The organism is Streptomyces flavofungini, assembly GCF_030388665.1.
GTDB classification, from domain to species: domain Bacteria; phylum Actinomycetota; class Actinomycetes; order Streptomycetales; family Streptomycetaceae; genus Streptomyces; species Streptomyces flavofungini_A.
Window position 1 is genome coordinate 8,432,752 of record NZ_CP128846.1, and the last position, 227,923, is coordinate 8,660,674.

The 227,923-nt window shown below is 72.8% G+C and carries 203 protein-coding genes and 12 pseudogenes (2 of these 215 running past the window's edge); 118 read left to right on the forward strand and 97 right to left on the reverse strand.

All coding sequences use genetic code 11. The annotated features are described in order from the left end of the window. The 5 genes from QUY26_RS36520 to QUY26_RS36540 form a co-directional block, all read right to left on the reverse strand. Positions 1–621, reverse strand: partial view of a SigB/SigF/SigG family RNA polymerase sigma factor gene (locus tag QUY26_RS36520; RefSeq protein WP_289954381.1) — the 5' portion only. It extends 174 nt beyond the left edge of the window; the window shows 621 of its 795 coding nt (coding positions 1–621); the start codon lies at positions 619–621; its stop codon lies beyond the left edge, outside the window. A 166-nt stretch (positions 622–787) separates the two neighbouring features. Next, positions 788–1,453 carry an HAD family hydrolase gene (locus QUY26_RS36525; protein WP_289954382.1) on the reverse strand — a complete coding sequence of 222 codons (666 nt, stop codon included), beginning with the start codon at positions 1,451–1,453 and terminating at the stop codon, positions 788–790. A 335-nt stretch (positions 1,454–1,788) separates the two neighbouring features. Beyond that, positions 1,789–1,944, reverse strand: a complete 156-nt coding sequence (locus QUY26_RS36530; RefSeq protein ID WP_289954385.1) for a DUF6131 family protein — start codon at positions 1,942–1,944, stop codon at positions 1,789–1,791. 32 nt (positions 1,945–1,976) lie between these two features. Then, on the reverse strand, positions 1,977–2,327 hold the full coding sequence (locus QUY26_RS41245) for a hypothetical protein (RefSeq protein WP_436840463.1): 351 nt from the start codon (positions 2,325–2,327) through the stop codon (positions 1,977–1,979). A gap of 194 nt (positions 2,328–2,521) precedes the next feature. Further along, on the reverse strand, positions 2,522–2,692 hold the full coding sequence (locus QUY26_RS36540) for a hypothetical protein (protein WP_289954387.1): 171 nt from the start codon (positions 2,690–2,692) through the stop codon (positions 2,522–2,524). 300 nt (positions 2,693–2,992) lie between these two features. On the opposite strand from QUY26_RS36540, the pseudogene QUY26_RS36545 reads away from it, so the two are divergent. Together QUY26_RS36545 and QUY26_RS36550 are read left to right on the forward strand one after the other, a co-directional pair. Then, positions 2,993–3,127, forward strand: a pseudogene (locus QUY26_RS36545) (CBS domain-containing protein); the annotation flags it as partial. Between the two features lie 204 nt (positions 3,128–3,331). Next, on the forward strand, positions 3,332–3,892 hold the full coding sequence (locus tag QUY26_RS36550) for a hemerythrin domain-containing protein (protein ID WP_289956347.1): 561 nt from the start codon (positions 3,332–3,334) through the stop codon (positions 3,890–3,892). Between the two features lie 139 nt (positions 3,893–4,031). On the opposite strand, the gene QUY26_RS36555 is transcribed toward QUY26_RS36550, so the two are convergent. Beyond that, on the reverse strand, positions 4,032–4,274 hold the full coding sequence (locus QUY26_RS36555; protein WP_289954388.1) for a DUF6479 family protein: 243 nt from the start codon (positions 4,272–4,274) through the stop codon (positions 4,032–4,034). A gap of 161 nt (positions 4,275–4,435) precedes the next feature. Between QUY26_RS36555 and QUY26_RS36560 the strand changes: the two genes are divergently transcribed. Together QUY26_RS36560 and QUY26_RS36565 are read left to right on the forward strand one after the other, a co-directional pair. Then, the gene (locus tag QUY26_RS36560) at positions 4,436–4,663 is read left to right on the forward strand and encodes a DUF5133 domain-containing protein (RefSeq protein WP_289954390.1); all 228 of its coding nucleotides are present in this window, start codon (positions 4,436–4,438) and stop codon (positions 4,661–4,663) included. A 116-nt stretch (positions 4,664–4,779) separates the two neighbouring features. After that, on the forward strand, positions 4,780–5,181 hold the full coding sequence (locus tag QUY26_RS36565) for a VOC family protein (protein ID WP_289954392.1): 402 nt from the start codon (positions 4,780–4,782) through the stop codon (positions 5,179–5,181). A 194-nt stretch (positions 5,182–5,375) separates the two neighbouring features. On the opposite strand, the gene QUY26_RS36570 is transcribed toward QUY26_RS36565, so the two are convergent. The 3 genes from QUY26_RS36570 to QUY26_RS36580 form a co-directional block, all read right to left on the reverse strand. Beyond that, entirely contained in the window at positions 5,376–5,819 is a 444-nt protein-coding gene (locus QUY26_RS36570) for a DUF2267 domain-containing protein (protein WP_289954395.1), read from the reverse strand. Positions 5,820–5,890: 71 nt separating this feature from the next. After that, positions 5,891–6,286, reverse strand: coding sequence for a DUF2267 domain-containing protein (locus QUY26_RS36575; protein WP_289954397.1), 396 nt, complete (start codon positions 6,284–6,286; stop codon positions 5,891–5,893). 102 nt (positions 6,287–6,388) lie between these two features. Then, positions 6,389–6,820: an Hsp20/alpha crystallin family protein gene (locus QUY26_RS36580; protein ID WP_289954399.1), complete on the reverse strand. Its 432-nt coding sequence runs from the start codon at positions 6,818–6,820 to the stop codon at positions 6,389–6,391. A 129-nt stretch (positions 6,821–6,949) separates the two neighbouring features. Between QUY26_RS36580 and QUY26_RS36585 the strand changes: the two genes are divergently transcribed. The 3 genes from QUY26_RS36585 (at position 6,950) to QUY26_RS36595 (ending at position 9,012) form a co-directional block, all read left to right on the forward strand. Further along, the gene (locus QUY26_RS36585) at positions 6,950–7,579 is read left to right on the forward strand and encodes a type III effector protein (RefSeq protein WP_289954401.1); all 630 of its coding nucleotides are present in this window, start codon (positions 6,950–6,952) and stop codon (positions 7,577–7,579) included. A 194-nt stretch (positions 7,580–7,773) separates the two neighbouring features. Continuing rightward, entirely contained in the window at positions 7,774–8,157 is a 384-nt protein-coding gene (locus tag QUY26_RS36590) for a hypothetical protein (protein ID WP_289954404.1), read from the forward strand. A 105-nt stretch (positions 8,158–8,262) separates the two neighbouring features. Further along, on the forward strand, positions 8,263–9,012 hold the full coding sequence (locus QUY26_RS36595; protein ID WP_289954406.1) for a hypothetical protein: 750 nt from the start codon (positions 8,263–8,265) through the stop codon (positions 9,010–9,012). 103 nt (positions 9,013–9,115) lie between these two features. Here the strand turns inward: QUY26_RS36595 and QUY26_RS41250 are convergent. Then, positions 9,116–9,283, reverse strand: a pseudogene (locus tag QUY26_RS41250) (IS701 family transposase); the annotation flags it as partial. On the opposite strand from QUY26_RS41250, the pseudogene QUY26_RS36600 reads away from it, so the two are divergent. Both QUY26_RS36600 and QUY26_RS36605 read left to right on the forward strand, forming a co-directional pair. Continuing rightward, positions 9,281–9,406 (forward strand): annotated as a pseudogene (locus QUY26_RS36600) (IS5/IS1182 family transposase); the annotation flags it as partial. The pseudogenes QUY26_RS41250 and QUY26_RS36600 overlap by 3 nt on opposite strands. Before the next feature lie 670 nt (positions 9,407–10,076). Next, the gene (locus QUY26_RS36605; RefSeq protein ID WP_289954410.1) at positions 10,077–10,622 is read left to right on the forward strand and encodes a hypothetical protein; all 546 of its coding nucleotides are present in this window, start codon (positions 10,077–10,079) and stop codon (positions 10,620–10,622) included. Positions 10,623–10,701: 79 nt separating this feature from the next. Here the strand turns inward: QUY26_RS36605 and QUY26_RS36610 are convergent, their stop codons facing one another. The 4 genes and pseudogenes from QUY26_RS36610 to QUY26_RS36625 all read right to left on the reverse strand — a co-directional run bounded on the left by QUY26_RS36610 (position 10,702) and on the right by QUY26_RS36625 (position 12,810). Then, positions 10,702–11,010 (reverse strand): transcriptional regulator, encoded by a 309-nt coding sequence (locus QUY26_RS36610; RefSeq protein ID WP_289954412.1) that lies wholly within the window; start codon positions 11,008–11,010, stop codon positions 10,702–10,704. A 2-nt stretch (positions 11,011–11,012) separates the two neighbouring features. Further along, positions 11,013–11,426 (reverse strand): hypothetical protein, encoded by a 414-nt coding sequence (locus QUY26_RS36615; RefSeq protein WP_289954415.1) that lies wholly within the window; start codon positions 11,424–11,426, stop codon positions 11,013–11,015. A 168-nt stretch (positions 11,427–11,594) separates the two neighbouring features. Beyond that, a pseudogene (locus tag QUY26_RS36620) lies at positions 11,595–12,282 on the reverse strand (IS5 family transposase); the annotation flags it as partial. A 264-nt stretch (positions 12,283–12,546) separates the two neighbouring features. Continuing rightward, positions 12,547–12,810: a GlsB/YeaQ/YmgE family stress response membrane protein gene (locus tag QUY26_RS36625; protein WP_289954418.1), complete on the reverse strand. Its 264-nt coding sequence runs from the start codon at positions 12,808–12,810 to the stop codon at positions 12,547–12,549. Positions 12,811–13,096: 286 nt separating this feature from the next. Between QUY26_RS36625 and QUY26_RS36630 the strand changes: the two genes are divergently transcribed. Further along, positions 13,097–14,563, forward strand: coding sequence for an aminotransferase class I/II-fold pyridoxal phosphate-dependent enzyme (locus tag QUY26_RS36630; RefSeq protein ID WP_289954421.1), 1,467 nt, complete (start codon positions 13,097–13,099; stop codon positions 14,561–14,563). A gap of 135 nt (positions 14,564–14,698) precedes the next feature. On the opposite strand, the gene QUY26_RS36635 is transcribed toward QUY26_RS36630, so the two are convergent. Beyond that, positions 14,699–15,013, reverse strand: coding sequence for a hypothetical protein (locus QUY26_RS36635; RefSeq protein ID WP_289954423.1), 315 nt, complete (start codon positions 15,011–15,013; stop codon positions 14,699–14,701). 709 nt (positions 15,014–15,722) lie between these two features. On the opposite strand from QUY26_RS36635, the gene QUY26_RS36640 reads away from it, so the two are divergent. From QUY26_RS36640 to QUY26_RS36660, 5 genes and pseudogenes are all read left to right on the forward strand, one after another. Further along, positions 15,723–16,199, forward strand: coding sequence for an SDR family oxidoreductase (locus QUY26_RS36640; protein ID WP_289954425.1), 477 nt, complete (start codon positions 15,723–15,725; stop codon positions 16,197–16,199). A gap of 127 nt (positions 16,200–16,326) precedes the next feature. Next, positions 16,327–17,283 (forward strand): LLM class F420-dependent oxidoreductase, encoded by a 957-nt coding sequence (locus QUY26_RS36645; RefSeq protein WP_289954427.1) that lies wholly within the window; start codon positions 16,327–16,329, stop codon positions 17,281–17,283. A 114-nt stretch (positions 17,284–17,397) separates the two neighbouring features. Then, positions 17,398–17,767, forward strand: a pseudogene (locus QUY26_RS36650) (NADPH-dependent oxidoreductase); the annotation flags it as partial. Between the two features lie 40 nt (positions 17,768–17,807). Then, complete coding sequence (locus QUY26_RS36655; RefSeq protein ID WP_289954428.1) at positions 17,808–18,374, forward strand: type 1 glutamine amidotransferase domain-containing protein; 567 nt, start codon at positions 17,808–17,810, stop codon at positions 18,372–18,374. 421 nt (positions 18,375–18,795) lie between these two features. Next, positions 18,796–18,962: pseudogene (locus tag QUY26_RS36660) on the forward strand (CocE/NonD family hydrolase C-terminal non-catalytic domain-containing protein); the annotation flags it as partial. 98 nt (positions 18,963–19,060) lie between these two features. Here the strand turns inward: QUY26_RS36660 and QUY26_RS36665 are convergent. The 6 genes from QUY26_RS36665 to QUY26_RS36690 all read right to left on the reverse strand — a co-directional run bounded on the left by QUY26_RS36665 (position 19,061) and on the right by QUY26_RS36690 (position 23,347). After that, positions 19,061–19,417, reverse strand: coding sequence for an STAS domain-containing protein (locus tag QUY26_RS36665; protein ID WP_289954429.1), 357 nt, complete (start codon positions 19,415–19,417; stop codon positions 19,061–19,063). Between the two features lie 374 nt (positions 19,418–19,791). Further along, positions 19,792–20,235 (reverse strand): Crp/Fnr family transcriptional regulator, encoded by a 444-nt coding sequence (locus QUY26_RS36670; protein ID WP_289954431.1) that lies wholly within the window; start codon positions 20,233–20,235, stop codon positions 19,792–19,794. After that, positions 20,232–20,438, reverse strand: a complete 207-nt coding sequence (locus tag QUY26_RS36675) for a hypothetical protein (RefSeq protein ID WP_436840464.1) — start codon at positions 20,436–20,438, stop codon at positions 20,232–20,234. The genes QUY26_RS36670 and QUY26_RS36675 overlap by 4 nt, the downstream gene beginning before the upstream one ends. A gap of 423 nt (positions 20,439–20,861) precedes the next feature. Beyond that, complete coding sequence (locus QUY26_RS36680; RefSeq protein ID WP_289954433.1) at positions 20,862–21,326, reverse strand: cyclic nucleotide-binding domain-containing protein; 465 nt, start codon at positions 21,324–21,326, stop codon at positions 20,862–20,864. 177 nt (positions 21,327–21,503) lie between these two features. Next, positions 21,504–22,388: an ABC transporter permease gene (locus tag QUY26_RS36685; RefSeq protein WP_289954434.1), complete on the reverse strand. Its 885-nt coding sequence runs from the start codon at positions 22,386–22,388 to the stop codon at positions 21,504–21,506. Then, positions 22,385–23,347 carry an ABC transporter ATP-binding protein gene (locus tag QUY26_RS36690; RefSeq protein ID WP_289956348.1) on the reverse strand — a complete coding sequence of 321 codons (963 nt, stop codon included), beginning with the start codon at positions 23,345–23,347 and terminating at the stop codon, positions 22,385–22,387. The genes QUY26_RS36685 and QUY26_RS36690 overlap by 4 nt, the downstream gene beginning before the upstream one ends. Before the next feature lie 387 nt (positions 23,348–23,734). Between QUY26_RS36690 and QUY26_RS36695 the strand changes: the two genes are divergently transcribed. The 10 genes from QUY26_RS36695 to QUY26_RS36740 all read left to right on the forward strand — a co-directional run bounded on the left by QUY26_RS36695 (position 23,735) and on the right by QUY26_RS36740 (position 38,045). Beyond that, positions 23,735–24,703, forward strand: a complete 969-nt coding sequence (locus tag QUY26_RS36695) for a GbsR/MarR family transcriptional regulator (protein ID WP_289954436.1) — start codon at positions 23,735–23,737, stop codon at positions 24,701–24,703. 166 nt (positions 24,704–24,869) lie between these two features. Beyond that, complete coding sequence (locus tag QUY26_RS36700) at positions 24,870–25,757, forward strand: universal stress protein (protein ID WP_289954437.1); 888 nt, start codon at positions 24,870–24,872, stop codon at positions 25,755–25,757. A gap of 297 nt (positions 25,758–26,054) precedes the next feature. After that, positions 26,055–28,427, forward strand: coding sequence for a phosphoketolase family protein (locus QUY26_RS36705; RefSeq protein ID WP_436840465.1), 2,373 nt, complete (start codon positions 26,055–26,057; stop codon positions 28,425–28,427). 13 nt (positions 28,428–28,440) lie between these two features. After that, complete coding sequence (locus QUY26_RS36710) at positions 28,441–28,794, forward strand: universal stress protein (RefSeq protein ID WP_289956437.1); 354 nt, start codon at positions 28,441–28,443, stop codon at positions 28,792–28,794. A 151-nt stretch (positions 28,795–28,945) separates the two neighbouring features. Further along, a complete protein-coding gene (locus tag QUY26_RS36715) occupies positions 28,946–30,904 on the forward strand; it encodes a hypothetical protein (protein ID WP_289954438.1) in 1,959 nt (652 codons plus the stop codon). Continuing rightward, on the forward strand, positions 30,897–33,761 hold the full coding sequence (locus QUY26_RS36720; RefSeq protein ID WP_289954440.1) for a hypothetical protein: 2,865 nt from the start codon (positions 30,897–30,899) through the stop codon (positions 33,759–33,761). The genes QUY26_RS36715 and QUY26_RS36720 overlap by 8 nt, the downstream gene beginning before the upstream one ends. Continuing rightward, on the forward strand, positions 33,748–34,716 hold the full coding sequence (locus QUY26_RS36725) for a hypothetical protein (RefSeq protein ID WP_289954441.1): 969 nt from the start codon (positions 33,748–33,750) through the stop codon (positions 34,714–34,716). The genes QUY26_RS36720 and QUY26_RS36725 overlap by 14 nt, the downstream gene beginning before the upstream one ends. Continuing rightward, positions 34,713–35,384 (forward strand): vWA domain-containing protein, encoded by a 672-nt coding sequence (locus QUY26_RS36730; protein ID WP_289954443.1) that lies wholly within the window; start codon positions 34,713–34,715, stop codon positions 35,382–35,384. The genes QUY26_RS36725 and QUY26_RS36730 overlap by 4 nt, the downstream gene beginning before the upstream one ends. 36 nt (positions 35,385–35,420) lie before the next feature. After that, complete coding sequence (locus QUY26_RS36735; RefSeq protein WP_289954446.1) at positions 35,421–36,311, forward strand: protein phosphatase 2C domain-containing protein; 891 nt, start codon at positions 35,421–35,423, stop codon at positions 36,309–36,311. A gap of 6 nt (positions 36,312–36,317) precedes the next feature. Then, complete coding sequence (locus tag QUY26_RS36740) at positions 36,318–38,045, forward strand: hypothetical protein (RefSeq protein WP_289954448.1); 1,728 nt, start codon at positions 36,318–36,320, stop codon at positions 38,043–38,045. Positions 38,046–38,105: 60 nt separating this feature from the next. Here the strand turns inward: QUY26_RS36740 and QUY26_RS36745 are convergent, their stop codons facing one another. Next, the gene (locus QUY26_RS36745) at positions 38,106–39,578 is read right to left on the reverse strand and encodes a M4 family metallopeptidase (protein WP_289954450.1); all 1,473 of its coding nucleotides are present in this window, start codon (positions 39,576–39,578) and stop codon (positions 38,106–38,108) included. A 160-nt stretch (positions 39,579–39,738) separates the two neighbouring features. Between QUY26_RS36745 and QUY26_RS36750 the strand changes: the two genes are divergently transcribed. Beyond that, the gene (locus QUY26_RS36750) at positions 39,739–40,215 is read left to right on the forward strand and encodes a VOC family protein (RefSeq protein ID WP_289954451.1); all 477 of its coding nucleotides are present in this window, start codon (positions 39,739–39,741) and stop codon (positions 40,213–40,215) included. A gap of 458 nt (positions 40,216–40,673) precedes the next feature. Here the strand turns inward: QUY26_RS36750 and QUY26_RS36755 are convergent, their stop codons facing one another. Beyond that, positions 40,674–42,401 (reverse strand): ATP-binding cassette domain-containing protein, encoded by a 1,728-nt coding sequence (locus tag QUY26_RS36755; protein WP_436840552.1) that lies wholly within the window; start codon positions 42,399–42,401, stop codon positions 40,674–40,676. 530 nt (positions 42,402–42,931) lie between these two features. Beyond that, the gene (locus QUY26_RS36760; RefSeq protein ID WP_289954455.1) at positions 42,932–43,729 is read right to left on the reverse strand and encodes an SDR family oxidoreductase; all 798 of its coding nucleotides are present in this window, start codon (positions 43,727–43,729) and stop codon (positions 42,932–42,934) included. Between the two features lie 59 nt (positions 43,730–43,788). Between QUY26_RS36760 and QUY26_RS36765 the strand changes: the two genes are divergently transcribed. Both QUY26_RS36765 and QUY26_RS36770 read left to right on the forward strand, forming a co-directional pair. Continuing rightward, a complete protein-coding gene (locus QUY26_RS36765) occupies positions 43,789–44,151 on the forward strand; it encodes a MerR family transcriptional regulator (RefSeq protein WP_289954457.1) in 363 nt (120 codons plus the stop codon). A gap of 296 nt (positions 44,152–44,447) precedes the next feature. Then, on the forward strand, positions 44,448–44,789 hold the full coding sequence (locus tag QUY26_RS36770) for a hypothetical protein (RefSeq protein ID WP_289954458.1): 342 nt from the start codon (positions 44,448–44,450) through the stop codon (positions 44,787–44,789). 108 nt (positions 44,790–44,897) lie between these two features. Here the strand turns inward: QUY26_RS36770 and QUY26_RS36775 are convergent, their stop codons facing one another. Then, the gene (locus tag QUY26_RS36775) at positions 44,898–45,542 is read right to left on the reverse strand and encodes a TetR/AcrR family transcriptional regulator C-terminal domain-containing protein (protein ID WP_289954461.1); all 645 of its coding nucleotides are present in this window, start codon (positions 45,540–45,542) and stop codon (positions 44,898–44,900) included. Positions 45,543–45,644: 102 nt separating this feature from the next. Between QUY26_RS36775 and QUY26_RS36780 the strand changes: the two genes are divergently transcribed. Then, positions 45,645–47,084, forward strand: a complete 1,440-nt coding sequence (locus QUY26_RS36780; RefSeq protein WP_289956351.1) for an FAD-dependent monooxygenase — start codon at positions 45,645–45,647, stop codon at positions 47,082–47,084. Between the two features lie 71 nt (positions 47,085–47,155). Here QUY26_RS36780 and QUY26_RS36785 read toward each other — a convergent pair whose 3' ends face one another. Continuing rightward, positions 47,156–48,142, reverse strand: coding sequence for a hypothetical protein (locus QUY26_RS36785; protein WP_289954463.1), 987 nt, complete (start codon positions 48,140–48,142; stop codon positions 47,156–47,158). 131 nt (positions 48,143–48,273) lie between these two features. Next, positions 48,274–49,029, reverse strand: a complete 756-nt coding sequence (locus QUY26_RS36790) for a YoaK family protein (RefSeq protein WP_289954464.1) — start codon at positions 49,027–49,029, stop codon at positions 48,274–48,276. Between the two features lie 250 nt (positions 49,030–49,279). Here QUY26_RS36790 and QUY26_RS36795 point away from each other — a divergent pair, with 250 nt between their 5' ends. The 7 genes from QUY26_RS36795 to QUY26_RS36825 all read left to right on the forward strand — a co-directional run bounded on the left by QUY26_RS36795 (position 49,280) and on the right by QUY26_RS36825 (position 59,418). Beyond that, positions 49,280–50,470, forward strand: coding sequence for an acyl-CoA dehydrogenase family protein (locus tag QUY26_RS36795; RefSeq protein ID WP_289954466.1), 1,191 nt, complete (start codon positions 49,280–49,282; stop codon positions 50,468–50,470). A gap of 151 nt (positions 50,471–50,621) precedes the next feature. After that, complete coding sequence (locus tag QUY26_RS36800) at positions 50,622–51,653, forward strand: sulfotransferase (protein ID WP_289954468.1); 1,032 nt, start codon at positions 50,622–50,624, stop codon at positions 51,651–51,653. 756 nt (positions 51,654–52,409) lie between these two features. Next, positions 52,410–52,721 (forward strand): YidB family protein, encoded by a 312-nt coding sequence (locus QUY26_RS36805; protein ID WP_289954471.1) that lies wholly within the window; start codon positions 52,410–52,412, stop codon positions 52,719–52,721. A 127-nt stretch (positions 52,722–52,848) separates the two neighbouring features. After that, positions 52,849–53,817 carry an oxygenase MpaB family protein gene (locus QUY26_RS36810; RefSeq protein ID WP_289954473.1) on the forward strand — a complete coding sequence of 323 codons (969 nt, stop codon included), beginning with the start codon at positions 52,849–52,851 and terminating at the stop codon, positions 53,815–53,817. After that, complete coding sequence (locus tag QUY26_RS36815; RefSeq protein WP_289954474.1) at positions 53,799–56,066, forward strand: serine/threonine-protein kinase; 2,268 nt, start codon at positions 53,799–53,801, stop codon at positions 56,064–56,066. The genes QUY26_RS36810 and QUY26_RS36815 overlap by 19 nt, the downstream gene beginning before the upstream one ends. Positions 56,067–56,221: 155 nt before the next feature. Next, a complete protein-coding gene (locus tag QUY26_RS36820) occupies positions 56,222–57,790 on the forward strand; it encodes a phytoene desaturase family protein (RefSeq protein WP_289954475.1) in 1,569 nt (522 codons plus the stop codon). A 332-nt stretch (positions 57,791–58,122) separates the two neighbouring features. Then, entirely contained in the window at positions 58,123–59,418 is a 1,296-nt protein-coding gene (locus QUY26_RS36825; RefSeq protein ID WP_289954477.1) for an amidohydrolase, read from the forward strand. Positions 59,419–59,480: 62 nt separating this feature from the next. Here the strand turns inward: QUY26_RS36825 and QUY26_RS36830 are convergent, their stop codons facing one another. Beyond that, complete coding sequence (locus tag QUY26_RS36830) at positions 59,481–60,269, reverse strand: IclR family transcriptional regulator (RefSeq protein ID WP_289954480.1); 789 nt, start codon at positions 60,267–60,269, stop codon at positions 59,481–59,483. Between the two features lie 73 nt (positions 60,270–60,342). Here QUY26_RS36830 and QUY26_RS36835 point away from each other — a divergent pair, with 73 nt between their 5' ends. Next, positions 60,343–60,471 carry a hypothetical protein gene (locus QUY26_RS36835; protein WP_289954482.1) on the forward strand — a complete coding sequence of 43 codons (129 nt, stop codon included), beginning with the start codon at positions 60,343–60,345 and terminating at the stop codon, positions 60,469–60,471. Positions 60,472–60,564: 93 nt separating this feature from the next. After that, the gene (locus tag QUY26_RS36840) at positions 60,565–61,896 is read left to right on the forward strand and encodes an enolase C-terminal domain-like protein (protein WP_289954484.1); all 1,332 of its coding nucleotides are present in this window, start codon (positions 60,565–60,567) and stop codon (positions 61,894–61,896) included. Between the two features lie 70 nt (positions 61,897–61,966). Here the strand turns inward: QUY26_RS36840 and QUY26_RS36845 are convergent. Next, a pseudogene (locus tag QUY26_RS36845) lies at positions 61,967–62,220 on the reverse strand (ADP-ribosylglycohydrolase family protein); the annotation flags it as partial. Between the two features lie 295 nt (positions 62,221–62,515). Between QUY26_RS36845 and QUY26_RS36850 the strand changes: the two are divergent. From QUY26_RS36850 to QUY26_RS36860, 3 genes are all read left to right on the forward strand, one after another. Then, on the forward strand, positions 62,516–62,785 hold the full coding sequence (locus QUY26_RS36850) for a hypothetical protein (RefSeq protein WP_289954486.1): 270 nt from the start codon (positions 62,516–62,518) through the stop codon (positions 62,783–62,785). Positions 62,786–62,918: 133 nt separating this feature from the next. Beyond that, on the forward strand, positions 62,919–64,037 hold the full coding sequence (locus tag QUY26_RS36855) for an NAD(P)H-dependent flavin oxidoreductase (RefSeq protein WP_289954488.1): 1,119 nt from the start codon (positions 62,919–62,921) through the stop codon (positions 64,035–64,037). A gap of 83 nt (positions 64,038–64,120) precedes the next feature. Beyond that, the gene (locus tag QUY26_RS36860) at positions 64,121–65,671 is read left to right on the forward strand and encodes an acyl-CoA synthetase (RefSeq protein WP_289954490.1); all 1,551 of its coding nucleotides are present in this window, start codon (positions 64,121–64,123) and stop codon (positions 65,669–65,671) included. A 30-nt stretch (positions 65,672–65,701) separates the two neighbouring features. Here the strand turns inward: QUY26_RS36860 and QUY26_RS36865 are convergent, their stop codons facing one another. Beyond that, entirely contained in the window at positions 65,702–68,131 is a 2,430-nt protein-coding gene (locus QUY26_RS36865; protein WP_289954492.1) for a penicillin acylase family protein, read from the reverse strand. Positions 68,132–68,361: 230 nt separating this feature from the next. On the opposite strand from QUY26_RS36865, the gene QUY26_RS36870 reads away from it, so the two are divergent. Beyond that, positions 68,362–69,906: an acyl-CoA synthetase gene (locus QUY26_RS36870; RefSeq protein WP_289954493.1), complete on the forward strand. Its 1,545-nt coding sequence runs from the start codon at positions 68,362–68,364 to the stop codon at positions 69,904–69,906. A gap of 305 nt (positions 69,907–70,211) precedes the next feature. Here the strand turns inward: QUY26_RS36870 and QUY26_RS36875 are convergent, their stop codons facing one another. Continuing rightward, positions 70,212–71,252: a LysR family transcriptional regulator gene (locus QUY26_RS36875; RefSeq protein ID WP_289954495.1), complete on the reverse strand. Its 1,041-nt coding sequence runs from the start codon at positions 71,250–71,252 to the stop codon at positions 70,212–70,214. Between the two features lie 112 nt (positions 71,253–71,364). Here QUY26_RS36875 and QUY26_RS36880 point away from each other — a divergent pair. From QUY26_RS36880 to QUY26_RS36900, 5 genes and pseudogenes are all read left to right on the forward strand, one after another. After that, positions 71,365–72,276: pseudogene (locus QUY26_RS36880) on the forward strand (zinc-binding dehydrogenase); the annotation flags it as partial. A 227-nt stretch (positions 72,277–72,503) separates the two neighbouring features. Then, positions 72,504–73,493: an alpha/beta hydrolase family protein gene (locus tag QUY26_RS36885; protein WP_289954497.1), complete on the forward strand. Its 990-nt coding sequence runs from the start codon at positions 72,504–72,506 to the stop codon at positions 73,491–73,493. Positions 73,494–73,572: 79 nt separating this feature from the next. Continuing rightward, positions 73,573–74,319: a glucose 1-dehydrogenase gene (locus QUY26_RS36890; RefSeq protein ID WP_289954499.1), complete on the forward strand. Its 747-nt coding sequence runs from the start codon at positions 73,573–73,575 to the stop codon at positions 74,317–74,319. Between the two features lie 92 nt (positions 74,320–74,411). Then, a pseudogene (arr, locus tag QUY26_RS36895) lies at positions 74,412–74,817 on the forward strand (NAD(+)--rifampin ADP-ribosyltransferase); the annotation flags it as partial. Between the two features lie 128 nt (positions 74,818–74,945). Beyond that, positions 74,946–75,413 carry a PH domain-containing protein gene (locus QUY26_RS36900; protein ID WP_289954502.1) on the forward strand — a complete coding sequence of 156 codons (468 nt, stop codon included), beginning with the start codon at positions 74,946–74,948 and terminating at the stop codon, positions 75,411–75,413. Positions 75,414–75,443: 30 nt separating this feature from the next. Here QUY26_RS36900 and QUY26_RS36905 read toward each other — a convergent pair. From QUY26_RS36905 to QUY26_RS36915, 3 genes and pseudogenes are all read right to left on the reverse strand, one after another. Further along, a pseudogene (locus QUY26_RS36905) lies at positions 75,444–75,779 on the reverse strand (SDR family NAD(P)-dependent oxidoreductase); the annotation flags it as partial. Next, complete coding sequence (gene paaK, locus QUY26_RS36910; protein ID WP_289954504.1) at positions 75,763–77,058, reverse strand: phenylacetate--CoA ligase PaaK; 1,296 nt, start codon at positions 77,056–77,058, stop codon at positions 75,763–75,765. The gene paaK and the pseudogene QUY26_RS36905, both read right to left, overlap by 17 nt. A gap of 251 nt (positions 77,059–77,309) precedes the next feature. Beyond that, positions 77,310–78,359: a glycoside hydrolase family 5 protein gene (locus QUY26_RS36915; protein WP_289954506.1), complete on the reverse strand. Its 1,050-nt coding sequence runs from the start codon at positions 78,357–78,359 to the stop codon at positions 77,310–77,312. 219 nt (positions 78,360–78,578) lie between these two features. Here QUY26_RS36915 and QUY26_RS36920 point away from each other — a divergent pair, with 219 nt between their 5' ends. Next, positions 78,579–79,190 (forward strand): chorismate mutase, encoded by a 612-nt coding sequence (locus QUY26_RS36920; protein ID WP_289954508.1) that lies wholly within the window; start codon positions 78,579–78,581, stop codon positions 79,188–79,190. A 44-nt stretch (positions 79,191–79,234) separates the two neighbouring features. Here the strand turns inward: QUY26_RS36920 and QUY26_RS36925 are convergent, their stop codons facing one another. Next, a complete protein-coding gene (locus tag QUY26_RS36925; protein WP_289954511.1) occupies positions 79,235–80,848 on the reverse strand; it encodes an acyl-CoA synthetase in 1,614 nt (537 codons plus the stop codon). A 165-nt stretch (positions 80,849–81,013) separates the two neighbouring features. Between QUY26_RS36925 and QUY26_RS36930 the strand changes: the two genes are divergently transcribed. The 5 genes from QUY26_RS36930 to QUY26_RS36950 all read left to right on the forward strand — a co-directional run bounded on the left by QUY26_RS36930 (position 81,014) and on the right by QUY26_RS36950 (position 85,417). Beyond that, on the forward strand, positions 81,014–81,814 hold the full coding sequence (locus QUY26_RS36930; RefSeq protein WP_289954514.1) for a crotonase/enoyl-CoA hydratase family protein: 801 nt from the start codon (positions 81,014–81,016) through the stop codon (positions 81,812–81,814). A gap of 17 nt (positions 81,815–81,831) precedes the next feature. After that, positions 81,832–82,788: a Zn-ribbon domain-containing OB-fold protein gene (locus QUY26_RS36935; protein WP_289954516.1), complete on the forward strand. Its 957-nt coding sequence runs from the start codon at positions 81,832–81,834 to the stop codon at positions 82,786–82,788. Further along, positions 82,789–83,856, forward strand: a complete 1,068-nt coding sequence (locus tag QUY26_RS36940) for a thiolase domain-containing protein (RefSeq protein ID WP_289954518.1) — start codon at positions 82,789–82,791, stop codon at positions 83,854–83,856. Between the two features lie 32 nt (positions 83,857–83,888). After that, positions 83,889–85,055 carry a thiolase domain-containing protein gene (locus tag QUY26_RS36945; RefSeq protein ID WP_289956353.1) on the forward strand — a complete coding sequence of 389 codons (1,167 nt, stop codon included), beginning with the start codon at positions 83,889–83,891 and terminating at the stop codon, positions 85,053–85,055. A gap of 116 nt (positions 85,056–85,171) precedes the next feature. After that, positions 85,172–85,417, forward strand: coding sequence for a DUF397 domain-containing protein (locus QUY26_RS36950; RefSeq protein WP_289954519.1), 246 nt, complete (start codon positions 85,172–85,174; stop codon positions 85,415–85,417). 76 nt (positions 85,418–85,493) lie between these two features. Here the strand turns inward: QUY26_RS36950 and QUY26_RS36955 are convergent, their stop codons facing one another. Then, the gene (locus tag QUY26_RS36955) at positions 85,494–87,071 is read right to left on the reverse strand and encodes an amidohydrolase (RefSeq protein ID WP_289954521.1); all 1,578 of its coding nucleotides are present in this window, start codon (positions 87,069–87,071) and stop codon (positions 85,494–85,496) included. Positions 87,072–87,188: 117 nt separating this feature from the next. On the opposite strand from QUY26_RS36955, the gene QUY26_RS36960 reads away from it, so the two are divergent. Continuing rightward, positions 87,189–87,818, forward strand: a complete 630-nt coding sequence (locus QUY26_RS36960; protein ID WP_289954522.1) for a hypothetical protein — start codon at positions 87,189–87,191, stop codon at positions 87,816–87,818. 15 nt (positions 87,819–87,833) lie between these two features. On the opposite strand, the gene QUY26_RS36965 is transcribed toward QUY26_RS36960, so the two are convergent. After that, positions 87,834–88,043, reverse strand: coding sequence for an MbtH family protein (locus QUY26_RS36965; RefSeq protein ID WP_289954524.1), 210 nt, complete (start codon positions 88,041–88,043; stop codon positions 87,834–87,836). Between the two features lie 177 nt (positions 88,044–88,220). Beyond that, positions 88,221–89,171: a methionyl-tRNA formyltransferase gene (locus QUY26_RS36970; RefSeq protein WP_289954526.1), complete on the reverse strand. Its 951-nt coding sequence runs from the start codon at positions 89,169–89,171 to the stop codon at positions 88,221–88,223. 130 nt (positions 89,172–89,301) lie between these two features. On the opposite strand from QUY26_RS36970, the gene QUY26_RS36975 reads away from it, so the two are divergent. Beyond that, positions 89,302–90,654: a lysine N(6)-hydroxylase/L-ornithine N(5)-oxygenase family protein gene (locus QUY26_RS36975; RefSeq protein WP_289954528.1), complete on the forward strand. Its 1,353-nt coding sequence runs from the start codon at positions 89,302–89,304 to the stop codon at positions 90,652–90,654. A gap of 6 nt (positions 90,655–90,660) precedes the next feature. Here the strand turns inward: QUY26_RS36975 and QUY26_RS36980 are convergent, their stop codons facing one another. Beyond that, entirely contained in the window at positions 90,661–91,386 is a 726-nt protein-coding gene (locus QUY26_RS36980) for a leucine-rich repeat domain-containing protein (protein ID WP_289954531.1), read from the reverse strand. Positions 91,387–91,435: 49 nt separating this feature from the next. Between QUY26_RS36980 and QUY26_RS36985 the strand changes: the two genes are divergently transcribed. The 4 genes and pseudogenes from QUY26_RS36985 to QUY26_RS41255 all read left to right on the forward strand — a co-directional run. Beyond that, on the forward strand, positions 91,436–92,158 hold the full coding sequence (locus QUY26_RS36985; protein WP_289954532.1) for a CGNR zinc finger domain-containing protein: 723 nt from the start codon (positions 91,436–91,438) through the stop codon (positions 92,156–92,158). Positions 92,159–92,261: 103 nt separating this feature from the next. After that, positions 92,262–92,762, forward strand: a complete 501-nt coding sequence (locus QUY26_RS36990) for a hypothetical protein (protein WP_289954534.1) — start codon at positions 92,262–92,264, stop codon at positions 92,760–92,762. Positions 92,763–93,010: 248 nt separating this feature from the next. Continuing rightward, on the forward strand, positions 93,011–93,499 hold the full coding sequence (locus QUY26_RS36995) for a glycoside hydrolase N-terminal domain-containing protein (protein ID WP_436840553.1): 489 nt from the start codon (positions 93,011–93,013) through the stop codon (positions 93,497–93,499). Beyond that, positions 93,469–94,163, forward strand: a pseudogene (locus tag QUY26_RS41255) (glycosyl hydrolase family 95 catalytic domain-containing protein); the annotation flags it as partial. The gene QUY26_RS36995 and the pseudogene QUY26_RS41255, both read left to right, overlap by 31 nt. Before the next feature lie 100 nt (positions 94,164–94,263). On the opposite strand, the gene QUY26_RS37005 reads toward QUY26_RS41255, so the two are convergent. Next, complete coding sequence (locus QUY26_RS37005) at positions 94,264–96,252, reverse strand: N-acetylmuramoyl-L-alanine amidase (protein ID WP_289954540.1); 1,989 nt, start codon at positions 96,250–96,252, stop codon at positions 94,264–94,266. A gap of 303 nt (positions 96,253–96,555) precedes the next feature. On the opposite strand from QUY26_RS37005, the gene QUY26_RS37010 reads away from it, so the two are divergent. After that, positions 96,556–97,920 (forward strand): serine hydrolase domain-containing protein, encoded by a 1,365-nt coding sequence (locus tag QUY26_RS37010; RefSeq protein WP_289954542.1) that lies wholly within the window; start codon positions 96,556–96,558, stop codon positions 97,918–97,920. A 150-nt stretch (positions 97,921–98,070) separates the two neighbouring features. Here the strand turns inward: QUY26_RS37010 and QUY26_RS37015 are convergent, their stop codons facing one another. Continuing rightward, complete coding sequence (locus QUY26_RS37015) at positions 98,071–98,904, reverse strand: pentapeptide repeat-containing protein (RefSeq protein ID WP_289954544.1); 834 nt, start codon at positions 98,902–98,904, stop codon at positions 98,071–98,073. A gap of 313 nt (positions 98,905–99,217) precedes the next feature. Here QUY26_RS37015 and QUY26_RS37020 point away from each other — a divergent pair, with 313 nt between their 5' ends. After that, a complete protein-coding gene (locus QUY26_RS37020; protein ID WP_289954545.1) occupies positions 99,218–100,501 on the forward strand; it encodes a TolB family protein in 1,284 nt (427 codons plus the stop codon). Positions 100,502–100,665: 164 nt separating this feature from the next. Then, the gene (locus tag QUY26_RS37025; protein ID WP_289954546.1) at positions 100,666–101,013 is read left to right on the forward strand and encodes a hypothetical protein; all 348 of its coding nucleotides are present in this window, start codon (positions 100,666–100,668) and stop codon (positions 101,011–101,013) included. A 34-nt stretch (positions 101,014–101,047) separates the two neighbouring features. Here QUY26_RS37025 and QUY26_RS37030 read toward each other — a convergent pair whose 3' ends face one another. Then, positions 101,048–102,976 (reverse strand): SMI1/KNR4 family protein, encoded by a 1,929-nt coding sequence (locus QUY26_RS37030; protein ID WP_289954548.1) that lies wholly within the window; start codon positions 102,974–102,976, stop codon positions 101,048–101,050. A 264-nt stretch (positions 102,977–103,240) separates the two neighbouring features. Here QUY26_RS37030 and QUY26_RS37035 point away from each other — a divergent pair, with 264 nt between their 5' ends. The 4 genes and pseudogenes from QUY26_RS37035 to QUY26_RS37050 form a co-directional block, all read left to right on the forward strand. Beyond that, on the forward strand, positions 103,241–104,671 hold the full coding sequence (locus tag QUY26_RS37035; RefSeq protein ID WP_289954553.1) for a cytochrome P450: 1,431 nt from the start codon (positions 103,241–103,243) through the stop codon (positions 104,669–104,671). Then, positions 104,661–105,965, forward strand: a complete 1,305-nt coding sequence (locus QUY26_RS37040) for an FAD-dependent oxidoreductase (protein ID WP_289954555.1) — start codon at positions 104,661–104,663, stop codon at positions 105,963–105,965. Before QUY26_RS37035 ends, QUY26_RS37040 begins: the two co-directional genes overlap by 11 nt. Beyond that, a complete protein-coding gene (locus QUY26_RS37045) occupies positions 105,962–106,963 on the forward strand; it encodes a terpene synthase family protein (protein ID WP_289954556.1) in 1,002 nt (333 codons plus the stop codon). Before QUY26_RS37040 ends, QUY26_RS37045 begins: the two co-directional genes overlap by 4 nt. A gap of 25 nt (positions 106,964–106,988) precedes the next feature. Beyond that, positions 106,989–107,651: pseudogene (locus QUY26_RS37050) on the forward strand (aminoacyl--tRNA ligase-related protein); the annotation flags it as partial. A gap of 97 nt (positions 107,652–107,748) precedes the next feature. On the opposite strand, the gene QUY26_RS37055 reads toward QUY26_RS37050, so the two are convergent. The 6 genes from QUY26_RS37055 to QUY26_RS37080 all read right to left on the reverse strand — a co-directional run bounded on the left by QUY26_RS37055 (position 107,749) and on the right by QUY26_RS37080 (position 114,455). Continuing rightward, the gene (locus QUY26_RS37055) at positions 107,749–108,186 is read right to left on the reverse strand and encodes a nuclear transport factor 2 family protein (RefSeq protein ID WP_289954558.1); all 438 of its coding nucleotides are present in this window, start codon (positions 108,184–108,186) and stop codon (positions 107,749–107,751) included. 286 nt (positions 108,187–108,472) lie between these two features. Then, positions 108,473–109,480, reverse strand: coding sequence for an SMP-30/gluconolactonase/LRE family protein (locus QUY26_RS37060; RefSeq protein WP_289954561.1), 1,008 nt, complete (start codon positions 109,478–109,480; stop codon positions 108,473–108,475). A gap of 106 nt (positions 109,481–109,586) precedes the next feature. Beyond that, entirely contained in the window at positions 109,587–110,726 is a 1,140-nt protein-coding gene (locus QUY26_RS37065) for a PQQ-dependent sugar dehydrogenase (RefSeq protein ID WP_289954562.1), read from the reverse strand. A 296-nt stretch (positions 110,727–111,022) separates the two neighbouring features. Further along, a complete protein-coding gene (locus tag QUY26_RS37070) occupies positions 111,023–112,474 on the reverse strand; it encodes a WGR domain-containing protein (protein WP_289954565.1) in 1,452 nt (483 codons plus the stop codon). 112 nt (positions 112,475–112,586) lie between these two features. Continuing rightward, positions 112,587–113,012 carry a peptidase inhibitor family I36 protein gene (locus tag QUY26_RS37075; protein WP_289954567.1) on the reverse strand — a complete coding sequence of 142 codons (426 nt, stop codon included), beginning with the start codon at positions 113,010–113,012 and terminating at the stop codon, positions 112,587–112,589. A 192-nt stretch (positions 113,013–113,204) separates the two neighbouring features. Beyond that, positions 113,205–114,455 (reverse strand): ROK family transcriptional regulator, encoded by a 1,251-nt coding sequence (locus tag QUY26_RS37080; RefSeq protein ID WP_289954569.1) that lies wholly within the window; start codon positions 114,453–114,455, stop codon positions 113,205–113,207. 200 nt (positions 114,456–114,655) lie between these two features. On the opposite strand from QUY26_RS37080, the gene QUY26_RS37085 reads away from it, so the two are divergent. The 6 genes from QUY26_RS37085 to QUY26_RS37110 all read left to right on the forward strand — a co-directional run bounded on the left by QUY26_RS37085 (position 114,656) and on the right by QUY26_RS37110 (position 123,794). Next, positions 114,656–116,314, forward strand: coding sequence for a sugar ABC transporter ATP-binding protein (locus QUY26_RS37085; protein ID WP_289956354.1), 1,659 nt, complete (start codon positions 114,656–114,658; stop codon positions 116,312–116,314). Then, entirely contained in the window at positions 116,311–117,324 is a 1,014-nt protein-coding gene (locus tag QUY26_RS37090; protein ID WP_289954571.1) for an ABC transporter permease, read from the forward strand. The genes QUY26_RS37085 and QUY26_RS37090 overlap by 4 nt, the downstream gene beginning before the upstream one ends. Then, entirely contained in the window at positions 117,321–118,427 is a 1,107-nt protein-coding gene (locus QUY26_RS37095; RefSeq protein WP_436840466.1) for an ABC transporter permease, read from the forward strand. Before QUY26_RS37090 ends, QUY26_RS37095 begins: the two co-directional genes overlap by 4 nt. Next, positions 118,411–119,670, forward strand: a complete 1,260-nt coding sequence (locus tag QUY26_RS37100) for a substrate-binding domain-containing protein (protein WP_289954573.1) — start codon at positions 118,411–118,413, stop codon at positions 119,668–119,670. Before QUY26_RS37095 ends, QUY26_RS37100 begins: the two co-directional genes overlap by 17 nt. Beyond that, on the forward strand, positions 119,667–120,581 hold the full coding sequence (locus tag QUY26_RS37105) for a sugar phosphate isomerase/epimerase family protein (protein ID WP_289954575.1): 915 nt from the start codon (positions 119,667–119,669) through the stop codon (positions 120,579–120,581). Before QUY26_RS37100 ends, QUY26_RS37105 begins: the two co-directional genes overlap by 4 nt. A gap of 120 nt (positions 120,582–120,701) precedes the next feature. Next, positions 120,702–123,794 (forward strand): ThuA domain-containing protein, encoded by a 3,093-nt coding sequence (locus QUY26_RS37110; protein ID WP_436840467.1) that lies wholly within the window; start codon positions 120,702–120,704, stop codon positions 123,792–123,794. Between the two features lie 49 nt (positions 123,795–123,843). On the opposite strand, the gene QUY26_RS37115 is transcribed toward QUY26_RS37110, so the two are convergent. Beyond that, entirely contained in the window at positions 123,844–124,632 is a 789-nt protein-coding gene (locus tag QUY26_RS37115) for a DUF4239 domain-containing protein (protein ID WP_289954579.1), read from the reverse strand. 160 nt (positions 124,633–124,792) lie between these two features. On the opposite strand from QUY26_RS37115, the gene QUY26_RS37120 reads away from it, so the two are divergent. Beyond that, positions 124,793–126,505, forward strand: coding sequence for a SulP family inorganic anion transporter (locus tag QUY26_RS37120; protein WP_289954581.1), 1,713 nt, complete (start codon positions 124,793–124,795; stop codon positions 126,503–126,505). On the opposite strand, the gene QUY26_RS37125 is transcribed toward QUY26_RS37120, so the two are convergent. Next, the gene (locus tag QUY26_RS37125; protein ID WP_289954583.1) at positions 126,499–126,888 is read right to left on the reverse strand and encodes a PLDc N-terminal domain-containing protein; all 390 of its coding nucleotides are present in this window, start codon (positions 126,886–126,888) and stop codon (positions 126,499–126,501) included. The genes QUY26_RS37120 and QUY26_RS37125 overlap by 7 nt on opposite strands. Before the next feature lie 101 nt (positions 126,889–126,989). On the opposite strand from QUY26_RS37125, the gene QUY26_RS37130 reads away from it, so the two are divergent. Further along, a complete protein-coding gene (locus tag QUY26_RS37130; RefSeq protein ID WP_289954585.1) occupies positions 126,990–127,535 on the forward strand; it encodes a hypothetical protein in 546 nt (181 codons plus the stop codon). A 166-nt stretch (positions 127,536–127,701) separates the two neighbouring features. Continuing rightward, positions 127,702–128,508, forward strand: a complete 807-nt coding sequence (locus tag QUY26_RS37135; protein ID WP_289954586.1) for a YhjD/YihY/BrkB family envelope integrity protein — start codon at positions 127,702–127,704, stop codon at positions 128,506–128,508. Here the strand turns inward: QUY26_RS37135 and QUY26_RS37140 are convergent. After that, entirely contained in the window at positions 128,500–129,903 is a 1,404-nt protein-coding gene (locus tag QUY26_RS37140; RefSeq protein WP_289954587.1) for a DUF2252 domain-containing protein, read from the reverse strand. The genes QUY26_RS37135 and QUY26_RS37140 overlap by 9 nt on opposite strands. A 152-nt stretch (positions 129,904–130,055) precedes the next feature. Between QUY26_RS37140 and QUY26_RS37145 the strand changes: the two genes are divergently transcribed. Continuing rightward, a complete protein-coding gene (locus tag QUY26_RS37145; RefSeq protein ID WP_289954590.1) occupies positions 130,056–131,384 on the forward strand; it encodes a diacylglycerol/lipid kinase family protein in 1,329 nt (442 codons plus the stop codon). Positions 131,385–131,411: 27 nt separating this feature from the next. Here QUY26_RS37145 and QUY26_RS37150 read toward each other — a convergent pair whose 3' ends face one another. After that, positions 131,412–131,876 (reverse strand): DUF7144 family membrane protein, encoded by a 465-nt coding sequence (locus QUY26_RS37150; RefSeq protein WP_289954592.1) that lies wholly within the window; start codon positions 131,874–131,876, stop codon positions 131,412–131,414. Between the two features lie 175 nt (positions 131,877–132,051). Here QUY26_RS37150 and QUY26_RS37155 point away from each other — a divergent pair, with 175 nt between their 5' ends. Further along, positions 132,052–132,303, forward strand: a complete 252-nt coding sequence (locus QUY26_RS37155) for a hypothetical protein (RefSeq protein ID WP_289954594.1) — start codon at positions 132,052–132,054, stop codon at positions 132,301–132,303. 130 nt (positions 132,304–132,433) lie between these two features. Next, entirely contained in the window at positions 132,434–132,922 is a 489-nt protein-coding gene (locus QUY26_RS37160) for a helix-turn-helix transcriptional regulator (protein ID WP_289954596.1), read from the forward strand. Here QUY26_RS37160 and QUY26_RS37165 read toward each other — a convergent pair. The 3 genes from QUY26_RS37165 to QUY26_RS37175 all read right to left on the reverse strand — a co-directional run bounded on the left by QUY26_RS37165 (position 132,915) and on the right by QUY26_RS37175 (position 136,453). Then, on the reverse strand, positions 132,915–135,236 hold the full coding sequence (locus tag QUY26_RS37165; RefSeq protein ID WP_289954598.1) for a helix-turn-helix transcriptional regulator: 2,322 nt from the start codon (positions 135,234–135,236) through the stop codon (positions 132,915–132,917). The two genes, QUY26_RS37160 and QUY26_RS37165, sit on opposite strands and share 8 nt — an antisense overlap. Before the next feature lie 120 nt (positions 135,237–135,356). After that, positions 135,357–135,881, reverse strand: a complete 525-nt coding sequence (locus QUY26_RS37170) for a DUF1269 domain-containing protein (protein ID WP_289954600.1) — start codon at positions 135,879–135,881, stop codon at positions 135,357–135,359. After that, positions 135,881–136,453, reverse strand: a complete 573-nt coding sequence (locus QUY26_RS37175; protein ID WP_289954601.1) for a DUF1269 domain-containing protein — start codon at positions 136,451–136,453, stop codon at positions 135,881–135,883. Before QUY26_RS37175 ends, QUY26_RS37170 begins: the two co-directional genes overlap by 1 nt. Positions 136,454–136,554: 101 nt before the next feature. Between QUY26_RS37175 and QUY26_RS37180 the strand changes: the two genes are divergently transcribed. The 4 genes from QUY26_RS37180 to QUY26_RS37195 are packed head-to-tail and all read left to right on the forward strand — an operon-like array spanning position 136,555 to position 143,561. Continuing rightward, on the forward strand, positions 136,555–138,000 hold the full coding sequence (locus tag QUY26_RS37180; RefSeq protein ID WP_289954603.1) for a hypothetical protein: 1,446 nt from the start codon (positions 136,555–136,557) through the stop codon (positions 137,998–138,000). Further along, complete coding sequence (locus QUY26_RS37185) at positions 137,997–140,681, forward strand: MGH1-like glycoside hydrolase domain-containing protein (protein WP_289954605.1); 2,685 nt, start codon at positions 137,997–137,999, stop codon at positions 140,679–140,681. The genes QUY26_RS37180 and QUY26_RS37185 overlap by 4 nt, the downstream gene beginning before the upstream one ends. Beyond that, complete coding sequence (locus QUY26_RS37190) at positions 140,678–142,162, forward strand: alpha-amylase (protein ID WP_289954608.1); 1,485 nt, start codon at positions 140,678–140,680, stop codon at positions 142,160–142,162. Before QUY26_RS37185 ends, QUY26_RS37190 begins: the two co-directional genes overlap by 4 nt. Further along, the gene (locus tag QUY26_RS37195; RefSeq protein WP_289954611.1) at positions 142,155–143,561 is read left to right on the forward strand and encodes an MFS transporter; all 1,407 of its coding nucleotides are present in this window, start codon (positions 142,155–142,157) and stop codon (positions 143,559–143,561) included. Before QUY26_RS37190 ends, QUY26_RS37195 begins: the two co-directional genes overlap by 8 nt. Here QUY26_RS37195 and QUY26_RS37200 read toward each other — a convergent pair. The 3 genes from QUY26_RS37200 to QUY26_RS37210 all read right to left on the reverse strand — a co-directional run bounded on the left by QUY26_RS37200 (position 143,541) and on the right by QUY26_RS37210 (position 145,867). Then, the gene (locus QUY26_RS37200) at positions 143,541–144,032 is read right to left on the reverse strand and encodes an RDD family protein (protein ID WP_289954612.1); all 492 of its coding nucleotides are present in this window, start codon (positions 144,030–144,032) and stop codon (positions 143,541–143,543) included. The genes QUY26_RS37195 and QUY26_RS37200 overlap by 21 nt on opposite strands. Further along, positions 144,029–144,547 (reverse strand): hypothetical protein, encoded by a 519-nt coding sequence (locus QUY26_RS37205; protein WP_289954615.1) that lies wholly within the window; start codon positions 144,545–144,547, stop codon positions 144,029–144,031. Before QUY26_RS37205 ends, QUY26_RS37200 begins: the two co-directional genes overlap by 4 nt. Positions 144,548–144,682: 135 nt before the next feature. Further along, positions 144,683–145,867 (reverse strand): aminoglycoside phosphotransferase family protein, encoded by a 1,185-nt coding sequence (locus tag QUY26_RS37210; protein ID WP_289954617.1) that lies wholly within the window; start codon positions 145,865–145,867, stop codon positions 144,683–144,685. Between the two features lie 234 nt (positions 145,868–146,101). Between QUY26_RS37210 and QUY26_RS37215 the strand changes: the two genes are divergently transcribed. Further along, positions 146,102–147,601, forward strand: coding sequence for a DNA-binding protein NsdB (locus QUY26_RS37215; RefSeq protein WP_289954620.1), 1,500 nt, complete (start codon positions 146,102–146,104; stop codon positions 147,599–147,601). Between the two features lie 224 nt (positions 147,602–147,825). On the opposite strand, the gene QUY26_RS37220 is transcribed toward QUY26_RS37215, so the two are convergent. Beyond that, complete coding sequence (locus QUY26_RS37220; RefSeq protein WP_289954622.1) at positions 147,826–149,238, reverse strand: PP2C family protein-serine/threonine phosphatase; 1,413 nt, start codon at positions 149,236–149,238, stop codon at positions 147,826–147,828. A 452-nt stretch (positions 149,239–149,690) separates the two neighbouring features. Between QUY26_RS37220 and QUY26_RS37225 the strand changes: the two genes are divergently transcribed. After that, positions 149,691–150,125, forward strand: coding sequence for an SgcJ/EcaC family oxidoreductase (locus QUY26_RS37225; RefSeq protein WP_289954624.1), 435 nt, complete (start codon positions 149,691–149,693; stop codon positions 150,123–150,125). Positions 150,126–150,240: 115 nt separating this feature from the next. On the opposite strand, the gene QUY26_RS37230 is transcribed toward QUY26_RS37225, so the two are convergent. The 8 genes from QUY26_RS37230 to QUY26_RS37265 form a co-directional block, all read right to left on the reverse strand. Then, on the reverse strand, positions 150,241–150,885 hold the full coding sequence (locus QUY26_RS37230; RefSeq protein WP_289954625.1) for a response regulator transcription factor: 645 nt from the start codon (positions 150,883–150,885) through the stop codon (positions 150,241–150,243). Positions 150,886–150,897: 12 nt separating this feature from the next. After that, positions 150,898–152,352, reverse strand: a complete 1,455-nt coding sequence (locus QUY26_RS37235; protein WP_289954628.1) for a sensor histidine kinase — start codon at positions 152,350–152,352, stop codon at positions 150,898–150,900. Positions 152,353–152,370: 18 nt separating this feature from the next. Further along, on the reverse strand, positions 152,371–153,153 hold the full coding sequence (locus tag QUY26_RS37240; protein ID WP_289954629.1) for an ABC transporter permease: 783 nt from the start codon (positions 153,151–153,153) through the stop codon (positions 152,371–152,373). Beyond that, entirely contained in the window at positions 153,150–153,938 is a 789-nt protein-coding gene (locus QUY26_RS37245) for an ABC transporter ATP-binding protein (RefSeq protein WP_289954631.1), read from the reverse strand. The genes QUY26_RS37240 and QUY26_RS37245 overlap by 4 nt, the downstream gene beginning before the upstream one ends. A gap of 124 nt (positions 153,939–154,062) precedes the next feature. Then, on the reverse strand, positions 154,063–155,352 hold the full coding sequence (locus QUY26_RS37250; protein WP_289954633.1) for an MFS transporter: 1,290 nt from the start codon (positions 155,350–155,352) through the stop codon (positions 154,063–154,065). Positions 155,353–155,445: 93 nt separating this feature from the next. Further along, positions 155,446–155,883, reverse strand: a complete 438-nt coding sequence (locus QUY26_RS37255; protein ID WP_289954634.1) for a helix-turn-helix domain-containing protein — start codon at positions 155,881–155,883, stop codon at positions 155,446–155,448. 569 nt (positions 155,884–156,452) lie between these two features. Beyond that, positions 156,453–157,802 carry a 3-phosphoshikimate 1-carboxyvinyltransferase gene (aroA, locus tag QUY26_RS37260; protein WP_289954639.1) on the reverse strand — a complete coding sequence of 450 codons (1,350 nt, stop codon included), beginning with the start codon at positions 157,800–157,802 and terminating at the stop codon, positions 156,453–156,455. A gap of 67 nt (positions 157,803–157,869) precedes the next feature. Further along, entirely contained in the window at positions 157,870–158,316 is a 447-nt protein-coding gene (locus QUY26_RS37265) for a flavin reductase family protein (protein ID WP_289956358.1), read from the reverse strand. Positions 158,317–158,918: 602 nt separating this feature from the next. Between QUY26_RS37265 and QUY26_RS37270 the strand changes: the two genes are divergently transcribed. The 6 genes from QUY26_RS37270 (at position 158,919) to QUY26_RS37295 (ending at position 165,425) form a co-directional block, all read left to right on the forward strand. Beyond that, positions 158,919–160,160, forward strand: coding sequence for an ATP-grasp domain-containing protein (locus QUY26_RS37270; protein WP_289954641.1), 1,242 nt, complete (start codon positions 158,919–158,921; stop codon positions 160,158–160,160). 46 nt (positions 160,161–160,206) lie between these two features. Next, the gene (locus QUY26_RS37275; RefSeq protein ID WP_289956359.1) at positions 160,207–161,169 is read left to right on the forward strand and encodes a DUF1611 domain-containing protein; all 963 of its coding nucleotides are present in this window, start codon (positions 160,207–160,209) and stop codon (positions 161,167–161,169) included. Between the two features lie 32 nt (positions 161,170–161,201). After that, the gene (locus tag QUY26_RS37280) at positions 161,202–162,518 is read left to right on the forward strand and encodes an ATP-grasp domain-containing protein (RefSeq protein WP_289954643.1); all 1,317 of its coding nucleotides are present in this window, start codon (positions 161,202–161,204) and stop codon (positions 162,516–162,518) included. A gap of 67 nt (positions 162,519–162,585) precedes the next feature. Then, positions 162,586–163,338: an iron-containing redox enzyme family protein gene (locus QUY26_RS37285; protein WP_289954646.1), complete on the forward strand. Its 753-nt coding sequence runs from the start codon at positions 162,586–162,588 to the stop codon at positions 163,336–163,338. Between the two features lie 96 nt (positions 163,339–163,434). After that, a complete protein-coding gene (locus QUY26_RS37290; RefSeq protein WP_289954648.1) occupies positions 163,435–164,316 on the forward strand; it encodes a phytanoyl-CoA dioxygenase family protein in 882 nt (293 codons plus the stop codon). Then, the gene (locus tag QUY26_RS37295; RefSeq protein ID WP_289954650.1) at positions 164,313–165,425 is read left to right on the forward strand and encodes an LLM class flavin-dependent oxidoreductase; all 1,113 of its coding nucleotides are present in this window, start codon (positions 164,313–164,315) and stop codon (positions 165,423–165,425) included. The genes QUY26_RS37290 and QUY26_RS37295 overlap by 4 nt, the downstream gene beginning before the upstream one ends. On the opposite strand, the gene hemC is transcribed toward QUY26_RS37295, so the two are convergent. From hemC to QUY26_RS37320, 5 genes are all read right to left on the reverse strand, one after another. Further along, a complete protein-coding gene (hemC, locus tag QUY26_RS37300; RefSeq protein ID WP_289954651.1) occupies positions 165,373–166,308 on the reverse strand; it encodes a hydroxymethylbilane synthase in 936 nt (311 codons plus the stop codon). The genes QUY26_RS37295 and hemC overlap by 53 nt on opposite strands. A gap of 129 nt (positions 166,309–166,437) precedes the next feature. After that, the gene (locus QUY26_RS37305; RefSeq protein ID WP_289954652.1) at positions 166,438–167,964 is read right to left on the reverse strand and encodes an MFS transporter; all 1,527 of its coding nucleotides are present in this window, start codon (positions 167,962–167,964) and stop codon (positions 166,438–166,440) included. 54 nt (positions 167,965–168,018) lie between these two features. Beyond that, the gene (locus QUY26_RS37310; RefSeq protein ID WP_289954653.1) at positions 168,019–169,569 is read right to left on the reverse strand and encodes an MFS transporter; all 1,551 of its coding nucleotides are present in this window, start codon (positions 169,567–169,569) and stop codon (positions 168,019–168,021) included. 115 nt (positions 169,570–169,684) lie between these two features. Beyond that, positions 169,685–171,004: a cation:proton antiporter gene (locus tag QUY26_RS37315; RefSeq protein ID WP_289954654.1), complete on the reverse strand. Its 1,320-nt coding sequence runs from the start codon at positions 171,002–171,004 to the stop codon at positions 169,685–169,687. A 4-nt stretch (positions 171,005–171,008) separates the two neighbouring features. Beyond that, the gene (locus QUY26_RS37320) at positions 171,009–171,479 is read right to left on the reverse strand and encodes a cation:proton antiporter regulatory subunit (protein ID WP_289954657.1); all 471 of its coding nucleotides are present in this window, start codon (positions 171,477–171,479) and stop codon (positions 171,009–171,011) included. 1,061 nt (positions 171,480–172,540) lie between these two features. Between QUY26_RS37320 and QUY26_RS37325 the strand changes: the two genes are divergently transcribed. Beyond that, positions 172,541–173,635 carry a PhlD gene (locus tag QUY26_RS37325; RefSeq protein ID WP_289954659.1) on the forward strand — a complete coding sequence of 365 codons (1,095 nt, stop codon included), beginning with the start codon at positions 172,541–172,543 and terminating at the stop codon, positions 173,633–173,635. 354 nt (positions 173,636–173,989) lie between these two features. Here the strand turns inward: QUY26_RS37325 and QUY26_RS37330 are convergent, their stop codons facing one another. The 3 genes from QUY26_RS37330 to QUY26_RS37340 form a co-directional block, all read right to left on the reverse strand. Beyond that, positions 173,990–175,528: an ATP-dependent DNA ligase gene (locus QUY26_RS37330; protein WP_289954661.1), complete on the reverse strand. Its 1,539-nt coding sequence runs from the start codon at positions 175,526–175,528 to the stop codon at positions 173,990–173,992. A 219-nt stretch (positions 175,529–175,747) separates the two neighbouring features. Then, entirely contained in the window at positions 175,748–177,118 is a 1,371-nt protein-coding gene (locus tag QUY26_RS37335) for a carboxyl transferase domain-containing protein (RefSeq protein ID WP_289954663.1), read from the reverse strand. Between the two features lie 11 nt (positions 177,119–177,129). Then, positions 177,130–178,857, reverse strand: coding sequence for a sigma factor (locus QUY26_RS37340; RefSeq protein WP_289954666.1), 1,728 nt, complete (start codon positions 178,855–178,857; stop codon positions 177,130–177,132). A gap of 181 nt (positions 178,858–179,038) precedes the next feature. Between QUY26_RS37340 and QUY26_RS37345 the strand changes: the two genes are divergently transcribed. Both QUY26_RS37345 and QUY26_RS37350 read left to right on the forward strand, forming a co-directional pair. Next, the gene (locus QUY26_RS37345) at positions 179,039–179,452 is read left to right on the forward strand and encodes an SsgA family sporulation/cell division regulator (protein WP_289954668.1); all 414 of its coding nucleotides are present in this window, start codon (positions 179,039–179,041) and stop codon (positions 179,450–179,452) included. A 95-nt stretch (positions 179,453–179,547) separates the two neighbouring features. Next, a complete protein-coding gene (locus QUY26_RS37350; protein ID WP_289954669.1) occupies positions 179,548–180,270 on the forward strand; it encodes a siderophore-interacting protein in 723 nt (240 codons plus the stop codon). A gap of 7 nt (positions 180,271–180,277) precedes the next feature. On the opposite strand, the gene QUY26_RS37355 is transcribed toward QUY26_RS37350, so the two are convergent. The 3 genes from QUY26_RS37355 to QUY26_RS37365 all read right to left on the reverse strand — a co-directional run bounded on the left by QUY26_RS37355 (position 180,278) and on the right by QUY26_RS37365 (position 184,389). After that, a complete protein-coding gene (locus tag QUY26_RS37355; RefSeq protein ID WP_289954671.1) occupies positions 180,278–181,291 on the reverse strand; it encodes a Gfo/Idh/MocA family protein in 1,014 nt (337 codons plus the stop codon). After that, positions 181,288–182,493, reverse strand: a complete 1,206-nt coding sequence (locus QUY26_RS37360) for a D-alanyl-D-alanine carboxypeptidase family protein (protein WP_289954673.1) — start codon at positions 182,491–182,493, stop codon at positions 181,288–181,290. Before QUY26_RS37360 ends, QUY26_RS37355 begins: the two co-directional genes overlap by 4 nt. A 666-nt stretch (positions 182,494–183,159) precedes the next feature. After that, positions 183,160–184,389, reverse strand: coding sequence for an MFS transporter (locus tag QUY26_RS37365; protein ID WP_289956361.1), 1,230 nt, complete (start codon positions 184,387–184,389; stop codon positions 183,160–183,162). A gap of 320 nt (positions 184,390–184,709) precedes the next feature. Between QUY26_RS37365 and QUY26_RS37370 the strand changes: the two genes are divergently transcribed. Genes QUY26_RS37370 through QUY26_RS37380 form a run of 3 tightly spaced genes read left to right on the forward strand, consistent with a single transcriptional unit; the run spans position 184,710 to position 186,185 of the window. Continuing rightward, the gene (locus QUY26_RS37370) at positions 184,710–185,459 is read left to right on the forward strand and encodes an AraC family transcriptional regulator (protein WP_289954675.1); all 750 of its coding nucleotides are present in this window, start codon (positions 184,710–184,712) and stop codon (positions 185,457–185,459) included. A 46-nt stretch (positions 185,460–185,505) separates the two neighbouring features. After that, positions 185,506–186,003, forward strand: coding sequence for a helix-turn-helix domain-containing protein (locus QUY26_RS37375; RefSeq protein WP_289954678.1), 498 nt, complete (start codon positions 185,506–185,508; stop codon positions 186,001–186,003). After that, on the forward strand, positions 186,000–186,185 hold the full coding sequence (locus tag QUY26_RS37380; protein WP_354670737.1) for a GNAT family N-acetyltransferase: 186 nt from the start codon (positions 186,000–186,002) through the stop codon (positions 186,183–186,185). The genes QUY26_RS37375 and QUY26_RS37380 overlap by 4 nt, the downstream gene beginning before the upstream one ends. Positions 186,186–186,198: 13 nt before the next feature. Here QUY26_RS37380 and QUY26_RS37385 read toward each other — a convergent pair whose 3' ends face one another. Together QUY26_RS37385 and QUY26_RS37390 are read right to left on the reverse strand one after the other, a co-directional pair. Beyond that, complete coding sequence (locus tag QUY26_RS37385; RefSeq protein WP_289954679.1) at positions 186,199–186,690, reverse strand: glutathione peroxidase; 492 nt, start codon at positions 186,688–186,690, stop codon at positions 186,199–186,201. 10 nt (positions 186,691–186,700) lie between these two features. Continuing rightward, complete coding sequence (locus QUY26_RS37390; RefSeq protein WP_289954681.1) at positions 186,701–187,537, reverse strand: ABC transporter permease; 837 nt, start codon at positions 187,535–187,537, stop codon at positions 186,701–186,703. Positions 187,538–187,647: 110 nt separating this feature from the next. Here QUY26_RS37390 and QUY26_RS37395 point away from each other — a divergent pair, with 110 nt between their 5' ends. The 4 genes from QUY26_RS37395 (at position 187,648) to QUY26_RS37410 (ending at position 191,021) form a co-directional block, all read left to right on the forward strand. Beyond that, positions 187,648–188,733 (forward strand): S-(hydroxymethyl)mycothiol dehydrogenase, encoded by a 1,086-nt coding sequence (locus QUY26_RS37395; RefSeq protein WP_289954684.1) that lies wholly within the window; start codon positions 187,648–187,650, stop codon positions 188,731–188,733. Then, a complete protein-coding gene (locus QUY26_RS37400) occupies positions 188,733–189,392 on the forward strand; it encodes an MBL fold metallo-hydrolase (protein WP_289954685.1) in 660 nt (219 codons plus the stop codon). Before QUY26_RS37395 ends, QUY26_RS37400 begins: the two co-directional genes overlap by 1 nt. Before the next feature lie 226 nt (positions 189,393–189,618). Beyond that, on the forward strand, positions 189,619–190,335 hold the full coding sequence (locus tag QUY26_RS37405; RefSeq protein ID WP_289954687.1) for a DUF2470 domain-containing protein: 717 nt from the start codon (positions 189,619–189,621) through the stop codon (positions 190,333–190,335). An 89-nt stretch (positions 190,336–190,424) separates the two neighbouring features. Further along, the gene (locus QUY26_RS37410) at positions 190,425–191,021 is read left to right on the forward strand and encodes an isochorismatase family protein (protein WP_289954690.1); all 597 of its coding nucleotides are present in this window, start codon (positions 190,425–190,427) and stop codon (positions 191,019–191,021) included. A gap of 148 nt (positions 191,022–191,169) precedes the next feature. Here QUY26_RS37410 and QUY26_RS37415 read toward each other — a convergent pair whose 3' ends face one another. Then, on the reverse strand, positions 191,170–192,147 hold the full coding sequence (locus QUY26_RS37415; protein ID WP_289954692.1) for a 2-dehydropantoate 2-reductase: 978 nt from the start codon (positions 192,145–192,147) through the stop codon (positions 191,170–191,172). A gap of 126 nt (positions 192,148–192,273) precedes the next feature. Here QUY26_RS37415 and QUY26_RS37420 point away from each other — a divergent pair, with 126 nt between their 5' ends. After that, complete coding sequence (locus QUY26_RS37420) at positions 192,274–192,948, forward strand: CGNR zinc finger domain-containing protein (protein WP_289954694.1); 675 nt, start codon at positions 192,274–192,276, stop codon at positions 192,946–192,948. Between the two features lie 230 nt (positions 192,949–193,178). Here QUY26_RS37420 and QUY26_RS37425 read toward each other — a convergent pair whose 3' ends face one another. Then, a complete protein-coding gene (locus QUY26_RS37425) occupies positions 193,179–193,406 on the reverse strand; it encodes a hypothetical protein (protein ID WP_289954696.1) in 228 nt (75 codons plus the stop codon). Positions 193,407–193,589: 183 nt separating this feature from the next. Then, the gene (locus QUY26_RS37430; protein ID WP_289954698.1) at positions 193,590–194,756 is read right to left on the reverse strand and encodes a lactonase family protein; all 1,167 of its coding nucleotides are present in this window, start codon (positions 194,754–194,756) and stop codon (positions 193,590–193,592) included. Between the two features lie 257 nt (positions 194,757–195,013). On the opposite strand from QUY26_RS37430, the gene QUY26_RS37435 reads away from it, so the two are divergent. Beyond that, a complete protein-coding gene (locus QUY26_RS37435) occupies positions 195,014–195,523 on the forward strand; it encodes a hypothetical protein (protein WP_289954700.1) in 510 nt (169 codons plus the stop codon). Between the two features lie 62 nt (positions 195,524–195,585). Beyond that, the gene (locus QUY26_RS37440; RefSeq protein WP_289956363.1) at positions 195,586–196,290 is read left to right on the forward strand and encodes a TNT domain-containing protein; all 705 of its coding nucleotides are present in this window, start codon (positions 195,586–195,588) and stop codon (positions 196,288–196,290) included. Here the strand turns inward: QUY26_RS37440 and rpmF are convergent. After that, on the reverse strand, positions 196,274–196,444 hold the full coding sequence (gene rpmF, locus QUY26_RS37445) for a 50S ribosomal protein L32 (protein ID WP_289954701.1): 171 nt from the start codon (positions 196,442–196,444) through the stop codon (positions 196,274–196,276). The genes QUY26_RS37440 and rpmF overlap by 17 nt on opposite strands. A 185-nt stretch (positions 196,445–196,629) precedes the next feature. Here rpmF and QUY26_RS37450 point away from each other — a divergent pair, with 185 nt between their 5' ends. Both QUY26_RS37450 and QUY26_RS37455 read left to right on the forward strand, forming a co-directional pair. Beyond that, positions 196,630–197,529 carry a MerR family transcriptional regulator gene (locus QUY26_RS37450; protein WP_289954702.1) on the forward strand — a complete coding sequence of 300 codons (900 nt, stop codon included), beginning with the start codon at positions 196,630–196,632 and terminating at the stop codon, positions 197,527–197,529. Next, on the forward strand, positions 197,517–198,731 hold the full coding sequence (locus QUY26_RS37455; RefSeq protein ID WP_289954703.1) for a glycosyltransferase: 1,215 nt from the start codon (positions 197,517–197,519) through the stop codon (positions 198,729–198,731). The genes QUY26_RS37450 and QUY26_RS37455 overlap by 13 nt, the downstream gene beginning before the upstream one ends. Before the next feature lie 69 nt (positions 198,732–198,800). On the opposite strand, the gene QUY26_RS37460 is transcribed toward QUY26_RS37455, so the two are convergent. The 3 genes from QUY26_RS37460 to QUY26_RS37470 all read right to left on the reverse strand — a co-directional run bounded on the left by QUY26_RS37460 (position 198,801) and on the right by QUY26_RS37470 (position 201,749). Next, positions 198,801–199,859, reverse strand: a complete 1,059-nt coding sequence (locus QUY26_RS37460; RefSeq protein ID WP_289956364.1) for a glutathione S-transferase family protein — start codon at positions 199,857–199,859, stop codon at positions 198,801–198,803. A 17-nt stretch (positions 199,860–199,876) separates the two neighbouring features. Continuing rightward, the gene (locus QUY26_RS37465) at positions 199,877–200,131 is read right to left on the reverse strand and encodes a hypothetical protein (RefSeq protein WP_289954704.1); all 255 of its coding nucleotides are present in this window, start codon (positions 200,129–200,131) and stop codon (positions 199,877–199,879) included. A 142-nt stretch (positions 200,132–200,273) separates the two neighbouring features. Continuing rightward, positions 200,274–201,749, reverse strand: a complete 1,476-nt coding sequence (locus QUY26_RS37470) for a cytochrome P450 (protein WP_289954705.1) — start codon at positions 201,747–201,749, stop codon at positions 200,274–200,276. 109 nt (positions 201,750–201,858) lie between these two features. Between QUY26_RS37470 and QUY26_RS37475 the strand changes: the two genes are divergently transcribed. Beyond that, positions 201,859–202,467 (forward strand): TetR/AcrR family transcriptional regulator, encoded by a 609-nt coding sequence (locus tag QUY26_RS37475; RefSeq protein ID WP_289954706.1) that lies wholly within the window; start codon positions 201,859–201,861, stop codon positions 202,465–202,467. A gap of 25 nt (positions 202,468–202,492) precedes the next feature. Here QUY26_RS37475 and QUY26_RS37480 read toward each other — a convergent pair whose 3' ends face one another. Further along, positions 202,493–203,716 (reverse strand): MFS transporter, encoded by a 1,224-nt coding sequence (locus QUY26_RS37480; protein WP_289954707.1) that lies wholly within the window; start codon positions 203,714–203,716, stop codon positions 202,493–202,495. Between the two features lie 206 nt (positions 203,717–203,922). On the opposite strand from QUY26_RS37480, the gene QUY26_RS37485 reads away from it, so the two are divergent. The 3 genes from QUY26_RS37485 (at position 203,923) to QUY26_RS37495 (ending at position 205,506) form a co-directional block, all read left to right on the forward strand. Next, a complete protein-coding gene (locus tag QUY26_RS37485; protein ID WP_289956366.1) occupies positions 203,923–204,534 on the forward strand; it encodes a CGNR zinc finger domain-containing protein in 612 nt (203 codons plus the stop codon). Positions 204,535–204,580: 46 nt separating this feature from the next. Continuing rightward, a complete protein-coding gene (locus tag QUY26_RS37490) occupies positions 204,581–205,078 on the forward strand; it encodes a winged helix-turn-helix transcriptional regulator (protein WP_289954708.1) in 498 nt (165 codons plus the stop codon). 77 nt (positions 205,079–205,155) lie between these two features. Beyond that, complete coding sequence (locus QUY26_RS37495) at positions 205,156–205,506, forward strand: VOC family protein (RefSeq protein ID WP_289954709.1); 351 nt, start codon at positions 205,156–205,158, stop codon at positions 205,504–205,506. Positions 205,507–205,548: 42 nt separating this feature from the next. Here the strand turns inward: QUY26_RS37495 and helR are convergent, their stop codons facing one another. Then, positions 205,549–207,753, reverse strand: a complete 2,205-nt coding sequence (gene helR / locus QUY26_RS37500; RefSeq protein ID WP_289954710.1) for an RNA polymerase recycling motor ATPase HelR — start codon at positions 207,751–207,753, stop codon at positions 205,549–205,551. Positions 207,754–208,100: 347 nt separating this feature from the next. Beyond that, entirely contained in the window at positions 208,101–209,699 is a 1,599-nt protein-coding gene (locus QUY26_RS37505) for a methionine--tRNA ligase (protein WP_289954711.1), read from the reverse strand. 408 nt (positions 209,700–210,107) lie between these two features. Here QUY26_RS37505 and QUY26_RS37510 point away from each other — a divergent pair, with 408 nt between their 5' ends. Further along, a complete protein-coding gene (locus QUY26_RS37510) occupies positions 210,108–211,295 on the forward strand; it encodes an MFS transporter (RefSeq protein ID WP_289954712.1) in 1,188 nt (395 codons plus the stop codon). Between the two features lie 104 nt (positions 211,296–211,399). On the opposite strand, the gene QUY26_RS37515 is transcribed toward QUY26_RS37510, so the two are convergent. Both QUY26_RS37515 and QUY26_RS37520 read right to left on the reverse strand, forming a co-directional pair. Next, complete coding sequence (locus QUY26_RS37515; protein WP_289954713.1) at positions 211,400–212,272, reverse strand: aldo/keto reductase; 873 nt, start codon at positions 212,270–212,272, stop codon at positions 211,400–211,402. A 211-nt stretch (positions 212,273–212,483) separates the two neighbouring features. Continuing rightward, complete coding sequence (locus QUY26_RS37520; RefSeq protein WP_289954714.1) at positions 212,484–213,179, reverse strand: type 1 glutamine amidotransferase domain-containing protein; 696 nt, start codon at positions 213,177–213,179, stop codon at positions 212,484–212,486. Between the two features lie 253 nt (positions 213,180–213,432). Between QUY26_RS37520 and QUY26_RS37525 the strand changes: the two genes are divergently transcribed. Further along, positions 213,433–214,092 carry an NADPH-dependent F420 reductase gene (locus tag QUY26_RS37525; RefSeq protein ID WP_289954715.1) on the forward strand — a complete coding sequence of 220 codons (660 nt, stop codon included), beginning with the start codon at positions 213,433–213,435 and terminating at the stop codon, positions 214,090–214,092. A gap of 34 nt (positions 214,093–214,126) precedes the next feature. Here the strand turns inward: QUY26_RS37525 and QUY26_RS37530 are convergent, their stop codons facing one another. Genes QUY26_RS37530 through QUY26_RS37550 form a run of 5 tightly spaced genes read right to left on the reverse strand, consistent with a single transcriptional unit; the run spans position 214,127 to position 219,891 of the window. Then, a complete protein-coding gene (locus tag QUY26_RS37530) occupies positions 214,127–215,140 on the reverse strand; it encodes an ABC transporter ATP-binding protein (RefSeq protein WP_289954716.1) in 1,014 nt (337 codons plus the stop codon). Next, complete coding sequence (locus QUY26_RS37535) at positions 215,137–216,177, reverse strand: ABC transporter ATP-binding protein (RefSeq protein ID WP_289954718.1); 1,041 nt, start codon at positions 216,175–216,177, stop codon at positions 215,137–215,139. The genes QUY26_RS37530 and QUY26_RS37535 overlap by 4 nt, the downstream gene beginning before the upstream one ends. Further along, positions 216,177–217,163, reverse strand: coding sequence for an ABC transporter permease (locus QUY26_RS37540; protein ID WP_289954719.1), 987 nt, complete (start codon positions 217,161–217,163; stop codon positions 216,177–216,179). The genes QUY26_RS37535 and QUY26_RS37540 overlap by 1 nt, the downstream gene beginning before the upstream one ends. Next, entirely contained in the window at positions 217,160–218,134 is a 975-nt protein-coding gene (locus QUY26_RS37545) for an ABC transporter permease (RefSeq protein WP_289954721.1), read from the reverse strand. Before QUY26_RS37545 ends, QUY26_RS37540 begins: the two co-directional genes overlap by 4 nt. Positions 218,135–218,148: 14 nt before the next feature. Further along, positions 218,149–219,891, reverse strand: coding sequence for an ABC transporter substrate-binding protein (locus QUY26_RS37550; RefSeq protein WP_289954723.1), 1,743 nt, complete (start codon positions 219,889–219,891; stop codon positions 218,149–218,151). Positions 219,892–220,020: 129 nt separating this feature from the next. Between QUY26_RS37550 and QUY26_RS37555 the strand changes: the two genes are divergently transcribed. The 7 genes from QUY26_RS37555 to QUY26_RS37585 form a co-directional block, all read left to right on the forward strand. Next, positions 220,021–221,382, forward strand: a complete 1,362-nt coding sequence (locus tag QUY26_RS37555; RefSeq protein WP_289954725.1) for an aminopeptidase P family protein — start codon at positions 220,021–220,023, stop codon at positions 221,380–221,382. Positions 221,383–221,497: 115 nt separating this feature from the next. Beyond that, positions 221,498–222,652, forward strand: coding sequence for an NAD(P)/FAD-dependent oxidoreductase (locus tag QUY26_RS37560; protein WP_289954728.1), 1,155 nt, complete (start codon positions 221,498–221,500; stop codon positions 222,650–222,652). A 53-nt stretch (positions 222,653–222,705) separates the two neighbouring features. Beyond that, the gene (locus tag QUY26_RS37565; protein ID WP_289954730.1) at positions 222,706–223,026 is read left to right on the forward strand and encodes a (2Fe-2S)-binding protein; all 321 of its coding nucleotides are present in this window, start codon (positions 222,706–222,708) and stop codon (positions 223,024–223,026) included. Next, the gene (locus tag QUY26_RS37570) at positions 223,007–224,629 is read left to right on the forward strand and encodes an NAD(P)/FAD-dependent oxidoreductase (RefSeq protein WP_289954732.1); all 1,623 of its coding nucleotides are present in this window, start codon (positions 223,007–223,009) and stop codon (positions 224,627–224,629) included. The genes QUY26_RS37565 and QUY26_RS37570 overlap by 20 nt, the downstream gene beginning before the upstream one ends. Before the next feature lie 121 nt (positions 224,630–224,750). Further along, positions 224,751–225,659 carry a dihydrodipicolinate synthase family protein gene (locus tag QUY26_RS37575; protein WP_289954735.1) on the forward strand — a complete coding sequence of 303 codons (909 nt, stop codon included), beginning with the start codon at positions 224,751–224,753 and terminating at the stop codon, positions 225,657–225,659. 74 nt (positions 225,660–225,733) lie between these two features. After that, positions 225,734–226,738 (forward strand): proline racemase family protein, encoded by a 1,005-nt coding sequence (locus QUY26_RS37580; protein WP_289954737.1) that lies wholly within the window; start codon positions 225,734–225,736, stop codon positions 226,736–226,738. Beyond that, a protein-coding gene (locus QUY26_RS37585; protein WP_289954738.1) for an aldehyde dehydrogenase family protein crosses the window boundary here: on the forward strand, positions 226,735–227,923 show its 5' portion. 206 nt of this gene lie beyond the right edge of the window; only the first 1,189 of its 1,395 coding nucleotides appear in the window; its start codon is at positions 226,735–226,737; its stop codon lies off the right edge, out of view. Before QUY26_RS37580 ends, QUY26_RS37585 begins: the two co-directional genes overlap by 4 nt.

The window sequence follows — 227,923 nt, forward strand, 5'->3', positions numbered from 1 at the left end:
GAGGTGCCTCAGGCCGTCCTTGGCGGCTTCGCGGTCGAGGGCGAGGTCGTAGCCGGGCTCGTGCGAGCCGAGGGTGTCGGACAGGCTGAACCCGTCGTCGGACGCGCCGACCTCGGCGTCCAGGGACAGTGCGCTGTAGCTCTCCAGGGCCTCAAGGCCGGTACGGACGTCGGCGAGGGTCAGCCCGGCTCCCGCGGCGATCTCCTCGATGCTGGGTTCGGTGGTGCGGCCGGGCCGGTCCATCAGCTCGCGGCGTGTGCTGCGGACCTTGTTGCGCAGGTCCTGCACGCGCCGGGGGACGTGCAGGTCCCAGGAGTGGTCGCGGAAGTGGCGGCGCAGTTCGCCGGTGATGGTCGGCACGGCGTACGGCTCGAACGGGCCGCGCACGGGCTCGTACCGGTCGACGGCTTTGACCAGGCCCACCGCCGCGACCTGGCGCAGGTCCTCCTGGTTCTCGCCCTTGTTGCGGAAGCGTCCCGCGATGCGGTGGGCCATCGGCAGCCAGGCCTCGACCAGCTCCGTGCTCAACAGGTCGTGTTCCGGGCCCGGCGAGGTCCTGGCGAGCCGTGCGAAGGTCTGCTGGGTGTCAGGGGCTTCGTCGTGCGTGCGGCGAGTCGCCATCAGGGGGTCCTCCTCAAGACGTGCTGACAACGAGGTGACCGCGAGAAGCGAGTGGACCGGCGTCCGGGCACACTGCTCCCGCAGCTGCGCCTGTGGTCCCAAGCACTCCATTCCGCTTGCCCTGCCTTCCGGCGAGCAAACAGCGCGGGTTCGGGCGGCGGATACCTCAGCCTCGTCCGAACGCGCTGCTGCTGAGGTTGTTCAGCAGGTCGGCCGTGTCGGTGTAGACCTCCTGAGCTCCTGCCTCCTCCAGTCTCGTTCGGCACACTCCGCCGCTCAGTACGGCGACGGGAAGGACGCCCGCGCGTCGCCCCGCCCGCATGTCCCAGACCGTGTCGCCGACGAAGACGCTGCCCTGGGCCCGTGCTCCCACCAGGTCCAGGGCGTGGTGGATCGGGTCGGGGGCCGGTTTGCCCGCGTCCACGTCGTCGGCGCTCGCGGTCGCGCTGATCGCCTCGTCCGCGTCGATCGCCGTCCTGAGCGCCGTGAGTTCGGGGCCGCTCGCCGATGTGGCCAGTACGACGGGCCAGCCGTCCGCGTGCAGTCGCCGCAGGAGGTCGCGGGCGCCGTCGAAGGGGGCGAGGCGCTCGTGCCAGGTGCCGTAGAGGGCCTTGTGAACGGTGCTGATGGCGGAGTCCTCGTCCTGGTCCCGGCCCTCGCCGAGGAGGTGCTCCAGGAGGTCGGTGGAGCCGAGGCCGATGGCGCCGTGCACCGACGTCATGGCGACACGATGTCCTGCCTGGCGCAACGCCTCCCACCAGCAGACGGTGTGCAGGTGGTTGGTGTCCACAAGAGTGCCGTCCACGTCGAAGACGGCAGCACGTTCACTCACGGTGTGTCTCCTTGCAGCTGTGTGTCGTAGTCGGCCGGGGGAAGGCCGCAGCGCACTGGCACGCTGATGTCAGCGGGTGAGAGGCCGGTCACCGAGGCGGCCTTCCAGGAAGCCGGTGGCGCTCACGCCGACGCGACGTCACAGTCCGAGGAAAGGCTCGGCGCGCAGAGGGCCGTCGACGACCTCGTCCGCCCGGGTGCGGGGCCCGTGCCGCGGCGGCGCAGGCCCAGTCGACGACAGCCCGGCTGGACGGCCGCCTGGAGCGGGAGCGCGGTGTCGGCGGTCCGGGTGCCCCCTGACCGCCGTGGTGAATCGCTTCGCCATGCCGCTTTACGTCACCAGTAGTGCCGTCGGCCGCGGAATGCGTGTCCCATGCCGCCGAGAATCCACAGCACGACGCCGACCGCGACCAGGATGATCCCGATGGTCCACAGAATGCCGATGCCGACCACCAAACCGACGATCAGCAGGATTAGGCCGAGAACAATCACGACGCCTCCTAGTAACCAGAAGGCCCCTGATATCAGTTTCCTCCCGCACGTGTGCTCCGTGCAAACTCCGGCGAGGGGGAGCTCGGGAGTCGTGGGCCGTCGTGCGGGAGAACGGTCTGGCGCCGGCCTTCGGCGCCGCTTTCCTGTTGGCCCTGGCCGATTATCTGGCTGTGCGGGTCGAGCAGGGTGCCGTCCGCGTCCCGGTGGCGGGCCACCACGGAGAGCGCGGTGGGGGTGCCGTCCGGGTGGTCCTGCGCGGTCGCCGACACCGGGGCGCGTTCCCGCTCGGCCCGCACGAGGCTGCCGATGCGTGCTTCCTGGCGTTTGCGGGCGGCCCGGACGTGCCGGGGGCCCGCGGTGGCGAAGCCGTCGACCATCGCCACCAGGTCGTCAACTGTCTGCCGAACGGCGTCCGCCCTGTCCGGCGGCGCCACTACTGACGCAACCCGTGCGCCCGTTGAGACGGCGTTGCTGCCGCCCGCGGAGACGTGGGGGAGGGTATGTCCGGGGCACCGGCAAGGGCCTCGCCGGTGGACGGGATCTCGTGCGGCAGCCCGCCGGGACGGCACCAGCGGGGCTACCGGTCCTCCCGGCCGCCCTTGCCACGACTTGCTGCGCGCGCCTCGTGGTCCGGTCGCTGCTTCTGTCGCTGTCCTTCTGCTCGTAGCCGCTCGTCGCCCAGCGCGATGCCGTCAGCCTCCTTCTTGCGGCCCAGCACCCGCGTGAGTGCTGCCTTCAGCCTGCCCATGCGTTGCCACCTCTCCCTTCCGGCCGACCAGGTCGATCCGGTCGGCGTGTGTAGCCCCCGGGTTCCCGAGCGGGGGCCTTCCACACGCGGGCTCCTGCCGAAGCCCGCTGTTGCCATCAGGCTCCCCCTGCCGGGCGGAGTCGGGGATTCCGATGGTGCGAATGGAGCACATAGCCCCGGGTACCCGGGGCGTCGGAACCTGACGAAGGAGAACGAAGAAGAACGAAAAGGGGCGAAAGGAGATGAAAAGGGACGAATAAAGATGAAGGGGGACGCGTGGCTCAGCGAGTACGCGACGTCATGACCGGCGCACCGGTGGCCGTCGAACCGCTCGCTTCCGTAAGGGAAGTGGCCCGACTCATGCGCGATCAAGACCTCGGGGCCGTCCTGGTGACGGAGGGGGACGAGCTGCGTGGGCTGGTCAGCGATCGGGACCTGGTGGTCCGGGTGCTCGGCGAAGGCGCCGCCCCGGAGAAGACAACGGTCGTCAGTGTGTGCAGCGAGGAAGTCGTCACCGTCGGCTCGGACGAGCCCCTGGGGCTGGTCGTGGAAGCGACCGGGTCGAGCAAGCGCGTCACACCGGACTGTGACAGCGAAACAGCGAAACAGCGAAACAGTGACACCGAAGGGAGCCCTCACATGGGGCACGGCGGAAATGTGATCACGGAACTCACCATCGACCACCGCGAGGTCGAAGAGCTCTTCGCGAGGATCGAATCCCAGCCGGTGGGCGACGAGCAGCGCCGGAAGCTGGCCGACGAACTGACCATCGAGCTGGTACGCCACTCCGTCGCCGAGGAAGTGCATCTGTACCCGGCGGTGCGCGAGCACGTTCCGGACGGGGACGAGATCGCGGACAAGGAGATCGCGGACCACGCGAGGGTGGAACAGCTCCTCAAGGATCTGGAAGGCCTCGATGCGACGGAGCCGGATTTCGACCACCTGGTGGCCCGGTTGAAACTCGAAGTGAGCGAGCACGTCCGCGACGAGGAGGCCCGGCTGTTCCCGCTGCTCGCCGCGGCCTGGACCCCGAAGGGCCTGGACGAACTGGGAGAAAAGGTCCGCTCCGCGAAAAACACGGCCCCCACGCGTCCGCACCCCGCCGGACCGTCCACGCCGCCCGGCAACAAACTGCTGGGCCCTGGCCTGGGACTGGTGGACCGGGCCCGCGACCTGCTCACCGGCCGCGGCCAGAGCTGACGGCGGGCTTCGCGAGGTCCAGCTCGTGCACCTCGTGCAATTCGTGCTGTTCGTGCGGCCGACGTCGAATTCGGCGTCGGCCCCACGAACGGCGGTGACGCCGCCGAGGTGCTCACGCCCTGCCGCTCATGACCTCCGGTCAGCGGTGGGGGTTGCCCTGGTCGGGGTCGTCGTCGGGGGTCTGCCAGGTGTCACCGCGCTGGGTCTCTGCGCCGGGTGGCCTGCCGCCGTGGGCAGGTGTGCTGCGGGTGCGGCGGGCGGCGCGGCGGCGGCCCGCGACGAACATGGCGAGGAGGCCGAGGACCACGACGATGCCGACGATGATGAGGGCCAGCGAGGTGCTGCCGGAGGCAGCCAGGACGGAGTGACTGTGTGGGTGCATTGAGGTGGTGTACCCGAAAGCCGGCGGATATCGCAGAGCCAGACAGGTGAGAATCCTGGAGCTGGATATCGTCCCCTCGTCACGGAGCGTGCGCGCGCGAAGTGGGGGTACAGGGGTGGCGGCACAGTTCGCCGCCGCGCGAGACAACCGAAGGAGTCACCATGCTGATGGCGCACCCCGCTGTTCTGGCCAACCTCGTCGAGCAGTACGACACCCTGCGTGTCCTGCAAGCGGAGAACGGCACCGAAGACGTGCGGAAGCGCATGGACGACATCGCCTACACGCTGTGCGTGAGCACCGGCACCCGGGACATCGACGCGGCCCTCGTCGCGGCGCGGCATCGGCTGCCGGGGACGAACGTCGAGGACGACTCCCTCCTCGCCTCCTGAGGCGGCTCGCACAGAGCGGATGCCCGACGCCGTGGGGTCGGGCCACGGTGCTTGCACGCGGTTCCGGTTTGTCGAGTGCCGCCTTGGACACTCGATGCACGAGCGAAGGAGGCGGCATGGGACTGATCACCGAGGGCACGATCGTGCTGGACTGCTCGAATCCTGAGGAACTCGCCCAGTTCTACCTGAAGTTGCTCAACGCCGAGCAGTGCCCGGACACCAGTGGCAGCCGCATCGACATCCAGGCGCCCAGCGGGCTACGCATGGGGTTCCGTCTTGATCTCAACGCCACCCCGCCCAGCTGGCCCAGGCCCGAGGATTCGCTCCAGGCCCATGTCGACTTCCTCGTCGACTCCGGAGACCTCGATGAGGTCGAACGGCACATCGTGGGCCTGGGCGGTACCCCGATCGAAGCGTCGGGCCGTGGTGGGCCCACGGAGACACGTCTGTTCTCGGACCCGGCAGGCCACTCCTTCACGGTCCGTGCGTCCCAGCGGCACGGACCGAAGGTCGACTGACGATCGCGGGGGCCGCACATTCCCCGGGCGATGCGAACCTGCGAAGCGCTCCCGCTCGTACCGATGATCGGCCGGCGTGGCCCGGACGGTGACCGGCAAGGGGAAGTCCCCGATCGCGCGGATCGGGGACTTCCCCTATACGGGGACCGGGTCGGCGGGAGCGGGGCGGGCTTCTGTTGGGGCCGCGTGCCCGCTCACGCCGCCGGGGCGAGTTCGGCGCGGCCGAACAGCAGGGCGTAGCCGTTGGGAAGCTGGTGCAGGATGCGGGTGATCAGGTCGGGGGAGGCGTGTGCTGTGACGGCGGCGAAGACGGAGCCGGTGTCCCAGCGGGTGGTGGCCAGGGAGGCGCCGGAGCGGGCGGCGAGGTCCTTGACGAAGGCCCAGCCGGTCAGCGGCTCGGTGTCGGGGATCTGTGCGGTCAGGACGCGTGCGGCCTCCAGGGGCAGGCAGGCGGCCAGATCGACGCGTTCGTCGCCGGTCAGCTGACGCCCGAGCCCTCCCAGGACGAGGCGGACGGCTTCCTCGGCCCTCTCCCGGGTGGGATAGGCACCCTCGTAGCGGACTTTCTCCAGCATCTGCTCGTACGCCGTCCCGTACGGCTGCTGGTGCCCTTGAGGTGCGCGTACGTCGGTGATCACTGCGGTGCATGCCTTTCATCGGAGCCGGGACGGGGTGGCGCCCGGGGGCGTGGCACCACCCCAGGTCTTGGTCAGGTGGGTTGTGGGCGGCCGAAGAGGAGGTCGTAGCCGGCGGGGAGCTGGAGCAGGATCTGCCCCATCAGGTCCTCGCCGGCGGTGTCGGCGACCGTGGACAGGACGGCGCTGACGTCCCAGGTCGCGGTGTGCTCGGTGGCGCCCTCGATCCAGGCCGCGGTCGCGCGGACGAACCGTTCGGGGGACAGCGGTTCGGCGCTCTGCAGCGGGTTGAGCAGGATCAGGGCGAAGCCCTCCGGCAGGCGTGCGGCGAGCTTGGCTCGGACCTCGCCGACCAGGTGCGCGCCGAGCAGGGCGAGGACCACGCGGGCCGCCCGCTCCGCTTCCTGCACGGTGTCGTACTCACCGCGTTCTCTCACGTGGTCGAGGAACGCTTCGCGTCGCAGAGCCATCTCGGCCGCCCCTTTCCTGTTCGGACTGTCCAGGGGTGCGGAGGACGGGTGCTGAGGGGGAGATCAGGTGCCTGCCCTCCGCGCCGGTCCGGCTGACTGCAGTCAGCCGGAGATCTCCTTGCGGTCGGAGCCGACGCCGATGGAGATCTTGCGGGGCTTGGCGCGCTCGGCGATCGGGATGCGCAGGGTGAGCACGCCCGCGTCGTAGTCGGCCTGGATGTGCTCGGTGTCGAGGGTGTCGGCGAGCACGATCTGGCGGGAGAAGACGCCCAGCGGCCGCTCGGACAGCTCCATCTGCACTTCGTCGGCCTTCGCCACCGGGCGCCGCTCGGCCTTGACGGTGAGCATGTTCCGCTCCACATCGATGTCGATCGCATCCGCGGCGACACCGGGGAGGTCGAAGGCCACCACGTACTCGTCGCCCTCGCGGTAGGCGTCCATCGGCATCGCCGACGGCTTCGACCAGGTGCCCGGGCCCATCAGCTGCTGCGCCAGGCGGTCCAGCTCACGGAAGGGGTCAGTGCGCATCAACATCGTGAAACACCTCCAGCGGGTTGTCGGCAGTTGCTGCCAATGCGCTGCACTGACACCGTTGTAACATGTCATCCAATGGATGACAAACATGATGTCGTCGATGTGATGACACAAGCGAGGGAGGTGCCCGTGACCACAGCAGATCAGCCGTCCACCACCAGCACCGACGCCCAGAGCCCGGCGTCGTTCCTCGCCGCCGCGGCGGCGCTCCACACCATCAACGACGCCCTGCGCACAGCTCAGCACGAGACCCCTGGTGGCCCCGGCGCCGAGCCGGGTGCGGAGCAGGCCCTGGCCTCCCTGATGCTGCTGCGGCAGGTGCGCGAACAGCTCGCCGGATGGGAGACCGGCCTGATCGAAACCGCCCGCGACGCGGGCGCCAGCTGGGCCGACCTCGCCCAGCCCCTCGGCGTCACCAGCCGTCAGGCCGCCGAGCGCCGCTACCTGCGCGGCCGCCCCGGCCCCGCCGGAACCACCGGCGAACAGCGCGTCACCGCCACCCGCCAGGCCCGGGCCGCCAAGCGCACCACCGCCACGTGGGCCCGCCACAACGCCGCCGACCTGCGCCGCCTCGCGGGCCAGATCACCGCCCTCACCGACCTGCCCGCCGCCGCCCGCCGCCCGCTCAGCGAGCTGCACGCGGCTCTCGCCCACAACGACCCCGCCGACCTCATCGCCCCCCTGACCGCCACCCGCCCCCACCTGGCCGCCACCCACCCCGACCTCGCCGCTCAACTCGACAGCCTCACTCCCCCCTGACCCCGCCCGGTGCACCGCAGCACCGTCCAGGTCGGCCTCCGCCCCCGGGCGTACGAGGTGTGGTCGGAGACCGACGGGGGCGGCCTGCGGTGAGGCCGCGATGGCGCTTCCGGTACCACGTGCTGGAACAGCTCCCATGACTCGTCCGGCACCAGCCATCTACATGGTCGAGGTGCTTCCGGGGAAGCCGTGGCGTGCGGTACGCCGATTCGCTGGCCATGTCGCCGCCGGATTTCGACCCGCTGGCCGACGCACTGGCCGCACCGCCGACGCTGATCGACTCGATACTGGACGAACTGACCACAGAGGCCCTAGAACGGCATCAGCCCACCGTGGTGCTGTTGTCGGTGCCCTTCCCCGGTGCGGTCTACGCCGCGTTCCGTATCGCGCAGTCCATCAAGCGTCGCCGCCCCGACCCGCCGGTGTGCCTCGGCGGCGGCTACGTCAACACCGAGCTGCGGGAACTGGCCGAGCCGCGAGTGTTCGACTACGTCGACTTCGTCACCCTGGACGACGGTGAGCGCACCGCTGACCGTCTGGTGCGCACCTTCGTACGCGAAGACGGCGCCGTCCGCTAACACGCCTGGCCGGAACCGGATGTCCCCTTCGCCGAGACGGGCACGCCGACCTGGGACGGCCTCCCCCTGCGCAGCTACCCGTCGCTGCTCGACACGCTCAACCCCATGCACCGGCTGTGGAGCGACGGACACTGGAACGAACTGACCATCGCCCACGGCTGCTACTGGAAGAAATGCAGCTTCTGCGATGTCTCGCTCGACTGCATCTCGCGGTACGAAACCGCGACGGCCGAGCTCCTCGTCGACCGTATGGAAGCCGAAGCCGTCGTCGCGGAAACCGGCCAGACCGGCTTCCACTTCGTGACGAAGCGGCACCGCCCAAGATGCTCAGGGCCATGGCTGAGGAACTGCTGCGTCGGCAGGTCGCCATTACCTGGTGGGGCAACATCCGTTTCGAGAAGTCCTTCACTCCGGAACTGGCACAGCTCCTCGCCGAATCTGGACGCATCGCCATTTTCCGGCGGTCTTGAAGTGGCACCCGACCGCCTGCTGAAAATGACGAAGGGCGTATCCGTTGCTCAAGCGGCGCGGGTGGCAAGGGGGTTCACGGACGCCGGTATTCTCGTGCACGCCCATCTGATGTACGGCTTCCCGACCCAGACCGTGCAGGACACCGTGGACGCGCTGGACTACGTGCGCCAGCTCTTCGAGGCCGACTGCATCCAGTCCGGCTTCTTCCACCGCTTCACCGCCACCGTGCAGTCACCGGTCGGCCAGAACCCGCAGGAGTACGGCATCACCCTCCTGCCGTCACCCGAGGGGGCCTTCGCCAAGAACGACGTGGGCTTCCACGACCCGACGGGCACCGATCACGACGCCATGGGCGCAGCGCTTGAGAAGGCGCTGTACAACTAGTACTCCAGTCAGAAATCGTTGCCTGAGCTGGTTCTTCTTCGGTAGTGGCAGTGCCGTGCTGTGGCCTGATGGTGTCTGCGCCAGTGGGACCAGTTCGGGGCGTGTGTGATGGTGCCGCCTCGGGGCTCGGGGCGGGGAAGCAGTACGTCCAGGAGCCGCCGGACCTCTGCCACGGTGAGGTGGATGGTGTTGGTGATGTCGTTTCTGCTGCCCCCTTTTCGGCGGCCTGGGCCGCGAGGACGGCCAGGAAAGCGCGGGCGAGCATGGCCAGGAGCGCAACACCGTCGAGCGGTGCATCAACAAGCTCACGCAATGGCGCGGCCTGGCCACCCGCTACGACAAGACCGACACCGCCGGACTCCACCTCGCCGCCATCATCTGGTCAGCACGGTGACCCGCAGGAAACGATCTAGCTGTCTTGCGGCACTTGCTGCCGCTCTGCCTCACCTGGATTGCTGCGACGCCCGGGTCTTCGCGACGGTGGCGTGAAACGGCGTCCGTAAGGCGACCACCAGGCGCGGTCTTCACGCCCGATGCCACTGTCTGCAAACCTCCCGGGCCGAGCGCCCGGTGCCCGCCTGGGCGCGGTTCATCCGAACGGAGCCTGCATCAGCGCCGCCCGTTGCCACAGCTGGCGTCCGAGGCCGATTCGGAGCCGGAGGACCGTGGAGGCGTTGTGCCGTGTCGTCCCCCGCGCGACTTCTACGGACCGGGTGCTCGAGCGGTCAATACGTCGTGCCGTCAGACAGGCATTACGTATTGAGCAGTTGCGGAGGCGCGAGCTCAACCCGTGTAGCAAGCAAGGGGCTTAGGTCCTCTGTTTCTCAAATTGCCTCAGGATAGGGCGAGATACCCCTGGTGATGTGAGTTCCCTCACCTTGGCGTGATTTGAAACAGGGTCACCTGAGGGATACGGTTCGTAATGCCCGCTCGGAGGTTCTGACCAAACCATCGAGGGCTCAACGCAAGAAGCAGGGGGGAACCAGGCGAAGCCGAAAGGTTTCGCAGGCCGTTGGCTTCGTCGGGCTCCACCCCTGCGCGCTATCACGCAAAGGGAAGTGTACGTGAACCGTATGCGTCTTCGGACCGCTTTCGTGTCCACTGTCTGTGCCGCCGCCGTCGGTGTTTCCGGTATCGGTATCGCCAACGCTGCTGCTCCTCGGGATGCTCGCCCAACGGCCGCCGTATCCACGGACGGCGTCACGGAACAGCAGCTCGACGAACTCGCGGGCTACCTTGAGGCGATATTCGACGGCAAGATCTACGATGCCGAGGGCATCTTCGACTACGACAAGACCCGTGCCGAGTACGGCGCGGACCTCGCCGATGCCCTGGCCGAAGAGTTCGCGGGCCTGAACAAGTCGGAATCCAAGCGCGTCAAGCGCAGCTATGCCTCCTGCGTCCTCAGGGGCGTTGGCCTGGGCGGCCTCGTGGGCTCCAGTACCGCCATCGTGAATGCCATCAAGGGCAAGCACTGGAAGCAGGCGGCCAAGCTGATCACCAAGGAAGCCGCTAAGCGGGGAATCAAGATTGGCGTGAAGGGCGGTGTCGTCGGCCTCGCGTCCGCGCTGGGCGGCTATGCCGTCTGGTGTGCGATGCCGTGGAGCTAGCCTCCGACTGGCCGCGGGTGTAGTGGCATAACCGCGCGGAAGCCGGGTGGATGGGCACATGCAGCCATCCACCCGGCTTTCAGGGAATGTCGCTTTGCACGACCAGGCGAAGGTGCGCGAGGTATTCCTCGAACCGCTCACGTCCGGACTCCGAGAGCCGGACCTGTGTCACCGGCCGACGCCGCTCACGCAGCTTTGCGATCTCCACCAGCTCATCCTTCTCCAGGATGCCCAGCTGGCGCGACAACTCGGCGGCGGACAGGTCCAGCGCCTCGCGCAGGTCGGCGAAGGTCACCTGCTGAACATGGCGCAGAGTGCCGAGAATCGCCAAGCGAACGGGGGAGTGCATCACCGTCACGAGGCGCGTGCGTGGGTGCTCGCTCGCCATGCTCAGCGCCTCCACCGCAGCACGAGGTAGATCAGGAAGCCGGCGGTCGGCAGCGCCGCTGCGGTCAGTGCCGCCGCCAGAGGCGCTGGGCTGTCCCAGAGAATCTTGGACCCCGGGGCGCCGAGCATCACGGTGGCGAAGACCAACGTCGCGTTCTCCGCCGTGGAGTGCGGCCTGCGGCGTGTGGCGCTCAGATGGAACCAGTACCACCCCATCATCAGTGCCACGGCCGCCAGGAGAGTCAGAACACCCAGTGCGGCTGGGGTGCTGTGGGTGCTGGCGACGGCCAATCCGGACAGCAAGGCGGCGGCAGAGGCCACCCCCAGGACGCGCTCACCGGCCCCGGCGGGCTTGTTCAGTTTGGGGGCTCCATCGATGAACCCCAGCTGGCCGGCCGCATCAAGCTCTCGCTCCAAGACTGATCCCTCCTGCGGAACGCTTCCTTTCAGTTACGAGACTCGCATCTAGTTTCTGAAATGGCAACTAGATAGTGCCGTCCGACCCCACCCGTGGCACGCCGCTTTCGCAGGGCGAGGCAGGGCCTGGCCGGCCCTCCGCCCGCTTCCGGCAGGACGGCCTGAAGGCGGCGGCCGGCCGCCGCGACTGCCCAGCCGGTGACGGTTCACGGTCTGGTCCGCGGGCCGCGGACGACTGCCCGGATTGCGCGGTGCCGAAGATGCCGGCGGATCGCCCGGGACGAATACGCCTTGTCCGCGAGGACAACAGCCGGTGCAGTCCGAGGCCTGCCTGCCGGCCGGGGTACTCGGATCCGGGCCATGACCTGCTCGAATGCGGGTGCGTCGCCAGCCTGCCCAGGCGTGATGACGCATGCGAGCGGCCGGCAGAGGCCGTCGGCCGCGCGGTGGATCTTGGTGGTCAGTCCGCCGCGGGACCGTCCGAGGGCATGGTCGTCCGGTTCGTCAGCCGGCGCCCCTTGTGACGGGTCCCGGCGGCGTGCTGGTGAGCCCGGACGATGGTGGAGTCGACCGCGACGACCCAGTCGAGGTCGCTGTCGGCGTCGGCTTGGGCGAACAGGGCGGTGAAGACCTTCTCCCAGGTGCCCTCGGCGGCCCACATCCGCAGCCGGTTGTGGGCGCCCTTCCAGGAACCGAAGTGCTCGGGCAGGTCCATCCACGGCGTCCCGGTGCGGTACTTCTTGAACGCGATCGCGTCGATCACCTGCCGGTGATCCCGCCACCGCCCGCCCCGCCGAGACATCCGGTCGGGCAGCAACGGCTCAATGTGCGTCCACGGGGCATCAGTCAACGACACACATCAACCAACGATCAGATGATCCTCAGGAAGCGGCCTACATGCACGGCATCGTCCTCGACGAGGATGTGCGCCGCCGGTTCCGGGCCGAGTACCGCGCTCGACCGTGCCCAGGCACGTCGTCGCACGGGCGCCGGCCGCGCGCGGATGAACTGAGGTCCTCGGCGCGGGGTGTGGGCCAGACTTCACCGCCTGGTCCTCGATGAACCGGGATCCCGGGGCGAGCTGGACTGGTCCCGGTGCGCGAAGAGATGCCTCGTGATGTCAGCGTCGCCCTTTGAGGCGATCGAGGCCCGCGACACCCACGGCGGCGAGAGCGACCTGGATGATGATTTCGATCCAGTCGACGCCCTTGGTATCGGCGACGCCGACGGCACCGGCGATCGCGGTGCCGACCAGGGCGGCGGCGATGCCGACGGCGAGGGTCCACAGGATGCCGATGTGCTGACGGCCCGGGAGGACGAGGCGGCCCAGGACTCCGATCACTGTGCCGATCACGATGGCGGTGATGATCCCTGAGATCTCCATGTGTCTGCCTTCCGTGAGTCGATGTGAGCTGCCAGCGCTCCAGGTGCCCCGCCACGGCCCGAGCATGCTTGCGCGTATCGGGTGGACATCGTGCCGTGGGGACCGGGCCGGTCCTTGTCCGCTCTGCCCACGGCGTCGTCTGAGCCCCTCAGGAGGGCGAGGGCGCCGCAGTCAGCAGGCTGTTGTCTCGCCCGACGTCATCGAGGTCGCGCAGGCGTCCTCGATGCCGGGGGAGGGCGGCTCGGCTGCCTGTTAAAGGTGCTGTGAGCTGGGGAACCCAGTCGGTATGTCGCTGGATCATTCGCGAGCCCCCGTGCTGGAAGCTGTCGACGCCTACCATCGGCGGGGCGTGCTGTCGTTCTCGCCGCCGGGGCACAAGCAGGGACTGGGAGTGGACCCTGCCGTCCGGCTCCTGCTGGGGGAGTCGGTCTTCCAGCACGACCTGCTGGCAACAGGCGGTCTGGACGACCGGCGGACGCGGGGCGGCTACCTTGAGGAAGCCGAGCAATTGATGGCCGATGCCGTCCACGCCGACCACACGTTCTTCACCACGTGCGGTAGTTCCCTTTCGGTCAAGGCGGCCATGCTGGCGGTGGCCGGCCCGGAACAGCAGCTGTTGATCGGGCGGGACGCCCACAAATCGGTGGTGGCGGCGCTGATCCTTTCGGGGATCGAGCCCGTGTGGGTGGAGCCGCGCTGGGACGAGGAGCGCCATCTGGCTCACCCTCCCTCCGCGCAGGAGTACGCGGATGCTTTCGCAGCCCACCCCGGCGCCAGGGGTGCTGTGGTGACCAGCCCCACGCCGTACGGAAGCAGCGCGGACCTGCGTGGCATCGCCGAGGTGTGTCACGGGCGGGGCCGCCCGCTCATCGTGGACGAGGCATGGGGCGCCCATCTGCCGTTTCACTCGGACCTGCCCACATGGGCGATGGACGCGGGCGCGGATGTCTGCGTGACGAGCATTCACAAAATGGGCAGTGGCCTGGAACAGGGGTCGGTCTTCCACCTGCAGGGAGACCTCGTCAAGGCCGAGGTCCTGAAGAACCGAGCGGACCTCCTGGGAACCACGAGCCCTTCCGTGCTCATCTACGCGGCCCTGGACGGCTGGCGCCGGCAGATGGCGCTGAACGGCCATGCGCTGATCAGCCACGCGCTGAAGACCGCAGGCGAACTCCGCGCGGGCATCGAGGAAATCGAGGGCCTGCACGTCAACGATGCGCGTGACTTCTGCGGACCCGGGCTTGCCGACGGCTTCGACCCCCTCCCGGTCGTCGTCGACCTTTCTGCCCGCGACGTGTCGGGGTACCGGGTGGCGGACTGGCTGCGCGAGCGGCGCTCCATCAGTGTGCACCTGGCCGACCACCGGCGTATCAATGTCCAGATCACGCACGCCGACGGTGCCGCCACCACAAGGCCCCTGCTGGAGGCGCTGCGTGCGGTCGTCCGCGCGGCGGCGGACTGGGACGAGGAGCCGCAGGTGGCGGTGCCCTCTGCGGCGGGTCTGCGGATGGAGCAGGCATGTCTGCCGCGCGACGCCTTCTTCGCCGCCACGGAAGACGTGCCGCTCAGCGCTGCTCCAGGTCGCGTCGCGGCGGAGATGGTGACGCCGTACCCGCCGGGCATTCCGGCGATCCTGCCCGGCGAACGGCTGACGGAGCCTGTCCTTGCCTACCTGCGGACTGGTGTGAAAGCCGGTATGCATCTGCCGGACGCCGCTGACCCTGAATTCCGCACCGTCCGCGTGGTCAAGTGAGCGGTGTGCATCGTGTGAGTGGTGTGCGTCGTGAAATCGCCGATCATGGGTCTGACGTGAGTGACGATTCGGGTACTCGTGCCGGTCGGCGGCTCATGACCATGCCGTAGATCAGGCTCATGACATTGCCGTAGATCATCGGGCAGGCCCGCTTCCGGCGGTCTGCCGGGTGAGACTGCGGGAGGCTGCGGACGGGCTGATCTGCTTCCGCGGCACCCAGCAGTCGACCCTGCTGCTCGCTCTGTGGATCGGCTTCAGCTGGCTGCTGCGCGGGACCATGGTCACGGCAACGGCAACGGCAACGGCAACGGCAGCCTCGGCCCCGGACGCGCCGCCGCGGGGCTGGGCGCTCTTCACCGGGATCGTCGGCATGGTGGCGGGCGGCGTGCTGATCGTCTCGCCGTTCACCTGGATCGGCGCGCTCACCCCGGCGGCGGGCATCATGGCCATCGCCCTCGGCCTGATCGAGGTGTGCCACGCTCTCCGGACGCGCATCGATGTCGGCCGTCCCGCTCCCGGGACCACTGCCGAGCGGCGGCCTCTGTCCGGCTCCCAACCGCACCCCAGCACTGATCGCGGCGCAGACTCCGGCCACCCCGCTCCCGCAGACATCCGCCGTACCGGACGTCTGCGGCAGACAGCATCTGCCCGGCTGCCCGCATCGCACGGACGCGCCGTCGGCCGGCGCCGCGGCGGTGCCGCCCATGACCAGCCCCTCGGCGTCCACGACGGTCGGCCGCACCGTGCGGGATCCCGCGTCCACCACAGTCCTTCGCATGTCGCCGGAGGACCCACCGGGGTCCCGGCCACGTCGGAGCCCCGGTTTCCGTACGCAGGCCGTGGGAACCCGGCCCTCGCCCCAAGATCCTTACGGACATCGAACGGAACGACGGCATGACGGGACGAACGACCACGCCCGGGGCGGCAGTCGGGCCCGGACGCGACACTCCGCAAGGGGCCGTGGACCCCACCCCGGACTTCCCCGTGCACAAGCAGCAACCCCCGGGCCTGGAAAGGGACATGGAGCCGAGCCCCCGCTTCCGCGCGGAGCGCCGCAAAGCGGCGGACGAACCGGCCGGCAAGACCGCGCGCATCACCGGCGGCGACTGCGGGATCGGGCCGGGCCATCGCGCTGCTGTACGCCCGCGGAGGCGCCGACGTGGCCATCGTCTACCTCCCTGAGGAACAACTCGATGCGGACGACACCCGGCGAATGGTCGAGGAGACGGGACGCAGGTGCCTGCCGCTTCCCGGCGACCTGAAGGACGCAGCCGTCTGCCAGGGCGTGGTGGCCCGGACGGTGGCTGAGTTCGGGAGGCTGAACATCCTGGTGGGCAACGCGGCCTGCCTGAACAGCAAACTCGAGCTGGAGCAGCTGACCGCGCAGGACTGGGACCGGACCTTCAAGACCAACGCCTATGCCCACTTCCCCCTCGTCATGGCCGCCCTGCCGCACCTCGACCCAGGGGACGCCGTCATCGCCACGGCGACGGAGGAGGCCCTCAAGGGCAGCACGAATCGTCGATGGGCCGACGACCGTCCCGGTCACCCGTCGGTGTTCCGCGTAAAAGTCATGACTTGTCGTTCGAGCTGGGGGTACACGGATTACTTCATCTCGCCCGTGTGGCGTCCCTGATCGCGTGCACGCAGGCTGATAGGGGCGGCGCGATGGGGAGTGCGGGATACCACGAGACCCGCTTGAGGCCGCGAGAAGACCGAGATCTTCGGCGTCGCGCGGGTCATGCAGTGAGGAGACGCAGGCGATGACACGTTTTGGCTACTTCTTGGCGAGCGAGGAGTTCACGCCCGCCGAATTGCTGGAGCAGGCACGAGCCGCCGAACAGGCGGGATTCACCGGCCTGGCGATTTCGGACCACTTCCACCCGTGGACGGATGAGCAGGGGCAGAGCCCCTTTGTGTGGTCGATGATCGGTGCGCTCGCCCAGGTGACGTCACTGCCGGTGACGACGTTCGTGACCTGCCCCACCGTCCGTATGCATCCGGCGGTCAACGCTCAGGCGGTCGCCACCTCGGGGGTGCTCACCGGCGGCCGATTCCGGTTCGGTGTGGGCAGCGGTGAGGCGCTGAACGAGCACATCCTGGGCGATGCCTGGCCGGCCGTGGACGTCCGTCTGGAGATGCTGGAGGAGGCCGTCCACGTCATCCGGATCCTGCAGAGCGGGGAGGAGGTCACGCACCGCGGCAAGCACTACACGGTGGAGAACGCCCGGCTGTACACCGTGCCCGATGAGCCGGTGCCGATCTACGTGTCCGGGTTCGGGCCCAAGGCCGCGGCGCTGGCTGGGCGGATCGGGGACGGGTTCGTGACGATGACGCCGGACGCCGATCTGGTGGGGCAGTTCCGGCGTGCGGGAGGCGGGCAGAAGCCCGTGCTCGGGGGCGTGAAGGTGTGCTGGGGCACCGACCGCGACCAGGCGGTCAAGACGGCTCACCGGCTGTGGCCGACCCAGTTCCTGCCGGGGGAGCTGGGGCAGGTGCTGCCGGACCCGGCGCACTTCGAGCAGGCGGTGACGCTCGTGACCGAGGAGGCCGTCGCCGACGGCATGGTGTGCGGCGACGACGTGGACGAGCACGTCGGAGCTGTCAAGGCGTACACGGATGCCGGGTTCGACGAGGTGTACGTCGGCCAGATCGGGCCCGACCAGCAGGGTTTCTTCGACTTCTACCGCAGCGAGGTCCTGCCGCGGCTGGCGGGCTGATGGCGTCGACGTCGGCACGGCCCCATGCCCCGGCGCCGCCGCGCCCCCGCCCGCATCCTGGCCCCGTACGGCGTGGACGCGCCCCAGGCCGACACGTGGCTGCTGCTGCACGCCCTGAGGCACCCCTCCAGCGTCTGCCAGCGGGTCCTGGAACGGCAGAACGCCGATGCGTCGGCGACCGACGACGACCAAGGGCGCCCCCTCCTGTACGGCAAGGTGGCCGCGGTCGCCGTGGTCGGCAACGAGGACGGGGCGCACGAGGTGAGCGCGGACGTCTTCCAGGGCCTGAACGACGTCGGATTCTCGCTTGCCCCGGGCGCTGTCACGTACTGGGTGGGGGGAAGGCCCAGCACGGCACCGACTACCAGGATCTCGACGAGACGCCCGAGCCGTGGCGGACACGACGCACACACTCGCCGTCAACGTCGAAAACGCCGTCCACCTCGCTCAGCTCCTGAGGAACCTTCCGTACCCCATTGGCTGACCCGCACCCGCCATCGCTACCGCACAGAAGGGCGACTCCCATGACAGACCGACGACTCGAAGGCCGTAGCGTGCTGACCCTCGTCACCAACTACGGCGTCGAACAGGACGAACTGTTCGTCCCGCTCCGGAAGTTGCAAGCGGCCGGTGCCGACGTCACCGTCGCCGCGGTCAGCACGGACCCCGTCCGGACGCTGCAAGGGGACAAGGACCCCGGAGAGAGCATGGACCCGGACGTCTCCCACGAAGCCCTCGGCGCCGCCCCGCACGACCTCCTGCTCATCCCCGGCGGCACCCTCAACGCCGACCACCTGCGCCTGGAGAGGGCCGCCGTCGACACCGTGAAGGCGTTCGCCGCGAGCGGTCGCCCGGTCGCCGCCATCTGTCACGGGCCATGGGCGTTGGTCGAGGCCGACGTAGTGCGGGGAAAGACCCTCACCTCATACCCGTCCCTGCGGACCGACATCACCAACGCCGGCGCCAAGAGCTGGGTGGACGAGCCCGTCGTCGTCGATCCGGACGGCGACTACCCGCTGATCACTTCTCGTACGCCGAAGGACCTCGACGCCTTCGTCTCGGCCATCTGCGGTCAGCTGGGAGGGAGTTGACGGCTCCGGGCCTGGATGTGCGTGCCGTCCCTTTGGGGCACCCGATGTGGTCCAGGCGTCCCTCCCGGACCCGAAGGAGCCCATGTGAGCGAGGACATCTCCGTCATCGGATTGGACGAAGCGAACCTGCCTACGCCGCGCGCGGCCGCCGCCGGCCGCGACTGCCGGTCCACCGCCTTTGGCCATCGAGGAACCGCAGGACGGCGAGGTGTCCGTACCGGATCGGCTCGTCCGCGCCCGCCGCGTGCCCGACGCCTTCGAGGGCACGGTCGACGCCATCACCGGCTATGGGGGCTTCCCGGTCTCCACCATGGTGTCGATCCTCGCCCGCGAGTACGGCACCCGCGCCGCCGACCTCGCCTCGATCGTCCAGCGCGAGCACAAGTCCTGGAGTCGCCTGGAGCAGCGAGCTGCCGCTCCGAACCTCACCCGCCGCGACAGCGGCGACACCCCTGGCGTCGCCCAGGCATTCCCCGCAGGCCACCGGATCCGCCTGTCCCTGTCCACCTCCTACTGGCTCTGGATCGGCCACCACCGCGCCCCGTCCTCCTCTCGAACCACGAAGGCACCAGCACTCTGGCGCTGCCCGGCATGCAGGACCGGTACGGTGCGCTGTGCGCGGACCTGGCCGTGACCCGGCCGCGAGAGCGGATCCGGCAACCAGCAAGAAGCTTGATCCAGGCCACTCAGAAGTCAGTTGAGGGGCCCCCGGGCTCCGGTGGCTTCCGAGGGTGAGTGAGGAGGCTCTCGACTCCGACAATTTGGAGCAGCCTCCAAACGATCGCGGACGCGTGAGGCACGGTCATGTCGCCGCCCGCCAGTCGGCAGTGGCGCAGATGGGCGAGCAACGCGTTGATCCCCGAGGAGTCGATGAAGGAGACCTCGGTCAGGTCCAGCTCGATCTGTCGGTGCAGCAGGGGCGCCAGGGCGGCTCGAAGCACGGGTACGCTCGCCACGTCCAGGTCCCCGCGCACGCGGACGAGTGCCGGGTCGAGTCCCGCGACGACGTCGACGTGCAGCGGTAGGGGCGAGGAAGGAGCCATCCATGCCTTACTCGTTGAGGACCGAAGTGCTGGAGCGTTCACGCACCGTGTCCACGGTAGTGATGCCCCGCTGTATCTGGAAACTCACCACGAGACGGGGGCCTTGAGGGTCGGATCGGGCACGTCCTCATCGGCGCGGGCCCGCTGGCGCTCCGACGGCGGCAGCCCCTTCGGGCCTCGTCCGTCGAGGGCGGTGTGACGTGGATTGCGGCTTCTGGGTCCACAGGGCACTCGAATCCGCTCGTGTGGTGACCCTTGCCGGGATCACGCAGGCTGATCCCCCGGTACGGCACGGGCAGCCGGAACTCCGCCCGCGCCGGCGGTGCGGGCGGAGCCGTGGTGGGGGGCGGCGCTCGTGGCGCGCTGTCGCTGCCTCAGGGGGCGTACAGGTCGAGCAGCCGGACGCGGGCCGACTGCAGGCGGTGCGCGAGTACCCTGCCGACCCACTGGCCGACGGCTGAGCCGAGCTGCGGGTCGTCCTCGCACATGAGTCGCACCGTCGTCGCGTCGAACTCGTAGGCGCGCACCTGCGTCGTCGCCTCGGCGCCGAGCTGCCACACGTACGGCGGGAACAGCCAGGACCAGCCCACCAGTTCGTCGAAGCCGACAGTCTCGATGATGGATGACCGGCGCCCCGGCACATGCATGTCGAGGGTGACGGTTCCGGTGCGGACGATCCAGAACCGATTGGCGCGTGCGCCCTCCTCGAACAGCCTGGTGCCCTGGCGGATGGTGACCTCGCGGGCGACGCACAGCAGACGGGCGCGGTGCGCCGAGGACAGGGCACGCGTCATGCGGGTGGTTGACGTGGTGTTCATGGCTGTGGCCCCTTGTCGTGGCGCGCCGACCCGTCGTCGTGCGCGGTGGTCTGGTCGGGGGCCGCCGCATCGCGCCCGGCGACCAGTGCGGCGACCTCCTCGGTGGTGTCGATCCCGGCCCGGCACCACGCGACGCAGCGCCCGCAGCCGACGTAGCCGCTGCTGCCGAACTGGTCGTGCCAGGTGGAGAGTCCGCCGGACACCGCACCCGGTGCCGGGCTGCTCGTCGTCGGTCGGCGGGTGCGGGAACGTCCCCGCGTCGGACCACGGACGGGGCCCGTGGCCCACCACGTGATCCACCGCGTGACATGTCCGGTGGCGGTCGTGCCGCACCGGCAGCGCGTCAGCCGTCGAGCGGCCGGCGCGCCGTGAGGCGTGGGGACGGTGGCCCTCCGTGAGCCGCGACGACCAGTCTCTGGAGCGTGGACGCGTCCAGCAGGGCAGCACTCATCAGGAACTCCTCCCTGCCCGTACCGACGCCCGTACCGACGATGCGGCGGGGCGATGCGGTGAGCACATCCAGCGTGGCGCCGTGGCCGACCGCGGGGGAGGGGCCGCAAGGCCTCGCGCGGTGCCGTACGGCCCCGCGGCGGTCACTCCCGTGTGGAGTCCGCAGCCGCAGGACGTCACAGGGTGCTCCCGCTGCCGTGCGGGGCGTACAGATCGAGGAGTCGCGTGCGTGTCGAGTGCAACCGGTGGGCGACGACGCCACCCACCCACTCGGCGATGTGCCGACCGAACTCGGGGTCCTCCTGGCACATGGCCCGCACCACGGCCGCGTCGAACTCGTGGGCCCGCACAGGCGCCGTCGCCTCGCCGCCCAGATGCCAGACGTACGGAGCGAACAGCCAGGACCAGCCGATGAGCTGGCCGTGGCCGAGGGTCTCGACGACCGCCGCGCGACGGCCAGGGACGTGCAGGTCCAACGCGACCGTACCGGTACGGATGATCCAGAACCGGTCGGCGTGCCCGCCCTCCTCGAAGAGCCGGGAGCTCTGCGCGAACGACACCTCGCGGGCGATGTCCATCAGCCGCCGCTGGTCCGCCGGGGGCAGCGCCTTGAGCGTGCTCGGCACGGGGAACTGGTTCATGGCGTGCCTCCAGAAGGGGTGTGAGCACTCGCCGCTTCCCATGATGTTCCCGGGCCGCACCGCGGCCCAAGGGCCCAACGGCTCTGTTGCGGACCGTTCGGCAGTGCCCGAGCAGCCGCTGTCGAATGTGATCGGGGCGCAGCGGCTCGCTGAGCACCGACCCCCGCCGGTCAGTCCCTAGCCCACGCGCTGCAGCGCCTTCTCCCGGCGCTCCGCCACCCCCGACCCCGACTCGCGCCGGGCCATCCGGCGCAGCACGACCGGGGCGAGGGCCAGGCCGAGCACCGCCCAGGCGCCGAGGACCGCGGCCGTCTCCAGGTGGCGCCAGGAGGCGGCGATCTCCACGTGCGCCGCGGCGTCGGGGAGCAGGGCGGAGCGCATGCCGAGTCCGAGCCAGTAGACGGGGAAGCACTGGGCGAGGATCTGGAGCCAGTCGGGTAGGGCGGTGACGGGGTAGAAGATGCCGGAGATCGAGATCATGCCGATGACGGGGAGCTGGATGAGGCCCTGACTGCGGGCGCTGGGGAACAGGGAGCCGAGGATCGCGCCGATGGGCAGCGTCGCCACCATCCCGAGGACCAGGATCCACAGCAGCGTCAGCCAGGCCCCCGCGCTGTCCGCCGCCAGGCCGTCGATCAGGAACATGCCGGGGACGAGGAGGATCGCCAGGTCCGCGATGAGGCCCCCGGCGACGGAGATCACCTTGCCGGTCAGATAGCCGCGCATCCCGCCCGGCGTCGCCTTGGCCCGCAGCAGGGTGCCGTCCTCCCGCTCGGCCGTGAGGACCTGGCTCATCGTGACCATGCCCATCGCCGCGTTCATGCCGAGGATGCTCGGCAGCGCGAGGGTGCCGAGCAGCAGCCCGCTCCCTCCGAACTCCGCGTCCCGCATGAAGAACAGCGCCACGAGCATCAGCACCGGCCAGAGCAGATGCGACACCAGCTCCGCGCCGTTGGTGAACGACTGGCGGAGTTCGATCGCGCCGCGTTCGCAGCCCGCTCGCAGAGCCGTGGCCGTGGGGTGCGCCGGACGCGTCCGGCGCACGGGGACGACGGTGCTCATCGGGTCACCTCCGTCGCGCGCCTTTCACGCGCGACGGCCGCCGAGCCGTCGCCGTCGTCACCGCCGCTCCCGGGCTCGCGCACCAGCGCCATGTACGTGTCCTCCAAGGAGGCCCGGCGGACGGACAGGTCACCGATCGCCTCACCGTGCTCGGCGAACAGCTCCCTGACGAACCGCGTCGAATCACCGGTCGAGTACGTGAACTGCCGCCCCTCGCACGTCCAGCTCACCTCGTCCGCCGCGGCGGCCGTGCGGGCCAGGTCGGCCGCGGAGCCGTCCGCGACGATCCGGCCACCGGAGAGGATCATGATGCGGTCGGCCAGCTTGTCCGCCTCCGCGAGGTCGTGCGTGGTCAGCAGGATCGTGGTCCGGTGGTCGGCGGCCAGGCCGTGGACCAGGTCGTGGAACTCGTGGCGTGCCCGTGGGTCGAGGCCCGCCGTCGGCTCGTCGAGGAAGAGGAGTTCGGGGCGACCGACGAGGCCGATCGCCACGTCGAGGCGGCGCCGCTGCCCGCCGGACAGCGTCCGGACCTTGTCGCCCGCCTGCGCCGACAGGCCCACGGCGGCGAGGAGTTCGTCGGCGCCCCAGGGCCGTGGTACCGCCTCGGTGGCGTACGGGACGTAGTACCTGCCCAAGTGCGTCAGCAACTCCCGCACCCGCCACTTGCCGTGGTCGCGCCACGACTGCAGGACGACACCCAGTCGGGCCCGCCACGCCTCGTCGCCGCGCGCCGGGTCCGTGCCGAGGACCCGGACCCGGCCGGCCGAGCGCATCCGGAAGCCCTCCAGGATCTCGATCGTGGTCGTCTTGCCCGCGCCGTTCGGCCCCAGCAGGGCCAGCACCTCGCCGTGCCGCGCGCGGAACGTCACATCCCGCAGGACGTCGGCCGTGCCGTAGCGCATGCGCAGCCCGTCGACGTCGAGCACGACGTCGTCCTCGCCGGCCTTCGTGGTCGTCATCGTCATCAATTCACCGTGATCGCAGGGGGAAGGGGGATCGCTCGCCAGGTTCATCAGGGTCATCAGGTCCGTCAGGTTGGCCGGATTCGCAGGGTCGGCAGGGTTCGCAGGGTTTGCCGGGGTCACTGGTTCCGCTGGGTTCGTTGGAGTGGCCGGGTACGACGGGTGGCCCACCAGAGTTGAGCGGATGTGAAAGCTACGTTGCGTTCATGGGAGCGTCAATCGATTCCGAAGGCAGTGGCGGTCGTGCAAGTGGCTACTTCCGTCGATCAGTGCAATGGAGTTGAAGGTGAATGCAACGTCGGTCGAAGTAGCGTTGCAATGAGGTGTCCGTGAAGGCACACTGGCCACCTCATCGACCGGCGGCGGGGAGCGGAGGGCTCGACGATGCCCGGAGGCAGGCTGACCCACGAGGACCGGCGGCGGATCGCGACGGGGCTCACCGACGGGCTCGGGTACGCGGAGATCGCCCGGCGGCTCGGCAGGCCGACGTCCACCGTCAGCAGGGAGGTGGCCCGCAACGGCGGCCCCCGGGGCTACCGTGCCGAGCACGCCCACCACGCCACCGCGCGCCGCGCCCGCAGGACCGCCCCGGCCCCGTACGACCTGCCGTCCGCCGACCGCGCCGCCGACGCCGACCGCCGCGCCGACCCGGCGGCGGCGCACGGCCGCGACCCCGAAGCGGTACGCGGCTTCGTGGACCAGTTCGCGGAGCTGATGGTGCACACCGGGCTGCCCCGCATGGCCGCCCGGGTCCTCGCGAGCCTCGTCACGGCCGACTCCGGGGCGCTGACCGCGGCCGACCTGACGCGCCGCCTGCGGGTCAGCCCCGCCTCCGTGTCGAAGGCCGTCGCCTACCTGGAACGCCTGGAGCTGCTGCGCCGCGAGCGCCACGCCGTCGGGCGCCGCGAGGCGTACGTCATCGACGACGACGTCTGGCTGCGCACCTGGCTGACCAGCGCCCGTACGCACGCGATGATGGCGGACACCGCCCAGGCGGGCGTCGACATCCTCGACCCCGGTACACCCGCGGGCGCCCGTCTCGACCACATGCGGCAGTTCTTCACGAGCCTCAGCGACGACATGGCCGGGGGCACCGCGGCGGAGGCCTTCGCCGACGCCCTCACCGTCCTCGCCGCCCTCGTGCACGCCCAAGTCCCCCTGAAGGTCGCCCAGCTGGCGGACTCGCTGGGCTGGACCGAGGAGCGCGTCACCACGGCCCTGCACGACGCCGAGCAGCACCCGGACATCGCGGATCCGGTGGCCCCGCGCCGCACGGCACCGGACACGTACGCCGTCGTCGCCAGGGAGGAACGGCTCAGCGCCGCCCAGCGCGCCGCCCTGACCCGGCGCTGACCGCACGCGGTCGCGTACCGCGGCAGAGCCGGTCGGCCCCCTCGCCGGGCCGGTTCGCCTCTGCCCGGACCCGGCCGGGACATGCCAGCGTCGGGGTGGGGTCCGCCGGGGCGAGCGGCGGGTCCCGCCAGCGAGCGCGGGCATGACGCCGAGGAGGCCCTACGTCGTGGACGGGACACTGATCGTCGGAGTGGACGGCTCGCCGCAGAGCCTGCGGGCCCTGGACTGGGCCGCCGACGAAGCCGTACGCGGCTCCCTCGCGCTGCGGATCGTGCACGCCTCGGGCTGGGAGTGGTACGAAGGCCACGAACCGTCGTTCGGCATCAACCGCGAGGCCGTGCGCGCCCAGGCCGACCGCGTCCTCGCGGCCGCCACGGCACGGCTCGGCGACCGGGCCCGCGCGACCGGCGGCACGGGAGCGGCCGCCGACGTGACGAGCGAGGTCCTGGACGAGGATCCCGCCGCCGCCCTGGTCCGCGAGAGCCGCCGGGCGGCCGGGGTGGTCGTCGGCAGCCGGGGGCGCGGCCGCCTCGCCGGCCTTCTCCTGGGGTCGGTCAGCCTGTCCGTCGCCGCCCGTGCCTTCTGCCCGGTCACCGTGGTGCGCGGCGGCGAACAGAGCCTGCGCGGCGGGTTCCGGCGCGTCGTCGTCGGCGTCGACGAGGCCGCCGGGGCCGCCGCGGCGGTGGGGTACGCGGTCCGCGCGGCCCGGCAGCGCGACACGGAACTGCTCGCCGTGCACGCCTGGCGCCGCCCCGCTCCCGAGGCCGGCGAGTCAGGTCCCGCCGGTGGCGCCGACCCGCGACGGCTGCGCGCGGAACACGAGCTCGACGTGGCCCTGCGCGCTGCGGTACGCGACCACGGCGCCGTCGCCGTGCGCCACGAAGCCGTCGAGGGCCAGGCCCGCGCCGCCCTCCTCGACGCCTCGGCCACCGCCGACCTGATCGTGGTCGGCGCCCGCCGCCGCCCCGGCCACACCGGCGTCCAGCTCGGCCCCGTGAACCACGCCGTCCTGCATCACGCCGCGTGCCCGGTGACGGTGGTGCCCCATGCCTGAGCGGAGCCCGCGCGGCCTGCCTGAGCGGAGCCCGCGCGGCGTGCCCGGACGACGCCCGCGCGGCGTGCGCACCGGACGTGTCGGACGTCACCGCGGCCCACCCGAACGGACCCGCGCCCGACCTGTCTGAACAGCGCCGCACGTGGAACCCGGCCGCCCACGGGACGTACAGCCGGACCGGCGCGACGTACACCCGGACCGAACGACGTACACGTACACCCGACCCGCACGACGCAGACCCGGACACCCACGACGCCGACCCGGACACGAACCGGACAGAATCGAGGTCCGCATCCCATGGCCAAAGACCACCTCAGCGCCCTGGACGCCCACTGGCGAGCCGCGAACTATCTGGCCGCCGGCCAGATCTATCTGCTCGCCAACCCGCTCCTGGCCGAGCCGCTGCGGCCGGAGCACATCAAGCCCCGTCTCCTGGGCCACTGGGGCACCTCGCCCGGTCTCAACCTGGTCCACACGCACCTGAACCGGCTGATCAAGGAGCGTGACCTCGACGCGCTGTGTGTATGGGGGCCCGGGCACGGCGGTCCCGCGGTCCTCGCCAACTCCTGGCTGGAGGGCAGCTACACGCAGACCTACCCCGACGTCACCCGGGACGCGGCGGGCATGGAGCGGCTGTTCCGGCAGTTCTCGTTCCCCGGCGGTGTGCCCAGCCACGTCGCGCCCGAGACTCCCGGCTCCCTCCACGAGGGCGGTGAGCTCGGCTACTCCCTCGCTCACGCCTACGGCGCCGCCTTCGACAACCCGGACCTGCTCGTGGCCTGCGTCGTCGGCGACGGTGAGGCCGAGACCGGGCCGCTGGCCGCCTCCTGGCACTCCACGAAGTTCCTCGACCCGGTGCACGACGGCGCGGTCCTGCCGATCCTGCACCTGAACGGCTACAAGATCGCCAACCCGGCGCTCCTGTCCCGAATCCCCGAGAACGAACTCGACTCCCTGCTGCGCGGCTACGGCCACGAGCCGATCCACGTCACCGGCGACGACCCGCGCACCGTCCACCGCGACCTGGCCGCCGCCCTCGACCAGGCACTGGAGCGCATCACGCACATCCAGCGGGAGGCACGCTCCGCGCGCGGGCGCGGGCGCGGGCCCGGGCGGGGGCGCCACCCGGCGTGGCCGGTGATCGTGCTGCGCACCCCCAAGGGCTGGACCGGTCCCGCACAGGTCGACGGCGAACCGGTCGAGGGCACCTGGCGCTCCCACCAGGTGCCGCTCGCGGGCGTGCGCGAGAACCCCGAGCACCTGCGCCAGCTGGAGGTCTGGCTGCGCTCCTACCGCCCCGAGGAGCTGTTCGACGCCGAAGGACGCCCCAGCCCGAAGGTGCTGGCCTGCGTGCCAGAGGGTGACCGGCGCCTGGGTGCGACGCCGCACGCCAACGGCGGCCTGCTCACCCGCACCCTGCCGCTGCGCCCCCTTGAGGACTTCGCGGTCGCCGTCGACAAGCCCGGCAGCGCCCTGCACGAGCCCGCCAAGGTCCTCGGCGGGATGCTCGCCAAGGTCATGGCCGACACCGCCGAGCGCCGGGACTTCCGGGTCGTCGGCCCCGACGAGACGGAGTCGAACCGCCTCGGCGCGCTGTTCTCCGCCACCGGCAAGGCCTGGCAGGCCCAGACGCTGCCCACCGACGAGCACCTCGCCGCCGACGGCCGGGTCATGGAGGTCCTGTCCGAACACCTCTGCCAGGGCTGGCTGGAGGGATACCTCCTCACCGGCCGCCACGGCTTGTTCTCCTGCTACGAGGCGTTCGTCCACATCGTCGACTCCATGGTCAACCAGCACATCAAGTGGCTCAAGACATCCCGCGCCCTGCCCTGGCGCGCTCCCGTTCCCTCCCTCAACTACCTGCTCACCTCCCACGTCTGGCGCCAGGACCACAACGGCTTCTCCCACCAGGACCCCGGCTTCGTCGACCACGTCCTCAACAAGAGCCCCGAGGTCGTACGCGTCTACCTCCCACCGGACGCCAACACCCTGCTGTCCGTCGCCGAACACGCCCTGCTCAGCCGCGACTACGTCAACGTCATCGTCGCGGGCAAACAACCCTGCTTCGACTGGCTGACCCTCGACGCGGCCCGAGCCCACTGCGCGCGCGGCGCCGGGGTCTGGGAGTGGGCGGGCACCGACGACGGCCTGCGCGACCCCGACGTGGTCCTCGCCTGCGCGGGCGACGTCCCCACCCTCGAAGTCCTCGCGGCCGCCGCCCTGTTGCGCGAGCACCTGCCCGAACTCGCCGTGCGCGTCGTCAACGTCGTCGACATCGCCCGGCTGCTGCCCCGCGAGGAACACCCGCACGGCATGGCCGACTTCGAGTACGACGCGCTGTTCACCCGCGACAAGCCGGTTATTTTCGCCTACCACGGCTACCCGTGGCTGATCCACCGCCTCGCCTACCGCCGCACCGGCCACAGCCGCCTCCACGTGCGCGGCTACAAGGAGGCGGGCACCACCACCACGCCCTTCGACATGGTCGTACGCAACGACCTCGACCGGTACCGCCTGGTCATGGACGTCATCGACCGCGTCCCCGAGCTGTCCGTCCGCGCCACGGCCCTGCGCCAGCTGATGGCCGACCAGCGCACCCGCCACCACACCTGGATCCGCGACCACGGAACCGACCTGCCCGAGGTCGCGGACTGGTCGTGGCCGTACTGAACCGGGCCCGCCCGTGAGCGGTCCGTGCAGGACCCGGACTGCTCACGCCGCCGGTGACCGCACGCGCAGGGTCGTCGCGGGCATCGACGGCACCCTCGTCGGCATGGACGCCCACTGGGCGGCCCGCGAGGCGCTGGGCCGCGGTGTGCCGCTGCGGCTGCTGCACGTCGCGGCAGGTGCGGACCACCGGCCGCGGATACGCAGGGTCGGCCCCGCCGACCGAGCGCGGGGCGTGCTCGACCGGACGGCCGTGCGCAGGCCGGGCGGGGCCTCGGCGGAACGGCGCACGCGGCCGTGCGGCACGGGGCCTGCCCCGTCGCGGTGGTTCCGTACATATGACCGACAACAGCCGTTGACGGACGTATAACTGATGGTCCCTCAGGGCGAGTCGGATGTCTATCAAAATCATGAAAAGTGCTTCAGGCTGAAGGGCCTGGAGCCGTCGCCCACCAGGTGGGCCTGCGGTGTTCCGCGCGTTCGGGGTGGTGCTCCCCGTACGCCGAGGGGGGAGGCACCCGATGGGGGACGCTTACCTGGTCAGGAAGCTGGAAAAGCTCATGGCGGGTCTGGAGCAGCTGTCGCTGCCTCCCGACTCGCCGGTACTCCTCGACCGGATCGACCAGCTGAAACAAGTCCTTGAGCGGATGCGGGCCACCACCGCCGGTGAGGTCAGGATCGTGGCCCTCGGAGTCAACTCCTCGATGAAGTCGACCACGTTGCGGCTCCTGCTCGGGCGCGACGACGTCTTCCCCGTGGGCCCGGGCGCGGTCAGCGCGGTCTCCACGGAGCTGCGGCTCGTCCAGGACGAGGGCCCCACGGGCCCGCCGGAGTACAGTGTCGTGACGCTCACCGAGGAGGGCGCGCGCCGCCGGGCGCGTCGGCTGCTCGACCTGGACGAGGACGATCCCCGGAGCCTGGAGGAGCTGAGCCGGACGGCACATCCGCACCTCGGTCTGGTCCAGGAGATGCTGGAGGCCGTGGACCGCCTCGGCTACGGCGAGACCCTGACCATGGAGGAACTGGCCGCCCGCGGCGGCTCCCTCACCTTCAGCACCGGGCGCGGCGTCCCCCTCATCGCCCGGGTCGGCGCGCGCCTGCACGTCCCGGCGGAGGTCTGGCCGCTCGACTGGGCGGCGGGCCGGTCCGTGGTGATCGTCGACACTCCCGGTACCCGCAGGGGCGGCGCCCTGGAAGACGTGGTCATCGCCGAGACGCAGAGCCGCGCGCACATCGCCCTGCTCACCGTGGCCTGCGGCGGCGGCAGCCAGTTCTTGACGCCGCGCGCCGCGCCCGACCCGCACTGCGTCTTCGTCGCCACCCGCCTCGACGCCGTCGACAACCCGAGCAACGCCAACTCCCTGCGCGTCCTGGAGACGTCCGTCGCCTCCCTGGTGCGCGACATCGACGCGGACGGACGGCCCGGCCGCGAGACCCGCGTCGCCGCCGTCAGCGGGCCCTGGGCAGCGACCGACGAGGCTGCCTGGATGGCCTTCGACCCGGACAACCCGCACATCTGGAAGAGCACCCAGCCCGCGCGCGAGCAGTGGCGCGCCGCCGCCTGGGACCCGTCCGGGCCGACCGGCGGCCAGCTGCGCCTCGCCGTCGAGGGCGCCCTCACCGACGGCGGAGTCGGACGGCTGCGCGCACTCATCGCCGAACTCGCCGACAAGGACACCGCACACGTCGACTCGCAGGAGTTCGAGGAGCTCATCGAGGACGGCATCCGCCTGCTCAAGGAGGCGGGCGCCCACATCCCCGCCGCCGGGAAGCTCAAGCTCCAGGAGGCGGCCGCCCGTGACGACGCCCGCCCCATCGCCGACCTGCGGCGCATCGCCAGGGAACAGGCCGACACCGCCGTGTACGCGGCCGACGCCTGGTCGAAGGTGCGGCTCGCCCTGGAACAGACCGGCACCGGGGGCCGGGCGGCCGCCGACGTGTTCCAGCCGCTGCGCGCACTCGACATCGGCGGCCTCACCGCGGCCGCCATCGACGGGACCCGCATGGAGCTGACCGAGGCACTCGCGAGCTGGTGGGCCTCCCACACCCGTGCGGACTTCGCCGCCGGAGCGCCGGGGGCCGGGCACATCACGCCGCTGGGGGCCGACGCGGACGACGAGGAGAGGCAGGTGCGCGCGCACACCGACGCCGAGGCGGCCGCGCAGGTCGCCGTCGTGGCCGGGCACATGCTCGACCAGCTGGTCGGGGGGCGCGAGGGCGCCGACGGCTCCGCGTACCGTCCGGCGGCGCGGCTGTACTTCCGGCAGGTCGCCCGGGTCCGCGAGGAGCTGGCGCGGCTCCTCGAACGGCGGCTGGTCGACAAGTTCGAACCCGACGTCGTCCAAACCCAGAAGGCACTCGGCGAACTCCTCGTCCAGCAGCGCCTCGCCCTCGTGAGCGCCACCGGACCGGTGGCCGTGATCAACCAGATCGGTGTCGAGCTGCAGCAACTGTCGACGGCGAGGGCGGGACGTGTCTGATGGCCGGCCGCCGCTGGAGCTCTACGGCCGGTCGGGAAGCACCGGCCTCGCGCTGCGGCGCGGCACCGTTCCAGGGCGCATAGAGCGCGTCGACGTGCTGGACGGCTCGGCCGTCGTCAGCACGACGACCTTCACGCCGCCCGTCGACGGCGCGGCGGCCGACGCCGACCTCGCCCTCACCCCGTGGCGGCGCAGACCCGCCGCGCCCACGGTCGTCGTCCACTACCGCCGCCACCAACCGGAGTCCCGCGTCCCCGCGCCGTCGGCACGCGGCAGTTTCCGGCTCGACCCGGACCAGATCGGAGACCGCCCCATGACCCAGGCCACGCCCGACGGCGTCCCCACGCAGACACAAGGCCCTGACCTCATCGGCGCCTTCTTCGACTTCGGCACGAGCCGCGCCGTGTGCGGCGTGTTCGACCGCCGCCGGGTCCGCGGCAGCGACGCCGCGCTGCCCGCCGCCGGTGTGGAACGGGCCAGGCGCCTGCTGCCGGTCCAGCTGTTCGCCACCGACGACTCACCGGACCCGGCGCAGGAGATCGAGGACCGCACCATCGGCATCCCCCGGGTCAGGGGCGAGGCCTGGCGTGAGATCTTCGCGTGCGCGCCCCTGGACGTGCACCACGTCAGCCACACCGAGCCGCGCACCAGCGACCTGGTCGTGACCGGCGACAGCGTCGACTTCGCGATGGACGCCACGGGCGAACGTGTCCGGGGCGCCAAGCGCCATCTGGCCGACCTCGACGCCGAGGTGCCGGGCACCGGGCTCAGTGGCAGGGAGCTGTTCCGCGGGGTGTACGCGCGGTTCGCCGAGCTGGTCGCCGCCGAGCTCAACCTTCCGCGTGCCATCGGTACGTTGAGCGTGACCTTCCCCACCAAGCTCCCGCCGGACAAGCGCGACGACTTGCTCGAGGTGCTGCGCACCCTCGGCGGCAAGGTGGAGATGAACATCGACGAAGCCGTCGCCGCCGCCGGGTTCGCGATGATGAAACGGCTCGGCTCGGACTTCCTGCTCGGCGTCGAGGCGTTCAAGCTGAACGCCCGCTGCCCCGAGGGCGGCCGTGCCTGGGAGATGCCCGACGCGTGGGCGAAGGCCCGCGCCTGGCACGAGAACCTGCTGGTCCTGGACGTCGGCGGGGGCACATCCGACTCCGCCCTGATCAAGGTGGCCATCGTCGACGCGACACCGGCCGCGGCCGGGGACAGCCCCGGCCGGTTCTACAAGCTCCAGCCGCAGGTCCTGGCGTCGGGCGGACGGCTCAACCTCGGCGGGGACCGCCTCACCGCCCAGCTCTTCAAGCTGCTGCGCGGCAAGTTGGGGTTCAGGCCCGGGGACACCCGGTTCCGGGGCGTCGAGCAGGCCGCGTCCCGAAAGGCGCTGTTCCAGGCGCTGTGGGAGACGGCGGAGGCGGTGAAGCAGCAGGGGCTCGGGACGGAGAACCCCGCGGCGGTCCGGGTCCGCGCCGTCGCCCCCGGCGGCGCCGTGCCGGAATCCGGTGTCGTCCCCTTCGTCTGGCCCGTCTCCCCGGACGGCGCGGAACCCGCCGGGCCATCGGCCACGGAGGTGATCGTCACCGCCGACGAACTCGCCGAGCAACTGCGGGAACTCGTCGCCGAGATCACCTGGCTGGCCGGTGGCATCGCCCGCGGTGGCATCGCCGTGTCGGGCGGCGGCCACGAGAGCGTCGACCGGGTGCTGTTCTCCGGCGGCTCCATGCACTCCGCGGCGCTGCGTCGCGGCATCGAGGACGAGCTGCGCCGCCGCTTCGAGAGCGACCAGCTCGCGCCCACCTTCGAGGTCGAGTTCGACGCGGAGTTCGCCAAGACGGGCACGGCGGTCGGCGGCGTGTACCTGGACGCCGTGGCCGACCTCAGCCCCGACGCCGACGACCCCGAGGTCATCCCCGAACTGCGCGGCGGCATCTCCTACCTGGACGTCGACGCCAGCCGCCTGTACGTGAACCTGGCGGCGGACTTCCACCTCCTCAAGGGGTCGCAGGAGACGTACGACGAACCGGTGTTCAGCCGGGGCCAGCGCCTCGAACTCGAACCCGGCGGTCGCGCCTACGCCGAGGGCCGCTCGACCTACCCGCTGCGCGCCGTGCTCGCCGTGCACCGCTACGACGTCTCCAAGGACGACTGCGTCCGCGACACCGACTCGCTGTGGGCCACCCACACCATGCTGCTGAAGGAGGCGGACGCGCTCGCCGCCGCGGGCGTCAACGTCCGCTTCGAGATCGACCAGGAGGAACACATCACGCTCCTGCTGTGCAAGGGCACCCCGGGCTGGCAGCTCGAAGGTCCAGCGGTCGACACGACCGACGTACCGCACGGCCTGGTCGCCCCGCCGGAGCGCGAGGGCGCGCCCGCCACCCTGCGCTACTCGCTGTACCAGGAGGTGTACCAGGTCGGCGTGGGCCTGCGGGAACGCGAGCCGCTGGCCTTCGCCGGCGATCCGGTCCCGCCGGGCGGGCTGTTGCTGCATGTGGCCGCGCGGCGGATCACGCTGTACTGGGGGCTGCCCGGCGCGGGAGTCGCGGGGGCGGCGAGCCGGGCGGCGGACACGGGGGCGGACCGGGGGCCCGAGGCGCCGATGGGGGCCGGGACGGAGCGGGACGCCGGGCCGGACCCGGCGCACCGGGAGTTCGGGACCCTGACCGATGTGCCCGAGGGCTACGTCTGGGTGTCCCTCGACGCCACGGGCGCCCTGCGCTGCCACCAGCGGCGGCCCCGCCGCCGCACCGTGGCCGAACCCCTCGACCTGATCGACGCCGCACCCGGCCAGGTCTACGAGGAGGTCATGAGGTCGGGGCTGTCCTACGACGAGAACAAGGACCCCTTCAGTGGCATCCTCTGACGCCAGGAAACCCGTCGAAGACGCCCGGCCCGAGGAGGCCCGCGCGCCGGGAACCCGCACCTCGGGAAGCGGCCCCGGGAGCGGCCCCGACCGTGCCCCCGAAAGCGGCCCCGCCGAGGCCCCCGACGCCACGCCCGCCCCCCTCGTCCGCGCCCTCTGCGACGACCTCAGCACCGTCCTTGGCACCCTGGTGGACCCCGCCGACCTGCACCCCCGCCACGACGGGGCCGCCGCGCCGCTCCTCGGCCTGGTGGGCGTGGCCGCCGCCGGGCCGCGCCAGGTCGCCTGCCGACTGCTCGCCGAATGGGTACGGGCCGGCACGGTCGAGGCGGGCGAACAGCCCGAGCTGTGGGGGCCCTCCGCGGTCGACGTCGCCACCCTCCGGCTCGGTGGGGAGCGGCTGCTGCCCGGCCTGACCCTCACCCCGCTGCCGTCGGGGCTGCCGCCGCGCGAGGCCGTGGAGCGCCTCCTGCCGACCGTCGCCGAACTCCTCGGCGCCATGCGCCAGGTGGCCCTCGTCGACCACACCCGGGCCACCACCGTGCCGGGCTGGTCGGCCCGGCTGCGGCTGCTCGCCGAGTGCGACGCCCTCGGCCCGGCCGCGGCGGCCACCGGCGACCCGGGCGCCTGGGTGGTCGCCGCCCACCACCTGGCCGCGTCGGCGTTCGTGCCCGAGGCCGCCGAGGGCAGCGTCTGGACCCAGCTGATGGCGGCGGTGCGGACGCACGCCGTGCGCGCCCTCGCCGAACTGGGGGAGGCCAGGGAGGGCGAGGGCGAGCTGGACCGGCGTGGCTCCCACGACTTCACCGCGCTCGTCGACATGGAGCGCAGCGTGACGCTCGACGACCATCCCGCGCGTTCCGGCAACGTCCTCCAGGTCGTACGGCTGCCGCGGGAACGGGCCGGGCGGATGGAGAAGGCCCTGGTGCTGCTCGCCCCGAGGAGCGGCGGATGAACGTCCTTCCGCTGTACGTCCTCGCCGACAGGTCCGGGTCCATGGCCGAGACCGCCGGGTCCGTCACCGCGATCGAGGTGGTGAACACCGTCCTGCGCGAACTCCTCGCGCGCCTCGCGAAGGACCCCACGATCCGGCGGGCGGTCCGGCTCTCGGTGATCTCCTTCGCCGAGGACGCCCGCGTCGACCTGCCGCTCACCAGCCTGTCGTCGACGACGGCCGTCCCGGACCTGGAGGCCTCCGGGCCGACCTCGTTCGCGATGGTCTTCGAGGCCACCGCGCACACCGTCGCGCACGACCTGGCCGCGCTCGGCCCCGCGGCGCGGCCGCCGCTGGTGTTCATGCTCACCGACGGCCGCCCCACCGCCCACCGCGACCGCGCCGCAGGCTGGTACGCGGAGCATCAGGCGCTCCTCACCAGCGCGGGCCCGGAGCGGCGGGTCCTGCTGGTGCCCTACGGCTACGGCCGCGTCGACCCGCGCACCCTCGCGTCCATCGCCGCCGATCCGAGCGCCGCCTACCTCGCGGGACGCAGCGACTCGCCGGCGCAGGCCATCGAACGCTTCGCCGAGCTGGTCTTCGGCTCCGTCGCGCGCAGCGTGGCGATGGACTCCGAGCAGGTCGTGCAGCCGCCGGGCACGGAGCGGCCCTATGACCCGGACTACTGACCGAGGACTTCCGACCATGGACGAGGACCACTGACCATGTCCGACTTTCCGGCCGTCGACGCCATGGACCGACCCTGGCACGAGCCCCCGCTGTTCACCGGTGACGCGGAGGCGGCCCTGCCGCTGCTCGCCTACGACGGCGGACAGGCGGGCGCGGTCACGGTGCGGGCGGGCGCGGCGGCGGCGGAGACCTGCCGTCCCCGGGACAACTGCAACGACGCCTTCGCCCTCTGGTCCGACGCGTCGACCGGCATCTGCTTCCTGGCCGTCGCGGACGGCGTGGGCCGCTCGGAGGACGCGGGCCGCGCCGCCCGCGCCGCCGCCCGGGTCGCGGTGACGGCGTTCCGCGCGCAGTGGCTCGCGGCGCCGGACCCCTCCGGCGACCGCCTCGCGGACCGGGTGCGCGAGACGGTCGCCGACGTGGCGGTCACCCTCGACAGGCAGTCCCAGCGGCGCACCGGTGGCGGGCACGGGTACGGCGAGTACCGCACGACGCTCGTCGTGGCGGCCCTGCCGACCCGGATCCCGCCGGGCGGCGCCGTCGCCGCGGTGGTCGCCCGCGTCGGCGACTCCACCGCGTGGCGGCTGCGCCCCGGCTTCCTCGCACCCGTCTTCCCCGGCCGGGCCGAGGACCTGACACCCACCGCGGCCCTGCCCGGCAACTACGCGGCGCTGGAGATCCAGGTCCTCGACCTCGGCGACGGCGAGGTCCTTGCCCTGACCACCGACGGGCTGGCCCGCGACGGCCGCGACGAGCAGGTGCGGACCTTCCTGGGGCGGATCTGGGCGACCCCGCCGACCCCGCTCGCATTCCTGGGGTCCCTGGCCGTACGGCGCAACGACCGCAGCGACGACCGGGCCGCAGCCGTCGCCTGGCTCGGCCACTACGAAGCGCCCGACGGCACGTTCGGTGCCGGCGCGGGGTGAGTGGCGTTGGACGTGACCCCCGGCTGGTGGCTCGTGCTCGCCGTGGCCGCCGCCCAGCTCCTCGCCGAAGTGGTGCGCCGCGCGATGGACGGCGCGGCGGCCGACGCGCAGCGGTTCGGCGCCGCGGCCGCGGAGCTGCGGCGGCGCGCGGACACCAGCGGTTCCACGACGCGGGGCGCCGAGCTCGCCGGACACGCCCACCGGCTGCGCGGCCTGCGATGGCGGGCCCGGCGCCGCCGCGCCGCCGGGTGGCTGCTGCTCACCGCGGTCTGGGCGGGCAGCCAGACGGCGTGCTGGCGGTGGGACGTCAACGCGCGCTGGACGGAGGCGAGGCACTGGGACGAGGACGTCCTCGTCGGCATCGCGGTCGGCGGCCCGGCCGTCGCGCTGCTCGCGCTGTGGGCGACGGCGCGCATCGCGGGGCAACCGGCGGCCCTCGACCGGTCGGTGGCCTTCGTCGTGTACGTGGCGGCGGGTGCGCTCCTGGTGGCCGGGGCCGCGGGGGCGGACGGCGCGGCCGAGGGCACGACGGCGAGCGCGGTCGTGATCGCCGCGTCGCCGGTGGTGCGCCGGGTCGTGGCGACCGTGCCGCGGCGCGCGGGCCCGGTGCCGCTCAGCGCGGAGGCCGCGGCCCTGGTGGACACGATCGACCCGCCCGCGCGGCTCCCGCACGGGGCACCGCCCGCCACCCCGTTCCCGGCTGCGTCCGTGCGCCGGTCCGACACCCTGCCCGACATCCCGCTCGGGTCCCTGGCGCACTCGTTCCGCATGCCCCCGCCGGCCCCGGCACCCACGCCCGCGAAGCCGCTCGGGACGCCGGAGAGCAGCTGGTCACGGCAGGGTTTCGGGCCCGCCCCACCGGCCCACGGCTACCCGATGATCGACCTCTTGCCCTGGGCAGGCCTGCGGCGGGGAGGCCCCCCGCCCGGGGCGCCGCCGCACATCTGCCGGGCCCACGCCGAAGGCTCCGCGGAGGAGTTCCTGTTCAAGCAGTTCGGCGTGGAGCGCGCGGCGGGCCCACCAGCCGGCGGGGAACGCCAGCGCAACCCCGTCCGCGCCCTCGCCCCGTACCGCGAACTCCTCTCCCGGGTCGGCACGTTGCCCACGCCCCGGCGCCGCGCCGCCGACCGCGTCCTGCTGTGGCCGCGCGCGGTTGTGGGCGACGGCGAGCGGGCCGTGGGCGTCCTGTACCCGCCGCTCGCGGCCCCGTTCCTGCTCCGCGAGGGCGGCGCGCAGACCGGCGACCACCTCCTCGCCGAGGAGCCGGACTTCGTCGGCTGCCAGGTGCCCTCGTCCCGGCAGCGTGCCGAACTGCTCCTGGACGTGGTGTCGGCCCACGCCCTGCTGCACGACCTGGGGCTCGCCCACGGCGACACCAACTGGAAGAACTTCGTGTACGGCGTCGAGGAGGGGCGGGGGCGCGGACGGCTCATCGACATCGACAGCGTGACGTCCCTGGACGACCCGCGGCCCCTCCTGATGCATCAGCCGGACTGGGGCGACGACCCGCGCATGCCGCCCCTGGTCCGGGACGTCCACCGGGTGGCGCTCCTGGTCGCGCGCCTCGCCGGGCCCGTACCCGACTGGGACAGGCAACAGCCGCCCGCCGAGGGCGAGTTCTGGTTCACTCCGGCGCTGCGGCAGCTCACCCGTGGCGCCCTGGAAAGGCCCGAGGAGGCCACGGCGGCGGATTTCACCGAGGCCCTGACGGCGGCGTTGCGCGGCCGGGGCTGAGGGGCCCGCCCCGCCCGAGGGCGAGGAGCCCCGGCCGCCCCACGCCAAGGAGCCCCGCACCTATCGCTCCGGCACCCGCACCCCCACCCGCTGCCACGCCTCCAGCACGGCCCGGTGCTCGGCGCTCCCCTCGCCGTACCTGCTCACGGCCGCCACCGCCGTGAAGCGCGCCCAGTCCTCGAACAGCAGACCACCGCCGACCGCGTGCACGGTCAGCGCGTCCCACCAGATCATCCCGGCGCGCTCCCACGCGTGCCCGCCCAGGCGCTCGGCCACGAGGTAGAAGGCGTGGCCGGGAATGCCGCTGTTGATGTGGACGCCGCCGTTGTCACGGCCCGTACGGACGTAGTCGTCCATGGTCGCCGCCTGCGGGTCCTTGCCGAGGACGTCGTCGTCGTATGCCGTACCGGGCGACTTCAGGGAGCGGAGCCCGACGCCGCGGACGCCCGGGGCGAGCAGTCCGGCGCCGACCACCCAGTCCGCCTCCTCGACGCCGAGGCCGAGGGTGTACTGCTTGACGAGCTGGCCGAAGACGTCGCAGATCGAAACCGAGAGGGCCCCGCTCTGCCCTGCGTGGGAGAAGAGCGCCATCATCTCGCGTACGCCCATCCAGATGCCGCCGGCGATGACCTCGACGCACTGGCTGAACCGCTCGAAGACCGTGCCGTCCCCGTCACCGAGGACCAGCAGTTCCCCGTTCCAGTACATGTTGCTGAAGCCGCCGCCGTAGTGGACGACCGCGGTCATGGGCCGCCGGACCAGGGGGTCGCGGCCCAGGACGGCCCGCGCGAAGACGGAGGTGGCCAGCATCGCGTCGTACGCCTCGTCCACAGAGGCGTCGCCGGTCGGCTCCTGCCCGGTGCGCCGGGCCACGGCGAGCCCCGTGGTCTCGCGGCTGTGCCGGGCGTCGTACACGACGTGGTCGGCGTCCTCGGTGCCGGCCGCCTCCGAGGCCGACGGCAGCGGCACGGGCTCGCTGACGAGGCGGGCCACGTCCTCCGGGGCGAGACGCGCCTGGAGCGCGAGCGGGACGACGCCCTGGAGCAGCCAGGTGAGCGCGCCGGTCTCCTCGGCGGGCGCCGGGTGCGAGCCGTCGAGCAGGCCCGTCGCCTCGCGGACGAGCTCCGGAGGGATCCGCGCGATCGCGGCGACCTCTTCGAGGGCCCGCACCAACTGGCGCACCGCCCCGCTGAGGAGCCGGTCGCGCACGGCGTCGCTCAGCTCGCCCGCCGCGAGGACGGGGGCGGTCTCCAGCGCCTCGTACCCCTGGTGCACGGCGACGAAGGCCGCGCTGCCGCGCCTGCGGGCGATGACCGCGGCCTGCTCGTCCCACGCGGTCCGCGACAGGGCGGGCGCCGTCCAGTGTCCGGTCTGCCGGAAGTAGGCGATGGCCGCGCTGTTCCTGGCCAGCTCGGCGTAGATGAGGCGGGCGGCGGTGCGGGTGTTGCTGCGGTGGCTCAGCATCGCGCCGCCCCCGCCGAGCAGACCACCGCCCACGGTGGCGATGACGGTACTGATCAGACCGCTGTCCATGGACCTACCGGCCTCCCCCGACGCGCCCGGCCCCTGCACGCATCATCGGGGCGCGGGGGAGGGCGGCCAAGAGCCCGCGGGCTCCGGTGGCGATGAGTTTCCACCGGAGCGAGGGTCAGTACGGACAAGCGAGGGTCCGTACGGACGACAGGAGAGCGCCATGCCCAAGATCACGCCCAACCTCTGGTTCGACACCCAGGCACTGGAGGCCGCCGAGTTCTACGTCTCCGTGTTCCCGAACTCCAAGGTCACCAACGTCTCGTACTACGGCGAAGCGGGCCCGCGCCCGGCCGGCACGGTCCTGACGGTCGAGTTCTCGCTCGACGGCCAGGACTTCACCGGCATCAACGGCGGCCCCGAGTTCACCTTCGACGAGGCCGTCTCCTTCCAGATCGGCTGCGCCGACCAGGACGAGGTCGACCACTACTGGACCGAGCTCACCGCGGACGGCGGCCAGGAGAGCCAGTGCGGCTGGCTCAAGGACAAGTACGGCCTGTCCTGGCAGGTCGTCCCCGACGAACTGGGCGCCCTGATGACCGACCCCGACCCACAGCGCGCGCAGCGGGCCATGGCGGCGATGCTCACGATGCAGAAACTCGACGTGGCGGCGCTGCGAGCGGCGGCGGACGGCGCCTAGGCCCGCCCTCTTGTGTTGCAGCAGAACGGTGGTGGTGCCCCCATGACTGATCGTGGACCTCCCCATCGGACGCAAAGGCGTGGGCGAGAGCGCGATCGGTAGAGGGCCCCGGGGCATCTGCGCGCGCTGGCGCTGCCCCGGGCCTCCGTGTCGCTGGGCGGTCGGCTGACGTCGGCGCAACCATGGGAAGGGCTGCTCCCCGCGCGGTCGAGGGTGTGCCGACTGCGGAGTACCTCCGGTCCCGATCGCTCGCGAGGCCCCGGGACACGATCCAGTTCCCCAACCTGTGCCGGGACAGGGCGGCGGAAGGTGGACTTACCAGCATCCGCGCGAGTGATGTCGTCGTTCCGGAGCACCGGCCATGTGGTGACGCGGGCTGCGTTGCAGAGCCGCTTCGGGGAACATCGCGAGACAGGAGGGACAGGAGGGACAGGAAGGCGCCCGCGGGACAGCTGGAGCTATCGGTCCCGCGAGAGCGCCAGCAGTTCCGAGAAGGTGCCGCCTGCGTTGACCAGGTCGTCATAGCGGCCCTGTTCGCAGATGCGGCCCTCTTCCATGAGCACGATGTGGTCGGCGCTCTTGGTGTTCTCCAGCCGGTGCGTGACCACGATCGTGATGCGGTCGGCCGCGATCGCCTTGATCTCCTCGAAGACGGCGTGTTCGCCCCGCGGGTCCATCTGGGATGTGGGCTCGTCCAGGATCAGCAGCGATGGACGGCGGTACAGGGCCCTGGAGCAGGCCAGCCGCTGCCACTGGCCTCCCGACAGCTCGGCACCGCCGAACACCTCCCGGGCGAGGAGGGTGTCCAGGCCGCTCGGCAGGTTCTCGATGGCCTCCCGCATTCCGACCGCGTCGATCGCCTCCCACACTTGCTCGTCGTCGAAGCTGCGGGGTTGGCCCAGCGTGACGTTCTCGCGGGCCCGCAACGGCCACTGCGCGAAGATCTGCGGCACCAGCCCGGTGCGGCACCAGACGGTGGCGGGCGCGACCTGGGAGAGGTCCGTTCCGTTCCATGTGACCCGGCCCTTGTCGGCGAGGTAGATGCCTGTGATCAGCCGGGTGAGCGTGGACTTGCCGGAGCCGTTGGCTCCGACGATGGCGAGGATCTCCCCGCGCCGCAGGGTCAGGGAGACGCCGTCGACGGCGGGCCTGCCCCTGCCGGGGTACTGGTAGACGACTTCGTCCAACTGGATCTCGTCCACGGGGGCGTGCAGGTCGAGGTCTCCCCGCTTGGGCGCGCGGGCGGCGGCGTCGTCGAGGAAGGCCTGCATGTCGCTGAGGTAGAGACTGGTGTGGAACACCGCGGCGGCGTTGACGACGACTTGTGAGAGGGCGGCCAGCGTCGTCTGGACGGCGACCACCGCGGTGGCGGCGATGGCGAGCGCGATCCGTCCCGTCAGCGCGAGCCAGGCGAGGGCGGCCCAGGTCGCGACGAGGAACAGACCGCTCACGAGGGAGGAGACGAGGGTGATCCGCAGGGTTCGCGGCGCGGCGGCCAGGGTGCGTCGGTCGCAGCGGTCCGACAGCGACCGGTACCAGAAGAGGAGGTAGTCGGTCATGCCGTTGGCGCGGACCTCGTCCCCGTACTTGGGAGTCGTCGTCCACCACCGCATCATGCCGCGCACATTGCGATCGGCGATGTTCGCGTAGTGGACCTGGTAGTCCACGCGGGCACTGAGCACCGCCCCCGCACCGGCCGGGAGCACCGCGAGCAGCAGAAGGGGCAGCATCAGCGGGTTCAGCACCGACAGGAATCCGCTCGCCGTGACCATACGTACCAGGGCCGACATCAGTCGCTGGGCGTCGGTGACCATCACGCGGGTGCGCATCGCCCCCATCTCGGCGGCTTCTTGACGGTCGGCGAACCCGTCGACGGCATAAGCTGCGGCCTCGACCCGGCAGACGGCCTCCACCAGCGCGGTGTCCGTCTCCGTCGTCAGCTTGGGAGTGATCCGGCGCTCGGCGTACGTGGCGACAGCACCGGCGACACGGGCGAGGGAGCCGGCGCCGGCCGCGACGAGAAGCGCGGGCAGGGCCTGATGGAGCCGCTCCGGGACGGGGCCGCCGCCCAGGATCGGCCCCATGGCCCGGGAGGTCGCCGTCAGCAGGACCGCGGCGGCCAGGCCCGTGCACAACTGGCAGACCAAGAGGAGCAGTACGGCACGGCGATCGACGCTCCACGACATCTTGACGATGCGGCGAAGGACGTTGGGCAACTGCGCGCACAGGTTGAGGAAGGAAGCCTCGCCGAGCGGGTTCACGGAGTACTGCCCTGAGTAGGTGAGCTCGGCGGGGGGCGGCGGCGGAGGGGGAGACGGGGGAGCGGCTTGCTGATCGCGAGCATCTGCTGAGGTCAACTGATCTCCTCTTGCACGGTCGTTGGGGGACCCGGCGGTGTCACCCCGGACAACGACACGAGCAGCCGGATCGAACACACGTCTTTGAGACGGGAGCGAATCCGCGAGATGGAGCGAGAAGCGAACAGTGCGCAGTCCATGGACCCTTGCCCCGCAGGAAGCGAGGGTCCGCCGAGGTTGGCCGAATCGCCGGTGCCTGAAAGGCCTGTGACGAATGGGGTAGCCATCGGTGCCACGTCGCGCTCACCAGTGGATCTCGGAAGCCCGTCGATCCCCTTCGCGTTCCAGGGCGCCGTCGAGCTCCCTCGGCACTCCGCGTCGACGCAGCCCTGGTACGCGACCCTGGTGGGACGGCCCGGTCAGGTGCCGATGCCCTGGCCGAAGCCGCCGTCCACGGGCAGTTCCACGCCGGTGGTGAAGGTGGCGTCGACGGCCAGGTACAGCGCGGCGGCGGCGATTTCCTCCACGGTGCCTCCCCGGCCCATCGGTGTGGAGGCGTTGCCCTGTTCGATGAACTCGGCGCGCTGTTCCTCGGTCAGTTCGGCGACGCCCATGGTGGGAGTGAGGATGAAGCCGGGGGTGATGGCGTTGACGCGGATCTTGCGGGGGAGCAGTTCGGCGGCGAGGACCTTGGTGAACGCGGTGACGGCCTCCTTCGCAGCGGAGTACGCGCTGAGGCCGGGAAAGATCTGGTCGTTGGAGACCGTGGTGAACACGATCGAACCGCCCTCGGACAGCAGCGGCGCCAGTCGCTGCACCGTGAAGAAGGCGCCCTTGGTGTTGACGTCGAAGATGCGGTCCCAGGACTCCTCGGTGACCTCTTCGAGCGTCTGGAACTCGGCGATGCCCTGATTGACGAAGAGGTGGTCGATCCGGCCGAAGCGGTCGGCGACCCGGTCGCCGAGGGCGGCGATGGCGGCGGCGTCCGTGGCGTCGGAGCGCACCGGGTGGGCCAGCGGGGTGTCGAGCGCCGCCTGTGCCTCGGCGAGCCGCTGGTCGCTGCGTCCGGTGTAGATCACTTCGGCGCCGCGGTCGGTGAGGGCCCGGACGACGGCCCGGCCCATGCCGACGGTGCCGCCGGTGACGACGGCCCTCTTGCCCGTCAGGAACTTCGGGGGGATGGCGGAGGAGGGCTGGGTGCTGGTGGTCGTTGTCATGGCGGTTACGCTAAACATTGACGTTGACGTCAGAGTCAAACTTCTGTGCCGGGAGTCACATGTTCATCGGCGAGCTGTCGAGGCGCACCCACGTGAGCACCAGGGGCCTTCGGTACTACGAGCAGCAAGGGCTGCTGCGACCGCGGCGGCGAGCCAGCGGCTACCGCGAGTTCGACGCGTCCGACGTGGCCACCGTGCGCCGGATCCGGATCCTGCTCGCGGCCGGGCTGAACACCGACCTGATCCGGGAGGTGCTGCCCTGCATGGCTGACGAAGGCGCCATCCTCGCGCCCACCTGTGAGGAAATGGCGCAGGACCTCGAGCGCGAACGCGAGCGTCTGGGCACCTCCATCGAGCAGCTCCAAGCCGCTCACGCCATGCTCGGCTCGATCATCGACGCGGGACGGGCGGCACCCGCCTGAGTGGAACTTCGAACCCTGTTGGCTCAGGTGAGTGACATTCCGCGTGCTTCGTTCCTCTCGGGCATTTCTGTCTTCGAGCAGCAAGAACACCGGGAGACGAAATCGAAGTGGATCAGGATGCCTGTGCTGGCGGCGGTCGCCGCCCTGGCCCTCACCGCGGGAATGTCCCATGCCGTCGGCTCGACCGGCGGCGCGCGGACCGCCGAGCCCAGGGCCGCGGCCCCCGCGGATCACACCGGGATTCAAGGCCGCGAGGTGGTCACCCCGGCGGGCGGGGCCGCGACGGCCATCGCGTCGTGCCCAGTCGGCTCTCCTCCTCGGGCGGCAACTACCACGCCGTGGTGTTCAACAACTCGGACGCGGAGCAGAACTTCAACGCGGTCGTGCTGTGCTCGGCGGTCGCCCACGAGCCGCGGCTCGGCGGCCAGGTCACCGTCCAGCCCGGCGGCGAGGTGGTCGCGACGGCCAACTGCGACCCCGGCCACGTGGTCAGCGGCGGTGGCTCCTTCCCCAGCGGTCAGGCCTTCATCGGCGCCTCGCGTCCACTCGCCGACGGCACCGGATGGCAGATCACCGCCGAGAACACGACCGACACCTCTCAGAAAGTGACCGCCCAGGCGATCTGCACATCGTCGTGAACGCGGCACAGCGGCATGAGCGGGGCCGCAGGTTTCATCGGGGCGGCGCGTCCCATGAACCCTGCGGCCCCGCGGCCTGCGCTCCGCTGGGGCCAGCTGTCGAACGGCCTAGGCCGCCCCGGTCCCCAGGAGCAGATCGAGGCCGTGCTCGAAGCGGCCGTCGAAGGACGGGTCGCGGAAGTGCGCCGCGAGGCGGTGGAGTGACGGGTACTCGCCCGACTCCAGCGACCGCTCGAGACGCGGGTCGAGGGTCTTTGGCAGTGACTGCTCCTCCTGCGTCAGGCCGAGGACGAAGTACAGCAGGCTCCAGACCGTCCACGCGGCCTCGCGCTCGCTCGTCGGGTGGCCTGCCATGAGTGCCGTCGAGAGCGTCTCGGCGAAGCGGAGCGTGGCGGGCTCGGCGGCGTAGGTGCCCGCCACGATGCGCGCGCCGTCCCGGTGTGCGAGCAGCGCGCGCCGGTAGCGGCGCATGAGCTCGCGCACGCGCGCCCGCCACTCGTCCGGCAGGCCGTCGAGGGGGATCTCCGCGACGATCGCGTCGGCCATCAGCTCCAGGAGCCTGGTCTTGGTCTTGGCGTGCCACAGCACGGTGTTCATGCGCACGCCCAGGCGCTCCGCCGTCGCCCGCACCGAGAGCCCGTCGGCACCCTTCTCGGCGAGTACGTCGAGAGCCGCGCGCGCCACGGCGCCAGGCGTGAGTCCCGCCCGGTAGCCGCTCTCGGTCCGTGCGGCCGTCCCTTGCTTTTTGGTCACTGACCTAGTCTACTGGCGGTCAGTCGACTTGGTCACTGACCAAGTGCTACGCGACATGCTCGAAGGGGAGGCCCCGTGCACACGAACCAGGCGCAGGACACGATGCGTACGCAGCACTCGGATCGTTCGGACCGGCCAGGGCGCGACGTCGTCATCGCAGGAGCGGGCCCCGTCGGCCTGTGGCTCGCCGCCGAACTGCGCCTGGGTGGCGTGCCGGTGACCGTCCTGGAGCGGCGCGCCACGCCGTCCCCGCACTCCAAGGCCCTCACCGTGCACCCCCGCACCCTGGAGGTCCTGGCGTGCCGCGGCGTCGTCGAGCCGTTCCTCGACGAAGGCGTGCGGCTGCCGGACGGGCACTTCGCGGCCCTCGACCACCGCCTCGACTTCGGCGTCCTCGACACCCCGTACCCGTTCACGCTCGCCCTGCCGCAGGCCCGCACCGAAGCGCTCCTGGAGCGGCACGCGCGCGCCGCGGGCGCCGACATCCGGCGCGGCCATCGCGTGACGGGCCTGACCGAGCACGCGTCCGGCGTGCGCGTCGAGGTCGAGGGTCCGGACGGCCCGTACGAGACGGAGGCGGCGTACGTCGTCGGCTGTGACGGCACCCGCAGCACCGTGCGGGAAGCGGCGGGCATCGGCTTCCCCGGCAGTGACACCACGGTGTGGGGCTGGCTGGGCGACGTCGTCCTGGACACGCCGCCCGCCCGGCCCGTCATCAGTGTGTCGACACCCCGGGGCGGACTGCTCTGCGTGGCTCTGCCCGACGGAGTCCACCGCATCGTCGGCCACACTCCGGACGACCGACGGCAGGACTGGCCCGGGGAATTGACCTTCGAGGAGCTGCGGGCGAAGGTCCGGCGCGTCAACGGCGACGACTTCGGCATGCGCGACCCGCGCTGGCTCTCGCGGTTCGGGAACGCGGCACGGCAGGCGGAGACGTACCGCAAGGGCCGGGTGCTGCTCGCGGGCGACGCCGCGCACATGCACTTCCCGGCGGGCGGGGTCGGCCTCAACGTCGGGGTGCAGGACGCCGCCAACCTCGGCTGGAAGCTGGCCGCGACCGTGCGCGGCGACGCCCCGGACGGGCTCCTCGACAGCTACCACCGCGAACGGCACCCGGTCGGAGCCGAGTTGATCGAGACGACCCGCGCCCAGACCGCCCTGATGACGTCCTGCTCCGGCGACGGAGCGGCCCTGCGCGACCTGCTCAGCGGTGCCGTCGCCGCCGTACCGGAGTTCTCCCGGCGACTCGCCGAAGGGCTTTCGGGCCTGTCGGTGGCGTATCCGGCGGACTCCGGCAGCCACCCGCTCACCGGCCGCCGCGCCCCGAACCTGCGGCTCGCGGGCGGGCGCGATCTCTTCGGCCTGCTGCGGCCCGGCCGTCATGTGCTGCTCGACCTCACCGGCGCCGGGCGCGCCGACGGCCCCTCGCCGGACGTCGTCGTCCACGAGGGGCCGCTGGCCGAGGCCCGCCCCGACTGGGTGGGGGTGGGATCGGCGCTGATCCGACCGGACGGGCACGTGGCGCGAGTCCGGGTGTGAGGGGCGCGGGGTGTACTGGCGGCCGGGTGTGAGGGGCGCGGGACGTACCGGCGGCCGGGTGTGATCGACCGTCAGCCGAAGGTGATCGAGCTGGTCTTGTTGTCGAAGCCGATGGTGGCGAGGTCCGCCACGTCGCCGTTGATCACCTTCGACTCGCCCTTGCAGTCGGCCTTCGACCAGAGCTTCAGCGAGCCGCTCGCCGAGATGGAGGACGCCACCTTCGGGCGCGCCACGTTCTGGCAGCCCTCGCCCGCGACGCCCTGCGCGACGCCGTCGCCGGGGAAGTTGGCGTCGTCGAAGAGGATGGCGCTGGTGGCGGGGGCGGCGGCCCGGCCTCCGCCCGTCCCGCCGGTGCCTTCGCCCGAGCCTGTGCCCTCGGTGCCTTCGTCGGAGCCCGTGCCGCCGTCCGCGGGCCGCCCCGACTTCTGGCCGTCCGGTGTCACGCCGAACCAAGTGCCGCCCACGCCCTGGCCGTTGGTGTCACCGGGCTTGGTGTCCTTGCTGAAGCGGTAGACGGGCCAGCCGCCGATCGTCACCTGGCGCGTGCCGTCGTCCCGCTTGATGACGCCGACGTCCGACGGCTGCACCCCGTCGACGAAGATCTTGCCGCCCGGGTTCACCAGGACGGGGGGCCAGGTGGTGGCGCAGGCGCCGGCGCAGTTCGACTTGGACGGCTGCGCGGTGTCCTTGTCGAAGCGGTACAGGGTGAAGCCCGCCCCGTTCACCACGACCGGGTTCAGGTCGCCCGCCCGGCTCGCCGAGAGCTGGACCCACGTGCGCTGCACGGGCTTGGTGGCGGGCTTGCCCGGAGGGTTGGCCCAGTCGCCGGTGCGCCGCTCGGCGTTGTTCTGCTCGGCGGTGCCCGAGCGCAGCGAGAGTTCCATCGCGCTGCCGCCGCCCGACTGGCCGTCGGCGGCCGGGGTGTTGGACGCCGGGGCGTCGCCCGCGGCCTTGGCGTCGCCGCCGTCGTCACCGCCGCCGCACGCGGTCAGGAGCAGCACGCCCGCCGCTGCGAAGGACGTGAGGAGCATGGCCGGCCGGGTGTTCTTGCTGAACATGAGAAGTCTCCCAAGGATGTCGTCGCTCGGTCGTCCGGGCTGTTGTGGCCCGTCGAGGCGGGAGTACGGGCGCCGCGCTCCCGCCTGTTCAGCCTCTTCGGGGCTGTGACCAAACCGAGACAATGTCCAAGCTAGGAGTCCGTCCGAAAGTCGTGCTTGCGGGGCGGACCGCCCGTCCCCTCAGGGGTCACCCCCGGCCGCTCGCGATACACGCAGGCCACGACCGTCACTGCCGCGGTCCCCACGAGCAGCGGCCAGCCGATCCCGTGGCGAAGAACCAGCCAGGCGCCCGGCAGTGCCCCCGCGATCATCGCGAGGGTCGCGCCGACCCGCCGGACCGCGAGCCGGTCCGTGCCGCCCGCGAGCCGGGACTCGGCGGCGAGCCCGGTGAGGGTGCGCGTCAGGACGGTCGTGGTGAGGTCCGGGACGTTCAGCTTCAGGACGGTGCCGTTGCGCAGCCCCATCGCCAGGGCCAGCAGGGCGATGAGGGCGTACGTGGCGTCGGCGGCCCCCGCGAACGCCAGGGCCGTCGTGACGCCGAGGAGCACCGCCTCGCCGGCCAGAGCGGCCCGCACCCACGTCGCCCGCCGCCGCCCCCGCAGCGCCCGCGCGAGGCGCCCCGCCCCGGCCGCGCCCACCAGGAACGCACCGAGCGACACCAGTGATCCGACGACGGAGAATCCGGGCGCCCCGGCCGCGGCGAAGCCGATGACGACGACATTGCCGGTCATGTTCGCCGCGAAGACCCGCCCGAGCCCGAGGAAGGTGACGGCGTCCACGAACCCGCTGACCGCGGTGAGCGCGAAGAGGACCAGGGCGAGGGGGTGCCGGTCGCCGACCTGCGGACCGGGAGTCTCGACGCCCGCACCCTGCTGATCATTCGTCATGCGGCCAGCTTCTCAAGGGGGCCGGGCGCGGGCCGGCTGCGACGGGGCCGGGGTGGACGGGCTCGCCCGGAACGCGCCCGTGTCGTGGCGGGTGCCGCACCCGCATGCCCGGGCCCGCCCCTCCCCGCATCCCCGCGCCGCCGCATCCCCGTGCCCTCGCCCTTCCCCCTCACTGAAACACGTTCTACTCTGTCCGCCGTCAAGCCGCAGCGCCACGGCAGGGTCGGGCGCAGGGACGACAGGAGGGCCCGTGCACCTCGAATACACCCCCGAGCAGCAGCGGTTGCGCACCGAACTGCGCGCGTACTTCGCCGACCTCGTGCCCGACCGCGCGTACACCCGCTACGCCGAGCCCGCCGCCCAGAAGCGGTTCTACCGCGAGACGATCCGCCGCCTGGGGGCCGACGGCTGGCTCGGGGTCGGCTGGCCCGAGGAGTTCGGCGGCCGCGGGCTCACGCCGATGGAGCAGTTCATCTTCTTCGACGAGGCGGCCCAGGCCGGGGTGCCGCTGCCGCTCATGGCCCTCAACACCGTGGGCCCGACGCTCATGCGGTACGGCACGGACGAGCAGAAGGCGTACTTCCTGCCCCGGATCCTCTCCGGCGAGATCGACTTCGCGATCGGCTACAGCGAGCCCGACGCGGGCACGGACCTGGCGGCGCTCAGGACCCGGGCCGTCCGGGAGGGCGACGAGGAGACCGGCCACTACACGGTCAACGGCCAGAAGATCTGGACGACCAACGGCGACACGGCCGACTGGGTGTGGCTGGCCGTCCGCACCGACCCCGACGCGCCCCCGCACCAGGGCATCACCATGCTGCTCGTGCCGACGTCCGACCCCGGCTACTCCTGCACGCTCATCAACACCCTCGCCTCGCACGACACCACGGCGAGCTACTACGAGAACATCCGCGTGCCCGTCTCCCGCCGCGTCGGCGCGGAGAACAAGGGCTGGCGCCTGATCACCAACCAGCTCAACCACGAACGCGTCACCCTCGCCGCACACGGCACCATGGCCATCCGCGCCCTGCACGACGTCCAGCGCTGGGCCGCCGAGACCAAGCTCGCCGACGGCCGCCGCGTCATCGACCTGCCCTGGGTGCGCCGCCGCCTCGCCCAGACCCACACCAGGCTCGACGCGATGAAACTCCTCAACTGGCAAATGGTGAACGCCGTCCAGGACGGCACCCTCACCCCCCAGGACGCCTCCGCCGTCAAGGTCTACGGCTCCGAGGCCCGCCGCGACGCCTACGCCTGGCTCATGGAAGTCATCGGCGCCGCAGGGCCCTTGAAGGAGTCCTCGGCAGGCTCCGTCCTCCACGGCGAACTGGAACGCGGCTACCGCTCGGCGGTCATCTTCACCTTCGGCGGCGGCAACAACGAGATCCAGCGCGAGATCATCTCGTGGATCGGCCTGGGGATGCCGCGGGTGCGCCGCTGACGGGCCGTGCGGCCTCGCGACCCGGACGATCCGGCGCTCCCGTACAGCGGGAGGCGTCGGACGGCACCCGCCAGGGAAGCCTGCCCTTGATCGGCACGGGGCGTCGTCCGAGTCGTCCACGCCGTCCGAGCCCTCCGAGGAGAACCGCCGTATGCGCACCCTGACCTTCGTCGTCGGTACCGGCCGCAGTGGGTCGACCGCGCTGTCCGGCATTCTCCACGCGCATCCGGATGTGCTGAGTCTCAACGAGTTGCTGGCGTCGGTGCAGAGCCGGGGGTTTCCGGAGGGGCGGCTCGGGGGCGGGGATTTCTGGCGGTTGCTCGCCGAGCCCAATCCGCTGTTCGAGCGGATGATCCGGAACGGCGTGTCGATGCCGGAGTTCGTGTATCCGCGTCGTCCCGGTCGCTTCTCGACGGAGAAGGACGGGATCCCCGCGCTGTCCCTGATGGTGCTCCCGCATCTGAGCGACGACCCGGACGGGCTCTTCGACGAGCTGGAGGGGACCGTGCGCCGGTGGCCGGAGCGTACGGCCGCTGAGCACTACGAGGCGCTGTTCGACCTGTTGGGCGCGCGCTTCGGGCGTACGGCGGCCGTCGAGCGGTCCGGGTACTCACTGGGGTGGGTTCCGCTTCTGCGCGAGGTGTTCCCGAAGGCGCGCTTCGTGCACCTTTTCCGGGACGGGCCCGACTGCGCCCTGTCCATGAGCCGACACCCGGGCTACCGGCTGATCTTCCTGCTGCGTGAGATCCTCGCGCGGACCGGAGCCGCGCGCGTCGAGGAGCTGACGGAGGATCAGGTCAGGTCCCTGCCAACCGAGTTGGCTGCGCTGCTCGGGGAGCGGTTCGACGCCGCTCTGGTACTGGACAGCGAGCTGCCGTTGACCGGGTTCGGGAAGCTGTGGTCGGAGCTGGTCAGCCAGGGCGTGGACCTGCTCGGGGAGGTTCCCGCCCCCTCGCGGACCACGCTCGCCTACGAGGACCTGCTCGACGAGCCCCGCGCGGAGCTGACCCGGCTTGCCGAGTTCATCGGCGTGGAGCCGCTCCCGCAGTGGCTCGACACCGGGGCCGCGCGGCTCGACGGCAGTCGGCGGGGCTCCTCACTGCGGCTGCCCGCGGCCGAGCTCGCCGCGCTCCGGGAGTGCTGCGCTCCCGGAACGCGGGCTCTGGCGGACGGCCGACGGTAGGTGGGGGCGGACGGGCGGCTCGGGGCGGACTGCTCGGGCGGGGCGACGAGGGTTGCCCAGGGGGTGGTGACGGAGAACACCACCCGCTTGCCCTTTGTGGAGTTGATGCGTTCGTTCACGCCCCACAGCCTGTCCGTGGTCCAGGAGCAGGCGAGGTTCTGCGTGGAGACGGGGGCCGGCGCACGACGCGGCCGCCCGCGGCGTCCTTCTTGTACTCGGCCGAGACGAGGGCGTCCTGGCCGCCGGTGCGGTCGAGGCTGTGGGAGTTCGGGCAGGGGGGTGGTGCCCGAGGCGACGGAGCAGGGGGCGTCGCCGGTGGTGGTGCGGTACATCGCGACCATCGGGACGGCGTTGCGCGCGTTCACCAGCGTGAGCCGGGCGTACTCGTCACCGCCGCTTCGTCGGGTCGGGGTTGCCGAGGCCGGTGCTGTGGTGCCAGGTGTGCGGCGGACCCTGAGGCGTTCCTCGTGCTTGTTCGATCGCGTGAGCGAAGCCCGACCCCGGCCCGGCAACGCGGAGTTCACCGCGCGGTCGTGTCGATGTGGCCGAAAGCCAGTGCTGGTCGGGCCGTGCGGACGGGACGCGTGGCTGGTTCCTTGCCCCGCCGAAAATGCCGGGCAACCATCGGACGGCACCCTCACGTCTGGTCCCACAAGGGCACCTCGGCAGCAGGGAGAACGCGGTCGCGACCTCGCGGCGGCACTCGGCCGCGGTGCCCCGGACCATCGATCCACATGCAACGTATGGGAGACATACATGGCTGCCTTCGAAGCCCCGGCCACCCCCCTGGAGCAGCTCCTCATCGCCACCCTCTACGACGGCAGCCAGGTCGCTGCCGCCTTCGATGAGCTGCGTCAGGCCGGCCTCGGCGACAAGGTCGACTCCTGGCTGAGCACGGGTGAGAACCTGCCCGTCACCGCGGACGAGCTCGGCAAGGTCCTCGGCGGGCACATCGCCCGGATAGCCACGATCACCGGCACCACCGCCGACGAGATCGCCGAGAAGGTCGCCCTGATGCTGCCGCTGGCCGTGGACGCGGCAAGCCCGAACGGCGAACTGGGCCAGTAGTCCAGAGCCTCCGGGCCGCTGAGGCGACCGTCTCGTGCCCGTGCCGCCGCACGGACACGGGACGACCCGCTCACGGCCGTATCGCGGGCCGCGCGCGTGTGCGTAACCTGCGAGGGGAGGTGACGGCATGCGCGAAGCGGACGCCGGGCTCTTCGGGCCCTCGTCGGTGACCTGGCAGGCGCACGGAGACCCGATGATGTGGGTCGCGGGCGTCAGGGCCCTGTACTTCCAGGCGCTGCACCCGCGCGCGGTGCGCGGCGTCATGCAGAACTCGACAGCGTTCGATCGTCAGAAGAGTGGCCGCAAGGACGCCTGGGGCCGCCTGATGCGCACCGCGAACTTCGTGGGCACGACGACGTACGGCACCACGCAGGCCGCGGAGAAGGCGGGCGCCCGGGTCCGCAAGATCCACTCGATGCTCTCCGCCACCGACCCCGACACCGCGGAGCGCTACGGCGTCGACGAGCCCGAGCTGCTCCTGTGGGTGCACTGCGCGGAGATCGACTCCTACCTCCACGTCCTGCGCCGCTCCGGCTTCCCGATCGGCGCCGCGGCCGCCGACCGCTACGTCGCCGAACACCGCGAGAGCGCCCGCCTGGTCGGCCTCGACCCCGACGCCGTACCGGCCTCCACCGCCGAACTCGCCGCCTACTTCGAGCAGGTACGCCCCGAGCTCGCCGTCGGCCCCGAGGCCCGCGCCGTCGACGACTTCCTGCTCCGGCCGCCCACGAAGGCCCTGCTGGTCCCGGCGCGCGCCCTGCTCTGGCGGCGCGTGGCGAACCTCGCGTACGCGTCCCTGCCCCGCTACGCCCACGAGCTGTACGGCAGGCCCGCCCCGCCCCCGAGGACGGTCACCCGCCGCCTGGTCGCCACCGGCACCCTGCTGCGCCTCGTACCCGCCCGGGTGCGCTGGCAGCTCCCGCCGAAGCACATCCTGCGCGCCATGGCCCGCCTCGGCCCCGGCAGCCGCCCCGACCCGCGCCATGTCCCGTACAAAGTCGACAGACGGGACGCCATACTGGACGGGCCGGGGAGGGCGCAGCGAGGCAACGGGGGCGATGGCGCGAGATGCCAGAGGTGGGGGACACCAGGCTGATCCAGGGCCGGTACCGACTGCTCGACCTGATCGGGCGCGGCGGCATGGGCGAAGTGTGGCGGGCGCGCGACGAATCGCTCGGCCGCAAGGTCGCCGTCAAGTGCCTCAAGCCGCTCGGGCCCCAGCACGACCAGTCGTTCACCCGGGTCCTGCGGGAGCGCTTCCGGCGCGAGGCGCGGGTCGCGGCGGCGCTGCAGCACCGCGGCGTGACCGTCGTGCACGACTTCGGCGAGAACGACGGCGTGCTGTTCCTGGTCATGGAGCTCCTGGAGGGCCGCAACCTGAGCCAGGTCCTGGAGGACCACAGACAGCACCCACTGCCCGTCACCGACGTCGTGGACATCGCCGACCAGGTCACCTCCGCGCTGGCGTACACCCATGAACAGGGCATCGTGCACCGCGACCTGAAGCCCGCCAACATCATGCGGCTGCTCGACGGCACGGTGAAGATCTGCGACTTCGGCATCGCCAGGCTCGGCCACGACATCGGCTTCACCTCACGGCTCACCGGCACCGGCATCGCCATGGGCACCCCGCACTACATGTCGCCCGAGCAGATCAGCGGCGCCGAGGTCGACCAGCGCAGCGACCTCTACTCCTTCGGCTGCGTCCTCTACGAACTCGCCACCGGCGCCCCGCCGTTCGACATGGAGGACGCCTGGGCGGTCCTCGTCGGCCACCGCGACACCGCGCCCGAGCCGCCCCGCCGCCACCGCGGCGAACTGCCCGCGTACTTCGACCGGATCGTCCTGGACCTGCTGGCCAAGCACCCCGACCAACGCCCCGCCGACGCCCGCGAGCTCGGCCGCCGCATCGCCGCGGGCCGCAGCGCCCCCGCCGCCTACGTACCGACCGTCGTCTCGCCCTGCCTGCGCCGCCCCGGCGCCGCGCCCCCCGAGCGTCACGCGCGCCCCGAACCGCACTCCGAGCCCGCCCTGCCGCCCTGGACGCGCGGCATGACCACCGGCCACAAGGCGACCGGCACCAGCCTGCGCGCCACGCCGCCCGACGCCGCCGCCGGCCTGACCGGCGAGTGGATCCCGCGCCCCACGGGGCGCCACACCGTGGTCCCGCCGCCCGCGCCGGAGCGGCCCGCGCCCCCGGCGTCCGTCGTCGCCGCCCTGGTCAGCCGCCACAACGCGGGCCTGAGCCTCGGCCGCCTCGGCCGCTGGGCGGAGGCGGGCGAGGTGCACCGCGCCGTCGCCGCCGAACGCGAGCACGTGCTCGGCCCCGACCACCCCGACACTCTCGCCAGCCGGTACGAGGTCGGCTTCACGCTCAGCCGCACCGGCCGCCCCGCGGACGCCCTGCGCGAGTACGGGCGCGTCGCGGAGGGCCGTGAACGCGCCCTGGGTGCCGAGCACTTGGACACCCTCGCCGCCCGGCAGGAGATGGCCTACGTCCTCGGTCAGCTCGGCCGGCACTTCGAGGCGCACCAGGTGTACACGCAGGTGCTCGCCGTCCGGGAGCGGGCCGTGGGCCCCGACCACCCCGACACCCTGCGCTGTCGCCACAACCTCGCGTTCAACCTCAGCCGCCTGGGCCGCCTCGAGGACTCCTACCGGCTGGCCCGCGACGTGGCCGCCGCCCGGGCCCGCGTCCTCGGTCCGACCCACCCCGACACCCTCGTCACCCGCTACGAAGTCGCTTACGCGCTCGGCCAGTTGGGGCACTGGCCGGAGGCGCTGCAGACGTACCGCGAAGTGGCCGAGGCGCGGACGCGGGCGCTCGGCGCCGACCACCCCGACACGCTCGCTGCCCGCTACGAGGTCGGCATCAGCCTCGGCCGGCTCGGCCGCAGCACGGAGGCCCTGGAGCTGTACCGCGCCCTGATCGAGGACCGCACCCGCGTCAACGGCCCCGCCGACCCCGAGACCCTGCGCGCCCGGCACGGCCTCGGTGTGAACCTGGGCCGCCTCGGCCGCTGGGAGGAGGCCCTCGCGGAGGCCCGCGACGTGTGCGCGATCCGTGAACGCGTCCTCGGCGCCGGTCACCCCGACACCCTGGTCAGCCGCCGGGAGGTCGCCGTCGGACTCGGTTGGCTCGGCCGGTGGCCGGATGCCCTCACCGAGTACCGCAGGGTGGCCGCCGCCCGCGAACAGGTCCTCGGCGCCGACCACCCCGACACCCTCGCGAGCCGCAACGACGAGGCGCACTGCCTGGAGCAGCTGGGCCGGGGCACGGAGGCGGTGGAGCTGTACCGGAGGGTGGCGGCGCTGCGGCAGCGGCGGGCGTCCGGGGCGCACTGAGGCGCGGGCCGCCGTCCGCTTCGCCTCGGGCGCGGCGGCCCGGACCGCTTCGGGTCGAGGCGGGCGTGCGGCAGCGCGAGGGCGCCGTGGACGCCCGGCCGCGCTCGTCCGGGTCCGGCTCCGGACAACAGCTCGATTCCGTGCTACGAAGAATCATGCGATCCAGCTACGACGCAGTGGTGGTCGGCGGCGGCCACAACGCCCTGGTTGCCTCCGCCTACCTGGCCAGAGCGGGCCACTCGGTGCTGCTCCTCGAACGGCTGCCCGACATCGGCGGAGCCACCGTCTCGACGCGCCCCTTCCCCGGCATGGACGCCCGCCTCTCCCGCTACTCGTACCTGGTGAGCCTGTTGCCGCGGAAGATCGTGCGGGATCTGGACCTGGACTTCCGGGTGCGCGCCCGCACGGTGTCGTCGTACACGCCGACGGTCCGCGAAGGGCGCCCCACGGGGCTGCTCGTGGGCGGCGGCGAGGCCCGCACCCGGGAGTCGTTCGCCCGGCTCACAGGCGACGACCGCGAGTACACGGCCTGGCGGGAGTTCTACGCGCGCACGGCCCACGTCGCCACCCGGGTGTTCCCCACCCTCACCGAACCCCTGCCGACGAAGAAGGAGCTGCGCCGCCGCGTCGACGACGAGACCGCCTGGCGCATGCTGTTCGAGGAGCCCATCGGCCGGGCCGTCGAGGAGCGCTTCGCCGACGACCTGGTGCGCGGCGTGGTCCTCACGGACGCGCTGATCGGCACCTTCGCCGACGCCCACGACCCGTCCCTGCGCCAGAACCGCTGCTTCCTCTACCACGTGATCGGCGGGGGCACCGGCGACTGGAACGTGCCCGTCGGCGGCATGGGCGCCCTGACCCGCGCCCTCACCGACGCGGCCCGCGCGGCCGGCGCCGACCTGCGCACCGGCCACGAGGTGACCCGCGTCGACACCGACGGACGGTACGCCGAGGTGACGTACCGGACGGCGGACGGCGAGGGCACGGTCGGGGCCCGGCACGTCCTCGTGGGCGCCTCGCCGCAGCAGCTCGCCGCGCTGACCGGCGACGAGCCGCCGCCCCCGGCCGAGGGCGCCCAGCTCAAGGTGAACATGCTCCTGGACCGGCTGCCCGCGCTGCGCGACCCTGACGTCGACCCGCACGAGGCCTTCGCCGGGACCTTCCACATCGCCGAGGGGTACGCGGAGCTCGCCCGGGCCCACGCGCAGGCGGCCGCGGGCGGGCTGCCCGCCGCACCGCCCTCCGAGATCTACTGCCACTCCCTCACGGACCCGACCATCCTCGGCCAGGACCTCGTCGAGCGCGGCTGCCACACCCTGACTCTCTTCGGCCTGCACACCCCCGCCCGCCTCTTCACCGACGCCACCAACGACGCCCTGCGCGCCGAACTCCTCACCTCGGCCCTCGCCCAGCTCGACGCGCACCTGGCCGAGCCGATCGCCGACTGCCTCGCCACGGACGCGCAAGGGCGCCCGTGCGTCGAGGCGAAGACCCCGCTGGACCTGGAGCGCACCCTGCGCCTGCCCGGCGGCAACATCTTCCACGGCGACCTTTCCTTCCCGTACGCCGACGAGGGCGCCCCCGACCAGCGGGGCCACCAGGGACGTTGGGGAGTGGAGACCCGGCATGCGAACGTCCTGCTGTGCGGCGCGGGCGCGCCGCGCGGGGGCGGGGTCAGCGGCATCCCCGGGCACAACGCGGCCATGGCCGTACTGGAACGGTGAGCCGCCACCGCGGGGGACGCGCTGATCGGCTACCAGCAGGCGCACCGCCGCCACGTCCGCGTCATCACGGAGATGCGTCTCCCTCGCCGTCGGCGGCGCCATCGACGGCGTCATCGGCCACTGGCTGGCCCACCCCGACCTCGACCTGGACGCGGCCGCAGACGAGTTGGAGACGTTCACGCTGAACGCGATCGGGGCCGGGGGCGGCTGAACCGGGCGCGGGGGCGTACAGGTGTGTGCCCCGAGGGCCGTGGGCAGCAGTTGGGGGGCGTGATCCCTCGGCCGCCGGGGCCGCGGGGCGACGCCGCAACCGCGTGCCGAAGGAGCGTCGCATGGGCGTCAGCAAGCCCCCGTCCGAACCGCAGGAGCCCGCCGCCGGGACCGTTCCCCCTGCCGGACCCATACCCTCCGCCCTCGGCGGTCTCGACGCAGCCCTGCCCGAACTCGTCGCCCTGTACCGGGACCTGCACTCCCACCCGGAGCTGCCCTTCGAGGAGCACCGCACCGCCGCCGAGATCGTCCGGCGCGCCACGGCGTACGGCTGCGACGTCACGCCCGGCGTGGGCCGCACCGGCGTCGTGGCCGTCCTCGACAACGGCGAGGGCCCCACCGTCCTGCTGCGCGCCGACTTCGACGCCCTGCCCCTCGTCGAACTGACCGGCCTGCCCTACGCCTCCCGCACCGAGGGGGTGATGCACGCCTGTGGCCACGACCTGCACGTCACCTGTCTGCTGGGCGCCCTGAAGCTGCTCGCGGCGGCGCGCGGGAGCTGGCGCGGACGGGTCGTCGCCGCGTTCCAGCCCGCCGAGGAGGTCGGTGAGGGCGCGCAGGCGATGGTGGACGACGGGCTCTTCGAGCGCTTCGGGACGCCGGACGTGGTGCTCGGCCAGCATGTCGCGCCGCTGCCCGCGGGCATGGTGGCCTGTCACGCCGGAGAGGCGTTCGCGGCCACCGACTCGCTGAAGGTCGTCATGTACGGCAAGGGCGCGCACGGCTCACGGCCGGAGACGTCCGTCGACCCCGTGGTGATGGCCGCCGCGACGGTGATGCGGCTGCAGACCGTCGTCTCCCGCGAGGTGCCGGCGGGGGAGACGGCGGTGCTCACCGTGGGGTCGCTGCGGGCGGGCACGGTCGACAACGTCATCCCGGACGAGGCCGAGCTGCGGCTGAGCATCCGCTCCTACACGGAGGACGTCCGGGCCCGGATGCGGGCCGCCGTGGAGCGGATCGTGCGCGGCGAGGCCCGGGTGGCGGGAGCCACGCGCGAGCCCGAGTTCACGCAGCTCGACGCGTTCCCCGTGGTCGTCAACGACGAGGCGGCGGTGGCCAGGACCATGGCCGCGATCGGCGCGGTCGTCGGCGCGGGACAGGTGATCGACCCGGGGCCCGTGACCGGCAGCGAGGACGTGGGGATCCTCGGCACGGCGGCCAAGGCTCCGCTCTGCTACTGGCTGTTCGGCGGCTGCGACCCCGCGACGTACGCCGCGGCCCGGGCCGCGGGCACCGTGGACCGCGACATCCCCTCCAACCACTCGCCGCGCTTCGCGCCCGTGCCGGAGCCGGCCGTCACCACCGGTGTGACGGCGCTGACGACGGCGGCGCTGGAGTGGCTGGGGCGGCCGCGGTGAGCGTGCCCGTGCCGGGCGGAGGGCGGCGTACGGACTGAGTCTCGGCGTACGGACCTTGAGTCTCAGCGCCAGTCGGGGGCGCCCGGTGCCGGTACGACGGCACTCTCGATCCTGGCCCGGGTCTCCCGCATGACCGCGACGATCCGGGCCTCGTGCTCCGCGCTCAGCCGTGCCACCGGCACCGAACAGCTGATGGCGTCGGTGGCCGGCTCGTCGTAGCGCAGCGCGAAGCCGAAGCCCGCGATGCCGGTCACCGTCTCTTCGCGGTCGATGGAGTAGCCGCGCTCGCGGACCTGGGCGAGGTCGGCGACGAGCGTGCTCCTTTCCGTGTGGGTGTTCTCCGTGTACGCGACCAACGGGCCCTCGGGGAGGGGGAGTTCGCCGTCGGGGCGCTCGGCGAGCAGGGCCTTGCCGAGGGCTCCCGCGTGCGCGGGGATCCGGCGGCCGACCCGGCTGAGGGTCCGCGCGTAGGCGTGCGACTCGCGCGTCGCGAGGTAGACGACGTTCGGGCCGTCGAGCCTGGCCAGGTGGACCGTCTCGCCGAGCGTGTCCGACGCCTGCTCGAGCGCGGGGCGGGCCCGGCGCACGCGCGGGTCGCTGTCCAGGTAGCTGGTGCCCGTGAGCAGGGCGCGGATCCCGATGCCGTACAGCGACCCGGTCGTGTCGGAGCGCACCCAGCCGCAGTCGACGAGGGTCTGGAGCAGTTGGTACATGCTGCTGCGCGGTACGCCGAGTTCCGCGGCCAGTTCGTCCAGGCGGGCGGGCCGGTCGCCCCGGGCGGCGAGCAGTTCGAGCAGTTCCACGGTGCGGGCCGCCGACTTCACCCCGCGGGTCCCGCTCGTCTTCGACATGGCCACATCGTAATTCCGCGTGGCCGCACCCATTGACCCCACCTGTTCATCCCCATAATCTCCGTTCTCATACATGCACATCATCTGCATGCGCGGATGCGAGAGAACATCCAGGAGCGACTCCGGTGCGGCCCGGCGCATCGCGGGCCGCCTCGGCGGCGTCCTGGCCCTGGAGGGAACCCTTGACGCCCTGAACCTCTGAGACCGCGCATCACGACCCGCGAACTCCCCCTCTGCGCGCCCCCACGTACTTCCTCCCCACGTACTCCCTCTCCTCGGAAGGACCTCGACCGGCATGAGCCGCCAGCCGACCGTCACGCAGTTCGCCGTCTACCCGGTCGCGGGCCGCGACTGCATGGAACTGAACCTCTCCGGCGCCCACGGCCCCTACTTCACCCGCAACATCGTGGTCCTCAAGGACTCCGAGGGCCGTACGGGCCTGGGGGAGGTGCCCGGCGGCGAGAAGATCACGCAGACCCTCAGGGACGCCGAACCCCTGGTCGTGGGAGCCGAGTTGGGGGACTACAAGCGGGTGCTGCGCGCGATGGGGAGCCGTTTCGCGGACCGCGACGCGGGCGGACGCGGCGCCCAGACCTTCGACCTGCGGACGACCGTGCACGCCGTCACGGCGGTCGAGTCGGCCCTGCTGGACCTGCTCGGCCAGCACCTCGACGTCCCGGTGGCGGCGCTGCTCGGCGACGGCCTGCAGCGCGACTCCGTACGCGTGCTCGGCTACCTCTTCTACGTCGGCGACCCGGACCGCACGGACCTGGACTACGTCCGGGAGCCGGACGCGGACGTCGCCTGGCACCGCGTCCGGCACGAGGAGGCGCTGACGCCGCAGGCCATCGTCCGCCAGGCCGAGGCGGCCCACACCCGGTACGGCTTCCGGGACTTCAAACTCAAGGGCGGGGTCCTGCCGGGCGCCGAGGAGGTCGCGGCCGTGCGTGCCCTCAAGGACCGGTTCCCCGAGGCGCGGATCACCCTGGACCCGAACGGAGCCTGGTCACTGCGCGAGGCCGTCGACCTGTGCGCACCCCTGGTCGGCACCCTCGCCTACGCCGAGGACCCCTGCGGAGCCGAGGACGGCTACTCGGGCAGGGAGGTCCTGGCCGAGTTCCGCCGCGCCACCGGCCTGCCGACCGCGACCAACATGATCGCCACCGACTGGCGCCAGCTGACCCACGCGCTCGCCCTCCAGTCGGTCTCCATCCCCCTGGCCGACCCGCACTTCTGGACCATGCAGGGCTCGGTCCGCGTGGCCCAGCTCTGCAACGCCCTCGGCCTGACCTGGGGCTGCCACTCCAACAACCACTTCGACATCTCCCTGGCGATGGTCACGCACTGCGGCGCCGCGGCTCCCGGCCCCTACAACGCCCTGGACACCCACTGGATCTGGCAGGAGGGCCTGGAACGCCTCACCGTCACCCCGCCGACCATCACCAACGGCGAGATCCCCCTCCCCGACGCCCCCGGCCTCGGCCTCACCCTCGACCCGGACCGCCTCCAGGCGGCCCACGACCTCTACCGGAAGCAGTCCCTGGGCGCCCGGGACGACGGCGCGGCGATGCAGTACCTGATCCCGGGCTGGAGGTTCGACGCGAAGAAGCCTTGTCTGGTGCGCTAGGACTCCACGCCGCTCGCAGGAGGATCCGCGCCTGAGCGGCCCGCCCGCGAGGGGTGCTTCGAGCGGAGCTTCATGCCGTGAGGCGGCGCGTGAGGTCGAGCAGCTCCGGAAGACGCAGGACCCGTCCTGCGAACCCCGGCAGGGGGCATGGAGCGGGCGCGTCCACCGCGCGGGGATCGCGTCCAGGCCGTAGCGCGCCCCCGCGAGACCTCCGGTCACCGCGGCGACGGTGTCCGTGTCGCCGCCGAGGCCGATCGCGGCACGCAGTGCGCCCTCGCAGCAGGTGGTGGTGCGTACGGCCCGGACCGCGGAGCCCAGGGCAGGGCCGGACGACTCCGTTCCCGCCGGGCGAACCCCGGCGCACGCTCCGGGCGCACCCCCCACCCCGGCCACGTACCCCGCGAGCATCCGCAGTGCCGGTGCTCGGCGCAGGCGGCGGAGGGAGGTCGGGAGGTGACCGGGGCGGAGGGTGCCGTTGAGGGCGGGGGGCAGGAGGGTTTCGTGTTCGGTGAGTTGGGAGCGTCGGGTGAGGGCGGTGGGGAACTCGCGGCGGCGTTGGACGCGGTGCGGGTCCGTGATCGGCGGGGGCAGGGTGAGCGGCTATCGTCGGTCGGCCCTCGTGGCCGCCACACTGTCATCGGTGGTGCTCGGGGCCGTCGTGAACGTCGCGACCAGCTTCATCGAGCTGCCGGACGCCGCAGCCTGGTGGGTGGTCGCCGGGGTGCTGCTCGTCATCGCCGTGGTCCTCCTCGACGCGTGCCGGGCCCGCGTCGAGGAGACCGTGCGCGCGTGGAGGAGCACGTCGGGCAAGGGGAGCGTGCGGAGTCGTTCCCAGCCACCAGGGTGCGACGGCGCAGTACGCGGTCATCCCCGCGCGGGAGACGGCTGACGCCTTCGTGGCGGAGGTGTCCACGGTGGTCGCCCAGCTGAGGCTGCTGCGCCGGAACGGCATCCCGCAAGGAAACTGACGCAGCATCAGAAAATCTCTTCCCTCGTCCGCGCCGCTGCGGCATCCTGCGCCCATGCAGACGGAGCTGAGCAAGCAACTCGGAGTCGAGTACGCCGTCTTCGGCTTCACGCCGTTCCCCGCCGTGGCGGCCGCCATCAGCCGGGCGGGCGGGTTCGGGGTGCTCGGTGCGGTCCGCTACACCGCGCCCGACGACCTCGCGCGCGACCTCGACTGGATGCAGGAGCACGCGGACGGCCTGCCCTATGGGCTCGACGTCGTCATGCCCGCGAAGCGGGCCGAGGCTCCCGGGGGGCAGGCGCTGACCGAGGCCGACGTGGAGGCGATGATCCCCGCGGGGCACCGCAAGTTCGTCGAGGAGACCCTCGCCGAGCACGGCGTGCCCGCGCTCGCCGAGGGCGAGGCGTCCGGCTGGCGCATCACCGGCTGGATGGAGCAGGTGGCGCGCGGCCAGCTCGACGTCGCCTTCGATCACCCCATCAAGCTGCTCGCCAACGCCCTCGGCTCCCCGCCCGCCGACGTCATCACCCGCGCCCACGACCAGGGCGTCCTCGTCGCCGCCCTCGCGGGCAGCGCCCGGCACGCCCGCAAGCACGCGGACGCCGGCATCGACATCGTGGTGGCCCAGGGCTACGAAGCGGGCGGCCACACCGGTGAGATCGCGTCCATGGTGCTCACGCCCGAGGCCGTCGATGCGGTCGCGCCGCTGCCGGTGCTCGCGGCGGGCGGCATCGGCAGCGGGGAGCAGGTCGCGGCGGCTCTCGCCCTCGGCGCGCAGGGCGTCTGGCTCGGCTCGGTGTGGCTCACGACGACGGAGGCCGACCTGCACTCCGCCGCCCTCACCCGCAAACTGCTCGCCGCCGGGTCCGGGGACACCGTCCGCTCCCGGGCCTTGACGGGCAAGCCCGCACGCCAGTTGCGGACGGAGTGGACCGACGCGTGGGACGACCCGGCGGGGCCCGGGGCGCTGCCGATGCCGCTGCAGGGACTGCTCGTCGCCGAGGCCGTGTCGCGCATCCAGAAGTACGAGGTGGAGCCGCTGCTCGGCACGCCCGTCGGGCAGATCGTCGGCCGGATGAACAGCGAGCGCAGCGTCCAGGCCGTGTTCGACGACCTGACCCGGGGGTTCGAGCGCGCGATCGCCCGCCTCAACCGCATCGCGGGGCGGACCTGAGCCGACCGGAGCGCACGGAAACCCGTCGGGCCCACGCCCCGTCCCTCCCACAGCGCCCCGCGCCCAACCCCCGAGGAGACCCGATGAGCACCCCGCCCAACGGATTCTGGGCCCAGGCCGGCGCCGACCCCGGCCGCACCGTCCTCGTCGACCCCGGTGGCGAGGAGTGGACGGCGGGCCGACTGCACGCCGACGCCAACCGGCTCGTGCACGGCTTGCGCGCGGCCGGCCTGGAGCCCGGCGACGCGTTCGCCGTCGTACTCCCCAACGGCGTGGAGTTCCTGACCGCGTACCTCGCCGCCAGCCAGGCCGGGTTCTACCTCGTCCCGGTCAACCACCACCTGGTGGGCCCGGAGATCGCCTGGATCGTCGCCGACTCGGGCGCGCAGGTCCTGATCGCGCACGAGCGGTTCGCCGCCGCCGCGACCTCGGCGGCCGACGAGGCGAAGCTTCCCGCGACACACCGCTACGCCGTCGGCGACGTACCGGGATTCCGCCCGTACGCACAACTCCTCGACGGGCAGCCGGAGTCGGTGCCCGCCGACCGCACCCTCGGCTGGGTCATGAACTACACGTCCGGCACCACGGGGCGGCCCCGCGGCATCCGCCGCCCCCTCCCGGGCAAACCGCCCGAGGAGTCCTACCTGGGCGGCTTCCTCGGCATCTTCGGCATCAAGCCCTTCGACGGCAACGTCCACCTGGTGTGCTCGCCGCTCTACCACACGGCCGTGCTCCAGTTCGCGGGCGCGGCCCTGCACATCGGTCACCCCCTCGTCCTCATGGACCGGTGGACACCCGAGGAGATGCTGCGCCTCATCGACGAGCACGCCTGCACACACACCCACATGGTCCCCACCCAGTTCCACCGCCTGCTCGCCCTGCCCGGCGGGATCCGGGAGGCGTACGACGTGTCGTCGATGCGGCACGCCATCCACGGGGCGGCGCCCTGCCCCGACCACGTGAAGCGGGCGATGATCGAGTGGTGGGGCACCTGCGTGGAGGAGTACTACGCGGCCAGCGAGGGAGGGGGCGCGTTCGCCACCGCGGAGGACTGGCTGGAGAAGCCGGGGACCGTCGGAAAGGCCTGGCCCATCAGCGAGTTGGCGGTCTTCGACGACGACGGCAACAAGCTGCCGCCCGGCGAACTGGGCACCGTCTACATGAAGATGAGCACCGGCGGCTTCTCGTACCACAAGGACGATTCGAAGACGCGCAAGAACCGCATCGGCGACTTCTTCACCGTCGGCGACCTCGGCTATCTGGACGAGGACGGCTATCTCTTCCTGCGCGACCGCAAGATCGACATGATCATCTCGGGCGGCGTCAACATCTACCCGGCGGAGATCGAGTCCGCGCTGCTCACCCACCCCGCCGTCGCCGACGCCGCCGCGTTCGGCATCCCGCACGACGACTGGGGCGAGGAGGTCAAGGCCGTCGTCGAGGCCGCCGAGGGGCACCCGGCCAACGCGGCGCTCGCCGCCGACATCCTGCGCCACTGCGAGCGCCTGCTCGCGGGCTACAAGCGGCCCAAGAGCGTCGACTTCGTCGCGTCCATGCCCCGGGACCCCAACGGCAAGCTGTACAAGCGCCGACTGCGGGAGCCCTACTGGGAAGGGCGGGAGCGGGCGGTCTGAGACCGCCGCGCCCCGCCCCACCGGTGGGCGTCAGCGCTGGCGGACCTTCACCACCTTCAGGCCGGGCGCGCTGCGGATGTCCTTCTCGCAGAAGCGTGACGTCACCCAGCGCTCCTCGGCGTAAAGCCGTGTCTGGTCGCTGTAGTGCGGTGAGTGGGGGTTCGACGACTGGGAGTAGGACAGCAGCGTGCGGGCCTTGGGGCACGACGACGCGTCCCAGCCGACGGCCTGGATGTGGCTGGAGCCGTGCGCCACCTCCGTGTAGCCGCCGCCCGCCGCGTCCCACCGAGGCTCGATCTTGTTCCAGACGCCCAGGGACTCGGTGCCGCCGTGGATCGGCAGCCGCTTGCCACCGCGTACGACGAACTGGTGGTCCCCGAGCCGGGAGTCGAGCGGAATACCTGCCGCCGTCAGCTCCGCCACCGTGTCGGCGAGCGCCGTCGCGAAGCCGGGCGCACCGGTGTTGAGGGTGTTCGGGGTGCGCACCGGATCGGCCGCGGAGAACGGCACCTGCCACAGCCGGCCGCTCGGCACCTTCGCCGTCAGGGCGCGCCAGAACCGGTCGAAGAGCAACGCGCCCCTGCTGGACGCGTCCATGGTGCGGTCCCAGGACCTGATCACCCGGCAGGCGTCGGTGACGTCGACGGCCTTGCCGTCGCTGGTGCGTGCGGCCCCGGGCGGCAGCGCGGCGCAGGCGCGCGCCACGTCGGCGGCGGCGAGGTCGCCGGCAGGGGCGCGGTTCGCGAACTGCTGGCGCTGGAGGTCCTTGACCGTCAGGCCGCCGCGCTCGGCCATCGCCGCGACGTCCTCGATCGCGCCGCGAGTGCGCATCGAGCGCTGGGTGCCGATGGTGCCGAAGACCCGCTCGTACCCGGTCAGCGGCTGGTCGGCGTTGCTCAGCCAGGCGCTGTCGTTGGAGTTCTCGGCGTACGGGGCGTTCACCAGCGTCGGCATCCGTGACGGGCCGAAGGTGCCCGGCTGGATCGCGTCCTTGTCCTCGCCGAGCGCGCACGCGCCGCGGGACCCGTCGAGGACGGCGACGCCCGCCGCCGGATAGGTGGCCTTGCCGAGGGCGGTGGAGCAGCGCCCGACGAGGCCGTCGGTGAGCCGGGGCAGGATCTGTGACTGCGTGTAGAGGGTGTTGCCGTACCGGTCGGCGGCGACGGTGTTGACCCACGGCAGGCCCTGGGTGGCGTTCAGCGCCCGCAGTACGCCCTTGACCGAACGGGCCTTGCTGAAGCGGAGGTTGGCCTCACCGACGCGCAGGTTGCGGGAGTTGGGGTCGTTGAGCGCGTACGCCGTCGTCTTCGTCCACGGCAGCGGCAGCTGGCCGCCGAGTGACGTCACGACCGGGCCGAAGCGGGTCCAGTACTGCGTGCGCGTCACCGGGGCGCCGCCCTTCACCGGGACGGTCACGGTCCGCTTCGTCATCCGCTCGCGCTTGCCGTCCACGACGTAGGCGGTCGGATCCGCGGGGTCGAGGGTCAGCTCGTGCACGTTGAAGGGGACGCCCGTCGCGACGGTGTGGCTCCACGCCACCTTGGCGTTGAAGCCGACGTTGATCACGGGCGTGCCGAGGAGCGAGCCGCCCGACGCGTTCAGTTCGCCGGGGATGGTCTGCTGCGACTGCCAGAAGCGTCGGCTGCCGTGCCAGGGGTAGTGCGGGTTGCCGATCAGCAGGCCGCGGCCGTTCGCCGTGGTGGTGCCGCTGAAGGCGACGGCGTTGGAGCCCATGTCGGCGTCGCCGGGGCCCGGGGAGACCAGCTCGCGCGCCGCGTCGGCGGCCCTGCGCGGGTCGGGCGCCTTGCGGGCGGCGTCGGCGCCCGCGCCGGGCGGCCTGGCCGCGACGATCCCCTCGACGCCGCGGCCCTCGCCGCCGAGCACCGCCACCGCGTAGGTGAGCCGGGCCTGGTCGAGGGCGGTGACCGGGCGCACCCAGTCGGCCTTGGCGCATGCCGGGTCCGTGACGCGGTTCCGCTTCAGCCAGGTGTTGTAGCCCGCGGCGAACCCGCGCGCCAGTTCCTTGCTCTCGCGGCTCATGCCGAGCGGGGCGGGCTGCCGGTACAGCCGCTCCACGGTGCCCGCTTCGCGTACGCCCCGGAAGTACTGGTCGCTCGCGAGGTTCGTGGCGGCCGACGACAGCTGGCCGCCGGGGTCGCCGTCGGCGCCGAAGTAGCGGGAGCGCTCACCGCGCACGGTGGCGTACCCCTCGGCGAGCGTGCACACCTGGTCCGCGGCCTGGGCCCAGCCGGTGCCGAAGCCGAGGTCCGCGTAGTCGTCGGCGCGGATGTGCGGGATGCCGTACTCGGTGTAGCGGATCGTGGCGGACAGGCCGCCGCCGGACGGGCGGGTGTCGGGGGAGCGGTCGTCGTCGCGCGCGGACGCCATGGGTGAGAGCAGGGCCGAGGTGGTCAGGAGCGCGGCGGACAACGCCACGACGGGTCTGACGCGGATGCGCATGGAGCCTCCCAACTGGTGTGAGAGCAGTGGCCATTGGAGCGTACCAACCGGTATGTATCTTGTCCGGAGCGCCTGACGTGGGGCGATGGCGCCTGGGGGCGTGGGGCGCCAGTGCCGGAGGGCGTGGGGTGGCGACGCCGCAGGGCATGGGGCGACATCGCCCGGCAGGGTCGACGCGGGCGGCGCGGGGGCCTTGACCGCCGTGCGGGACCGCCCGCAGGATCACGCCCATGACGGGTGAACACGGCAGGGCGACAGCGGGCGACGAGGCGGCCACCGCGGCGGCGCGCGGCAGCACGGTCGACGGCGTCCTCAGGCGCAGCGCCCGCCGGACACCGGCCCGCACCGCGCTGCGCTACGGCGACCGCGCCTGGACGTACGCCGAACTCGACGACGCCGTCTCGCGCGCGGCCGGAGTCCTGCGCGCGACCGGCCTCGACCGGGGCGACCGGGTCGGCGCCTACGCCCACAACTCGGACGCCTACCTCATCGGCTTCCTGGCCTGCGCCCGCGCGGGCCTCGTCCACGTCCCGGTCAACCAGAACCTCACCGGCGACGACCTCGCGTACATCGTCCGGCAGTCCGGCAGCACCCTCGTCCTCGCGGACCCCGACCTCGCGGGCCGCCTCCCCGACGGCGTGGCCGTCCTGCCGCTCAGGGACGCCGACGACGCACTCCTCGCGCGGCTCGTGACCACGACCCCCTACGACGGACCCGCGCCGGACGCCGAGGACCTCGCGCAACTCCTGTACACCTCGGGCACCACGGCCGCTCCCAAGGGAGCGATGCTCACCCACCGGGCCCTCGTCCACGAGTACATGAGCGCCGTGCACGCCCTGGACTTCAAGGAGTCCGACCGGCCGCTGCACTCCCTGCCGCTCTACCACTCGGCCCAGATGCATGTGTTCCTGCTGCCGTACCTGGCGGTCGGCGCCGAGAACACGATCCTCGACGCGCCCGAAGCCGTACGGATCTTCGACCTGGTGGCGGCGGGCCGCGCCGACAGCCTGTTCGCGCCGCCGACCGTGTGGATCGGCCTGTCGCAGCACCCCGAGTTCGCGACCCGCGACCTGAGCGCCCTGCGCAAGGCCTACTACGGTGCGTCGATCATGCCGGTCCCGGTCCTGGAGCGGCTGCGCGCACGCCTGCCGGGGCTCGCCTTCTACAACTGCTTCGGCCAGAGCGAGATCGGCCCGCTCGCCACCGTCCTCGGCCCGGACGAGCACGAGGGCCGCCTGGACTCCTGCGGGCGGCCCGTCCTGTTCGTCGAGGCGAGGGTCGTCGACGAGGCGGGCAAGGAGGTGCCGGACGGCACCCGGGGCGAAGTGGTCTACCGCTCACCGCAGTTGTGCGAGGGCTACTGGGACAAGCCGGAGGAGACCGCCGAGGCCTTCCGTGACGGCTGGTTCCACTCCGGCGATCTTGCGGTGCGTGACGCGGAGGGCTTCTTCACGGTCGTCGACCGGGTCAAGGACGTCATCAACTCCGGCGGCGTCCTCGTCGCCTCGCGCCAGGTCGAGGACGCGCTCTACACCCACCCCGCCGTCGCCGAGACCGCCGTCGTCGGCCTGCCCGACGAGCACTGGATCGAGGCCGTCACCGCCGTCGTCGTCCGCGGCGGCGAGGTCACCGAGGCCGAACTCATCGCCCACGCCCGCGAACGCCTCGCGCACTTCAAGGCCCCCAAGCGGGTGGTGTTCGTGGACACGCTGCCGCGCAACGCCAGCGGGAAGATCCTCAAGAGGGAGCTACGGGACCGGTTGGGCTCGGGCTGACCGGGGGGCGAGGGCGCGGCGGATGCCACGCACACCGCGGCGCGGACCCAGCGGATCGCCCTGACCCCGCACCCCAAGATCCGCACCCGGCACGGGGCGTTGACGACCGCGTACGTCGAGGGGGAGGCGGAGGACGGCGAGCGGTGAGGGCGTGCGGGGCGACCGCGGGCTCTCGGGGCGTCGGCGCTCGGCTCGGCCCTTGTGTCAGCGGGACGTCGGCCTGCGGTGCGGTCCTCGTGTCAGCGAGATGTCGTCGCGGGGTGCGGCCCTGTCAACGGGAGGCCTCGCCTCACGGTGCGGTCCTGTCAGCGAGGCCTCGTCGCTGTCCGCGCGTCGGGAACGTGGGCGGGCTGTTCCGGCAGCCAGTCGCGGGCTGGGTCGTACTCTAGCCACCGGCTCGGCCCCGCCTCCCCGGCGCACGTGGCGGCGAGGGCGTCGAGGCCGGGGTGGGTGTTCGCTGTGCGCCACAGGAGCGACCAGGCGTACAGGGGGGTGGGGTCGACCAGGGGGACGGAGCGCAGGCCGGGGACGTCCGGCAGCGGTACGTCGGCGGGGAGCAGGGAGAAGCGGCGCGGGTGTGCCGCGACCTCGGCGAGGAAGTGGGCGAGGCCCAGGTTGACGCCGACGGCCCGTTCGCGGACGTCGAAGCGGTCGGCGAACTGGCGCAGGAAGTCGAGCCGGTCCAGGGCGCCGGGTGCCCACAGGACGCTGTCGCGCAGTTGCGCGGGCCGGAGCGCCGGCTCGGACGCCAGCGGATGGTCCGCGCTCAGGACGGCGTCGACGGGTTCGAGGCGGACCAGGCGGTGCGTCAGCTCAGCGGGCAGCGGCGGGTGGACCCGGCCGAAGGCCGCGTCGATGTCGCCGTGCAGCAGTGCCGTCATCACGGTCGGCAGATCGCGCCCGTGCCCGAGTTCGAGCTCGTGGGTCCGGCCGGCGACGTGGGGGACCCGACTGGCCCCGTCCCCGGCCTGACCGGCCGCTTCCAGGGTCCGCCCGGCCACCTCCCGGATCCTGTCGGCGACGCGCGCCAGCGTCCGCATCGGCGCGTAGAGATGGCCCCACACGTCGACGCGCAGCGGGCTGTCGTTCCGCGTCATCGACGCCACCGCGTCATCGGCGGCGGCCAGGGCCCGCCGCGCCGGTTCGAGGAAGCCGCGCCCCGCCTCGGTGAGGGCCACGCCGTGGCCGAGGCGCGCGAAGAGCGTCGCGCCGAGCAGCGACTCCAGGCGCCCGATCCGCTTGGACAGGGCCTGTTGCGTGATCGCCAGCTTCCCCGCGGCCCGCCCGAAGTGCAGTTCCTGCGCGGCGTACACGAAGGCGCGCACCTGCGCCATGTCCAGATCCACGCCCCTCACTCTAGGCGACACGCGCCCCTCACCAGAGGCGACAACTGATGGTTGTCGGGTTTTGCGGTCCGTTGTTGGATCACCGGGCGGCGGCCGGGATTGCATCGGCCGCATGCGAAGACTGATTCCCACGGGGGAAGCGGCACGGCCGGTGGAGTTCACCGACGTCCCCCAGCCCGTTCCGCAGGCCCATGAGGCGCTGATCAAGGTGGAGGCGTTCGCGCCGAACAGGGGCGAGACGTTCCTCCTCGAACGCCCCGCCCCCGGGCTGCTGCCCGGCAAGGACATCGCGGGGCTCGTCGTGCAGGCCGCAGCGGACGGCTCGGGCCCCGGCGTCGGCACCCGCGTGGCCGGGCATCCGGCACAGGGCGGCTGGGCCGAGTACGCGGTCGTCCCCACCCACTCCCTCGCTGTGCTCCCGGACGGCCTCGACAGTGTCCGGGCGGCGGCCCTGCCCCTGGCGGGCGTCACCGCCCTGCGCCTGCTGCGCGCGGCGGGCTCCCTGACCGGTCGGCGGGTGCTGCTGACCGGGGCCTCGGGCGGTGTCGGCCACTACGTCACCGAGCTCGCCGCCGCGGCCGGGGCCGACCTCACCGTGGTGACGGCCACCCCGGAGCGCGGGCGGCGGCTCGCCGAGCTGGGCGCGGCCGCAGTGGTGCACGAGGTCGCGGCGGCCCAGGGGCCGTTCGACGTGGTCCTCGAATCCACGGGCGGCCCGCAGCTTCCGGCCGCCTTGGCGAAGGCGCGCCCGGGCGGCCTGCTCGTCTGGTTCGGGCAGGCGAGCCGCACCCCGGTCACCCTCGACTTCTTCGACCTGCTCGGCGGACCGGCGGGCGTCACGATCCAGCACTTCCACTACGCGGGCGCCCCCTACGGCCCCGACCTCGCCACGCTGGTGCGCCTCGTGGAACGGGAGCGGCTGCACCCCGAGATCGGCCGGGTCGCCGACTGGGGCGAGACCGCAGGGACTCTGGTCGCTCTGCGGGAGCGGCGCATCCGCGGCAAGGCCGTGCTCACGACGGGGGCGGAGCGAGCGACGCGGGCTGAGCGAACGGCTGGGGAGGCTCGGACGAGCGGGGCCGTGCCGACGGCCGGAGCCGTGCCGACGACGGGGGGCGCCCGAAGGACGGGGGGCGCCCGAACGACGGGGGTCACCCGGACGACAGGAGGCGATCGAACGGCGGAGCCTGCCCGAACGGCGGAGCCGGCCCGAACGACGACAGCGGTCACGCGAACGACAGGAGAGACCCGATGAGCGCCGCCGAGTTCGCCGCCGCCCAGTGGAGCCGCGCCACCGGCGCGGGCCTCGACCCGCACGCGTACCAGCGCGTCACCGCGGGCCTGGAGTCCGTCGCCGACTGGGGCCCGGCCTTCGAGCGCACCGGACGCGAGCACCTCCGGCGCGCGCGGGCCGCGGAATCCTGGCTGTCGGCGGGCGAGGAACTGCTGAGGGCGGCGCGCTGGTTCCACGTCGCCACGCTGGCACCGTTCGCCGGGGCGGACCGTTCGGCGGCCGCGGCGGACGACGCGCTCGGCCGGGCGCTCGCCCTCCTCGAGCCCGGCGCCCGGCGCGTGCGCGGCCCGGAGTTCACCGGCTGGCTGCGCGGCCCGGCGGACGCGGCGGGAACCGTGGTCGTCGTCCCCGGCCTGGACTCGGCCAAGGAGGAGTTCCTCGACCTCGCGTCCGCGCTCCTGGACCGCGGGCTCGCGGTGTTCGCGATGGACGGCCCCGGGCAGGGCGCGCTCGCCGCCACGACGGCCGTGCGTGCGGACTACCACCGGGTCGTCGGCCGCGTCATCGACGCCCTCGGCGTGCCGCGCGTCGCCGTCGTCGGCCTCAGCCTCGGCGGCTACTACGCGGCCGAGTCCGCGGCACGGGAGCCGCGCGTGGCCGCCGCCGCGACCGTCAGCGGCCCCTTCCGGCTCGACTGGGACGAACTCCCCGAGCCCGTGCGGGACGTCCTGACCCGGCGCGCCGGATCGGCCGCAGCGGCCCGCGCGTTCGCGGACCAGGTGGACCTCGCCGCCCTCGCGCCGCACATCACGGTCCCCCTCCTGACCGTGGACGGCGGCCAGGACGTCATCCCCGGCGTGACGAACGGGGAACCCCTGGCCCGCCTCGCCCCGCACGGCACCCACCTGTCCGTGCCGCACGGCGACCATCTCCTCGGCAACGCGCGCCCCGACTGGCTGTCCCAGGTCGCGGACTGGATCACCCGAGCCCTGACGTCCACGCGCTGACATCCGGGCCCCGAGCCCTGACATCCGGGCCCCGACACCCGAGAGCCCGCCACCAAGCCCTGACAGGAGCACCGCCGTCATGAACCGCTTCACCGGAAAGACCGCCCTCATCACCGGAGGCACCAGCGGCATGGGTCTCGCGACCGCGCGCCGTCTCGTCTCCGAGGGCGCCCACGTCGTCGTCACCGGCCGCACCCGCGCCCGGGTGGAGGCGGCCGTGGAGGAACTGGGCCCGAACGCGTCGGGCGCCGTGGCCGACGCCGCCGAACCCGACGCGGCGGACACGCTGATGGACACGGTCCGGGACCGGCACGGCCGCCTCGACTGCCTGTTCGCGAACGCGGGCACCGGCACCTTCCTGCCGTTCGAGGACATCACCGAGGCGGACTTCGACCACGCCGTCGACGTGAACCTCAAGGGGGTGTTCTTCACCGTGCAGAAGGTGCTGCCGCTGCTCGTGGACGGCGGCTCGATCGTCATCAACGCGTCCTGGACCCTGCACCGGGGCAACAGTGTCCTCACCCTGTACTCGGCGACGAAGGCCGCCGCGCACAACCTGGCCCGGACCCTCGCCGCCGCACTCGCCCCACGCGGCATCCGCGTCAACTCCGTCAGCCCCGGATACATCGACACGCCCATGTACCCCGCCGCCTCGCTGAGCGACGCGGAGGCGGCGGTGGTGACGGGCCGCATCGTCAGCGGCCGCTTCGGCCGCCCCGACGAGGTCGCGGCGGCCGTCGCGTTCCTCGCCTCGTCCGACGCGTCCTACGTCAACGGCCAGGACCTGATCATCGACGGGGGGCTGGTCGGGGCGGTACCCGCCTGACGGGGCACCGGTCTGACGGCGGCACGGGCCTGACGGCGGCACCGGCCCCGACGGCGCTACCGTGGCCGGGACCGCCGCCCCGGAAGGAGCCCATGGTGGACGCACCGATCCGCTGGGGCAGCAAGGACCCCGGACCCTTCTTCCACGGCACCAAGGCCGACGTCGCCGCCGGGGCCCTGCTGGGCCCTGGCCGCGGCTCCAACTACGGCAAGGGCGACAGGGCGAACTTCGTGTACCCGACCGCCACGCTGGACGCCGCCGTCCGGGGAGCCGAGCCGGCCGCCGGTGCGGAGCGCGAGCGGATCTACCTCGTCGAGCCCACCGGCCCCTTCGAGGACGACCCCCGACCTCACGGACAAGAGGTTCCCCGGAAACCCGACCCGCTCGCACCGCACCCGTGAGCCCCTGCGTGCCGTCGCAGAGGTCAGCGGCTGGCAGGGGCACCCGCCCGAGACCCTTCAGCACATGCGCGCCCACCTCGCGTCAGTACATGCGCGCCCACATCGCGGCGCTCAAGGTCCAAGGCGTCGAGGCGATCAACGACTGACGGCGCGGCCGACGGCTGCGGACCGGCATTCACTGACCGAGCGGCCAGAGGGCAGGGAGCGGCGAATTACTATGAACCGGTGGAAACAGTTCGAATAGCGCTTTCTCGACGCCGTCGCCGCTCCCTGCACCTCGGCCTCGCGGTGCTCACGCTCACGCTGGGACTCATCGCGCTGTTCGTGCTCCCCGGCGCCTACGCGCACTCGACGAGCAGCGGCCGGACCGCCACGACCGTGCTCGCCGGGATCTGGCTGCCGACCGCCTTCTACGTGATGAACCGCGCGAACGGCACGACCACGCTCACCCCCGCGGGGATGCGCATCAGGACGGTCGTCAGCCGACGGCTGATCCCGTGGCACACGGTCACCCGTGTCGAGGCGCAGCGACGTACCGGCCGCGGCGGCGTCGCCTGGTACGTCGCCCGCGCCCACCTGGTCCACGGCCGCCCCGTCGTCCTGCCCGGCGCCCTGGCCGATGGCCGTCAGGACGAGGAGTTCCGGGCCGCCGTGGAGGCGGTCGAGCGGTACTGGGAACGCGCCCGGCCCTAGGGCCCGCCCGGTGCGGGGCTACGGGTCGCCGCCGGGGGAGACGAGGCTGACGCGGATGTCGCCGCCGGACTCCTGACGCAGCCACGCGGAGAGGGCCCGGACGGCGTACTTGGTGGCGCAGTACACGGCCGCGGTCGGCGACACCGCGTACGCGCCGATCGAGGCGATGTTCACGAAGTGGCCGCCTCCCCGCGTCCGCATGACGGGCAGCGCGGCGAGGCGGTCGGTGCGGCGGGCGCCGAGGTGGACGGTGTGCCCGGCGGCGGCCGGGCGGCGGGCGGTCGCCTCGCCGACGGCCCCCGCCCGGCCGCGCTCACTTCCCTCGCCGGCAGCCCCCGCCGGGCCGCACTCACTTCCCGCGCAGATCCACGATCCGCTTGAACTTCCCCACCGACCGCTCGATCGTCTCGGGGTCCACGACCTCGACGGCGACCGTGACACCGATGCCGTCCTTGACCGCCGCCGAGATCTCCCGCGCCGCCGTGGCCCGCCGCCCGGGCGGGGTGTCCGCGCGGGCCTCCACACACACCGTGAGGGCGTCCATGCGTCCCTCCTTCGTCAGCCGGAGCTGGAAGTGCGGGGCGAGCCCCGGGGTGCGCAGGACGATCTCCTCGATCTGGGTGGGGAAGAGGTTCACGCCGCGCAGGATCACCATGTCGTCGCTGCGCCCGGTGACCTTCTCCATGCGCCGGAACACCCGGGCGGTGCCGGGCAGGAGCCGGGTCAGGTCCCGGGTGCGGTACCGGATGACGGGCAGGGCCTCCTTGGTGAGGGAGGTGAAGACCAGCTCGCCGTGCTCCCCGTCCGGCAGCACCTCGCCGGTGATCGGGTCGACGACCTCCGGGTAGAAGTGGTCCTCCCAGATGTGCAGGCCGTCCTTGGTCTCCACGCACTCCTGGGCGACCCCGGGACCGATCACCTCCGAGAGCCCGTATATGTCGACGGCGTCGATCGCGAACCGCTCCTCGATCTCGCGCCGCATCTCCTCCGTCCACGGCTCCGCGCCGAAGATGCCGACCTGGAGCGAGGTGGTGCGCGGGTCGATGCCCTGGCGCTCGAACTCCTCCAGGAGGGTGAGCATGTACGACGGCGTCACCATGATGATCTCGGGCCGGAAGTCGAGGATGAGCTGCACCTGGCGCGCGGTCATGCCGCCGGAGGCGGGGATCACCGTGCAGCCGAGCCGCTCCGCGCCGTAGTGCGCGCCGAGCCCGCCCGTGAAGAGGCCGTACCCGTACGCCACGTGCACCTTCTGCCCGGGGCGCCCGCCCGCGGCCCGGATGGACCGCGCCACCACGTCGGCCCACATGCTCAGGTCCTGCTCGGTGTAGCCGACGACGGTGGGCCGCCCGGTGGTGCCGCTGGACGCGTGCAGCCGCCGCAGCTCGGACTGCTCCACGGCGAGCATCCCGAAGGGGTAGTTCGCCCGCAGGTCCGCCTTCGTGGTGAACGGGAACCGGGCGAGGTCGGCGAGCGTGTGGCAGTCGTCGGGGCCGAGCCCCGCCGCGTCGAACGCCGCCCGGTAGAAGGGCACGTTCTCGTAGGCGTGCAGCAGTGTGTCCTGGAGCCGGTCCAGCTGCAGTGCCTCCAGCTCCGCGCGGCCGAGCCGCTCCCCCGCGTCCAGCAGTGCCGGTGTGCGCGCCATCTGGAGTACCCCCGTCCCACGCCGGGCGACCGGCCCTTGGCCGATCTTGTGTCGGGGTCAGTTATTCAAGGTTTCATGGCTTCTGGCAAGGGTTTCGTACGAGGTGGCCCGGGCGGTGTCGCGGCGGGCGGGTGGCTCCCGGGACAGGGGTGGCGTTCCGGTTCTCGCGGGCACGGAGCGGGGGCGATCCGGGCGGGTGGTGCCGGGGACCGGCGCGGTCGGCGGACGCTGCGCGCCGGTCCCCACCGTGCTCAGAAGTCGTCCGCGGTGCGCATCCGCTCGCGGATCCAGACGCCGGCCTGCTTCAGCGGCGCCGTGCCGGTCCAGGGGCCGCCCTTGTCGCAGGTGCCGGTCTTGAAGACGGCGCCGGAGCGGTCGTCGTCGGAGAAGTTCCAGTTGACCCAGCTGATCTTCTTCGAGGCCATCAGGTCCAGGTACTTCTGCGACATGGCGAAGTCGTTGGCCTCCTCGCCCGCGTAGTTCTGGGTGCCGAACTCCGTGACGAAGACGGGGAGCTTGGCCGAGGCCCGGGAGAGGGTGGCCAGGTACTCGTCGCGGTGCGAGGCGGCGTAGAAGTGGAAGGTGTACATGATGTTGGTGGCGTTCACCGGGTTGTTGACCACCTCGGACTCAGTTGCGCCCTCCGAGACGCCGAACGACGACCAGGCGCGGGTGCCCACGAGCACCGGGGCGTTGGAGTCGATGTTCCTGATCACCGGGATGATCTGCTCGGCGTAGGACTTGATGCGCGACCAGCTCACACCGCTGGGCTCGTTGGCGATCTCGTACAGGACGTTGCTCTTGCCCTGATGCCGCTTGGCGATCTCGGTGAAGAAGGTCTTGGCCCGGGACAGGTTCGCGTGCGGGTCGCCGGGGCGGAGCATGTGCCAGTCCACGATCACGTACATGCCGCGCGCGGTGGCCTGCTCGATGAGGGAATGCGCGAGGTCGGTGTACTTCTTGGGGTTGGTCTCGTACCCGCCTTCCTGTACGTACGTGGAGACGCGCAGGACATCGGCCTTCCAGTCGCCCGCGAGCGCGTCGAGCGAGCCCTTGGTCAGACAGTGCGCGTACCACTGGGTGCCGTGGCTGCTCATGCCGCGCAGCTGGACGGCCTTGCCGTTCTGGTTGCAGAGCTTGGTGCCGCACACGGTGAGCTGGCCGTTCGCGGCGACCGGGGTCGGCGCGGCGGCGCGCGGGGCGGCGGGGCCCGACCCGGTCGCCGCGGCCGGTGGGGCGGCGGAGGCGAGGCCGGCGACGAGAGCTGCGGCGAGAGCGGTGGCCAGACGAGCTGGTCTCATGGGGGACTCCAAGCCATAGAAGGTTAGGAACCTTTCCTAACCAAGGAATAGCAAAGAGCCGATGCGCCTCACAAGGTGCATGACAAGGGATCCTTCAGTGGGTTGATCGGCGGGACAACCCGCTGAACCGGAACGGCGGCCGTACGATGGCCGCGTCCCGGAAGGCGCCGTCTTCGGTGCCCGACCGCCCAACGGCAGCCGTCAGCAAGGGGAGTTCTCGTGCGCGTCGCCTCATCCGTCGGACGTCTGCTCGCTGCCGGAGGCGTCACCGCGGCGCTGCTCGTGGGCGGGGGCACGGCAGCCGCCGCCCCCGCCGCGCCGGACGTGCGGACGCCCGCGTCCGCCGGTCCGTACGCGCAACTGCGCCCGCTCTCCGCCCTCTCCGCCCGGCGCCTCGCCACTGCCGACCTCGTCGCCGCGGCCAAGTACGGTACGGGCAGCCCCATCGACGACCCCGCGCGCGAGCGGCAGGTCCTGGACGCCGTGGCGCGGCAGGCGGAGCAGGTCGGCGCGGACCCCGAGGCGACCGTGCGGATCTTTCGGGACCAGATCGAGGCCAACAAGGTCGTGCAGCGCGCCCTGCACCGGCGGTGGGACGCCGATCCCGCGTCGGCCCCGACCGAGCGGCCCGACCTGACGAAGGTGCGCGAGGAGATCGACCGCGTCAACGGCGAACTGGTCCACGCCATCGCCGCGTCCGGGCACGCCCGCACCGCCCCGTACTGCCGCGGCCTGCTCGCCGCGGCCACCGCCCACGTGCGGCACGAGCGACGCCTCGACGCACTGCACGCGGTGGCGCTCGCACGGGCTTCGTGGTCGGTGTGCGGCTGAGGGGCCGGGGCGCGCGGGGGCCGGGCGTCGGGCGGACCGCGGGGTCAGGCCCCGGCTGCCACCGTCCGCGCCCAGCGGTAGTCCGCCTTCCCGCTCGGTGAGCGCTGGATGCGGTCGGTGAAGACCACCGCCCGCGGGATCTTGTATCCGGCGAGGTGCGTGCGGCAGTGGGCCTGGAGGGCGGAAAGGTCCAAGGTCCCGGCTCCGTCGCGGAGTTGGACGACCGCCGCGACCCGGTTGCCCCAGCGTTCGTCCGGCACTCCGGCGACCAGCGCGTCGTAGATGTCGGGGTGGGACTTGAGGGCCTGCTCGACCTCTTCCGGGTAGACCTTCTCGCCGCCCGTGTTGATGCACTGCGAGCCCCGGCCGAGCACGGTCACGACGCCGTCCGCGTCGACCGTCGCCATGTCGCCGAGCAGCACCCAGCGTTCGTCGCCGCGCTGGAAGAAGGTCTCCGCGGTCTTGCGGGCGTCGTTGTAGTAGCCGAGCGGTACGTGGCCGCGCTGGGCGATGCGCCCCGGTTCGCCGGGGGAGACGGGCGCGTATGTCGCCGGATCCACCACCTGGGTACGAGAGTTGACCCGCAGTCGGAAGCCCTTCTCGGGTCCTGAGTCATCCGTGGCGGTGCCGTTGAAGCCGGACTCGGACGAGCCGAAGTTGTTCAGGAGCATCACGTTCGGGGCGAGCGCGGCGAACTGGGCGCGGACCGTCTCCGACATGATCGCGCCGGACGAGGAGACGCTGAAGAGAGCGGAGAGGTCGGTGCCCCGCAGGGGGCCGTTCAGGGCGTCGATGAGGGGCCGCAGCATCGCGTCGCCCACCAGGGACACGCTGGTGACCTTCTCCTTCGCGATGGTGCGCAGGACCTCTTCGGGGACGAACTTGCGGTGGATGACCAGGCGTTGGCCGAAGTTGAAGCAGATGAAGGCGGTGAGTGTGGACGTGCCGTGCATCAGGGGCGGGGTGGGGAAGAAGGTGATGCCGTCGCCCCCGGCCGCCACCCGCTCCGCGACCTCCTGCGGGCTCGTCACCGGCTCGCCGGTGGGTGCGCCGCCGCCGAGCCCCGAGAAGAACAGGTCCTCCTGGCGCCACATCACACCCTTGGGCATGCCGGTGGTGCCACCGGTGTAGATGATGAACAGGTCGTCCGCCGAGCGCTCCGGGAACCCGCGCTCGGGGGACCCGGACGCCTCCGCCTGAGCGAAGGCTACCGCGTCCGGCCCCGGCGTGCCGGGCGGTGCCTCGCCCACCCGGATCAGATGCCGCAGCTTGTCCGCGCGCGGCAGCGCGGCGGCGACGCGCGGGCCGAACTCCGCGTCGAAGACCAGCGCGGCCAGATCCGCGTCCCGGTACAGGTACGCCAACTCCTCCTCGACGTAGCGGTAGTTGACGTTCACCGGCACGATCCGCGCCTTCAGGCAGGCCAGGACCGTCTGGAGGTACTCGACGCCGTTGTAGAGGTGCAGGCCCAGATGCTCGCCCGGCTTGATCCCCTGGTCCATCAGGTGGTGGGCGAGGCGGTTGGCGGCCGCGTCGAGACCGGCGTAGCTGAGCGCGCGTTCCGCGCCCGTGCCGGGGTGGTCGATGTAGAGGAGCGCCGCGCGGTCCGGCACCACGTCCACGACCGACTCGAACAGGTCGGCAAGGTTGTACTCCACCGCTCCTCCTGACCCCGGCGTCATCCGTGTGGCGGTCATCAGAGCAGAGGCCCGTACAAGTGTGAAGAGTCCGCGTAGAAGAAAACTGACTACCTGTCAGAAAACTCTTGAACTGGCTCCTCGCCTCCTGCAACCTGTTCCAGGTCTGATGACGGGAGGACGGCTATGGGTGGTACGGAACATCTCTCCGTGCGGCGCGAAGGCGCCACGCTGATACTCACGCTCAACCGGCCGGAGGCCAGGAACGCGCTCTCGCTGCCGATGCTGGTCGGCCTGTACGACGGGTGGGTGGCCGCCGACGAGGACGACGAGGTGCGCTCGGTCGTGCTCACCGGCGCGGGCGGAGCGTTCTGCGCGGGCATGGACCTGAAGGCGCTCGCGGGCGGGCAGATGGCGGGCGAGGAGTACCGGGACCGGCTCAAGACCGACCCCGACCTGCACTGGAAGGCGATGCTGCGCCACCACCGCCCCCGCAAGCCCGTGCTCGCCGCCGTCGAGGGCGCCTGTGTGGCCGGCGGCACCGAGATCCTCCAGGGCACCGACATCCGGGTCGCGGGGGAGTCCGCGACCTTCGGGCTGTTCGAGGTCAGGCGGGGCCTGTTCCCCATCGGCGGCTCCACCGTGCGCCTCCAGCGGCAGATCCCGCGCACCCACGCCCTGGAGATGCTGCTCACCGGCCGCCCCTACTCCGCCGCCGAGGCCGCCGCCGTCGGTCTGATCGGCCATGTCGTCCCCGACGGCACCGCCCTGGAGAAGGCCCTCGCCATCGCCGAGCGGATCAACGCCTGCGGGCCGCTGGCCGTCGAGGCCGTGAAGGCCTCGGTGTACGAGACCGCCGACATGACGGAGGCCGACGGCCTCGCCGCCGAACTGAAGCGCGGCTGGCCGGTGTTCGACACCGCCGACGCCAAGGAGGGCGCCCGCGCCTTCGCCGAGAAGCGCCCGCCCGCCTACCGCCGCGCCTGACCCGAGGAGCCACCCCCGTGACCGAAGTACTCAAGGCGCCACTGGTCGTCGAGTTCCCCTTCACCCGCTCCCTCGGCCCCGTCCAGTCCGCCTTCCTCACCGGCCTGCGCGAGCGCACCGTGCTCGGCGTGCGCACCGCCGACGGCAAGGTCCTGGTGCCGCCCGTCGAGTACGACCCGGTGACCGCCGCGGAACTGCGCGACCTGGTCGAGGTCGCCCCCACCGGCACCGTCACCACCTGGGCCTGGAACCCCGAGCCCCGCCGCGGCCAGCCCCTTGCCGCCCCCTTCGCCTGGGTCCTCGTGCGCCTCGACGGCGCCGACACCGCCCTGCTGCACGCCCTCGACGCCCCCGGCCCGGACGCCGTGCGCACCGGCATGCGCGTCCGCGTCCGCTGGTCCGCCCAGCGCACCGGCGCCATCACGGACATCGCCTGCTTCGAACCGTACGACCAGGTGACGGCTCATCAAGCAGCGGCGCACACAGGTGAGTTCGCAGGAGAGGCCGTCACCGGGATCGTCGCGCACGCCCGGCTCGACTACACCTACAGCCCCGGCCGCGCCCAGTCCCAGTACATCCACGCCCTGTCCGGACACAAGGTCGTCGGCGAGCGCTGCCCGTCCTGCCGCAAGGTGTACGTGCCGCCGCGCGGAGCCTGCCCCACCTGCGGCGTCGCCACCACGGAGCAGGTGGAGGTCGGACCGCGCGGCACGGTGACGACCTTCTGCATCGTCAACATCAAGGCGAGGAACCTCGACATCGAAGTGCCCTACGTCTACGCGCACATCGCCCTCGACGGAGCCGACCTCGCCCTGCACGCCCGGATCGCGGGCATCCCCTACGACCAGGTCCGCATGGGCCTGCGCGTCGAACCCGTGTGGGACGACTCCGACAAGGACAGCCGCTACCCCGACCACTACCGGCCCACCGGCGAACCCGACGCGGACTACGACACGTACAAGGAGCTGGTGTAGATGGCGCCCGCCGCACCCGGGGCACGGGACGTTGCGATCGTCGCCTTCGGGCAGAGCGACCACCGGCGCAGCACCGACGAGCTGTCCGAGGTCGAGATGCTCATGCCCGTCCTGCACGACGTCCTCGCCGCCACCGGCCTGAAGACCGGAGACATCGGTTTCACCTGCTCCGGCTCCTCGGACTACCTCGCCGGGCGCGCCTTCTCCTTCACGATGGCCCTGGACGGCGTCGGCGCCTGGCCGCCGATCTCCGAGTCGCACGTGGAGATGGACGGCGCCTGGGCCCTGTACGAGGCGTGGGTGAAGCTCCAGACTGGCGACTGCGACACCGCGCTCGTCTACTCCTACGGCAAATCGTCGCCCGGCTCGGTGCGCGACGTCCTGACCCGCCAGCTCGACCCGTACTACGTGGCGCCGCTGTGGCCGGACGCCGTCGCGCTCGCGGCGCTGCAGGCGCGGGCCCTGATCGACGCGGGCGACACGGACGAGCCCGCCCTGGCCGGGGTCGCGACCCGCAGCCGCACGGCCGCGCGCGCCAACCCCCATGCCCAGCTGCGGGGTTCGGTGCCGCACGGCGACTACGTCGTGCGTCCGCTGCGCACCGGAGACTGCCCGCCGGTCGGCGACGGCGCCGCCGCCGTCGTCCTCGCCGCGGGGGAGCGGGCCCGGCGGCTGTGCGAACGGCCCGCGTGGATCCGCGGCATCGACCACCGCATCGAAGCGCACGGACTCGGCGTGCGCGACCTGACGGACTCCCCCTCGACGCGGCTCGCCGCCGAGCGCGCCGGCGTCTTCGAACGGCCCGTCGACACCGCCGAGTTGCACGCGCCCTTCACCTCGCAGGAGGTCGTGCTCCGCAAGGCGCTGCGCCTGGGCGAGCAGGTCACGGTCAACCCCTCGGGCGGCGCCCTCGCCGCCAACCCGGTCATGGCCGCCGGACTCATCCGGCTCGGCGAGGCCGCGGCCCGCATCCACAGCGGCGCCTCCGAGCGGGCCCTCGCCCACGCCACATCGGGCCCCTGCCTGCAACAGAACCTGGTCGCCGTCCTGGAAGGAGATCCGCGATGAGCGACACGTCAGCGCCCACGAGGGCGGCCCGGGTGGCGAAGGAGCCGGTCGCCGTCGTGGGGATCGGGCAGACCAAGCACGTCGCCGCGCGCCGGGACGTGTCGATCGCGGGCCTGGTCCGCGAGGCCGCCCAACGCGCCCTCGCGGACGCCGAGTTGACGTGGGCCGACATCGACGCCGTGGTCATCGGCAAGGCGCCCGACTTCTTCGAGGGCGTCATGATGCCCGAGCTGTACCTCGCCGACGCGCTCGGCGCCGTCGGCAAGCCCATGCTGCGCGTCCACACCGCGGGCTCCGTCGGCGGCTCCACCGCGCTCGTCGCCGCGAACCTCGTCGCGGGCCGCGTCCACGGCACCGTCCTCACCCTGGCCTTCGAAAAGCAGTCGGAATCCAACGCGATGTGGGGCCTGTCGCTGCCCGTGCCGTTCCAGCAGCCGCTGCTCGCGGGCGCGGGCGGATTCTTCGCGCCGCACATCCGCGCGTACATGCGGCGCACGGGCGCCCCCGACGCGATCGGCTCGCTCGTCGCGTACAAGGACCGGCGCAACGCCCTCAAGAACCCCTACGCGCACCTGCACGAGCACGACATCACGCTGGCGAAGGTGCAGTCGGCGCCGATGCTCTGGGACCCCGTCCGCTACTCCGAGACCTGCCCTTCCTCCGACGGCGCCTGCGCGATGGTCCTCACCGACCGGGCGGGCGCGGCCCGGGCGCCGCGTCCGCCCGCCTGGATGCACGGCGGCGCGATGCGCAGCGAGCCCACCATGTTCGCGGGCAAGGACTTCGTGTCTCCCCGGGCCGGGAAGGACTGCGCGGCCGACGTCTACCGGCAGGCGGGCATCGCCGACCCGCGCCGTGAGATCGACGCGGTCGAGCTGTACGTGCCGTTCTCCTGGTACGAGCCGATGTGGCTGGAGAACCTGGGCTTCGCGGCGGAGGGTGAGGGCTGGAAGCTCACCGAGTCCGGCGTGACGGAACTGGACGGTGACCTTCCGGTGAACATGTCGGGCGGCGTCCTGTCCACCAACCCCATCGGGGCCTCCGGCATGATCCGCTTCGCCGAGGCCGCGCTCCAGGTGCGGGGACAGGCCGGAGAGCACCAAGTGGCCGGTGCGCGCAAGGCACTTGGGCACGCCTACGGAGGGGGCTCGCAGTTCTTCGCCATGTGGGTGGTCGGCGCGGAGCCGCCCACCACGTGAAGCGCGCCCCGGTGGGCGTGATTCCACCCGCGTCGGTGGCCGGTGCCGCGGCCTGTGCTGCGGCGGGGGTGAAAGCTAGGCTGGCGGGCGGACGACGCATCGGGAGGAGCACGGACGTGGCCGAGAGCACCATCACCCAGCAGCATCCGCTCGCGGGTTGGGACAAGCCGGACCTCGACCTCAGCGGCGCCGAATGGCGGTCGAGCAGCGAGGGGCGCGGTGACGTGGAGATCGCCTTCGTCGAAGGGTTCATCGCGATGCGCAACGGCGGCCGCCCGGAGAGCCCGTCCCTGATCTTCACCCCCGCCGAGTGGGGCGCGTTCGTGCACGGCGCCCGGGAGGGGCGGTTCGACCTGACGTAGGCCGCGCGGTGGCGCGCGTGCGCCGCGACGTCCGGTGGCCCCGGTCTCCGCTGCGGCGGGGGCCGGGGCCACGGAGTCAGGCGGCGGGCGCGGCCAGGTCGTCCTCGCCCTCGACGAAGGTGCCGAGCACCTCGATGTCGCCGATCCGCCCCGGCTCCACCTGTCTCGGGTCGTCGCCGAGGACGACCAGGTCGGCGCGCTTGCCGGGCGTGACGCTGCCCGCGCTGTCCTCCCAGTGGCAGGCGTACGCGGCGTCGATGGTGTACGCGCGCAGCGCCGCGTCCACGTCGATCGCCTCGTCGGGACCGATGGCCCGCCCCGAGGCGGAGGCCCGCTCGACCATGAACTGGATGGCCCGCAGCGGCGCCCCGTCGGCCACGGGCCGGTCCGAGCTGCCCACCAGGCGCACCCCGTGGTCGAGGAAGCCCCGGCCCCGGTACATCCACGGCGCCCGCTCCGCACCCATGATCGTGGCGTAGTCGTCGCCGAAGTACCGCAGGAAGCTGGGCTGGACGACCGCCGTGACACCGAGTTCGGCGAACCGGCGCAGCTGGTCCGGGCGGACCAGGCCCGCGTGCTCGACGCGGTGGCGGGCGTCGGGGCGGGGCCGGGAGCGCTGGGCCGCCTCCAGGCTGTCGAGGGCGACGTCGACCGCGCGGTCGCCGATCGCGTGCACGGCGAGCTGCCAGCCCGCGCGGTGGCCCGCGATGATGGTGTCCTTGAGCAGGTCGGGGGCCATCTGGAGCCGGCCGTTCGACTCACTGCCCACATAGGGGTCGGTGAGCGCCGCCGTCCGCGCCATCATGCCGCCGTCGGTGAACACCTTCAGGGCGCCGAGGGAGAGGCCGCCGTCGCCGAAGCCCGTGCGCAGGCCGAGCCCGAAGGCGCGGCTCGTGGTGTCCTCGCGCGCCGCCTCGACCGGGCGCAGCGCGTCCGCGGCCACCATCAGCTGCACCCGTACGGGCAACCTGCCCGACTCGTGGGCGAGTTGGTACGCCGCGGCCTCGATGGGGCTGTGTGCGAACAGCTCGCTGCCGATGCCCGCCTCCGCGACCGCCGTCACGCCCTCGGACCGGCACGCGCGCGCCGCGTGCTCGACGGCGTCGGCCAGTTCGCCGAGCGCGTGCGGTGGCCGCAGTCGCAGCACGGCGCCCATGTCCTCCTCCGCGAGGAAGCCGTCGGAGCCGGCGATGTGCGCCGGGAGCAGGTCCAGGATCGCCGTGTTGACCAGGCACGCGTGCCCTGAGACGTGCCCCAGGTACACCTTGCGTCCGGCGCTCACGGTGTCGAGTTCCTTGGCGGTCAGGGGCCGGTCGAGCTCGCGCTGGTCGTAGTCGGCCATGGTCACCCAGCCGTCACCGGGAGCCGCCGCGACGGCGTCGGCCACCGCTTTCAGGACGTCGTCGACACGGCTGCTGGGGGCCACGCTCGCCGCCCTGGCCTTCAGGCCCGCCCAGATGAGATGGACGTGGCTGTCGATGAAGCCGGGCAGCACGGTCGCGCCGCCGAGGTCCAGGACGCGGCGGGCCGGGAGGTCCGCCACATCGGAGTCGAGCCCCACGATCCGCCCCCGCCAGATGCCGAGTTCACGGGCGGTGGGACGGTCCGGGTCCATCGTGACGACGCGGGCGTTGGTGATCCTGGTGCAGAGCACGTACAGATCCCTTCGAGGCAGCGGGGTGTCGGGTCCGGTCTTCGTCCGTACGGGAATCCGACGGGCTATTGTTCTATTGTTAGGTGAGGCTAGCCTAAGTTGCTTGGGGGGTGAGTGGTGGAAGACGAACGGGTGGAGCGGCGGACGGCCGCGGTCGACCGCCTCGAGGCCTGGGCCGATGGTGTGGTCGCGGGCCTCGACGCGCAAGAAGATATCGATCGTTCCTTGCTGCGGGCCCTGCGGGTGGACCCGAGTCTGCGCGAGGAGACCGCGGTGCGCAGGGCCGACGCGTTGCGTGCGGCGGCACTCGGACTCGGGCAGGCGGGCTGTGCCGCTGCGGCCGGGGTGACGGAGCGGCTGCTGCTCAACTGGCAGGCCCAGGACCCCTCGTTCGCGGAGGCGATGGCGGCGGCGGCCCTGATGGCGGCGGACGGACGCGAGCGGGGCCGCCCGCCCGCGACCTCGGCCGGTCCGGGCCCGGCGGCCCTGCGGGTCGTCCTGCGGGCCGTGCGCGACGGGGTGCCCCAGCCCTCGGCCGCCGTGCTCGGCGGCTGGTCGGAGCGGTCCTTCCTGCGGCTGCGCCGCCGCAGTCCCGAGGTCGCGGCGCTCCTCGCCGCCGCCCGCCGCGCCCGCGCCCGAGCTCGCAGGGCGGAGCGGCGCGGGGTGCCCGGGGGTGGGCGCGGGTACCGCCTCGTGCGGGTCGACGAGGGGCCGCTCGCGCCCGCGCGGCGTCCGGGGGGCTCGTGAGGGCCGCCCCGGGCTTCAGCCGCGCGTGGCCTCGCGCAGGCTCCTGGGGCGCAGATCGGTCCAGTTGGCCTCGACGTGGTCCAGGCAGGACTGCCGGTCGGCCGGGCCATGGGTCACGGTCCAGCCGCCCGGCACCTCGGCGAACTCGGGCCACAGGCTGTGCTGGCCCTCGTCGTTGACGAGTACGGAGAACCGGCCGTCGGCGTCGTCGAAGGGGTTGCTCATCTGCGGTCTCTCCTCGGTGTCGGGGGTCCGGGGTCGGTGCGAGCGGTCCGGAGGTTGACGCCATACTAAGGCAAGGTTTGCCTAAGTAAGTGGTCGGCTTGGGTTCGGGAGCCGGGTGGCCGTGAGCGGGGGGCCGGGCCGTGCCGCCCTTGGCGCTGTGGGCCGGATCGGATCGGGTCAGGACGGGCGGGCCGCCAGATATCCGCCCATCGCGCGGAAGTAGTCCGTCGCCGCGTGCTCCGCCCCGTCCTCCGTCCGCACCCGCCTGACCGCGAGCCCGTGGCGGCGGCCGGTGCGCGCGTCGGCACCGGCGACGATGACGACCGCGTCGCCCTCGCGGATGAAGACGCGTCCCGGAGTGCCGCCGTACCGGCCCCTGGACACGGCCGCCTCCACGATCCGCAGCCGCTTGCCGCGGTGGTACGTGAAGGCGTTCGGGTACGGGTCGCACTGGGCGCGCACCAGCCGGCCCAGGTCCTCGGCCGGCCAGGTCCAGTCGATGCGGCTGTCCTCCAGGGCGCGTTTGTGGAAGAAGCTGGCTCGCGACCGGTCCTGCGGTGTCCACACCGCCGTGCCCGAGGCGATCAGGTCGAGCGACTCGCGCACGATCGGTGCGATCAGGGCGACCGTCGCGCGGAACAGGTCCGCGGCCGTGTCCCGGGGGCCGACGGGCACGGCGCGCTGGATCAGGACGTCGCCCATGTCCAGGTCGGCGTCCATGCGGTGGGCGGTGACGCCGACTTCGGGCTCGCCGTTGATGAGGGCCCAGATCAGCGGCGAGAAGCCGGCGTAGGTCGGCAGGAGCGAGTCGTGTACGTTCAGCGTGCCGTGCCGGGGCAGGTCGAAGATCTCCGGGGGCAGCCAGGTGCGCCAGTTGTTGGCGACGATGAGGTCCGGTTCGGCCGACTTGAGGGTTTCGAGGAGTTCGGGGTCTCCGGGGCGGTTGCGCAGCAGCACGGGCACGTCGTGCTTCGCGGCGAGGTCGGCGACCGAGTCGTCCCAGATCTTCTCGTACGCGTGGTCGCTTCTGGGGTGCGTGACGGCGAGGGTCACGTCGTGCCCGGAGTCGAGGAGAGCCTGCAGTGTGCGGTGGCCCCACGTCTGATAGCCGAACATGACGACCCTCATGTGAATCCTCCTCAGACATTGCAAGGTAAGGCTAACCTTATCTAACATGTGCCTGCTTAGGGAGGCGATGACGCGGGTGAACACTCTGCACAGCGAACAGGATTCGACGTACGGCGGCACGGAGCCGGCAATGGGGGGCACGGGGCCGACACACGGGGGACCGGAAGTGACGTACGACGTCCTGGGGATCGGCTTCGGGCCGTCCAACCTCGCCCTCGCGATCGCGATCGAGGAGCACAACGCGCAGGCCGCGGAGGGTGACCGGATACGCGCCGCGTTCCTGGAGAAGCAGCCGAGGTTCGGCTGGCACCGGGGCATGCTCATCGACGACGCGACGATGCAGGTGTCCTTCCTGAAGGACCTCGTCACCATGCGCGACCCGAAGAGCAGCTACAGCTTCCTGTGCTACCTGCAGGAGCGCGACCGGCTCGTGGACTTCCTCAACCAGAAGACGCTCTTCCCGCTGCGCATCGAGTTCCACGACTATCTGGAGTGGGCCGCCGGCCGGGTCGCCGGGCTCGTCCAGTACTCACGCGAGGTCGTCGCGGTGAACCCGGTGACCGAGGACGGCGAGGTCGTCGCCTTCGACGTGGTCAGCCGTGACCCGGCCGCCCCGGACCGGAAAACCGTGCGCCGGGCCCGCAGCCTCTGCGTCGCCACCGGCCTGGAGCCCCATCTGCCGCCCAGCGCGGCCCGCTCCGAACGGGTCTTCCACAACAGCGAGTTGATCCCGCGGGTCGGCGCCCTCCTGCAGGCGGGCACCCCCGTGCGCCGCGCCGTCGTCCTCGGCGCCGGCCAGAGCGCCGCGGAGAGCGTGGACTACCTCCACCGGCACTTCCCCGACGCCGAGATCTGCTCGGTGTTCGCGAAGTACGGCTACACGCCCGCCGACGACAGCCCTTTCGCCAACCGGATCTTCGACCCGGAGGCCGTGGACCTCTTCTACCACGCGCCGCCGGAGGTGAAGCAGTCCCTCTTCGACTACCACCGCAGCACCAACTACTCGGTGGTCGACATGGACCTCATCGAGTCGCTCTCGCGCACCATGTACCAGGAGAAGGTGCAGGGGCGCCAGCGCATGCGGATGCTCAACATCTCCCGCATCCGCGAGATCGAGGCCCACGACGACGGCCTGCGCGTGGGCATCGAGTTCCTGCCCACCGCCGAACGCGACGTCCTGGACGCCGACCTCCTCGTGTGCGCGACGGGCTACCAGCCGCGCGGCATCGACGAGCGCATGGGCGAGCTGGGCAAGCTGTGCCGCAGGGACGACGAGGACGCCCTCGTCGTCGGGCGTGACCACCGCGTCGCCACGCACGCCAACGTCGCCGCCGACATCTACCTCCAGGGCGGCACGGAACACACCCACGGCCTCACCTCGACGCTCCTGTCCAACACGGCGGTCAGGGCGGGCGAGATCCGCGCCTCGCTGATCGAGCGCCGCCGACGGGAGCCCGCGCTGAACGGCACGGACAGGTCCTAGGGGTTCCTAGCGCAGCACCACGCAACCCCGCGCGCGCAGCGCCGCCAGGGTGTCCTCGCCGCCTCGCACGTCGTTCCAGCGCAGATCCAGCTTCTCCAGGGACGGCAACGCGGCCAGCCAGTGCGGCACTTCGCGCAGCCGGTTGGCCCGCAGGTCGAGGCGGCGCAGGAGCGGAAGGCCGCGCACCGCGTCCGGCACGGTCGCGAACGCGTTCTCCCGCAGCTCCAGTTCGCGGAGTTCACCGAGGCGGGCCACGCCGTCGGGGAGCGTGGTCAGCGCGTTGCCGCGCAGCCACAGCTCGCGCAGTCGGCGCAGGTCGCCGAGCGTCGCGGGCAGCGCGGTGAGCCGGTTGTCCTGGGCCCGCAGCTCGACGAGGGACGCCATGCGGCCGAGCGCGTCGGGCAGGGCGCCGAGCCGGTTCTCGCCCACGTTCAGGTAGGCGAGCCGGTCGAGGCCGCCCAGCTCTTCGGGCAGGGAGGTCAGGCGGTTGTCGTGCAGATAGAGGAAGTCGGTCAGTGCGGGCAGCGCGCCCAGTTCGGGCGGGATTTCGGTCAGCAGGTTGTGGCCGAGGTCCAGGGTGCGCAGGCGCGTGAGGGCCGTGACGCGGGCGGGCAGGCGCGTGAGCGCGTTGTCGGCGAGGAGCAGGGACTCGACGCGGGGGTGATCCCACACCGCTGCGGGTACGGCGTCGAGTCCGGCGCGCCAGTAGTCGAGCACGGTCCCGTCCGTCACCGCGGGCCACCCCCTGTTAATGGTTGCCGGGGAACCTATCATTAGCTCCATGCCTGCCGCGCCCGAGCCGTCCGCACCGCCAGCAGTCACCGAGGGGTCGGTGCCGTCCGACCGGCCGAAGCCGACCGGCCCGCCCTCCCCGCAGGCCGCGCCGGCCACACCGGCCGCCACTCTCCTCACCCTCGACCTCGCCGCCACGATCCGCCACGACGGCCACGGCGGTGTCGCCGACGACCTCGACGCACCGGGCGGCCTCACCGCCTGGGTCCGCGCCCACGCCGCGGAGCTTCCCGACGCGCTCGGCCCCCGGCGCTTCCGGGCCGACGAGAGCGCGCGGGAAGCGGTACGGGGGGTGCGTGCCGCCGTCCGCGCGCTGTTCGCCCACGCCGTGCGTCCGGGAGCGCCGAGCCCCGCCGACGCCCGGCGGCTGCTGCCGGTCCGCGAGGCCGTGACCAGGCTCAACGAGGCCGCCGCCCGGGTGCCCACCGTGCCCGTGCTGAGCTGGCCGCGCGGCGGCGCTCCCGTCGTCCGTGACGAGCCGGTCGACCGGGCCGAGGCCGTCGCGGGCACGGACCTCCTGACCGCCGCCCTGGCCCGCGCGGCGCTCACCTTCTTCGCCGGGCCCGACCGGGAGCGGCTGCGCGCCTGCCACGCGCCCCGCTGCGTGCGGTACTTCCTCAAGGACCACCCGCGCCAGGAGTGGTGCAAGCCCGCGTGCGGCAACCGGGCCCGGGTGGCCCGCCACCACGAGCGCAACCGGGGACGGGCCTGAGCCCGGTCCGGCCCGGTCCGGCCCGCGAAGCGCACCCTCACCGGCGCTTTCCCGGCGCCGCCCCCGGGCCGGGGCGGGCGCGTCGGACACGTACCATGGCGACATGTCCTTCCTCCGCCGCCGCAGCTCCGCCACTCCCGCGGGCCCGGACTTCGACGTCCTGGCCATGGACCCGGGTGACTGGCCCGGCAATCTCGGCGCCGGCCTGCTGCCGGCCCCCGACGGCAGCTGTCAGGGCGTCTTCCTGCGCTACGACCTGTTCGGCGGCCGCGGCCCCGCGATGGTCATCGGCAATCTGCCGGAGGGCTCCCCGGCCCGCGAGCTCGCCGACGGCGAGGTGCCCTTCGAGGTGGCCCAGCTGCTGCTCGCGCTGGAGAACGACGAGGAGGTCACCGTCGTCGCCAGCGAGGACGTGCCGGTGATGCAGGGCGACAACCTCCTGATCGTGCGCCGCCTGCGGCTGTCCGAAAGCCGCGTCTCCTGTGTGCAGTTCGACCGCAGCGACAACGTCCTGGTGACCATCGCGGCCTGGGACCGCCCGATCACCGACGACCTGTACGCCCTCCTCAAGCCACTGCCCGCGGAGCTGTTCCAGCAGGGCTGACGGCCTCAAGTCCACGGGTCCGCCCACTCCGTCCAAGGAGTGGGTTTGTCATGTGCCTTGTCAGTCGAGTCATCGGACTTTTAGCGTGGCGGCCCATGAGGCCACAGTTCCTGGAATTCCTGCGACAGGGCATCACTCGAAGAAAGACCCTTCAGTCGGCCGTAGGAGCAGGGGCCGCGCTGGCCCTCGGCGGAGCGGCTTCCCAGGGCATTGCCGCCACCGGCGATGCCTCCCAGTCATCCGATGACATGAGGCTCTGGTGCCGGGCTCCGGCCGCCGACTGGGAACGGGAGGCGCTGCCCATCGGCAGCGGGGCCCGGCGCCGAGGGCGGCTACGACCACGGCAACTGGCGCGCCCCCGCCCCGCCGCCCTCGCAGCCGTCCGCGAGGACCTCGACGACCGCGGCCGCCTCGCCCCGGACGCCGTCGCCGCCGCGCCCGGCCAGCCCCGGCGCGGCTACGGCGCCCACCAGACCCTGGGCGACCTGCGCATCGACGTCACGGGCGCGCCGGACGCCCCCGACGCCAGCTACCGCCGCACCCTGGACCTGCGCCAAGCCGTCGCCGACGTCGCGTACACCCACCAAGGAACCCGCCACACCCGGGAGTTCTTCGCCTCCCACCCCGACGCCGTGATCGTCGGACGGCTCGGCGCGGACCGCCCCGGAGCCGTCACCCGCATCCTGCGCACCACCTCACCGCGCACCACCTGCGGCACACCGCCTACCCGGTCCTGAAGGAAGCCGCGGAGTTCAGCTCGACCAACTGCGCACCGACCCGCGCGACGGCACCCTCGTCGTCACGCCCAGCTACTCGCCCGAGCACGGGGACCTCACCGTCGGCGCCGCCATGTCCCAGCAGATCGTGCACGACCTGCTCACCCACACCCTTGAGGCCGCCCGCGTCCTCGGCGCCGACTCCGCCCCGCGCACCCGGCTGGAACAGACCCTGGACTCAGGGCGCGCGGTGACGGCGGCACCGGCTGGTCCAAGGCCCGGAAGATCAACTTCTGGGCGCGGCTCCGTGACGGCGACCACGCCCACAAGATGCTCGGCGAACAGCTCAAGTCGTCCACGCTGCCCGACCTCTGGGACACCCGCACGCCGTTCCAGATCGACGGCAACTTCGGCGCCATGTCCGGGATCGTCGGGATGCTGTCGCAGAGCCGGCACGACGCCATCGAGGTGCTGCCCGCCCTGCCCGCGAGCCGGCCCGACGGCTCGGTGCGGGGCCCGCGAGCCCGCGGCGGTGCCACGGTCGACATCACCTGGTCCGCCGGCCGCGCCACCCACGTCGCCCTGCGCGCGTCCCGCACCCACGAACTGACCCTGCGCTGCGCCCTGGTGCCGGGGCGGCGAGCACACCTTCAAGGCGGTGGCGGGCCGCCGCTACGACCGCCGGCCCCAGCCGTACGCGGGGACGACGTCGGGCCCGGAGCCTGCCCCCACGCAGGTCCGGGCCCGACGAGTTCAGACGGTCACGCGGTCACACGGTCACGGGGTCACGATCCGGACGGCACCACCTTCACGTCGGCGGCGCGCACGAACGCCACGCGGTGGCCGAACTGGATCTCGTAGTACATGTCCTTGCCGCGCACCACGCGGTGCGGGGCGAGGTCGAACGTCGGGGAGTAGAAGTACTCGCCCGGGAGCTTGTCGCCGACCGCGTACTTCTGGCCGGAGAGCAGCTTGTACGGCAGGGGCGACACGGCCTGCACCGGCACCCCGGCCGGGTAGGCCTCCTTCTCCGGGTAGGCGCGGCCGTACACCGGGACGTCGCTCACGCCGTCCTTCGGGGTGAGGACCCAGCCGCGCGCGTCGACGGCCGTCGGCTGCTTCGCCGGGTTCTTGAACCAGGCCTTCTGGCCGAGGTACCAGACGGCCGTCCAGTCGCCCTGGCGGTCGGCGACCGCGTACTGCTGGCCCGTCGACAGGCGCGAGCCCATGTCGTTGACGTCGATCGTCGACGGCTCGCCGCCCGGGCGCAGGCCGATGTCCTTGATGAGCGGGGCGTCCTCGCGGGGCTCGGTGTACACGCGCACCGCGCTGGAGCCGTGCGGCACGCACTTCTCGCCCGGCTTGGCGCAGCCCGTGAACTCCGGCTGGTTCTCGCTGAACTCGGGCGCCACCGTGACCAGACCGCCCTTGGGGCCCGCCGTGCGGTGCAGCGGCTTGCCGAGCAGCTTGAAGTAGTGCTGCCAGTCCCAGTACGGCCCGGGGTCGGTGTGCATGCCGCGGATCGTCGCGGCCGTCGTGCCCGGCACCGTGTCGTGGCCGAGGATGTGCTGGCGGTCCAGCGGAATGCCGTACCGCTTGGCGAGGTACTTCACCAGACGCGCCGACGAGCGGTACATCGCCTCCGTGTACCAGGTGTCGGGCGCCGTCAGGAAGCCCTCGTGCTCCAGGCCGACGGACTTGGCGTTGACGTACCAGTTGCCCGCGTGCCAGGCGACGTCCTTGGTCCGCACGTGCTGGGCGACATGGCCGTCGGAGGAGCGCAGCGTGTAGTGCCAGGACACGTACGTCGGGTCCTGCACCATCTTGAGGACGCCCTCCCAGGTGCCCTCCGTGTCGTGCACGACGATGTACTTGATGCCCTGGCTCTTGGGGCGGTCGGCCTTGTCGTGGTTGCCGTAGTCGCCGTCGCCGAACTCCTCGTACGGCGCGGGGATCCACTCGCACGCGAGCGTCTTCGGGCAGTCCGTCCCGGCCGCCTTCGCCTTGCGCAGCCCCATGCCGCGCAACTGGGCCGCCTCCGGGGCGAGTCCGGGCCGGGCGGCGAGGGTCACGCGCTGGCCCGCGTCGGTCGTGCGCCGCTGGCCGTCGCGGATCACGGCGAACACGTCGTTGGCGTACGTGGCCGCGCTCGCCCGGTCGTCGGCTCCCGAGAAGCGCGCGATGGCTCCGTACCAGTCGGCCGGGTCGGCGCTGAGCGGCTTGCCGAGCTGCTTCTGCGCGGCGGCGAGCAGGGCCGCGCCGCCCCGGACGTTCGCCGCCGCGTCCTCGCGCAGCCGCTCAGCGGGCAGCCCGCTGAGCTTCGCGGCCCGCTTCAGGGTCTTGAAGCGGGCCGGCAGCCGGGCCTCCGTCGGCGGCTTCGCCTCGGGCCGCAGCGTGGCCCGCGACGCGTCCCCGCGCGGGTCCTCCGCGCCGTCGCCGTGGTGCGGGGCGGAGGCGAGCGCGGTGCGGGCGTCGGTGAGGTGCATGGGGCCGTAGCCGCCGGTGACGCTCGGGGCGCCGCCGTGCGCGTCCCAGCGGGACTGGAGGTAGGAGACGCCGAGCAGCACGCTCTGCGGCACGTCGTACTCGGCGGCCGCCGCCGCGAAGGCGCGCTGCAGGCTCCCGGGCCCGGTGTCCGACGCGGGCCCGGTCGCGGAGGACGACGGCGCGGCGCCGAGCAGGGGCACCAGCAGCGCGGCCGACGCGAGAGCGCCCGCCGCCTTGGCGGCGCGTCTGCGCGTGGGCGGGACGGACGCGGTGACGGATCCTCGCAAGGCAGCCTCCTGGGGCTTCAGGGCCGAAGCGGCGTGACGGGGCGTGCGGGGCCGGGCGTGCGTCAGTGGTACCGGCTCGCCGACGATCCGTCAATCATGCCCAGGAGAAGGGATTTCCCATGTCAGCGCCGGTCTGGCGTGTTTTCGCCCACGGCGGTGTCATCGCCTGCGGCGCGTCAGTGGAGTGGACCAATGGGCGGATGGGGGGGGCACGTGCGGGCCCTCGGTGTAGGGGTCGCCCCAGCTTCGACTCTCTGGTGTGCCCCAGTGACTCGGGGGCTCCGGTGCACGAGGGTGAGCGGCATGCCGATGAGAGCGCACCCCGTCAGCGGGCCCGGACCGTCCCGCACCCGACCTGCCCACCGCCGAGGCCGCATCCGGCTCCTCGCGGCGTCGTCGTTACTGGCCGCGACCGGCCTCGTCGTCACACTCGGCCAGCCAGGGCAGGCGGTCGCCCGCACGGACGGCCCGTCGAAGGCGGAGGCGGTCGCCCGCGCGGATGACACGTCGAAGGCCGCAGGGGTCGATGCGCCGCGGCGTGCCCAACTGGAGCGGCTGGCACGGAAAGTGGTGGCCGCCGGGGCGCCCGGCGTGATCGTGCGGGTCGACGACGGGGTCGGCCGGCCGGTCGAGGTCGTCGAGCAGGCGCCCTGGGCCAGAGCCGATCAGCGGCTGCGGGGCGGGGACGAGTTCCGGATGGGCTCCAACACCAAGACCATGATGGCCACCCTCGTCCTGCAACTGGTCGGCGAGGGAAAGCTCGCCCTGACCGACCCGGTGGAGAAGTGGCTGCCCGGCCGGATCCCGCACGGCGACGCGATCACCCTGCGCATGCTCCTCAACCACACCGCCGGTCTCGCCGACTACACCGAGGACCCCGAACTCCTGCCGTCGATCCTCGGCAAGGACCAGCGGCGCTGGACGTCGGAGCAGTTGCTCGCCGTCGGCGTGCGGAGCGGCCCGGTCTCCGCGCCGGGCACCAAGTGGGGGTACAGCAACACCCATTACGCCGCGGTCGGTGCCCTCCTCGAGCGGGTCACCGGGAAGAGCGTCGCCGAACTGGTCCGCGACCGGATCACCCGGCCGCTCGGCCTCAAGCACACCTACTACGCCACGGACTCCACCTGGCGCGGCCCGCACGCCCGGGGCTACGAACCCGACGCCGCGCACATGCCGCCGGGTGTGCCGCATGAGTACAGGGAATACGGGGGAACGCCGCGCGCGGGCCACGTCGACGTGTCCGCCAACTCGCCCTCGTGGGGCGGTGCGGCCGGCGCGATGGTGTCGAACGCCCGAGACTGGGGCCGGTTCTACCACGCGTTGATGTCGGGCGAGCTGCTGCCTGCGGCCCTGCTGGCCCAGATGCGCACCACCGTGCCGGTCGACCCGGACCGTCCCGACGGACCCGGCGGCGGGCTCGGCATCCAGACCTTCGCGAGCCCGTGCGGCACGGTGTGGGCCCACGAGGGCGGGATCCCCGGCTACTTCAGCACCAACGTCACCGACTCCACCGGCGAGCGCATGGCGACCGTCTTCATTCCGACGGAGGCCTTCGCCGAGCACCCGGACGCCTTCCCGAAGGCCAACGAGGCGTCCCAGGAGCTGCAGACCGCCGTGACGTGCGCCATGTTCGACAAGCCGGTGCCGCCCGAGGCTCCCACCGGCTGATCGGCGGGGGCGGTGATCCGGGTACGTCGGCCACCTGGAGCAGCGGGCTCCGGCGCTGCGGCCTGCCCGGCCCCTGCCCCTGCCCTGCCGCTGCGGCCTGCCCCGCCCCTGCGGTCTGCCCCGGCATCGCGGCAGGCCCCGGCGTCGTGGTCAACGGGCGCGGGCCCAGTGGCCGGGGCGCTCCAGGGGGCTCGACACCTTCGTCCGCGCGTCGCCGCGCGCGGCGTTGAGCTGCGGCTGGGTGAGGAACAGGGCACCCGTCAGGTCGGCTCCGCACAGGTTCGTGTCCCGCATGTCCGCGCCGATGAGGTCGGCGTCGCGCAGGTCGGCGTCCGTCAGGTCGGCGGCGATGAGCAGGACGCCGCGCAGGCTGGCACCCCGCAGCTTCGCGCCGCGCAGGCGCTTGCCCATGAGGTTGGCGCCCCGGTGGTCCTTCTTGCGCCCCGGCACGGCCGACCGGGTCAGCTCGCTGGCGCGCAGCAGCAGCGGGTTCACCTCGCCGCGCAGCGCGTCCACGTCCACGCCGAGCAGGGCCTCGGGGGTGTCCCGGGTGAGCGCGTCGATCCGGGAGTACGCCCGCCGCAGCTCCCGGTGCACGGGCCGGGCCGCGGGCAGGTCCAGGGCCTGCGCGGTGTACTTCAGGAGCTCCTGGAGCTGCCGCACGACGGGGAAGACCTCGTACATCGTGCGGGCCGTGTCCGGTTCCTCCCGCCAGCCGACGCCCTTGAACGTCACCTGCGAGACCTTCTGACCCGCGCCGAAGCAGTCGAAGACCGTACAGCCCTGGTAGCCCTTGTCGCGCAGCCGCTCGTGGATCCCGCAGCGGAAGTCGTCCTGGAGATTGCCGCACGGCGTCCCTGCCGCCTTGTCCACCGGGAAGTCCGACGAACGCGAGAACGGCAGCGCCACGCAGCACAGCCCGAAGCAGCTGCCGCAGTCGGCCCGCAGTTCGGGCTGGTCGGCGTGCGAGGTGCGCTCGGACAAAGTGGTGGCTCCTGGTGCTCTGGATGTTCTGGGTGCTCTGGGCGCGTGCGCGCCCGGGTGAGCAGTGGGCGTATGCGTCGATTGTCCCCCGCCCGCGCGCCTTCCGGGCACGGGGGTCGGCAGGCGCGCAGATCGTGCGGCTGCGCGGGGCGTCAGGGGCTCCGTGCCGGTGGCACGCCCACCGGCCCCAGGGGCGCCGCCCCGTCCGGGGGGGGGTACGCGTTCCGGCGGATTGACCGCCTGCACGGTGTGCGCTTGCATCCCCGAGGGGCTCCGGCACCGGGCAGGGGCCCGCGTTCTGGGAGGGGACCGCATGGCCGGAACAGGCCCGTACACGAGACGTGGCGGAGTCGTACGGACGGTGAGCGCGGGGGCGCTCGCCGTCTTACTGTCGGCCGGGGCCCTGCCCACGGCCGTCGCCACACCCGCCGGTGCCCCGGCACCGGCGCCCCGAGGGCCCGCCGGGGTCACCCGACTGCTCAGCGTCGCCGCCGACGGCGGTCAGGCGGACGGCCCTTCCGGCAGGCCCGTCGTCAGCGCCGACGGCCGTGTCGTCGCGTTCACCTCGCAGGCCACCAACCTCGTCGCCGGGGACACCAACGGCCAGTCCGACCTGTTCGTAGAGGACCTGCGCGGCGGCGGGCTCCGGCGCGTGGCCGACCCCCACGGCGAGATCTCCTCGCCGACGCTCAGCGCGAACGGCCGGTACGTCGCGTACACGACGCGCGATGCCGAGGGCTCCGCCGTCATCGTCCGTGACCTGTGGAAGGGCGGGACCGAACGCGCCGACGTGGACCTCCCCATGCAGCACATCGACGCCCACGCGCCGACGGTCTCCGCCGACGGGCGCACGGTCGCGTTCGCCGTCCTCGGCACCGACCCGAGCCGCCCCGGCGCCCAAGCCGTCTACCTGCGCGACCTGCGCGCCCAGCGCACGGAACTCGTCAGCTTCCCCGCCGAACCCGACGAGACCTTCCTCGGCTTCCGCGCCCCCACCCTGAGCGCGGACGGCCGGCGCGTCGCCTACCAGTACGTGCACGGCAGCCCACCGCGCGGCGACTGGTCCGACATCTACGTCCACGACCGCGACACCGGCGGCGAGACCCAGATCGACACGCCCCACGACGGCAGCCCCGCCGACGGCGCGGCCACCAACCCGCTGTTCAGCGCCGACGGGGACACCCTCGCCTTCGACTCCAGCGCCTCGAACCTGGTGCCGGGGCGGGACCCGAACGGCAGCCACAACCCCTTCGTGTGCGACCTGCGCACCGGCACCCTCCAGCGGATCGACGCGGTGCGGCCCGGACCCGAGGGCGTGCTGTCCGTGGACGGGGTGGCCGCCGACGGCTCGAAGCTGCTGCTCGACACCTGGGCGGTCCTGACCGCGGAGGACGCCGAGTACGTCCGTGACCTGCGCACCGGCTCCGACGTGCTGGTCTCACCGGACAAGGACGGCGGGCCCGGCAACGCGATCGACGCACGCACCGACGCCGCCGCGCGGACCGTCGTGTTCTCCGGGTTCGACGGCGAGAACTTCGTGCCGGGCGACACCAACGGGGTCGCGGACGTGTTCGTGTTCGTCGCCAAGAAGCGCTAGCGGGCCGCGCGCGGACCGTTCCTGTGGCAGGCCCGTGACGGGACGGCGGTCGACGCGTGAACTCCCCGGGTGATGCTCGACGGACGATCAGCGAGGTGGCGGCGCGCGGCGGCGGACGGCAGGGCCCGTGCGCCGCCGCGCGACGTGAGGGGAGAGGCGACACCGTGAACATGCCCCAGGGGATTCCGCAGCGGCCGACGGGCAGCCCGCGGGCGCACCCGACGACGTGGCATCTGATCGTCGAGCGGCACGAGACCGCGACCGGGGGCGGCTTCTGGGGCACCGACTTGCTGGGCGAGTGCTTCGGGACCCGGGAGCAGGCCCTGGCCATGCTGGAGGAACGGGCCCGCACCTACGTGCCCGAGCACCCCTGGAACCGGAGGCGGACCCAGCTCTACCGCACCGTCGACGGCTTCATGATGATCACGGAGGGCGTCCGCAGCCGTCGGCGGTGGACGTGCCGCTTCCTGGTGGCGGAACTCCTCTGGGACACCGAGGTGCCGACGCCGTAGCGGACGCCCCTCCGGGCGCTCGGGCCGCCGACCGTCAGCCCCGGCGCGGCCCCACTGTGATGACCGTGTACGTCTCGCCCGACTCCGGTGGCCGCGTCCAGGAGCGGGTGCGGAAGGTGTGCAGGCGGCCGTGGTCCAGGGCGAACCGGGGCAGCGTGACGCCGAACGCCGCCCCGACGGCCTCAAGGGCGGCGGTCTCGCCGAGTCCCTGGCGGTACCGGCCGCCGTCCCGGACCTCGGGGAACAGGTGCTCCGGCAGCAGCTCCCGCGGTATCTCCCCGGAGCGCTCGCAGCGCTCGCCGAAGACCGTGAACGCGTACCGCTCCGCGCCGTGCGCCGCGACGGACAGATGGAACAGCGCGCCCCTGTCGAACGCGTCGGGCTCGGCCCACACCACCACCGCGCGGCCGTACCGGGACGCGGCGACGGCGGGGGAGACGAACCGCACGTCGTGGAACGGCTGCGGCTCACGGTCGACCGCGAAGCTCCAGCCGTCCCCGGCCCGGCCGACCGAGACCAGCGCCTTGTCGTCGTACGAGGACGACACCCCGTCCGGCCGCGGGGTCCGGCGCGCGTCCCACTCCCGCATCGGCACCCGGAGCTCCGCGCCCTCGTCGGCGCCGAGAAGGGCGGGCAGCGCGGCGGGTTCCACGCCCTCCACGAGGACGAAGCGGTACGCCGGGCGGTGGCTGTGGCCCTGCGGCTGCTCCGCGAGCCACGCGAGGCCCGGACGGTCCTGGTCGACCGCCGCGGGGACGGCACCGGTCGCCTCCTCGCCCCGGGGTGTGGACAGCAGCACCCGGCCCCGCTCCGGCGTGAGCAGCGGGCCGAGCAGCGGGTCGGCGAGGAGGCCGACCGGGGCGAGGTGGTCGGGCCCCAGTGGCCGCCATTGGGGCAGGGCGGCCAGGAGGGTCCGCCAAGCCGCGTCGGTCTCGCCCCAGCGGGCCTGCTCCCGGGCCGTGCGGACGGCGTCGCCGAACGGTCCCCGCGGCGCGTACGCGTACGTGCCGTCGCGCAGTCGGCGCAGCACCTCGTCCTCCAGGTCCCGCGTCTCGTCCGAACCGCCGCGCAGATGGGCCGCGTACGCGCCGTCGCTCTCCCAGGGCCAGCCGTGCTGCTCGGTCTCCTCGACGAGCAGGGCGGGCAGCAGCTCCGGTGCGTACAGCGGGTCGCCCGCGAGGCCGTCGAAGTCGCGGGCGTACCGGTCGCCGAGCAGCCAGCCGATCTGGTCCCGCAGCGCACAGGCGCGGGGCCTGCCGAACTCCTGCGCCTTCGCGAGGACTTCCTCGGCCGATGCGTACGCCCCGCGCAGTGCCTCCCGCCGGGCCTGTGCCACGCGCTCGTCCCACTCCCGCGTCGTGGCGTTCTCGAACTCCGACTGGTCCTCGTCGCCCGCCCGCAGGCTGTGGAACTCGCGGTAGGCGTCCTGCATGAACTCCCAGAAGGAAGCGTGCCGTTCCGGCGGACTGCCCCGCCAGGGTGCCCAGGTGTAGAGCGCCCACTCGCCGTGCTCGTCCACGTCCTCCGGGTCGAGGAGCACGGAGACGACGTCGGAGTCCACGGCCAGTTCGAGCGCCCGGGTCCAGATCGTGGCTTCGAGGACCTCCTCCCGTGTCGCGTCCTCGGCCAGGCCCTCCTGGAAGATCTCGGCGAGCCCCGCGTCGTCCTCGTACCAGCGGGCGTCCGCCGTGCCCGCGAGCCGCCACACGAACCCGCCCGCGTGCCGCCAGCCGTCGGTGACCTCCAGGAACGTGCGGTAGGACGGCGGCAGCCGGTGTCCGAGGCGCTTCTCCAGGGCCGCGACGCGGGCGGGCGGCGCGGGGGCGAAGCCCAACCAGCGGGCGCGGCGCGCCTCTTCGTCGTCCGCCCCCAGCTCGTCGCGAGCGCAGGCGTCCGCCCACTCCTCGCTCCACCGCGTGAGGAATCGCCGCCAGTCGTCGTGCGCGCCAGCCGTCTCAGTCATGTGTGCGATCGTCGCACCCGGCACTGACAACGCCCCCTGACCGGCTCCTTCACCGCACCCAGCCGGTCCCGCCGGTGTGCGGGGCCATGCGGCGTACCGAAGTGCGGAAGGAGCGATTCCGCGCGCTGGGCGTTCCGGCCCGGCCGACACGGCCGTCCCGCGTCGACGGTGTTCGATGCGCCCCACGGGGCGCCTTGTTGCCGTCACAGAGGCTGAGTTGAGTGGGGAGCCTGCCCGTCGGCAGGAGGGACACAGGAGGGAAACATGTCCAGTCAGCCCTTCACCACCGGAACGGTTCCCGGCGCACTGCCCGGCCTCGGGCACATCTGGCCCCTGATGCGACGGCCCATCGAGTTCCTGACCTCGCTCCCGGACCACGGTGACCTGGTGGAGATCAGGCTCGGCCCGACGCCGGTGTACGTCCCGTGCCACCCCGAGCTGCTGCGGCAGACCCTGACCGACGACCGCACCTTCGACAAGGGCGGCAAGTACTACGACCGGGCGCGGGCCATGGCAGGGAACGGCGTGGCCACGTGCGCGCACAAGGACCACCGCCGGCAACGACGGCTGCTCCAGCCCGCGTTCCACCCGTCGCGCCTGGAGGCCTACGCGACGACCATGGAGCAGGAGGTGAAGGCGCTGACCGACTCCTGGGGCGACGCGGAGGTCGTCGACGCGTATCCCGTGCTCTACGCCCTCGCCCTGCGGACCGTGACGCGCACGCTCTTCTCGACCCGCGTCACCGACGAGGTCGTCGCGGACATCCAGCGCTCCTTCGACATCGCGTTCAGCGGGTTCTTCCGGCAGATGTTCATGCCCCCGGCCCTGCTGCGGCTGCCGCTGCCCGCGAACCTCCGCCACCAGCGGGCCCTGCGGAACCTCAACGCCATCGTGGACCGGGTGCTGCGGGACGCGACGGCGGGTCAGGAGAGCGTGCCGGGGCAGGACCGGGAGGCCGCCGGGCGGAACGTCCTCTCGGTGCTGCTCGCCTCCCGCGAGAGCGCCGCCCCCGCGGGCACCGCCGACACCGGCGCGGAAGGGGCCGCGCAAGGAGGCGACGCCGCGGGAGCCGCCGACGCCGAGATCCACGACCAGGTCGTCACCGTCCTGGCAGCAGGCAGCGAGACCGTGGCGTCCACCCTCACCTGGGCCCTGTACCTGCTGTCCCGGAACCCGGCGGCCCAGCGCCGCCTCCAGGAGGAGGCCGACACCGTGCTCGGCGGCCGGCCGGCCCGCTGGGACGACCTGCCGCACCTGCCCCACACCCACCGCGTCATCACGGAGACGATCCGGCTGTACCCACCGGGCTGGCTGTTCACCAGGGTCACGACGAAGGCCGTCATCCTGGCGGGACGACACCTGAAGGCGGGAACCACGGTCGTCATCAGCCCGGTGCCCGTGCACAGGAACACCGCCGTCTTCCGGCGGGCCGCCGACTTCGACCCCGACCGGTGGCTGCCGGAGCGCACGTCGGCGCTGCCGCGCGGGGCGTTCGCCGGGTTCGGCACCGGGCCGCGCAAGTGCGTCGGGGACGGCTTCGGCGTCGCCGAGTGCGCCCTCGCCCTCACCGCGGTCGCGAGCCACTGGACCGTGCGCTGCGCGCCCGGCGCGGACACCCGGCCGGTGCCGCTCGCGGCCTTCTACCGCCCCCGCAGGCTCCGCCTCGAGCTGAACCGGCGGCGCCATGACGCCTGAGGGGAACGAGCGCGCCCTGGTCGTCGGCGGCGGCTACGCGGGCCTCGTCACCGCGCGCGTCCTCGCCGACCGTTTCGACGAGGTGGTCGTCCTGGAGCAGGACGACGTCACCGCCGCCCCCGTCCACCGCCGCGGCACCCCGCAGAGCCGGCACCCGCACGCGCTCCTGGCCCGCGGGGCGGACCTGCTGGAACACCTCTTCCCCGGCCTGCGTGCCGAACTCCGGGACGCGGGTGCCCCGGTGTCGGACTTCGGGCAGTTCCCGATGCTGTACCCAGCCGGATGGTCGCCGCGCGTCCGCACGGACCTCGCCCTGCAGACCTTCAGCCGCCCCCTGCTCGAATCCGCGCTGCGACGCCGCGTCCTGGCGCATCCGAGGGTCCGCCTGCTCGACCGCACCCGAGTGGCACGCGTGGTGTTCGACGACGCGCGCGGCCACGTCGTCGGCGTACGGACCGAAGGGGGCTCACTGCGCCCCGCTCGCCTGGTCGTCGTCGCCACGGGGCGCAACTCGCGCCTCCCGGCCGGTCTCGCCACCGGCGGCCTGCCCGTACCCGACGTGCTCCGCGTCGACGGGAGACTCTCGTACACCTCGCGCGTCTACCGCCGCGACACCGCGTCCCCGCCCAACTGGCAGGCGTCCCTGCAGGCCACGTTCGCCCCGACGGCGCGACGTGGCGGCACCGTCGTCGCCCTTGAGGACGACCGCTGGCTGGTGTGTCTGTTCGGCGCGGACGGCCAGTCCGCCCCCACCGACCCGGCGGGATTCGCCGCGTACGCGGACTCGCTCGCGAACCCCCACATCAAGGACATCGTCACGCGCGCCGAACCCCTGGGCTCCATCTACCGTTACGGCGGCCTCGGCGGCCAGTGGCGCCGCTACGACCGGATCCGCCCCTGGCCCGCCGGTCTCGCGGTGCTCGGCGACGCCCTGTGCGTGCTCAACCCCCTCTACGGCCACGGCATGACCGTCGCCGTTCAGCAGGCCGTCCTCCTGGCCCGCACGCTCGACGCCCACGCGCCCGCCGACGCGTGCGGGCACTTCCAGCGCCGCTCCGCCCGGACCCTGCTCCTGCCCTGGTACCTGTCGACCAGCCTGGACCTGGGCTGGCGGCCCGAGAACGCCCCCGTAGCGGCCCTGCTCGCGCGCCGCTACCTGGCGCGCCTGCTGCGCCGCATCCCCGACGACCCCGCGCTGTACCGGCGGTTTTTGGCCGTGCAGCACCTGACGGCGTCCCCGCTGACCCTGCTCGCGCCGTCCTCGCGGACCGGAAGGGACGGCGAGCCGTCATGACACTCCCGTACGACGAACTGGAATCGCTGCGGATCCACCCCGGCGCCGAGCACCCCCTGTACCGGCTGCCGTCCCGCACCGAGCCGGACGAGAACCGCCTGGACGACCTGGTCGGCCACTGGGCCGAGGCCTGCGGCCTGCTGGCGGACGCCACGGCCCACGAACGACTCGGCGACGCCGCCGTGGCCGACCTCATCGCGCACTGCTACCCGGGACTCCGGCCGGACCGGGCGGCCCCGCTGGCGGGCTGGATCTCCTGGCTCTTCGTCATCGACGACTACTACGACCGCCTCAACATCCGGGGCGAGGACCACCCCGACGCCCTCACCCAGGAGATCATCGACGCCCTGCCCGTGGAGCCGCAGAGCGGGATCCGCCACCACGACGCCCCGCTGGCCCGCGAACTCGCCCGCCTCTGGCGGCACATCGCCCCTCAGCTCAGCCGCTGGTGGCGCATGCGGTTCGCCACGCACGTCACGCACTTCCTGGCGGCGTTTCGGTACGAGCGCCTGCACCGGCAGGAAGGCCTCCCGCCGGGACTGCCCGCGTACGCCGAGCTGCGCCGCGCGTCGAGTTCGGTCACCGCGTGCCTGGACCTCCTGGAGTACGCGACGGGCCAGGAAGTGCCGTCGCTGCTGCACGAGACGCGGCAGCTGCGGACGATGTTCGCGAAGGCCACCGACGTCGTCGCGTGGGTCAACGACGTCGTGTCCCTGAAGAAGGAGGTGGGCATCGGCGACACGAACAACGGAATCATGGTCGTGCGACGGGAGTTCGGCCTGGACCTGCAAGGAGCCATCGACCACGTCTACCGAGGCGTCGCCCGCGACGTCGAGGAGTTCCTCGACGCGGAGGCCGAGCTGTGGCGCGTGTGCAAGCACTGGAGCGGAGTCACCGAGGCCGAGCAGTCGGCCCTGGCCCTGCTGTCCGACGGCATGAAGGCATGGATGCGGGGGAACCTCGACTGGTCGGTGCGCGCCAACCGCTACGCCGCCTGAGGGCGCCCGCCTCCCGGTGCCCTCGATGACCACCGCCCACGACCACCGCCGGCTCGGCCGCGAGCTCGGCCTCTTCGACACCGACCCGCTGATCGGCGCGGGACTGCCGTACTGGCTCCCCGACGGGGCGACCGTGCGGCACGCCCTGGAGGAGTACATCCGCGCCGCCGAACGCCGGTCGGGGTACCGGCACGTGTACTCGCCCGTGCTCGGCAAACGCGAGCTGTACGAGATCTCCGGGCACTGGTCGCACTACAGCGACGACATGTTCCCGCCACTGGACCTCGGCGGTGAGCAGGTCGTGCTGCGGCCGAGCCTGTGCCCGCACCACGCGGTGATCTACCGCTCCCGCTCCCACAGCTACCGGGAACTGCCGCTGCGCATGGCCGAGTTGGGTGGCATGTACCGTGCGGAGCTGTCGGGCGTCCTCGGCGGTTTGACCCGGGTGCGGGCCATCCAGCTCAACGACGCGCACATCTTCTGCACCCTCGACCAGGTCGAGCGGGAGGCGCGCGGAGCGCTCGACATGATCCGCGACGCCTACCGTGCCCTCGGCATCACCCCCGCCCGCTACCGGCTCTCCCTGCCCGGCCCCGGCGGAAAGTACGTCGCCGCGCCCGAGCTGTGGCAGCGGGCCACCGCCCTGCTGACCGACGTCCTCGCCCGCGTCGGCGCGCTCGTGGAGGCCCACAGCACCGACTTGTGGGAGGGCGGGGCCGGTTCGTAGCGCTCGCCGGGGCGGGGCGGCCGGGCCCGGGAGTCCGCCGACGTGGGTCGGCGGACCCTCAGCTCATCAGGTCGGGCGCGAAGTAGTCGCGCAGCCGTGCGATCTTCCCGTCACGGACACGGAAGATCTGCACGAGAGAGACGGTCACGTCCTTCCCGCCTCCGTCCGCACCCCCGTCTCCCTCTCCGCCGCCGTCGAAGACCGTGTCGATCTCGGCGATGAACACGTCGGGATCGGCGGTCGTGTGCAGCACGAAGCCGGACTTCTCCAGGTTCGGCGCACGCTGGTCCTGCGCCTGCCTCTCGTAGTACGCGGCCATCACGCCGCGGATCTCCTCGCGCCCCACCATCCTCCGCGGGAAAGGGACGTCGTCGGGCATCAGCGGCAGCTCGAGGACGCCGTCCGGGGTGAAGTTCTCGGCGAGGGCGACGGCGTTCCGGGACATCGCGCCGGCGTGGACGTAGCTCTCGAAGATCTGCTGTGGTGTTCGGGACACGTGGCTCCTCGGTCAGGTGGAGGACAGGGCCGTCCGTCAGGACCCGCACGTGCCCGTGCGGGAGATCCTTGGTGGCCGTCAGGAGGGTGAGCCGGCCCGCGCGGGCGAGGGCGCGGAGCCGGTCGAGCCCGGCGGCGCGGTCCGGGCCCGCTCCAGGACGAGCGCGTCCCGGCCCAGCTCTTCGGGGACCGCTGACGCAGCCCGCGCGCGGGCTGCCCCGGACGTACTGCTCGCACGCGTGCCGACCACCCGCCAGCCGCGTCCCCAACCTCACAGGGCAATACACCTAGCGCGTCCGGTCGGCCTTGTGCACCTGGCGGACCGCCACCGCGTTGTACGGCGTCGTGGGCGTCGTCTCCTCGGTGAACCGGGAGTTGGGCAGGTAGAGGCGGTCGCCGAACGCGGCGACGGTGGTGGGGATGCGGAAGCGGGCGTCGGTGATCCGTGCGATCGGCGTGCCGCGCAGGCCCGTGGGGTGCATGCGGAACACGTCCACGGCGTTCTGGACCTGCTGGACGACGTAGAGCGTGCGGCCCAGGAGGAGGGCTCCGTCGCCGTCCGGGAGCTTGTGGCCGCCGAGGTCGACCAGGCGGGTGTCGCCGGTGCGCGGGTCGACGCGGTAGAGGCTGCCGCCGTGGGCGTGGACGTTGATGACGAGCAGTCCGCGGCCGTCGGGCGTCCGCTCCAGGCCGTTGGTGGTGAAGCCGTCGGCGGGCGCCGACACCCACTCGCCCACCAGCGGCAGCGTGACGATCTCCCGAGCCGGGGGCAGCTCGCCGCGGGGCCCGAGCGGCAGGCCGTACAACTGCTGCTGGGTGGAGTCGGTGAACCAGGCCGCCCGGGGGGTGAGGACTACGTCGTTCACCACGGTCTTCGGCGTGCCGACCTCGTAGGAGGCGAGGACGCGGCCGGTGCGGCCCTCGACCACGCGCAGCCTGCGGGTGAAGCCCCCGGCGACGAACAGGCGGCCGCCCCCGTCGCTCTTCAGGCCGAGGCTCATCGCGTCCGTCCCGGTCGTCAGGGTCTCGCCGCGCCCGGTGGCGAGGCTCGCGCGGTACAGCTCCCCGCCCTTCCGCGAGCCGAACCAGGCAGTCGCGGCAGGGCCGATGGCGATGCCCTCGGGCTGGAAGCCGTTCGGAAGGGGGAAGTCCGTGGGCCAGGCGGAGGCCTTCGTCGCACGGGCCCCGGCCCGGGCCGACGAGGCGAGCGGCCCGAGGGCGGCCAGCGCCCCCAGGGCTGCGCCGGCGCCGAGAACCGCGCGACGGGAGGTGCCGGAAGCATCGTGATTCGTCATGCCGTACACCCTTCCCCGCTCCGGCGCCGGTGAAGAGGGGCGAGCAGCGCGACGGCCTGCCGCCTGGTTCCGGACCGGGCGGCAGGCCGAGCCTCGGGCCCGGGTGCTATGCCCGGTCGATGCGGTACACGCTGCCGCCGATGTCGAGCACGTACAGCTCGCGGTTGCCGCCCTGGATGAACGAGACGACCTCACCGCCGTTGACGCCGAGGTCGTTCACCCCGGTGACCTTGCCGTTCTCCATCTTCAGGGAGCGGACGGTGCCGTCGCAGTAGTCGCTGTACACGTACTGGCCCTTGAGGTCGGGGATCGCCTTGCCCCGGTAGACGTAGCCGCCGGTCACCGAGCAGCCGAGGCCGGTGCGGTCGTACTCGTACACCGGCCGGACGTGGTTCGCGGGCTCCTTGCCGTCCCGGAAGGGGTGGCTGCCCTCCATCTGGGACCAGCCGTAGTTCTCGCCGCCATCGCTGCTCGCCGGGGCCCAGTCGATCTCCTCCCAGGCGCTCTGGCCGACGTCACCGATCAGCAGGTCGCCGGTGCCCGCGTCGAAGGAGAACTTCCACGGGTTGCGCAGGCCGTACGACCAGATCTCGTCCTTCGCCTTCGGGTCGCCGACGAACGGGTTGTCCTTCGGGACGGCGTACGGCTTGCCGCCCCTCGGGTCGATCCGCAGGAGCTTGCCGAGCAGCGTGTCGAGGTTCTGTCCGTTGCCGTGCGGATCGCCGCCGGAGCCGCCGTCACCGAAGGCGATGTACAGATAGCCGTCGGGACCGATCTTGATGTCGCCGCCGTTGTGGTTGGAGTAGGGCTGCGTCTGGGTGAGGACGGTGCGCCGGGTCTGCGGCTGGATCTTGCCCTTCACCACGGCGAACTCGTCGATGGTGCTGGTGCCTTGGAGGTTCGTGAACGAGATGTAGAAGTGGGCGAACTTCTTGTCGAACGCGATGCCGAGCAGGCCGCGCTCGCCGTCGGTGGTGGTCTCCTTCGTGATGTCGAGGACGGGGTCGCTGAGCCCGCCCTGGCTGTTCAGGACCCGTACGGTGCCCGCGCGTTCGGCTATCCAGACCGTACCGCCGGGACCCGCGGTCCCGGCGCTCGGGTTCTTGGCCGTGGTCACCTTCGTGAGCGCGACCTTCGGTGCCTGCTGCGACGCGGCGGGCTCGTCGGCGGACGCCGTGGTGAGGGCGAGGGAGGCGACGAGGCAGATGGCGCCGACGGTCGCCGAGCTTCTGGTGCGAACTTTCACCGTGATCCTCCTGGAGGCGGCGAATGGGGGAAGTCACCCAGCTGCTAGGGGCAGTGGAGAGGGGGTGTCGCCCGTGCCAGCACGCAACCTGGGTGGGGGACGGTGTGCAACTGGCACGCATGAGAATACTGGGACCAGGATGGTTGGTGTAGACCAGAACTACCGCCATCTGTTCCGGTTCCGCGCCTCCCGTGGCTGCCGGAACTGCCCTGACTGCGGCGGCATTCGTGACTGCGTTCGTGGCTGCGGCGACTTCCGTGATGCCCGCGCGTCCCGTGACGCGCGGGTCACCGCGGTCACCGCAGAAGCCGGATGTCCCCCCGCACGCGGTAGAACCCACCGGCTGCCGCGTGCAGGGCGTCCACCACATAGCGCGCCCCGGGCTGCCGTATCGCCCGCGGGAACTGGACGTTCCAGGAGGCGTCGTAGCCCTCGGACACCACGTGCACGCGCAGCCGGCCGCCGTCCTGGACGCACTCGACGACGACCGCCCCCGCGGGAACCCGGGTGACCGTGGCCACCGCGGTAGCAGCCGTGGCCGGTGCGTACGTGGGCAGGGCCGCGGCCAGCTTGACGTCCCGCGCCTGTGGCACCGTGCCCCGCTGCGCCGCGGAGATCGCCGTCTCGCTCGCGTCGACGCAGACGAGCGAGCCGTCCGTCGTGACCAGGTACAGCCGTCCGTCGCGGTACTGCATGGAGAGGGCCGAGCCGCCACCCGTGCCGAGCTTCCACAGACGCGTGCCGTCCCGGTCGAAGCAGTAGACGGACGACGCGGCGTCACCGGCGAAGACGAACCGTCCGCTGGGCGAGGTCGCGCAGGAGTACACCGGGCTGTCGCAGGCGTACGTCGCCTCGACGGCGCCCGTCGCCTTCGACAGGCGCTGGACCGCGCGGTGAGCGGTGCCCGCGTACACGGCGTCGTCCTCCTGCCAGCCGAACAGGACGCCGCCGCGGGTGGGTGTGTGCCACAACTCGCCGCCGCCGTCGGGTGCGTAGGCCGTCACGCCGCCGGTGTGGCCGTGGTAGACCGCCCGGTCGTCGGCGCGGACCATCCAGGCGTGCTCGCCCTGGCTGCGGCGCGCCCACTGGTGCTCGTCCTCGTGGTCGATGACGGTGAGGCGGCCCTCGCGGTCCGAGACGTTCAGGACGCCCTCGTGGATGTCCAGCCAGAAGATGTCGACGTCGGCGGCGATGTCGTACGCCGCGAAGGGCAGCTTCGACGACAGGTCGTAGACGCTGCCGTCGTCGCAGCCCGCGTAGATCCAGAAGTCGTCGGCGACCAGGCACTTCACGCCGTCCGGCAGTTGGAAGCGGGCGAGGACGCCGCCGTTGTGGTCCAGGGTGTACACGTCCCCCGCCTGGTTGCCCACCCAGCAGTGGTCGTCGTCGACATGGATGCCGAACGCCGAGGAACCCGTGCGGAACCGCCACAGGACCGGTGCCACGGCCCGCGCGGTGGACGGCGCCGACGCCACCTGGCGCCGCGTCACCGCGCGGGGCGCGCGCTGTCCGGGCACGGCGGGGGCGTACCCCTTGCGGACCTTCTCCGCGATCTTCTTCGAGGCCGCCGCCTGGGCCTTCGCCGTCGAGGCGAACGAGGTCGTCTGCGTCTGCCCGGCGGCGCCGATGCGCCCGTACCGCACCGTCACCGTCTGGTCGGCGACGGTCACTTCGTAGAACTTGTGCGCGCCCTCGCCCTCTTGTGACAGTTCCAGATACGTCGTCGAGACCGTGGACGCGGCAGGCATGGCAGACCCCTCCCCAGGGCGGACCCGCGGCTTCTCCGGCGGGCCCCACTGCTCACACCGTAGGAGGAGCCACTGACAACGACCGTCCTGGTCCGCGCGGCCGCCGCGCCGCTCAGCCGTCCTCGCCGGGCGGCGTGCCGCAGCTCGGGCCGCCGGGGCCGTCGAACCGGACCGAGCTGAAGAAGTCCCGGTAGGCGGGGAAGAAGTTGCCCTTGCCGGTCGGGCCGGAGGACGTCACCGCCGTACAGCCGGAGTAGTCCGCGTCGGACCAGAGGTAGATGGTCGAAGCTGTCCTGTTCCAGTCGGACTTGGCGCGGTCGTTCATGCCGAGTGCCGTCAGATCCGGCGCGCTCGCCCGGAGCGCGATCATGTCGCCGGTGCCGTCGAGGCCCGCGAACATGCAGTAGTGGCCGTCAGGACACCGGTCGTAGCCGTCCGCCGCGTGCGCCGTGGAGACCGGCACGACCGTGGTGGCCGCGGCGAGGGCCGCCACGAAGAGCAGGGGGAGCTTCGTCCTCAGGGCGAGGGCCTTGCGCATGCTGGTCCACCTTCGTCATCAGGGCGCGCGGGTCCGCGGGGGGCGGCCACCGGGAGAGCGGTGCGCGGGCCGTGGAGGAACCAGGCTTGTTGATCTGTCCGGTGGGCCGCCATCCCCCGAAGGAGGGACGCCGGGGGCAGACGGGGTGAGGGCCGGGGCGGGCCCGGCGCACCCCCGTGGGACGCGGCCCGCTCAGTACCCGCCCCCCGCGACCACCCGGTCGACCTCCCGCGGGGAGAGGGCGTGCTCTACCGCGAGGATGCCCGCGCCGATCGCCGCCGCGTTCTCGCCGGTGCGGCTCGGCTCGATGCGCAGGACGTGCGTGGCCAGCGGGTGCGAGCGCCGGTACACCGCCTCCCGGACGCCCGCGAGCAGCTGGTCGTGGACCGCGGCGAGCGCCCCGCCCACCACCACCGTGTCCGGGTTGAAGAAGTTCACCAGGCCCGCGAGGACCTCGCCCACCGCCCGCCCCGCCTCCCGGACCATGCGGACCGCGTCCCGGTGGCCGGATTTCACCAGGCGTACGACATCGCTGCCCGACGCCGCGTCCAGGCCGAGGTCCGACAGACGACGGGCCAGGGCCGCGCCGCCCGCGACCGCCTCCAGACAGCCGGAGTTGCCGCAGCGGCACGGTTCGTCCAGCTCACCGACGCGGATGTGGCCGATGTCGCCCGCGCTGCCCTGAGCGCCCCTGTGCAGTCTGCTGTCGGCGACGATCCCGCAGCCGATGCCCGTGCCGACCTTGATGTAGAGGAGGTAGCGGGTGTCCGGAAACGCTCGGCGTTGCTCGGCGAGCGCCATCACGTTCACGTCGTTGTCGACGAGCGCGCGCACCTGGAACCGGTCCGCGAAGAACTCCGGGATCGGGTACTGGTGCCAGCCGGGCATGATCGGCGGGTCGACGGGGCGGCCGGTGGAGAACTCCACGGGCCCCGGCACGCCGACGCCGAGGGACTGGAGGGTCGACGGCTCGCGCCCGGCCTCCTTCAGGAGCGCGTGCAGGGTGCGCTCCACATGGCCGAGCACCGACTGCGGCCCGTCCGCGATCGACAGCGGGTCCTCGCGCAGGGCGAGGGTCTGACCGCCCGCGTCCATCAGCAGGACGCGGCAGTGCGAGGCGCCCAGGTCGACGCCCGCGACGGCGTGCTCACGCGTGCGCAGGCGGAGCTTGCGCGGCGGCCTGCCGCCCGTGGAACTGCCGTCGGCCTCCTCCGTCACGAATCCGTGCGCGATGAGCGCGTCCACCCGCTGGGAGACCGTCGAGCGCGCGAGGCCCGTGAGCCGGGCGAGGTCCGCCCGGGTGGCCGCCGCGCCCGCGCGGAGCAGGGCGAGGACGTCACCGGGCGAGGAGGCCACCGGCGCGGGTGAGCCGTCCGGGGACGGGGCGGACGGGGCGGACGGGGCGGACGGGGCGGACGGGGAAGGATCCGGCGCTCCAGGCATGCCAGTCACCCTAGGGACGACTTTCGCTGCTCACAAGGCCGATGATGTTTGATCGTCGACCTAAGTCCCCGTCAAATGCCGTGTAAACAAAAGCGCTTGGGCCCTTGACAGGTCAAAGGGGTCTCATCACATTGCTCTGCAGGCCGCTGCCGAAGGAGCTGAGGGTGCAGGCGATGCATGCGAAGCAGGCGACGCACACGATGGTGGCGATGCACGGCGTGTCCAAGAGCTTCCTCGGCGTGCGCGTGCTGCACGGCGTCTCGCTCGACCTCGCCGCGGGCGAGGTGCACGCCCTGGTCGGGGAGAACGGCGCGGGCAAGTCGACGCTCATGAAGGTCCTCGCGGGCGAACACGTACCGGACGAGGGCGTCATCACGCTCGCCGGACGGCCCCACCACTTCAGCCACCCCGCCCAGGCGCAGGCCGCGGGGATCGGCATCATCCACCAGGAGTTCGCGCTCCTCGCGCACCGCACGGTCGCCGAGAACGTCTTCCTCGGCCGCGAGCCGACCCGCTACGGCCTCGTCGACCGCCGCGCCATGGAGGACCGCACCGCCCGGCTCCTCGCCGACCTCGGCGAGGCCGGGATCGGGCCGCGGACGTACGTGCGCGACCTGTCCGTCGCCCGGCAGCAGACCGTCGAGATCGTCAAGGCGCTCGCCTCCGACGTGCGCGTCCTCGTCATGGACGAGCCGACCGCGCCGCTCGCCGACCACGAGGCGGGTCTGCTGCACGCCTTGGTGCGCCGCCTGGCCGCGCGCGGCCTCGGCATCCTGTACATCTCGCACCGGCTGCGCGAGGTCTTCGACCTGTCCCAGCGCGTCACCGTCCTCAAGGACGGCCGCCACGTGACGACGGTACGCACCGAGGACACCGACACCGACCGGATCGTACGGGCCATGGTGGGCCGCGAGCTCAGCGCCTACTACCCGCCGCGCGCCCACCCCGAGGAGATCGGCGAGGCCCGTCTCGCCGTGCGCGGCGGCGGCAACGCCCGGCTCACCGGCATCGACCTGACGCTGCGCGCGGGCGAGGTCACCGGCGTCGCGGGCCTCCAGGGGGCGGGCCGCACCTCCCTCGTCCGGGCCCTCTTCGGCGCCGCGCCCTTCACCACGGGCACCATGACCGTCGACGGGGCGGCGCTCAGGCCCGGCACGCCGCGCCAGGCCATCCGCGCCGGTGTCGCCCTCGTCACGGAGGACCGCAAGGCGGAGGGGCTCGCGCTGCGCCAGTCCGTGCGGGACAACGCGCTGCTGGTGACCCGCGCCGTGCCGGGCCGCGAACGGCCCCCAACGGCACGGGAGGTGACGGCGCTCCTGGAGAAGGTCCGGCTCCAGGCGCGCGGTGAGCACCAGGAGGCCCGCTTTCTGTCCGGCGGCAACCAGCAGAAGGTCGTCATCGCCAAGTGGCTCGCCGCCCGCCCCCGGGTGCTGCTCTTCGACGAACCCACCCGCGGTGTCGACGTCGGCGCCAAGGCCGCCATCCACACGTTGGTGCGCGACCTCGCCCGCGAAGGCCTCGCCGTCCTCATCGTCTCGTCGGAACTGCCCGAACTGATCGGCATGAGCGACCGGATCCTCGTCATGGCCGAGGGGCGCATCGCCGGTGAACTGCCCGCCGGGGCGAGCGAGGAGGACGTGATGCGCCTCGCGACGACCACCCGGGACGGCGCCGCGGCGACCGGTCCGGGCAGCGCGAGCTCGGACAGGGCCGGCTCTGACGGCGCCTCCTCCGACACCGTCGCCCCGGACGGGACCGCCGCGCCTCCGTCCGCTCCGGACGGGACCACCCCGACCCCGTCCGCCCCGGACGCCACCCCGCCCCCGTCCGCCCCGACCCCGCAGGAAGGAGTGGCATGACCGGTACCGCCCTCGTCCCCCGGCCCTCTCCGGCCCCGGCGAAGACCCGCGCCCCGCTCGGCCGCCACCGGCTCGCCGACCCCGCCGTCGGGGTCTGGCTCGCCGCCGCGGCCGTCACCGCGCTCGGGTGGATCGCCGTGGCCGCGCGCGGCGGCGACTTCCTCACCCTCACCAACGTCGTCGGCATCCTGCAGAACAGCGTGGCACTCGGTCTCGTCGCCGTCGGCCAGACCGCCGTCATCCTCACCGGCTCCCTCGACCTGTCGGTGGCGTACCTCATCAGCCTCGGGACCCTTGTCGCCGCCACCACGATGGAGAACGGCTCCGTCGTCACCGGGGTCCTCGCGGTCCTCGCGCTGTCCGCGGCCGTCGGGCTCGCCAACGGTCTGATCGTCACCGGTCTGAAGGTCAACGCGTTCATCGCGACCCTCGGCACCGCCTTCATCCTGCGCGGCTGGATCGAGGACAACTACACCGGGCCCGCGGGCAAGGTCCCCGCCTCCTTCCAGCACCTCGGCTACGACCGGATGGGCCCGATCCCCGTCTCCCTCTTCCTGCTCCTCGCCGTCACCGCGGCGCTGTGGGTGATCACCCGGCGCACCCGCTTCGGCCATCACCTGTACGCGACCGGCGGCGACGAGCACGCGGCCCGCCTGTCCGGCGTCCGCACCCGCCGCACCGTGATCGCCGCCCACGTCCTGTGCTCGTTGTGCGTGGGCGCCGCCGCCCTGTTCCTCGCCTCGCGCCTGGGCGCAGGAGCGCCGTGGGCCGGCACCGAGGCCCGCTACGACCTGGAGTCCATCGCGGCCGTCGTCCTCGGCGGCACCGTGCTCGCGGGCGGGCGCGGGGGAGTGGTCGGCACCCTCGGCGGCGTCCTCGTGCTCGCCGTCCTCGACTCCGTCTTCAACCAGCTCGGCGTCGACCCCTTCTTCAAGAACGTCGTGCGCGGCGTCGTCATCATCGCCGCCGTCGCCCTCTACGCCCGGCACGGCGCCAGGAGATCCGCATGAGCACCGGCACGGCCACGAACGCGGCGCCGGAGCGGACCACGAAGGCCGCCACCGCCCCCTACCGGGCCCTGGCCCGCACCCTCGGCACGGGCGCGCCCGTCTACGCCCTCCTGATCGTGCTCCTCCTGGCGCTCGCCGCGACCGACCCCGGCTTCTACGAACCCGACCGCTTCCTCGCCTTCGTCAAGCGCGCGGCACCGCTGGTGATCCTCGCCGCCGGGCAGTACCTGGTCATCGTGTGCGGCGAGTTCGACCTGTCCGTCGGCGCGATCGTCACCGCCGGGGTGGTCGCGGCGGCCGAGGTCTACGGAACGCACCCCGGTGCCCCCTGGGCGCTGATGACCGCGGGACTGCTTCTCGCGGGCGCCGCGGCCGGTCTCCTGAACGGGCTGATCACCACCGTGCTCCGGGTGCCGTCGTTCATCACCACGCTCGGCATGATGCTGATCCTCGAAGGCGCCGTCTTCTACTGGACGGGCGGCTCCCCCCAGGGCCGGCTTCCGGAGGACTTCCGCCGCCTCGGCCGGGACACGGCGTTCGGCTGGCTGCCGTGGGCCGTGCTCGCCTGCGTCGTCGCGGGCGTCCTCGTGGCGCTCCTGACGCGCTCCGACTTCGGGCGCACGCTCGTCGCCACCGGGGACAGCGAACGCGCCGCCCATCTGGCCGGGGTGCGGGTGCGACGGGTCCGCGTCCTGGCGTTCGTGCTCTCGGGTGTCGCCGCCGCCCTTGCCGCCGTGCTCGTCGGGGGCTTCTCCGGGGTGTCCGCGCAGGCGGGCCGGGGGTACGAGTTCGAGGCGATCACCGCCGTCGTGCTCGGCGGCGTTGCCCTCGGCGGCGGGCGGGGCAGCGTCGTGGCCGCGATGGCGGGCGCCTTCTCGCTGCAGGCGCTGTTCACGCTGCTCAACCTCCAAGGCGTGTCCGGGGCGTTGGAGTCCACCGTCCAGGGCGTCATCGTCATCACCGCCGTCGGGCTCGGCGCCGCCGACTTCTCCCGGCTGCGCCGACGCGGCCACCCGCCGGGCCCGCCCACGGCAGCACCGCCCGCACCGGCCACCCCATCGCGCACCCACCGGGAGGGACACCCCCATGACCCGCAGCCGTAGCCCGCGACCCCGCCGCCGCCCCACCACTCCCGCGGCCGCCGCCGTCCTCGCCACCGCCCTGCTCGCCGCGCTCACCGCTTGCTCCAGCGACGCCCCCGCCGACGCGCCCGCCGCGTCCGGGCAGAACGCCGGGCACAGCGCCGGGCAGAAGGGCGACAGCGGGGACAAGCCGTCCAAGTTCTTCGACCGGGTCGAGTACGACCGGCAGTTGACGCTCAGCGGGCTGACCCCGAAGGGCCCGGCCGCGAAGCCCTGGGAGCAGATGCTCGAACCGAAGATGACCGACACCGCCAGGTACCGGAAGAAGGGCGAGGGCGACGACGTCGACCTGTGCTTCTCCAACGCCGGGGTCTTCAACCCCTGGCGGCAGGTCGGTCTGAAGAACATGAAGGCAGAGGCCGAACTGCACGACGAGATCGACGACTTCACCGTCCTGGACGCCCAGGGCAAGGACGACAAGCAGATCTCCGACATCCAGGAGCTCGCGGGAAACAAGGACTGCGACGCGCTCATCGTCTCGCCCAACACCACCGCCACCCTCACGCCCGCGGTGAAGGAGGCCTGCGGCAAGCTGCCCGTCATCGTTTTCGACCGGGGCGTGGAGACCGACTGTGCCGTGACCTTCATCAACCCCATCGGCGGCTACGGCTACGGTGCCGTCGCCGCCGACTTCCTCGTGGACGAGGTCGAGCCCAAGGGCAAGATCCTCGCGCTGCGCATCTCGCCCGGCGTCGACGTCCTGGAGACCCGCTGGTCCGCCGCGAAGCTCGCCTTCGACAAGAGCGAACTGGACGTCGTGGACGTGAAGTTCACCGACGGCGACCCGGCGAAGACCAAGTCCGTCGTGTCCGACGCGATCTCCCGGCACGGTTCGATCGACGGCGTGTGGATGGACTCCGGGGCCACGGCCGTGGCCGCGGTGGAGGCCTTCGAGGACTCGGGTGCCGACGTGCCCCCGATCACCGGCGAGGACCAGCAGGACTTCCTGGAGGCCTGGAAGGACAAGAAGCTCACCGCGATCGCCCCCACCTATCCCACGTTCCAGTGGCGCACCCCGGTGATCGCCGCCCTGCGCATCCTCAGGGGCGAGCGGGTGCCCGAGGAGTGGAAGCTGCCGCAGCCCACCGTCACCGAGGCCAACCTCGACGACTACCTCCAGGACGGCATGCCGCCGCTGCACTACGCGATGTGCGGCTGCCAGAAGCTGCCCGGGTTCCCCGGGGCCTGGGGAGGCAAGAAGTGACGCGGCCCGAGGGAGACCCGGGGCGTGACCTCCCGCGGCCGGACCCCGCACCCCTGCCCGTGGGCGCGAACCCCTGGATCTGGCACTCGCCCGTCACCGCACGGGCCCTCGCCGAGGTCCTGCCGCGCCTGTCCTCCTGGGGCTTCGACTGCGCCGAACTCCCCCTGGAGCAGCCCGACGACTGGGAGCCCGAGGCCACCGTCAAGCTGCTCGAAAGCACCGGCCTCGCCCCCGCCGCCGTCATCGCCGTCATGCCGCCCGGCCGCGACCTGGTCCGCGCCGACCCGACGACCGTGCGCGCCACCCAGGACTACCTCCGTCGCTGCGTCGACGCCGCCCACACGATCGGCGCCCCCGTCGTCGCGGGCCCCGTCCACGCGGCCGTGGGCCGCACCTGGCGCATGGACCCCGCCGAGCGGACCGCCGCGTACGAGGAGTGGCGCGAGCACATCGCCCCGGTCGTCGACCACGCGCGCCGCGCCGCAGTGCGCATCGCCGTCGAGCCCCTCAACCGCTACGAGACGAGCCTGCTCAACACCGTCGCGCAGACCCTCGACGCCCTCGCGGGCCTGCCCGAGGACGGCATCGGGATCGCGCTCGACACGTACCACCAGAACATCGAGGAACGCTCCCTGCCCGCGGCCGCGCAGGAGGCGGGCGGTCGAGTCGCGCACGTCCAGGTGTGCGCCAACGACCGCGGCGCGCCCGGCGCCGACCACCTCGACTGGTCCGGGTTCCTCGGCGCGCTGCGCGCGATCGGCTACCGAGGCGCCCTGTGCATCGAGTCGTTCACCGCGCACAACGCCTCCATCGCGGTCGCCGCTTCCGTGTGGCGCCCGCTCGCCCGGAGCCAGGACGCGCTCGCCACCGACGGCCTCACCTTCCTGCGCCGCGCGCTCGCGGCCCGCTGACCCCCGGGCACGGCGCCCCCGCACTTCCGGCATCCGGCACTCGCCCCGTTTCGTCCACACAGAGAGGACCACCTCATGGGATGTCATGCACGTGACATCAGAGGCGTACGAAGAGCGGTCATGGCCGTCCTGACGGCGCTGCTGCTTGCCGTGGGCTTCCTGCCCGCCACCGGAGCCACCGCCGCGGACAAGGCCCCGGCCTTCCGCGCGCTGCTGTTCACCGAGGCCGTCGGCTACGTCCACGACTCCATCCCGGCCGGCATCCGGATGGTCGAGGAACAGGCCGCCGCCCACAACTTCGAGGTCGTCCAGACCGACGACTCCACCGTCTTCGACGACGCCGAGCTCAAGGACTTCGACGTCATCGTCATGCTGCAGAACTCCGGCATGGTCTGGGACACCGACGCCCAGCGCGAGGCCGTGCAGACTCACGTGCGCAGCGGCAAGGGCATCGTCGCCCTCCACAACACCCTCGACATGGGCATCGAGGACTCCTTCCCGTGGTGGGACGAGACCGTCAACGGCGGCGCCCACATGCCCGCGCACTCCCCGGGCGTCCTCAAGGGCACCGCGAAGGTCGCCGATCACGTGCACCCCTCCACCAAGGGCCTCCCGCAGCGCTGGGAGCGCCCCGAGGAGTGGTACAACTTCGACAAGAACCCCCGCGGTGACGTGCACGTCCTGGTCTCCGCCGACGAGACCACGTACAACCCGGGCGGGTCCGCGATGGGCGCCGACCACCCCATCTCCTGGTGCCGCAACGCCGAGGGAGGCAAGGTCTGGGCCACCGCCATGGGCCACGACAAGGCCTCGTACAGCGAGCCCGCCTTCCGCGACCACGTGCTCGGCGGCATCCAGTGGGCGGCCGGGAACAAGCCCGGCGACTGCGGCGGCACCGTCTGGTCGGGCTATGAGAAGGTCGCGCTCGACGAGAACACCGCCGACCCGATGGAGCTCGACGTCGCCCAGGACGGCAAGGTCTTCTACGTCCAGCGCAGCGGCGAGGTGAAGATCTTCGACCCGAAGACGCACGCCACGACCACCGCGGGCAAGGTCGACACCTACACCGGCGGTGAGGACGGCCTGGTCGGCATGGAGCTGGACCCGGCGTTCGCCGAGAACCGCTGGATCTACCTCTATTACGCGCCCAAGAGCGCCAAGGACGACGTGAACCGCCTCTCGCGGTTCACGGTCAAGAAGGACAACACCCTCGACCTCGCGAGCGAGCGGAAGATCCTCGACGTCCCCGCCTACCGCGACCGCACCTTCCCCGAGCCCGGACACACCGGCGGTGCCGTCGAGTTCGGCCCCGACCGCACCCTGTACCTCGGCGTCGGCGACGACGTGCCGCCGAACCTCGACCCGAACTGGCAGGGCTACGCGCCCCTCGACTGGCGCCCCGGCAAGCAGAACCTCGACGCCGCCCGCACCGCGGGCAACACCAATGACCTGCGCGGCAAGATCCTGCGCGTCAAGCCCAAGGACAAGGGCGGCTACACCATCCCCCGGGGCAACCTCTTCGAGCCCGGCACGGACAAGACCCGCCCCGAGATCTACGCCATGGGCTTCCGCAACCCCTTCCGCTTCACCGTCGACCCGAAGAACGGCAACGTGCACGTCTCGGACTACGGCCCCGACCGCGGTGCCCCCGAGACCGAACGCGGACCCGAGGGCCTCGTCGAGTACAACGTCATCAAGAAGCCCGGCAACTTCGGCTGGCCCTTCTGCCACGGCAACAACCAGGCGTACGCGCCCTACGACCCCGACACCCACAAGGCCGGGCCGAAGTTCGACTGCGCGAAGCCGGTGAACCCCTCACCCAACAACACGGGCCTGAAGGACCTGCCCCCGCTGACGCTCCCCGAGGTCTGGTACGGCTACGGCGCCTCCAAGGAGTTCCCGGAAATGGGCACCGGCGGCTCCGCGCCGATGAGCGGCCCCGTCTACCGCTACGACGCCGAGAACCCCTCGAAGACGAAGTTCCCGCAGTACTTCGACGGCGCGAACTTCTTCTACGAGTGGGCGCGCAACTCCGTGAAGGAGATGCGCTTCGACGACTCCGGGAAGCTCCTGAAGATCAATGACTTCCTGAAGTCGGCGAAGTTCGCCAAGCCCATGGACATGACGTTCGGCCCCGACGGTTCGCTGTACGTCCTTGAGTGGGGCAGTGAGTTCGGCGGCGGCAACAACGACTCGGGCCTCTACCGGATCGACTACGCGCAGGGGCAGCGCATCCCGATCGCCAAGGCCAAGGCCTCCGCCACCAACGGCCCCGTGCCCCTGAAGACCGACTTCTCCAGCGAGGGCAGCAAGGACCCGGACGGCGACCCCCTCACCTACGCCTGGGACTTCGACGGCGACGGCACCTACGACTCCACGGAGGCCAACCCCTCGCACACCTACACCACCAAGGGCGACTTCAACGCCCAGCTGAAGGTCACCGACCCCTCGGGGAAGTCGGGCTACGCCAACATCCCCATCACGGCGGGCAACACGGCACCCGAGGTGACCGTCGAGACCCCCGTCGACGGCAAGCTCATCACCTTCGGCGACAAGATCCCGTACAAGGTGAAGGTCACCGACCCCGAGGACGGCGCGATCGACTGCTCCAAGGTCTTCGTGAACCCCGCCCTCGGCCACGACGACCACGAGCACCCGACCACCGACATCCCCGGCTGCGAGGGCACCGTGGACACCGGTGACCTAGGCGGCCACCCCGAGGGCGCCGACCTCACCTACGTCCTCAACGCCAAGTACACCGACAAGGGTTCCGCCGGGACCGGCGCCCTGACGGGCTACGACCGCTCGGTCATGCACCCCAAGCACAAGCAGGCCGAGTACCACGACGACCAGTCGGGGACCCGGATCGTCTCCCAGGCGGGCGCGGAGAACGGCAAACGCATCGGTGACGTCAGCGACGGCGACTGGATCGCCTTCACGCCCATGAGCGTCGAAGGCGTCGTCAAGGTCACGTACCGCATGTCGTCCCCGTACGGAGTGGGCTCCATCGAACTCCGTGCCGACGCCCCCGACGGCAAACTCCTCGCCACCACACCGGTGCTCGACACCGGAGGCTGGGACACGTACCAGAACACCCCGGCCGTCGACATCGAGGCCCTGACCGGCACCCACAAGCTGTATGTGGTCTTCACATCGCCGCAGGACAACTCCTTCGACGTGGACGCCGTCGTGTTCTCGTCCGCCGAGGGCTGAGCACCGCGACCGCGCACCGGCCCCGGTCGCTGACCGGGGCCGGTGCGTCTCACGGCCAGAACTGGGCGAGTACGCCCTCCTTGAACGGAGCCGGAGAGACGGAGAGGTCCCCGGAGAACGGGTGGTCGAGGGTGAGGCACAGGAGCAGGCTCACGCCGATCAGCCCGGCGACCGAGACGACGAACATCAGCTGGGCGCGCAGGCTCTTGATGCCGTAGAGGAACGTCAGCGGCAGCATGACGAGCGCGCCGCCGTAGACGAGGACGTTGAGGAGCACCGGCAGGGACTGCTGCGAGTCGGCGAGCCGGGTGCGGCGTGCCGAGGCGATCTCCCCCAGGGTGGACACGGACTGCTCGTAGTAGACCTTCTGTGCCTCGGTCCTCGGCTCGTACTCCTGGAACACCTCGTAGAGCCTGACCACTTGAGGGTTGGTGGCGCCCGGGTCGGGCCTGCCCTCGCGCATCATCGGCCACTGCTTCTCGACGATCGCGTGGACGTACGCGTCGACGGCCTCCGTCACCCGGCGCTCCTGGTCGGGCGGGAACGCGGAGGCGTCCCGCAGCACCTCCGCGGTCTGGCTGGCCTCGACGGCGACGTTCGTCTCCGCGTCGTTGAGGCCCTCCCACTCGGCCACGACGACGAACGCGAGGATGATGCCGTAGATCGCCGCGTACATGCCGAGCACGACACCGACCATGTCGTTGTATCTGCCGTCCGCCGCCTGGGGCAGCGCACGCCGCAGCAGCAGCGTGCCCAGCACGCCGACGCACACGGCGCCGCCCGCGAGCAGGCAGGCGAGCGCGAGCGTCCCGAAGGTGTTCAGCAGCCAGATCCCCACGGTTCCCCAACGCCGTTTGTCCGCACCGGTTACGTGGCGGGGCGCGGTTCAACCACCCCCGTGGGGTGAGGACATCTCCGCCGGGCCGGGGCGACCCTGCCCGCTACGGGCGCCGGGCCCGGTCGCGTCCGGAGCCGTGGGCCCGGCGGGGAGGAGACCCATGAGAGCGTCGGAGCGCGGTGCGGTGGTGCTCACGTCCCTGGCGCGGGCGGTGCCGGGGGTCCGCGTGGTCACGACGTACCGGCGCGAGTGGCTCGGCAAGGACCTCACCGCGGGGCTCGTGCTCACCACGCTGCTCGTGCCGCAGGGCATGGCGTACGCCGAACTGGCCGGGCTGCCCGCGATCACCGGCCTGTACACGTCCGTGCTGTGTCTGCTGGGTTACGCGGTGTGCGGCCCGTCACGGGTCCTCGTCCTCGGCCCTGACTCCTCGCTCGGCCCCATGATCGCCGCCACGATCGTGCCCCTGATCGCCGCCGACGGCGATCCGGACCGGGCGGTCGCCCTGGCGTCGACGCTTGCGCTCATGGTCGCCGCCATCATGATCCTCGCCTCGGTCGCCAAGCTCGGCTTCATCGCCGACCTGATCTCCAAGCCCACGATGATCGGCTACATGAACGGCCTGGCGCTGACCATCCTGGTGGGCCAGCTCCCCAAGCTGTTCGGCTTCGACGTGGACGCGGACGGGCTCGTCGACGAGGCCGTCGCGTTCGTCGAGGCGCTCGTCGACGGCGAGGCCGTGGCCGCGGCGGCCGTGGTGGGCGCGGCCGGCATCGCGCTGATCCTGGTCCTCCAGCGCTGGTTGCCGAAGGTTCCCGCGGTCCTCGTCGCGGTGGTGGCGGCGATGGCCGCGGCGGCCGCCTTCGACCTGGGGGAGCACGGGGTGTCGCTGGTCGGCGAGTTGCCGGAGGGCCTGCCTCCGCTGACGGTCCCCGACGTGCGCCTTGACGACCTGGTGCCGCTGTGCGCCGGAGCGCTCGGCATCGCCGTCGTGTCGCTCGCGGACACCATTTCCAACGCGTCCGCCTTCGCCGCCCGCACCGGCCAGGAGGTGCGCGGCAACCAGGAGATGGCCGGGGTCGGCGCGGCCAACCTGGCCGCCGGGCTCTTCCAGGGCTTCCCGGTCAGCACGAGCGGGTCGCGCACCGCCGTCGCCGAGCGGGCCGGCGCCAGGACACAGCTCACCGGGGTCGTCGGCGCGGGCCTCATCGTCCTCATGCTCGTGCTCGTGCCCGGCCTGTTCCGCCAGCTGCCCCAGCCCGTCCTCGCGGCGGTCGTCATCACCGCCTCGCTCTCCCTCGCCGACATCCCCGGGGCCCTGCGGCTGTGGCGGCAGCGCAGGGCGGAGTTCCTGCTCGCCGCGGCCGCGTTCCTCGGGGTCGCCCTGCTCGGGGTGCTGCCCGGCATCGGCCTGGCCGTCGCCCTGTCCGTCCTGAACGTCTTCCGGCGGGCGTGGTGGCCCTACGCGACGGTCCTCGGCCGGGCGGCGGGCCTCGCGGGCTACCACGACGTCCGGTCCCACCCGGGTGCCGAACCCGTGCCCGGCCTCGTCATCTACCGCTTCGACGCCCCGCTGATCTTCGCCAACGCCAAGACGTTCCGCGACGAGGTGCTGCGGCTCGCCCGCGCGGACCCGCGGCCGGAGTGGATCGTCCTCGCGGCCGAACCGATGACCGATGTGGACACCACGGCCGCCGACGTCCTCGAAGAGCTCGACGAGACGCTGAACGCCCGCGGCGTCCACCTCGTCTTCGCCGAACTCAAGGACCCCGTACGGCAGAAGGTCGAGCGGTACGGGCTGACGCGCACCATCGACCCGCGCCACTTCTTCCCGACCATCGAGTCCGCCGTCGCCGCGTTCCGGGCTCAGTAGGCGAGGAACCTGTGCTTGGCATGATCGAACTCCGCCTGGGAGAGCGCCCCCGCCCGGTGCAGTTCCGCGAGCCGCTCCAACTCCCGGACGTCACCGCCGGACGACGACGTGGCCACCGGGTACGGCCCGAGGTCGGACGCGCCCCTGTACCCGCGGTGGCCGGTACGGCGGCTGATCCCCTTGCCCTGGACGATGAGATAGATGGCGACGCCGAGGAGCGGCAGCAGGAGCACGAGCAGCAGCCAGCCCGCCTTGGCCAGGCCGCTGAGGTCCTCGTTGCGGAAGATGTCCACGACGATGTGGACCACGATGAGGAACCACATGATCCACAGGAAGAAGATCAGCATGGTCCAGAAGATTCCGAGCAGCGGGTAGTCGTCCACGGCACACCTCCGGTCGATCCGATGGCGCCACCCTCGTGGACGGCTCATCGCGCCGTATCACCCCTGGAAGGTGATCCGCGGCCACGCGGGGAGGCCGGCACATGAAGAACATGAAGAACTCGTCCCCCGCCCCGGGGCGCTCCCGGCCGCACGGGCACCCCGGGGCGTCGCACGAGCGCTCCGGGTCGGACTGCGCCGGGGCGGTGTACGGCTCCCTCCTCGCCGCCTCGGTGGTGGCCACCGCGGGCAGCGTCGGCGACTACCCCCGCCTGCGGCTCGTGCTCCTGCTCGGCGTCACCGGCCTGGTGTTCTGGGCCGCGCACGTCTACGCCCACCTCGTCGGCGAACGGGCCGCCGGACGGGGCGGGGGGTGGCGCGCGGTACGCCTGGCGGCCGTGCGGGAGTGGCCGATCGTCCAGGCCGCCGCGCTGCCCGCGGCCGCCGTCGGTGTGGGCGCGCTCCTCGGCCTCGACGAGCGTGCCACGGGCTGGGCCGCCCTCGGCACGGCGGTCGCCCAGCAAGTCGGCTGGGCCACCGTCGGCGCGGCGCGTGCCGGTGCCGCACGGCCGCGGTTGGCCGCTGAGGCCCTCGTCCACCTCGCGCTCGGTTCGGTGATCGTGTCCGTCAAAGTCGTGGTGGGGCACTGAACTCGGGGCGGGAAGCCCGAGGACGGAGGTGGACTGCTGACTGCGCCGACTGCGGGCAGTGGACGGCAGACGGCGGACCGGCGTCACCCGCGGCAGGCGACGCGCGGCGGCCGGGTGGGCGCGAGCATGCGCGGGCAAGGCTTTCCCGCTGTGAGAGGGCACCGTCATGGTGAGCGCCCGCCCCGCCCGGTCGCTGACACCCCGCGTCGTCCATCAGCTCGTGCACGTCAACATCCTGGACACCGCGACCCGGCTCGCGGCGCAGGTGTTCCTCGCCGCGCTCCCGCTGCTGATCGCGGTCGCCTCCCTCTGCCCGCGCCCCGTACGGCGGGAACTGCTGAGCTCCCTGCGCTCCACGTTCGCCGTCGGCGGACGGGTGCGCGCACCGGTCGAGGAGCTGCTCGCGGGAACGCAGCGCACCGCCTACAGCTGGGGAGCGGCCAGTGTCCTGGTCGCGCTGCTGTCCGCCACGGCCTTCACCCGGGCCCTGCAGCGGCTGTGCGAGCGCTCCTGGCACCTGCCGCGGGCGGAGGCGCGGGTCATGGTCTGGCGCTGGGCGTGCTGGCTCGTCGTGTGGATCGCGGTACTCGTCCTGCGCGGTGCGATCCACACGGCGTTCGGAGCGGGCCCGGCCTTCGGTGTCGTGCTGGAACTGGCCGCCGTCGTCCTGCTCTGGTGGTGGAGCCAGCACCTGCTGCTCGCCGGGCGCGTGCCCTGGCTGCCCCTGCTGCCGGGGGCGCTGCTCACCGGCGTCGGGGTGATCGTGTTCTCCGGGGTCTCCGCGCTGTGGCTGCCCCGCGCCCTCGAGCACGGGGTCGAGCGGTACGGAACGCTCGGCACCGTCTTCACCCTGCTCTCCTGGCTGATCGTCTTCTTCGTCGTCGTGGTGCTCGGCACCGCCGTCGGGTACGTCCTCGCCCACGACGCGTCCGTGAGGGGCCGGTTGGGGACACCGGCCCCGCCCTCACGCTGACACCGCGGTGACCCGCCCGTCCCGCACGGCCTCGACCAGCGCCCGGTGGTCGTGCTCGTTCCGGTCGGCGTAGGACTCGGCGAACCGGGCGATCGCGCGGTCGAAGGAGTCGGACTGCCCGAGATACGCGGCGATCGCGATGCGGTCGCCGGAGCGCGCGTGGGCACGCGCCAGCGTCGCCCCGCACAGCCTCCCGAACAGCCGCATGAGGTCCGGCGCCATCGTGTCCGCCTTGGGTATCGCCTTCCAGTCCCGCAACTGCCGTACGTAGAAGTCGCGTTGCCGGCCGTCCAGGCCCGTGACCCGTTCCCAGCCCAGGAACATGTCGCTCGTGGCCTGCATCAGCCGCTGCCCGGCCACGACCCGCTCGCCCTGGTGCCCGTACCCGCTCGGTTCGGTGAAGTCCGCGAGCGCCGAGTCCTGCGCCTCCTTCGCCTGCAGGAAGAGGGGGTCCCGGTCGTCCCTGCCCAGCAGCAGGATGATCCAGCAGCGGGTGCCGACGCTGCCGACGCCCACCACCTTGCGGGCCATGTCGACCACGCGGTACTGGGCGAGCAGCGCCCGGCGGTCCGACGACAGGCTGTGTGCGTAGCCCCCGACGAGGTCGCGCAACTGCCCTTCCAGGCGCGTCCGTTCGACGTCGGGCAGCAGCTCGTCCAAGGGGATCACCAGCGGCGGGTCCGGGGTGATGCGCACTTCGCCGCCGACCTTGTGGGAGAGCCTGTCCAGGGCCTGGAGGTGGTCGCGGGTGCGTGCCTTGGTGAGCGTGCGCGACAGCCGCCGCGCCGTCCGCGGCCGCAGCTGCTCGACGAGCACCTTGTACAACTCGTCCGCGTCGACCCGGGTGTACCACACGTCCACGTTGCGCATCCCGGCGAAGTCGTCCATCGCCTCCCGGTACCCGCGCACGGACTCGCGGACCACGCCCGTCCGCTCCGGCGCGCTGAACCCGTTGCCGCGCCCGGCGATCACCAGACTCGCGCACAGCCGCTTGACGTCCCACTCCCACGGGCCCGGGTGGGTCTCGTCGAAGTCGTTGATGTCGAACATCAGATGCCGCTCCGGCGAGGCGAGCAGCCGGAAGTTCAGCATGTGCGCGTCGCCGCACAGCTGGGTCATGATGCCGCTCGTCGGCGTACCCGCCAGATCCTGCGCCATGATCGCCGCCGCGCCGCGGAAGAAGCGGAAGGGCGACTCCAGCATCCGCCCGTAGCGGATCGGCACCAGCTCCGGGACCCGGCTCGCCGACTGCCGCTCGATCACCTCGACCGGGTCCGGCCGGTCCGCGCCCGGCGCGAACTCCTCGTGGCTCGAACGCGGTACCAGCGTGCGCGCCGCCCTTCCGCGCGCGGCCCGTTCCTCCGGGGTGGCGTGCGTGTGCTTGGTCTCGGACATGAGGCCTCCCTCCTGGAAGGGCACGGTGGGGCCGCGCGGGCCCGGTGGCGTCACCCCCGCGGTGTGAGAACGGGGGCCGGTCCCCGGGCCCGGCGTGCGGATCACCTTCCGGGGGTGATGCGAGGGCGGGCCCCGGCCTGCACGGTGACCTCATGAAACCGACGATGCGGGGGCGGCGGTGGCTGGCGCGCGTGGCGCTGGTCGCGGCCGCCGGAGTGGTGCTGGTCCCGGCCGTGTTCGCGGGAACGCGGACCTTCGGTCTCCTTGCCGTCGGACTCGCGGGCCTGGCGCTCACCGCCGCCGCGATCTGGTGGGGGCTCAGTCGGCGGGGTCTCCTGCGGTTCCTGGCCCTGCTCCTCGCTGTGGCCGCACCCCTGTGGGTCCTCGTGGAGTACGCCAGGGCCGACCTGGTGTGGGTCGCCGCCCTGGCCCTCGCGCTCTGGCCGGTCGCGCTCGGCGCCGGGCGGGCCGCCGTCGCCCGGCACGACGAGCCGGACCCGATGCCCGAACATCCGGCGCCCGAGATCCGGCACCCGGTACTGATCATGAATCCGCGCTCCGGCGGCGGCAAGGTGCGCCGCTTCGCCCTGCGCGAGCGGGCCGAGTCGCTGGGGGCGGAGGTACGGCTCCTGGAGCGGCGCGGTGAGACGGACGTGGCGGAACTGGCGCGCAAGGCCGCGGCCGAGGGCGCCGACCTCCTCGGGGTCGCGGGTGGCGACGGCACCCAGGCGCTGGTCGCCGATGTCGCCGCCGACCTGCGGCTCCCCTTCCTGGTGATCCCGGCAGGCACACGCAACCACTTCGCGCTCGACCTGGGACTGGACCGGGACGACCCGTCGAAGGCCCTGGACGCGCTGCGCGACGGCGTGGAACTCCACGTCGACATCGGCCGGGCAGGCGACCGCCCGTTCGTCAACAACGTGTCGTTCGGCGCCTACGCGGAAGTCGTGCAGAGCCCCTCGTACCGCGACGGCAAGACCCGCACCACCCTGAACCTGCTCCCCGACCTGCTCCTCGGCCACAAGGGCGCACACCTGACCGCGCGCGCCGAGGAGACGACCTTCTGTGGGCCGCAGGCCCTGCTGGTGAGCAACAACTCCTACGGCACCGGTGACATCGCGGGACTGGGGCACCGCGCCCGCGTGGACGCCGGTGTGCTCGGCTGCGTCGGCGTCCGGGTGACCAGTGCCGCGCACGCCGCCGGGCTGCTGCGGGGGCGGCGCGCCGCGGGCCTGACACGGGCGACGGCGACGACGGTGGTGGTCGACGCCGACCAGGAGCGGATCCCCGCCGGCGTCGACGGCGAGGCGCTGGTGCTGCGCACCCCGGTCCACTGCGAGCTGCGGCCACGGGCCCTGCGGGTGCTGGTACCGCGACGGCGGCCGGGCCTGCGCAAGGCCCGGCCGCCGGTGGACTGGCGGCTCGTCACGGGACTCGCCCTGACGTCGGGGCACGCCCTGAGGCGGACACCGCCGCGCTGAGCCCGTCCGCTCACCGCCCGGGCGGACTCACATCGGCGCGCCGTACACCTTGTGCGCCACCGGCCGCCCGTACATGGCGAGGGACCAGATCACCAGCACGTCGAGCGCGATGATGATCGCCGACCACACGGGGGCGTACGGGGTGAAGAAGAAGTTCTCCAACGCGCTGAGGCCGGCGATGACCATGCCGACGGCACGCGCCCACACCCGGCCGCTGAACAGCGTGAACGCGGCCGCGAGAATCACGACGCCGGAGATCAGGTGGAGCCATCCCCAGGCCGTGATGTCGAACTCGTAGATGTAGTTGTTCAGCCTCACGTAATAGTCGTCGTCGATGATCGCCGCGAGTCCCACGATCGCGTGGTAGGAGCCGATGATCGCCAGGACGCACACGGCGAACACCACGCCGCCGAGCGCGAGTGGCCGCACACGGGGCGACTCCGACTCCGGTGCGCTGTGCCGGGTCTGGCCCGGTGAAGTCTGTTCGGCCATGTCTGGACCTCCTCTTCGGTGAGCCGGAGCATGGCCCCTCGCCACCGGTTCCGGTTCACCCGCAGCGGATGAGTCCGGGGAGCGCACGGGCCGCTGTCACCCTGGCGGGGTGAGGCGGTCCGCGTCCGTCCCGGAAGAATGGTCGCGTCGGTGACGCCGCTGCGGAGGTGAGGCCATGAACGGGCCGCAGCCGGGCCCGGGAGCAGACCGGCCCGGGGCGCCGTCCGCAGGCGGCGACTTCGAGATCCGTGTCCGGGGCAGGATCGGCGACAGCTTCCGGTCCGCTTTCGGCGAGGTGACGGTGCGGCTGCGGCCCGCCGAGACGGTCCTGTACGGCGTCGGCCTCGACCAGAGCGCCCTCTACGGCATCCTCGACCGCATCCAGGCGCTGGGCCTCGAACTGCTCGAGGTGCGTCGACTGCCCTGAGGGCACGCCGGTCCGGGCGGGACGGACGAGGCCGTTCGTCCCCCTCAGATGGGCCGTAAAGCACCTTCCTCACACCCTCCCGAAGTGTGACCTTCTGGTGTGTACCGCCTGCCGACAGGAGGTGGGGGACATGCCCGTGGTGGTCCGTGCCCAGGAGGGCCGCCGACGTCCGGATTCCCGCTCGGCGGACCCGGCCCGGGTGGCCACGCTGCGCGGCCACCTCCGCGGTCTCGGACGGGACGCGCAGAGAGCGGAGACGGCGGTCGACACCTGCCTGGTGTGGCTCGCCGGTGCCCTGGTGCGCATCGCGGAGGACCTGGAGGATCCGCACAGCGTGGGAGCGCTGGTCGACGAGGCGTTCGCCGTGCTGGCCTCGGTGTCCCAGGGCGGGCGGACCGGTGCGGACGCGGGCCCCGCGCCGCCCGTCGAGGCGTTGACGCAGCGTGAACTGATGGTGCTGCGCCGTCTCCAGGGCGATGTGTCGCTGCGCCGGATCGCCGACGGCCTGTTCATCTCCCACAACACCGTCAAGAGCCACGCCCGCGCGCTGTACCGCAAGCTCGGGGCGCACTCACGGGCCGAAGCGCTGTGCCGGGCACGGAGACTGGGGCTCATCTAGAGCCGGTCGCGTCCGCCTTCGGCCGCTCGAACCCGCTCGGGCGCAGCAGGTCGAGCTCCACGGCGCGTCGGATGGCGGCCGACCGCCGGGTCACGGCCAGCTTGCGGTAGACGCTCTTCAGATGGGTCTTGACGGTGTTGACGGAGAGATAGATGTCCTCCGCGATCTCCTCGGTGGTCATCATCTGCGCCAACCGCTCCAGCACGTCGCGCTCCCGGGAGCTGAGGCGCTCCACGGGCGGTGCGGGGGCGGGCTCCTGGCCGGCGACGGGACGCCGCACCCGCCCGCAGGGCGTGCTGAGGCAGATCGCACAGGCACGTTCCACGGCTGGTCCGAGCCCGTCGGGAAGCCAGGTCGAGGTGGCGGCGACGAGGGTGTCGGGGACCCGCGTCAGCCCGCGCTCCGCCGCCGTGACGAGCCCGGCGACCAGGTCGGCGACCCCCGACGTGAAGGCGTCGGGCCGCTGCCGGAGCGCCGCGCGTGCCTGGGCCAACTGGCGGCGCGCGGGGCCGGGTTCGCCGCGCGCGAGGTCCACCCACGCGCGCACGGCAAGCAGCGTGCTCCTGGTGGGGGCCGCCGGGGTCCAGGCGGGCAGCGGCGGCCTGCCCGCCTGCGCGGCGAACTCGTCGGCGGCGCGGAACCGTCCGCGCAGCGCTTCGAGGAGGGCGAGCTCGACCAGGCAGTCCCGCCGCAGCACGCCGTTCCCGGCCGCTCCCGCCGCTTTGAGACAGCCGGTGAGGGCGGCTTCGGCGGCCTTCGACGCGCCGCTCCGCAGGGCGGCACGGCCCCGCACGATCAGCGTGAGCGCCTTGATCTCCGGGCGGTCCGTCAGGGCCCCCGGAGGCAGCAGGGCGACGAGGGCGTCCGCGTCGCCCGCCGCGGCCCGTGCCGCCCGGACGTCGCGCCCGTGCTCCAGGGCCGTGCGTACCACCGCGTGGCAGAGGCGGCACCTCAGGGCGCGGTCGCCGTCGCCCTCCGGCAGCCGGGAGATCAGCTCGGTGGCCTGTCCGAGGGCTTCGGCGCAGGCCGACGCGTCGGCCCGGGCCGCGGCGGCGGCCGCGGCGACGAGCGCCGACTCCGGTTCACCGGGCGGCGCGCCGGCCGGGACGCGCGCGCAGAGGGCGTCCGGCAGCCGTGCGGCGGTGAGTCCGAGTACCTGGCCGATCGCGAGCCGGTGCACGATCAGACGGCTGGCGCAGTCCCAGTCCTCCGCCGCGAGCGCGTGGTCCACCGCCTGGGTGAGCAGGCCGTGGTCGGCGAGCCAGGCCGCGGCTCTGCGGTGCAGGTCCGGGACGAGCCCGGGGCTCTCGTGGCGCAGGCTCACCCGCAGCACGTCCGTGAACATCTGGTGGCAGCGGAACCAGCCCTGCCCGACGGACTGCAGGAAGGAGTTCTGGCGTACCAGCGCGGTGAAGTGCCGCCCCGCGGCGGGGCCCGCGAGCGCGAGGGCCAGCTCCGCGTTGAGGTGGTCGACGATGCTCGTCGTCAGCAGCAGGTGGCGCATGTCCGGTGGCTGTACGTCGAGCACCTCCTCGACGAGGTAGGTCACGACGGACTCGTCGTCACCGGCGAACCGGGCGACGAACTGCGCGGGGTGGGGGTGGTGCTCCATCGACATCGCGGCGAGCCGCAGCCCCGCCGCCCATCCGTCCGTGCGCTGCCTGAGGGTGCTCAGCACGGACTTGGGCACCTCGACGCCGTGCTGGGCCAGCAGCGCGCCCGTCTCGCCGTCGTCGAACGCGAGGTCGGCGGTGCGCAGTTCCGTGAGGTCGCCGACGAGCCGGTGGCGGTGCAGCCGCAGCGGCGGATCCCGCCGGGAGAGGACGAGGAGCCGCAGCACGTCCGGTGTGTGCCGCAGCAGGTCGACCACGCCCTCGGCGATGAGGGAGTCCGGCTCCGGCTGGAAGTCGTCGAGGACCAGCACCACCGGTTCGCGGCGGGCGCCGAGCAGGGCCGAGAGACCGGACACGAGCAGCGGCCCCGCGGCCGCGGTGTCCGGCCACGGCAGGTCCACGCCCGCCGCACGCAGGGCGCCGAGCACCCGCGGCCAGAAGACCGCGGGCTCCTCCTCGCGCCCGTCGCAGGTCACCCAGGCCACCGGGCCGGGGGACCGGCCGGTGTGCGCCCATTCCACCGCGACCGCGGACTTCCCCGCGCCCACGGGACCCACGACGACGGTCAGCGGCCCGAGGACGCCCCGGGACAGCCGTTCGGTGAGCCGGGGCCGCGGGACGATCCACTGCGGCAGCGGCGGCATGGTCACGCGGGATGCCGGAACGGAGCCGGCGTGTCGCGCGCACGTGCACTCGTCCATGGCGTCACCTCGCGCTCGGGAGCAGGGTGGTGAGGCACAGCCAAGTGTGGTGCCGAGGGGCGGGACGGCAGCCGTCGCGGATGCCGTCTCACCCGGGTGAGTTCTGGACCTGTGGGAGGGTCACGCGGGCTCGCGCCCCGGACCGGTGCCCGGCACCGGCGGCGTCTGCTGCAGAGCCGCGACCAGTTCCTCCTCCCTGTCCCTGGTCAGCGAGGTGCGCAGGACGACGGGGCTGAAGGGGCGCAGCGCTTCGCGTACCCGGTCGGGCGTAGAGCGGCGTACGAGCGCGAACACCGCCGCCCGGCCGGGCTCCAGGGTGCTTGCCACCTCTTTGATGAAGGCGTCGTTCATGCCGATGTCGGTCAGCTTGCCCGCGACCGCGCCGGTGGCGGCGCCGACCGCCGCTCCGAAGACGGGCATCAGGAACAGCAGGCCGAACAGCGAGCCCCACAGCGCGCCACCGGCCGCGCCGGTCGCGGTGGTGCTGTAGCTCTGCCGCACATGGATCTTGCCGTCCATGGTGCGCCACGCGAGCGCCGCGTCCTCCAGGTCCAGCAGCTCCTGGTGCGACAGCTCCTTTCCGAGCCGCATGACAGCCTCGGCCTTCTCCTTGTCCGAGAAGCCGAGGACGACGAGTTCAGCCATCAGGACCTCCTGTTGCCGCGGGCCGTCCGGCCCGGTGCGGATGGGGGTGCGGAGGGTTCGCCGCGCCGCTGGGCCGCGGCCATGAGTTCCACGGCGACCGGTTCCAGGGCCTCCTCGGTGAGGAACCCCTCGGCGACGGGAACTCCGCCCGCGTCGCGGATCGCGCTCCTCAAGTACCTGGCCCACACGTGTTCGAGCAGGATGTACGCCGCCGACGTCCCGGGGTCCTGCTGCTCGGCGAGCTCCCTGATCTCGGCGAGGGTGAGGCCGAAGGCGTTCTCCCCGGCGATCGACGGAGCGGTGCTCTCCGCCCCCGACAGGAGTTCGCGGGGGATGCCGAGCAGGGCGGCCACGGTGTCGCCCATGTCCTCGGCCTGGTAGTCCAGGGTGAACAGGTTCCCGCCGGTCCCCTTCTTCACGAAGAGCATGTCGAGGACGCGGATCTGGCCGTTGGCCTCCAGGATCTCCAGTTCCTCGGCGATGCGCCCCTCGAACTTCGTGTCGGGGCCGAACTCGACGGCCAGCAGCTGGACAGGACCGATGCTGCCCATGGTGTCTCCCTTCGTCGCCACGGCCTCCATTTCCCCGCGGACCGGGCCGTTCGGCGTCACCCGCCGCAGGTGAGGAAGCGGGGCGGAACCGCCCTCACGGTGGCCGCGGAGGTGTGACGCCCATGGCTCACGAGGAAGCGGCGGACGGCGGCCCGGCGGCCAAGGACACCGCGGCCCAGGCGGAGTTGGAGCGACTGCGCGCGGAGGTCGAGGACCTGCGCGCCCGCGCGGGGACCGAACGGCGCCGCCGATCCCTCGCGCTGCGCCGTGCCCTCGCCGCCATCCTGATCGCCCTGGTGGCCGTGTGCGCGGTCACGTCCGTCATCGGGGTGTGGGGAGCGCGGACCACGCTCGACACGGACCGGTGGGTCGCCACCGTGGGGCCCCTGCCCGGGGACCCCGACGTGAACGCGGCCGTCTCCACGTACATCACCAGGGAGGTGTTCGACCGCGTCGACGTCGAGGAGCGGGTACGCGAATCGCTGCCCGAGCGGGCGTCGTTCCTCGCGGCACCGGTGTCCAAGGCCGCCCGCGACCACCTGAAGAACATCATCTCCGGGCTGATGGAGACGGAGCGGTTCCAGGACCTGTGGCGCGCCACGAACCGGCTCGCCCACGAACGCGCCGTGGCGCTCCTGGAGAACCGCAGGGAGGACGTGCGGGTCGAGGGCGACAAGGTGACCCTGAACCTGCTGCCCCTGGTCAACAACTCGCTCACCGCCCTGGAGAGCAGGCTCCCCACCCTGTTCGACAAGAAGCTCGACCTGCCCACGCTGTCCTCCGGAGAGATACCGCCCGAGCTGCACGACCGGATCGAGAAGGCCCTCGGGGTGTCCCTGCCGGACGACTTCGGGCAGATCACGCTCTACGACCGGCACGAGCTGGGGCAGTTGCAGGAGATGGTGCTGCTGTTCAAGCGGGCGGTGGTGGGCCTGGTCATCGCTGTGCCGCTGCTGCTCGGGGCCGCGCTGTGGATCTCGCCGAACCGCCGTCGCACCCTGCTCCAGCTCGGCCTCTGGCTGGTGGTGACGGTCACGGTGCTGGCCGGCGTGCTGCGCGGCGTGCGCGACCAGATCCTCGGCCAGGTGACGCCCGGGGTCTACCGCGAGGGGGTGCGGGCCGCGATGTGGACGATCTTCACGACCCTGCGCGAGCGCGGCGACCAACTCCTGTGGCTCGGCATCGCCGTCGCGGTCGTGGCCTACCTCGTCGGACCCGGACGGCTGCCCGTGGCCGCACGGGCCCACGCGGCCCGAGGCGCCCGGGCCACCGCCCGCTTCGCGACCCGCGTCGGCGACCGCATCTCCGAGGGAGCCGGGCCCCGGCCCTGGATCCAGGAACACGCCGACGTGCTCCGCACCGCGGGCATCGTCGTCGCGGCCCTGGTCGCGCTGCTGCTGTCCTCCTGGTCCGGCCTCCTGACGGTGGCCGTGGTGCTCACCGTCTACGAGGTCACCGTCACGCTCCTCGCCCACGGCGGCTCACCCCGGACAGGTGAGGCGCGTCCCGGGAGCGGCTCCGAGACTGGCGCTCCTCCGGCGAGCCCGCAGCAGGGAGGCACCGCATGAGCAGTCAGGCGACCACCGGGCGGATCGGCCCGCGTGGGGACGACAAGGGCCGGTCGCGGCTGTGGGGTCCCTATCTGAGCGAACGCCAGTGGGGGACCGTCCGCGAGGACTACAGCGTGAACGGCGACGCGTGGGCGTACTTCCCGCACGACCACGCCCGCTCGCGCGCCTACCGCTGGGGCGAGGACGGACTCGGCGGCATCTGCGACGAGAAGCAGCGCCTGTGCTTCGCCCTCGCGCTGTGGAACGGCCGCGACCCCATCCTCAAGGAGCGCGCTTTCGGACTCACCAACGGCGAGGGCAACCACGGCGAGGACGTCAAGGAGTACTACTTCTACCTCGACGGCACGCCCAGCCACTCGTACCTGAAGTACCTGTACAAGTACCCCCAGGCCGCGTTCCCGTACAACGAGCTGGTGGCCGTCAACCGCGACCGCGGGCGGCAGGAGTTCGAGTACGAGCTGCTCGACACCGGGGTCTTCGACGACGACAAGTACTTCGACGTCACCGTGGAGTACGCCAAGGCCGCGCACGACGACGTCCGGGTGCGGATCACCGTCGTCAACCGGGGCCCCGACGAGGCCACCGCGCACGTGCTGCCGACCCTGTGGTTCCGCAACACCTGGTCCTGGACCGACGGCGCCGCGAAGCCGCGGCTGAGCGCGGCCGACGAGCCGGAAGGCACCGCGACCATCAGGGCCGAACACCCCGAACTCGGCGGCTACGAGCTGCGCGTCGGCGCCCCGGTGCCGCTGCTGTTCACGGAGAACGAGACCGACAACGAGCGTCTCTTCGGCTCGCCCAACGCCTCGCCGTACGTCAAGGACGGCATCGGCCGCGCCGTCGTCGACGGGGACCCAGCCGCCGTCAACCCGGCACGGGAGGGCACCAAGGCGGCCGCCCACCACACGGTGACCCTTCCGGCAGGCGGCACCGAGACCCTCCGGCTGCGCCTCGCACCCGCGGGGACCGAGCCGGCCGAGGACTTCGACACCGTCTTCCGGGACCGGATCGCCGAAGCCGACGCCTTCTACGCGGAGCTCACCCCCCGGGGAGCGGGCGAGGACGAGGCCCGCGTGCTGCGGCAGGCCCTCGCCGGGATGCTCTGGACCAAGCAGTACTACGGCTTCGACCTGGAGGCCTGGCTCGCCGAACACGGCCTGGGGCCCTGGAGCGTGCCGCGCACCGACGTGCGCAACCGCGAGTGGTTCCACATGGTCAGCGACGACATCATCTCGATGCCCGACAAGTGGGAGTACCCCTGGTTCGCGGCCTGGGACCTGGCGTTCCACGCCGTGGCCCTGTCGGCGGTGGACGTCCCCTTCGCCAAGGAACAGCTGGAGCTGCTGCTGCGCGGCACCCATCTGCACCCCAACGGCCAGATACCCGCGTACGAATGGAACTTCGGCGACGTCAACCCGCCCGTGCACGCCTGGGCCGCCTACTTCGTCTACACGATGGAGCAGATCGCCACCGGCCACGCCGACGTCGACTTCCTGGAACGCGTCTTCCAGAAGCTCCTGACGAACTTCACCTGGTGGGTCAACCGCAAGGATCCCAGCGGCCGCAACGTCTTCCAGGGCGGCTTCCTCGGCCTCGACAACATCGGCGTCTTCGACCGCAGTGCCCCGCTGCCGACCGGCGGCCAGCTGGAACAGGCCGACGGCACCGCCTGGATGGCCCTGTACTGCCAGTCCATGCTCCAGATCGCGCTGGAGCTGGTCGAGCACAACCCCGCGTACGAGGACCTGATCCTGAAGTTCGTCGAGCACTACCTGTGGATCGCCGCCGCCATGGACCGCGTCGGCGACCTCGACGACGGGCTGTGGGACGAGGAGGACGGGTTCTACTACGACGTGCTGCGCCTGCCCGACGGACAGGCGGTGCGCCTGAAGGTGCGGTCCATGGTGGGCCTGCTGCCGCTGTGCGCGTCCACCGTCTTCCAGCCGCAGCAACTGGCGCGGGTGTCCGGCCTCGGCGAGCGGCTGCGCCGCTTCGCCGACCGCCACCCCTCGCTGTCCGTCACGCTCGCCTCGGCGGGCGCGGGCGTCGAGGGCGGCCCACGACTGCTGTCCGTGGTGGACGAGAAGAAGCTGACACGCGTGCTGTCCCGGCTGCTCAGCGAGGACGAGTTCCTCGGTCCGTACGGGATCCGGGCCCTGTCCCGCCACCACGCCGAGCACCCGTACCGCTTCTGGGTGCACGGCCAGGAGTACCAGGTCGCCTATCTGCCCGCGGAGTCGGACTCCGGGATGTTCGGCGGCAACTCCAACTGGCGCGGTCCGGTGTGGTTCCCGGTGAACGCCCTGCTGATCCGGGGTCTTCTGAACCTGTACGGCTTCTACGGCGACGACTTCACCGTCGAGTGCCCGGAGGGCTCGGGCGTCCGCAAGAACCTGTTCGAGGTCGCCAAGGAGATCGCGGACCGGCTCACCCGCACCTTCCTGCGCGGCGAGGACGGAAGGCGGCCCGTGTACGGCGGGCAGGAGAAGTTCCAGAGCGACCCGCACTGGCGCGACCTGATCCTGTTCCCCGAGTACTTCCACGGCGACAACGGCGCCGGCCTCGGCGCCTCCCACCAGACCGGCTGGACCGGCCTCGTCGCCGCCCTGATGAAGCTCTTCGGGACCGTGGAGCCCGGCGACTTCCGCGGCGGGCTCGCAAGGAGGGAGAGGCCATGACCGCACTGCCCGCACAGCCGGTCGTCCTCGAGGTGAACACCCGCGTGTGGCTCCGTGAGGCACAGCGGCGCACGGGCCGCCCCGTGGGACTCGGCGACGTGCCCAAGGACGCCTGGGACGAGGTCACCCCGCACGGCGTCGACGCCGTCTGGCTCATGGGCGTCTGGGAGCGCAGCCCGAAGGGACGGGACATCGCCCTGGGGGACGCCTCGCTGCGCGCCGCCTTCGACCGGGCGGTGCCGGGCATCGCCGAGGAGGACATCGCGGGCTCGCCGTACTGCGTCCGCAGCTACCGGGCGGACGCGATGCTCGGCGGGCACGAGGGCCTCACCGCCGCCCGGGCCGAACTCGACCGCCGGGGCGTCGGGCTGCTTCTCGACTACGTCCCGAACCACGTGGCGCCCGACAGCCCCTGGGTGGCCGAGCACCCCGAGTACTTCGTGCGCGGCACCGAGGACGACCTCCGGCGCGACCCCGCGGCGTTCCTCGACACGGGCGCCGCCGTCCTCGCCCGGGGCCGGGACCCCTTCTTCCCGCCGTGGCCGGACGTGGTGCAGCTCAACGCCTTCGAGCCGCGGCTGCGCGAGGCGACCGCGGACCTGCTCACCCGCATCGGCCGGGTCTGCGACGGCGTGCGCTGCGACATGGCCATGCTGCTCATGAACGACGTCTTCGCCCGCACCTGGGGGCAGTGCGTGGGCGCGGCGCCGCGGGAGGACTTCTGGAGCACCGTCGTCTCCGCCGTCCGCGGCCGCCACCCCGGCATGATCTTCGTGGCCGAGGCGTACTGGGGCCTCGAATGGGCCCTGCAGCAGCAGGGGTTCGACTTCTGCTACGACAAGCGCCTCTACGACCGGCTGCTGCACGAGAGCCCCGAGTCCGTCCGCCACCACCTGGCGGCGGACGAGGAGTACCAGCGCCGTCTCGTGCGCTTCCTGGAGAACCACGACGAACCCCGGGCCGCGCGGACGCTCCACCCGGCCAAGGAGCGCGCGGCCGCCATCGTGATCGCCACGCTGCCGGGCGCGACGATGTGGCACGAGGGACAGTTCACGGCGCGGCGCACGCACGTGCCCGTCTTCCTCGACCGGCGCCCCGACGAGCCGGCGGACGCGGACCTGCGCGCCTTCCACGAACGGCTCCTCGCCCAGGTGCACAAGAGCGGGATGCGCGGCGGACGGTGGCGTCTGCTGGACCTCGAAGGATGGCCGGACAACCCCAGCCACCGGGACCTGGTGGCGTGGTGCTGGTCAGGACCGGCCGGGCGGTTCCTGGTCGTCGTCAACCTCTCCGGGCACCGGTCGCAGGCCAGGGTCCGGCTTCCCTGGGGCGAACTGGCCACGGGGGAGACCTGGTTGACGGACATCCTCGACGGCTCCGGATACCGGCGGGCCGGGAGCGAGCTCACCGGGCCCGGCCTCTTCGTGGACCTGGACGCGTGGGCGGCGCACGTCCTCGCCGTGGAGCCCGCCCGTGACTGAGCACGGCAAGAGCCCCGGACCCGCCGGAGGGCGAATTCTGGCACCGCTCGCCCTCGCGCAGTTCATCTGCAGCTTCGCCGGGTCCAACATGAACGTGATGATCAAAGACATCGGCCACGACCTGGACACCACCGTGCAGGGAGTGCAGGTCGCGATCACCATGTTCCTGCTGGTCATGGCCGCGCTGATGATCCCCGGCGGCAAGCTGACCGATCGCCTGGGCCGCAAGCGCTGCTTCCTCGCGGGCCTCGCCGTCTACGGCGTCGGCGCGAGCCTGTGCGCGGCGGCCCCCGGACTCGGCGTGCTGATCCTCGGCTACTCCGTCTTGGAGGGCATCGGCACGGCCCTGCTCATCCCCCCGGTCTACATCCTCACCACGCTGCTCTTCACCGAACTGACGTCCCGGGCCCGTGCGTTCGGCGTCATCATGGCCGCCGGTGGCGTCGGCGCGGCCGCGGGACCGCTGATCGGAGGGCTGATCGCCACCACGATCAGCTGGCGTGCCGCGTTCGTCTTCCAGGCCCTCGTGATCGCGCTGATCATCGCGCTGAGCCGCAGGATCGCCGACCCGCTGCCGCCCGACCCCGCGCACCCCTTCGACGTACGCGGCGCCGTCCTGTCCGCCGGCGGCCTCGTCCTGATCGTCATGGGCATCCTCGCCACCGACGACAACGCGTGGCTGACCCTCGCGCTCCTGTCCGTCGGCTGCCTCGTCCTCGCCTGGTTCGTGCACTGGATCCGCAGCGAGGAACGCGCCGGCGCGGAACCGCTGCTGTCCACCAGCCTGTTCCGCGACCGCACCGCCAACCTCGGCCTGGTCACCCAGAACCTCCAGTGGCTGCTGCTCATGGGGACCTCGTTCACGGTCGCCACCTACCTGCAGGTCGTACGCGGCCACGACGCCATCCAGACCGGTGTCGTCTTCACGGCCGCCACGCTCGGGCTGCTGGTCTCCTCGCTCGCGGCGGAACGCCTCGCCGAACGCCGGTCCCAGCGGACCCTGATCACGGCCGGGTTCGCGCTCGTCCTCGTCGGCATCGGCGTCCTGATCGCAATGGTCGCGGGGTCGCCCGACAACTGGGCGTTCGCCCCCGGCCTGCTGCTGATCGGCCTCGGCCTCGGCGTCATGCTCACGCCGTCCGTCAACGTGGTCCAGTCCGCCTTCCCCGAGGACCAACAGGGCGAGATCTCCGGCCTGTCCCGGAGCGTGTCCAACCTCGGCTCCACCTTCGGCACGGCCATCGCCGGCACCATCCTCGTCGCCGACCTCAGCGACCACGCCTACGCGGCCGCCATGGCCACCCTCGCGTTCGCCTCCCTCATCGGCCTCGTCACCGCCACGCGGCTGCCCCGCACCATTCCGGCCGCGGTCTCCACCTCACTCCCGCCCCGGCCCTGAGCGCGGCCTCGCGTGCCGCGGCACCCAGTCATGGATCACCGTGCTGGCGAGGACGAGGTCCTGGGCGGACGCGCTGCGCCGACTGAGCGGGACCCACAGCAGCCCCAGGGGGAACACCAGGCACAGCACGGCGCGCAGCAGGGCACGGCCGATCCCGAGCCGCCGCCCCGACCGGGCGATGACGCGGAGCCCGAGGACCTGACCTCCGGCCGTACGACCGGCCAGGGCCCAGCCGGCCGTGAGATACAGGACGGCGATCAGTGAGCCGGACACCGCAGTGAGCCATGCGGGCGGGTCGGGAACACGGAAGGGCGGCCCGGCCACCAGGAGCCGTGCCGCCCCGCCGCCGAGTTCGGCGGCGAGCCCGAGTCCGGCGACGACAAGGGCGTCGACGAGGGCGGCGAGCGCGCGGGACACGAGTCCGGCCGGACTTCCCTGCGCCAGCTGCGGTCCGAGCCCCGCCGCCGTCACGAGGGCTGCCCCGCGGGCGGCCCGGCCCCGCCCTCCTCCCCGGTGCGGACCGTGCCGTTCCTGCGCAGCAGCCGGCCGGCGAGGTGGTTCACCATCAGGTCGGCCCGCATGCTCCGCTCACGGAGGGCGTCCAGAGTCTCCCTCGTCATGCCGCCGCCGGTGTCCCGGACGATGCGGCCGAGGTCGATCCGGGCGAGGACCTCCAGGGTCAGCGGGACGAGGTCGACGCGAGCGATCACGGCACGCACGTCGACGCGGTCGGCGATCCGGTTGACGTCGACGCGGTCGGCGATGCTGCCGATGTCGACGCGGGCGGCCACGCGGTCGACGTCCACCCGGTCGGCCACGCGGTCGACGTCCACGCGGGCCACGAGGGCGTCCAGGTCGATCCGCGCCACCACGGCGGAGATCAGCTCGCGGAGCAGGGCGTCGGCGCCCGCGCGCACGGCCCTCAGGGTGAGGCGCGGAAGGAACAGCACCGCGCCGACCGGATTCATGCTCCTGTCTGCGGCCACCCGGACATCGCAGCGCGCCGACGGGGCCTTGGCCTCACCCGTCGAGGGTGAGGCCAAGGCCCCGTCGGCGTGAACCGCGCCGAAGGCCCGCGACGCGCCGCCGCTCGAAGGGCGCGCCGCGGGCCTTCCTCCCCGTCAGCGAGTACCGACCGCCGCGCGTACGGCCCGGCGGGCCATCTGGCAGTCGTCGTGCAGCCGCCGCAGCAGCAGCCGCTGCTCCTCGCCGGAGGGGGCGGCACCGGGGTGGGCCTGCCCCGACGCCGTCGGAGCCGGTTCGTGCAGCGTGCGCTGCACGGCCGTCTCGCACATCCTGATCTCCCTGGTGAGGACCAGCATCAGATTGACCAGGAAGGCGTCGCGGGCCGCCGGACCCGGCGCCTGGGCGAGCTGGCTGATCTCCCGGCGCGCCATGGGGGAGTCGCCGAGCACCGACCACAGCGTCGCCAGGTCATAGCCCGGCAGGTACCAGCCCGCTTGCTCCCAGTCCACCAGGACCGGGCCCGCCGGGGACAGCAGCACGTTCGAGAGCAGCGCGTCGCCGTGACAGAACTGCCAGGTCAACTGCGGACCCGACGGGTGGGCGTGCGCTATCCCGTGCAGCAGCTTCTGCAGGTCGCCCATGTCGCGGTCGGTGAGCAGCCCCAGCTCGTGGCAGCGGGAGATGCGACGGCCGTAGTCCAGCGGCCTGCCGAACATCTCCTGCGGCGGCCGCCACTGGTTCAGGCGGCACACGGCGCCCAGCGCCGCCCGGACGTCCGCGCGCTGCGGGGCGTCCGCGGGGTGGCGTTGCAGGGCCGCCACCCGGCCCGGTACCCGCTCGATCACCAGGGTGCAGTCGTCCGGGTCGGCCGCGATGAGACGCGGGGCGCGCACGGGTGGACGGTGCCTGACGAACGAGCGGTATGCAGCTATTTCGTGCCGGATCCGCTCGGCCCACAGGGGAGAGTGGTCGAGCAGGCACTTGGCGACGACGGTGGCGCGGCCCGCCGTACCGACCAGGAGCACGGTGCGCCCGCTGCGGCGCAGCACCTGCACCGGCTGGAACTCCGGACAGATGCGGTGCACCGAGGTGATCGCGGTGCGCAATTGCGCTCCCTGGGGCCCGGACAGGTCGAGTCTCCCGCTGAGAGGCCCGGCGCCGGGGGCGGGCACACGCCGGGGCCGGCCGGTGCCGAGCGGCGCGGTCGACGTGCGCGCCGGTGCCAGATAAGGACCGCCGCCGGTCAGCGGGACCTCCGCCGCTCGGGCCGGGACACGGGAAGAGGGGTGCGGGCGCAGCGGCCGAGGCGGGGCGGACACGGAGGACGATGCTGCGTACATGGGCGATACAGATCCCTTCGTGTGCCGACGAGTTGCGGCGCCCTCCCGCCCCGGCCGCTGTGGGTGCACCCTGGGGAATGCCTTGAGGCGGCCGGGTCGGGGTGGCGCATTCCTACCTGACACCCGTGAGCCCGTGGCACACCATGTGGCGCACCCTGGCGAACCCTGGCGAATAGTCGCTCAGCAACTGACAGACGGTTACTGTCAATTCAGCCGAGAACCTGGGGGCTTGACGTGAACGGACAACCCAACACCCGCTTGTCGGATCTCTTCGGCCTGGCGGGCTGGTCCAAGGGTGAACTCGCCAGAATGGTGAACCGGCAGGCAGCCGCGATGGGTCATCCGCAGCTGGCCACCGACACCTCGCGCGTGCGGCGCTGGATCGACATGGGAGAGATCCCGCGCGATCCGGTGCCCAGGGTCCTTGCTGTTCTGTTCACCGAGCGTCTCGGTCGTGTCGTGACCATCGAGGACCTCGGTCTGGTCCGGCACGGGCGCGCAGGAAAGCAGCACGGCGACGGGAGCGTGGAGCACCCGGACGGCGTGCCGTGGGCGCCCGAGCGAACCGCCGCGGTCCTCACCGAATTCACGGGAATGGACCTCATGCTCAACCGACGCGGCTTGGTGGGCGCGGGTGCCGCGCTCGCCGCCGGCTCCGCACTCAGCAGCGCCATGCACGACTGGCTGCACACCGATCCGACCCTGAAGACCGACGCCCCCCGCACCGACGACCCCCTGCACGCCGACCCCGCCGGATTCGACCGCTACGAGGCCGCTCCCATCGGGTCCCAGGAGATCGAGGCGCTGGAGCGCTCGGTCGAGGTGTTCCGCGCCTGGGACGCCTCCCGGGGCGGCGGCCTGCAACGCAAGGCCGTGGTGGGGCAGCTGAACGAGGTGGGCGGCATGCTCGCCTACCGCCACCCCGACCACCTCCAGCGGCGCCTGTGGGGCGTCGCCGCCAACCTCGCCGTCCTCGCGGGCTGGATGTCCCACGACGTCGGCCTCGAACCCACCGCCCAGAAGTACTTCGTGATCGCCGCGCACGCGGCCAGAGAGGGCGGCGACCGGCCACGCGCGGGCGAGGCCCTGTCCCGGGCCGCACGCCAGATGGTGCACCTGGGCAAGCCCGACGAGGCCCTCGACCTGATGAAGCTCGCCAAGTCCGGCTCGGGCGAGCAGACCCTGCCGCGCACCCAGGCCATGCTGCACACCATCGAGGCGTGGGCGCAGGCCTCGATGGGCAAGGGCCAGGCGATGCGCCGCACGCTCGGCCGTGCGGAGGACCTGTTCGTCTCCGACAAGGGGGATGTGCCACCGCCCAGTTGGATGCAGATGTTCGACGAGGCGGATCTGCACGGCATGCAGGCCCTGGCGTACCGCACCCTCGCCGAGCACGAGCCGGCCGCGGCGCAGCTCGCCCAGCGCCACGCCAAGCAGGCCATCGAGCTGCGCACCAAGGGCCGCGACCGCTCGACGATCTTCGACTACATCTCGCTGGCGTCGGCCTGCTTCATCGCCGACGACCCCGAGCAGGCCGACCGGTACGCGCGCCTGGCGCTGGTGTCGATGGGCGCCAACTCCTCGCACCGCACCTGGGACCGGCTGCGCGAGATGTACCGGCTCACGGGGCAGTACGCGGGCTACCCGAAGATCGAGGACCTGCGTGCGGAGATCAAGCAGGCGCTGCCCAGGGCCGCCGGGCGGCCGGGGGGAGGCAAGTGGGTCCGGGCATAGCGCGCGCCGGACTCGGCGGGCACAGGGGAGTCGGCTGGTGCGAGGCCGGTGGTCACGGTGGTGACGAAGTCGTGGCTAGGTCTTCGTCTTCGGCCGCGTACCCGGCCCGGTCGCGCATCCGGTCATGAGCAGGCATCCGGTCATGCATCCGGTCATGAGCAAGCTGGTCCAGGAACCCGGCAACGCGCGAGCAGGTCAGGGAATCGGGTCGTGAGCGGGCGGTTCTAGGCCTCGACCCTGGCCACCAGCAGGCAGGCGTCGTCCTCCCGTGGGGCCACGCCGAACTCCTCGACGGCGATGCGCACACAGTCCTGCGCCACCTTCGCCTCGGCGAAGCGCGGTGCCAGGGCGAGCAGCCGGTGCGTCGCGGCCTCTCGGGAACGCCGCGGCACCAGGCCGTCGGTGTGCAGCAACAGCAGGTCGCCGGGGCGCAGTCGCTCCTCGGCCTGTTCGTAGGCGGCACCCGACGTCGCACCGAGGAGCACGCCGTCCGGTGGTGTGAGCGCGCGCCCCGTCCCGTCGCGGAACAGCAGCGGGGCGGGGTGGCCCGCCTGCGCCCAGGTGAGGGTGTGCTCCTGCGCGTCGTACAGACAGCAGACGGCACTGCCGAGTGCGGGCTGCACGGACGCGTCGAGTAACTGGTTCAGCCAGCCCATGAGTGGGCCCGGGTCGGCTCCGGCGACGGCCATGCCGCGCAGGGCGCCGAGGAGCATCGCCATGCCCGAGGTGACCGTGACGCCGTGGCCCGTGAGGTCGCCGACGCTCAGCAGGGTGCGGCCGTCGGCCAGCTCCAGCGCGTCGTACCAGTCGCCGCCGATGAGGGCGGTCGAGGAGGAGGGGAGGTAGTGGGCGGCGAGGTCCAGGTTCGCGGAGCCACCGTGGGGGAAGCGCAGGGCGCCGCGCCACGGCGGCAGCACGGCTTCCTGCAGTTCGACCGCGAGGCGGTGCTCGGTCTGTGCGATGTGCCGCTGGTGCTGCAGCGAGTCCCGGGTCTCGCGCACCACGCGCTGGCTGCGGCGCAGTTCGCTGACGTCGCGCAGGACCGCCCACATGGAGGCGGTGGAGCCGTCGGGGGCGAGCACGGGCTCGCCCATCATGTGCACCTGGCGGACCGTGTCGTCGGGGCGGACGATGCGGAACTCGCCGTCGATCGGCTTGCCGTCGACCAGGCAGTCCGTGACCATCGCCGTCAGCAGCGGCTGGTCGTCGGGGTGGACCAGGGAGGGCAGCTCGTCGAGGGAGAGGGGCGGCGCCGCCGGCTCCCGGCCGAGGATCTGGAACAGCTCGCCGGACCAGGTGGCCTCGTCGGTGAGGAGGTTCCACTCGGCGCTGCCGACCCGGCTGAGCAGGGAGCCGTGCTGCGGCTCCGGCCGCGCGGGCCCGGTGTCCGGGGCGGGGGTGCGCGGCGGGCCGTCCCGCAGCTGGGCCAAGTGTCCGTGCAGGTCGTTGAGTTGATGGACCGCCAGTTCGCACAGGGCGCGCTGCCAGCGGCCCGTGGGGTCGCTGTGGTCGGCCACGGCTTCGCGGCGCACGGCGTCGACCTCGCCCCGCAGTCGGCGCGTCTGCGAGATGAGCGCGTCGACCGCGCCGTGCTCCTGCGGCCGGTCGGGGCGGTCCGCGAACACATGGGACGGCATGGGGTGCTCCGTTGACGATGCGGTGCGACCGGGCTTGCTGTGGGGGTCGCCGGTCATGGTTCCTCGACCGGTTGCGGTGTGGCGTTCGTACTGGCCTTCGTGCGTCGGGTACGTGACGTGCGCGCGTGACGGGAGTGACGTGCGTGCCGGCTTCCGTACTGACTTCAGTGACAACTCTTCGACCGCTAACGACTCTGGCACAGCGCGCCCACGCTCGTAAGGGATTTGGCAACACCCGATGCGGTGGTGCTTCTGGCATATGCCAGCGTCCTCGCGATGGCAGTGCCTGACACGTGGAGCGGTTGCCCGGCGCCGGAGGTGCCCGTCGGACCTTGTTGACCTCAAGTCTGCTTGAGGTTGTTGAGTTGCTCTCGGCGGCGAACACGTCGCCCCGGAGGGATCCGGTGACGAGCATCCGGTCGGTCGGACCGGGTGGGGAAAGGGGCGCGGTCATGACGGACGAGATTCTTGTGGTGGGGGCCGTTCCGGCACCGACCCAGGCGGCGGTGACGGCAGTGGTGAAGGATCTGGAGAAGGCCTTCAACGCCCATGACCCCATCGCCCTCAGCGAGCAGTTCGCCCAGGAGGCATCCTGGACCAACGCCGTGGGCACACGCCTCGACGGCCGCGCGGCCATCGCCGAGTTCAGCGGACCCGCGATGAAGGGCTTCCTGCGCGACTCCTACGCCCGCTACGACGTCGTCAAGCTCCTCGCGATCACGCCCGAGGTGATCGGCGTGAACGTGCGGCAGACCCCCACGGACAGCTCCGGGAACCCGGTCGCCGGCCCCCGCGGTGCGACGACCTACGTGATCGCTCGGCAGGCGGACGGCTGGAGGATCGTGGTCGGGCAGAACGCTGCCGTCGACGCCCCGCCCGCCGCCTGATCCGGGCGTCCGCCCGCGGCCGGGACGCCCACGGGGGTGGTGTCCCCGCCCGCGGCCGGTACGGGCGTTCCGCTCGCAGGGGGAGCGCTCGTACCGGGTCCGTCAGCGGGACCCGTCAGTCGCGCAGATAGCGCAGCACAGCGAGGACCCGCCGGTTGGCGTCGTGCGACGCGGGCAGTCCCAACTTGTCGAAGACAGCGGCCACGTGCTTCTCGACCGTGCCCGCCGAGACCACGAGGGTCCGGGCGATGGCGGCGTTCGAGCGGCCCTCCGCCATCAGCGAGAGGACCTGCCGCTCGCGCGCGGTGAGCGGCGCGAGCTCGGCGGCGCGGCTGCTCGCGCCCGCGAGCTGCGTGACGACCTCCGGGTCGAGGGCGGTGCCGCCGTCGGCGACCCGGGCGAGGGCGTCGGTGAACTCGGCGATGTTGGCGACGCGGTCCTTGAGCAGATAGCCGACGCCCGCCGAACCGGCCGCGAGCAGCCGCGTGGCGTACTTCGTCTCGACGTACTGCGAGAACAGGAGCACGCCGGTGCCCGGGTGGTCGCGCCGGATGTCGATGGCGGCGCGCAGGCCCTCGTCGGTGTGCGACGGCGGCATCCGGATGTCGACGACCGTGACGTCCGGGCGGTGCTCGGCGACGGCGGCCCGCAGGGCGTCCGCGTCGCCGACCGTCGCGCACACCTCATGACCGCGTTCCACCAGCATCTGGGCCAGCAGTTCCCGCAGCACGGCGGCATCCTCGGCGATCACGACACGCATGGCGGAATGATCTCACGCGTGCGGCGGCAGCTCGACGACGACCGTCGTCGGCCCGCCCTCGGGGCTGTCGACTCGCAGGCTCCCGTCGACCGTGCGCACGCGCTGCGTCAGCCCGGTCAGACCGCTGCCCGCGCCGACGGCGGCACCCCCGCGCCCGTCGTCGGACACGCACAGCCGCAGCACCCCGCCGCTGCCGACGGCGTCTGCACCGTCCCCGGCCGGGATCTGCGTCGCCGTGATCACGACCTGGGACGCGCCGCTGTGCTTGATGACGTTCGTGAGGAGTTCAGCCGCGCAGAAGTACGCGATGGTCTCGATGGCGGGAGTCGGGCGCCGGGGGATGTCCGTGGTCAGCTCGACGGGCACGGTGCTGCGGGCGGCGAGGGTGGCGAGGGCGTCGGGCAGGCCGTCGTCGAGGACCGGCGGGTGGATGCCCCGGGCGAGGTCACGCAGTTCGGTGAGGGCTTCGGTGGCATTGCGATGCGCGCCGTCGACGAGTTGGCGTACGCGGTCGAGGTCGAGGGGCGGGCGCGCGGCACCGCCGTCCGGCTCACCGAGGCGTTCCTTGATCATGTCCAGGCTCATGGCCACCGCCACGAGCCGCACCTGCGCGCCGTCGTGCAGATCGCGCTCGACCCGGCGCAGCAGCGCGACTGAGTCGTCCACCGCGAGGGCCCGGGTCTCCTCCAGGTCCCGCACGCGGGCCGCGAGGCGGCTGGGCCCGAGCAGGGAGCGCAGCAGCCGCCGGTCGGCCTCCACGACCAGCCGCGTCGTCCAGGGCGCGAGCAGCAGCAGCGCAAGGCCGAGCGGGACCGCCACGAACGTACCGGCGAACGTGTGCACGTCGAAGCCGCCGACCGGGACCGGCGTCACCACGGGCATGCCGCCCCCGGGCGCCGCCTGCTGCCCGAACACGCCCCACCGCAGCGGCGCCGTGAGGTTGATGAGGCCGGTGACCCAGAACAGCACCGCGTACATGCCGAGCGCGCTCACCGGCAGCTTCACCAGGGCGTACCACACGGCCCGCCAGCCCGCGCCGTCCCGCAGCCGCGCGTCGACGCGGCCGAACACCCCGGAGCCGGGGCGAGGCGGCACGGGCCCCGGCACCCGCTCGCCGAGCAGCCCCGACGCGAGCCTCCGGTGCAGCCCGCCGAGCCCCCGCGCCAGCCACAGACACCCCACCAGGACCAGCACGCCGATCACCGCGCCCACCAGAGACACCGTCAGGCCCGTGCCCAGGGCGAGGAACACGAGCAGCACGACACCGCCCATCAGGCCGAGCGGGAACGCGAGGAGGCAGTATGCCGCTTCGGCCCAGGCGCGGCGGGTGAGCGGGGCGCGCAGGACCGTGGTGGCGCGCGCCAGGGGTGCGCCGGGTGCGGGGCGAGGGGTGGGCCGGTGGGAGGGGCGCATGGAGGGCCTGGTGGACCTGGGGGAGTCGTGCGCGGTGGAACGGGAGTCGTGCATGGTGATCAGTTTCCCCTGTCAGGCGTCGCGGCGGGCGAGCAGCCGGGCGCCCGCGCCGAGAGTGGCCGCCACGTACAGACACAGCACGGCGAAGCCGGTCCACGGCGTGAGCATGTCGGCGACGGGCTTGGCGACGGCCAGGGAGTTCCCGGCGATCATTGTGGGGAAGAACTTCGCGACGGTCGGGCCGGAGAGGCCGCCGATGACCGCGGGCAGGACGAAGGTGACGCCGACGAGGACGGCGATGGCGCTCGCCGTGTGCCGGGTCAGGGCGCCGATGCCGATGCCGAGCAGCCCGACGAGGCTCAGGTAGGCGCCGGCGAGCAGCACCGCCCGCAGGACGCCCGGGTCGCCGATGCCGGGGCGCGGCACGCCGTCGGTCAGGGCCGCGCGCCCCGCGAAGAACGTCACGAGGGCGACCGCCTCACCCACGACCAGCGTGACGACGCCGTACACGGCGGCCTTGGCGGCGAGCATCGTGCGCCGGTCGGGCACCGCGGCGAGCGTCGAGCGGATGGAGCCGCAGGAGTACTCCCCGGTGACGACGAGGACGCCGAGCACGCCGACGACCAACTGGCCGAGCGCGACGCCCGCGAGCACGTTGTTGGTCGGGTCGAACAGGGCGACCTTGTCAGGCGAGGGAGCCTGGGTGTTGGCCATCGTGACGACGCCGACGGCGACCATGCCCGCGACGGTGAGCAGCAGCGCCCACGCCGTGGAACGCAGGCTGCGGAGCTTGATCCACTCCATCCGGGCGGCCCGTACGAAGGGGGTGTGGCCAGGGGGCGTGTGAATGGTCATCGGGGGTTCCTCTTCGGGGCGGTGTCGGACGCGGGCGCGGGACCGGCGGCGGACGTGCCCTCGTGGTGGGCGGTGCCCCGGTGCGCGGACGCGGTTTCCGTCAGGGCGAAGAACGCCTCCTCCAGCGACCGCCCTCGCCCGGTCAGCTCCCGCACGGATGTGTCCGCGAGCAGCCGCCCCTGCCCGATCACCACCAAGTGGTCCGCGGTGAGCGCCATCTCGCTGATGAGGTGGCTGGACAGGAGCACCGTGCGGCCCTCCGCGGCCAGGGACCGCATCAGGTCCCGGATCCAGCGCACGCCCTCCGGGTCGAGCCCGTTCACCGGCTCGTCGAACAGCAGCACCCCGGGGTCGCCGAGGAGCGCGGCCGCGATCCCGAGCCGCTGGGCCATGCCGAGCGAGTACGTTCCCGCCCGCCGCCCCGCGACGTCACCGAGGCCGACGGTGGCGAGGACCTCGTCGACGCGTGTGGACGGGATGTCACCCGCGGCGGCCAGGGCGGACAGATGCGCCCGCGCGCTGCGCCCCGGGTGGAACGTGCGTGCTTCGAGGAGCGCGCCCACCTCGCGCAGCGGCCGCCGCAGTGCGGCGTAGGGGCGTCCGCCGATCAGGGCCTGCCCCGCGTCGGGTCGGTCGAGGCCCATGATCATGCGCATGGTGGTCGACTTGCCCGAGCCGTTCGGCCCGAGGAAGCCCGTCACGGCTCCGGGTGTCACGTCGAAACTCAGCGCGTCGACGGCGGTGTTCGGCCCGTACCGCTTGGTCAGGCCCTTGGCCTCGATCATCACCACTCCTGCTGCGAACCCGGCGTTGTCATGTGGCTCACGCTAGGTCGGGGGCAGGGGCCGTCGTAACGCGGCTTTCCTCCGACTGAGCTGGGGGTTCTCCCCCAGGATGGCGGATTCGGGCTCAGCCGGGGCGGTGCGCGCGGGTGCGGTCGGACCAGTTCACGACGAGCGGTACGAACTGGCCGGTGACGAGCAGGAGGGCGCCGACGACGAGCCAGCCCGGCTCGCCCCAGCCGAGGCAGAGCAGGCCGAGGAGCGGCGGTCCGATCGCGTTGGACAGGCCCTGGCCGATGGCGAAGAGACCGGAGTACTGGCCCTGTGCGTGCTCCGGGGCGAGGCCGAAGGACAGCTCGAACGAGGCGGCGGCGTGCCACAGTTCGCCCACGGTGTGGACGACCACGCCGAGCACGATGACGACCACGGCGACCCATCCGGGCGCGCCGCCCGCGGCCGCGATGAGGGCCGTGGCGAGGAGGAACGCCACCCCCGCGCGGCGCGCCACCCGCCCGGCGGCCCTGTTGTTGTCGACGCCGCGGCTGACCCGCACCTGGAGGCAGACCACGAGGGCGGTGTTGACCGCCACGCTCGCGCCGACGAACCAGCGCGGCGCGTCGGTGTGCCCGATGATCCACAGCGGCAGGGCGAAGACCAGGATCTGGTTCTGGACGGTCATGACGGCGTCCAGGGCGGTGAGCGCCACGTACGGCTTGTCCTTGAGGGCGGGCCAGCGGCTGCCCTGCGCCGGGGCGGCCATCGGCGGCACGGACGGAACGCGCGAGGAGACGACCGCGGAGACGAGGAACGTGGCGGCGGTGCCGAGGACGAGGCCGACGTACGCGGTCCTGGTGTCCCACTGGACGGCGACGCCGGCCGCGAGGGCTCCGCAGCCGACGGCGATGTTGTTGAGGGCGCGCAGGTAGGAGCGGTAGCGGGTGGGGTTCGGGGCGCCCAGGGTGCGGGTGAGCGGGCCGCGGGCGGCCGTACCGGCCGAGGTGGCGAGTTCGACCAGGCACAGCAGCGCGATCAGCGAGACGAAGGAGTGCACGAACACGAGGCCCGCCACGGCGAAGGCCTGCACGATGACCGCGAGCCGGAAGACCTCGCGCGGGCCGCGCCGGTCGGCGAGGCGGCCCACGGGGATGCCGGCGGCGAGTCCGATCAGGGCGGCGGCGCCCAGGGCGAATCCGACCCGGGAGACCGGGATGCCCACGGATCGGGTGAAGAACAGCGCGGCCCCGGCGATGAAGAGGCCCTTGCCGATCTGGTTGACGAACGTCGCGGCGGCGAAGACGCGTTTGGGGCCCGTCTCGGGTATGAGGCCGCGGGCCACGAGCCAGGCCGGTAACCCGCATCCGGCGCCCTTCGCGTCCGCTGGCCCGCTCCGCCGGTGCTGCTGCCTACTGGTGTCCAACTGGCTGTCCTTCCGGACTGGTTGACGGCGTGTGACGCGAGGGCGGCGGCCTGAGCGGGCCTGCGGCTCAGGTGGGGGAACGCCCTCGGAGGATCAGGTGGGGGACACGCCCTCGGAGTACTGGGCGTAGAGGGCGGCCTGGGTGCGGTGGGTGGCGCCGATCTTCAGGTAGATGCTGCTGAGGTGGTTCTTCACGGTCTTCTCGGAGATGCCGAGTTCCCGGGCGATGAGCCGGTTGCTCAACCCCAGGGCCAGCAGGTGGAGTACGCCCCGCTCGCGTGCGGTGAGGGCGGGACCGGCGGACGGGACCACTTCTCGCGGGCCGATCAGGCCGACCTGTCTGGCGTAGAGGGCGGCCTGGGTGCGGTCGGTGGCGCCGATCTTCAGGTAGATGCTGCTGAGGTGGTTCTTCGCCGTCTTCTCGGAGATGTCGAGCTCTCGGGCGATGAGCCGGTTGCTCAACCCCAGGGCCAGCAGGCGGAGTACGTCCAGCTCCCGGCAGGTCAGCTTCGCGGGCCGTGCCTCTTCCACGTCTTGCCTCTTCCTTTCTTCTCCCGTGGGCACAAGAAAGAACGTCAAAGGGCGTCCGTGTGATCACGCCAGATCGTTCGTGGGTGAAAATGAGAACGCCGCAAAGGGGGTGGAGGCGCGACGGGAAGCAGCGCGCAGCTGGCCGGCGATGGCGTCCTTCTCTACGCTTGAGGCGTGGACGGAAAGTGCTCAAGCGCGGCCTAAAAGCTACACGCTTGTGCGGGCAATTGGCTAGGGCTTTTCGGTTGAATCTTGGATTTCTCGCGCTTGTCGTGTGCGACTGTCGTGCGAGAGTGCTTACGGAATTACGGGGTCCGTCCATAAGCGTCGACGGAATTCTGGGGTCCGTCCAAATGCATCGACAGAATTCTGGGATGCGTCCAAGGCTTTCGACGGAATTCAAGGGTCTGTCGAAAGCCGCACACGGCTCCTGCGGCCGCACACGCGACTGGGCGCGCGGGCGTGATCTCCAGCCCGCGCGCCGCCTCCGCCGCCTCCGCCGACGGCCCCGGCCGGTGCCCCTGCCTCCTCTTCCTCGCCCCCTCTTCCCTTTCTGTGACTTCTGCCCCCTATCTCTCGTCCGCCCCTTCTTTCTCCGTGGCCTCAACGGCAGTTGCTCGTACTCCTGCCTTCGCGAACTCCTCCAGGAAGGTAGGAAAGGATAGCCGGACGTCCTCGAAGCCGGAGAGCCGGTTCGCGGACCGCATCCGCAGGCCGGCCACGAACAGGGACATGAAGATGCGGTGGTCGCCCCAGCTGGACAGCGTCACCCCGCCGGGGTACGTCAGCGCGCCACGGACCTCGAAGCCGTCGCAGATCCCGTCGTCGTACAGGACCTCGATGTCCACGCCCGCGCGCGTCAGTTCGGCGGCCATGGCCTCGATGCGTGGCGCCTTGTGGAAGCGGGTGAGGCGGCCACCGGTCACCCGCAGGCTGCCCCGCACGTACGCCCCGAGTGCGGCGAGCGTGGGCACGATGTTCGGGCAGTCCCGCGCGTCCACCTCGAAGTCGCCGCACAGGCTGCCCGGCGGGTTGTCGACGGTCAGCGAGGAGGTGGCCCGGTCGAGGGCGAGCCCCACCCCGAGCCGCTCCAGGATCGGGACGATCGCGAACTCGCCCTGCATGCTGTCGCCGTACATGCCGGTCAGGACGGTACGGCCCGGGAAGAGCGCGGCGGCGGCCAGCAGGTACGAGGCCGAGGTGTAGTCCTCGTGCGTGGTGACGTCCTGGGCCTGGTAGGCGGAGGGCTCCACCTGGTAGTGGCGCAGGTCCTCCGACGCGAAGACCTTGATGCCGGCGTCGGTCATGCTCGCCAGCGTCTGCCGGATGTAGGACGGGGAGTAGACCTCACCCGTCACCTCGATCTCCACCGGCCCCTCGGCCAGCGGCGCCGCGAACAGGAGGGCGGTCACGAACTGCGAGCTGATGTCACCCGGCAGCCGGCACGTGCCGCCCTTCAGGCCGCGTCCCCAGTTGACGACCGGGGCCTTGTCCTCGCTCACGATCGACTCGATGTCCGCGCCGAGTTCGCGCAGCGCCCGCAGCAGGGGCTCCATCACGCGGTTGCGCAGGGTCGCGTCGCCCGTCACCACGACCGGCGACGGCTGCACCGAGGCCAGCGCCGTCACGATGCGGAACACCAGCCCCGAGCCGCGGGACTGGATGACGCGCCGGACGTGCGGCACCGACTGGCCGATGCCCTGGATCTCCAGGAATCCGTCGTGCTCGGTTATCTTCGCGCCGAAGGCGCGGCAGGCCTCCTTCATGGTCTCCGTCTCGTCGCAACGGAGGTCGTTGAAAACCCGTGACGTGCCCTCGGCCAGTGTGCCGGTCAGAATCGCTCGTTGTGTCTCCGGTTTCGAAGAAGGGACGCGGAGCGTTCCGGAAAAGGAATCGACCGGATCAACCTGCAGCAGCATCCTTGTATCTCCCGTTTCCCATCATTCGCCGTCCGGTACCCGTGGTGATCTGAATGGTGTGTCCCGCTCAGGCCAGGAACCGGAAGGACCTGTCGTAATAGACCATGGGGGTCCCCGCGCCCTCGCCGAGACGCACGCCCGACACCCGGCCGACCAGGATCATGTGGTCCCCGGCCGGATGCCGGGCGTGCGCATCGCAGTCCAGCTCGACGAGCGCGCCCGCCACGGTCGGCAGTCCGCCGGGCGTGCGGGACAGGCCGTCGGCCGCGAACTTGTCGCCGCCTTTGGTCGCGAACCGCTCGGCCAGCGGCCGGTGTTCGGGGCCGAGCACGCTCACCGCGAAGTGCCCGCAGGAGGCGAACGCCGAGAAGGAGTGCGCCGAATTCGCCAGACAGACCAGGACCAGCGGCGGACGCAGCGACACCGAACAGAACGAACTCGCGGTGAAGCCGCGCGGCACCCCGCCTTCGCCCACGGTCGTGACCACCACGACCCCGGTCGCGAACCGGGCCATCGCGGCCCGGAAGTCCTCCGAGCCCGCCCGTCGAATTGTCTCTGTCTCCTGTTGTGCCACGGCAGCACCACCACCTGTCCCGCGCAATTCGATCCGGTTTCGGAGCCCAACTGCAGGGCCGTTTCCCCGCTGCGCACGAAAGCGATTTCCGCAGCGCGAGTCAATGTCGTCCCACCGCTCGGCGCTTCGCTGTCGGGGCGGCAGTTCGTGAATGGCTTCCTGGCCCGCACGACAGCCCAACTCCGGCGGCGGGGGCGCGACAAGAATTTTGTGTCCCGTACGAAGCACGGGCAATAGGTCCATCTGCCCATGGCGATTGCCGTGCACGGCAGTTCGGTCCCTCGCGGCGGCAACAGGCAGCAGGTGCCGCGTGTTCGCGTACCTCCTGGCGGAGTGGCGCTGGGACTTAGGTCCTATTCTGGCCAGGCCGGACCCATGCCAGGCTGAGGCCGCGCGAACGACGCGCCGGGGGCCGTTCCCGGGATTCAGGTCCGGGTCCGGGTGCTTTCTCCGGTCCCGAAAGGCCCGCCGTCGCCGCACCTGTCAACCGGCCGTCCCGGCCGGGCACATTCACGCATCCTGTACACCGTGAGGACACATCCATGTCCGGCGCAATCCTGTTCTTGAACCGCTGGCCTTTGTACGAGGACGAACGGCGCTGGGAGAACCGCCTCGCCGCTCCCGAGGTCGTCCTCCCCCCGGAGGCCGACCGCGTCACGTACGTGTGCGACGAGGGCGGCCGCAGTGGAGTGCCCGCGGACGCCGAACGGGTCCACCTCGTCACGGACTTCGGCGACCTCGACGCCGTGCTCGGGGTCGTCGACGCCGTCGTCCGCGACGAAGGGCCGTTCGACCACGTCATCGGCTTCTCCGAGATGCTCCTCGACCTCGCGGCGACCCTGCGCGAGCGGTACGGCATCCAGGGCTTCAGCCCCGAGGAGACCTCCCGGTTCCGCGACAAGACCGTCATGAAGGAGACGGTGTCGCGGGCCGGCGTCCGCGTGCCGCGCTGGGCGGCCTGCCGCACCGAGGAGCAGACCCTCGCGGCCGCCGAGGAGTTCGGCTATCCCGTGATCGTCAAGCCGGTGCGCGGGGCGTCGAGCCAGGGCGTGCGCGAGATCGCCTCGGCGCGGGAACTGCGGGCCTCGTGCGCCGGACAGAGCCCGCGCGAGCTCGAGATCGAGGAGTTCGTACGGGGCGACATCCTGCACGTCGACGGCGTCCTGGACGCCGCGGGCAAACCCCTGTTCCTCTGCACCTCGCGCTACGTCTCCACCTGCCTGGACTTCGAGCTCCTGGGCGAACCCCTCGGGTCCGTCTTCCAGACGGACCCCGCGGTGCGCGGCCGCTGCGAGGACTTCGCCCTGAGGTGCCTGACCGCGCTCGGCCTGCACAGCTCCGCCTTCCACCTCGAACTCTTCGACACCGGTGATGAGTTGGTGTTCCTGGAGGTCGGGGCCCGGGTGCCCGGCGCCGACGTGCCGTACGTCATCCACGACGTCCACGGCGTGAACCTCTTCCGGCTGTGGGTCGACGTGCTGCTCGGCCGCCCGGTGGAGGCGCCGGTCCCCGAACCGGAGCTGAGCGGGGGCTGGCTGATCGTCCCAGGTCCCCGGCCGCTGCCCCGGAAGGTCACCGCCGCCACCTCGCTCCTGGGTGTCGTGCCGTATGTCTACCGGGAGCTGGTGCCGAGGGCGGGCGAGGTCCTGGCCCCCAGGCCCGGCTCGTACGCCACCCTCCAAGGCGGCCGCTTCCTGTTCCGGGGCGGCACTCAGGAGCAGATCGAGCGGGCCGTGCGCCAGGCGCGTGCGCGGTACCGCCTGACGACCGAGCCCGTCGCCTAGTGCGCCCGGCCCATCCCGTGCCACCGGCAATCGACCCGTCGCCGTCATCGACAGCCGCAAGGCCGGCCGGACCGTCCAGGACGTCCTCGGTTACGGCGGCGCGATTCCGATCGTCGGCCGCGTCGAGCACGCGCTGCCCCTGCGCCCCGAGGTCATGGTCATCGGCAAGGGGCTGCACTCCGCCGAACTGCCCTCCGGCTGGAAGCCGCACCTCCTCGCCGCCGTCAGGAACGGCCTGCACCTGATCAACTCGATCCACTACCGCCTCACCGACGACCCGGACATCGCCCGTGCCGTCCGCGCGAAGGGCATCACCGTCTGGGAGACCAAGGACGCCCCGGCCGTGCCGCTCAACCGGGCTCGCGTCCTCGACCTGGACGCCTGGGTCGTCCACACGTGCGGCAGCGACTCCAACATCGGCAAGAAGACCGCCGCCCTGCAGATCTGGAACGAGGCCAACCGCAGCGGCATCCCCACCGGCTTCGCCGCCACCGGTCAGAGCGGCATGCTGATCTCCGGGCACGGCGTCGCCGTCGACGGCGTACCCGGCGACTTCATGGCCGGCGCGGTCGAGCACGTCGTCATGGAGGCCGCCGCAGGCAACGCATGGGTCGTCGTCGAGGGCCAGGGCTCCCTCAACCACATCGGGTTCAGCGGCGTCGCCCTCGCCATCCTCCACGGCGCTCTGCCGCACGCCCTGGTCTTCTGCCACCGCCTCGGCGCCGAGCGGACCAAGGTCTGGGAGACGCCCATCATCCCCGTCCCCGAGCTCATCCGCATGAACGAGGAGCTCACCGTCTTCGAGCGACCCGCCAAGGTCGCCGCCGTCAGCGTGAACAGCGTCGGCTACAGCGAGCAGGACTACCGCCGTCAGGCCGAGAAGCTGGAGGCCGACACCGGACTGCCCGTCGTCGACCCGGTCCGTGCGGGCGGCGCCGCCCAGCTCGTGGACATCCTGCGCGCCCACCGGCGCGAGACCGAGGCCCGGCAGTTGGCCGGCCGGCGTTGAGCGCGGCACCGGGAACCCGAGGAGACGCACAGATGAAGACAGCGATCCTGCTCCTCATGCACCAGGGCAAGTCGTATACCGAGGAGGTCGCCGCCGCCACCGCCCGGCTCGGCATCGCCCTGGTTGCCGTCAGCTCCCGGCCGGACGCGCCGGAAGTCCTGGCCATGAGCCGTCGGCACCTGGCGGACGTCGTGGTCACCGAGGAACCCGAACTGCACTCCGGCGACGTCGAGAAGGCCGTCCGCGAACTCGCCGACCGGGGCTATCGGGTCGAGGCCGCCCTCGCCACCTTCGAGGGCTACCGGCTCCTGATGGCCGAGCTCAACGAACTGCTCGGCGCGCGCGACTGCGCCGAACCCGCTCTGCGCCTCTGCCTCGACAAGTACGAACTGCGCCGCCACCTCTTCGCCGAGAAACTGAGCGAGGTCCGGGGATACCGCATCACCCCGGGCGTGCCCCCCGAACTCGACGCCCGCGCCCGCTGGTTCGTCAAGCCGGTGCGCGGTGCCTCGTCCTTCGCGACCTTCGTCCTGGACGACGTCGGCGACCTGGCCGACCTGCCCGCCATCCAGGAGCAGATGCGCTCGGACCGGCGCATGAAGGCGATCTTCATGGACCGCTACGACTTCCTGGTCGAGGAGTACGTGGAGGGACCCGAGTTCAGCTTCGAGACATTCGTCCTCGACGGCCGGGTCCACCATCTGTGCGTCCACGAGAAGGCCCGTGTGGAACGCCTGGAGCGGACCGTCCTCGAGGGGATGTCGGTCAGCCCGCCCGTGAGCGTCGACCGGCGACTCGTCCTGGAGGGGGCCGACCACGTCACCCGCTGCCTCGCCGCGCTCGCGGGGCACGGGCTCACCGACGGCGCCTTCCACGTCGAGGTCAAGTACTGGGAGGCGAGGAAGCGCTGGGAGATCATCGAGATCAACCCCCGGATGGGCGGCAGCCTCATCAACGCCAGCGTCCGGACCGTCACCGGGCACTGCCTGCTCGACCTGTGGACCGAGTCCCTGCTGCTGCCCGACGCCGAGCGGGACGCCTTCCACGCCCGGCTCGTCCGCGCCTCCCAGGTGGAGGCCCTGCGCACCGGCGCGCCCACCCGGGCGACCGTGTTCCTCAGCAAGTACGGACGAAAGGGGCGGACCGTCGACGCGATCCGCTTCGAGCCGCCCGACCGGCCGCCCCGGATCCTGCGCGTCCATGTGACGGAGGGAACCGAACTCGAGGCGTCCGACCGGGGGATCTGCCTGATGGACGCCCTGTGGGACGTGGCGGTCGACCGCCTCGAAGCCGAGATCGACGTCCTCGACCGGCACGCGACGGAGCACTTCCACGTCCGCTACCGCTGACCCCGAAGTCCCGAAATCGACCATGCGCATGCGACGTCGTGCATGCGTCCCAGCGAAGGAGAACCCGATGAACCGCGTGCAGCACACCGGGATCACCCACCCGAAGCCGTTCTACACCGAGGAGCAGAGCCGTCTGAAGAAGGCCGAGCTGGACCGCTACCTGGACAAGAAGATGGCGCAGTGGAAGGCCACCGTGCCCTTCGCGTCCCACCTGACCGAGCCCGAACTCCACCAGGCGTACTACCGCCGCACCCTCATCGAGCACGTGTGGCGGATCCGCCTCTCCCGGGTCAGCCAGTCCAAGGCCATCTACAAGATCGCCCAGGTCGCCCCCAGGGCCGCCCGCGACTACGCGCAGTACCAGGCCGACGAGATGCTCCACGACAAGCTGTACATCAGTGACGCCGCGGCCGCCGGCGTCACCGAGGAGGAGATCCTCGCCACCGAGCCCTACCTCTCCACCCGCCTCTTCGAGGGCTTCTTCTACTACGCCCTGGAACACGAGTCGGCCCTCGCCCCGGTCGTCTCCAACTACCTGGTGGAGTACACCCAGATCAAGCTCCAGCCGGCCATCGTCAAGAACCTCCAGAAGCGGCTCGGCAAGGAGAAGGTCAAGGGGCAGGCCGCCCACCTCCACGTCGACACCAGTGAGGACCACTCCCAGGAGATGTGGGACATCCTCCACCAGCTGATCTTCAGCGAGGAGGACTACCAGCAGGTGTTCAAGTACGTCGACGACGTCCAGGAGATCCTCGCGATGTTCTTCCGGGAGATCTACGCCGACACCGTGGCCAAGCACAGGAAGACCGCCGCCGTGTGACCCGCACGTCCCGGGGACGCCGCGCCTCCGCGGGACGCTCCCGGACATCCACCGCGGCCCCGCCGCCCAGCAGACCAGCAGAGAGGAACCCCGCGCATGTCCGCACCCGACACGGCCGCGCTGGTCAAGGAGTACCGCGAGAACGGTTTCGCCGTCGTCGAGCGTCTCTTCGATCCGAGCGAAGTGGCCGAACTCAACACCGCCATCACGGAGATCCTTGACGTCCCCGACATCGGCTCCGTCGCCGAGGTGGAGCCGGGCGACAAGGGCATGGCCCGCCGGATCTGGTCGCCCACCCGACAGCACTGCGCGTTCGAGCGGGCCGCCGCGCACCCGAAGCTGCTCGACCGCATCGAGGCACTCATCGGCCCCGACATCCTGTTCCACTACAGCAAGCTCCACCTGAAGGCCCCGCACGTGGGCAGCGTCGTGGAGTGGCACCAGGACTTCGCCTACTACCCCCACACCAACACCGACCTGGTGACGGCGCTCGTGTACCTGGACGACACCACCACCGAGAACTCCGCCCTCCAGGCCGTCCCCGGCTCCCATCGGCGCGGTCTCGCCGACCACTACCTGGACGGCTACTTCCGCGGCAAGGTGGCGGGCGCCGACGCCCCCGACCCGGTGCTCGCCGTGCCCATCGAGGCGCCCGCCGGGAGCGTGATCTTCATCCACTGCCTGCTCCTGCACTACTCGTCGCCGAACCGCTCCGACCGCTACCGCCGCGCCTACCTGCCGGCCTACCGGGCTGCCGACGCCTACCCGATCCACTTCGGTCCGCACGCGGGCCACAACGAGCCCGGAGTGAAACTGCTGCGCGGCAGCGTGTCGGACACGGCACGGGTGGAGGCCGGTGTGTGGCGCCTCCCGCTCGCGGAGCGCCCCTTCGGCTCGCTCTTCCAGCTCCAGGAGGGCGCCCACACCACCACGACCGCGGCGAGCACCGGGTACGCGACGCTGGAAGAGGCGAAGTGACCGCGGTCGCGAACGAGCTGAGAGTGCACTGGAACGCGCCGCTCAGCGGGCAGCGGAAGGCGTCGGGGAAGTACCGGATCGGCGAGCTCGACTTCGACGGGATCGTCGACTTCGCACGGGAGGCGGACCGCCTCGGCGTCGACTCGCTCCTCATGGGGATCGGCTTCCACATGCCGGATCCGCTCCCCATGCTCGGCGCCCTCGTCCGCGAGACCCGGCGCGTCAAGTTCCTCCTCGCCTACCGCCCCGGACTGCTCCCGCCGACGCTCTTCGCCCAGGTGGTCAACACGGTCTCGTGGATGTCGGACGGACGGATATCCCTCAACCTGGTCGCCGGCACCTCTCCGGCCGAGCAGGCGTACTACGGCGACTTCCTCGCCCACGACGAGCGCTACGCGCGCTCCAACGAGTTCCTGGACGTCCTCCACCGGTTCTGGCGCGGTGAGACCCCGCTGTCCTACGAGGGCGGCCACTACCGCATCGAGGACGCGCGGATCGGCCTCGGGTACAAGGGCGGCGGCCGCCCCGAGATCTACATCAGCGGGGCGTCCGACGTGGCGCGGCAGACCGCCGTGGACCACGGCGACTGCTGGCTGCGGTACGGCGACACCCCCGAGGGCCTCGCCGCGGCGGCGAAACCCGTCCTGGCCCGGGGCGGCCGGGTGGGCACGCGCATGCACGTGCTGGCGAGGGAGAGCCGTGCACAAGCGCTGGCGGATCTCGCCGACATGATGCGCGATCCCGACGAGGAACACCGGAAGCGGATCGCGGCCGCCGTGGCCGCCTCCGACTTCGAGGCGGTGAACACGTCCTTCCGGCTTGCCGAGTCCGCGGAATCCGACTGGCTCTCTCCCATGCTGTTCACCGGCGCCGTGGCGTATCGCGGCGGCCCCGCCCTCTGCGTGGTGGGCAGCTACGAGGAAGTCGCGGAGTATCTCCACGCGTACAAGGAGGCCGGGATCAGCGAGTTCATCTTCTCCGGCTGGCCGACACGGGACGAAATGCGGATCTTCTTCACCCGTGTCCTGCCGCTGCTGCGGCAGCGCGAACGCGCCGTCAGTGGGCGATCGAGTCGATCAGCTCACGCGCCCCCTGGCGGAGGAGCGTGACGGCCACCGACGTGCCGAGGGTCGCCGGGTCCAGCGGTCCGGCCCACTCATGGGCGTTCAGGACCGTCTTGCCGTCGGGCGTGAAGACCCGGGCGCGCAGCGACAGGTCGCCGCTCGGCTCGCTGCGGGCGTACCCGGCGATCGGCGAGTTGCAGTGACCCTGGAGCACGTGCAGGAACATGCGCTCGGCGGTGGCCTCCCGCCAGGCGTCACGGTCGCCGAGGCCGCTCACCGCGTCGATCGTCGTCGTGTCGTCCTCGCGGCACTGCAGGGCGAGGATCCCGGCGCCGATGGGCGGGCACATCGTCTCGACGGACAGGACCTCGGAGATGTGTTCCGTCGCGCCGATGCGCTCCAGACCCGACACCGCGAGCAGCAGCGCGTCGGCGTCCCCGGCGGCGAGCTTCGCGAGCCGGCGGCCCGCGTTGCCGCGCATCGGCACGCAGTTCAGATGCGGGTGGGACGCGGAGAGCTGCGCGATGCGGCGCACCGACGAGGTGCCGATGCGGGTGCCCGGGGGCAGCTCGTCGAGGGTCAGGCCCTTGGGGTGGATGAGCGCGTCCCTGATGTCGTCGCGCCGGAGGAACGCCGCGAACGTCGTGCCCGCGGGCAGCGGCCGGTCCGCCGGCACGTCCTTGACGCAGTGCACCGCGAGGTCCGCTTCGCCTGCGAGCAGCGCCGCGTCGACCTCCTTGGTGAACGCCCCCTTCCCGCCGAGCTCGGCCAGGTCGCCCATCCACCGGTCACCGGAGGTGGTCACGGGAAGGACCTCGGTGCGGATGCCCGGGTGGCGGGCGGCGAGTTCGGTGCGAACCCGCTCGACCTGCGCGAGGGCCATGGGGGAGGAGCGGGAGACGATGCGGATCAGCTCGGGAGCGGCCATGGCGTACACCTTAGGCCCTGAACGGCGGCCGTCCCGCATCGGAGCCTGCGCCAACTGGGTTACGCGGCCGAGCTGTTGAAGTGCCCGGTGGCGGGCTGGGATACTCCGGCCGACGCGGGGCCCCCATGGTCAGGCCCGGCCGCACTCGCCCGGCTCCAGCGGGGGCGACGTCACCGACATGTTGGCCGTGCAGTGCGGGGTGTTCCCCTCGTCCTCGTGCCAGTCCGCGGGGCGCGGCCGGATGAACGCGAAGGCCGCGGCGGCCGCGAGCACGAACAGACCGGCGCAGCCCCAGGCCGCCTTCCCGAACGCGGAGTCGAGGGCGTCCGGGTCGGTGTACGCCGTGCCGGTCAGGCCGACGGCGAGGGGCAGCGCCGCGACCACCAGGAGCTGGGCGATGCGGGCCGCCGTGTTGTTGACCCCGCTCGCGAGCCCGGCGCGCCCGGCGTCCACCGACGCGAGGACCGTCGCCGTGAGCGGGGCGACGAACACGCTCATGCCGAGGCCCAGCACGACCACGGCGGGCAGCACGTCGGCGACGTAGGAGGCGCCGGGGCCGATCCGCAGCATCAGCAGGACGCCCGCGGCGGCGATCAGGGGGCCCGCGCACAGCGGCAGTCGCGGGCCGATCCGCCGGGCCAGGTCGCCCGCGGGGGCCGAGAGGAGCAGCATCAGGACGGTGATGGGCAGCGTCGCCGTACCCGCCTGGAGGGCGTCGTAGCCGAGCGTCGTCTGCAACTGCACGGGCAGCATGAACAGGATGCCGCCGATGGCCGCGTACAGGCACAGCGTCATGGCGTTGGCCGCGGAGAACAGGCCGGAGCGGAAGAGCTCAAGGGGCAGCATCGGATCCCGGCGCCGGTGCTCGACCAGCAGGAACACCGCGCCCGCCGCGAGCCCGACGAACCCCGGGAGCACCCCCGCCACGAACGAGGAGTCGCCGGACGCGCCGATCAGCGCGAAGCTCACGCCCGCGAGGAACACCGCCGCGAGCACGGCGCCCGGCACGTCGAAGCGCTGCCCGGCGGCGCTCTCGTCGCGGCTCTCCGGCACGTGCCGCACCGCGAAGAGCACCAGCGCGGCCAGCGGCACGTTGATGAGGAAGATCCACCGCCAGCCGGGCCCGTCGATCAGCCAGCCGCCGAGGAACGGCCCGACCGCCCCCGCGACCCCGCCGAGCCCCGACCACGCCCCCACCGCCTTGGCCTGGTCCCGCGGCCGGAACGAGGACCGGACGAGCGCGAGCGAGCCGGGTGTGAGCAGGGCGCCGCCCACACCTTGCAGGGCACGCGCCGCGATGAGGGTGCCCGCGTCCTGCGCGAGGCCGCACAGCGCCGACGCGAGCGCGAACCACACCACGCCGATGACGAGGGTGCGCCGCCGCCCGATGCGGTCGCCGAGCGCCCCGCCGAGCAGCAGCAGCGCGGACAGCGTCAGCATGTAGGCGTTGACGACCCACTGGAGCGCGGAGATCGACGCGTCGAGGTCGCGGCCGAGGGTCGGCAGCGCCACGTTCACGACGGTGCCGTCCAGCATCGCCATGCCGGAGGCGAGGACCGCGCTGGTCAGGACCCAGCGGCCGCGCGTCGATGCCAGGGCGACCCCGCCGTCGCCGTCGGCGCCGGGAGTGTCCTCGGCCCCGGAGGACGCCGTCATGGACCCACCGCCCTCCTGGCCGATGTGCGCGGACTCCGTGCCGGGGCGTGCCGGCTACATGTGGACGGCGCCCTCGCCGAGGTGACTGTCGGCGGGACGCCCCTTGCGGTACAGCACGAACGTAACGAGGAAGCCGACGGTGAAGAAGAGAGCCGACCACCAGTACGCCGTCTCGTAGCTCTGCACCTGGGCCTGGGCCTGCACCTCGGGGGTCGGCCGCTTGCCGACGAGGTAGTTGGCGGCGGCGCTCGTCGCGAGGGTGTTCAGGAGCGCCGTACCGATCGAACCACCCACCTGCTGGGTGGTGTTGACCATCGCGGAGGCCACCCCCGCGTCGTGCGCGGCCACGCCCGAGGTGGCCATGCTCATCGCCGGGGCGAAGATGAGGCCGAGGCCGAGCCCGAAGACGAGCAGCGGCGGCAGCACGTGCAGGGCGTAGCCGCTGCTGGTGTCGAGCGCCGTCAGCCACACCATCCCGCCCGCCGAGAGCAGCATGCCGAGCGGCACGACGGGTTTCGGCCCGAAGCGCGGCACCAGGACGTTGGTGGTCAGCACGGAGATCACGACCATCACGACGACCATCGGGATGAAGGCGAGGCCCGTCTTGACGGGCGTGTAGCCGAGGATCTGCTGCATGTAGTACGTCAGGAACAGGAACACGCCGAACATGCCCGCGCCGGAGATGAACATCGCGAGGAACGACGCGCCCCGGTCCCGGTCGAGCACCACCCGCAGGGGAAGCAGCGGATGCGCGGCCCGCGTCTGCCAGAAGGCGAAGGCCGTCACGAGTACGACGCCGATGACGAGGAACCCCCACGTCAGCGGGTCGCCCCAGTCGTGCGTCTCGGCGTTGGAGAAGCCGTAGACGATGCAGAACAGACCGGCCGACACCAGCAGCGTGCCCGGCACGTCGAGTGCGGGCCGGTCCTCCGGCGCCCCGGGGTGCAGCAGACGCCAGCCCCCGATCATCGCGGCCACGGCGAAGAGGAGGTTCACGTACAGGCACCAGCGCCAGTCCAGGTACTCCGTGAGCACACCGCCGAGCAGCAGTCCGACCGCCGCGCCCGAGCCCGCCACGGCGCCGTAGATGCCGAACGCCTTCGCGCGCTCACGCGGGTCCGTGAACGTGGTGCTGAGCAGGGAGAGGGCGGCGGGCGCGAGGAGCGCGCCGAACAGGCCCTGCAGCGCGCGGGCGACCACCAGCATGCCGAAGCTGGTCGCGGCGCCGCCGAGCGCGGAGGCGAGCGCGAACCCGGCGAGCCCCGCGAGGAAGACCGCCTTGCGGCCCACCAGATCCGCGATGCGCCCGCCGAGCAGCAGCAGACTGCCGAACGCGAGCGCGTACGCGGTGACGACCCACTGCCGGTTGCCGTCGGTGAAGCCCAGGTCCCGCTGCGCGGACGGCAGCGCGATGTTCACGATCGTCGCGTCCAGGACCACCATGAGCTGTGCGACGGCGATGACCGCGAGGATCAGCCAGCGGTGCTCGTGCTTGCCGCCGGTGTGGTGGGCGGCGGGCGGCGGAGCCGCGGCGTCCGTGACCGGCTGTGACACTGGCTGCGGAATGCCTTCCGGTATGCCTTCGGGGCCGGGCGAGCGGTCCATCGTGACCTCCAGACCCCCCGCGTCAAGAGACACCCCTGTCACACGCTAAGCGCCCGGCCAAGGGCCCGCGACCCGGGCGATCACGGCCCCGCGGGCACGGGGCCGTGATCGGCGGTCAGGACCGGCCCGGTGCTGTGTTCCCGGCGTTCTCGGCGTTCTCGGCGTTCTCGATGTGCACGATGTCCTCGGCGCCTGTCGGCTCCCCCGTGGCGGCGGGTGCGGTCCCCAGGGGCGTCGACGCCTCGGAACCGACGCTGTCGCGGCCGGTATCCCGGCGACGGGACAAGCGCCCGGCGAGCGCCGCGACGGGCTCCGCGTAGCGCGCGGTGAGCGGTCCCGCCACGACCAGGATGAGGACGTACGCCGTGGCGAGCGGGCCGAGGCGGGGCTCGATGCCCGCCGTCACCGCGAGGCCCGCGATCACGATGGAGAACTCGCCGCGCGCCACCAGCGCGCCGCCCGCCCGCCAGCGGCCCTTGACGGAGATGCCCGCGCGCCGCGCCGCCCAGTATCCGGTGGCGACCTTCGTGCACGCGGTGACCGCGGCGAGCGCGAGCGCGGGCAGGAGCACCGGCGGGATGCTCGCCGGATCGGTGTGCAGACCGAAGAAGACGAAGAACATGGCGGCGAACAGGTCCCGCAGCGGCGCCAGGAGACTGTGCGCGCCCTCCGCGGCCTCGCCCGACAGCGCGATGCCGACGAGGAACGCGCCGACGGCGGCAGACACTTGGAGCTGCTGGGCGATGCCCGCGACCAGGATCGTCAGGCCGAGGACCACGAGCAGCAGCTTCTCCGGGTCGTCGCTCGACACGAACCGCGAGATGATCCGCCCGTAGCGCACCGCCACGAACAGCACCGCGCCCGCCGCGCCGAGGGCGATCGCCAGCGTGAGGCTGCCCGCGGCCCAGCCGACGCCCGCGAGGAGCGCGGTGATGATGGGCAGGTAGACGGCCATCGCGAGGTCTTCGAGGACGAGGATGCTCAGGATGACCGGGGTCTCCCGGTTGCCGAGCCGTCCCAGGTCGCCGAGGACCTTCGCGATGACGCCGGACGAGGAGATCCAGGTGACGCCGGCCAGGACGACGGCGGCCACCGGGCCCCACCCCATCAGGAGCGCGGCGGCCGCGCCCGGAAGGGCGTTGAGGGCGCAGTCGACGATCCCGGCCGGGTACTGGGTCTTGAGGTTGCTGACGAGGTCGCTGGCCGTGTACTCCAGGCCGAGCATGAGGAGCAGCAGGATGACGCCGATCTCGGCGCCGATGGCGACGAATTCCTCGCTGGTGCCGAGCGGCAGCAGCCCGCCCGTACCGAACGCGAGTCCGGCGAGCAGGTAGAGCGGGATCGGGGAGAACTGGAGGCGGCCGGCGATGCGGCCGAGCAGCCCGAGCGCGAGGATGATCGCGCCGAACTCTATGAGCAGGACGGCAGAGTGCACGCGATCACTCCCGGCCGAGTATCGCCGCGGCGCTCTCGACGCCTTCCCGGGTGCCGATCACGATGAGGGTGTCGCCGCCCGCGAGCCGGAAGTCCGGGGTGGGGGAGGGGATGGCGTCGGCCCGCCGCAGCACCGCCACGACGGAGGCGCCGGTCTCGGTGCGCAGCCGGGTGTCGCCGAGCACGCGGCCGTTCCAGTGCGAGGTCGCCGCGATCTCGATGCGCTCGGCGAGCAGGCCGAGGTCGGTGGTGTGCAGCAGGTTCGGGCTCTGGTGCGTCGGCAGGAGCGCGTCCACCAGTGCCGCCGCCTCGCCCGCGCTCAGCCGTAGCGAGAGCGCGCACGCGTCCGGGTCGTCGGCGCGGTAGGCGCTGAGCGTCCGGCCCCCGTCGCGGTGCGCCACGACGGACAGCCGCCGCTGTTCGCGAGTGGTGAGGTCGTAGCGCGCACCGATGCCTGGCAGTGGCGTTCGGCTCATACGTGGAGCGGACACAGCTCTCCCCTGATGATCATGGGTTACTTCGTGCGCATGCCACCCTATCGTTCAGATTTTACTGATACTTGGTGGTGCGGGGGTGAGGGTGGGGCTAAGTGGGCGCGGGGGTGGTGCCGATGGCCTCCGCCCGGGGGCCGCTCCGCCGCTCACGTGCGGAGCCCGGCCGAGGGTACGGCGCGGCGGTGGTGAACGGCTGAGACGTCAGTGACCCGGCATCACCTGGCTGTGTGGCAACGGGACGTGGGCGCTCCGGTCGGACCGTTCGGCAGAACCGGACTGTGCGCGACGCCGCAGCGCTGTCCACTGCCCCGACCGGTAACGATGCGCGCGTGAATTTGCCTGCGCAGCTCTCTCCGGTGCCTGACGCGGACGGCCTCTGCCTTCGGGCTCCCGAGGGCGCGGGCCTTTGGGGTGCGCGAACTGCCTGTGGGCCATCTCTGGTGCCGACGCGGCGGTGATCGACACTCCTGACGACGGGCCGATGACCGAGGCGATGATCGCTGCCGCGCGGCCATGGCTCGGCGGACGCACGGTGCGGACTGTGATCAACACGCATGCGAACGGGGACCACGGCTTCGGCGACCATCTTTTTTCCCCTCTTTCCCTCTTTCCGGAAGCGGAGGCAATCGCCACCGGCGCCGACCACCACGATCACCACGAACCGACTCCGCAGGAAATGCACGCGCTGGTGCACGACTCACCGCCCGACCCTCCGCTGGACCGTTACCCGCGACTTCCACGGCGGCCCCCCTCATCGGGCGGGGCCGCTGAAGAACATCGTCAACGCGTGCGAGCTCGTCCTCGGCTTCAACCCGCGGGTCGTCATCCCCGGACACGGACGGCCGACGGATCAGGCCGGGCTGAAGGAACATCTGGAGTACCTGCGCACGCTGGAGCGTGAGGTGCACCGCCGCTACGAGACCGGCCTCACCGGCGAGGGGACGACGGACCGCGCGCCGCGGAAGAGGAACGCGAGGGGCTGCACGCACGCCGCCGTGCCGTAGATTCTTCGCACGTACGCGTGCCGAAGGAGCCCCTGGCCCATGTCCACTGCACTGATCGCGAGACCGCACGTCGAGCTCGCGAAGAACGCCGTCTCGATGGACGACCTCACGGCGGACATGGCCCGTCGGCACGCCGACCTCCCGCGGCTCGCCGCCTACCTGCGGACGGCGCGGTCCACCGGAGTGCGGACGCGGTACTTCAGCAGGCCCTTGCGGTCGGCGACCGTCGCGGGTGAAGCGGCCTTCGACGAGCGCAACCGGGCCGCCTATCAGGACGCACTGGAGATGGCCCTGCTCGCGGCGCCACGGGCCGTGGAGAACGCCGGGCTGACCCTGGCGGACATCGACTGCGTCATCACCAGCCACACCACCTCGTGGACCGCCCCGAGTCTCGACACGGACCTCATCCAGCGCCTGGCTCCGCAGGGCCTGCGACGGGACACGGCGCGCATACCCCTGGGTTCGTACGGCTGCGCGGGGGGAGCCCAGGCCTTGGCCCTGGCGCATGACCACATAGCGGCCCACCCGGGCGCGCACGTCCTGGTCGTCGTCGCGGAGTGCCTGAGCGCCGCGACCTACAACCCCGTCGACTCCAGCCGCGAGAGCATGATCTACAAGGTGCTCTTCGGCGACAGCGCCGCAGCCTGCGTGGTCTCCGGCCGAGACGGCGGCGGGGAAGGCCCGCGGTTCCGTATCGACGACACCTGGCAGTACGTCCTGCCCAGGAGCCAGGACTTCTATCAAGGGCGGTTCGACTCCTACGGCCTGCATTTCGATTCCACGCGGGAGGCCACCCGCGCCATCGGCTTCGTCGCACCGGCCCTGCACGAGTGGCTGGACAGGCACGGCACCGCGTTCGTGCCTGACTTCTGCGTCGTGCACGCCGGTGGCCCGGCCATCCTCAGGCACGCGGAGTCGGCGCTCCGCGTCGGCACCGGACAGAGCGAAGAAGCCCGCACGGGCCCGCTGCGCCACTCCTGGGACAGTCTGGAGCAGTGCGGAAACCTCGGCGGCGCGTCCGTCCTGGACGTGCTGTGCCGCTCGTTCGACGAGCCCGCCCCAGGAGACAGAGGGTTGTTGCTCGGGTTCGGTCCCGGGTTCATCGTCGCCGGTTGCAGACTGACCCGCGCCTGACACCGGACCCCGGCCGCGCCCCGGACGCGGTCGACTGTGGCGCGTCCCGGACGCGGACGTCACGCCACCGCCACGACCGCCGGTCACGCTGGCCGCATGACCCACTCGACCACGCAGGCTCCAGGCCCGGTGGTGAGCCGGGGAACCCGCTGTCGGTCGCGGGCTTCGCCCTGATGGGCGCCGGGGTGCGCGCGCTGTTCCCCGCGGGGCGCAAGCCCAGGACCAGCGGTACGGCGCACCCGGCACCGGCCGGCGGCGCGCCCCGGACGGGCTGACGGCGTGCCGGGACCGGCTGACAGCGTGCCAGAACTGGCTGACGGCGTGCCGGGCCGGTTGACGGCCCCAGCCCGCGCCCTACCCCTCGTACCGCTCCAGCACCGTCTCCACCGTGTCCGCGTCCCCCGCCGTCTTGTCCTCCCGGTACCGCACCACCCGCGCGAACCGCAGCGTCACCCCCGCCGGATAGCGCGTGGAGCGCTGCAATCCGTCGTAGGCGATCTCCACGACCAGCTCGGGGCGGACCCGGACCGTGAACCCGTCGTCCTCGACGGCGAGTTCGCGCAGACGCTCGGTCTGCCAGGCGAGCATCACGTCGGTCATGCCTTTGAAGGTCTTGCCGAGCATCGCGTACGTGCCGTCGCCGCGGCGCGCTCCCAGGTGCAGGTTGGACAGCTTCCCGGTGCGCCTGCCGTGGCCCCACTCGGCGGCGAGGACCACGAGGTCCAGGGTGTGCACGGGCTTCACCTTGAGCCAGGCGGCGCCTCGGCGGCCCGCGCTGTAAGGGGTGTCGAGGCCCTTCAGGACGACGCCCTCGTGGCCGCGCTCCAGCGTGTCGGCGAAGAACGCCTCGGCGGCCCGGCGCGCCCCCTCGTCGGCGGGGTCCGCCACGACCGCGCGCCGCACCCGCATCGGCTCCGGCACCAGCCGCGCGAGCCGCGCGTGCCGCTCCCGCAGGGGCAGGTCGAGGAGGTCGTCGCCGTCGACGGACAGGGCGTCGAAGAAGACAGTGGACAGGGGCAGCTCGGTGGCCGCCCCGGCCACGTCGAGGCGCGAACCGACGCGGCCCGCGATGTCCTGGAAGGACCGCGGCCGCCCGTCGTCGCCGAGCGCGATCACCTCGCCGTCGAGGATGAAGCGCTCGCCCGCCAACTCGGCGACGGCGGCGGTCAGTTCGGGCAGCCGTTCGGTGATGTCGTCGAGCGTGCGGGTGTACGCGCGGACGCGGGCGCCGTCGCGGTGCACCTGGACGCGGATGCCGTCCAGCTTCTCCTCGACCGCGCACGGACCGAGCTTGTCGATGCCCTCGCCCACGGACCCCGCGCCGTGCGCCAGCATCGGCTGCACCGGCCGCCCCACGGTGAGCCGGAACTCCGCCAGCGCGTCCGGCCCGCGCGCCAGCAGCTCCCGCGCCACGGGGGCCGTCGACCCGGCCAGCATCACGGCCCGCCGCACCGGCGCGGCGGGCGTTCCCGTGGCCCGGGCGAGGCCCTCCACGGCCAGCGCGTCCAGCGCCCCCTGCCGCACCTCACCTGTGAGCAGGCCGAAGAGGAAGTGCTGCTCGTCCGCGGTGGCCGCACCCATCAACTCCTGCACGAGCCGCCGCCGTTCGGCCTGCGCGCCCGCCCCCGACACCCCGGCGAGAACGGTGAGGGCGGCGTCCACGTCCCGGACGGTGAGCGTCGGCTCGGCCGCCGGGGCGACGGGTTCCTTGAGCGCGTTCCAGCCCACCCCGATCCGCCCCTGCGGCAGCCGCCCCGCGAGATACGGAATGACGAGCGGCACGTCGTCGGGCCCGGCCGCCCGGAACAGCTCGGCCAGCAGCTCCACCTTCCGCGACCGCGCCGCCGTCGCGGCCACGCCCTTGGACACCTCAGCGACCCGCACGAACAACATGCGGCCATCCTGCAACGCCCCACAGGATCCCGCACGACGCGGGACGCGACGCGTGTGACTGCTGGTGCTGTGCTTCGCTGCCTTCCGGAGGAGGGGGCGGGGCGTGCTGCCCGCGCCGATGACGGTAGTCCGGCGTCAGCGACTGCCATCCCCGTAGGGCATGGGCGAGGCGGGCGTGGCGCCCGCCCACGCCCGCACCCCGTCCGGCTTCGGCCCGTCCTACGCCGGTACGACGCCCCGGACGACGCCGAGCTCCACCAGGTCCTGGGGCCGCAGGCGCAGCTCCTCGGCCAGTGCGGGCACGTCGGCGTGCGGGCGTTTGAGGATGGCCGCCGCGGCCTCCGGGGCGATCACCGAGAAGTAACTGTCCGGTGCGGCCCAGGTGTTGGCCGGTGCGGCCAGTGCGAGGGCGCCGCCCGAGCCGCCCTCGCCGATGACGAGGGATGTGAGGGGGACGCGGGCGGCGGCGACGGCCGCGAACACGTCGGCGATGGCCGCGCCCGCGCCCGCGCGCTCCGCCGCCGCGTCATTGGCGGCCCCGGGCGTGTCGATGAGGGTGAGGACGGGCAGCGCGAGTCGGTCGGCCAGGCGGACGAGGCGGGCCGCGGTGCGGTATCCGGCGGGGCGGGTGGGGGTGCCGGTCTGGGCCGCGTACGCGACGGCCCGACCGGCCCGCAGGCCGACCCCGCACAGCATCCCGTCGTCCGTGCCACCGCAGCGGTCCCCGCTGATCGGCTCGCGGGAGTCGAAGTAGGCGTCCAAGTAGGCCTCGGCGCGCGGCCGTTCGGGGGAACGGGCGCGGCGTACCGCCTGCCAGCCGGTCGCGGGCGCCGCCGCCTCCCCGAGGGCGCGCGGCGGCTCGGGCGCGCCGGTCGCGGGCGTGGTGAGCAGCCGCAGCCAGTGCCCGAGGCGCGCGGACAGCCGGTCCGGAGCCACGATGGCGTCGACCGCGCCCGCCGCGAGCTGGCCCTCCGCCGTGTACGCGGCCGGGTCCGCGTCCGGCGGCCGCACCCGTGACCCCGCGAACCCCACCTGAGTGCCGGGAAGCGCGAGCACGACGTCGGCACCCGCGCCGAGCGTCGCCCAGCCGCCACCGGTCGTCGGGTCGCGGACCACCGCGACCTGCGGCAGCCCGGCCGCCCGGTTCAGCGCCGACTGGGCCGCCACGCGCTGGAGTTGGCGCAGCGCCACCATGCCCTCCTGCATCCGACTGCCGCCGGTCGCGATCAGGGAGACGAGGGGGAGCCGGCGCTCGCGGGCGGCCGCGTACGCCACCTCCAGGCGGTCCCCGGCCCGCTCGCCGAGCGAACCGCCCAGATAGCGGAACTCGAAGGAGACGAGCACGGCCGGGAGCCCCGCGACCGTCGCCGTCCCGCAGATCACGGATTCCGACTCGCCGGTACGTTCCGTGGCGGCGGCTCGCGCGCTGTCGTACCCCGCCCACGCCAGCGGGCCGTCCGGCCGCCCGTCCCCGTGCGGGTAGGGGAGCTCGGCGAAGTCCGCCGTCACGAGAGCGAGGGCCGCGCGCGCGGACACGCGGCCGGGGGTGGGGGATGGGGAGGCCGGGGCGTTCGAGGAGGGATCAGGCACGCCTCGTACTCCTACCCGTTCGCCCCGGCTTCGTCGAGGACCCACTGGCCCCGGTAGCAGATGAGGATCGGCCCGACCCAGTGGCAGGTGGGGTTCGTGGTGGGCGGCGGGTCGGTGGGGGTGGGGGTGGGAACAGGTGTCGGCGTGGGGGTGGGCGTCGGGGTGGGCGTGGGCGTGGGGTCGACGGGGGTAGGGCTGGGGTCGACCGGAGTGGGGGTGGGCGTGGGCGTCGGGGTGGGCGTCGGCGTTGGACTCGGTGTCGGTGTCGGTGTCGGTGTCGGTGTCGGTGTCGGTGTCGGCGTGGGCGTGGGCGTGGGGGGTGGCGTCGGCGTAGGCGTGGCCGGGGGTGTCGGGGTCGGGTCCGGCTCGGGCTGTTCCGGCGGCCGGGTGGGCTCGGGCGCGGGCGCGACGGGCTCCGGCCGGGCGGGGGCGGGGTCCGCGTCGGGTGCCACCGGCGCCGGGGGCGCGGCCTGCTCCGGTGCGGGAGGTACGGCCGGTGCCGGCGGCTCGGGCGGTGCGACGGCCGGGGGCCGCGGGGCCGCCGCTTCGGGGGCCGCCGCGTCCGGAGCCTCCGGCGCCGCCTCGCTCCTGGGCTGCGGCACGGCCCCGCCGCCGTCCCCGGGCCCCTCGGCCTCGCCGGGCGCGGCGGACGGCCGGGGAGCGTGGGCGCTCCCGCTCTCCGCCGCCGTGGCCCGCGCGGGGGCCGAGCCGGAGCCGACGCCGCTGAGGACGAGGCCCGCGGCGACGGCAGCCGCGGTCGCCGTCGTGCCGATCGCCCCGGCCACGGCGACGGGCAGCTTCCCGCCCCCGGTGAGGACGTGACGTACGCCGTGCAGCAGACCCGTGGGCCCGGACGAGCCGGACCCGGTGGCCGACGCCACGGCGCCGGCGCCCGCTCCGGCCCCGGCCGCGAGCGGCACCAGGAACTTGCCCGTGCCGCCGAGCACGAAGATGAGCAGGGCCGGTCCCACCAGGGCGGGCAGCCGGTTGTTGGCGCGGGTCAGGAGGGCGAGCCGGGCCCGGCAGTCGGGGCAGCCGCCGAGGTGGCCGACGAGGGTCTCGGACTGGCGCGGGGACGCCTCGCCGCGGATGTGCGCGGGCATCCGGTCCCAGTGGGTCTCGCACGCCGGGTCCTCGGGCGTACCGGGGTGGGCGCGCAGGAACGCCTGCCGCATGCCCTCGCGCGCCCGGTGCAGGAGCACGGCCGTGGCCCCGCTCCCGGCGCCGATGCCGCGCCCGACCGCATCGAGGGGCTGGCCCTCGGCCTCCGCGAGCCACAGCGCCTTCACCCACCGCTCGGGCAGCTGCCCGAGCACGCGTGTGAGCAGGTCGACGGAGGAGACGCGGGCCGCCGGGTCGCCGCCGCCGTCGGGGACGGTGGTGACGTCGACGGTCTCGGCCGCGCCGGTGTTCTGCGGATCGCGCGGGGTCTCGCGGGCGGCGGCCCGGCCCGCGGAGGACGCGAGGTGCCGCACGGTCGTCATCAGATACGCCGGTACGTTCTCGATCTCGTGCCCCGCGGCGAGGCGCCGCCAGACCCGGAAGTGGGCCTCGGCGACCAGGTCGTCGGCGATCCAGGCGTCGCCGGTCAGGGACCGGGCGTAGGCGACGAGCCGGGGGTGTTCGGACTCGTAGACGCGCGCGTACGCGGCGGTCGCGGCACCGGACGCCTGGGCGGGGACACCGGCCGTGACGTCCGCGGGAACCTCGGGCGGGACGTCTGCGGGGACGTCTGACATGGCAGGACACACTCCTGTCCCACTGCGGGGATGGGGACGAGTTCGGAAGCCTAGGCCAGAAATGTCCGACTTATCAGAGGGGAGTGGTACAGGTCACAGAGATCTCTCCGTGCACTTCCGTAATGCGGGCACCCGCTGAGGGGTCGAAAGGGCAAGGAAGCAGTAGAAGTGGAGATCGACCATGGCCGTCACGCTCGAACAGTCCGCCCGCGCCCGTCTGATCACTCCCGAGGGCCGTGAGCGGCCGATTCCCGTGGCGCTGCGCTATGCCGCGTCCGACCCGCTCGCGGTGCAGGTCACCTTCCCGCCCGAGGTGTCCCTCGACGGCGCCGAGGTCACCTGGGTCTTCGCCCGCGGCCTGCTGGAGGAGGGGCTCGACGCCCCGGCCGGCACGGGTGACGTGCACATCTGGCCGTGCGGGCGCGAGCGGACCGTCCTGGAGTTCCACGCGCCGCACGGCCTGGCCCTGGTGCAGTTCGACCGGGCCGCGCTGCGCCGGTTCCTGATGCGCTCGTACGCCGTCGTCGGCTCGGGCCGCGAGGAGGAGGGCCGGGATCTGGACCAGGGGCTCACCAGGCTGCTCGGCGGGGTGTGAACGGCGCGAACGCGGTGGGTCGGATCATCGCCGGATAGGTTAGGCTGCCCTAACTCGATCAAGTCTGGTCGGGTGTCTCGAAGGAGGGGACCAGGGTGGGCCACGGCTGGGAAGGCGTCGTCCTCAAGCTGCTGCGCGGCAAGGACTTCCGTTTCACGGTGACCGGCGCCGACGAGGTGACCGAGCACTACCGCCGCCTTCACCTCACCGACGGCGGCATGCTCGCGGCGACCGGCGTGCACCCCACGATGTGGGTGCGGCTGTGGTTCGACAACGCGGGCAAACCGCACCAGCGCGCCTACACGCTGGTCGACCCCGACGCGCGGGCCGGCACGTTCAGCCTGGAGTTCGCGCTGCACGACGGCCCCGCCAGCGAATGGGCCCGCAAGGCGGAGGCGGGCGACACCATCGACGCGACCGTCCAGGGCACCGGCTTCGAGGTGCCGACCCCGACGCCGTCCCGGCTGCTCGTGGTCGGCGACGCGGCCGCGCTGCCCGCGATCAACTCGCTCCTCGGCGCGATGCCGGACACCCCCGCGACGATCTGGTTCGAGACCCAGCACGCCGACGACCGCGACCTGGACCTGCGCGTGGACCCCGAACGCCACGACGTCCACTGGGTCGAGCGCGGCACCGGCGTCGACCGCGCGGCCAGAGCCGGGCTCGCGGCCGCCGTCGAGGAGGAGCCCGACGCGTACGTGTGGATCACCTGCGACACGACGACGACCCGGTCCCTGTCCGCGTACGCCCGCAAGGAACTGGCCGTGCCGCGCCACCGCCTGCACGCGCTCGGCTACTGGCGTCCCGGCCCGGCCTGACGCCGCCTCAGCCGTAGAGCCCGGGGCGCGCCGCCAGGTCCACCGCGACCCGCGCGCCGTCGGCGAGGGCCCGCACCCCGGCCTCGGCGACGGCCGCCGCCGCGTACCCGTCCCACGCGCTCGGGCTCGACACCCGCCCCTCGCGGACACCGGCCACCCACTCGCGCACCTCGCGGTCGTAGGCGTCGGCGAAGCGCACCACGTAGTCCTGCGTGAGGTCCTGCTGGGCGCGGCCCGCCGAGCGCACCACCATGGCGGGCTCATCGCCGATGCGGGCGCTGCCCCGTTCGCCGACCGCCTCGCACGTGACCTCGTAACCGAACCCGCAGTTGACGAAGACCTCCACGTCCACGAGGGAGCCGCCCTCGGTCTCGAAGAGCACCAGTTGCGGGTCCTGGAGCCCGGCCGGGGCACCCGCCGAAGGCCGCGGCCGGAGCACGGTCACCGCGGTGACCTCCTGGCCGAGCAGCCAGCGCGCCGCGTCGATCTCGTGCGACACCGAGCTGCTGATCAGCATCGCGGAGGTGAAGTGCGGGGGCGAGGACACATTGCGGTGGCGGCAGCGCAGCATCAGCGGCCGGCCGATGCTTCCGCTGTCGAGCAGCGCCTTGAGCCTGCGGTACTCGGCGTCGTACCGGCGCATGAACCCCACCTGGATCAGCCGCCGACCGCCGCGCGCCTCCGCCTCGACCACGCGCAGCGCGGCCCGGGCGTCGGCGGCGAGCGGCTTCTCGCACAGCACGGGCAGGCCGCGCGCGAGGGCCGCGAGCAGCGCCTCCTCGTGCGCGTGGTCGGGGGAGGCCACCAGGACGGCCCGCACCCCTGGCTCGGCGAGGGCCGCGAGCGCGTCGGCGTGCACGCGCACGCCCTCGATCCCGGCGGCCGCCGCCTCGCCGCGCGCCCGGTCCGGGTCCGCGACGGCCACCACGCGGGCCCCGGCCACGGACCGCGCGAGGCGCCGCACATGGTCGGCGCCCATGTGACCGGCGCCGAGGACGGCCACCCCCAACGGTTCGCTCACGGCAGCAACTCCCCTCCCAGTGCTCTGCGTCGGGCCACCGTAGCCGCCCGGCGCCGCACGATCACCACGCACCCGGCGATCAGCGCGGTCGACCCGACGCCGACCAGGACGAGGGCGGGCCAGTCGGAGCCGTCGTCGGTGGCCGTGGGCGGCACGATCGCGGCCGCCGCGGTCTGCCGCGTCCGGTCCGGGGCCTTGCGGGGCTTGGCGGGAACCAGCGAGCCCACGGGCTGCGTCCGGCCGGCCGCGGCGAAGCCCCAGTCCAGCAGCGACCTGGCCTCCTCGTACACTGCGTGGCCGCCTCGCCGCGGGTTCATCACCGTCACCAGGACCGTGCGCGCGCCCCGGTGCGCGGCGGCGATCAGCGTGTTCCCGGCGCCGCTGGTGTAGCCGTTCTTGACGCCGATCAGGCCGGGGTAGCGGGCCACGCCGTCGGCGCCGGTCAGGAGCCGGTTGGTGTTCCGGATGGGGTAGGACCAGTTTCCGCCGGGGAAGCGGGCGACGGTCGTCGAGCAGTAGCGGGCGAACTGCGGATCGGCGAGCCCGGCCCGCCCGAACACCGCCAGGTCGTACGCGGACGACACCTGCCCCGGTGCGTCGTAGCCGTCGGGCGAGACCACGTGCGTGTCGCGGGCGCCGAGCGCGCGGGCCTTGGCGCGCATCTGCCGGACGGTCTCGTCCCAGCCGCCGTTCATCCCGGCGAGCACGTGCACGGCGTCGTTGCCGGAGCTGAGGAACACCCCTCGCCACAGGTCGGAGACCCGGTAGCTGCGGCCCGCCGCGACCCCCACCAGGCTGCTGCCGCTGCCGACGCGGGACAGCTCGCGGCCGGTGACGGTGTGTCGGGTGTCGGGGTGCAGCCGCGGCAGCGCCGTCAGGGCGAACAGGGACTTGAGGGTGGAGGCGGGCGGCAGCCGGCGGTGCGCGTCGTGCGCGGCGAGCACATCGCCCGTCCGGGCGTCGGACACCACCCAGGACAGGGCGCTGAGTCCGCGGGGCAGGGGCGGTGTGCGAGGTCCCGGACGCACCTGCGTTCCGGGCCGGTCGAGCAGGGACGAGGAGTACGCGGGCGGTGGCTTCGGGGGCGTGGGTTCGGCGCCGACGGCCGGTCCCGCGAGGCAGACCAGGGCCCCGGTGGCGAGGGCTGTGGCGCGCACCGCGGTGGCGCGCCCGACCGGGCGTGAAAGGTACCTGATGACCATTCAGCCACCGTAGGAGCGGGCTCCCAACTGCGCAGATCGGCTTGGCCCGGGTGGATGTACGCCGCCGTCGGGCCGCTCCGTCCGCGCGGTGCGCACGGCCCGAGCGAGCACGGCGAGAGCGATGACCGCGCGCACCGCGGCGCTCACCGGATCCCCCGTCAGGGACCCACCGTCCGCCGGGCGTACGGGAAAGGCCGCCCACACGTACGCCAGGAGCGCGCCGCCCGCGAGGGCGCACCCGTGCCGTGCCGCGCTCCCCAGCCGGGCCGCCGCGACCGGCGCACGACCGCGAGCGCTCCGGCGACGGCCACGAGGAACCACAGGAACACGCGGGTCCACTCGGACCGTTCGGCGGTGAGGAGCACGGACGGGTGGCTTCGGAGGCGTAGCCGCGGCGCGAGGCGACCACGCCGTACCCGATCTCGATCGCGCCCTCGGCGGGCGGCCGGAACAGCCCGATCGAGCCGATCGCGAGGCCGCTGTCGCGCTCGGCCACGAGCCGATGCCCGCAAGGGCTCAGGCCCTGGGGGCGCTCGGTGAGGAAACCGGCGATGACGCGGTCGCCCCCGGCGGGGGAGTCCGGCGCCCAGTCGGCGCGGCGGGGCCCGCCGAGGGCGGCGGCCAGTTCGTCGGGCATCCACGGACGCAGCACGAGCCGGTCCGTGGTCAGGTCACCGGCGGCGCGCCGGATTCCGTGCTCCGCACGGTGACTGTCCCGCCCCGTGCGTCTGCTTGCGGAGCCCGAAGGGGCGCCCCCTCGGTCGCGGCGGGCGCCGCCTCCGGCATCGCGGGTTCGCGCAGCGGCCGCAGCAGGAGCCAGCCCACGGCGGGCAGGGCGATCAGCGGGGCGAGGGCGACCTGGAGGGACGTCCGGTCGGCGAGGGTGCCGATGAGGGGGCTGGCGAGGCCGCCGACGCTGACGGTCAGGCCGAGCGTGACACCGCTCGCGGTGCCCATGTGCCGGGGCAGATAGTCCTGGCCGAGCGTGATGTGCAGCGAGAACGGCACGTACAGGCACGCCGAGGTGAGCGCCACGAAGAGGTACAGCGCGGGGCCGGGGACGAGGACGACCCCGGCGACCGCTAGGACACTCAGGGCGTACGACCACCGCACCACCGGCACACGGCGGTAGCGGGTCGCGAGACGCCCCCCGGCCACCGTGCCCACCGCCCCGCCGACGTAGAGCACGAACAGGGCCGCCGTACCCGCGAACTCTGCGCCGAAGGCGCGCTCGCGCACGTACAGGGCGATGAACGCGCTCAGCCCGACGAACACCACCGAGCGGCACACCACGGCACCGGAGAGGCGCAGGAACGACGGCCAGTCGTCGCTGCCGTCGGCGTTCCCGCCGCGCCCCTTCACGGTCGGTGCCCCCGGCGCCCGCAGGGCCCGCAGCGCGGCCACGCACAGCGCGGCGCCCGCGACGGCGGGCACGACGAGCAGCGGGGACGCGCCCAGGCCACCGGTGGCGACGACGGCGGCGACCAGCAACGGGGCCGTGGCGAAGCCGACGTTGCCGCCCAGGGAGAACCACCCCATCGCGGTGTGGCTGCCCCGGCTCGCGAGACGCGCCACCCGGGCGGCCTCCGGGTGGTACGCGGCCACGCCGATCCCGGAGACGGCGACGACCGCCAGGGTGAGGGCGTACGAGCCGCCGACGCCGCTCAGCGCGACACCGGTGCCGCCCACCAGGGTGCTCACCGGCAGGAGCCACGGCATCGCCCACTTGTCGGTGAGCGCCCCGAACAGCGGCTGTACCACCGACGACAGGAGCGAGGCGGCGAGGACGATGCCGGAGGCGGCGGCGTAGGAGTAGGCGCGCTCGGCCACGAAGTACGGCACGAGCGCGGCGACCGACCCTTGGTAGACGTCCACGCAGGCGTGGCCGAGGGACATGAGAGTGAGGGGTCTGTTGCGGGCGGGGCGTCGTCGCGGTGCGGGGCCGGGGCGGGGGTGCGAGCGGGACGGAATCGTGGTCTTGTCTGTGGGCACGTTCCGATCGTCGCGAGGACACCCGGTGTCGGGCTTCCGATAAAGTGCCAGCCTGTATCGATTAACCGCCAGGGGCGGCGTCGACGGCTTGCCGGGCGTCGACGGCCCGCCAGAGGTCGTGTGCCGGGCCGCGCAGGTCCGTGCCCGTGCGCGTCGGTGGCCCCTCAGGGGACCGCCCGACCGGTCTGCGCGGACCGCCCCGCGTCCCGGAGGTGACAGCGCCGGTGCCGGAAGCCGTCCGTCACACCCCCAAGGCCCCCACCCACGTCCGGACCCTGGCCGCCGGGCAGCGCATCGACGCCCACCGGCACGACGACCACCAGATCGTCCTGCCGGGCAACGGAGTCGTCGCCGTCACCACCGAGGCCGGTACCTGGTTCGCGCCCCGGACCCGCGCCATCTGGGTGCCCGCGGGCACCGTCCACGCCCACCGCGCCCACGGCCGTCTGAACGCCCACTTCGTCGGCTTCCCCGCGGACGAGAACCCGCTCGGCCTGGACGCGCCGACCGTCCTGTCCGTGAGCCCGCTGCTGCGTGAGCTGATCGTCGAGTACACCCGGGACCCCGCCGACACCGGCCCCGAACGCCGCCGCCTGCGCGCGGTCCTGCTCGACCAGCTGTGCGCGTCGCCGCAGGCGCCGATGCAGTTGCCCACCCCGTCCGACCCGCGCCTCGCGGCGGTGTGCGCCCTCGTCCACGACCACCCCGACGACCCCCGCACGCTGGCCGCGCTCGGCGCCGCGACCGGCGTCGGCGAGCGCACCCTCAGCCGCCTCTTCCGCGCCGAACTGGGCATGACCTTCCCGCAGTGGCGCACCCAGTCGCGGCTCTACCACGCCCTGCGGATGCTCGCGGACGACACTCCCGTCACCACCGTGGCGCGGCGCTGCGGCTGGTCGTCGCCGAGCGCGTTCATCGACGTCTTCCGCAGGTCCTTCGGGTACACGCCGGGGACGCACGGCCGCCGCCCCTGACCACGGCCCCGGCCGGGAGGGCGCCGCGGGTGCTCAGGATGCCGTCATGGCTGCTCCGGACCCCTCGACCCGTACCTTCGCGCGGGACCCGGAGCTCGGCTTCCCGCCGCCCGGCGAGGTGCTGCACCGGCTGCGCACCCAGCGGGGCATGTCGCTGCGTCAGGTCGCCGCGGAGTGCGGCCTCTCCGTGTCCTTCCTCGCGTCCCTGGAGCGCGGCGAGACCGACATCGCCCTGGAACGGCTCGGCCGGCTCGCGAAGGTCTTCGGCCACGACGTCGGCTCGTTCCTCGGGTTCTCCCGCGGCCGGGCCGCCCCCTCGGTCTTCCCCCGGGAGGAACAGGAGACGCTGGACCGGGCGCCCGGTGTCGTCTACCGCGTGCTGCGCTCGCCGGACCTCGGATACCGGGTCGTCACCGGCGGCTTCGGCCGCCGCCGCGCCCGCCAGGGCGCCAACTGCCCCACGGGCACCCGTCCGTGGGGCTTCTCGCGGCCCAGGGCCAGACGGCCGTCCTCGGGCGGGCGAGCGTCGTGGACCGCATCGTGACGCAGGAGGCCCACCGTCGCCGCGGGCTCGGTGGCTTCGTGATGCGCACGCTCGCCGACGAGGCCCTGGCGCGCGGGGCGAGGGTGGGCGTCCTGGGCGCGACCGACGACGGGCGCGCGCTGTACGAGACGCTGGGCTGGCAGCTCAGCACGCCGCTGACGGAGTGCGTGTACCGGCCCTGAGCGGCACGGGGCCTCAGGCGGGAAGGTTCGCCTCGATCGCGGAGACGACCTCCGCGGCGTCGGGCTCCGTCTGCGGGGAGAAGCGGGCGACGACCTTGCCCGAGCTGTCGATGACGAACTTCTCGAAGTTCCAGCGCACGTCCCCGGTGTAGCCCTCCGCGTCCGCCGTCGGCACCAGACGCTCGTACAGCGCGTGCCGCGCGTCGCCGTTGACGTCGACCTTCTCCGTCATGGGGAAGGTCACGCCGTACGTCGCCGAGCAGAACTCGGCGATCTCCTCGGACGTACCGGGCTCCTGGCCCATGAACTGGTTGCAGGGCACGCCGAGGACGGTGAAGCCGCGCGCGGCGTACGTCTCGTGGAGGCGCTCGAGGCCCGCGTACTGCGGGGTCAGCCCGCACTTGGAGGCGACGTTGACGATGAGGACGGCCTTGCCCAGGTACTGGGACAGGTTCGCCGGGCCGCCCTGGAGGGTCTCGATCTCTACTGCGTCGTAAACAGACATGAGGCGGAGCCTACGCGTCGGCGGCGCGGCCGGACGCGGCGGCACCGGGCGGCGCCCCGGCGGGGTCCTCGGGCTCGTCACGGTGCAGCTTCCCGTACGCGACCAGCTCGACGGTCAGGGCCACGGCCACCGCCTGCACGGCCATCAGGGCGATCAGGACGAAGAGCTGCACGGCACCCGCCTGCACCGGCGACGCGCCGCCGAGCAGCATGCCGACGAACGCCCCGGGCAGCGTGACGAGGCCGACGGTGCGGGTCTGGTCCAGGCCCGGCAGGAGGGCGTCGGACGCGGCGGGGCGGATCACTTCGAGGCGGGCGTCGCGCTCCGGCAGGCCGATGGCGAGGCCCGCCTCGAACTCGCCCGTCCGGGTGCGCAGTTCGTCCAGACCGCGGCGGCCACCGAGGACCGTCGCCGTGAGCGCGCCGCCGATGAGGATGCCGGTCACGGGGATCATCGCGATGCCGCGGACGGGGACGAGGCCCGCGAGGGCGAGGGCGGCGACGACCGGTACGACGGGCGCGGCGATGGGCACGGCCGCCCACCACCAGGTGCCGTTCGACGTGATGCGCCGTCCGGCCGTGCGGGCGGCCACGGCGAACATCAGCAGCAGGAAGGCGAACAGCGCCGCCGTGTGGTGCACCACCCAGCCGATCACGAGCGACACCGCGGCGAGTTGGGCCGTCGCCCGTACCCCGGCCACGGCGATCTCCCGCGCACGCCCCCGCGAGCCGTCCGGCGAGAGCCGGGACACGGCGGTCACCGTCGCCGCGGCGAGCAGTAGCACGACCAGCACGACGGCGAGCGTGACGTTGACGGGCAGCAGGCTCTGAGCAGCGATTTCGCGCACGTCCTCACCCTAGGCGCGGGGGGCCTTAGGCTCCTCGTACCGGCGCGTTCCGGGCCCCTGGGGCCGCTGCGCCGGACGGGAGTGACGCAGGCGAGAGAAGGGCGAGAGTCATGGCGCAGCAAGTGCGGGGCGTGGTCGCACGCGCGAAGGGCGAGCCGGTACGGATCGAGACGGTCGTCGTGCCGGATCCGGGGCCGGGCGAGGCCGTGGTGAAGGTCCAGGCGTGCGGGGTCTGTCACACCGACCTGCACTACCGCGAAGGCGGCATCAACGACGAGTTCCCGTTCCTGCTCGGGCACGAGGCGGCGGGCGTGGTGGAGTCGGTGGGGGAGGGCGTCACCGAGGTCGCGCCCGGCGACTACGTGATCCTCAACTGGCGTGCCGTGTGCGGCCAGTGCCGCGCCTGCAAGCGCGGCCGCCCCCAGTACTGCTTCGACACGCACAACGCGAAGCAGAAGATGACCCTCACCGACGGCACCGAGCTGGCGCCCGCCCTCGGCATCGGCGCGTTCGCGGAGAAGACGCTGGTCGCCGCCGGGCAGTGCACGAAGGTCGACCCGGCCGCCTCCCCGGCCGCGGCGGGCCTGCTCGGCTGCGGCGTGATGGCCGGGCTCGGCGCCGCCATCAACACCGGCGGGGTGGGGCGCGGCGACTCGGTGGCGGTCATCGGCTGTGGCGGCGTCGGCAACGCCGCCGTCGTCGGCGCCCGCCTCGCCGGGGCCGCGAAGATCATCGCCGTGGACATCGACGACCGGAAGCTCCAGACCGCGCGCGGCCTCGGCGCCACCGACACCGTCAACTCCCGCGACAGCGACCCCATCGAGGCCGTCCGCGAGCTGACCGGCGGCTTCGGCGCCGACGTCGTCATCGAGGCGGTCGGCCGCCCCGAGACGTACGAGCAGGCCTTCTACGCCCGCGACCTCGCGGGCACGGTCGTCCTCGTCGGCGTGCCCACGCCGGAGATGCGCATCGACCTGCCGCTGCTCGACGTCTTCGGGCGCGGCGGCGCGCTCAAGTCGAGCTGGTACGGGGACTGCCTGCCCTCGCGCGACTTCCCGATGCTCATCGACCTGTACCGCCAGGGGCGGCTCGACCTGGACGCGTTCGTCACCGAGACGATCGCGCTCGACGAGGTCGAGAAGGCCTTCGAGCGGATGCACCACGGGGACGTCCTGCGCTCGGTGGTGGTCTTCTGATGGCCGCCTCCGAAGGCTCCGCGGCGCCGGGCGGCGCGCGCGTCGACCACCTCGTCACCTCCGGCACGTTCTCCCTCGACGGCGGCACCTGGGACGTCGACAACAACGTCTGGATCGTGGGCGACGACCACGAGGCCGTCGTCATCGACGCCGCCCACGACGCGGAGGCCATCGCGGCCGCCGTGGGCGAGCGGCGCCTGGTCGCGATCGTGTGCACGCACGCCCACGACGACCACGTCGACGCGGCGCCCGCGCTCGCCGACCGCACCGGCGCGCCGGTCCTGCTGCACCCGGCCGACCTGGAGCTGTGGAAGCTCACCCACCCCGACCGGGCGCCGGACGGCGAACTGGCCGACGGGCAGGAGCTGACGGTGGCCGGGACGGTCCTTCGGGTCCTGCACACCCCGGGCCACTGCCGGGGCGCGGTGAGCCTGTACGCCCCCGCGCTCGGCACGGTCTTCACCGGGGACACGCTCTTCGCGGGCGGCCCCGGCGCGACGGGCCGGTCCTTCAGCGACTTCCCGACGATCGTGGAATCCATCCGCGAACGGCTTCTGACGCTGCCTCCGGAGACAGTGGTGCGCACCGGGCACGGCGACAGTACGACGGTCGGGGCGGAGGCGCCCCACTTGGAGGAGTGGATCGCGCGCGGCCACTGACCCGCCACGGGCCTCCGGCGGGCCGGACCGTCCGGTTCCGGCCCGCCCACCACGGCGCACGGGCCACCCCTGAGCAGGGCTCGGGGGTGGCCTTCGTCGTACGCGCAGCGCATCCGCGTCGCACGCGCCTCGCATCCGGACGCGTCGACGACACCCCCGTACGCCTGCTGGCAGCGCGACACGATCTCCGATAAGTTAGGCAAGGCTTACCTAATGGAGGTTGAGGATGGGTGTCCGACACGTCAGCACGACCATGCCCAACGCGGCGGCGCGCGCCCGCTCCGTGCTCGCCACCGCCTGGTCCTGCGCGGTGACCACGGAGATCGGCAGAGACGACCTGGTCGGCGCCCACACCGTCAGCGAGCGGGGCACGGTGCTGCTGCATCCGCCGCAGGACAGCGCCCTAGCCGCCGCCCTGATCTGCGCCCCGCGCGGCGAGCCGTCCACGCTCGTGGAGTTCGCGGACGTCTCGCCGGTGCCGGTCAGGGACCGGGTGCGCTCCCGGCTCTGGCTCTCGGGAACCCTCACGGCGACCCGCGACCACCTCGTCTTCGAGCCCGCCTGCGCGGTGCTGCACGACGCGAACGGCCGCACCGGCGTCGACCTCGAGGAGTACGCGCTCGCCGAAGCCGACCCGCTCGCGCACGCCGAGGCCCGGCTCCTCACGCACCTGGCCGACTCCCACCCCGAGGCCGTCGAACAGCTCACCCGGCTCGTCGCCGCCGACAGCCTCGCCGGAGTCGTCGACGTCAAACCCCTCGCCATCGACCGCCACGGCCTGACCCTGCGTCTGGAACGCGTCAGCAGTCAGGCCGACGTACGGCTGCCGTTCCACGAGCCGGTCGACGACCTCGGCCAGGTCACCGAGCGCATGCACGCCCTGCTCACCAAGGCCCGGCTGCTCCGTCGGCCCGTGCTGCGCCCGGCGCCGCCCGAGTCCTGAGGCCGCCTCGGGCCGGCGGGCGTGCGCGCTCGTACACGTGAGCGGCCCCCGGTGTCGGGCGCGCGCGACGTGTGGGGATGATGGGCCACATGAGTCCCGCCACCGCAGCATTCGAACCCGTCGAGCCTGTCGAGCCCGTTCAGGCCTTGATCATCATCGATACCCAGTCGGGCTTCGTCACCGGTGACGAAGCCGTGCCCGGCGCGCGCCACCTGCTGTCGCGCGTCGAGCAGCTCCTCGCCAAGGCGCGGGCCGCCGGCGCGCTCGTCATCCAGTTGCAGAACGACGGGCCGGACGGCACCCTCGACGAACCGAACACACCCACCTGGGAGTTGCACTTCCCGGTGGACACCGAACGCGGTGAACTGCTCTTCCGCAAGACCGTCGACGACGGCTTCGAGGAGACCGAACTGGAGGACGTGCTGCGTGAAGAGGGCGTCACCGCCCTCACCGTCTGCGGTGTCATGTCGGAGATGTGCCTGAGCGCCACCGCGCGCACCGCCCTGGACCTGGAGTTCCGCGTCGTCATCGCCCATGACGCGCACGGGACGTACGACATTCCGGCGGCGCCCGGCATCAGCGACGCCATCCCGGCGGCGACGGTGTCGCGGGTCGCGGAGTGGGCGCTCGGTGACGAGGTCGAGATCGTGCCGAGCGTGGACGACGTGAGCTTCGTCGCGCCGTAGCCGAGGGGCGCGTGGCCCGAGGCCGCGTGCCGTGCTCGTGTGACCGGCGGCCGCGAGGCCGCCGGATCGCCTCACCCGTGGTCCGGCGCCGGGCTCCGGCCCGGGCGCCGGACCACGGGAGTGCTCGGCCGCGAGGGGGCGGCGGCTGTCAGCTCTCCCCGCGCCCGCCCCGCTCCTCTGTCCGGGTCGCGAGCACGCTCGCCACCTCGTACAAGTAGCCGTTGACGGGGGTCGGCGTCCCCGTGCGTCCGCCCAGGCGCACCACCGAGCCGTTCCACGCGTCCAGTTCGGACGGGCGGCCGGAGCGGATGTCGCGGTGGAGCGACGACGTGCCCTCGGCGGGCTGCTGGTCGACGAAGTCCAGGGTGCGCGTCACGATGTCGTCAGGGAGGCGGACGTCCAGGGCCCGTGCGACCCGCTCGATCTCCGTCATCCCCTCGACCAGGAGGCGCCGGGTGCCCGGGCGTGAGCGCAGCACGCCGAACGGGGCGTCCGTCACGGTGCCGAGGCCGCCGCAGGGCGCCACGAAAAGGAACTTGGCCCACAGTTCGGCCCAGATGTCGTCGGGCACGGTGACGTGCACACCGGCTCCGGCGAGCGCCGCGCGCAGCCGTTCGACGCGCGGCGTGGCGCGGTTGTCCCACTCCGCGAAGGCCAGGGCGCCGGGGCCGCCGATGTGCCGCACCCGTCCTGGTCCGTCCAGCTGGGCCAGGATCTTCGCGGTGCCGGGCAGCACCGCGTCGCGGCCGACCTCCTCGGCCACCTGCTCCGGCGCCTCGACGCCGTTCTGCAGGGTCACCACCGCCGTGTCCGGGCCGACCAGAGGCTTCAACGCGGTGATGGCGGGCGGCAGTTGCCAGGTCTTGACGCACAGCAGGACGACGTCGACCTCGCCCAAGTCACGCGTGTCGTCGCTCGCGCGCGCCGGTGCGACGGTGAAGCCGCCCGCCGGGCTGTCCACGGTCAGGCCCTCGCGGCGCAGCGCCTCCAGATGGGCGCCGCGCGCGACGAACCGGACGTCGTGCCCGGCCTGGGCCAGCCGCCCGCCGAAGTAGCCGCCCACGCCGCCGGTGCCGACCACCGCGACCTTCAGCGCCCCGCCCGCGTCCCGCACCGTCTCCGCCATGAAGAACCTCCCCGTGTGCCGAGGCCGGGCCACCGTGCGGCACCCGGCAGAGCCGCACGCTCGGCGACCCGGCCGCCCACTCTAGCGAGTTACCTGCTCGTGGGGTAACGCTGCTAGCGTGCGGTCATGACCCAGGCGCGCGCCGCCCTCTCGGCGGCAGACAGCGAACCGCCCGCCACCGAGCGGGAGTTCCACTGGCGCGGCGGCCGGACGTCGCTGGACCTCACCGCGACGGTGGACAGTCGTGGGCAGGGAGCAGTCGAGTGGCTGCGGGATCCGGCGGACCTGTCCCGCTGGTTCCGCGAGGCAGGCTTGACGGAGCATCACATCCCGGTGTCCCGGGTCGAGTTGGCGCAGGCACGCGCGCTGCGTGAGGCCGTACGCCGGATCGCGGCGGCGGCACGGGAGGCCACCGCACCCGAGGCGAGGGACCTGGACCTGCTCAACCAGTGGACGGCACGACCGCTCCCCGGCACGGGCCTCACCCTCGACGAGGGCGGCGCCCCCCGGCCGCTGCCGCCCGCACTGGACGCCCGCGGGCTGCTCGGCCTGCTGGCCCGCGACGCGGCCGACCTGCTCGGCGGCCCGCTGGCCGGGCGGATCCGCGAGTGTGCCGCGCCCGCCTGCACCCTGCTGTTCGTCGACGAGAGCCGGGCGGGGGTGCGGCGCTGGTGCTCGATGGACGCCTGCGGGGCACGGGCGAAGATGGCGGAGTACCGGGCCCGCAAACGCGGGGGGACGACGACGGGCTCACGCGGTGGCGCGACGACACGCTCGCGCGGCGGCAGCCGGCCCGACTGACGGGAGAGCCGCGCTGACGGTGCGGCCGGCCTGCTCGGAACGAGGGCGCTGAGCGGCGCGGCCGGCCGGGGCGGGACAGGGCGTCGGCGGAGCGGGCTGGCGCGGAAGGCGCTGGGCGGGGACGTCGGCGGAGCGGGCGGTACGGGGCGGAAGGCGTCAGGGCAGGACGGAGGCGTCAGAGAGGGAAGGGACGTCAGAGAGGGAGAGGGCCTCAGAGAGGGGCGGAGGTGTCAGAGAGGGGCCCCGCCGAACCCGATCTCGTTCCCGTCGGGATCGCGGTACGGCGCCTTGCGCACCCCGTTGCCGTACGTATCCCGGCGCACGGGCTCGATTCCCCGCGCGGCCGTCCCCGCCGCCCGGTCGTCGAAGTCGTCGACGAAGACCGTGTGCGGGGCGTGTCCCGCGCGCTCCGGCCGCACCTCGACGGCGATCGACTGGTGCTCCGCGAGCTCCCGCACCACCTCGGCGTCGCTCGCGACCCACTCGGCGGGCCGCCGAGCAGCCGCTCGTACCAGGCGAGCGCCGCCGCGAAGTCGCCGACAGGGATTCCTGCGAAGAGGTCGAGGGGCATGCGGCCATGCCAGGAGCCCCGGGGCACGCCGAGGCGCGCCCCACCCGGACCGGGGGCGCGCCGCCCCGCCTCACAACGGCAACGCGCACACCGCCATCGGCGACCCGAACGGCTTACCCACCAGGGCGAGTTCACCGGTGCGCCCGTCCACCCGGAAGACGCTCACCGAGTCCGACCGCTGGTTCGCGGCGAACAGCAGCCGTCCCGACGGCGCGAGGGCGATGTGCCGGGGGAAGTCCCCGCCCACGGGCACCGTGTCGAGCAGCCGCAGGCGTGCCCCGTCCTGCTCGACGGCGTACCGGGTGAGGCTGTTGTCACCGCGGTTGGCGAGGAAGGCGAAGCCGCCGTCGGCGGTCACGACGGGCTGCGCCGGGTAGCTCGTGACGCCCGGCCTCGTTCCCGTGGGCTGCGGCTCGCCCGGCGAGAGCCGCCCGGTCGCGGAGTCGTAGCCGCACACCACCACGGTGTTGTCGAGTTCGCAGGCCACGTACGCGAACCGCCCCGACGGATGGAAGGCGAGGTGCCGCGGCCCCGCGCCCGGCCGCACCGTCGCGTACGAGACGCGGCTCAGCTTCCCGGCCTTCGTGCCGAGACGGTAGGTGTACACCGTGTCGGTGCCCAGATCGACGGCGAGGACGTACCGGCCGTCCGGGGCGGTGACGATCTGGTGCGCGTGCGGGCCCTGCTGTCCCGGCCCCGGAGGCGGTGTGGAGTGCGTGAGGAGATCGGTGCGCTCGCCGAGCGCGCCGGACGCCTCCACGGGGTGCACGGCCACGCTGCCGGACGTGTAGTTGGCGCTGAGCAGCCAGCGGCCACTGGGGTGCACGGAGACGTGGCAGGGTCCCGCGCCACCGGTGCCGCGCGTGCCGAGGACGCGGTGGTCGCCGCCGGGAGAGAGGGCGATCGCGGTCACCCCGCCCTGCGCGCGCTCGTTGACGGCGTACAGCGTCCGCCCCGACGGATGGGCCGCCAGATACGACGGGTCCGGTACGCCGCCGAGTGTGCCGACGCCGGTGACCACGCCGGAATCCTCGTCGTACGTGGCGAGCCCGATGCCCTTGCCGCCGCCCGACTGCGCGGTGTACGTGCCGAGGAACAGGGGCCGTTGCCCGCGCCGGCCGGGCGCGGCCGAGGCCACGCCGGTCGTCACCGCCGCGGCCGCTGCCAGGCCCGTACCGAGGAACCGCCTTCTGTTCACGACTCCACGCGTGACTCCACTCATGACTGCACCTCTCATGACTCCGCCTCGCGGGTCAGTGGTGACGGATGGGGCGGACGTGGCAGACACAGTGGCCCCGAACCCCGCCAACAGGCAAGAGGCGCAACTTGAGTTGCATCATGTGCAACACCATTCTTCGTGTTCCTTCCGCCGTGCGGGGGAGGAGGGTGGGCCGTGCGAGCGATGCGCGGGAGGCGGCCGGGCGGCAGGGTCTCAGCCACAGGCCCCCGGTGCGGCCCGGTCGTCTCCCGCCGAGCCGCATCCCGGAGGACCCCGTGGCGCTCCCCGCCCGCACGGACACCGTGCCCGTCCCGTCGATCCCGCTCCGGCCCGCGCCCTGGTGGCGGCGCTGGCCCACCTGGGCTCCGGGCGCCACCGCGGCCTGGGGCGTCGCGTACGCCCTCGCGCAGACGCTGTGGGCCGCCACCGGGACCGTCGTACCGATGGCCGGGGACCGCCACACCCCGGCTGCCCTGCAACTCCTCCTGGCCGCGCTCGCCCTGCTCGCCGCCGCCGTCGCCCCGGCCACGGCCAGACCGCTCACCCGCCGGGCGGGCCGCGCCGCGGGCATCGCGCTCGCCGTGCTGATCCCGGCCCTCGGCTGGATGGTGGCGTTCGGCGGTCTGGCGTTCGGCGGTCTCGGCTGGGGGGCTGCTCGTCGCGGCCCGGTCGTACGCCGCACGCACCCGCCCCCGCTGCGCCTTCGCCCCGACCGTCGCAAAGCAGCCACTGCCGTAGGGGAGTTGACCACTCAAGGGTCCTTCGTCGCTACGGTGCGCGAATGAATCCTGCCCCCCGCGCCCGTGCGGGTGCAGACCGGAGGAGCCGCCGAGTGGAGCAGAGCCGTGTGACCCGGATCCGTACGACCCTGGCCGCGATGGGGGTGACGGCGGCCGTGGTGACGGCCGTCGCCGTGGCACCCGCCGCGTACGCGGCGCCGTCCCCCGCACCCACCGCCGTCACGGCCCCCGCCGCGCACACGAAGCCCGAGCCCTGCACCGGCGCGTTCGTCGACGACGCCCGCCTCGGCCCGAAGTGGCTGCCCAGGAAGTGGCAGAGACCCGTCGGGCCGCTCCTGAGGAAGTGGAAGCGCACGGGCAAGCTCACGCCGGCCGCCTTCCTCAAGAAGTACTGGGAGGGCCCGGCGGACTCCGGCGGCTGGAAGTACCCGCCCAACGACGGTTTCGAGACGGTCAACGGTCAGGTCGACAAGCACCGGGAGCGGCTGGAGGAGGGCGAGGTCCTCGACCGCTTCGGCTCCGAGTCCGGTTCGTTCCTCGCCCCCGCCGGGGACTCCTACGCCGAGCGCTCGCTGCCGCCGCAGAACCTCAACACCCGCGACGCCGCGTACGCCTGCGACTATCGCGTGTACGAGGTCGCCAAGCCGTTCTCCGTCTGGCAGGGCGGCATAGCCCCCTGGTTCGAGCAGCCCGGGGGCGGCGAGCAGATCAAGCTCGACCCCGCCTTCCTCGACCCCGGCGAGGGCCGGCGCCTGAACGTGAAGTGGCTCCTGGACCACGGCTACCTGCGGGCGGTCAGCCCTCGGGGGTGATGAGGCCGCGTGCGTAGGCCTTGACCAGGCGCTGCGGCACGAGATGCGTGACGCCGTCGACCGTCACGGGCGCCAGCTGCGGGGTGCTGGCCTTCCACTGGGCGCGGCGGTGTCGCGTGTTGCTGCGGGACATCTTCCGCTTGGGTACGGCCACGGGGTCCTCCGGGGGTGGTGCGTGCGGGTGGGAAGAGCTGGCCCGAGGCTACATGAAAATGGATCCCATTAACAAAAGTGGGCCCCGGTCGTGCCGGTCGCACGGCCGGGGCCCGCGCCGTCACCGCCCGTTGACCCTCACGTCACGTCAGGCTGCACGCTGTACGGCGACGAAAGGTGACGATCATGAGCTATACCGTCGGACAGGTCGCCGGATTCGCCGGGGTCACGGTCCGTACGCTGCACCACTACGACCGGACGGGCCTGCTCACGCCGAGCGAGCGCAGCGCCGGGGGCTATCGGCTCTACGGCGACGCCGACCTCGCCCGGCTCCAGCAGATCCTCTTCTACCGCGAACTCGGCTTCGCGCTCGACGAGATCGCCCAGATCCTGACGGACCCCCAGGCCAACGCGCTCGACCTGCTCCGGGCCAGGCGCCGGACCCTGCGCGAGCAGATCGACCGGCTCGAACGGCTCGTCGAGGTCGCCGACCGCGCCATGGAGGTCCAGCAGACCGGCGTCAGGCTGACCCCGCGCGAACGGTTCGACGTCTTCGGCGAGATCGCCTTCGACCTGAGCTACGCCACCGAGGCGGAGGTCAAATGGGCGGACAGCGCCGGGCACAAGGAGGCCATGGCACGGGCCGCCGCGCATTCCCAGGAGGACTGGGCCCGCCTCATGGCGGAGGCGGCGGCCTGGCGGGAGCGGCTGCTCGCCGCCTTCGACGCCCACGAGCCCCCCGACGGCCGACGGGCCATGGCCCTCGCCGACGAGCACCGGCTTCACATCAGCCGCTGGTTCACCGACTGCCCGCCCGCCATGCACCTGCGCATCGCCGATGACTTCGTCACCGACGCCCGGGCGTTCGCACTGGTCGTCCCGCCTTCGCAGCAGCGACCCGGGCTCGCCCGGTATCTGCGGGAGGCCGTCCGCGCCAACGCCGAGGCGAGCGCCGAAGGGCGTGCCGCCGACGATGTCGATGCCGGGGTCGACATCGAGGTGACTGCCGACGCCGAGAGCGGTGGCGACGAGGGCAAAGCTGAACCTGAGGGTGGGAGTCGTGGGGGTGTGCGGTGCGCGTGCTGATCGCCGCGGCCGGTTCCTACGGCGACGTCGCCCCCTACACCGGCCTGGGCGCCCGACTGCGTGCGGCGGGGCACGAGGTCTCGCTCGCCACGCACGAGAGCTTCGCGCCGCTGGTGCGCGGCGCGGGCCTCGGGTTCCGTCCGCTGCCCGCCGACGCGCATGCCTCCGGTGCGGCTGCCGGGCGCCGCGAGCTGATGCGGGCGGCCGGCGCCTTCGTGCGCGACCTCGGTGCCGGACTCGCGGACGCCTTCGACGACGGTGACGAACTGCTCGTCCTGTCCGCGACGACGGCCCCGCCGGGCTGGCAGCTCGCGGAGGCCTTCGACGTGCCGACGATCGACGCCTACCTCCAGCCCACCCATCCGACGGGGGAGTTCGCCCCGGTCGTGAGCGGCACGCGGTCCCTGGGGCGCTGGGGCAACCGCGCGCTGGGGCGCTTCTCCCTGCGCATGGTCGACCGCGTGTACGCCGACTCGGTGCGGGACCTGCGGTCCCGGCTCGGGCTCGCTGCCGCCACCCCCGCGGCCGTGCGCGCACGCCGGGAACGGGCGGGACTGCCGGTGCTGCACGGCTTCAGCCCGGCGGTCGTACCGCGTCCCGCCGACTGGCGCGCCGGGCTCGACGTCGTCGGCAACTGGTGGCCGCACCACGATCCGGACGGTCATCTGCCGACCCGGGTCGAGGACTTCCTGGCCGCCGGTCGGCCGCCGGTCTTCGTCGGCTTCGGCAGCATGGCGGCGGGCGAGGGCGAACGCCTCGCCGAACTCGCCGTGGCCGCGCTGCGGCGAGCCGGGCTCCGGGGAGTCCTGCAGTCCGGGCGGGCCGGCCTGGAGGCGTCCGGCGACGACGTCCTCACGGTCGGCGAGCTGCCCCACGCCCTGCTCTTCCCCCGCATGGCCGCGGTGGTGCACCACGCGGGCGCGGGCACCACCGCGGCGGGGCTGCGCGCCGGAGTCCCCGCCGTGCCCGTGCCCGTCACCGCCGACCAGCCCTTCTGGGCGGCGCGCCTGACCGCGCTGGGCGCCGCCCCCGCGGCCGTGCCGTTGCGCGCGCTCACGGCGGAGCGCCTGGCGGACGCGCTCACCCGCGCCGTCCACGAGCCGGCCTACGCCTGCGCCGCCCTGGCCGTCTCCCGGTCGATGGCGGCGGAGGACGGCGCTGGTCGGGTCCTTGGGGCCGTGGAGCGGCTCGGGCGGGGCTGAGCCGCCGGGACCCGCCGCCCTCCCGGCCCCGGACCGCCCCGCATCAGGGCTGCCCAGGGGCCGTCCGCCTCAGGGCCGCCCCGCCTCCAGCACCTCCTCGCCCGCCGGCACCGGACCCGGCGCGGTCCCCTTCCCGAAGGGGCTGCCGCCCAGTTCCTCGCGGTGATGCGGTGTCAGCCACCCGGAGAGGTCGGGGCCGAGCGGCACGATGCCGGTCGGGTTGATGCCCGTGTGCACTTCGTAGTAGTGCCGCTTGATGTGGTCGAAGTCGACCGTGTCGCCGAAGCCCGGAGTCTGGAAGAGGTCGCGGGCGTACGCCCAGAGGACTGGGTCCTCGGTCAGCTTCCAGCGGTTGCACTTGAAGTGGCCGTGGTAGACGGCGTCGAAGCGCACCAGCGTCGTGAACAGGCGGATGTCTGCCTCCGTGATGCTGTCGCCGACCAGGTAGCGGCGGTCGGCGAGGCGCCGCGACGTCTCCTCCAGGCGTCGGAAGACGTCCCGGCAGGCGTTCTCGTACTCGCCCTGGGAGGATGCGAAACCCGATCGGTACACGCCGTTGTTGACGTCGCGGTAGATGCCGTCCATCACGGTGTCGATCTCGTCGCGCAGCGCCCGCGGGTACAGATCGGGGGCTCCGGGGCGGTGCAGGGCCGTCCACTCGGTGGCGAGGTCCAGGGTCAGTTGCTGGTAGTCGTTCGTGACCAGCCTGCCGCTCGGGACGTCCACGATCGCCGGGACGCTCACGCCGCCCGGATATCCCGTCTCCCGCGCGTCGTACGCCTCGCTGAGATAGCGGATCCCGAGGACCGGGTCGCGGCCGCCCGGGTCCAGCGTGAAGCGCCAGCTGCGGTCGTCCTGGATCGGGTCGGTGACGGCGAGCGAGAGCGCGTCCTCCAGGCCGAGCAGCCTGCGGGAGATCAGCGCGCGGCTCGCCCAGGGGCAGGCGCGGCTCACCACCAGGCGATAGCGCCCGGCCTCCACCGGCCAGCCGTCGCCGCCGTCGGCCGTGATGCGGTCGGCGAAGTGGCTGCGGGAACGTTTGAACGGCTTCTTGCCGTACGTGGCGTTGCCGCCCGCCGCCTCGCTGCCCGCCGACTCCTGCTCCGACTCCTGCTCCGTGCCGCTCATCTCCTGCTCCGCGCCGCTCATCGCAGGCTCCCCTCGGGGCGAGGGGCGGCTGCGGGGGCGGGTGGTGACAGGTCGTAGATCCTGTTCAGGAGCGCGGCCTCGTTGCCCTGGAGGCCCGCGCGGCGCAGCGCCTCGTCGGCGTCCGCGATCGGCACGGCGAGCAGCGCCGCGGTCTGCGCCGTCACGGGTCCGGACAGGGCGGCGCGTGCGGTATGGAGGAGGCGCAAGCACGCCTGTGCCGCGGCCAGTTCGGGATGTGTCGTGCCGGTCATGTCGGTGAACTCCTTTACGCGCGGTCACCAGGGTCGAAGGTGCAACCCCCACTCTTGCGCACGGGTCTGACAATTGCTCTCCAACCACCACGTGCGCGCGTGCCCCGCGAGTCGCCCGGTCCCCTCGGACCCGGCCCCGGCCTCACCCCGCCCGGCGTACCAGCCGCAGCCGCAGCCCCTCCGGCATGAGTGTGAGCCGCTCGGCCACCCGCAGCCGGTAGTCCGCCGCCGGCACCAGGTCGTAGCGCCGCAGCAGCAGCCCGAGCACCAACGTCGCCTCGTGCAGGGCGAACTGACGGCCGATGCAGGCCCGCGCGCCCGTGCCGAACGGCTTGAAGACGTGCGGCGGCCTGGCGCGCACCGCGGCGGGCGTGAACCGGTCGGGGTCGAACGCCTCAGGGCGGTCGCCCCACGCCTCCTCGTCCCGGTGCAGCAGCATCGTCAGGACCAGCGCCCACGCGCCCCGGCGCATCGGATGCGCCCCGTCGAGCACCGTGTCGTGCAGCGCCTCCCGCGCGAACGCCGGGGCGGTCGGCCACAGCCGCAGCGACTCGTCGAGCACCCGGCGTACGTAACGGAGCTTGGCCACCTGCTCGTAGGCGGGCACCTGCGTCAGCCCCCACACCTGCTCGACCTCCTCCCGCGCGCGGGCGCACACCTCGGGATGGCCCGCCAGATAGTGCAGGGCGAACGACAGGGCGCCCGACGTCGTCTCGTGCCCCGCGACCAGGAAGGTGATGACCTGGCGCCGGATGTTCTCCGCCGAGAGGCGCTCACCGGTGTCGGGGTGGGCGACGTCGAGCATCCGGTCGAGCAGGTCGCCCGCGGCGCCCGAGGCGTCCGCCGCGCGGCGGACCGCCACGACCTCGTCGACGGTCCGGTTCAGATACGCCATGTCGGCGGCGTTGCGGCGTTCGGACCGGCGCAGGAGCAGCCGCGCGAGCGCGGGCGGCAGGACGTTGCGCCGCTGGGCGTGGGTGAGCGTGCCGACCATCGCGGTCACGAAGGGGTGCGGCCGGGGCCGCTCGAAGGAGCCGAAGTCGTGCCCGAACCCCGTGCGGGCGATGGTCTCCAGGGTCAGCTTCGTCATGTCGCCCGGCACGTCCACGGCCCGCCCCGCGGCGGCCGCGCCGTCCCAGCGGGCCGTCAGCTGCCCGGCCACGTCCAGCATCAGGGGGTGGTAGCCCGCCATCGCGTCCCGGCTGAACCCGGGCGCGAGGATGTCGTGCGCCAGCTGCCAGTTCGGCTCGTGGTTGTACGCCGTGAACAGGCCGTCGCCCGCGACCGGCCGCAGATTGGCCACCCCGAGCCCCACGTGCTTGGCGAACCGCGCCTCGTCGGCCAGGTCCGCCGCGAGCCGCGCGCCCCAGACGAACACGATCTCCTTGCCGAAGGCCCTGCGCCGGAAGATCGGCCCAAGGGCGCGGCCGATGCGCATCGAATCCTGTACGGGCGTGCGGACGTTCGCCCCGAGCACATCCCCGACCAGCGGCAACCGGCGCGGCGGATGGGGTATGCGGTGCAGCTCGGGCCAGCCCGCCTCCGCGCCGCGGAATCCCTTCGGCAGGTCCCCGGGCAGCGGCTCGGCACTTCCCGTCGTCTGCGTCGTCTGCGCCATGGCCGCCATCTCCCTTGTGCGCCGGGCTCGTTCAAGCCTGTTGTACGTGGATTCAATAGGGGATCGAGTCTGGTCCCGTTGTTGAACCGACGTCAAGTAAGGTGCTCGTATGGTCGCGAATCCGCAGGAGCGCACGCGCCGCAGGCTGAGCACCGAGGAGCGCAGGGAGCAACTCCTGACCGTGGGCGCGCGGCTGTTCGCGCAGAATCCTTATGACGACGTCTGGATCGAGCAGGTCGCCGAGATCGCAGGCGTCTCCCGTGGGCTTCTGTACCACTACTTCCCGACGAAAAGGGACTTCTTCGCCGCTGTCGTGCAGCGCGAGAGCGAGCGCATGCTGCGCCTGACGGCCGCCGAGCCCGGACTGCCCGTGCGCGTCCAGCTCGGCGCCGGCCTCGACGCCTTCCTCGGGTACGTCGAGGGCCACGCGCAGGGTTTCCGCGCCTTCCACCGCGCCGAGGCCGCGGGCGACCCCACGGTCCGCGAGGTCTACCGCCAGGGCCTCGCCGCCCAGGAGCGCCAGATCCTCGCCGCCCTCGCCGCCGACCCCGAGACGGCGCCCCTGGCCGCCGAACTGCCCGCGGTGCGCCTCGCGGTGCGCGGCTGGCTCGCGTTCATGGTCGCCGTGTGCCTGGAGTGGCTGGAGGAGCCGGAGCTGACGCGGGCGCAGGTGCGGGACCTGTGCGCGCGGGCGCTGCTCGGGGCGATCCTGCCGTAGGCGCGTATCCGGGACGGAGCGGACGTCACGGCCTGACGCGCGGCCGGGTGGCGTGTGGCGACGGCGCGTCCGCGTGACGTGGGGGTATGAGGGTGAGGAGTACGAAGCCCAGGGCGGCGAGGAGTTCGAAGCCCGCCGCCACGAGGAGCGAGCCGGAGAGCGACCAGGTCGCGACCGGGCCGCCGATGCCCGCGCCGACCGCGAAGCCGGTGATCTTCAGGCTGGCACCGGTCGTGAAGATCTGGCCGCGCAGACGCTCGGGCGCCTCCCGGTGACGTACCGCGAACAGCGCGGTCAACTGCGGTCCCGCCCCCGCTCCCGCCACCACCATCGCCGCGAACAGCGCGAGGGGCGACAGGGTCGCGGCGACGAGCAGCGCCAGGGCGAGGGCGAGGACGCTGCCCAGGACCGTGGCGTCGGGCCGGAGCAGGCCGGGGCGGCGGGCCAGGAGGGCGTTCGCGAGCAGGGACGCGGCGGCGAGGGCCGCGAGCAGGAACGTGCCCGAGCCGGTGGTGCCCAGGGCCCGTTCGCCGAGCAGGGGCGTGCAGGTCACCAGCATGCCGACGCCGACGTAGGAGACGACGGAGGTGAGGGTGGCGCGGGCGAGGGGACGGGTGCGGCCGATGGCGGCGAAGCCGGCGACGAGGTCGGCGACGACGGACGTGGACGGCCCGGCGCCGACCGCCTCGACACGCCTCGGCAGTGACCACGCGGCCGGGAGCGCGAGGGCGATCAGGGCCAGGGACACCACGACGCTCACCGTGGCGCCCGCCGTCATCGCGACCGCACCGGCCAGAGCGGGGCCCGCGAGGCTCGCGGTGTTGAACGTCAGGGCGTCCAGGGTGTTGGCGCGCGGCAGGCCGTCCGGGGCGACCACGCGCGGGAGTTGCGAGGTCCACCCGCCGGCCAGCGCGGGGCCGAGCAGTCCGCCGCACACGGCGGTGGCGAGGACGACCGGCAGCGGCAGCCGCCCCAGGCTCACCAGGATGACGAGCAACGCCGCGCTGTACGCGGCCAGCGCGCCCGCGAGGAGCCGCCCCGGGCGTGCCGACCTGTCCAGCATCGCGCCGAAGACGGGCCCGCCCACGGCCGCCGACACGGTGATCCCCGACAGGAGCGCCGAGGCCGCCGACGCCGACCCCGTCACCGAGAGCCCCACCAGGAGCAGCGCGGGACCCGACATCTCGTCCCCGGTGCGCGCGGCCGTGGCGCCGGTGAGATAGAGCGTCATGCTGTAACGCTTTGGCATTTGCAGCACGTTACAAGGTAACGGGCAGGGTAGCCAAGGGCGTTACGCTGACGGGCGTGAAGAGGCCGAACGACGCACCGAACGACGCGGAAGCCGCCGATCCGTCGACGAGCGCGCCGCACCGCGAGGCGGGCAGCGAAACGGAGCGTGGCGCGAGGAGGAAGCCGCGCGGGGCGACGAGCGAGTGGTCCACCCGCCATTCCGTCCTGCGGTCCGCGCAGCGCGCCGCCGCACTCGTCAACGTCCTCGGCGCCGACGGCGCCGCCGCCGGGCCCACGGCCGGACCGACCGACTCGCTCGCCCTCCGCACGGAACTCGAAGCCGTCCTGCGCGCGTACGGCGAGGCCGATCCGCTGGACGTCTGCGCCGCGGACGTGGCGGACATGCGGGCCGTCGCCGCACGACTGCGGGAAGTCTTCGCCGCCCCCGACGTCGACGCGGCGGCGACCCGCCTGAACCGGCTCCTCGCCGAGGGCTGCGGCCCGGTCAGGCTCACCGCGCACGGCGGAGGCTCGCCGTGGCACATCCACCTCGACAGCGACGACCGCGCGCCGTGGGCCGAGTGGTTCCTCGCGTCGTCCTGCATGGCGCTCGCCGTCCTGGTCTGGGACCGCCAGCGACCCCCCGGCGGCCTGTGCGCGTCACCGCGCTGCGCCAACGTGTACGTCACCGGCGGCAGCGGGGCCGAGCGCCGCTACTGCTCCCCGCGCTGCGCGACCCGCGAACGGGTGGCGGAGCACCGGCGCGCCAAGGAGCGAGGGCCGTCCCGGAGCGACCGGGGACGCCAGGAACACGAGGGACGCGAGGAGAACCGGTGAACTCCAGAAGGCGTACGCGTGCGCGAACCCTTCCTATGCTGACCCCATGAGGCGGACCTCCTTTGCGAATTGGCCCTGTTCCATCGCGCGCACCATGGACCTGCTCGGCGACTGGTGGACGCCGCTGGTACTGCGCGAGGCCTTCTACGGAGTCACACGGTTCGACGCGTTCCAGCAGGCACTCGGCATCGCCCGCAACACCCTTGCCGACCGGCTGCGGCGCCTGGTCGCGGAGGGGCTGCTGGAGAAGCGCCCGTACCAGAGCGATCCGGTGCGCCACGACTACGTACTCACCGAGAAGGGCCGTGACTTCTTCGGCGTGCTCGCCGCGATGAACAGCTGGGGCAACCGCTGGCTCAGCGGCGACGACGGCGCGCCGGTCGTCTTCCGGCACGAGCCCTGCGGCCACGACAGCGCCGCCGAGGTCGTGTGCGCGCACTGCAAGGAACCCATGACGGCCGCGGACACCCGCCCCCGCATGGGCCCCGGCTTCCCGTCCCGCCTGGCCGAACGGACCGAGGTCCGCCGCCGGTTCGCCCCCTAGCGGTCCCGATCGCCCCCTGGCACCCCGATGCCGGTCCCGGCACCGAGCAGCCCCTCCCTCCTCGCCCTGGAGTCCCGATGTCCGTTCGTCGCGTGGTGCCCAACATCCCCTCGGACGCCCCGGCACGGAGCCGGGAGTTCTACGGCCTGCTTGGCTTCGAAGAGGTCATGAACCACGGCTGGATCATGACCCTCGCCTCCCCGAGCTCCCCGACCGCCCAGATCGGCCTCTGCACGGCCGCCGACAAGACCGCGCCGGTCACGCCGGACATCAGCGTGGAGGTCGACGACGTCGACGCGGTCCACGCGGCCCTGCGGGACAGGGGCGCGGAGATCGTCCACCCGCTCCAGGACGAGGAGTGGGGCGTGCGGCGGTTCTTCGTACGCGACCCCGACGGCCGCGTGGTCAACGTACTGAGCCACCGTTGACCCACGGCCCGGTCAGGCACGCGTGATGCCGGCCGCGGGACCTCAGCTGCTCGTGAGCACGACGAGCCGCTGCGTCGCCCGGGTCATCGCGACATAGCGGTCCACCGCCCCCTCGACGCCCTCGCCGTACGACTCCGGGTCGATGAGGACGACCAGGTCGAACTCGAGCCCCTTCGACAGCTCCGGGGTCAGGGAGCGGACGCGGGGCGAGGCCCGCAGCGCGTCGGATTCCACGGCCCGCGTGGCGATGACGCAGGCGGTCCCGTCGGCGTGCGTGGCCAGCCAGTCGTCGAGGACCCTGTCGAGCTCCGCGACGGAGCCGTGGACGACGGGCAGGCCGCTGCTGCGGATGGACGTTGGCACGTTGGCGTCCGGGAGCGCGCCCCGGATGACCGGCTCGGCCTCCGTCATGATCTCCTCCGGGGTGCGGTAGTTGACGGTCAGGGACGCCTGCGTGACCCGGTCGAGTCCGGCACGCTCCAGGCGCTCCTGCCACGACTCCGTGAACCCGTGCCTGGCCTGCGCGCGGTCCCCGACGATGGTGAAGCTCCGGGACGGGCAGCGCAGCAGCAGCATCTGCCACTGGGCGTCGGTCAGTTCCTGCGCCTCGTCCACGACGACGTGCGCGAACGGGCCCGCGAGCCGGTCGCGGTCGGCGGTGGGCAGGGCGTCCTCGTCGATCAGGCTGTCCTGGAGGTCCTTTCCGCGCAGGATCCGCACCGCGCCCTCGCTCTCGTCCCCGGCCGAGTCGATGTCGGCGGTCGTGACGATCTCGTCGATGACGCGGGCCATGCGCTCGCGCTCGGCGGCGACGGCGGCGTCCCTGCGGCGCTTCAGACGGGCCGCCTCCGGGTCACCGAGCCGCTGCCGCGCCGCGTCGAGGAGCGGCAGGTCGGACACCGTCCAGGCCTGCGGCGCGTCCTTGCGCTGAAGCCGCCGCACCTCGTCGTGGTCCAGCCAGGGCGCGCACATCCGCAGGTAGGCGGGGACCGTCCACAGGTCGGAGACCAGGTCGGTGGCCTCGAGCAGCGGCCACGCGTGGTTCAGGGCCGTGACCAGGTCCCGGTCCTGGCGCAGCGCGCGCAGGAACAGCTCGGGCGAGACGCCGTCCTCCTCCTCGTCCATCCCCTGCTTGTCCATCAGAATCGTGGCCAGTTCCTCCCAGATCAGCTCCCGCGCCTCGTTGTGCGGGGTGCCGGGGCCCGGCGCCCCGAACGCCTCGGCCCAGTCGTCGACGCCCACCCGGACCTCGGACCAGGGCGTCGAGACGGTCAGGGCCTCGGTGGGCGGCTCCTCATAGAACGCGACGGCCTTCTCGATCGCCCGCACCATGTCCGCGGACGACTTCAGGCGGGCCACCTCCGGGTCGGCCTCCGGGGCCGCCGTCGCGCCCTCGGCGACGAGGTCCCGCAGGGTGCAGGTCTGCACGCCGTCCTCGCCGAGGCTGGGCAGGACGTCGGCGACGTACCCCAGATAGGGCTCGTGCGGGCCGACGAACAGGATGCCGCCGCCCCGCCGGTGGTGGCCGAGCCGGGGGTCGGCGTACAGGAGGTACGCGGAGCGGTGCAGGGCGACGACGGTCTTGCCCGTGCCGGGGCCGCCGTCGACGACGAGGGCACCGCGGGAACCGGCGCGGATGATGGCGTCCTGGTCGGCCTGGATGGTGCCGAGGACGTCCCGCATCCGCTCCGACCGGTTGCTGCCCAGGCTGGCGATGAACGCGGACTGGTCGTCGAGCGCGGCATGGTGTTCGAGGCCGTCGGCGGTGAACACCTCGTCCCAGTAGTCGCTGATCCGTCCGCCGGTCCAGCGGTACCTGCGACGGCTCGCCAGGCCCATCGGGTTGGCGTGGGTCGCCGCGAAGAACGGCTCGGCGGCGGGGGAGCGCCAGTCGACGAGGAGCCGGCGCCCCGAACTGTCGGTGAGGCCGAGCCGCCCCACGTACAGCGGCTCGGAGTCGTCAGCGCCGACGACGCGCCCCAGGCACAGGTCCAGGCCGAAGCGGCGCAGGGCGCGCAGCCGTGCCGTGAGCCGGTGGACCTCCGCGTCCCGGTCGAGACCCTGGCGGCCGATGCCGCCGGGCGCCCGGAGCACGGAGTCCAGGCGGTCGGAGAGTTCGGCGATCGTCTGCGCGAGGGTCTCCGCGACGGCGGCGAAGCGCTGCTCGTCGTCGGCGATCAGCGCCGGATCGGCCTTGGCACCGAGGCGCTCGGGCAGGTTGAAGGCGCTGGTGGTGACGGAGGTCATGCTGGGTGAATCTCCCATTTCCGCAGGTCCGGCTGGCTGAGGTCAGCGATTCTGCGGTACGACGGGGGCCTTGCCGCAAGCCCCCCGGTGCGCTATAAGTTGAGAGTGGCAAGGAGCGGGTGTTCTCCTTGCCTTCTTTTTTTGCCCGGATTCTCCGTACGCCCGACTCCCGCCGGGCACCGGACTCCTACCGACGCAAGAGCTCTCCACCCGCCGGAAGGCCAGGCACACCACGAGCGTGCCGTCCGTGACCACCGCCCCCTGCCGCGCCCAGCAGCGCAGATGCCCCGCGCGCCGGTCGGCGAGATCGGCGCGTCCCTCGCCCTCGCCGCCCGCCGCACCACCCCTCACACCTCGCCCAACCGCGCGAACAGCGGGCGTGCCGCCGGGAGGCGGCCGTCCGTCGACGCGCACTGCGCCGCCACCCTGGCCGCTGACTCCGGCAGGAACGGGCCGAGTTGGTCCGCGAGCGCGCGGCACGCCCCGACCAGGGCCGCGAGGACCCCGTCGAGCCGTTCGCCCGCGGCCCGGTCGCCCCCGCGCTCGGCCTTGGCCAGCTCCCAGGGCCGGGTGCCGTCGACGCAGCGGTCGGCCTCCTGGACGATCCGCCACACGGCGGCCGTCGCCCGCCGGAAGTCGAAGTCCGCGAGGGCGTCGTCGACCAGGCCCGGCACCTCGCGGCACACGGCCACCAGCTGCTCCGTACCCTCAACACCCTCAGCACCCTCAGCAGCGACGTCCCCAGCCGCGGCTCCGCCGACGGCGGCGCCCTCGGCCGTCGCACTCTCGGCCCCCGCGCTGCGCTCCGGCACCCGGCCGTCGCGGAAGCGGTGCACCATCGTCACGACCCGGTTGACGAGGTTCCCCACCCCACCGGCGAGGTCGGCGTTCGCGCGCGCCACGAGCCGTTCGCGGGTGAAGTCCGCGTCCCCGACCCGGGGCACCTCGCGCAGCAGCCACCAGCGCACCGCGTCCGTGCCGAACTCCGCCGTGAGCTCCGCCGGATCGACGCTCGTCCCGCCGGACTTGCTGATCTTGCGGCCGTCGACGGTGAGGTAGTCGTGCACCAGGATGTCGGTGGGCAGCGGCAGACCGGCCGACAGGAGCAGGGCGGGCCAGTACACGGCATGGAAGCGGACCACGCCCTTGCCGAGCAGGTGGGAGCGGTGCGTCGCACCGGTCCACCACTGGTCGAACGCGGGGTCGTCGGTGCCGTGGCCGAGGCTCGTCACGTAGTTGCCGAGGGCGTCCCACCACACGTACACGACCTGGTCGGGGTCGCCGGGGACGGGGATGCCCCAGCCGCGGGCGCGGGTCTGCGAGCGGGACACGGAGAAGTCGTGCAGACCGCTCTCGATCAGGGCGAGGACCTCGTTGCGGCGCACGGCGGGCTCGATGCGCAGCCGGCCCGACGAGATCAGGTCGTGCAGTTGGTCCGCGTACCGGGAAAGGCGGAAGAACCAGTTCTCCTCGGCGACGGGCCGGGGCTCGGTGCCGTGCTCGGCGCAGCGCCCGTCCACGAGTTCGGCGGGGGCGTAGAACTGCTCGCAACCGACGCAGTACAGGCCCTCGTAGTGCCGGCGGTACAGGTCGCCCGAGTCCGCGCACAGCCGCCACAGACGCTCCACGCCGACCCGGTGGCGCGGGTCGCGGCTGGTGCGGATGAAGTCGTCGTACGACAGGGCGAGCGGTGCGCGCAGCGCGGCGAACGCGTCCGCGTTGCGGTCCACGAAGTCCTGCACGGGGACACCCTCGGCCTCGGCGGCCAGGACGTTCTTGAGGGAGTTGTCGTCCGTGCCGGTGAGGAAGCGGACCCTGTCGCCCCGGTGGCGGCGGTGGCGGGCCAGCACGTCGGCCTGCACGAGTTCGAGGGCGAAGCCCAGGTGCGGGCGGGCGTTGACGTAAGGAATCGTCGTGGTGACGTAGGTCGTGCGGGGTGTGGTCATGGGGAGCCTCCAGGATCTCCGGTGCTGCCCGGATCTGGTCCGGGCGGGGGAGGCGGGGCTCCGTGCCGTGCAGCAGGACGAGGCCCCGTCTCGGGGCCTCGGGCACGCGTGCGTCCCGTGTCAGCAGCCCCGCTGGCGGGGCATCATGGCGACGCGGAACTCGGGCGTGATCATGCGGGGATGCTAGCAACGCGGTGCCTGGGGGCGCCTGTTGTTTTCCGACCGGCACGCGTCGTTCGGCGGCGTGCCGCCGCGCGTGTGCCGGGGCCGGACCATGGGGTCGGTTACCTGCCAGACCGGGTCCCAGGCCTCCTGGTGGACTGAAGCGCGCCAGCAGCGCGCCCGCATCGATGTGTCGATTCATCGATGTGTGTCCTCCACCGGAACTCCGCCAGGACGGAACCACCCATGCCGCACACCGTCACGACCACCGCCGAGCGCCCCCGCGCGGCTTCCCGTTCCCCGCTGATCGGCTGGCTCGCCGTCTGGTCGGTCACCGCGGGGCTCTTCGCCATCGTCACGGTGGAGATCCTGCCGATCGGCCTGTTGCCGGAGATCGGGCACAGCTTCCGCGTCACGGACGGCACGGCCGGACTGACGATGACGATGCCGGGCTTCCTGGCCGCGCTGTCCGCGCCGCTGGTGACGACGGCCACGGCCCGCGTGGACCGGCGGCTCATGCTGTGCGTCTTCATGGCCCTCCTCGCCCTCGCCAACTTCGTCGCGGCGGTCGCGCCCGCGTACTGGCTCGTCCTCGTCTCCCGGGTCCTGGTCGGCGTGACCATCGGCGGCTTCTGGTCGATCGGGGCCGGGCTCGCGGCGCGGCTCGTGCCGCCGGAGTCCGTCGGCAGGGCCACGGCGGTGATCTTCTCCGCGGTGCCGCTCGGGTCGGTGCTCGGCGTGCCGCTCGGCACCTTCGTGGGGGAGGCCGCGGGATGGCGGACGGCCTTCACCGCCATGGGAGTTCTGAGCCTGGGCGTCTGCGGCGCGATGGTCCTGGTGCTGCCGCCGCTGGCCCCGGATGAGGCCCTGCGCGTGCGCGTGCTGCGGGCCGCGCTGCGCGGCTCCGGCACCCGCTGGGCGCTCCTCGTGACGTTCCTCGTCGTCCTCGCGCACTTCGGTGCCTACACGTACGTCACGCCGTTCCTGCGGCGGGTCACGGACGTGGGCCCGGGCGTGGTCACCGTGTTCCTGCTGGTGTACGGGGCCGCGGGGATCGCGGGGAACTTCATCGGGGGCGCCGCGGTGGCCCGCCGTCCGCGCGCCGCGTTCGCGGTGGCCGCGGGGCTGGTCGCGGGCGCGGCCCTGCTGCTGCCCGTGCTCGGTGACCGGCCTGGTGGGGCGGTGGTGCTGCTCGTCGTGTGGGGGATCGGGTACGGCGCCGTACCGGTCTGCTCGGGGGCGTGGTTCGCGGCGGCGGTGCCGCGTTCGCCGGAGGCGGCTTCGGTGCTCTTCACCGGCTCGTTCCAGGCGACGATCTCGCTCGGGGCGCTGGCCGGTGGCGCCGTGGTGGACCGGGCGGCGCCGTCGGCGGTCATGGTGCTCGGCGGGCTGACCGCGGCGCTCGCGGTGGTGGTGGCGGGGCTGCGGCGCTGACCCGGGTACGCCGCGCCCGTGGGGCGGGGCGAGCACGGGGGCCGGCGCTCACCGAGCGTCGGTGAGCGCCGGGGCGACACGCGCACCCCGTGCCGCGCCGTCTGTCAGACGGCGGCCGCGAGTGCCTCGAACTGCTCGTCGGTGAGGGTGATGCCCGCGGCGGCGGTGTTCTCCTCCAGGTGGGCCACCTTGGACGTGCCGGGGATGGGCAGCACCACGGGCGAGCGGCGCAGCAGCCACGCCAGGGCGAGCTGGGACGGCGAGACGCCGTGCTCCTTGGCGAGGGCGTCGAGCGGGCCGCCCGGGCGGGCCAGCTCGCCGGTGGCCATCGGGAACCACGGGATGAACGCGATGTTCTCGCGCTCGGCGTACTCCAGGACGTCCTCGGAGCCGCGGTTGACCAGGTTGTACTGGTTCTGCACGGAGACGATCTCGGCGTGCTCGCGGGCCGCCTTGAGCTGATCCACCGTCACCTCGGAGACGCCGATGTGGCGGATCTTGCCCTCCTTCTGGAGCAGCACCAGCTCGCCGAGCTGGTCGGCGAGCGGGACCTGCTCGTCGATGCGGTGCAGCTGGAACAGGTCGATGCGCTCGACGCCGAGGTGGCGCAGGCTCAACTCCGTCTGCTGGCGCAGGTACTCGGGACGGCCCACGGCACGCCAGTCGTCCGGGCCCGACCGGGTCAGACCGGCCTTGGTGGCGATGACGAGGTCGTCGGCGTAGGGGTGCAGGGCCTCGCGGATCAGCACCTCGTTGACGAGGGGGCCGTAGGAGTCGGCGGTGTCGATGAACGTCACGCCGAGTTCCACGGCGCGCCGCAGCACGCGAACCGCCTCGTCCCGGTCCTCGGGCTCGCCCCAGACGCCCGGTCCGGTGAGTTGCATCGCGCCGTAGCCGAGCCGGTTGACGGGAAGGTCGCCGCCGAGGGCGAAGGTGCCCGAGGCATCGGCGGGGCGCGAGGTGTTCGAGGTGCTCATGGGAGCGGTCCTTTCACGGCGTGCGTACGACAAGATGTGTGACTCCGAACCTATGCGCAGATACGCGTGAAGAGCGGATTCGGCCGTGCGCGGGCAGCCGCCCGACGTGCCGTCGGCAAGGCTGCCGTCCCACGTGACGTCGGCACGGCGGCCGCCCGGCGTCACGTCGGACAGGACAGGATCGAAGCCGCTGGTGGGAACGGGCGGGGCGTCAGCCGATGTGCTTCAGGACCTCCTCGGCCAGCGGCGCGGAGGAGGCCGGGTTCTGGCCGGTGAGCAGGTTGCGGTCGACGACCACGTGCGGGGCCCACGGCTCGCCCTCCTGGAAGTCGGCTCCCGCCGCGACCAGGCGGTCCTGGAGCAGCCACTTCGCCCGGTCGGCGAGACCGGCCTGGGCCTCCTCGGCGTTCGTGAAGCCGGTGAGCCGGTAGCCCGCGAAGGGGCTGGTGCCGTCGGCGTCGGTGGCGGCGAGCAGCGCGGCCGAGGCGTGGCAGACGGCGGCGAGCGGCTTGCCCGACGCCAGGGCCCGGGACAGGAGCCGCCCGGAGGCGGCGTCGACGGCGAGGTCCTCCATGGGGCCGTGGCCGCCCGGGTAGTACACCGCCGCGTAGTCGTCCAGGTCGACGTCCTCCAGGCGGATCGGCGACCGGAGCGCGGTGAACGAGGCGAGCAGGGCGGCGACCCGGTCGGCGCCTTCCTGGCCGCCGTTGGCCTCGGGCGCCAGGCTGCCCCGGTCCACGGTCGGCAGGACCCCGCCCGGCGTGGCGACCACGATCTCGTGGCCCGCCGCCCGGAAGGCCTCGTACGGCGCCACGGCTTCCTCGGCCCAGAAGCCCGTGGGGTGCTCGGTGCCGTCGGCGAGCGTCCAGAAGGAGGCGCCGGTCAGCACGTAAAGAATCTTCGACATGCGTCGAACGTAGGCGCCCTACGCCATAGGAATCCAATAGGAAGGCCACTGGCAAGCATTGGATATCCAATGATGGAAGGGGAATATCCCGGCCGGCCCCAAGCCCCCCAGGGGTGCCCGGCACGGCGCCCGCGCGACGGGCACGGGCGCCGGATATTCCCGGGAAGCGGCGGAAATAGTGCCGGTGACCTCGGGGTTGGGTGCACACATGCGGCAGCGGCACTCCCGTCGCGCCACGGTTCTGGAGGACCCCATGAAGATCGGCATCATCGGCGCGGGCAACATCGGCGGCAATCTCACCCGGCGCCTGACGCGGCTCGGGCACGAGGTGTCCGTGGCGAACTCCCGCGGGCCCGCGACCCTCACCGCCCTCGCCGAGGAGACCGGCGCCACGCCCGTGACCGTCGCCGATGCCGCGCGCGGCGCCGAGCTCGTCGTGGTGACCATTCCGCTGAAGAACGTCCCCGACCTGCCGTCCGGCCTGTTCGACGAGGCGGCCGACGGGTTCGCGGTGCTCGACACCGGCAACTACTACCCGGGGCGCGACGGCAGGATCGACGCCATCGAGGACGACGGCCTCACCGAGAGCCGCTGGACCGAGCAGCACATCGGCCACCCGGTCATCAAGGCGTTCAACGGCACCTACGCGCAGGACATCCTCGACAAGCCGCTGCCCAAGGGCGACCCGGAGCGCATGGCGCTGCCCGTCGCCGGTGACGACGAGGCCGCCAAGAAGGTCGTCCGCGACCTGATCGACGAGCTGGGCTTCGACACGGTGGACGCGGGCGGCATCGACGAGTCCTGGCGTCAGCAGCCCGACACCCCCGTCTACGGCCTGCGCGCCGGGGTCGCGGCGGTCACCGACGCGCTCGCGGCGGCGTCCCCCGAACGCCCGGCGACGTTCCGGGCGTAAGGGGTGGGCGTCGCGGCCCTCGGGGTCGCTGCGCTCAGGCCGCGGGGCCGTCCGTCTCGGGGAAGTGGCAAGCCACCTCCCGCGCCTCGCCGGGCCCCGCGATCCGCAGCACCGGCGCCTCCGTCCGGCAGACGTCCTGCGCCTTGGGGCAGCGCGGGTGGAACGTGCAGCCCGGCGGAGGCGCGGCCGGGCTCGGGGGGTCGCCCAGGAGCGTGATGCGTTCCCGGGCCCGCTCCGCCGCCGGATCGGGCAGCGGTACGGCGGAGAGCAGCGCCCGGGTGTAGGGGTGCGCGGGCGCCGCGTACACCCGCTCCTTGGCGCCGATCTCGACGATGCGGCCGAGGTACATGACCGCGACCCGGTCGCAGACCCGTTTGACCACCGACAGGTCGTGGGCGATGAAGAGGTAGGCGAGGCCGAGCTCCCGCTGCAGCCGCTCCATCAGGTTGACGATCTGGGCCTGGACGGAGACGTCGAGCGCGGAGACGGGCTCGTCGGCGACGATGAGGCGCGGCCCGGTGGCGAGCGCCCGTGCGATCCCGACGCGCTGGGCCTGACCGCCGGAGAACTCGTGCGGATAGCGGTCGCTGTGCTCGGGGATGAGGCCGACGAGCTCCATGAGTTCGAGGGCGCGCTTGCGGGCGTCGACGGCCGAGCCGCCTTGCACGAGCAGGGGGTCGGCGATGATCCGGGCCACCGTCTGGCGCGGGTTGAGGGAGGAGTGCGGGTCCTGGAAGACCATCTGGAGCTCGCGGCGCAGCGGCCGCAGCGCGCGCTGCGACAGACGGCTGATGTCGCGGCCGTCGTAGGTGACCGTGCCGGTGGTGGGCTCCAGGAGGCGCACGATGGTGCGGCCGGTGGTGGACTTGCCGCAGCCGGACTCCCCGACGAGGCCGAGCGTCTCGCCCTCGGCCACGTCGAAGCTGATGCCGTCGACGGCCCGCACGGGTGCCGCGCCGCGCCGCTCGGACCGGAAGGACTTCGTCAACTCCCGCACGGAGAGCAGGGGGTGAGGAGCGTGGGTCGTGGACTGAGTCGCCGGGGTCATGAGGGGACGCCTTCGTACGCGGGGAAGTGGCAGGCGGCCGGATGGCCGGCCGGGCCGCCGAGCGACGGCCGTTCGGTCTCGCACCGCAGCCGTTCGTCGTCGGTGGCGGACGCGGCCCGGGGGCAGCGGGGTGCGAAGGCGCAGCCGGGGGCCGGGTCGAGCAGGGAGGGCGGGCTGCCGGGGATGGCCCGCAGCGGTTGGTCGGCGGCGTCGTCGAGGCGCGGCAGGGAGTCGAGCAGGCCCCGGGTGTAGGGGTGGGCGGGAGTCGCGAACAGCGCGTCCACCGGGGCCTGTTCGGCCGCCCGGCCTCCGTACATCACGAGCACGTCGTGGGCGACGCGGGCGACCACGCCCAGATCGTGGGTGATCATGACGACGGCGAGGCCGCGATCCGCCTGGAGGCGGGCGATCAGGTCCAGGATCTGCGCCTGCACCGTGACGTCGAGGGCGGTGGTGGGCTCGTCCGCGATGAGCAGCTCGGGCTCGCAGGCGAGGGCCATCGCGATCATCACGCGCTGGCGCATGCCGCCGGAGAACTGGTGCGGATACTCGCCCGCGCGGCGCTCCGGTTCGGGGATGCCGACCTCGGCGAGCATCTCCACCGCCCGCCGGCGGGCCGCCGCGCGCCGGGAGCCGAAGTGCACGCGGTGGTGCTCGGCGATCTGCTCGCCGACCGTGTAGTACGGGTGGAGGCTGGAGAGCGGGTCCTGGAAGATCATCGCCATGCGGCGGCCGCGCAGCCGGTTGAGGCCGCGCTCGTCGAGGCCGATGAGTTCCTTGCCGTCGAGCTGGACGGAGCCGGTGACGTCGGCGCCGGTGTGCAGGCCGAGCACGGCGAGGGAGGTGACGGACTTCCCGGAGCCCGACTCGCCCACGATGCCGAGGGTCCGCCCCCGGCGCACTTCGAAGGAGAGCTGGTCCACGGCCCTGACCCGCCCGCGCGCGGTCGCGAACGTGACGCTCAGATCCCGTACGGAGAGGAGGGGGCGGTCCCGGTCGGCGGGTGCGGGCGCGTCCTTGTGGGACAGCAGGGTCATCAGAACCTCACTCGCGGGTCGACGACGGCGTACAGCAGGTCGACGGCCAGGTTGGCGACGACGATGAAGGTGGCGGCCAGCAGGGTGACGCCGAGGATGACCGGCTGGTCGCCGGTGGAGAGCGCGCCGTAGAAGAGCCGTCCGATGCCCGGCAGGCCGAAGATGGACTCGGTGATGACGGCGCCCGCGAGCAGCCCGCCGAGGTCCATGCCGAAGAGGGTGAGGATCGGCGTCATGCCCGCCCGCAGGCCGTGCTTGACGACGACCTTGCGGCGCGGCAGGCCCTTGGCGCGGGCCGTGCGGATGTACGGCTCGGCCATCGTCTCGATCATCGAACTGCGGCTCTGTCGTGCGTACATGGCCGCGTACAGGATGGCGAGCGCGAGCCAGGGGAGCAGCAGGTTGGACGCCCAGTCGAGCGGGTCGGAGCCGAAGGGGACGTAGCTCGGGTAGGGCAGCAGGTCGGCCGTGCGGATCAGGCCGTAGATCAGCATCATCGAGGTGAAGTACACGGGCAGCGAGGCGGCGCCGACCGCGCCGACCATCAGGAGCCGGTCGGTGAGGGTGTCCTTGCGCAGCGCCGCCGTCACGCCCGCGGTCAGACCGAGCGTCAGCCACAGCACGGCCGCGCCGAGGGCCAGCGAGGCGGAGACCGGAAGGCGGTCCAGCAGCAGGCCCCATACGGCTTCGCTGTTCTCGTAGCTGTAGCCGAGGCACGGGAAGTCGCACCGCAGGGCGTACTGGCCGGTGCCGATGGTGCGGCCGGTGAAGATGCCGCTGAGGAAGTCCCAGAACTGCTGCCAGACGGGCTGGTCGAGGCCCATGTTGGCGCGGATCGCCGCGAGCCGGTCGGCACTGCACGACTTGCCGCAGGCAGCGGCGGCCGGGTCGGAGGGCAGGACGTAGAAGATGGTGAAGGTGACGGCGGCGATGGCGATGAGCACGCCGGTCACGGCGAGCAGGCGGCGGCCGATGTAGAGGATCATGTGCGGCTTCCCCTCGGGTCGAGGATGTCCCGCAGCGCGTCGCCGAGCAGGGTGAACGCGAGCACGGTCAGGAAGAGACAGGTGCTCGGGATGACGAAGTACATGGGGTCCGTGTCATAGAAGGCGACGCTCTCGGCGATCATCTGGCCCCAGGAGGGCGTGGGCGGCCGGACGCCGACGCCGAGGTAGCTCAACGCCGCCTCGGTGGCGATCATGCCCGGGATGATCAGGGTGGTGTACGCGATGACGGGCCCGGCGACGCCGGGAAGGATGGCGCGGGTGAGGATCCGCCAGGGCCCCGAGCCGCCCACGCGGGCGGCGTCGACGTACTCGCGGTGCTTGAGCGAGAGGGTCTGGCCGCGCACCACGCGGGCGATGCCGGGCCAGCCGAACAGGCCGATCACGGCGGTCATCAGGAGGATCCGGTTGACGTCCTTGGCCACCGACATCATCGCGATCATGAAGATGAGGGAGGGGAAGGACATGGTCAGGTCCATGATCCGGCTGAGGACGGCGTCGACGCGGCCGCCGAAGTAACCGGCCGCGACCCCGGCCGCCGTGCCCGCGATCACGACGATCGCCGTGGCCGCGAAGGCGATGAGCAGGGAGACCTGGGCGCCGTGCACGACCCGGGCGAACAGATCGCGTCCGGTGACGGGCTCGACGCCCAGCCAGTGGTCGGCGGAGATCCCGCCGAGCGGCCCGATCGGCTGCCCGCCGAGGTAGGGGTCGACGGCGGTCTTGTCGAACTCCTCGGGCGACCAGCCGCCGAGCGCGCTCAGCAGCGGAGCGGCGATCGCCATGACGGCGAAGAGAGCGACGATGACGAGGGAGATCTTCGCCGAGGTGCGGCGGCGCAGCTCCGCGCGGGCGAGGCGCCAGGGGCCGCTGCCCGCGGCGACCGGTGCCGGTTTCCGGTCCTCCGCCGGCGCCGGTTTCGGTTCGGGTGTCTTCGGGGTGGGGGTGCTCATGGTGGCGGTGCCCCTCAGCCGTTGCTCTTGGACGGGTCCTTGAGGCCGACCGTGGCGTAGTCGAGCTGGCCGCCGAAGGACGTCTGGCCGTACGCGCCCGCGATGTTGCTGCCGAGGACCAGCGGCCAGCGCCGCACCAGGACCGGGACGGTCGGGGCCTTCGCGAGGATCTCGCCGTCCAGCTCCCGCCAGGCGGCGCCCGCCTTCTTCGCGTCCGTCATGGCGGCGATCTCGTCCATGCGCTTCATGGTCGGCTCGTCGCGGAACAGCGAGTGGTTGCCCGTGTTGCCCTTCTCCTTGATGTAGCGGCCGTCGAAGACGAAGGGCAGGAAGGTCGAGCCGGACGGGTAGTCCGGGCACCAGCCCGTGTAGACCAGGTCGGTGCGGTTCTTGGTGTCGCCGATCGTGGCGTAGAACGCGGACGGGTCGACGGTCTCGATGGTGACCTTGATCCCGGCCTTGCCGAGCGACTCCTGTATCGCCTCGGCCCGGCCCTTGTCGCCCGTGGAGACGGTCATCCTGGTCGTGAAGCCGTCCGGCTTGCCCGCCTCCTTCAGGAGCTGCTTGGCCTTGTCGACGTCACCGGCGAGAGGGATCCTGAGGGTGTCGGGCTGCTTGCCGTCGAAGAGGGACGCGGGCATGTAGGCGGTGGACGGGTCGTTGAAGGCAGGACCGCCCGAGGCGGTGAGCACCGACTCCCGGTCGAGGGCGTACTGCACGGCCTGACGGACCTTCACATCGGTGAACGGGCCGCGTCCGGTGTGCATCTGGACCATGTCGGTGCAGTTGGTGGACTCGGCGATGAGGCGCTTTTTGACCTCGGCGCTCGGCAGCACCTTGGCCGCGCTCTCCGGCCGCACCGCTCCCCAGGAGACGGCGGAGGCGTCGGCACCCTGCGAGGCGATGAGCCGGTCGTCGATCTGATTGGCCTTCAGGCCCATCACCATCACGAGCTTGTCCGGGTAGGCCTTGCGCACACTGTCGGTCGAGGCCTTCCAGTGCGGGTTGCGGGCGAGCACCAGCCGCTTCCCGCGCTGATACGACTCGATCTTGTACGGGCCGGAGGAGAAGGGCCTGTTGTCGTACCGCGGCCCCTTGTCCCGCTCCTTCGGCACCGGCGCGAACGTCGGCATCACCGTGACGTTGCGGAACTCCGCGAAGGGCTTGCGCAGTTCGAAGACGATCGTGTGGGCGTCGGGCGTCTTGACGGAGTCCAGGTGCTTGCCGTCGGCCGGGCCCCGGTAGCCCTTGGCCCCGGCGAGGTAGCGGGCCGCGTAGTCGGCGCCGCCGGGCAGGTCGGGGGAGAAGGACCGCTCGACGTTGTACTTGATGTCCTGGGCGGTGACGGGCGTGCCGTCCTCGTACTTGACGCCCTTCTTGAGGCGGAAGGTCCAGGTCCTCGCCCCGTTGGAGGGGGTGCCGAGGTCGGCCGCGAGGTCGGGGACCAGCTCGCCGCCCGCGGTGCCGGGGGCGGCCTTGTACGTGACGAGGGTGCGGTAGAGCAGCCGGGTGCCGAAGTCCATGTCGCTCATGACCCAGTTGCGGGCCGGGTCGAGGTGGGTGAAGTCCTGGTTGGACAGGACGGTCAGGGTGCCGCCGCGCTGCGGAGCGCCCCCGACCACGGCCCCGGCGTTGACGGTCGCGGGGTTCTTGCCGCCCCGCCCCTTGCCCGCCTTCGAGCCCGAACAGCCCGCCGTACCAAGGGTGACGGCCGTCGCCAGGACGGCGGCGACGGCGGTGAGGGTGCGCTTGTTCATCAGTGGTCACTCCGAGAACAGTCGGCCAGCCCCGAGGTGGCTGGAATGTGACCGGTAACATAGTAATGTGAAATTGTACTGGCAAGGCATCGACCCGTCCGTTACGCACCTGTGTCCGAAGGGACCCCAGTGAACGAGCCCGCGTCGACCGGCATCCGCACGGTCAGCCACGACCTCCCCGAATCCCCCGAGTTCGCGTCCTTCATGGCCCGCGACTGGGCGCCGACCCCGCTCCCCGACGGCATCCGGCTGCCCGCCGCCGACCTCACCCCGGCCCGCCGCGCCCGCCTCTCGGCCCGCTTCCCCGGCGAGCGGCTGCTCGTGCCCGCCGGGGAGCTGAGGGTCCGCTCCAACGACTGCGACCACCGCTTCCGCCCGCACAGCGCCTACGCCTGGCTGACCGGACTCACCGGCGAGGACCAGGCCGGCCACGTGCTGGTCCTCGAACCCGACGGGACGCGCGGCCACGAGGCGGTGCTGCACCTGCGCCCCCGGTCCCCGCGCACCGACAACGGCTTCTACCGGGACCGCCGCTACGGCGAGTTCTGGGTGGGCCGACGCGCCGACCTCGCCGAGGCCGAGCGGATGACCGGCATCCGCTGCGTGCCCCTCGCCGAGCTGCCGCCGGGCAGGAACGCGGCCGACGACAGCGAACTCGCCACCGTGCTGAGCGAGTTGCGCCTGGTCAAGGATCCCTGGGAAGTGGGCCAGCTCCAACTCGCCGTCGACCACACCACGACCGGCTTCGAGGACGTCGTGCGCGCCCTGCCGCGCGCCCTCGCCCAGCCGCGCGGCGAGCGCTGGATCGAGGGGGTCTTCGGCCTGCGCGCCCGCGCCGAGGGCAACGGCACCGGCTACGAGACCATCGCCGCCTCCGGCGCCCACGCCTGCGTCCTGCACTGGATACGCAACGACGGCCCCCTGGACCCGCGGGAACTGCTGCTGCTCGACGCGGGCGTGGAGACCGACTCCCTCTACACCGCCGACATCACGCGCACCCTGCCGCTCTCCGGGCGCTTCTCCCCGGTCCAGCGGCAGGTCTACGAACTCGTCCTCGCCGCACAGGACGCGGGCATCGCCGCGCTGCGGCCCGGCGCCGCCTTCCGCGACTTCCACCGGGCCGCCATGCGCGTCATCGCCGAAGGGCTCGCGGAGTGGGGGGTGCTCAAGAACGCCGAGGGCGAGTTCCACCGGCGCTACACCCTGTGCAGCAGCGGGCACATGCTCGGCATCGACCTGCACGACTGCGCCCAGGCCAGGGCCGAGGCGTATCTCGACGGGGTCCTGGAGGAGGGGCAGGTGCTCACCGTCGAGCCCGGCCTCTACCTCCAGCCGGACGACGAGACCCTGCCGCGCGAGCTGCGCGGCATCGGCGTGCGCATCGAGGACGACCTCGTCGTCACGGCGGACGGGGCCCGCCTGATGTCCGGCGCGCTGCCGAGGACGCCGGACGGGGTGGAGGAGTGGATGGGGGCCCTGATGGAGGGGTGACCAGGGGGCGGCCGGGGCCGGACGGCTGAACCGGACGAGCGGGCCGGAGGGCTGAACCGAGGACGGCCCGTGCGAAACCCTTGGCATCCTCAGTGCCATGTGAAATATTACTGACGTGCTCACGAGAAACTCCTCGGACGTCATCGTCGTCGGCGCGGGCGTCGTCGGCGCGGCCTGCGCCCACTACGCCGCGCAGGCCGGTCTCACCGTCACCGTGGTCGACCGCGGCCCGGTCGCGGGCGGCACCACCGGCTCCGGCGAGGGCAACCTCCTCGTCTCCGACAAGGAGCCGGGCCCCGAGCTCGAACTGGCCCTGCTCTCCACCGAGCTGTGGCGGGAGCTGACCGAACTGCTCCCGCCGCAGATCGAGTACGAGACCAAGGGCGGCCTGGTCGTCGCGTCCGGCGAGGACGGGATGCGCGCCCTGCGCGACTTCGCGGCCGGGCAGGAGAAGGCCGGTGTGCGGGCGGAGGAGGTCGCGGCCGACCGGCTCCACGACCTGGAGCCGCACCTGGCCCCCGGCCTCGCGGGCGGCTTCCTCTACCCCCAGGACGCCCAGGTCATGCCCGCCCTGGCCGCCGCCCATCTGCTGAAGGCGGGCGGCGACCGCGTGCGCCTGAGGCTCGGCGAGGAGGTCACGGGACTGCTCACCGGCGGCCACGGCGAGCTGCGCGGGGTCGCGACGGCGACCGGTGAGCTGTACGCCCCGTACGTGGTGAACGCCGCGGGCACCTGGGGCGGCGAGGTCGCCGCGCTCGCGGGCGTGGACCTGCCCGTCCTGCCGCGCCGGGGCTTCGTGCTCGTCACCGAACCGCTGCCGCGCGTGGTGCGGCGCAAGGTGTACGCGGCCGACTACGTCGCCGACGTCGCCAGCGGCTCAGCCGCCCTGCAGACCTCGGCGGTGGTCGAGGGCACCGCGGCCGGCCCGGTCCTGATCGGCGCGAGCCGGGAGCGCGTCGGCTTCGACCGCACCCTGTCCACGGAGGTCCTGCGGCGCCTCGCGGCCCAGGCGACCGCCCTGTTCCCGGTCCTCGCCGGGGTACGGGCGATGCGCACGTACGCCGGGTTCCGGCCCTACCTCCCCGACCACCTGCCCGCGATCGGACCCGACGCGCGCGTCCCCGGCCTGCTGCACGCCTGCGGGCACGAGGGCGCGGGCATCGGGCTCGCCCCGGCCACCGGCCTGATCGTGGCACGCTGCCTGACCGGCGGCCGACCGCCTCTGGACACCGGCCCGTTCGACCCCGGCCGCTTCCTGCCCGCGGCCTGAACGGCCACCCCCGCGAGCGGCCCGAACGACCGCCCCTACGAGAGGAGGCCCCCGTGGCCCGTGCCCGAACCCCCGCCGACCTGGTCGGCGCGCAGGCGGGACCGCCGTTCGAGATCACCTTCGACGGCCGCCCCGTCCCCGCCCTGCCCGGGCAGTCCGTCGCCGCCGCGCTGTGGGCCGCGGACATCCTCGCCTGGCGCACCACCCGCGTGGGCGGCCGGCCGCGCGGCGCCTTCTGCGGCATCGGACAGTGCTACGACTGCCTCGCCACCGTCAACGGCTCGCCCAACCGTCGGGCCTGTCTGGTGCCCGCCCGTCCCGGCGACGCGATCACGACCCAGGAAGGACACGGCCATGAGCCCCTCGGCGTCTGAACCGGCCCCGCGATCCGCCGACTGCGCCGAGCCGTCCGGGCTGTACGACCTCGCGGTGATCGGCGCGGGTTCCGCCGGTCTCGCCGGGGCCGTGACCGCCGCCGAACTCGGCCTCTCCGTCGCCCTGTTGGACAGCTCTTCCGGTACCGGCGGCCAGTTCTACCGGCACCCGGTGCCGGCCACCGGCGCCCTGCGCCCCGAAGCCCTGCACCACGACTGGGCCGCCTACGCCGGGCTCCGCCGACGCCTGGAGGCGAGCGCGGTGACCCACCTCGGCGGACACCACGTGTGGACAGTCGCGCGGGAGGGCGGCGCCGAGGACGGGCGGCTGGGCGGCACTCGGGGTGGACCGGACGTCTCCCGCGACGGTCGGCAGGACCGTTCCGGGGGCGGCGAGAGGCCCTGGACCGTGCACGCCGTCACCGGCGCCGACGGCTGCGCGGAGCGCCCGGTGCGGGTGCGGGCCCGGGCGGTGCTTCTCGCGACCGGCGCGTACGAGCGGCAACTGCCTTTCCCCGGCTGGACGCTGCCGGGTGTCGTCGGCGCGGGGGGAGCGCAGGCCATGCTCAAGTCCGGCCTCGTGCTGCCCGGCAAGCGGGTCGTCGTGGCCGGGAGCGGGCCGCTGCTGCTCGCGGTCGCGTCCTCGCTGGCCGCCGCCGGAGCCCGGGTGCCCGCCGTGGTCGAGGCGTCCGGCTACCTGGGGTACGCCCGGCACCCGCGGGTGCTCGCGGCCAACCCGCACAAGCTCGCCGAGGCGGTGCTGCACGGCAGTGCCCTGCTGCGGCACCGGGTGCGCCTGCGTACCCGCAGTGCCGTCACCGAAGTGCACGGCCGCGACCGGGTCGAGGCCGTCACGGTCACCCGGCTCGACCGTGACTGGCGGCCGCTGCCGGGGACGGCACGCCGGATCGCCTGCGACGCGCTCGCCGTCGGCCACGGGCTCGTACCGCAGATCGAACTGGCCACGACGCTCGGCTGCGCGACCCGTGCCACCCCCGACCGCGCCACGGCCCTCGTCCTGGACGAGCAGCAGCGGACCTCGGTGCCCGACCTGTGGGCCGCGGGGGAGACCGGCGGCATCGGGGGCGCGCAGCTCGCCCGTGTGGAGGGCGAGGTGGCGGGCCTCGCGATCGCATCCCGGCTGGGCGGTCGACCCGCGCGCCCCGCACGCGTCCGGGAACTCCAGCGGCGCCGCGACCGCATGCGCGCCTTCGCCGACGCCATGGCCGCCGCGCACGCCCCCGGCTCTGCCTGGTCGCGCTGGCTGACCGACGACACGGACGTGTGCCGCTGCGAGGAGGTGACGGCGGGCAGCATCCGGACGGCGGTCGCCGACCTCGGCGCCCGCGACGCGCGCACCGTCAAGCTGTTCACCCGCGCGGGCATGGGCTGGTGCCAGGGGCGGATGTGCGGGGCGGGCGTGGCCTGCCTGGCGGCGGGCGCCGGGCCGGTGGCGGCGCCCGCGGAGCGGCGCCCGCTCGCCGTGCCGGTACCGCTGGGCGCGCTGGCCTCGCTCGACGAGCCCTCCGGCGAGCCCTCCGGCGGACCCGGCGGCGGGTCGTCCGCTCGACCCGCCGAGGGGCCGCCGATGACTCACGGGTGAGTCCGTCCGTCGGCGACCCTGCTGACGGACCCGCCGACGGCACCACCCGCCGGCCGCGCCCCCTTGTGGGCACCGTCCTTCCCTCAATAAAATGTCACACACTATAGAGAGGTCGTCCGACATGACCGACACCGCCTGGAACACCACCCGCCCCTGGCGCGGCATCATGGTCGCCACCGCCCTGCCGCTCCGGGACGACCTGACCGTCGACCACGACGCGTACGCCGAGCACGTCCGGTGGCTCATCGACAACGGCTGCGACGGCGTCGTCCCCAACGGCTCGCTCGGCGAGTACCAGACCCTCACCGACGAGGAGCGCGCCCGCGTGGTGCACACCGCCGTCGAGGCGGCGGGCGACGCCGCCCGCGTCATGCCCGGCGTCGCCGCGTACGGCAGCGCGGCGGCCCGGCGCTGGGCCGAGCAGGCCGCCGAGGCCGGCTGCGGCTCGGTCCTGCTGCTTCCCCCCAACGCCTACCGCGCCGACCACGACGCCGTGCGCGCCCACTACGCCGAGGTCGCCAGGGCCGGGGTGCCCGTCGTGGCGTACAACAACCCGATCGACACCAAGGTCGACCTCACCCCGGCACTGCTCGCCGAACTGCACCGGGACGGGGCGATCGTCGCCGTCAAGGAGTTCACCGGCGATGTGCGCCGGGCCTACGAGATCGCCGAACTCGCCCCGGAGCTCGACCTGTTGATCGGCGCGGACGACGTGCTGCTCGAACTGGCCGTCGCCGGGGCGGTCGGCTGGATCGCGGGCTATCCCAACGCCCTGCCCGCCTCCTGCGCCGAGCTCTTCCACGCCGCCGTCGCCGGTGACCTGGCCACGGCCCTGCCGCTCTACCGCTCCCTGCACTCCCTGCTGCGTTGGGACTCCAAGACCGAGTTCGTGCAGGCCATCAAGTTGTCTATGGACATCGTCGGCCGACCCGGCGGCCCGGTCAGGCCGCCGCGCTCCCCGCTCGCCGGGGAGGCCGCGAACCGCGTGCGGGAGGCCACCGAGAAGGCCGTCGCGCACGGCCACCGCTGACCGATGCCTCGGCGCCGACCACGGCCACACGGCTCCGGGCCGACCGCAACCGTCCGTCTCCGAAAGGACCTTCCGTGCGTACGCGTCACGTCTTCCACGCCGTCGACTCGCACACCGAGGGCATGCCCACGCGCGTGATCACCGGCGGCGTCGGGGTCATCCCCGGCACCACCATGGCCGAGCGCAGGCTGCACTTCATCGAGCACATGGACCACCTCCGCACGCTCCTGATGTACGAGCCGCGCGGCCACGCCGCGATGAGCGGAGCGATCCTCCAGCCGCCCACGCGCCCCGACGCCGACCACGGGGTGCTGTTCATCGAGGTCTCCGGCCTCCTGCCGATGTGCGGCCACGGCACCCTCGGCGTCGCGACCGTCCTGGTCGAGACCGGCCTGGTCCCCGTCACCGAACCCGTCACCACGGTGCGCCTCGACACCCCGGCCGGGCTCGTGCCGGTCGACGTGCGCGTGGAGGACGGCGTCGCCAGGTCCGCCACGTTCACCAACGTGCCCGCGTTCTGCGTCGGGCTGGAGCGCAAGGCGGAGGTGCCCGGCTTCGGCACGGTCACCTACGACCTCGCCTTCGGCGGCAACTTCTACGCCTTCGTCGAACTCGACGCGCTGGGCCTGCCCTTCGACCGCGCCCGCAAGAACGACCTGCTCGCTGCCGGGCTCGGCCTCATGGACGCCATCAACGCCGCACCGGACCGCCCCGTCCATCCGGAGCGGCCCGACATCGCCGGGGTCAAGCACGTCTACCTCGCCGCGCCCGGCTCCGACGCCCACCACTCGCGGCACGCCATGGCCATCCACCCGGGCTGGTTCGACCGCTCACCGTGCGGCACCGGCACCTGTGCCCGCATGGCCCAGCTGCACGCCCGCGGCGAGCTGCCCCTCGACCGTGACTTCGTCAACGAATCCTTCATCGGTACGAAGTTCACGGGCCGGCTCGTCGCCGAGGCCGAGGTCGGCGGGGTGCCCGCCGTCGTACCGACCATCACCGGGCGCGCCTGGGTCACCGGCACCGCCCAGTACTTCCTCGACCCGGACGACCCCTTCCCCGGAGGATTCCTTCTGTGACCGCCGCTGTGTCCCCGCTGTCCACCGCGTTCAGTTCAGTCAACCCGGCCGATCCCGACGACGTGGTCCTGCGCGTCAGCGCCCCGGGCGCCTTCGCCGCCGTGGACACCGTCGAGCGGGCCCGCGCGGCCCAGGCGGGCTGGCTGCTCGCCGGTGCGGCCGCCCGCTCGGCCGCACTCGGAGCGGTCGCCGCCGCCGTCGAGAGCGCGGCGGCGGAGCTCGCCGCGCTCGCCGTGCGCGAGGTCGGCAAGCCGCTCGCCGAGGCCCGGGCCGAGATCGCGCGCACCGCCGCGATCTGGCGGTACTACGCGCAGGCCCCCTACGACCCCGTCGGCGCCGTCCACGAGACCGCCGCCGGAGCGGGGCTGTTGCTGAGCCGCCGTCGGCCGCACGGCGTCGCCGGACTCATCACCCCGTGGAACTTCCCCTTCGCCATCCCGAGCTGGAAGTCGGCCCCGGCACTCGCCGTCGGCAACGCGGTCGTCCTCAAGCCCGCCCCGCAGGCCACGGCCTGCGCCCAGCGCCTCACAGAGATCGTCCAACAGGCCCTGCCCGTCGGGGCGTTCACTCTCCTTCCGGGCGACGCCACCGAGGGCAACGCGCTCGTCTCCGCCTGCGACGTGGTCTCCTTCACCGGCTCCACCGCCGTCGGCCAGGCGGTCGTGCGCACCGCCACGGCCCGCGGCATCCCCGTCCAGGCCGAGATGGGCGGCCTGAACGCGGCGATCGTCCTGCCGGACGCCGACATCGAGCGGGCGGCCGCGCACATCGCCGCCGCCATCGCCGGATACGCCGGCCAGAAGTGCACCGCCACCAGCCGTGTGATCGCCGTCGGCGCGGCCGCCGGCCCGCTGCGCGAGGCACTCGGCGAGGCGTTGCGGACCGTCCCGGTCGGTGATCCGGCCGACCCGGCCACGGTGTGCGGACCGCTCGTCGACGCGCGCGCCCGCGACCGGGTCGGCGACGCCGTGCGGGGCCTGAGCGTGCTCGCGCGCGGCGCCGTGCCGGAGGGGCCCGGCTGGTACGCGGCACCGACCCTGGTGGAGGACGTTCCCCCCGGCCATCGGCTCCTGAACGAGGAGGTCTTCGGGCCGGTCGCAGCCCTGCTGCCCGCCGAGGACCTGGACCACGCGGTCCGGATCAGCAACTCCGTCCCGCACGGTCTGGTCACCTCGCTGCACACCG

Coding starts and splice junctions, on each gene's coding strand:
- QUY26_RS36540 (WP_289954387.1), bottom strand. CDS start 2,692: ATGGGCAGGCTGAAGGCAGCACTCACGCGGGTGCTGGGCCGCAAGAAG.
- QUY26_RS36550 (WP_289956347.1), top strand. CDS start 3,332: ATGGGGCACGGCGGAAATGTGATCACGGAACTCACCATCGACCACCGC.
- QUY26_RS36555 (WP_289954388.1), bottom strand. CDS start 4,274: ATGCACCCACACAGTCACTCCGTCCTGGCTGCCTCCGGCAGCACCTCG.
- QUY26_RS36560 (WP_289954390.1), top strand. CDS start 4,436: ATGCTGATGGCGCACCCCGCTGTTCTGGCCAACCTCGTCGAGCAGTAC.
- QUY26_RS36565 (WP_289954392.1), top strand. CDS start 4,780: ATGGGACTGATCACCGAGGGCACGATCGTGCTGGACTGCTCGAATCCT.
- QUY26_RS36575 (WP_289954397.1), bottom strand. CDS start 6,286: ATGGCTCTGCGACGCGAAGCGTTCCTCGACCACGTGAGAGAACGCGGT.
- QUY26_RS36580 (WP_289954399.1), bottom strand. CDS start 6,820: ATGTTGATGCGCACTGACCCCTTCCGTGAGCTGGACCGCCTGGCGCAG.
- QUY26_RS36595 (WP_289954406.1), top strand. CDS start 8,263: ATGCACCGGCTGTGGAGCGACGGACACTGGAACGAACTGACCATCGCC.
- QUY26_RS36610 (WP_289954412.1), bottom strand. CDS start 11,010: ATGGCGAGCGAGCACCCACGCACGCGCCTCGTGACGGTGATGCACTCC.
- QUY26_RS36625 (WP_289954418.1), bottom strand. CDS start 12,810: ATGGAGATCTCAGGGATCATCACCGCCATCGTGATCGGCACAGTGATC.
- QUY26_RS36630 (WP_289954421.1), top strand. CDS start 13,097: ATGTCGCTGGATCATTCGCGAGCCCCCGTGCTGGAAGCTGTCGACGCC.
- QUY26_RS36635 (WP_289954423.1), bottom strand. CDS start 15,013: ATGGCCATGATGCCCGCCGCCGGGGTGAGCGCGCCGATCCAGGTGAAC.
- QUY26_RS36645 (WP_289954427.1), top strand. CDS start 16,327: ATGACACGTTTTGGCTACTTCTTGGCGAGCGAGGAGTTCACGCCCGCC.
- QUY26_RS36655 (WP_289954428.1), top strand. CDS start 17,808: ATGACAGACCGACGACTCGAAGGCCGTAGCGTGCTGACCCTCGTCACC.
- QUY26_RS36665 (WP_289954429.1), bottom strand. CDS start 19,417: ATGGCTCCTTCCTCGCCCCTACCGCTGCACGTCGACGTCGTCGCGGGA.
- QUY26_RS36670 (WP_289954431.1), bottom strand. CDS start 20,235: ATGAACACCACGTCAACCACCCGCATGACGCGTGCCCTGTCCTCGGCG.
- QUY26_RS36680 (WP_289954433.1), bottom strand. CDS start 21,326: ATGAACCAGTTCCCCGTGCCGAGCACGCTCAAGGCGCTGCCCCCGGCG.
- QUY26_RS36685 (WP_289954434.1), bottom strand. CDS start 22,388: ATGAGCACCGTCGTCCCCGTGCGCCGGACGCGTCCGGCGCACCCCACG.
- QUY26_RS36690 (WP_289956348.1), bottom strand. CDS start 23,347: ATGACGACCACGAAGGCCGGCGAGGACGACGTCGTGCTCGACGTCGAC.
- QUY26_RS36695 (WP_289954436.1), top strand. CDS start 23,735: ATGCCCGGAGGCAGGCTGACCCACGAGGACCGGCGGCGGATCGCGACG.
- QUY26_RS36705 (WP_436840465.1), top strand. CDS start 26,055: ATGGCCAAAGACCACCTCAGCGCCCTGGACGCCCACTGGCGAGCCGCG.
- QUY26_RS36715 (WP_289954438.1), top strand. CDS start 28,946: ATGGGGGACGCTTACCTGGTCAGGAAGCTGGAAAAGCTCATGGCGGGT.
- QUY26_RS36730 (WP_289954443.1), top strand. CDS start 34,713: ATGAACGTCCTTCCGCTGTACGTCCTCGCCGACAGGTCCGGGTCCATG.
- QUY26_RS36735 (WP_289954446.1), top strand. CDS start 35,421: ATGTCCGACTTTCCGGCCGTCGACGCCATGGACCGACCCTGGCACGAG.
- QUY26_RS36745 (WP_289954450.1), bottom strand. CDS start 39,578: ATGGACAGCGGTCTGATCAGTACCGTCATCGCCACCGTGGGCGGTGGT.
- QUY26_RS36750 (WP_289954451.1), top strand. CDS start 39,739: ATGCCCAAGATCACGCCCAACCTCTGGTTCGACACCCAGGCACTGGAG.
- QUY26_RS36755 (WP_436840552.1), bottom strand. CDS start 42,401: ATGTCGTGGAGCGTCGATCGCCGTGCCGTACTGCTCCTCTTGGTCTGC.
- QUY26_RS36760 (WP_289954455.1), bottom strand. CDS start 43,729: ATGACAACGACCACCAGCACCCAGCCCTCCTCCGCCATCCCCCCGAAG.
- QUY26_RS36765 (WP_289954457.1), top strand. CDS start 43,789: ATGTTCATCGGCGAGCTGTCGAGGCGCACCCACGTGAGCACCAGGGGC.
- QUY26_RS36780 (WP_289956351.1), top strand. CDS start 45,645: ATGCGTACGCAGCACTCGGATCGTTCGGACCGGCCAGGGCGCGACGTC.
- QUY26_RS36785 (WP_289954463.1), bottom strand. CDS start 48,142: ATGTTCAGCAAGAACACCCGGCCGGCCATGCTCCTCACGTCCTTCGCA.
- QUY26_RS36790 (WP_289954464.1), bottom strand. CDS start 49,029: ATGACGAATGATCAGCAGGGTGCGGGCGTCGAGACTCCCGGTCCGCAG.
- QUY26_RS36800 (WP_289954468.1), top strand. CDS start 50,622: ATGCGCACCCTGACCTTCGTCGTCGGTACCGGCCGCAGTGGGTCGACC.
- QUY26_RS36805 (WP_289954471.1), top strand. CDS start 52,410: ATGGCTGCCTTCGAAGCCCCGGCCACCCCCCTGGAGCAGCTCCTCATC.
- QUY26_RS36810 (WP_289954473.1), top strand. CDS start 52,849: ATGCGCGAAGCGGACGCCGGGCTCTTCGGGCCCTCGTCGGTGACCTGG.
- QUY26_RS36820 (WP_289954475.1), top strand. CDS start 56,222: ATGCGATCCAGCTACGACGCAGTGGTGGTCGGCGGCGGCCACAACGCC.
- QUY26_RS36825 (WP_289954477.1), top strand. CDS start 58,123: ATGGGCGTCAGCAAGCCCCCGTCCGAACCGCAGGAGCCCGCCGCCGGG.
- QUY26_RS36830 (WP_289954480.1), bottom strand. CDS start 60,269: ATGTCGAAGACGAGCGGGACCCGCGGGGTGAAGTCGGCGGCCCGCACC.
- QUY26_RS36835 (WP_289954482.1), top strand. CDS start 60,343: ATGCACATCATCTGCATGCGCGGATGCGAGAGAACATCCAGGAGCGAC.
- QUY26_RS36840 (WP_289954484.1), top strand. CDS start 60,565: ATGAGCCGCCAGCCGACCGTCACGCAGTTCGCCGTCTACCCGGTCGCG.
- QUY26_RS36855 (WP_289954488.1), top strand. CDS start 62,919: ATGCAGACGGAGCTGAGCAAGCAACTCGGAGTCGAGTACGCCGTCTTC.
- QUY26_RS36860 (WP_289954490.1), top strand. CDS start 64,121: ATGAGCACCCCGCCCAACGGATTCTGGGCCCAGGCCGGCGCCGACCCC.
- QUY26_RS36865 (WP_289954492.1), bottom strand. CDS start 68,131: ATGCGCATCCGCGTCAGACCCGTCGTGGCGTTGTCCGCCGCGCTCCTG.
- QUY26_RS36870 (WP_289954493.1), top strand. CDS start 68,362: ATGACGGGTGAACACGGCAGGGCGACAGCGGGCGACGAGGCGGCCACC.
- QUY26_RS36885 (WP_289954497.1), top strand. CDS start 72,504: ATGAGCGCCGCCGAGTTCGCCGCCGCCCAGTGGAGCCGCGCCACCGGC.
- QUY26_RS36890 (WP_289954499.1), top strand. CDS start 73,573: ATGAACCGCTTCACCGGAAAGACCGCCCTCATCACCGGAGGCACCAGC.
- paaK (WP_289954504.1), bottom strand. CDS start 77,058: ATGGCGCGCACACCGGCACTGCTGGACGCGGGGGAGCGGCTCGGCCGC.
- QUY26_RS36915 (WP_289954506.1), bottom strand. CDS start 78,359: ATGAGACCAGCTCGTCTGGCCACCGCTCTCGCCGCAGCTCTCGTCGCC.
- QUY26_RS36930 (WP_289954514.1), top strand. CDS start 81,014: ATGGGTGGTACGGAACATCTCTCCGTGCGGCGCGAAGGCGCCACGCTG.
- QUY26_RS36940 (WP_289954518.1), top strand. CDS start 82,789: ATGGCGCCCGCCGCACCCGGGGCACGGGACGTTGCGATCGTCGCCTTC.
- QUY26_RS36965 (WP_289954524.1), bottom strand. CDS start 88,043: ATGAGCAACCCCTTCGACGACGCCGACGGCCGGTTCTCCGTACTCGTC.
- QUY26_RS36970 (WP_289954526.1), bottom strand. CDS start 89,171: ATGAGGGTCGTCATGTTCGGCTATCAGACGTGGGGCCACCGCACACTG.
- QUY26_RS36975 (WP_289954528.1), top strand. CDS start 89,302: ATGGGGGGCACGGGGCCGACACACGGGGGACCGGAAGTGACGTACGAC.
- QUY26_RS36985 (WP_289954532.1), top strand. CDS start 91,436: ATGCCTGCCGCGCCCGAGCCGTCCGCACCGCCAGCAGTCACCGAGGGG.
- QUY26_RS36990 (WP_289954534.1), top strand. CDS start 92,262: ATGTCCTTCCTCCGCCGCCGCAGCTCCGCCACTCCCGCGGGCCCGGAC.
- QUY26_RS36995 (WP_436840553.1), top strand. CDS start 93,011: ATGAGGCTCTGGTGCCGGGCTCCGGCCGCCGACTGGGAACGGGAGGCG.
- QUY26_RS37010 (WP_289954542.1), top strand. CDS start 96,556: ATGCCGATGAGAGCGCACCCCGTCAGCGGGCCCGGACCGTCCCGCACC.
- QUY26_RS37020 (WP_289954545.1), top strand. CDS start 99,218: ATGGCCGGAACAGGCCCGTACACGAGACGTGGCGGAGTCGTACGGACG.
- QUY26_RS37030 (WP_289954548.1), bottom strand. CDS start 102,976: ATGACTGAGACGGCTGGCGCGCACGACGACTGGCGGCGATTCCTCACG.
- QUY26_RS37035 (WP_289954553.1), top strand. CDS start 103,241: ATGTCCAGTCAGCCCTTCACCACCGGAACGGTTCCCGGCGCACTGCCC.
- QUY26_RS37040 (WP_289954555.1), top strand. CDS start 104,661: ATGACGCCTGAGGGGAACGAGCGCGCCCTGGTCGTCGGCGGCGGCTAC.
- QUY26_RS37045 (WP_289954556.1), top strand. CDS start 105,962: ATGACACTCCCGTACGACGAACTGGAATCGCTGCGGATCCACCCCGGC.
- QUY26_RS37060 (WP_289954561.1), bottom strand. CDS start 109,480: ATGACGAATCACGATGCTTCCGGCACCTCCCGTCGCGCGGTTCTCGGC.
- QUY26_RS37070 (WP_289954565.1), bottom strand. CDS start 112,474: ATGCCTGCCGCGTCCACGGTCTCGACGACGTATCTGGAACTGTCACAA.
- QUY26_RS37075 (WP_289954567.1), bottom strand. CDS start 113,012: ATGCGCAAGGCCCTCGCCCTGAGGACGAAGCTCCCCCTGCTCTTCGTG.
- QUY26_RS37080 (WP_289954569.1), bottom strand. CDS start 114,455: ATGCCTGGAGCGCCGGATCCTTCCCCGTCCGCCCCGTCCGCCCCGTCC.
- QUY26_RS37085 (WP_289956354.1), top strand. CDS start 114,656: ATGGTGGCGATGCACGGCGTGTCCAAGAGCTTCCTCGGCGTGCGCGTG.
- QUY26_RS37090 (WP_289954571.1), top strand. CDS start 116,311: ATGACCGGTACCGCCCTCGTCCCCCGGCCCTCTCCGGCCCCGGCGAAG.
- QUY26_RS37095 (WP_436840466.1), top strand. CDS start 117,321: ATGAGCACCGGCACGGCCACGAACGCGGCGCCGGAGCGGACCACGAAG.
- QUY26_RS37100 (WP_289954573.1), top strand. CDS start 118,411: ATGACCCGCAGCCGTAGCCCGCGACCCCGCCGCCGCCCCACCACTCCC.
- QUY26_RS37110 (WP_436840467.1), top strand. CDS start 120,702: ATGGCCGTCCTGACGGCGCTGCTGCTTGCCGTGGGCTTCCTGCCCGCC.
- QUY26_RS37120 (WP_289954581.1), top strand. CDS start 124,793: ATGAGAGCGTCGGAGCGCGGTGCGGTGGTGCTCACGTCCCTGGCGCGG.
- QUY26_RS37130 (WP_289954585.1), top strand. CDS start 126,990: ATGAAGAACATGAAGAACTCGTCCCCCGCCCCGGGGCGCTCCCGGCCG.
- QUY26_RS37135 (WP_289954586.1), top strand. CDS start 127,702: ATGGTGAGCGCCCGCCCCGCCCGGTCGCTGACACCCCGCGTCGTCCAT.
- QUY26_RS37140 (WP_289954587.1), bottom strand. CDS start 129,903: ATGTCCGAGACCAAGCACACGCACGCCACCCCGGAGGAACGGGCCGCG.
- QUY26_RS37145 (WP_289954590.1), top strand. CDS start 130,056: ATGAAACCGACGATGCGGGGGCGGCGGTGGCTGGCGCGCGTGGCGCTG.
- QUY26_RS37150 (WP_289954592.1), bottom strand. CDS start 131,876: ATGGCCGAACAGACTTCACCGGGCCAGACCCGGCACAGCGCACCGGAG.
- QUY26_RS37155 (WP_289954594.1), top strand. CDS start 132,052: ATGAACGGGCCGCAGCCGGGCCCGGGAGCAGACCGGCCCGGGGCGCCG.
- QUY26_RS37160 (WP_289954596.1), top strand. CDS start 132,434: ATGCCCGTGGTGGTCCGTGCCCAGGAGGGCCGCCGACGTCCGGATTCC.
- QUY26_RS37165 (WP_289954598.1), bottom strand. CDS start 135,236: ATGGACGAGTGCACGTGCGCGCGACACGCCGGCTCCGTTCCGGCATCC.
- QUY26_RS37170 (WP_289954600.1), bottom strand. CDS start 135,881: ATGGCTGAACTCGTCGTCCTCGGCTTCTCGGACAAGGAGAAGGCCGAG.
- QUY26_RS37180 (WP_289954603.1), top strand. CDS start 136,555: ATGGCTCACGAGGAAGCGGCGGACGGCGGCCCGGCGGCCAAGGACACC.
- QUY26_RS37185 (WP_289954605.1), top strand. CDS start 137,997: ATGAGCAGTCAGGCGACCACCGGGCGGATCGGCCCGCGTGGGGACGAC.
- QUY26_RS37190 (WP_289954608.1), top strand. CDS start 140,678: ATGACCGCACTGCCCGCACAGCCGGTCGTCCTCGAGGTGAACACCCGC.
- QUY26_RS37210 (WP_289954617.1), bottom strand. CDS start 145,867: ATGTACGCAGCATCGTCCTCCGTGTCCGCCCCGCCTCGGCCGCTGCGC.
- QUY26_RS37220 (WP_289954622.1), bottom strand. CDS start 149,238: ATGCCGTCCCATGTGTTCGCGGACCGCCCCGACCGGCCGCAGGAGCAC.
- QUY26_RS37225 (WP_289954624.1), top strand. CDS start 149,691: ATGACGGACGAGATTCTTGTGGTGGGGGCCGTTCCGGCACCGACCCAG.
- QUY26_RS37230 (WP_289954625.1), bottom strand. CDS start 150,885: ATGCGTGTCGTGATCGCCGAGGATGCCGCCGTGCTGCGGGAACTGCTG.
- QUY26_RS37235 (WP_289954628.1), bottom strand. CDS start 152,352: ATGCACGACTCCCGTTCCACCGCGCACGACTCCCCCAGGTCCACCAGG.
- QUY26_RS37240 (WP_289954629.1), bottom strand. CDS start 153,153: ATGACCATTCACACGCCCCCTGGCCACACCCCCTTCGTACGGGCCGCC.
- QUY26_RS37245 (WP_289954631.1), bottom strand. CDS start 153,938: ATGATCGAGGCCAAGGGCCTGACCAAGCGGTACGGGCCGAACACCGCC.
- aroA (WP_289954639.1), bottom strand. CDS start 157,802: ATGCTGCTGCAGGTTGATCCGGTCGATTCCTTTTCCGGAACGCTCCGC.
- QUY26_RS37265 (WP_289956358.1), bottom strand. CDS start 158,316: ATGGCCCGGTTCGCGACCGGGGTCGTGGTGGTCACGACCGTGGGCGAA.
- QUY26_RS37270 (WP_289954641.1), top strand. CDS start 158,919: ATGTCCGGCGCAATCCTGTTCTTGAACCGCTGGCCTTTGTACGAGGAC.
- QUY26_RS37280 (WP_289954643.1), top strand. CDS start 161,202: ATGAAGACAGCGATCCTGCTCCTCATGCACCAGGGCAAGTCGTATACC.
- QUY26_RS37285 (WP_289954646.1), top strand. CDS start 162,586: ATGAACCGCGTGCAGCACACCGGGATCACCCACCCGAAGCCGTTCTAC.
- QUY26_RS37290 (WP_289954648.1), top strand. CDS start 163,435: ATGTCCGCACCCGACACGGCCGCGCTGGTCAAGGAGTACCGCGAGAAC.
- hemC (WP_289954651.1), bottom strand. CDS start 166,308: ATGGCCGCTCCCGAGCTGATCCGCATCGTCTCCCGCTCCTCCCCCATG.
- QUY26_RS37305 (WP_289954652.1), bottom strand. CDS start 167,964: ATGACGGCGTCCTCCGGGGCCGAGGACACTCCCGGCGCCGACGGCGAC.
- QUY26_RS37310 (WP_289954653.1), bottom strand. CDS start 169,569: ATGGACCGCTCGCCCGGCCCCGAAGGCATACCGGAAGGCATTCCGCAG.
- QUY26_RS37320 (WP_289954657.1), bottom strand. CDS start 171,479: ATGAGCCGAACGCCACTGCCAGGCATCGGTGCGCGCTACGACCTCACC.
- QUY26_RS37325 (WP_289954659.1), top strand. CDS start 172,541: ATGTCCACTGCACTGATCGCGAGACCGCACGTCGAGCTCGCGAAGAAC.
- QUY26_RS37330 (WP_289954661.1), bottom strand. CDS start 175,528: ATGTTGTTCGTGCGGGTCGCTGAGGTGTCCAAGGGCGTGGCCGCGACG.
- QUY26_RS37340 (WP_289954666.1), bottom strand. CDS start 178,857: ATGTCAGACGTCCCCGCAGACGTCCCGCCCGAGGTTCCCGCGGACGTC.
- QUY26_RS37345 (WP_289954668.1), top strand. CDS start 179,039: ATGGCCGTCACGCTCGAACAGTCCGCCCGCGCCCGTCTGATCACTCCC.
- QUY26_RS37360 (WP_289954673.1), bottom strand. CDS start 182,493: ATGGTCATCAGGTACCTTTCACGCCCGGTCGGGCGCGCCACCGCGGTG.
- QUY26_RS37365 (WP_289956361.1), bottom strand. CDS start 184,389: ATGTCCCTCGGCCACGCCTGCGTGGACGTCTACCAAGGGTCGGTCGCC.
- QUY26_RS37375 (WP_289954678.1), top strand. CDS start 185,506: ATGGCTGCTCCGGACCCCTCGACCCGTACCTTCGCGCGGGACCCGGAG.
- QUY26_RS37385 (WP_289954679.1), bottom strand. CDS start 186,690: ATGTCTGTTTACGACGCAGTAGAGATCGAGACCCTCCAGGGCGGCCCG.
- QUY26_RS37395 (WP_289954684.1), top strand. CDS start 187,648: ATGGCGCAGCAAGTGCGGGGCGTGGTCGCACGCGCGAAGGGCGAGCCG.
- QUY26_RS37400 (WP_289954685.1), top strand. CDS start 188,733: ATGGCCGCCTCCGAAGGCTCCGCGGCGCCGGGCGGCGCGCGCGTCGAC.
- QUY26_RS37405 (WP_289954687.1), top strand. CDS start 189,619: ATGGGTGTCCGACACGTCAGCACGACCATGCCCAACGCGGCGGCGCGC.
- QUY26_RS37410 (WP_289954690.1), top strand. CDS start 190,425: ATGAGTCCCGCCACCGCAGCATTCGAACCCGTCGAGCCTGTCGAGCCC.
- QUY26_RS37415 (WP_289954692.1), bottom strand. CDS start 192,147: ATGGCGGAGACGGTGCGGGACGCGGGCGGGGCGCTGAAGGTCGCGGTG.
- QUY26_RS37420 (WP_289954694.1), top strand. CDS start 192,274: ATGACCCAGGCGCGCGCCGCCCTCTCGGCGGCAGACAGCGAACCGCCC.
- QUY26_RS37430 (WP_289954698.1), bottom strand. CDS start 194,756: ATGAGAGGTGCAGTCATGAGTGGAGTCACGCGTGGAGTCGTGAACAGA.
- QUY26_RS37450 (WP_289954702.1), top strand. CDS start 196,630: ATGAGCTATACCGTCGGACAGGTCGCCGGATTCGCCGGGGTCACGGTC.
- QUY26_RS37460 (WP_289956364.1), bottom strand. CDS start 199,859: ATGAGCGGCACGGAGCAGGAGTCGGAGCAGGAGTCGGCGGGCAGCGAG.
- QUY26_RS37465 (WP_289954704.1), bottom strand. CDS start 200,131: ATGACCGGCACGACACATCCCGAACTGGCCGCGGCACAGGCGTGCTTG.
- QUY26_RS37470 (WP_289954705.1), bottom strand. CDS start 201,749: ATGGCGCAGACGACGCAGACGACGGGAAGTGCCGAGCCGCTGCCCGGG.
- QUY26_RS37475 (WP_289954706.1), top strand. CDS start 201,859: ATGGTCGCGAATCCGCAGGAGCGCACGCGCCGCAGGCTGAGCACCGAG.
- QUY26_RS37480 (WP_289954707.1), bottom strand. CDS start 203,716: ATGCCAAAGCGTTACAGCATGACGCTCTATCTCACCGGCGCCACGGCC.
- QUY26_RS37490 (WP_289954708.1), top strand. CDS start 204,581: ATGAGGCGGACCTCCTTTGCGAATTGGCCCTGTTCCATCGCGCGCACC.
- QUY26_RS37495 (WP_289954709.1), top strand. CDS start 205,156: ATGTCCGTTCGTCGCGTGGTGCCCAACATCCCCTCGGACGCCCCGGCA.
- helR (WP_289954710.1), bottom strand. CDS start 207,753: ATGACCTCCGTCACCACCAGCGCCTTCAACCTGCCCGAGCGCCTCGGT.
- QUY26_RS37505 (WP_289954711.1), bottom strand. CDS start 209,699: ATGACCACACCCCGCACGACCTACGTCACCACGACGATTCCTTACGTC.
- QUY26_RS37510 (WP_289954712.1), top strand. CDS start 210,108: ATGCCGCACACCGTCACGACCACCGCCGAGCGCCCCCGCGCGGCTTCC.
- QUY26_RS37515 (WP_289954713.1), bottom strand. CDS start 212,272: ATGAGCACCTCGAACACCTCGCGCCCCGCCGATGCCTCGGGCACCTTC.
- QUY26_RS37520 (WP_289954714.1), bottom strand. CDS start 213,179: ATGTCGAAGATTCTTTACGTGCTGACCGGCGCCTCCTTCTGGACGCTC.
- QUY26_RS37525 (WP_289954715.1), top strand. CDS start 213,433: ATGAAGATCGGCATCATCGGCGCGGGCAACATCGGCGGCAATCTCACC.
- QUY26_RS37530 (WP_289954716.1), bottom strand. CDS start 215,140: ATGACCCCGGCGACTCAGTCCACGACCCACGCTCCTCACCCCCTGCTC.
- QUY26_RS37535 (WP_289954718.1), bottom strand. CDS start 216,177: ATGACCCTGCTGTCCCACAAGGACGCGCCCGCACCCGCCGACCGGGAC.
- QUY26_RS37540 (WP_289954719.1), bottom strand. CDS start 217,163: ATGATCCTCTACATCGGCCGCCGCCTGCTCGCCGTGACCGGCGTGCTC.
- QUY26_RS37545 (WP_289954721.1), bottom strand. CDS start 218,134: ATGAGCACCCCCACCCCGAAGACACCCGAACCGAAACCGGCGCCGGCG.
- QUY26_RS37550 (WP_289954723.1), bottom strand. CDS start 219,891: ATGAACAAGCGCACCCTCACCGCCGTCGCCGCCGTCCTGGCGACGGCC.
- QUY26_RS37570 (WP_289954732.1), top strand. CDS start 223,007: ATGAGCCCCTCGGCGTCTGAACCGGCCCCGCGATCCGCCGACTGCGCC.
- QUY26_RS37575 (WP_289954735.1), top strand. CDS start 224,751: ATGACCGACACCGCCTGGAACACCACCCGCCCCTGGCGCGGCATCATG.